General features: G+C 66.3%; 206 protein-coding genes, 1 tRNA gene, 6 pseudogenes and 2 riboswitches (1 of these 215 cut by a window edge). Of the genes and pseudogenes, 93 read left to right on the top strand and 120 right to left on the bottom strand.

Annotated features, from left to right (window positions below; all coding sequences use genetic code 11):
• The 6 genes and pseudogenes from OOT46_RS02905 to OOT46_RS02885 all read right to left on the bottom strand — a co-directional run.
• Positions 1–110, bottom strand: partial view of a hypothetical protein gene (locus OOT46_RS02905; protein ID WP_265402075.1) — the start only. Its footprint begins 187 nt before the window's first position; 110 of the gene's 297 nt are visible here — the first part of the coding sequence; its start codon is at positions 108–110; its stop codon lies off the left edge, out of view.
• A gap of 195 nt (positions 111–305) precedes the next feature.
• Positions 306–497: pseudogene (locus tag OOT46_RS30890) on the bottom strand (DUF1161 domain-containing protein); the annotation flags it as partial.
• Positions 498–902: 405 nt separating this feature from the next.
• Positions 903–1,790, bottom strand: a complete 888-nt coding sequence (locus OOT46_RS02900) for a YihY family inner membrane protein (protein WP_265402074.1) — start codon at positions 1,788–1,790, stop codon at positions 903–905.
• A 372-nt stretch (positions 1,791–2,162) separates the two neighbouring features.
• Positions 2,163–2,708 carry a PEP-CTERM sorting domain-containing protein gene (locus OOT46_RS02895; RefSeq protein WP_265402073.1) on the bottom strand — a complete coding sequence of 182 codons (546 nt, stop codon included), beginning with the start codon at positions 2,706–2,708 and terminating at the stop codon, positions 2,163–2,165.
• 348 nt (positions 2,709–3,056) lie between these two features.
• Positions 3,057–3,482 carry a hypothetical protein gene (locus OOT46_RS02890; RefSeq protein ID WP_265402072.1) on the bottom strand — a complete coding sequence of 142 codons (426 nt, stop codon included), beginning with the start codon at positions 3,480–3,482 and terminating at the stop codon, positions 3,057–3,059.
• Positions 3,479–3,784: a hypothetical protein gene (locus OOT46_RS02885; RefSeq protein ID WP_265402071.1), complete on the bottom strand. Its 306-nt coding sequence runs from the start codon at positions 3,782–3,784 to the stop codon at positions 3,479–3,481. The genes OOT46_RS02890 and OOT46_RS02885 overlap by 4 nt, the downstream gene beginning before the upstream one ends.
• Positions 3,785–3,864: 80 nt before the next feature.
• On the opposite strand from OOT46_RS02885, the gene OOT46_RS02880 reads away from it, so the two are divergent.
• Positions 3,865–4,329 carry a MerR family transcriptional regulator gene (locus OOT46_RS02880; RefSeq protein ID WP_265402070.1) on the top strand — a complete coding sequence of 155 codons (465 nt, stop codon included), beginning with the start codon at positions 3,865–3,867 and terminating at the stop codon, positions 4,327–4,329.
• A 116-nt stretch (positions 4,330–4,445) separates the two neighbouring features.
• Here OOT46_RS02880 and OOT46_RS02875 read toward each other — a convergent pair whose 3' ends face one another.
• Positions 4,446–5,171, bottom strand: coding sequence for an SDR family oxidoreductase (locus OOT46_RS02875; protein WP_265402069.1), 726 nt, complete (start codon positions 5,169–5,171; stop codon positions 4,446–4,448).
• Between the two features lie 236 nt (positions 5,172–5,407).
• On the opposite strand from OOT46_RS02875, the gene OOT46_RS02870 reads away from it, so the two are divergent.
• Positions 5,408–5,812 carry a winged helix-turn-helix transcriptional regulator gene (locus OOT46_RS02870; RefSeq protein ID WP_265402068.1) on the top strand — a complete coding sequence of 135 codons (405 nt, stop codon included), beginning with the start codon at positions 5,408–5,410 and terminating at the stop codon, positions 5,810–5,812.
• Positions 5,813–5,815: 3 nt separating this feature from the next.
• Complete coding sequence (locus OOT46_RS30885) at positions 5,816–6,037, top strand: SymE family type I addiction module toxin (protein WP_416136138.1); 222 nt, start codon at positions 5,816–5,818, stop codon at positions 6,035–6,037.
• 291 nt (positions 6,038–6,328) lie between these two features.
• Here OOT46_RS30885 and OOT46_RS02865 read toward each other — a convergent pair whose 3' ends face one another.
• The 7 genes from OOT46_RS02865 to OOT46_RS02835 form a co-directional block, all read right to left on the bottom strand.
• Positions 6,329–7,123 (bottom strand): class I SAM-dependent methyltransferase, encoded by a 795-nt coding sequence (locus tag OOT46_RS02865; protein WP_265402067.1) that lies wholly within the window; start codon positions 7,121–7,123, stop codon positions 6,329–6,331.
• Entirely contained in the window at positions 7,120–8,382 is a 1,263-nt protein-coding gene (locus OOT46_RS02860; RefSeq protein ID WP_265402066.1) for an extracellular solute-binding protein, read from the bottom strand. The genes OOT46_RS02865 and OOT46_RS02860 overlap by 4 nt, the downstream gene beginning before the upstream one ends.
• Positions 8,383–8,384: 2 nt before the next feature.
• Positions 8,385–9,362, bottom strand: coding sequence for a nucleoside-diphosphate kinase (locus OOT46_RS02855; protein ID WP_265402065.1), 978 nt, complete (start codon positions 9,360–9,362; stop codon positions 8,385–8,387).
• A complete protein-coding gene (locus OOT46_RS02850; protein ID WP_265402064.1) occupies positions 9,352–10,641 on the bottom strand; it encodes an ABC transporter substrate-binding protein in 1,290 nt (429 codons plus the stop codon). Before OOT46_RS02850 ends, OOT46_RS02855 begins: the two co-directional genes overlap by 11 nt.
• Before the next feature lie 4 nt (positions 10,642–10,645).
• Positions 10,646–11,269 (bottom strand): cytidylyltransferase domain-containing protein, encoded by a 624-nt coding sequence (locus OOT46_RS02845; protein WP_265402063.1) that lies wholly within the window; start codon positions 11,267–11,269, stop codon positions 10,646–10,648.
• Between the two features lie 66 nt (positions 11,270–11,335).
• Positions 11,336–12,004: a PIG-L deacetylase family protein gene (locus tag OOT46_RS02840; protein WP_265402062.1), complete on the bottom strand. Its 669-nt coding sequence runs from the start codon at positions 12,002–12,004 to the stop codon at positions 11,336–11,338.
• The gene (locus OOT46_RS02835) at positions 12,001–13,011 is read right to left on the bottom strand and encodes a phosphotransferase enzyme family protein (RefSeq protein WP_265402061.1); all 1,011 of its coding nucleotides are present in this window, start codon (positions 13,009–13,011) and stop codon (positions 12,001–12,003) included. The genes OOT46_RS02840 and OOT46_RS02835 overlap by 4 nt, the downstream gene beginning before the upstream one ends.
• 175 nt (positions 13,012–13,186) lie before the next feature.
• Between OOT46_RS02835 and OOT46_RS02830 the strand changes: the two genes are divergently transcribed.
• The 9 genes from OOT46_RS02830 (at position 13,187) to OOT46_RS02790 (ending at position 22,336) form a co-directional block, all read left to right on the top strand.
• Positions 13,187–14,185, top strand: a complete 999-nt coding sequence (locus OOT46_RS02830; protein WP_265402060.1) for a nucleoside-diphosphate kinase — start codon at positions 13,187–13,189, stop codon at positions 14,183–14,185.
• A gap of 68 nt (positions 14,186–14,253) precedes the next feature.
• Positions 14,254–15,456 carry a DegT/DnrJ/EryC1/StrS family aminotransferase gene (locus tag OOT46_RS02825; RefSeq protein ID WP_265402059.1) on the top strand — a complete coding sequence of 401 codons (1,203 nt, stop codon included), beginning with the start codon at positions 14,254–14,256 and terminating at the stop codon, positions 15,454–15,456.
• The gene (locus OOT46_RS02820; RefSeq protein ID WP_265402058.1) at positions 15,453–16,370 is read left to right on the top strand and encodes an NAD-dependent epimerase/dehydratase family protein; all 918 of its coding nucleotides are present in this window, start codon (positions 15,453–15,455) and stop codon (positions 16,368–16,370) included. The genes OOT46_RS02825 and OOT46_RS02820 overlap by 4 nt, the downstream gene beginning before the upstream one ends.
• Positions 16,371–16,404: 34 nt before the next feature.
• Complete coding sequence (locus tag OOT46_RS02815; RefSeq protein WP_265402057.1) at positions 16,405–17,463, top strand: radical SAM/SPASM domain-containing protein; 1,059 nt, start codon at positions 16,405–16,407, stop codon at positions 17,461–17,463.
• A gap of 17 nt (positions 17,464–17,480) precedes the next feature.
• Complete coding sequence (locus OOT46_RS02810; protein WP_265402056.1) at positions 17,481–18,194, top strand: WbqC family protein; 714 nt, start codon at positions 17,481–17,483, stop codon at positions 18,192–18,194.
• A gap of 13 nt (positions 18,195–18,207) precedes the next feature.
• The gene (locus OOT46_RS02805) at positions 18,208–19,245 is read left to right on the top strand and encodes an N-acetylneuraminate synthase family protein (protein WP_265402055.1); all 1,038 of its coding nucleotides are present in this window, start codon (positions 18,208–18,210) and stop codon (positions 19,243–19,245) included.
• Complete coding sequence (locus tag OOT46_RS02800; RefSeq protein WP_265402054.1) at positions 19,245–20,258, top strand: PseG/SpsG family protein; 1,014 nt, start codon at positions 19,245–19,247, stop codon at positions 20,256–20,258. The genes OOT46_RS02805 and OOT46_RS02800 overlap by 1 nt, the downstream gene beginning before the upstream one ends.
• A 13-nt stretch (positions 20,259–20,271) precedes the next feature.
• Positions 20,272–21,477, top strand: coding sequence for an MFS transporter (locus OOT46_RS02795; protein ID WP_265402053.1), 1,206 nt, complete (start codon positions 20,272–20,274; stop codon positions 21,475–21,477).
• A 1-nt stretch (position 21,478) separates the two neighbouring features.
• Entirely contained in the window at positions 21,479–22,336 is an 858-nt protein-coding gene (locus OOT46_RS02790; protein WP_265402052.1) for a sterol desaturase family protein, read from the top strand.
• A gap of 1 nt (position 22,337) precedes the next feature.
• Here OOT46_RS02790 and OOT46_RS02785 read toward each other — a convergent pair whose 3' ends face one another.
• Positions 22,338–23,366 carry an aspartate-semialdehyde dehydrogenase gene (locus OOT46_RS02785; protein ID WP_265402051.1) on the bottom strand — a complete coding sequence of 343 codons (1,029 nt, stop codon included), beginning with the start codon at positions 23,364–23,366 and terminating at the stop codon, positions 22,338–22,340.
• Between the two features lie 295 nt (positions 23,367–23,661).
• On the opposite strand from OOT46_RS02785, the gene OOT46_RS02780 reads away from it, so the two are divergent.
• From OOT46_RS02780 to OOT46_RS02745, 8 genes are all read left to right on the top strand, one after another.
• Positions 23,662–24,882 (top strand): pyridoxal phosphate-dependent aminotransferase, encoded by a 1,221-nt coding sequence (locus tag OOT46_RS02780; RefSeq protein WP_265402050.1) that lies wholly within the window; start codon positions 23,662–23,664, stop codon positions 24,880–24,882.
• An 80-nt stretch (positions 24,883–24,962) separates the two neighbouring features.
• Positions 24,963–26,264 (top strand): hypothetical protein, encoded by a 1,302-nt coding sequence (locus OOT46_RS02775; protein WP_265402049.1) that lies wholly within the window; start codon positions 24,963–24,965, stop codon positions 26,262–26,264.
• 98 nt (positions 26,265–26,362) lie between these two features.
• A complete protein-coding gene (locus OOT46_RS02770) occupies positions 26,363–27,496 on the top strand; it encodes an acyl-CoA dehydrogenase family protein (protein ID WP_265402048.1) in 1,134 nt (377 codons plus the stop codon).
• A 4-nt stretch (positions 27,497–27,500) separates the two neighbouring features.
• The gene (locus OOT46_RS02765) at positions 27,501–28,739 is read left to right on the top strand and encodes an aspartate aminotransferase family protein (protein ID WP_265402047.1); all 1,239 of its coding nucleotides are present in this window, start codon (positions 27,501–27,503) and stop codon (positions 28,737–28,739) included.
• A gap of 14 nt (positions 28,740–28,753) precedes the next feature.
• Positions 28,754–29,200: a type II toxin-antitoxin system RatA family toxin gene (locus OOT46_RS02760; protein ID WP_265402046.1), complete on the top strand. Its 447-nt coding sequence runs from the start codon at positions 28,754–28,756 to the stop codon at positions 29,198–29,200.
• Positions 29,197–29,724 carry a hypothetical protein gene (locus tag OOT46_RS02755; protein WP_265402045.1) on the top strand — a complete coding sequence of 176 codons (528 nt, stop codon included), beginning with the start codon at positions 29,197–29,199 and terminating at the stop codon, positions 29,722–29,724. Before OOT46_RS02760 ends, OOT46_RS02755 begins: the two co-directional genes overlap by 4 nt.
• Complete coding sequence (locus OOT46_RS02750) at positions 29,721–30,737, top strand: hypothetical protein (protein ID WP_265402044.1); 1,017 nt, start codon at positions 29,721–29,723, stop codon at positions 30,735–30,737. Before OOT46_RS02755 ends, OOT46_RS02750 begins: the two co-directional genes overlap by 4 nt.
• Positions 30,734–31,840 (top strand): SDR family oxidoreductase, encoded by a 1,107-nt coding sequence (locus tag OOT46_RS02745; protein ID WP_265402043.1) that lies wholly within the window; start codon positions 30,734–30,736, stop codon positions 31,838–31,840. Before OOT46_RS02750 ends, OOT46_RS02745 begins: the two co-directional genes overlap by 4 nt.
• Before the next feature lie 329 nt (positions 31,841–32,169).
• Here OOT46_RS02745 and OOT46_RS02740 read toward each other — a convergent pair whose 3' ends face one another.
• The 5 genes from OOT46_RS02740 to OOT46_RS02720 form a co-directional block, all read right to left on the bottom strand.
• Positions 32,170–34,191, bottom strand: coding sequence for a TonB-dependent receptor (locus OOT46_RS02740; protein ID WP_265402042.1), 2,022 nt, complete (start codon positions 34,189–34,191; stop codon positions 32,170–32,172).
• A gap of 206 nt (positions 34,192–34,397) precedes the next feature.
• Positions 34,398–34,595, bottom strand: a riboswitch (cobalamin riboswitch).
• 74 nt (positions 34,596–34,669) lie between these two features.
• On the bottom strand, positions 34,670–36,070 hold the full coding sequence (locus OOT46_RS02735) for a PepSY-associated TM helix domain-containing protein (RefSeq protein WP_265402041.1): 1,401 nt from the start codon (positions 36,068–36,070) through the stop codon (positions 34,670–34,672).
• A 10-nt stretch (positions 36,071–36,080) separates the two neighbouring features.
• The gene (locus OOT46_RS02730) at positions 36,081–38,435 is read right to left on the bottom strand and encodes a TonB-dependent receptor (protein WP_265402040.1); all 2,355 of its coding nucleotides are present in this window, start codon (positions 38,433–38,435) and stop codon (positions 36,081–36,083) included.
• 90 nt (positions 38,436–38,525) lie between these two features.
• A complete protein-coding gene (locus OOT46_RS02725) occupies positions 38,526–38,942 on the bottom strand; it encodes a hypothetical protein (protein WP_265402039.1) in 417 nt (138 codons plus the stop codon).
• Positions 38,943–39,172: 230 nt separating this feature from the next.
• Complete coding sequence (locus OOT46_RS02720) at positions 39,173–40,642, bottom strand: PLP-dependent aminotransferase family protein (protein WP_416136137.1); 1,470 nt, start codon at positions 40,640–40,642, stop codon at positions 39,173–39,175.
• On the opposite strand from OOT46_RS02720, the gene OOT46_RS02715 reads away from it, so the two are divergent.
• The 9 genes from OOT46_RS02715 (at position 40,551) to atzF (ending at position 52,979) form a co-directional block, all read left to right on the top strand.
• Positions 40,551–41,654, top strand: coding sequence for an IS481 family transposase (locus OOT46_RS02715; protein WP_265402037.1), 1,104 nt, complete (start codon positions 40,551–40,553; stop codon positions 41,652–41,654). The two genes, OOT46_RS02720 and OOT46_RS02715, sit on opposite strands and share 92 nt — an antisense overlap.
• A gap of 53 nt (positions 41,655–41,707) precedes the next feature.
• Complete coding sequence (locus OOT46_RS02710; RefSeq protein WP_265402036.1) at positions 41,708–42,682, top strand: GGDEF domain-containing protein; 975 nt, start codon at positions 41,708–41,710, stop codon at positions 42,680–42,682.
• Positions 42,683–43,193: 511 nt separating this feature from the next.
• Positions 43,194–43,324, top strand: a riboswitch (guanidine-I (ykkC/yxkD leader).
• A 56-nt stretch (positions 43,325–43,380) separates the two neighbouring features.
• Complete coding sequence (locus OOT46_RS02705) at positions 43,381–44,379, top strand: ABC transporter substrate-binding protein (protein WP_265402035.1); 999 nt, start codon at positions 43,381–43,383, stop codon at positions 44,377–44,379.
• The gene (locus tag OOT46_RS02700; RefSeq protein WP_265402034.1) at positions 44,379–45,161 is read left to right on the top strand and encodes an ABC transporter permease; all 783 of its coding nucleotides are present in this window, start codon (positions 44,379–44,381) and stop codon (positions 45,159–45,161) included. The genes OOT46_RS02705 and OOT46_RS02700 overlap by 1 nt, the downstream gene beginning before the upstream one ends.
• A gap of 5 nt (positions 45,162–45,166) precedes the next feature.
• Positions 45,167–46,024, top strand: a complete 858-nt coding sequence (locus tag OOT46_RS02695) for an ABC transporter ATP-binding protein (RefSeq protein ID WP_265402033.1) — start codon at positions 45,167–45,169, stop codon at positions 46,022–46,024.
• A 5-nt stretch (positions 46,025–46,029) separates the two neighbouring features.
• Positions 46,030–46,758 carry an urea amidolyase associated protein UAAP1 gene (locus OOT46_RS02690; RefSeq protein ID WP_265402115.1) on the top strand — a complete coding sequence of 243 codons (729 nt, stop codon included), beginning with the start codon at positions 46,030–46,032 and terminating at the stop codon, positions 46,756–46,758.
• Positions 46,759–46,775: 17 nt separating this feature from the next.
• Entirely contained in the window at positions 46,776–47,447 is a 672-nt protein-coding gene (locus tag OOT46_RS02685; protein ID WP_265402032.1) for an urea amidolyase associated protein UAAP2, read from the top strand.
• A gap of 88 nt (positions 47,448–47,535) precedes the next feature.
• A complete protein-coding gene (uca, locus tag OOT46_RS02680; protein ID WP_265402031.1) occupies positions 47,536–51,153 on the top strand; it encodes an urea carboxylase in 3,618 nt (1,205 codons plus the stop codon).
• On the top strand, positions 51,150–52,979 hold the full coding sequence (gene atzF / locus OOT46_RS02675; RefSeq protein ID WP_265402030.1) for an allophanate hydrolase: 1,830 nt from the start codon (positions 51,150–51,152) through the stop codon (positions 52,977–52,979). Before uca ends, atzF begins: the two co-directional genes overlap by 4 nt.
• A gap of 113 nt (positions 52,980–53,092) precedes the next feature.
• On the opposite strand, the gene OOT46_RS02670 is transcribed toward atzF, so the two are convergent.
• From OOT46_RS02670 to OOT46_RS02655, 4 genes are all read right to left on the bottom strand, one after another.
• A complete protein-coding gene (locus OOT46_RS02670; protein ID WP_265402029.1) occupies positions 53,093–53,422 on the bottom strand; it encodes a hypothetical protein in 330 nt (109 codons plus the stop codon).
• A complete protein-coding gene (locus OOT46_RS02665) occupies positions 53,400–53,858 on the bottom strand; it encodes a response regulator transcription factor (RefSeq protein WP_265402028.1) in 459 nt (152 codons plus the stop codon). Before OOT46_RS02665 ends, OOT46_RS02670 begins: the two co-directional genes overlap by 23 nt.
• Before the next feature lie 369 nt (positions 53,859–54,227).
• Positions 54,228–55,337: a M14 family metallopeptidase gene (locus OOT46_RS02660; protein ID WP_265402027.1), complete on the bottom strand. Its 1,110-nt coding sequence runs from the start codon at positions 55,335–55,337 to the stop codon at positions 54,228–54,230.
• 79 nt (positions 55,338–55,416) lie between these two features.
• Entirely contained in the window at positions 55,417–55,893 is a 477-nt protein-coding gene (locus OOT46_RS02655; protein ID WP_265402026.1) for a hypothetical protein, read from the bottom strand.
• A 474-nt stretch (positions 55,894–56,367) separates the two neighbouring features.
• Between OOT46_RS02655 and OOT46_RS02650 the strand changes: the two genes are divergently transcribed.
• The 5 genes from OOT46_RS02650 to OOT46_RS02630 are packed head-to-tail and all read left to right on the top strand — an operon-like array spanning position 56,368 to position 62,343.
• Positions 56,368–57,033 (top strand): response regulator transcription factor, encoded by a 666-nt coding sequence (locus OOT46_RS02650; RefSeq protein ID WP_265402025.1) that lies wholly within the window; start codon positions 56,368–56,370, stop codon positions 57,031–57,033.
• A gap of 21 nt (positions 57,034–57,054) precedes the next feature.
• A complete protein-coding gene (locus tag OOT46_RS02645; protein WP_265402024.1) occupies positions 57,055–58,476 on the top strand; it encodes a sensor histidine kinase in 1,422 nt (473 codons plus the stop codon).
• Positions 58,477–58,536: 60 nt separating this feature from the next.
• Positions 58,537–59,637 carry a TRAP transporter substrate-binding protein gene (locus OOT46_RS02640; protein ID WP_265402023.1) on the top strand — a complete coding sequence of 367 codons (1,101 nt, stop codon included), beginning with the start codon at positions 58,537–58,539 and terminating at the stop codon, positions 59,635–59,637.
• A gap of 4 nt (positions 59,638–59,641) precedes the next feature.
• The gene (locus OOT46_RS02635) at positions 59,642–61,741 is read left to right on the top strand and encodes a PAS-domain containing protein (RefSeq protein ID WP_265402022.1); all 2,100 of its coding nucleotides are present in this window, start codon (positions 59,642–59,644) and stop codon (positions 61,739–61,741) included.
• 2 nt (positions 61,742–61,743) lie between these two features.
• Positions 61,744–62,343, top strand: a complete 600-nt coding sequence (locus OOT46_RS02630; protein ID WP_265402021.1) for a HutD family protein — start codon at positions 61,744–61,746, stop codon at positions 62,341–62,343.
• A gap of 233 nt (positions 62,344–62,576) precedes the next feature.
• Here the strand turns inward: OOT46_RS02630 and OOT46_RS02625 are convergent, their stop codons facing one another.
• The 5 genes from OOT46_RS02625 to OOT46_RS02605 all read right to left on the bottom strand — a co-directional run bounded on the left by OOT46_RS02625 (position 62,577) and on the right by OOT46_RS02605 (position 65,932).
• Positions 62,577–62,822: a hypothetical protein gene (locus tag OOT46_RS02625; RefSeq protein ID WP_265402020.1), complete on the bottom strand. Its 246-nt coding sequence runs from the start codon at positions 62,820–62,822 to the stop codon at positions 62,577–62,579.
• A gap of 23 nt (positions 62,823–62,845) precedes the next feature.
• Entirely contained in the window at positions 62,846–63,088 is a 243-nt protein-coding gene (locus tag OOT46_RS02620; protein WP_265402019.1) for a hypothetical protein, read from the bottom strand.
• 161 nt (positions 63,089–63,249) lie between these two features.
• Positions 63,250–63,402, bottom strand: coding sequence for a hypothetical protein (locus tag OOT46_RS02615; RefSeq protein WP_265402018.1), 153 nt, complete (start codon positions 63,400–63,402; stop codon positions 63,250–63,252).
• 1,093 nt (positions 63,403–64,495) lie between these two features.
• Positions 64,496–64,909 carry a hypothetical protein gene (locus OOT46_RS02610; protein WP_265402017.1) on the bottom strand — a complete coding sequence of 138 codons (414 nt, stop codon included), beginning with the start codon at positions 64,907–64,909 and terminating at the stop codon, positions 64,496–64,498.
• 63 nt (positions 64,910–64,972) lie between these two features.
• The gene (locus OOT46_RS02605; RefSeq protein ID WP_265402016.1) at positions 64,973–65,932 is read right to left on the bottom strand and encodes a GlxA family transcriptional regulator; all 960 of its coding nucleotides are present in this window, start codon (positions 65,930–65,932) and stop codon (positions 64,973–64,975) included.
• Between the two features lie 199 nt (positions 65,933–66,131).
• On the opposite strand from OOT46_RS02605, the gene OOT46_RS02600 reads away from it, so the two are divergent.
• A complete protein-coding gene (locus tag OOT46_RS02600; protein ID WP_265402015.1) occupies positions 66,132–66,815 on the top strand; it encodes an HD domain-containing protein in 684 nt (227 codons plus the stop codon).
• A gap of 4 nt (positions 66,816–66,819) precedes the next feature.
• Positions 66,820–67,251 (top strand): MAPEG family protein, encoded by a 432-nt coding sequence (locus tag OOT46_RS02595; RefSeq protein ID WP_265402014.1) that lies wholly within the window; start codon positions 66,820–66,822, stop codon positions 67,249–67,251.
• Positions 67,252–67,408: 157 nt separating this feature from the next.
• Here the strand turns inward: OOT46_RS02595 and OOT46_RS02590 are convergent.
• Positions 67,409–67,849, bottom strand: a pseudogene (locus OOT46_RS02590) (transposase); the annotation flags it as partial.
• 19 nt (positions 67,850–67,868) lie between these two features.
• Between OOT46_RS02590 and OOT46_RS02585 the strand changes: the two are divergent.
• The 6 genes and pseudogenes from OOT46_RS02585 to OOT46_RS02560 all read left to right on the top strand — a co-directional run.
• Positions 67,869–68,054: pseudogene (locus OOT46_RS02585) on the top strand (transposase); the annotation flags it as partial.
• Between the two features lie 390 nt (positions 68,055–68,444).
• Positions 68,445–68,951, top strand: coding sequence for a hypothetical protein (locus OOT46_RS02580; protein ID WP_265402013.1), 507 nt, complete (start codon positions 68,445–68,447; stop codon positions 68,949–68,951).
• A gap of 623 nt (positions 68,952–69,574) precedes the next feature.
• Positions 69,575–69,712: a hypothetical protein gene (locus tag OOT46_RS02575; RefSeq protein WP_265402012.1), complete on the top strand. Its 138-nt coding sequence runs from the start codon at positions 69,575–69,577 to the stop codon at positions 69,710–69,712.
• 329 nt (positions 69,713–70,041) lie between these two features.
• Positions 70,042–70,557 (top strand): hypothetical protein, encoded by a 516-nt coding sequence (locus OOT46_RS02570; RefSeq protein ID WP_265402011.1) that lies wholly within the window; start codon positions 70,042–70,044, stop codon positions 70,555–70,557.
• A gap of 389 nt (positions 70,558–70,946) precedes the next feature.
• On the top strand, positions 70,947–71,942 hold the full coding sequence (locus tag OOT46_RS02565) for an AAA family ATPase (RefSeq protein WP_265402010.1): 996 nt from the start codon (positions 70,947–70,949) through the stop codon (positions 71,940–71,942).
• A 15-nt stretch (positions 71,943–71,957) separates the two neighbouring features.
• Complete coding sequence (locus OOT46_RS02560; RefSeq protein ID WP_265402009.1) at positions 71,958–74,462, top strand: S8 family peptidase; 2,505 nt, start codon at positions 71,958–71,960, stop codon at positions 74,460–74,462.
• A 64-nt stretch (positions 74,463–74,526) separates the two neighbouring features.
• Here the strand turns inward: OOT46_RS02560 and OOT46_RS02555 are convergent, their stop codons facing one another.
• The 3 genes from OOT46_RS02555 to OOT46_RS02545 all read right to left on the bottom strand — a co-directional run bounded on the left by OOT46_RS02555 (position 74,527) and on the right by OOT46_RS02545 (position 77,342).
• On the bottom strand, positions 74,527–74,760 hold the full coding sequence (locus OOT46_RS02555; RefSeq protein ID WP_265402008.1) for a hypothetical protein: 234 nt from the start codon (positions 74,758–74,760) through the stop codon (positions 74,527–74,529).
• A gap of 119 nt (positions 74,761–74,879) precedes the next feature.
• Positions 74,880–75,584, bottom strand: coding sequence for a hypothetical protein (locus tag OOT46_RS02550; protein ID WP_265402006.1), 705 nt, complete (start codon positions 75,582–75,584; stop codon positions 74,880–74,882).
• 48 nt (positions 75,585–75,632) lie between these two features.
• A complete protein-coding gene (locus OOT46_RS02545) occupies positions 75,633–77,342 on the bottom strand; it encodes a hypothetical protein (protein ID WP_265402005.1) in 1,710 nt (569 codons plus the stop codon).
• Between the two features lie 1,295 nt (positions 77,343–78,637).
• Here OOT46_RS02545 and OOT46_RS02540 point away from each other — a divergent pair.
• The 3 genes from OOT46_RS02540 (at position 78,638) to OOT46_RS02530 (ending at position 81,354) form a co-directional block, all read left to right on the top strand.
• Entirely contained in the window at positions 78,638–79,042 is a 405-nt protein-coding gene (locus OOT46_RS02540; protein ID WP_265402004.1) for a hypothetical protein, read from the top strand.
• Entirely contained in the window at positions 79,039–80,148 is a 1,110-nt protein-coding gene (locus tag OOT46_RS02535; RefSeq protein ID WP_265402003.1) for a helix-turn-helix domain-containing protein, read from the top strand. The genes OOT46_RS02540 and OOT46_RS02535 overlap by 4 nt, the downstream gene beginning before the upstream one ends.
• 189 nt (positions 80,149–80,337) lie before the next feature.
• Positions 80,338–81,354, top strand: coding sequence for a hypothetical protein (locus OOT46_RS02530; protein ID WP_265402002.1), 1,017 nt, complete (start codon positions 80,338–80,340; stop codon positions 81,352–81,354).
• A 240-nt stretch (positions 81,355–81,594) separates the two neighbouring features.
• Here the strand turns inward: OOT46_RS02530 and OOT46_RS02525 are convergent, their stop codons facing one another.
• From OOT46_RS02525 to OOT46_RS02430, 20 genes are all read right to left on the bottom strand, one after another.
• Positions 81,595–82,341, bottom strand: a complete 747-nt coding sequence (locus tag OOT46_RS02525) for a hypothetical protein (protein ID WP_265402001.1) — start codon at positions 82,339–82,341, stop codon at positions 81,595–81,597.
• Positions 82,331–83,395, bottom strand: coding sequence for a hypothetical protein (locus tag OOT46_RS02520; RefSeq protein WP_265402000.1), 1,065 nt, complete (start codon positions 83,393–83,395; stop codon positions 82,331–82,333). Before OOT46_RS02520 ends, OOT46_RS02525 begins: the two co-directional genes overlap by 11 nt.
• 163 nt (positions 83,396–83,558) lie before the next feature.
• Complete coding sequence (locus tag OOT46_RS02515; protein ID WP_265401999.1) at positions 83,559–84,194, bottom strand: hypothetical protein; 636 nt, start codon at positions 84,192–84,194, stop codon at positions 83,559–83,561.
• 48 nt (positions 84,195–84,242) lie between these two features.
• Positions 84,243–84,845, bottom strand: coding sequence for a hypothetical protein (locus OOT46_RS02510; protein ID WP_265401998.1), 603 nt, complete (start codon positions 84,843–84,845; stop codon positions 84,243–84,245).
• 45 nt (positions 84,846–84,890) lie between these two features.
• Positions 84,891–85,526: a hypothetical protein gene (locus OOT46_RS02505; RefSeq protein ID WP_265401997.1), complete on the bottom strand. Its 636-nt coding sequence runs from the start codon at positions 85,524–85,526 to the stop codon at positions 84,891–84,893.
• Positions 85,523–87,115: a hypothetical protein gene (locus tag OOT46_RS02500; RefSeq protein ID WP_265401996.1), complete on the bottom strand. Its 1,593-nt coding sequence runs from the start codon at positions 87,113–87,115 to the stop codon at positions 85,523–85,525. The genes OOT46_RS02505 and OOT46_RS02500 overlap by 4 nt, the downstream gene beginning before the upstream one ends.
• Positions 87,112–90,234, bottom strand: coding sequence for a type VI secretion system Vgr family protein (locus OOT46_RS02495; protein ID WP_265401995.1), 3,123 nt, complete (start codon positions 90,232–90,234; stop codon positions 87,112–87,114). Before OOT46_RS02495 ends, OOT46_RS02500 begins: the two co-directional genes overlap by 4 nt.
• Before the next feature lie 203 nt (positions 90,235–90,437).
• Positions 90,438–90,974, bottom strand: coding sequence for a hypothetical protein (locus OOT46_RS02490; protein ID WP_265401994.1), 537 nt, complete (start codon positions 90,972–90,974; stop codon positions 90,438–90,440).
• A 228-nt stretch (positions 90,975–91,202) separates the two neighbouring features.
• The gene (locus OOT46_RS02485) at positions 91,203–92,036 is read right to left on the bottom strand and encodes a putative type VI secretion system effector (RefSeq protein ID WP_265401993.1); all 834 of its coding nucleotides are present in this window, start codon (positions 92,034–92,036) and stop codon (positions 91,203–91,205) included.
• Entirely contained in the window at positions 92,014–94,743 is a 2,730-nt protein-coding gene (locus OOT46_RS02480; RefSeq protein ID WP_322114222.1) for a T6SS effector BTH_I2691 family protein, read from the bottom strand. Before OOT46_RS02480 ends, OOT46_RS02485 begins: the two co-directional genes overlap by 23 nt.
• A gap of 48 nt (positions 94,744–94,791) precedes the next feature.
• Positions 94,792–95,910, bottom strand: a complete 1,119-nt coding sequence (locus OOT46_RS02475; RefSeq protein ID WP_265401991.1) for a DUF4123 domain-containing protein — start codon at positions 95,908–95,910, stop codon at positions 94,792–94,794.
• Between the two features lie 20 nt (positions 95,911–95,930).
• Positions 95,931–98,798, bottom strand: coding sequence for a type VI secretion system Vgr family protein (locus tag OOT46_RS02470; protein WP_265401990.1), 2,868 nt, complete (start codon positions 98,796–98,798; stop codon positions 95,931–95,933).
• A 280-nt stretch (positions 98,799–99,078) separates the two neighbouring features.
• Entirely contained in the window at positions 99,079–99,747 is a 669-nt protein-coding gene (locus OOT46_RS02465; protein ID WP_265402118.1) for a hypothetical protein, read from the bottom strand.
• Positions 99,748–99,892: 145 nt separating this feature from the next.
• Positions 99,893–100,561: a hypothetical protein gene (locus OOT46_RS02460; protein ID WP_265402117.1), complete on the bottom strand. Its 669-nt coding sequence runs from the start codon at positions 100,559–100,561 to the stop codon at positions 99,893–99,895.
• A gap of 3 nt (positions 100,562–100,564) precedes the next feature.
• Positions 100,565–101,788: a hypothetical protein gene (locus tag OOT46_RS02455; protein WP_265401989.1), complete on the bottom strand. Its 1,224-nt coding sequence runs from the start codon at positions 101,786–101,788 to the stop codon at positions 100,565–100,567.
• On the bottom strand, positions 101,789–104,737 hold the full coding sequence (locus tag OOT46_RS02450) for a type VI secretion system Vgr family protein (RefSeq protein ID WP_265401988.1): 2,949 nt from the start codon (positions 104,735–104,737) through the stop codon (positions 101,789–101,791).
• Positions 104,738–105,081: 344 nt separating this feature from the next.
• The gene (locus OOT46_RS02445) at positions 105,082–105,252 is read right to left on the bottom strand and encodes a hypothetical protein (RefSeq protein WP_265401987.1); all 171 of its coding nucleotides are present in this window, start codon (positions 105,250–105,252) and stop codon (positions 105,082–105,084) included.
• Between the two features lie 334 nt (positions 105,253–105,586).
• Positions 105,587–105,880, bottom strand: a complete 294-nt coding sequence (locus tag OOT46_RS02440) for a hypothetical protein (RefSeq protein ID WP_265401986.1) — start codon at positions 105,878–105,880, stop codon at positions 105,587–105,589.
• Positions 105,881–105,987: 107 nt separating this feature from the next.
• The gene (locus OOT46_RS02435; RefSeq protein WP_265401985.1) at positions 105,988–106,407 is read right to left on the bottom strand and encodes a response regulator; all 420 of its coding nucleotides are present in this window, start codon (positions 106,405–106,407) and stop codon (positions 105,988–105,990) included.
• 78 nt (positions 106,408–106,485) lie between these two features.
• Complete coding sequence (locus tag OOT46_RS02430; RefSeq protein ID WP_265401984.1) at positions 106,486–107,868, bottom strand: response regulator; 1,383 nt, start codon at positions 107,866–107,868, stop codon at positions 106,486–106,488.
• Positions 107,869–108,121: 253 nt separating this feature from the next.
• On the opposite strand from OOT46_RS02430, the gene OOT46_RS02425 reads away from it, so the two are divergent.
• Complete coding sequence (locus OOT46_RS02425; protein ID WP_265401983.1) at positions 108,122–110,674, top strand: ATP-binding protein; 2,553 nt, start codon at positions 108,122–108,124, stop codon at positions 110,672–110,674.
• 185 nt (positions 110,675–110,859) lie between these two features.
• On the opposite strand, the pseudogene OOT46_RS02420 reads toward OOT46_RS02425, so the two are convergent.
• From OOT46_RS02420 to OOT46_RS02370, 11 genes and pseudogenes are all read right to left on the bottom strand, one after another.
• Positions 110,860–111,315, bottom strand: a pseudogene (locus OOT46_RS02420) (lysozyme); the annotation flags it as partial.
• Positions 111,312–111,785 (bottom strand): HNH endonuclease signature motif containing protein, encoded by a 474-nt coding sequence (locus tag OOT46_RS02415; protein WP_265402114.1) that lies wholly within the window; start codon positions 111,783–111,785, stop codon positions 111,312–111,314. The gene OOT46_RS02415 and the pseudogene OOT46_RS02420, both read right to left, overlap by 4 nt.
• Entirely contained in the window at positions 111,785–112,264 is a 480-nt protein-coding gene (locus tag OOT46_RS02410; RefSeq protein WP_265401982.1) for a hypothetical protein, read from the bottom strand. Before OOT46_RS02410 ends, OOT46_RS02415 begins: the two co-directional genes overlap by 1 nt.
• Positions 112,261–112,563 carry a DUF6127 family protein gene (locus tag OOT46_RS02405; protein ID WP_265401981.1) on the bottom strand — a complete coding sequence of 101 codons (303 nt, stop codon included), beginning with the start codon at positions 112,561–112,563 and terminating at the stop codon, positions 112,261–112,263. The genes OOT46_RS02410 and OOT46_RS02405 overlap by 4 nt, the downstream gene beginning before the upstream one ends.
• Before the next feature lie 59 nt (positions 112,564–112,622).
• Positions 112,623–112,973, bottom strand: coding sequence for a DUF2793 domain-containing protein (locus OOT46_RS02400; RefSeq protein ID WP_265401980.1), 351 nt, complete (start codon positions 112,971–112,973; stop codon positions 112,623–112,625).
• Between the two features lies 1 nt (position 112,974).
• Positions 112,975–115,182 carry a phage tail protein gene (locus tag OOT46_RS02395; RefSeq protein ID WP_265401979.1) on the bottom strand — a complete coding sequence of 736 codons (2,208 nt, stop codon included), beginning with the start codon at positions 115,180–115,182 and terminating at the stop codon, positions 112,975–112,977.
• The gene (locus OOT46_RS02390; RefSeq protein WP_265401978.1) at positions 115,179–115,391 is read right to left on the bottom strand and encodes a hypothetical protein; all 213 of its coding nucleotides are present in this window, start codon (positions 115,389–115,391) and stop codon (positions 115,179–115,181) included. The genes OOT46_RS02395 and OOT46_RS02390 overlap by 4 nt, the downstream gene beginning before the upstream one ends.
• Positions 115,388–115,627, bottom strand: a complete 240-nt coding sequence (locus OOT46_RS02385; protein ID WP_265401977.1) for a hypothetical protein — start codon at positions 115,625–115,627, stop codon at positions 115,388–115,390. The genes OOT46_RS02390 and OOT46_RS02385 overlap by 4 nt, the downstream gene beginning before the upstream one ends.
• 12 nt (positions 115,628–115,639) lie before the next feature.
• Positions 115,640–116,449, bottom strand: a complete 810-nt coding sequence (locus tag OOT46_RS02380; protein ID WP_265401976.1) for a DUF2163 domain-containing protein — start codon at positions 116,447–116,449, stop codon at positions 115,640–115,642.
• The gene (locus tag OOT46_RS02375) at positions 116,446–118,137 is read right to left on the bottom strand and encodes a hypothetical protein (RefSeq protein ID WP_265401975.1); all 1,692 of its coding nucleotides are present in this window, start codon (positions 118,135–118,137) and stop codon (positions 116,446–116,448) included. The genes OOT46_RS02380 and OOT46_RS02375 overlap by 4 nt, the downstream gene beginning before the upstream one ends.
• Positions 118,138–118,140: 3 nt before the next feature.
• On the bottom strand, positions 118,141–119,103 hold the full coding sequence (locus tag OOT46_RS02370) for a hypothetical protein (RefSeq protein ID WP_265401974.1): 963 nt from the start codon (positions 119,101–119,103) through the stop codon (positions 118,141–118,143).
• 607 nt (positions 119,104–119,710) lie between these two features.
• Here OOT46_RS02370 and OOT46_RS02365 point away from each other — a divergent pair.
• Entirely contained in the window at positions 119,711–119,959 is a 249-nt protein-coding gene (locus tag OOT46_RS02365) for a SymE family type I addiction module toxin (protein ID WP_265401973.1), read from the top strand.
• 58 nt (positions 119,960–120,017) lie between these two features.
• Here the strand turns inward: OOT46_RS02365 and OOT46_RS02360 are convergent.
• A pseudogene (locus OOT46_RS02360) lies at positions 120,018–120,417 on the bottom strand (YkvA family protein).
• 108 nt (positions 120,418–120,525) lie between these two features.
• On the bottom strand, positions 120,526–121,143 hold the full coding sequence (locus OOT46_RS30880) for an H-NS family nucleoid-associated regulatory protein (protein WP_416136141.1): 618 nt from the start codon (positions 121,141–121,143) through the stop codon (positions 120,526–120,528).
• Between the two features lie 400 nt (positions 121,144–121,543).
• Here OOT46_RS30880 and OOT46_RS02355 point away from each other — a divergent pair, with 400 nt between their 5' ends.
• Entirely contained in the window at positions 121,544–122,881 is a 1,338-nt protein-coding gene (locus OOT46_RS02355; protein ID WP_265401972.1) for an HD-GYP domain-containing protein, read from the top strand.
• Between the two features lie 174 nt (positions 122,882–123,055).
• Here OOT46_RS02355 and OOT46_RS02350 read toward each other — a convergent pair whose 3' ends face one another.
• From OOT46_RS02350 to OOT46_RS02325, 7 genes are all read right to left on the bottom strand, one after another.
• On the bottom strand, positions 123,056–123,244 hold the full coding sequence (locus tag OOT46_RS02350; RefSeq protein ID WP_265401971.1) for a hypothetical protein: 189 nt from the start codon (positions 123,242–123,244) through the stop codon (positions 123,056–123,058).
• Positions 123,245–123,295: 51 nt separating this feature from the next.
• Positions 123,296–123,523, bottom strand: coding sequence for a hypothetical protein (locus tag OOT46_RS30875; RefSeq protein ID WP_416136140.1), 228 nt, complete (start codon positions 123,521–123,523; stop codon positions 123,296–123,298).
• Entirely contained in the window at positions 123,478–123,741 is a 264-nt protein-coding gene (locus tag OOT46_RS02345) for an IS66 family transposase (RefSeq protein WP_265401970.1), read from the bottom strand. The genes OOT46_RS30875 and OOT46_RS02345 overlap by 46 nt, the downstream gene beginning before the upstream one ends.
• Positions 123,742–123,864: 123 nt before the next feature.
• Positions 123,865–126,180, bottom strand: a complete 2,316-nt coding sequence (locus tag OOT46_RS02340) for an ATP-binding protein (protein ID WP_265401969.1) — start codon at positions 126,178–126,180, stop codon at positions 123,865–123,867.
• Between the two features lie 212 nt (positions 126,181–126,392).
• Positions 126,393–128,570: an ATP-binding protein gene (locus OOT46_RS02335; protein WP_265401968.1), complete on the bottom strand. Its 2,178-nt coding sequence runs from the start codon at positions 128,568–128,570 to the stop codon at positions 126,393–126,395.
• Positions 128,571–128,871: 301 nt separating this feature from the next.
• Positions 128,872–129,171, bottom strand: a complete 300-nt coding sequence (locus OOT46_RS02330) for a hypothetical protein (protein WP_265401967.1) — start codon at positions 129,169–129,171, stop codon at positions 128,872–128,874.
• A gap of 18 nt (positions 129,172–129,189) precedes the next feature.
• Complete coding sequence (locus tag OOT46_RS02325) at positions 129,190–129,528, bottom strand: PilZ domain-containing protein (protein WP_265401966.1); 339 nt, start codon at positions 129,526–129,528, stop codon at positions 129,190–129,192.
• Between the two features lie 545 nt (positions 129,529–130,073).
• On the opposite strand from OOT46_RS02325, the gene OOT46_RS02320 reads away from it, so the two are divergent.
• Together OOT46_RS02320 and OOT46_RS02315 are read left to right on the top strand one after the other, a co-directional pair.
• Entirely contained in the window at positions 130,074–130,877 is an 804-nt protein-coding gene (locus OOT46_RS02320) for an alpha/beta fold hydrolase (RefSeq protein ID WP_265401965.1), read from the top strand.
• Between the two features lies 1 nt (position 130,878).
• The gene (locus OOT46_RS02315) at positions 130,879–132,414 is read left to right on the top strand and encodes a sensor histidine kinase (RefSeq protein WP_265401964.1); all 1,536 of its coding nucleotides are present in this window, start codon (positions 130,879–130,881) and stop codon (positions 132,412–132,414) included.
• A 98-nt stretch (positions 132,415–132,512) separates the two neighbouring features.
• Here OOT46_RS02315 and OOT46_RS30750 read toward each other — a convergent pair whose 3' ends face one another.
• From OOT46_RS30750 to OOT46_RS02230, 16 genes are all read right to left on the bottom strand, one after another.
• Positions 132,513–134,093 (bottom strand): methyl-accepting chemotaxis protein, encoded by a 1,581-nt coding sequence (locus tag OOT46_RS30750; RefSeq protein ID WP_322114221.1) that lies wholly within the window; start codon positions 134,091–134,093, stop codon positions 132,513–132,515.
• Between the two features lie 503 nt (positions 134,094–134,596).
• A tRNA-Phe gene (locus tag OOT46_RS02300) sits at positions 134,597–134,672 on the bottom strand.
• 38 nt (positions 134,673–134,710) lie between these two features.
• Positions 134,711–135,409 carry a response regulator gene (locus OOT46_RS02295; RefSeq protein ID WP_265401963.1) on the bottom strand — a complete coding sequence of 233 codons (699 nt, stop codon included), beginning with the start codon at positions 135,407–135,409 and terminating at the stop codon, positions 134,711–134,713.
• A gap of 6 nt (positions 135,410–135,415) precedes the next feature.
• Positions 135,416–137,704, bottom strand: coding sequence for a sensor histidine kinase (locus OOT46_RS02290; protein WP_265401962.1), 2,289 nt, complete (start codon positions 137,702–137,704; stop codon positions 135,416–135,418).
• Positions 137,705–137,747: 43 nt separating this feature from the next.
• Positions 137,748–138,305: a DUF4390 domain-containing protein gene (locus OOT46_RS02285; protein WP_265401961.1), complete on the bottom strand. Its 558-nt coding sequence runs from the start codon at positions 138,303–138,305 to the stop codon at positions 137,748–137,750.
• An 80-nt stretch (positions 138,306–138,385) separates the two neighbouring features.
• Positions 138,386–139,720 (bottom strand): 16S rRNA (cytosine(967)-C(5))-methyltransferase RsmB, encoded by a 1,335-nt coding sequence (gene rsmB, locus OOT46_RS02280; RefSeq protein ID WP_265401960.1) that lies wholly within the window; start codon positions 139,718–139,720, stop codon positions 138,386–138,388.
• A gap of 78 nt (positions 139,721–139,798) precedes the next feature.
• A complete protein-coding gene (locus OOT46_RS02275) occupies positions 139,799–141,073 on the bottom strand; it encodes an NAD(P)/FAD-dependent oxidoreductase (RefSeq protein WP_265401959.1) in 1,275 nt (424 codons plus the stop codon).
• Between the two features lie 14 nt (positions 141,074–141,087).
• Positions 141,088–141,423 carry a c-type cytochrome gene (locus OOT46_RS02270; protein WP_265401958.1) on the bottom strand — a complete coding sequence of 112 codons (336 nt, stop codon included), beginning with the start codon at positions 141,421–141,423 and terminating at the stop codon, positions 141,088–141,090.
• Positions 141,424–141,472: 49 nt separating this feature from the next.
• Positions 141,473–143,395 (bottom strand): M48 family metallopeptidase, encoded by a 1,923-nt coding sequence (locus OOT46_RS02265; protein ID WP_265401957.1) that lies wholly within the window; start codon positions 143,393–143,395, stop codon positions 141,473–141,475.
• A 19-nt stretch (positions 143,396–143,414) separates the two neighbouring features.
• Complete coding sequence (locus tag OOT46_RS02260) at positions 143,415–144,008, bottom strand: LemA family protein (protein ID WP_265401956.1); 594 nt, start codon at positions 144,006–144,008, stop codon at positions 143,415–143,417.
• A gap of 148 nt (positions 144,009–144,156) precedes the next feature.
• Positions 144,157–144,897 (bottom strand): 7-cyano-7-deazaguanine synthase QueC, encoded by a 741-nt coding sequence (gene queC, locus OOT46_RS02255; protein WP_265401955.1) that lies wholly within the window; start codon positions 144,895–144,897, stop codon positions 144,157–144,159.
• 1 nt (position 144,898) lies between these two features.
• A complete protein-coding gene (locus OOT46_RS02250; protein WP_265401954.1) occupies positions 144,899–146,179 on the bottom strand; it encodes a glutamate-5-semialdehyde dehydrogenase in 1,281 nt (426 codons plus the stop codon).
• A gap of 45 nt (positions 146,180–146,224) precedes the next feature.
• Positions 146,225–147,199 (bottom strand): AEC family transporter, encoded by a 975-nt coding sequence (locus tag OOT46_RS02245; RefSeq protein ID WP_265401953.1) that lies wholly within the window; start codon positions 147,197–147,199, stop codon positions 146,225–146,227.
• 62 nt (positions 147,200–147,261) lie between these two features.
• Complete coding sequence (locus OOT46_RS02240; protein ID WP_322114220.1) at positions 147,262–147,825, bottom strand: YbhB/YbcL family Raf kinase inhibitor-like protein; 564 nt, start codon at positions 147,823–147,825, stop codon at positions 147,262–147,264.
• 54 nt (positions 147,826–147,879) lie between these two features.
• Positions 147,880–148,737 carry a helix-turn-helix transcriptional regulator gene (locus tag OOT46_RS02235; RefSeq protein ID WP_265401952.1) on the bottom strand — a complete coding sequence of 286 codons (858 nt, stop codon included), beginning with the start codon at positions 148,735–148,737 and terminating at the stop codon, positions 147,880–147,882.
• Positions 148,738–148,748: 11 nt separating this feature from the next.
• Positions 148,749–151,346: a DNA topoisomerase III gene (locus OOT46_RS02230; RefSeq protein ID WP_265401951.1), complete on the bottom strand. Its 2,598-nt coding sequence runs from the start codon at positions 151,344–151,346 to the stop codon at positions 148,749–148,751.
• Between the two features lie 348 nt (positions 151,347–151,694).
• On the opposite strand from OOT46_RS02230, the gene OOT46_RS02225 reads away from it, so the two are divergent.
• The 3 genes from OOT46_RS02225 to OOT46_RS02215 are packed head-to-tail and all read left to right on the top strand — an operon-like array spanning position 151,695 to position 153,777.
• Positions 151,695–152,213, top strand: a complete 519-nt coding sequence (locus tag OOT46_RS02225) for an SET domain-containing protein (RefSeq protein WP_265401950.1) — start codon at positions 151,695–151,697, stop codon at positions 152,211–152,213.
• Positions 152,214–152,245: 32 nt separating this feature from the next.
• Positions 152,246–153,031, top strand: coding sequence for a biotin--[acetyl-CoA-carboxylase] ligase (locus tag OOT46_RS02220; RefSeq protein WP_265401949.1), 786 nt, complete (start codon positions 152,246–152,248; stop codon positions 153,029–153,031).
• Positions 153,025–153,777 carry a hypothetical protein gene (locus OOT46_RS02215; protein WP_265401948.1) on the top strand — a complete coding sequence of 251 codons (753 nt, stop codon included), beginning with the start codon at positions 153,025–153,027 and terminating at the stop codon, positions 153,775–153,777. Before OOT46_RS02220 ends, OOT46_RS02215 begins: the two co-directional genes overlap by 7 nt.
• 22 nt (positions 153,778–153,799) lie before the next feature.
• On the opposite strand, the gene OOT46_RS02210 is transcribed toward OOT46_RS02215, so the two are convergent.
• The 3 genes from OOT46_RS02210 to tkt form a co-directional block, all read right to left on the bottom strand.
• Positions 153,800–155,443 carry a S8 family peptidase gene (locus OOT46_RS02210; protein ID WP_265401947.1) on the bottom strand — a complete coding sequence of 548 codons (1,644 nt, stop codon included), beginning with the start codon at positions 155,441–155,443 and terminating at the stop codon, positions 153,800–153,802.
• Between the two features lie 333 nt (positions 155,444–155,776).
• Positions 155,777–156,787 (bottom strand): type I glyceraldehyde-3-phosphate dehydrogenase, encoded by a 1,011-nt coding sequence (gene gap, locus OOT46_RS02205; RefSeq protein ID WP_265401946.1) that lies wholly within the window; start codon positions 156,785–156,787, stop codon positions 155,777–155,779.
• Positions 156,788–156,859: 72 nt separating this feature from the next.
• A complete protein-coding gene (gene tkt / locus OOT46_RS02200) occupies positions 156,860–158,890 on the bottom strand; it encodes a transketolase (protein WP_265402112.1) in 2,031 nt (676 codons plus the stop codon).
• Between the two features lie 243 nt (positions 158,891–159,133).
• Between tkt and murU the strand changes: the two genes are divergently transcribed.
• On the top strand, positions 159,134–159,853 hold the full coding sequence (murU, locus tag OOT46_RS02195) for an N-acetylmuramate alpha-1-phosphate uridylyltransferase MurU (RefSeq protein WP_265401945.1): 720 nt from the start codon (positions 159,134–159,136) through the stop codon (positions 159,851–159,853).
• Complete coding sequence (locus tag OOT46_RS02190; RefSeq protein WP_265401944.1) at positions 159,850–160,554, top strand: hypothetical protein; 705 nt, start codon at positions 159,850–159,852, stop codon at positions 160,552–160,554. The genes murU and OOT46_RS02190 overlap by 4 nt, the downstream gene beginning before the upstream one ends.
• A 19-nt stretch (positions 160,555–160,573) precedes the next feature.
• Here OOT46_RS02190 and OOT46_RS02185 read toward each other — a convergent pair whose 3' ends face one another.
• A complete protein-coding gene (locus OOT46_RS02185; protein ID WP_265401943.1) occupies positions 160,574–161,545 on the bottom strand; it encodes a potassium channel beta subunit family protein in 972 nt (323 codons plus the stop codon).
• 85 nt (positions 161,546–161,630) lie between these two features.
• Between OOT46_RS02185 and OOT46_RS02180 the strand changes: the two genes are divergently transcribed.
• The gene (locus tag OOT46_RS02180) at positions 161,631–163,022 is read left to right on the top strand and encodes an aminopeptidase P N-terminal domain-containing protein (protein WP_265401942.1); all 1,392 of its coding nucleotides are present in this window, start codon (positions 161,631–161,633) and stop codon (positions 163,020–163,022) included.
• Between the two features lie 58 nt (positions 163,023–163,080).
• The gene (locus OOT46_RS02175; protein WP_265401941.1) at positions 163,081–164,256 is read left to right on the top strand and encodes an FAD-dependent monooxygenase; all 1,176 of its coding nucleotides are present in this window, start codon (positions 163,081–163,083) and stop codon (positions 164,254–164,256) included.
• A 13-nt stretch (positions 164,257–164,269) separates the two neighbouring features.
• Here the strand turns inward: OOT46_RS02175 and OOT46_RS02170 are convergent, their stop codons facing one another.
• A complete protein-coding gene (locus tag OOT46_RS02170; protein WP_265401940.1) occupies positions 164,270–165,820 on the bottom strand; it encodes a sensor histidine kinase in 1,551 nt (516 codons plus the stop codon).
• A gap of 154 nt (positions 165,821–165,974) precedes the next feature.
• Between OOT46_RS02170 and OOT46_RS02165 the strand changes: the two genes are divergently transcribed.
• The 5 genes from OOT46_RS02165 (at position 165,975) to OOT46_RS02145 (ending at position 168,407) form a co-directional block, all read left to right on the top strand.
• Entirely contained in the window at positions 165,975–166,142 is a 168-nt protein-coding gene (locus OOT46_RS02165; protein WP_265401939.1) for a DUF1328 domain-containing protein, read from the top strand.
• A 120-nt stretch (positions 166,143–166,262) separates the two neighbouring features.
• On the top strand, positions 166,263–166,415 hold the full coding sequence (locus tag OOT46_RS02160) for an entericidin A/B family lipoprotein (protein WP_416136136.1): 153 nt from the start codon (positions 166,263–166,265) through the stop codon (positions 166,413–166,415).
• 244 nt (positions 166,416–166,659) lie between these two features.
• Positions 166,660–167,298, top strand: a complete 639-nt coding sequence (locus OOT46_RS02155) for a response regulator transcription factor (protein ID WP_265401938.1) — start codon at positions 166,660–166,662, stop codon at positions 167,296–167,298.
• Positions 167,299–167,422: 124 nt separating this feature from the next.
• Positions 167,423–167,863 (top strand): response regulator, encoded by a 441-nt coding sequence (locus tag OOT46_RS02150; RefSeq protein WP_265401937.1) that lies wholly within the window; start codon positions 167,423–167,425, stop codon positions 167,861–167,863.
• A 154-nt stretch (positions 167,864–168,017) separates the two neighbouring features.
• The gene (locus tag OOT46_RS02145) at positions 168,018–168,407 is read left to right on the top strand and encodes a DUF883 family protein (protein ID WP_265401936.1); all 390 of its coding nucleotides are present in this window, start codon (positions 168,018–168,020) and stop codon (positions 168,405–168,407) included.
• A 17-nt stretch (positions 168,408–168,424) separates the two neighbouring features.
• Here the strand turns inward: OOT46_RS02145 and OOT46_RS02140 are convergent, their stop codons facing one another.
• The 3 genes and pseudogenes from OOT46_RS02140 to OOT46_RS30870 all read right to left on the bottom strand — a co-directional run.
• On the bottom strand, positions 168,425–169,252 hold the full coding sequence (locus OOT46_RS02140; RefSeq protein ID WP_265401935.1) for a carbon-nitrogen hydrolase family protein: 828 nt from the start codon (positions 169,250–169,252) through the stop codon (positions 168,425–168,427).
• Positions 169,253–169,263: 11 nt separating this feature from the next.
• The gene (locus tag OOT46_RS02135; RefSeq protein WP_265401934.1) at positions 169,264–170,562 is read right to left on the bottom strand and encodes a YhdP family protein; all 1,299 of its coding nucleotides are present in this window, start codon (positions 170,560–170,562) and stop codon (positions 169,264–169,266) included.
• A 400-nt stretch (positions 170,563–170,962) separates the two neighbouring features.
• Positions 170,963–172,027, bottom strand: a pseudogene (locus tag OOT46_RS30870) (YhdP family protein); the annotation flags it as partial.
• 1,497 nt (positions 172,028–173,524) lie between these two features.
• On the opposite strand from OOT46_RS30870, the gene glnE reads away from it, so the two are divergent.
• Complete coding sequence (gene glnE / locus OOT46_RS02125; RefSeq protein WP_416136135.1) at positions 173,525–176,290, top strand: bifunctional [glutamate--ammonia ligase]-adenylyl-L-tyrosine phosphorylase/[glutamate--ammonia-ligase] adenylyltransferase; 2,766 nt, start codon at positions 173,525–173,527, stop codon at positions 176,288–176,290.
• A gap of 7 nt (positions 176,291–176,297) precedes the next feature.
• Complete coding sequence (locus tag OOT46_RS02120) at positions 176,298–176,894, top strand: hypothetical protein (protein WP_265401931.1); 597 nt, start codon at positions 176,298–176,300, stop codon at positions 176,892–176,894.
• Between the two features lie 13 nt (positions 176,895–176,907).
• Here the strand turns inward: OOT46_RS02120 and OOT46_RS02115 are convergent, their stop codons facing one another.
• The 3 genes from OOT46_RS02115 to OOT46_RS02105 form a co-directional block, all read right to left on the bottom strand.
• Positions 176,908–177,276, bottom strand: a complete 369-nt coding sequence (locus OOT46_RS02115; protein ID WP_265401930.1) for a hypothetical protein — start codon at positions 177,274–177,276, stop codon at positions 176,908–176,910.
• Between the two features lie 176 nt (positions 177,277–177,452).
• On the bottom strand, positions 177,453–177,767 hold the full coding sequence (locus OOT46_RS02110; protein ID WP_265401929.1) for a DMT family transporter: 315 nt from the start codon (positions 177,765–177,767) through the stop codon (positions 177,453–177,455).
• A 138-nt stretch (positions 177,768–177,905) separates the two neighbouring features.
• Positions 177,906–178,775 (bottom strand): ferritin-like domain-containing protein, encoded by an 870-nt coding sequence (locus OOT46_RS02105; protein WP_265401928.1) that lies wholly within the window; start codon positions 178,773–178,775, stop codon positions 177,906–177,908.
• Between the two features lie 373 nt (positions 178,776–179,148).
• Between OOT46_RS02105 and OOT46_RS02100 the strand changes: the two genes are divergently transcribed.
• Genes OOT46_RS02100 through OOT46_RS02080 form a run of 5 tightly spaced genes read left to right on the top strand, consistent with a single transcriptional unit; the run spans position 179,149 to position 183,970 of the window.
• The gene (locus tag OOT46_RS02100) at positions 179,149–179,502 is read left to right on the top strand and encodes a hypothetical protein (protein ID WP_265401927.1); all 354 of its coding nucleotides are present in this window, start codon (positions 179,149–179,151) and stop codon (positions 179,500–179,502) included.
• 7 nt (positions 179,503–179,509) lie between these two features.
• Positions 179,510–180,832, top strand: coding sequence for an NAD(P)/FAD-dependent oxidoreductase (locus OOT46_RS02095; RefSeq protein WP_265401926.1), 1,323 nt, complete (start codon positions 179,510–179,512; stop codon positions 180,830–180,832).
• Positions 180,829–181,590 carry a DUF1365 domain-containing protein gene (locus tag OOT46_RS02090; RefSeq protein ID WP_265401925.1) on the top strand — a complete coding sequence of 254 codons (762 nt, stop codon included), beginning with the start codon at positions 180,829–180,831 and terminating at the stop codon, positions 181,588–181,590. Before OOT46_RS02095 ends, OOT46_RS02090 begins: the two co-directional genes overlap by 4 nt.
• Entirely contained in the window at positions 181,587–182,867 is a 1,281-nt protein-coding gene (locus OOT46_RS02085; RefSeq protein ID WP_265401924.1) for an SAM-dependent methyltransferase, read from the top strand. The genes OOT46_RS02090 and OOT46_RS02085 overlap by 4 nt, the downstream gene beginning before the upstream one ends.
• Positions 182,868–182,881: 14 nt before the next feature.
• A complete protein-coding gene (locus tag OOT46_RS02080) occupies positions 182,882–183,970 on the top strand; it encodes an NAD(P)-binding protein (protein ID WP_265401923.1) in 1,089 nt (362 codons plus the stop codon).
• 11 nt (positions 183,971–183,981) lie between these two features.
• On the opposite strand, the gene corA is transcribed toward OOT46_RS02080, so the two are convergent.
• A complete protein-coding gene (gene corA / locus OOT46_RS02075; RefSeq protein WP_265401922.1) occupies positions 183,982–184,944 on the bottom strand; it encodes a magnesium/cobalt transporter CorA in 963 nt (320 codons plus the stop codon).
• 360 nt (positions 184,945–185,304) lie between these two features.
• Here corA and OOT46_RS02070 point away from each other — a divergent pair, with 360 nt between their 5' ends.
• The 3 genes from OOT46_RS02070 (at position 185,305) to OOT46_RS02060 (ending at position 188,426) form a co-directional block, all read left to right on the top strand.
• Positions 185,305–187,113, top strand: coding sequence for an aminopeptidase P family protein (locus OOT46_RS02070; RefSeq protein WP_265401921.1), 1,809 nt, complete (start codon positions 185,305–185,307; stop codon positions 187,111–187,113).
• 270 nt (positions 187,114–187,383) lie between these two features.
• Positions 187,384–187,590 carry a hypothetical protein gene (locus OOT46_RS02065; protein ID WP_265401920.1) on the top strand — a complete coding sequence of 69 codons (207 nt, stop codon included), beginning with the start codon at positions 187,384–187,386 and terminating at the stop codon, positions 187,588–187,590.
• 98 nt (positions 187,591–187,688) lie between these two features.
• Complete coding sequence (locus OOT46_RS02060; RefSeq protein WP_265401919.1) at positions 187,689–188,426, top strand: RNA polymerase sigma factor FliA; 738 nt, start codon at positions 187,689–187,691, stop codon at positions 188,424–188,426.
• 60 nt (positions 188,427–188,486) lie between these two features.
• On the opposite strand, the gene OOT46_RS02055 is transcribed toward OOT46_RS02060, so the two are convergent.
• The 6 genes from OOT46_RS02055 to serA all read right to left on the bottom strand — a co-directional run bounded on the left by OOT46_RS02055 (position 188,487) and on the right by serA (position 195,360).
• Entirely contained in the window at positions 188,487–190,325 is a 1,839-nt protein-coding gene (locus tag OOT46_RS02055; protein WP_265401918.1) for a putative bifunctional diguanylate cyclase/phosphodiesterase, read from the bottom strand.
• A gap of 10 nt (positions 190,326–190,335) precedes the next feature.
• The gene (locus tag OOT46_RS02050) at positions 190,336–190,857 is read right to left on the bottom strand and encodes a YfiR family protein (protein ID WP_265401917.1); all 522 of its coding nucleotides are present in this window, start codon (positions 190,855–190,857) and stop codon (positions 190,336–190,338) included.
• 16 nt (positions 190,858–190,873) lie between these two features.
• Positions 190,874–192,910, bottom strand: a complete 2,037-nt coding sequence (locus OOT46_RS02045) for a TonB-dependent receptor plug domain-containing protein (RefSeq protein WP_265401916.1) — start codon at positions 192,908–192,910, stop codon at positions 190,874–190,876.
• 236 nt (positions 192,911–193,146) lie between these two features.
• The gene (locus OOT46_RS02040; protein WP_265401915.1) at positions 193,147–193,578 is read right to left on the bottom strand and encodes a signal peptide prediction; all 432 of its coding nucleotides are present in this window, start codon (positions 193,576–193,578) and stop codon (positions 193,147–193,149) included.
• 33 nt (positions 193,579–193,611) lie between these two features.
• Positions 193,612–193,830: a hypothetical protein gene (locus OOT46_RS02035; RefSeq protein ID WP_047193207.1), complete on the bottom strand. Its 219-nt coding sequence runs from the start codon at positions 193,828–193,830 to the stop codon at positions 193,612–193,614.
• A 297-nt stretch (positions 193,831–194,127) separates the two neighbouring features.
• A complete protein-coding gene (gene serA, locus OOT46_RS02030) occupies positions 194,128–195,360 on the bottom strand; it encodes a phosphoglycerate dehydrogenase (RefSeq protein ID WP_265401914.1) in 1,233 nt (410 codons plus the stop codon).
• A gap of 135 nt (positions 195,361–195,495) precedes the next feature.
• Here serA and OOT46_RS02025 point away from each other — a divergent pair, with 135 nt between their 5' ends.
• The 8 genes from OOT46_RS02025 (at position 195,496) to hprK (ending at position 202,282) form a co-directional block, all read left to right on the top strand.
• Positions 195,496–196,308, top strand: coding sequence for an MlaE family ABC transporter permease (locus tag OOT46_RS02025; RefSeq protein WP_265401913.1), 813 nt, complete (start codon positions 195,496–195,498; stop codon positions 196,306–196,308).
• Position 196,309: 1 nt separating this feature from the next.
• Complete coding sequence (locus OOT46_RS02020; protein WP_265401912.1) at positions 196,310–197,098, top strand: ABC transporter ATP-binding protein; 789 nt, start codon at positions 196,310–196,312, stop codon at positions 197,096–197,098.
• Positions 197,095–198,063 (top strand): MlaD family protein, encoded by a 969-nt coding sequence (locus OOT46_RS02015; RefSeq protein ID WP_265401911.1) that lies wholly within the window; start codon positions 197,095–197,097, stop codon positions 198,061–198,063. Before OOT46_RS02020 ends, OOT46_RS02015 begins: the two co-directional genes overlap by 4 nt.
• A gap of 11 nt (positions 198,064–198,074) precedes the next feature.
• Positions 198,075–198,737 carry a PqiC family protein gene (locus tag OOT46_RS02010; protein WP_265401910.1) on the top strand — a complete coding sequence of 221 codons (663 nt, stop codon included), beginning with the start codon at positions 198,075–198,077 and terminating at the stop codon, positions 198,735–198,737.
• Between the two features lie 7 nt (positions 198,738–198,744).
• Positions 198,745–200,016, top strand: a complete 1,272-nt coding sequence (locus OOT46_RS02005; RefSeq protein ID WP_265401909.1) for an MFS transporter — start codon at positions 198,745–198,747, stop codon at positions 200,014–200,016.
• 221 nt (positions 200,017–200,237) lie between these two features.
• The gene (gene hpf / locus OOT46_RS02000; protein ID WP_265401908.1) at positions 200,238–200,591 is read left to right on the top strand and encodes a ribosome hibernation-promoting factor, HPF/YfiA family; all 354 of its coding nucleotides are present in this window, start codon (positions 200,238–200,240) and stop codon (positions 200,589–200,591) included.
• Between the two features lie 233 nt (positions 200,592–200,824).
• The gene (locus OOT46_RS01995; RefSeq protein ID WP_265401907.1) at positions 200,825–201,295 is read left to right on the top strand and encodes a PTS sugar transporter subunit IIA; all 471 of its coding nucleotides are present in this window, start codon (positions 200,825–200,827) and stop codon (positions 201,293–201,295) included.
• Between the two features lie 36 nt (positions 201,296–201,331).
• Positions 201,332–202,282, top strand: coding sequence for an HPr(Ser) kinase/phosphatase (hprK, locus tag OOT46_RS01990; RefSeq protein WP_265401906.1), 951 nt, complete (start codon positions 201,332–201,334; stop codon positions 202,280–202,282).
• A 72-nt stretch (positions 202,283–202,354) separates the two neighbouring features.
• Here the strand turns inward: hprK and fur are convergent, their stop codons facing one another.
• The gene (gene fur, locus OOT46_RS01985) at positions 202,355–202,789 is read right to left on the bottom strand and encodes a ferric iron uptake transcriptional regulator (protein WP_265401905.1); all 435 of its coding nucleotides are present in this window, start codon (positions 202,787–202,789) and stop codon (positions 202,355–202,357) included.
• A gap of 110 nt (positions 202,790–202,899) precedes the next feature.
• On the opposite strand from fur, the gene OOT46_RS01980 reads away from it, so the two are divergent.
• From OOT46_RS01980 to holA, 7 genes are all read left to right on the top strand, one after another.
• On the top strand, positions 202,900–203,445 hold the full coding sequence (locus OOT46_RS01980; RefSeq protein WP_265401904.1) for an outer membrane protein assembly factor BamE: 546 nt from the start codon (positions 202,900–202,902) through the stop codon (positions 203,443–203,445).
• A 73-nt stretch (positions 203,446–203,518) separates the two neighbouring features.
• The gene (gene dapB / locus OOT46_RS01975) at positions 203,519–204,322 is read left to right on the top strand and encodes a 4-hydroxy-tetrahydrodipicolinate reductase (protein WP_265401903.1); all 804 of its coding nucleotides are present in this window, start codon (positions 203,519–203,521) and stop codon (positions 204,320–204,322) included.
• A 22-nt stretch (positions 204,323–204,344) separates the two neighbouring features.
• Positions 204,345–205,010, top strand: a complete 666-nt coding sequence (locus OOT46_RS01970) for a MotA/TolQ/ExbB proton channel family protein (RefSeq protein ID WP_265401902.1) — start codon at positions 204,345–204,347, stop codon at positions 205,008–205,010.
• Entirely contained in the window at positions 205,010–205,465 is a 456-nt protein-coding gene (locus OOT46_RS01965; protein WP_265401901.1) for an ExbD/TolR family protein, read from the top strand. Before OOT46_RS01970 ends, OOT46_RS01965 begins: the two co-directional genes overlap by 1 nt.
• 122 nt (positions 205,466–205,587) lie before the next feature.
• Complete coding sequence (gene leuS / locus OOT46_RS01960) at positions 205,588–208,260, top strand: leucine--tRNA ligase (RefSeq protein WP_265401900.1); 2,673 nt, start codon at positions 205,588–205,590, stop codon at positions 208,258–208,260.
• Positions 208,261–208,271: 11 nt separating this feature from the next.
• Positions 208,272–208,781, top strand: a complete 510-nt coding sequence (gene lptE, locus OOT46_RS01955; protein WP_265401899.1) for an LPS assembly lipoprotein LptE — start codon at positions 208,272–208,274, stop codon at positions 208,779–208,781.
• Positions 208,781–209,872 carry a DNA polymerase III subunit delta gene (gene holA, locus OOT46_RS01950; RefSeq protein WP_265401898.1) on the top strand — a complete coding sequence of 364 codons (1,092 nt, stop codon included), beginning with the start codon at positions 208,781–208,783 and terminating at the stop codon, positions 209,870–209,872. The genes lptE and holA overlap by 1 nt, the downstream gene beginning before the upstream one ends.
• 46 nt (positions 209,873–209,918) lie before the next feature.
• Here the strand turns inward: holA and OOT46_RS01945 are convergent, their stop codons facing one another.
• The 5 genes from OOT46_RS01945 to thiL all read right to left on the bottom strand — a co-directional run bounded on the left by OOT46_RS01945 (position 209,919) and on the right by thiL (position 214,559).
• Positions 209,919–211,271: an FAD-dependent oxidoreductase gene (locus tag OOT46_RS01945; RefSeq protein ID WP_416136134.1), complete on the bottom strand. Its 1,353-nt coding sequence runs from the start codon at positions 211,269–211,271 to the stop codon at positions 209,919–209,921.
• 197 nt (positions 211,272–211,468) lie between these two features.
• Complete coding sequence (locus OOT46_RS01940) at positions 211,469–212,413, bottom strand: 2-hydroxyacid dehydrogenase (RefSeq protein ID WP_265401896.1); 945 nt, start codon at positions 212,411–212,413, stop codon at positions 211,469–211,471.
• 33 nt (positions 212,414–212,446) lie between these two features.
• Entirely contained in the window at positions 212,447–212,977 is a 531-nt protein-coding gene (locus tag OOT46_RS01935) for a CinA family protein (RefSeq protein ID WP_265401895.1), read from the bottom strand.
• Between the two features lie 50 nt (positions 212,978–213,027).
• The gene (locus OOT46_RS01930) at positions 213,028–213,600 is read right to left on the bottom strand and encodes a phosphatidylglycerophosphatase A (RefSeq protein ID WP_265401894.1); all 573 of its coding nucleotides are present in this window, start codon (positions 213,598–213,600) and stop codon (positions 213,028–213,030) included.
• Between the two features lie 2 nt (positions 213,601–213,602).
• Positions 213,603–214,559 carry a thiamine-phosphate kinase gene (gene thiL / locus OOT46_RS01925; protein ID WP_265402110.1) on the bottom strand — a complete coding sequence of 319 codons (957 nt, stop codon included), beginning with the start codon at positions 214,557–214,559 and terminating at the stop codon, positions 213,603–213,605.
• Between the two features lie 177 nt (positions 214,560–214,736).
• Between thiL and OOT46_RS01920 the strand changes: the two genes are divergently transcribed.
• On the top strand, positions 214,737–215,216 hold the full coding sequence (locus OOT46_RS01920; RefSeq protein ID WP_265401893.1) for a hypothetical protein: 480 nt from the start codon (positions 214,737–214,739) through the stop codon (positions 215,214–215,216).
• A gap of 12 nt (positions 215,217–215,228) precedes the next feature.
• Here OOT46_RS01920 and OOT46_RS01915 read toward each other — a convergent pair whose 3' ends face one another.
• From OOT46_RS01915 to OOT46_RS01905, 3 genes are all read right to left on the bottom strand, one after another.
• Complete coding sequence (locus OOT46_RS01915; protein WP_265401892.1) at positions 215,229–217,034, bottom strand: methyl-accepting chemotaxis protein; 1,806 nt, start codon at positions 217,032–217,034, stop codon at positions 215,229–215,231.
• 165 nt (positions 217,035–217,199) lie between these two features.
• Complete coding sequence (locus tag OOT46_RS01910) at positions 217,200–217,856, bottom strand: response regulator transcription factor (protein ID WP_265401891.1); 657 nt, start codon at positions 217,854–217,856, stop codon at positions 217,200–217,202.
• 22 nt (positions 217,857–217,878) lie between these two features.
• Complete coding sequence (locus OOT46_RS01905) at positions 217,879–219,960, bottom strand: PAS domain S-box protein (RefSeq protein WP_265401890.1); 2,082 nt, start codon at positions 219,958–219,960, stop codon at positions 217,879–217,881.
• Between the two features lie 325 nt (positions 219,961–220,285).
• Here OOT46_RS01905 and OOT46_RS01900 point away from each other — a divergent pair, with 325 nt between their 5' ends.
• From OOT46_RS01900 to OOT46_RS01885, 4 genes are all read left to right on the top strand, one after another.
• Positions 220,286–222,580, top strand: coding sequence for an NADP-dependent malic enzyme (locus OOT46_RS01900; protein WP_265401889.1), 2,295 nt, complete (start codon positions 220,286–220,288; stop codon positions 222,578–222,580).
• Between the two features lie 307 nt (positions 222,581–222,887).
• Complete coding sequence (locus OOT46_RS01895) at positions 222,888–223,277, top strand: ribonuclease (protein WP_265401888.1); 390 nt, start codon at positions 222,888–222,890, stop codon at positions 223,275–223,277.
• Between the two features lie 26 nt (positions 223,278–223,303).
• Entirely contained in the window at positions 223,304–223,699 is a 396-nt protein-coding gene (locus OOT46_RS01890; RefSeq protein WP_265402109.1) for a barstar family protein, read from the top strand.
• Positions 223,700–223,740: 41 nt separating this feature from the next.
• Complete coding sequence (locus OOT46_RS01885; RefSeq protein WP_265401887.1) at positions 223,741–223,881, top strand: hypothetical protein; 141 nt, start codon at positions 223,741–223,743, stop codon at positions 223,879–223,881.
• A 91-nt stretch (positions 223,882–223,972) separates the two neighbouring features.
• On the opposite strand, the gene rsmA is transcribed toward OOT46_RS01885, so the two are convergent.
• The 3 genes from rsmA to OOT46_RS01870 are packed head-to-tail and all read right to left on the bottom strand — an operon-like array spanning position 223,973 to position 228,329.
• Positions 223,973–224,743 carry a 16S rRNA (adenine(1518)-N(6)/adenine(1519)-N(6))-dimethyltransferase RsmA gene (gene rsmA, locus OOT46_RS01880; protein ID WP_265401886.1) on the bottom strand — a complete coding sequence of 257 codons (771 nt, stop codon included), beginning with the start codon at positions 224,741–224,743 and terminating at the stop codon, positions 223,973–223,975.
• Positions 224,744–224,753: 10 nt separating this feature from the next.
• Positions 224,754–226,088: a peptidylprolyl isomerase gene (locus tag OOT46_RS01875; protein WP_265401885.1), complete on the bottom strand. Its 1,335-nt coding sequence runs from the start codon at positions 226,086–226,088 to the stop codon at positions 224,754–224,756.
• A gap of 24 nt (positions 226,089–226,112) precedes the next feature.
• A complete protein-coding gene (locus tag OOT46_RS01870) occupies positions 226,113–228,329 on the bottom strand; it encodes an LPS-assembly protein LptD (protein WP_265401884.1) in 2,217 nt (738 codons plus the stop codon).
• A 307-nt stretch (positions 228,330–228,636) separates the two neighbouring features.
• Here OOT46_RS01870 and OOT46_RS01865 point away from each other — a divergent pair, with 307 nt between their 5' ends.
• Complete coding sequence (locus OOT46_RS01865) at positions 228,637–229,686, top strand: aminoglycoside phosphotransferase family protein (RefSeq protein ID WP_265401883.1); 1,050 nt, start codon at positions 228,637–228,639, stop codon at positions 229,684–229,686.
• Positions 229,687–229,696: 10 nt separating this feature from the next.
• Here the strand turns inward: OOT46_RS01865 and OOT46_RS01860 are convergent.
• Positions 229,697–230,686 (bottom strand): LysR family transcriptional regulator (locus OOT46_RS01860; protein ID WP_265401882.1); only part of this gene is annotated, 990 nt, incomplete at its 5' end.

The raw sequence follows: 230,686 nt of genomic DNA, 5'->3' as shown, positions 1-230,686 counted from the left end.
GGCTGCAGCGGCAGCGCGGCGTCGGCAGCGCGGGCATCGATGGCCGCCACCACATCGACCGAACGCTTGGGCGCGGAAATGGCGGGTGCGCTGTCGATCGGAGGCAGCACGGAAGCTGGCAAAGCTGCCGCAGTTGACGCGGAGGCCGGCTCGCCGACGGCAAGGGCTTGCACCGGCAACAGCGGCTTGGGCTTCGGCTGCACCACGGCAGGTGAGGGCGGGGGGGGCGCCGGTGCAGGTGCTGGCTCAGCCTTGCGCAAGTTCGCGGACGCCGACGCAGCAGCAGCAGCGCCTCTGATGAACAGTATCTTCTTGGCACCGCCTTCGCATGTCCCGATGACCTTCACGCCTCGCGGCACGGGCGTGCTGGCGGGCACCGCTTCCAAGGTATAGCTGCGGGGATCGGCACGCAGACGCCCAGCCAGGCTGCCTTTCAGCTGATCGCACGCACTCTGTGCCTGCGCGCCGACGGATGCCAACAAGGAGGCCGCTCCCATCAGCGTGGGCAGGACCACCCGGGCGACTCGACCCGGCCAGCCAGTGCGGGCGCCTGCGCAAGCAAGGTCACTGCCGCGGTGATGGATGAGCCTCTCTACTGCCATTCTGACTGCCTCCTCTGGGCCTACATTGTGGCCGCCGGGGCCAGGGCTTGTCTTCGGACGCCTCCCCTAGAACAGGGGGCGAAAACACGGGCTTGCGAGCGGGTGCCGGGACCGCTTGCCCTGGCGGCTCGGGCCTGGGGGTCAATACATCGCCGAAAAGTAAGTGGCCACCTGATGGCGCAGTCGCTTCAAAGGTGCTGATGCCAGGCTTCGTTTTCGGAGCGCGTCGCCTCTTAGGTGCTGACGACGCGACCTGTTTTGAACGACCCGAGCGGCGATTGTTTGCCATCAATATCTGCCTCAGGCGCGTGATGAGCGGGGACGATTGACAGACGCGACGCGAGCGCGGGATGTATTGGCTTTCCTGAGCCGTGAGGACGGGGCTTTCTGCCGGGGTATCGGGCGACCCAAGTTCGCCGCGATGAGTGCCGAGGTCAGCGTCACGAACCAGGAGAAATACACCCACAGCAAGAAGACAGGAAAGACGGCGAACGCTCCATACACGGCCTTGTAGGTTGGCATCTTGAGCACGTAGCCCGCCAAACCTTGCTTGCCCAACTCGAAGGCCATGCTAGCGATCAAGCCTCCCGCGATCGCGTCGCGCCGCCGCACCCGGGTGTTCGGCATGAAGTAGAACAAGGCGGTCAACCCCGCCACGCCGAGCGCCACGGGCCCCAGATTCAGTACGAACTTGGCCCATGGCGGTGGGGGTCCCATCCACCCCATCGATACGCCCAACAGGTAGGACGTGGCCCACAGGCTGGCCCCCAGCACCGGCGGCCCCACAGCCAACATCAACAAATACAAGCCGACGCGCTTGAAGATCGGACGTGCTCTGTTGACCTTCCAGATCTGGTTGAGGGCATTCTCCACAGTGAGCAGCATGGCGATCGCCGTCACCAATACGAACACCGAGCCGACCCAGGTCAGGCCACTCGCATTCTCGGCAAACTGCCTCAGATGCTTGAGAACTGTGCGCGAGATGTCCGCAGGAAGCAGGCTCTGCAACAGGTGCTCTTCGATCGCTCTTTCGAATCGCGAGAAGATCGGGAAGCGCGTAAACAGCGCGAAGCTCACGGCCAGAAAAGGCACGACGGACAACACCGACGTGAAAGTGAGGCTGCCGGCGACCTGAGCGAGGCGCTCTTCTCTGGCGCGGCGAAGCGTGAGTCGAATCAGGCTGGACATGCGTCACTCCAAACCGGCGCGCTTGCCGCAGCTCGACCTGTCAAGTTGCAGCAGAGCGATCGTGACATTCGCACGAGAGGCTCGAAGGGTTGGAAGTTGTGCTCCAACGACCTCAACGGTTCAGCCTGCCGATGAAGGCAGGTACGTCACTCGCTGCATTGGACCAGACCGGCCGAAGTGCAGGCTGATGATTCCCCGCTGGCACAGGCCCTTGAAAGGCTCAAACAACTTCGAGCGCTGTACAGCAAGCTGAATGGGTCGGGGGGAGCATCGAGAGGCAGGTTGTCCGGTCCCGCATCGAAGCTCTCGGGAGGCGACCGCACAAGGGCGGCAACCGCCTCCTTCCCCGGGTCTGGGAGCACTTTCAGTGCGTCACACAGCGGTGGCGGTCCGACGACGGCGCTGGGCCCAGGCCAGGAGGGTCAAGCCGCCTGCCATCAGCGCATACGTTTCGGGTTCCGGGACCGGTGCAACCTCGAACGCGATCTCGTTGAAGCCCTCTTCCCAAGCCCAGCCACCCGTCGAGCGCAGGCGAACAAAAGAACCGGTGGTCGGTGCAAGCTCGAACACCTGCGCGTAGTTCCCTACTTCTTCTCCCCACTCGTCCACCGCGGGCTGCTGGACGGCGGTGAAGTTGCCAAGCAACTTGGCGTCGGTGAACGACGCGTCATCGGATACCAGCACGTCGAAGCTGTCAAAGCCGTAGCTGCCCAGCATATTCCAGAACGCGATCGACTCGATGCGCCAGGTTCCGCCGAGATCGAAGTCGAGGATGGCAGTCTGAGGGCCTGAGATCACGTCGGACTGGCTCCACCAAACAGACGCCTCACCGTCGCGAGCAAAAGGCCGATTGGCGACATAGGCGTCAAAATCGTCTACGCCCGAGTTGTACCAGGGGATGCCGCTCTGATCGATCAAGGGAGTCGGATCTTTCCCCCACCCGCTAACGACATCGACCCATCTCGGTTGAAGAATTACTCCCGCTTGGGTGGCCGTGGCGACACCGGCCAGAAGACAGGAAACGAAAAAGGAACGCACGACAAAGCTCCTGAGATTTGTAAGCCGTTTGCCAGGCCTTTCCCCTGCGCTCGGCCCGGTCACGGATTCGCAGTTGACCCTCGTCGAGCGACTCGATCGGATGTGGGATTGGCGGCAGCGTGAGGCACAGACATTCAAAAGTATCGGGAGCAACACGGACCGTGGGTGCAAGCTTCTGAAACCGCGATGCAGCACAGCAACAGTGGCCGGTCGTCGATTGATATGTGATCAAACGCCCGCAGTGCTGTACCGATTGGTCTGCGGGGCTGTGAGGAGCCGCCTCTTGGGCGAGCCGAGTTCTGGCGGTACGGGCGCTCCCCGCGAGATCGCAGTCGCGGCCTCCAGCCCGGCATGGATGGCGGCTTTCCCGCCCCAAGCACTGTCTCGCAGCCTCAAGCAGAGCACGCTGTCAGGCGAACGTTGGAGGGCAAAGTCGATCCATGGGCAGCACACCGACTCGCGCTCCACCCACCGTGCCCGGTCCACGAGGCGCCCTCGTTCTGCCGTGAAGCGAAGCTCGAACCGGTCATCGAGCTCGACGAGTTCGGAACGCTCGCGCATGAGGAGGTCGACCGAAGCGGCGAGTTGCGCTTTCCGGTCTTCGTCGGATAGGTCACGCAGGTCGCAGGCAAGGGCAGGCGCTGTCTCGGTCATTGCGGCCTCCCGCAGAGCTTCGCCTCGGTGCCGCAGGAGGTCTGGCATCCGCAGCTGGGTGCGGCTGGCCTCCGCCCCAGCCATGCCCACGCCGCCATGCCGCTCAGGAGTGAGAGCGCGAGGCCGCCACAGACGACAACATCCAACGGCAGCCCAAACAGCACGCCTCCACCGATGGCACCGGCACCGAGCAGACCGGCTGCAGACAAGGCGGGCAGGACCAGAGGCGCGCAGCAGGCGGCGCAGGCGGCGACAACGCCCAACACGGCAAGACGTTTTTTCATCACGAGACCTTTCTTCATCAGCGGTTTGATCCGAGGGGATCTTTCCCTGTAGAGTCGACTCTAGAACCTCAAGTGGCTTGAGATACAAGGGGTGGATGATGAAAATCTCGGAACACGACGGACAGGTGACGATCGGCGTGCTGGCGGAGCGCACGGGCGTGAACGTGCCCACCATCCGCTACTACGAGGAGATCGGCCTGATCCCCCCCGCACGGCGCCGGCCGAGCGGGCACCGCGTCTACGACACGGCCGCCCATGAGCTGCTCACCTTCATCCGCAGTTGCCGCGACTTCGGTTTTTCGGTGGAGCAGGTGCGGGCGCTGGTGTCGCTGACGACCAGCACCGAGCGGGATTGCGTGGAGGCGCGCGACATCGCGCAGCGCCATTTGGACGAGGTCCGCAACAAGCTGACGGAGCTGCGGGCATTGGAGCGCAGCTTGAGCCGCTTCGTCACGTCGTGCAATACGGAATGTGCCGGCGGGCCGGCCGCCCGATGCACCATCTTCAAGGACCTGGGCCGCGCTGTGGTGGCGACCTCCGCGTCGCCGAGCTGCTGCGGCTGACGTGGCCGGCGCTCGGGCGCCTATGGCTCAACCTGGCTGGAACATGATGCTGCCCAGGCCAAGCAGCGCGACGGCGACGCCGGCACGCCATCGCCCGCTCGATGGAATGCAGATGCTCAACGCGGCACTGTGACCGTCGACAGCCCACCGTCCACCGGCAGCTCGACACCCGTCGTGAACGTGGCGTCGAAACCCAGGAAGAGCGCCGCTCGTGCCACCTCGTTCATCTTGCCGTGGCGCTGCATCGGCGTGATCGCATCGCCAAGTGCCGCAACCTCCGCTCGTTGCGAAGGGCTGAGCCCCGCAAGGCCGAGCGTCGGAGTGTCGATGAAGCCCGGCGCCACCGCGTTGACCCGGATACGCCGGGGCAGCAGCTCGGTGGCAAACGAGCGCACAAAGGCCGTCACGGCGGCCTTCGTTCCCAGATAGACCGACATGCCGGGGTTGGCCGGCGCCGGCGTCACTGTCGTCATCGTGATCGAGCCTCCGTCGGCAATATACGGCGCCAGCCGCTGCACGGTGAAGAATGCGCCTTTGGTGTTGATGCCAAAGTGCCGGTCGTAGCTGTCCTCGCGGACGTGGTCGAACGGCTCGAAGGCAGCGATTGCAGCGAACACGAACAGGGCATCGACCGGCGCAAGGGACTCGCTCACGCGATGTGCGAGCACGTCGATCTCCGCGAGGCTGGCGACGTCTGAACGCAGGACCGTCGCCCTCCCTGCAAGCTCGGCCTGCGCCCTGTCGACGTTTTCCTGGTTGTGCCCCGTGATCAGCACGCGGGCGCCCGCCCCCGCCAGGATCTCTGCCGTCGCGCGGCCCATGCCGTGGGTGCCGCCGATCACGACGACGTTCTTGCCTGCGTATGTATTCACAAAGTCCCCATGTTGAGATGGCCCAGCAGAGACACTCTGCAACCGTCCGACGCATCCTTCCAGCTGACCAGGACTCGGAGCGGCGGTTGATCGATACTGCCTTCACCGGGCGCGGGTTGAAGGTGCCCGCATGATCGGAGCCATTCCCTTGTGCATCAAGTACTTACGTCGATGTAAGCACCTTGCACCCCCGATACGGAGAGAACATGAAACAGCCAGACCGGACAACACCTGAGTGCGGCTTGAACCGCGCCCTGGCGGTCATCAAGGGAAAGTGGAAGCCGACCATCATTTGGGAGCTGCACGAGCGCCCAATCCGCTTCGGTGAACTCAAGCGCCGCTTGCCGGGCATTGCGGAGAAGGTCTTGTTCGAGCAACTGCGCCAACTGGAAGTTGACGGCATCGTGCACCGCGAGGTGTATGACGAGTTGCCTGCGCGCGTCGAGTACTCGCTGACGACGTTTGGTGCGGGGCTGAACGCCGCGGTGCATGAACTCGCGGAGTGGGGAAAGCGCCTGCCTTCGCCCACCGCGCCGGTGGAGCGCCCACCGCCGCCCGAAGGCGTCATCCGGGTGTTGCGCGGCGTGCGCCTCCACGATCCGGCGTCCTGAGCATTGCCCACAACATCGCTTCGACGATACGAACGCTTCATTACCGTCTCGTCGATGTTCAGAACTCATGAGCGAGCCGGACCGAGCCCTCGACCGCACGTCGTCGAAACCCAGGTTCCATCGATTCTTTTGCAGGGGAAGTGGCTTAAAGCTGCCGGCTGCGATCCTCAGATGAAAGTCAGAGTGCGGGTCATGGCCGGATGCTTGGTGCTGAGGACGGATTAGGAGGGAAAGCGGCGCACGGATAGCGCCCTTCCCATCGCTCAGTTCGTGACTGTCAAACAGCTCCGCGACGCTCCTCGGATGGCGTCATTGCACCTAGCGGTCTGTGTGTTCACTGTCCAGCTTTTGCGGGTCAGTTCAGATTCTTGGTGGACACCATCCTGAAGCCACGTCTCGGTCCGTTCAAGGTGGAATGCCACGCTACTTACCGGAGCAAGTAGGCGTGCCACCGGTATTGCCGCGGTCGCGGGCGACCAGGACGTACATGAGAAGTCGATCGTTGCTGGCCTTACGTCAGGTTCGCGCGAACCTGATGTGCACGATGCGGTTGTGCCAATACCGCGCGAACGGCGGAAACGACACCCACCACCACCAGCCGCGCCAACGTGCGCGGCAGAAGCTGCCTTTTACCCAGTCATGCAGCAACTCGATGCCTTTCCAGGCCGTCAACTCCTTGCCGGACTCTACCCCCCAGTAGAGCTTCGCGCTTTTGAACTTGTCGTTGGCATCCCGATGATTGCGTGCGACGATCAACCTCGTGGTCGTTTGCAACAGCATCTCGGCGCCAGGGAAGGTGCGCGCGAGCTTCTCCATCAGCTGCTTGACCTGCTCCTCGGGAAAGTATGGCAGGACGCCCTCCGCGATGAGCAACAGCGGTCCACCTCGGTAATCGATGGCCTCGAACCAGCGGTCGTCGAAGACGGAACACTCAATCATGCGATTCCGATCGCTGTCCTGGAAGAAGCGGCGCCGCAGGGCAATCGTTTCGGGAACGTCCAGGTCGAACCAGCGGACGAGTTGGTTGTCCAGCCGCGCGAACCTTGTGTCGAGGCCCGCACCGATATTCACGACGTGGCCGGCGGGGTGTCGCGAGAGGAAGTCTTGCACGGCGTGGTCCAGCAACATCGTTCGGATCGCCACCTTGAGCTGCAGGCGCCAGTTGCCCTCAAACTTCGAGAAGTCGTAGTCGAGGGACTCGACCATCTCGATCGAGCGTGGATCGCGGATCAGACCATCCGGCATGGCGGTCTCCGCGGCTCTTGCCCACAAGGGCATCACCAAAGTCTCAGGAACTCCCGTGAGTTTCATACACGCCTTTCATCTTCTTCTTGCTCTCGTGCCACGATCGCCGCCACTGAGCGGGTGGCGGCTTGCATTGCCTCGTTTGGATCACCGCCTGAGCTGATTTGCTGCACCGCTCCCATGATGGTCGAAGCCATGGCGTCCCACGCCCGGTGCTCCACGAGCGTCGAGTGAGCGCGCCGCAACGACTCCACTGTCACCCGGTGGAGTTCAGAATTCAGGACGCGGGAGTAGCTCTCGCTCTGCCATGTCGAGCGTCGTATGGCGCCGGCTGTGTATGTGCTGATCCGTGCGTCAGCAGCCTTGCTGCTCATGTGCTGGATGTAGCGCCAGGCTGCGTCTTTGCGCGTGGAATTCTTGGCTAGCAACCACCCCAGTTCCCAGTGCCCTGTCCACGAGTTGCCGGAGTGCTCGGCCGGCGGGAGCAGGGCATATCCGGTGTGGCCGGCGACGTTCGAACCCGTGGCCTCAAAGTACACGGTGAACTGAGTCGCGTCGATGAAGAACAGAACCTTGCCTTGCTGGAACAGCTTCGCAGCCCGGTCCCAATTGATCTGAAGCGCGTCCGGCGGCCCGCTTCGCAGCAGTTGCGAGTAGTGCGTGATACCGCGCGCGATGGCCGGGTTGCCCAGGCTTGGTTTGCTCCATGCCCTGTCGAACCAGACGTTGCCCGGTCGCTCGACAACATCGCGGCACACCGAGTTGTAGACAACGCCGGCGACGGTGTCGATGGGCCCTGCACCCTTGACCCCACGCACTACTGCTCCATAGACCTCGCCGTGTCCGGCGGCCGTCACTTCTCGCGCGGCATGGACCAACTCGTCCATCGTCTGCGGCAGTCGGCCGCCCAAGTACCGGGCGAGCAGCTTCTTGTTGTAGATGAGGATGTACGACTCGAAGAGCAGCGGGATGCCGTAGGACTCGCCGCGGTAGCGCGCGGATTGCATGAGTTCCGGCTCGATGTCATCAACATCGTAGTCGGGTGTATTGCGCCGCGTCTCCGCGATATACGGATCGAGGCATTCCAGCAGCCCCTCTGAAAACAGTGCATAGCTCGTGTGATTGAACGGCTGGAGCCAGACGTCAATCTGGCTCGGTTGCTGCCTGATTGCCGACGCGATCGCATGCGGCGCTGCACTCGCTTCGATGCGCTCGAGGTGGACCTTGATGCCGAACTCCCGCTCAAACTCCGCAGTGAGCTCCTCGACACCCTGAAAGATCTCGAACAAGGGGTAGCGGGGAACGGCGACAGTGATCGCTTGCATGATCACGCCTCGACCTGTTTCCCGGAGGTCGCGAGCACGGGCTGCAGGCTCGAGATGAGAAAGGCGACCCCTTCGTGCGCCACGTTGGCCAGGAAGGCGGCAATCGTGATCCGGTCCCATGGTTCGTATCGCACGCCGCATTCGTCGAGGAGCGTGAACAGCTCGCGCCAGCTCGCCTCCTTTCGCAACTTGATGCGGTCGATCAGGTCTGCCACGCGCTCGCGCCTGGGGTCCTGCTCGGCCAGCATCTGACGCACCGCATCTTCGATGCGAGCGAGTGACTCGCTCAAGTCGAGCGAATGAGGTCGCACCTTGTCGTACAGGGCAACCACCAGGCTTGCCACTTCATCGGCCGGGCACACTGCGCCCTGCAACATTTTTTGAAAGACTCTTCTGCGCGCGAGGGGCGGCAGCAGGATGGCCAGTTCTCTTGCCACGTCGGCAGGCTCATCGGCCGAATGGACGAAGTTCATCAGGTGAGTTCGCGTTCCGAGCCGCGCGCGCAGGTCACCGGGTCGCTGGAGCTCGGCATCGGCCGGACCCTTCAGCTGTGTGAAGCGCTGGGCCGCCGACAGGTGATGGTCTTGCCGGGAGCGAATGATCAAGAGGAGGGACGGCACGGCGGCCAGCAGGGCATCCAGCGCTTCTTTGCGATCGCGCCGCGCGGTATTCCATTGGTACCGCCAAAGCGCGCGTGTTTGGTGGCGAGACACCTCGACGCTCATGCAGTCCACCACCGAAAACCCGTTCTCATCCAGCCATTGGAGGATCATTTCCGCCTTGCGGCAACAGAGGGCGTCGGGCTTCACCAGCACCAGGGAATGGGCGGACAGCAGCGTCCGGGCCGAATCTCCGGCGAGGTTGACGAGGTCGTCCCAGCCTTCCCAGAAATAGGTCTCCACTGCGTACAAAACCGCCTTCTGTGGCATCTGCGTCATGCCGTCCGGCATAGCCGGCCCGTAGCTTTCGTCAAGCAGCATTGATGCCCCCTGCTAGGTTGCGCAGCGTTTCGTTCAGTTCACGCCCGATACGGTCCAGCGCTTTGCCCTCCACCCGCTGGTGCACAGCTTGCAGGATGGCTGTCGCCATCTCGCCCCAGCGGGGATGGAACACGCTGGTCGACGACGCGGCGCCAAGTGCCTGCGCAATGCTGCTGGTGAAGTCGGCCCCGAACCTTGCGTGAAGGCTAGGCTCCTGCCAAAGGCCGGGGCGGCTGGGGCCGCCGTGATCGAGCGCCAGGCGGAGGCCTTGCCTTCGATGTGTCAACCATTGGACGAGATACCAGGCGGCAGACACATCCTTGGCACGCGCAGGGATGCCGAGGCCCAACATCCAGTAACCCGTACGACCGCCCAAGGAGGGATCAGCGGCAGGAAGCGGTAGGCAGCCAATGCCGCCCGACAGCTTCGATATCGCCTCGCCCTCGAGATCCGTGACCATCAGACTCGCATCCATGAAGAACCCGCTTTCCCCTTCGGTGAAGACCTTCCGGGCTGCGACACAACCCAGATCGCCATAGGAAGCGGGACCGGTGGCCAGCAACTGGGCATACCAGTCCAAGGCCTTGAGGACACGAGGATCCGCTGCTCTGGGGCGGGACCAGTCGCCGTCGAACCAGACGTTTCCTGGCGGTCCACTCGTGTCATGACAAGCATTCATCGCCATTGCGGTCAGGACGTCGATGTTTGCCGGGGCGAGCGAACCTCTGAGGACGGTGCCGTGGTGCTTGCCGCGACTGTCTCGGACGATCTGCCTGGACGCGCGGACCCACTCATCCATCGTCTTCGGTGGCGGGACCTGGTAGCGCGCCAGCAGGTCCTTGTTATAGAAGAGGAGATACGCCTCGACGGCGAAAGGGATCCCCAGAACGACGGGCCGGCCCGGGGCAGAAGACAGGGTTGCCGCATCCAGGCACGGCGCAAGGCCGGCAGCATCGAAGTCGTCACAAGTCATCTCGGGCGAGCCCAGCAGGGACGCGAGGTCGAGGGACCATCCATCACAGTGGTCCAGGTACGACGACACGTCCAGCTCCTGCAAATAGACATCCGGCATGACCGCCGCGCCCTCCTTGGCCAGCGCCAGCCGGCGGCGATAGTCGGCTGCGGGCACGGTCTCGAACGTCACATCGATCCCGGTCTCGGCCTCGAACTCGCGCAGCAAGGGGGGGAGGCCCTTCAGGATTCCGAAGTTGATCGATAGGAAGTGAATCTTCGAGCCGTGAAGGCGACGCCACGAGAAGCGTGATGATTCGAGTGCCATTGCCTTAAGCGTTTGCGCGCTTCTCCAGAATCTTTTCCGCCAGCCAGAAATCAAAGGGTTCGTCGATGTCGATGTTCTGCTCGCGATCGATCTCCATCCGCTCGAGCCTCTGCCCAAAGCGATCCCCGGCCCGGACCAGGTCTGCTTTGTTGATGTAGATGTTGCCGTCGTCATAGAAGAAGCCGGCATAGTCCTGGCGGCGGGTCGACTTGGTGCCGTACTCCTTGTACTTGCAGGTGAAGCCTGTCGCCAGTGAGTCAGCATCTGTGTCGATGAAGCGCTGGACCGCTCTGTCGATCAGATCCCGATCTCGGATGGGCGACGTGCATTGCAGCAAGACGATGATCGATGTCTCCGGGAAGGCGGCCAGCGCGTGTTGCATCACGTCGTCCGTACTGGCGACATCGGTCGCCAGTTCCGCTGGGCGGGTCAGAACCTCCGCCCCGAACTGTTTCGCGACTTCCGCAATCTCGGCGTCTTCAGTGGACACGACACAGCGATCGATCAACTTGGACGAGAGGGCTGCCTCGATCGTCCAGGCGATCAGCGGTTTGCCGGCGATCAGCCGGATGTTTTTGCGGGGGATGCCCTTGCTGCCGCCGCGCGCGGGGATAAGCGCCAGTCTCATGGATAGATTGGTGATAGTTGTGGTTGAAAGGAAGATGTGTCGCGCACAAGCCGCGACACGCAGGGGTCAGGCCAGCCAGGAGTCGCGCAAGACGTGAAATGCCTCGGCGGCGTGGCAGCCTACCTCCATGCCGCGCTTCTGTGCAATCACCTCCAGTGCCTTGACGGATCGAGGATGAGGGAACTGCCGCAGTTCGCGCTCGTAGGCACACAATGCCTCGCACTTCTGTGCGAGGGTGTCAGCGATGTCCACATAGAAGTTGGGCTGGAAAGCGAGTTCGGGCAGAGGCGGGGCCTGCTCCGTCGACGAGGGCACCTCGTATGAGAGCAGTCGGCGCACGGGTTTCGCTGCAAGGGGGCGGCATGCCACAAATGACGCATGGGCCACGGCACGATGGTCCTGATTCAGGTCCCCCCTGTGATGAGTGTAGACAACTTCGGGGTTTATCCGGCCGACCACCCCCTCAAGGGGGATGACGATGTCGACGAGGCACTGGTCGAGCCGCTCATCGGGCAAGCTGAGAAAGTGCACGTCGGTGTAGCCAAGCACGTCGCATGCTTTGCGACAAGCCTGCTGTTCCTGCCGGATCCAATCTTCGTTGTAGACGTGTCCGTACGCCCTGTTCGCGACGACACAACAGTGGACCTCATCGCCTGCTCGAACGTGGCGCGCGACCGTCCCTCCAGGGCCCAAGGTCTCGTCGTCCATGTGCGCCGCAATCACCAGTATCTTCACGATGAACCTTTCATCCGATTCACACCTGTCAAGGCGAGAAGCCGCTCGAGGTTGTCCAGCATCTTTGGTACTTGTGCTCGCATTCGGTCGTCAGCCCGCGCCTTGGCGGCCATCCACATCAGCATGCACAAGCGCCGTGCCAGCATGAACCTATCGAGCGTCTCAAGGAGGTGGGGCGGCAAGGGAGCGAAGGATCCATAACCGCGTAGGAGCGCGTCCCGTAGGTCCGGCCACTCCTCGCTTTCGCGATAGAGGTGCAGAACTGTCGCGATGTCGTAGTGAGGCAAACCCATGCCGCAGTCGTCGAAATCGATCGGTGCTGCCCCCTCGTTGTCGAACACGAGATTGTTCAGATGGAAATCGCCGTGGATCGGTAGCAACGGGGCGCCCGCATCCGCAACGATCGCAAACGCTTCGGCAACCAACGGGATCGCCATCTCGCGGGCGACCGAATATCTCGTCGGCAACTCCTGCAGAGGCGCAGGCCCATAGCCCAATCCGCCGCGCTCACCCACGAGCCAGCCGAAATCGAGCTTCGGTCTGTTGAAGGAAGTGAACGTCCGTACGCCAGAGCCATGCAGGCGTGCGAGGAGGGCTCCCGCCCTCTCCATGGTTTGCCTTGATGCGGGGAGTGCTTCACCGGGCATCCAGCTCAACACGGAGCAAACCCGCGTGCTCGATGGATCACCGACACCGACGCAAACCGCGCGCCTGCCGTCCAGGGTCAAGTGCGGCCGCGGAACCCTGAGCCCTCTCTCACAGAGGAACTCGAGCCAGCCGAGTTCTGAACTCACCATGTCGACCGTTCGACTTGCTGCGGGATGCAGACGAAGCACAAAGGTGGCGTCATCGGAGTCGACGCGGTAGATAGTGTTTTCCCAGTGGGCAATGAGGGTCAGACGTGCCGCAGCCCTCTCGTGCCCGCTCCCCGAAAAGCCAAAAAGAGGCAGCACGCCGACGGCGACCTCTTGTGCTGTTGAGCCCTCACTCTGTTCTGCATTCCCCATCTTGTTTTGCTTGCAATTGCTTTCAGACTTCTCTTATGGAAACCTATAGATACTGGAATTCTTGAGATGGGCGAAATTTACATGAGTACACTGGATTGCTCAATCAAAAAGCACTCGATGCGTGCCGCTGGCTTGCAAGAGTGATGACAAGAGGCAGACAAGAGGAGGGACGCACGTGATCGTGTTGGACAACACGTACGGGCCGCGCATGCCCGGTGGTTTGACCGTGATGCGCGAGAAGGAGGCGCTTTACGCAACCGACGCGTACTTCTGGGAGGGGTGGGAGGATCTGGTCGATGTCGCGCAGGACGCCGCGCTGAAGGTCCTGCTTGCGCACTCCTATGTGCTTGTGAGGCCCGACGCCATTGCCTCGCGCAAGCTCGAACCGCTCCTTCAGTGGTTGCGCGTGAACGACTACTCCGTCGTGGACGCGGTCGCCGTACAGCTCGATCGGCACCAGGTGCGCTCCCTCTGGCAATACCAATGGAACACGGCATTGCCGGAACGAAAGGCGGCCTGCGACATCTTGATGAGCGCGTGCCACTCCTTGCTCGTCTCGATCCGGCCAGCGCCGAGCGGGAACGAAATCGCCACGCGGCGCTTCGCGAGGCAGAAAGGCCCCGCCGACCCCAAGGCGAGTCGTGCTGGGGATCTCCGAGGGTCTCTGGGGCACAAATCCATCATGCTCAGTCTGGTTCACTCACCAGACGAGCCGGCCGACTTGGTCCGAGAGATCGCGATCCTCCTGCCGGAGAGGGCTCGGAAGTCTCTGCTGCAGCGAATGCTGACTGGCGCAACCTTGCCCGACGACGAGTTGTCGAAGCTGGCGAAAGAGTTGTATTCGAGCGTCCCTGAACACACGCTTGATCTCTCGCAATCCCTCCTAAGAGTGGAGACGGCGGCGAGGAGTCGCATGCACACTTGCGCCGGGCCGTCGAGCAATGCCATCAGATTGATCGAAGACATTCGCCACCGGACACGAACCGACTGGCGCGACCTCTTTGATTTGCTGGACGAGTGCGAAGCGCCCTACGACGCATGGGATCGCATCACGATCGCCGGCCACATCACGGCGATGAACCACGACAACGTGAAGCTGCTCATTCCGCGGGCGCCGGCAGACCATGCCACGGCCTCACCACGCCTCGAGCTGCAACACACGCGTTCAGAGTAAACGCAGACCAGGCGCGTTGCCGCGCCCGGCCAAATTCCAAGACCAACGAACCACGGAGGGTTACCCGCTTGAAAGTACCGATCTTACGACTTCCGATCACCGAAGAAGACGCTCAAGTCCTCGGTGAACGCTTCAAGTCCGTTCTGCTGTCAGGCAGTCTCACCATGGGACCGCAGACACGCAGATTCGAGGAGATGTTCGCGCAGTTTTCCGGTGCGAAGCATGCAATCTCAAACGCAAGCGGGACCGCCTCACTGGAGCTGATCATCCGGGCCCTGGGGATCCAGCAGCGCTCGATCATCGTGCCGACCAACACGTTCGCAGCCACTGCGTACGCAGTGGTGAACACGAAGAACCGGGTCATCTTCGCAGACTCCGATCCGAACACGCTGTGTTTGGATCCGGAGGACGTCGCGCGGCGCATCGAGGACGACACGGCTGCCGTCATCCTCGTCCACATCGGTGGCGTCATCACACCCGCGGTCGAGAAACTCAAGCGCCTTTGCGAGGAACGCAACCTCGCGTTGATTGAGGACTGTGCCCACGCGCATGGCTGCAGCCTCAACGGCGCTCCTGCGGGCACCATCGGATGCGCTGGCGCCTTTTCGTTCTTCCCCACCAAGACGCTCACGACCGGTGAGGGTGGGATGGTCGTGACGAACAGCGACGAGATTGCGGAGAAGGTGAAGATCTTCCGCAACCACGGGAAGAACCCGGCACTTCGAAACAAGATGAGCGAGCCCGGCAACAACTACCGCATCAGCGAGTTGACCGCAGCGTTCGGCGTCTGGCAGATGGAGAAGGCCGAGGGCTGGATTTCTCAGCGTCAGGAGATCGCCGCCTTCTATGACCAGAACATCGCAGGCGTCGCCGGCGTTCAGCCGTTGAAGTTGCCGAAGGGGATGGTCTCCAGCTACTACAAATACATCGCATTCCTCGACGAAGACCTCGACCGCGATCGCTTGAAGAAACTGATGCAGGAGCGCTACGAGGTTTCACTGACAGGTGAGGTCTACGCAGACCTCTGCCACACCGAACCTGTGTGGCAGGGGTACACGTACTGCGGCATGCACCGGGACGGCGGCACTGCGGTTCGACATGGCTGGGAGGGATGTACCTGCGATCACCCTGCGGGGGATTTCCCTGGCGCCGCATTCGTTGCCCGCCGGCACATCTGCTTGCCCCTGTATCCCGACATGACCGTCGAGGAGTGCAGGCACGTGCTCGATTCTTTGTCTAAATCAATTCAAGAAATCAGGGGGAACACATGAAAGTCATGGTGACTGGGGGGGCGGGCTTCGTTGGGTCGCACATCGTCGACAAGTTCAGGGATCAAGGCATCGACGTGTGTGTCTACGATCTTTGCGAACCCACGCAGCGCAAGGACGTGGATTTCGTCCAGGGGTCGGTACTCGATCTCGAGGCACTCACCAAGGCAGCGGCAGGGGTCGACTACATCATTCATACCGCGGCTGTGGCGGACGTCAAGGACGTTCTGGCGGATCCGATGAAGGCGGACGCCGTGAACGTCCGTGGAACTGTCCACGTCCTTGAAGCGGCGAGGCGCTCCAACCGCGTGAAGCGGGTGGTGTACTCGAGTACAACGTGGGTGTACAGCGACGCGGAGCCCCGGGAAGTCACAGAAGACACGGCATTGGGCGCGCCCAGCCACTTTTACACGGCCACCAAGATCGCCGGGGAGCACTACTGCAAGTCGTACAGCAAGCTATATGGGCTGGACGTCACGATCCTGCGTTATGGCATTCCCTATGGTCCGCGAGCGCGCCCTGGTGCAGTCGTCCCGATCTTCGTTGACAAGGCGATGCGCAAAGAGCCGATCACACTGGAAGGTGATGGACTGCAGTTCCGCAAGTTTGTCTATGTCGAGGACCTCGCCGAAGGCCACGTTGCCGCGCTGAAACCGGTCGCAGCCAACAAGATCTACAACCTCGATGGCGTGGAGAAGATCTCGATCAAGCAGATCGCCGAGTCGGTCTGCGGCCACTTCGGCGATGTCGTCATCGAATACAAGCCGGCGCGGCCGGGCGATTTTTCCGGCAAGGACGTGTCGAGCGTGCGGGCGCGCGAAGAGCTGGGCTGGAGCGCGAGCACCCCGTTCGAGGTCGGACTCGGGAGGTACATCGACTGGTACAAGAGCCGCCACAAAAACCCGCAGCACCAGTGAGCCAGCGGCCGGCAAGACGGCAGGGAGCGGACACATGAAGATCAACAAGGCGGACAAGCCAGCGAGCGGCCTGCTGCGGCGCCTCGGCTTCCATCTCAAGCGCGGCAGAGGACACCTCTTTGCGTATGCAAGGAGCAGGGTGCGCTGGTTCGTCTATCCGCAGCTGCGTCTTGCCGGCTCCTACCCCGACCACGTCGACCTTGAGCTGTCCTCGGCCTGCAACATGAAGTGCCCCATGTGCTACACGACCACCGAGGCGTTCAAGAAGCAGGTACCTCATGAGAATCTGAATTTCGAGCTGTTCACCAGGATCGTCGACCAATTGGCGGACAACAAGGTGTTCTCGATCCGCTTGAGCTGGCGCGGCGAGCCGACGCTGAACAAGCACTTCTTGAAGTGCATCCGTTACGCGAAGGAGCGCGGCATCAAGGAGGTGAGCACCTTGTCCAACGGTCTGAGGTTGTCGACCGAGATGTTCGAGGCCCTGGTCGACCTGCAGCTGGACTGGCTGACGATCTCTTTCGACGGGACGGGCGAGGTCTATGAAAAGATCCGCAAGCCCGCGAAGTACGCCCCGATGGTCGAAAAGATCGCCGGGTTCGCGGAGATCAAACGCCGAAAAGGCAGTGCCAAACCGGCGCTCCGAATCCAAGGTGTCTGGCCGGCGATCCAGCCCAGCCCGGACACCTACTTCGACACCTTCGATCCGCTCGTCGATGAGGTGAGCGTCAACAACCTCCTCGACTACCTTCACAAGGACGACGAAATCCAGTACATCAAGGACTTCACCTGCCCGGTGCCGTTCCAGCGACTGGTCATCGGCTCGGACGGACGCGCGTTCATGTGCATCAACGACGAGTTGGGGCAGGTGCCCATCGGGGACACTCGGACGCAGAGCATCGCCGAGATCTGGAACGGCGCCGAGATGCGACGTGTGCGCGAGATCCACAAGCGCGCCGCTGGCACAAGAGAACTCGCACCTTGCCGCGTCTGCTACCAGCCTCGGCAGACGCAACAGGTGCCGGTCAAAGCAGGTGCTCGCGTCATCATGCTGCAAGAGCTGGTCGGAAGGACCCAGGAAATCGGGAAGTAGGCCAAAGGCAGCATCCGATGATTGTCACCATTCATCAGCCGGAGTTCCTACCTTGGCTGGGCTTTCTCGACAAGGCGGTGCAGGCGGATCTGTTCATACTGCTTGACCACGTGCCCGTCCGCAAACGGTACTTCCATAACCGGAACCAGATTCGAACCGCGAACGGAGCGGAATGGGTGGTCGTACCGATGCACTCGAGCGGATGGCCACCGATCAACGAGGTCAGGATCTCGAACGAATTCCAGGCAAAGTGGGCCCACAAGATTTGGTCTGCAATCAAGCAGAACTACGGGCCCTCACCGCACTTCGAGCGGTATGGCGCCGGCCTGCAGGCGCTCCTCGGTGAACGATGGGAAAGGCTGGTTGACCTGAACGAGGCGCTCATCCGCTATCTCTTCGACGCCTATGGCATCGGGGTGACGTTGATCAAGTCGTCGGAGTTCGGCTTGAAGTCGCGCAAGGGGGATCTGATGCGTGACTTGAGCATCGCCACCGGGGCGACGACCTACCTCTCCGGCGTATCCGGAGAAAGCTATCTGGATCTCCCCTCGTTTGAGAGAGCGGGAATCGACGTGCGCTTCCAGCAGTTCTTCCATCCCATCTACCCGCAACGATACGAGCCCTTCCTGCCCTGTATGTCCTGCATTGACCTTCTCTTCCAATCAGGACCCGAAAGCCTAGAAGTCCTTCGCAGCAAGGACACGCCGCGGCTGCAACACACCTTCAAATAGCGAGAGTGACGATATGGCAATCAGTTTCAACGTCGGCAACAAGACGATTGGCACAGGCCACCCTGTGTTCGTAATCGCGGAGATCGGCTACAACTTCAACACTCTGGCCCAAGCCCGCGAGTCAATCGACGCCGCCGTGGAGTGCGGCGTCGATGCCATCAAGTTCCAGACATTCCGTGCGGAGACCATCACCACCCGGTCTTGCACATTTCCGGCGGAAGCCGGCGGCGTCAACCAGTTCGACGAGTTCAAGCGGTACGAGCTCGACGAGGCGGCGCATCGCGAATTGTTCGCCTACGCAGCGACCAAAGGCATGTTGGCGTTCTCGTCGCCGAGCCACTACGACGATGCCGCCCTGCTCGATCGCCTGGGTGTCCCCGCGTTCAAGCTCGGCTCGGATGACTTGACGAACCTTCCCTTCCTCGATCATGTTGCGCGGCTGGGCAAACCGCTCATCTTCTCGACCGGAATGGGTTCACTGACGGAGGTCGTGGAAGCCTATGAGACGGTGGCAGCAACGGGCAAGCGGGACGTTGCCATTCTTCACTGCTTGTCCAACTACCCCGTTCACGACCTGACGCATTTGAACTTGCGGGCGATTTCTCTCTTTCGCACCCTGTTCGACGTGCAGGTGGGCTATTCGGACCACACGGTGGGCGTCACTGCGGCGCTGGGCGCCGTCGCTCTCGGCGCGACGGTGATCGAAAAGCACTTCACACTCGACAAGAACATGGATGCGCCGGACGCGTTCTTCTCTGCCGACCCTGCGGAGATGAAGGCTCTGGTGAGCGGCATCCGAGAACTCGAGGTCGCGATGGGCGAGCCCGTCAAGCGGCCGGCGCCCTCCGAGCTTGAGATGAGGACGGAGACCCGCAAGAGCGTGGTGGCCCGCAGGAAGATCGCTGCGGGCGAGCGGATCACCGAGGACAAGTTGATCATCAAGCGGCCCGGCCACGGTGTGCCCCCGAAGGCGGCCCATCTGCTCGTCGGACGATGCGCGAAGTCTGACATCGCACCCGATGAAGTGATTTCCTGGGACATGGTGAACTAGTGCGCGTCGTGTTCCGGACCGACGGCGGGTTCCTGCAGGGTATGGGGGACGTGTGGGCTGCGATCGCCATCGCGGAGGCCTTGCCGGACTTCGCCGTCTTCGAGTTCGTCGTCTCACGCGAAGAGGAAGGTTGCACCCTTCTGCGCGAGCGTGGTCACCGTGTGGCGGTGGCGGCTTCATGGGAACAGGAGCAGCACGTCTACCAGGCGGCGAAGCCCGACGTGATGGTATTAAGCCGCTTGCAGAACCCGCCGGCGACCATGGAGCAGCTGCGGGCCACAGGGGCGCTGCTCGTCACCCTGGACGATGCGGGGCCAGGGGCTGCGCTTGCGGACCTGCGCATCAATCCGCTGTACTGGGTCGAGGACGCGCTGACGGACCCCCATTTCATCATGTTGCGAGAGGAGTTCCGGGAGGCCTGGGCATCACCGCTTCGGATCAACGACGAGGTCAAGAGCGTGCTCCTGATGCAGGGGGGCTCGGACACGCATGGCTTCTTGAAGAAGATCTTGCGGGCACTTGCCCCGCTGAAGGGCGAGTTCGAAGTGCAGCTGTTGAAAGGCCCGGCCTTCGCGGAAGACGAAGAGCTGGACCGGGAGATCGGCATCTGGGGCGATGACCTTCGCCTGCATGCCAACTGCAGCCGGATGGCGGCATTGATGCAGTCCGCCGATCTAGCGATTACGGGAGCAGGCTTGACGCTGCTGGAGTGCTTGTGCGTTGGCTTGCCCACACTGACCGTCAGCGCCGAGCCCTGGGAAACAGAGACAGCGGCGCGAGTCGCCCGCCTTGGCGCCACAGTGGACATGGGTTTCGGCGCCGACCTTGACGGGGCTGCTCTGCTTGCGGAGGTAGAGGCGATCCGTTCCGATCCCCTGCGCCGCCATCGGATGGCGATGCGGGGCCGCGAGCTGGTGGATGGCCGCGGCAGCGAAAGAATCGCAGCGGAGATTGAAAAGCTGTGGCGAAACCACGTAACCCGGGGCGAGGTTGCAGCCCCCGGGGAACGATGAGGACGTGAGTGCGATGGCAAGACAAGTCCGAGCAATCCTCCTTGCGCAGTTTCTTTCAAGCGCCGGCACATGGGCTCAGAATTTTGCCGTCGCTTGGCTCGTCTATCGGGTCACCGACTCGGCATTCTTGCTGGGCGTCGTCGCTTGCCTCAACCAGTTGCCCGCACTGCTGATCGGCCGGTTTGCCGGCAGGTGTGTGGACCTCCACCTGTCCAAGAACTTCCTTCTTGCGATCCAAGTGGCGCTCATCGGGCAATGTCTCCTGCTGATCGCCACCATCCAGTTCCATTTCTCGGTCATCGCGCTGGTGGTTCTCTGCGTCCTTCAGGGCACGTTGTTCGCCTTCGAGGTGCCTGCACTGCAAACGTTCATCGCCGGCATGGTGGTGGACAACGAATCCAAGGGCCGCATTGCCACATGGAACTCGCTGTCCGTCAACGCAGGCCGGTTGGTCGGGCCGGCCTTGGCCGGATACCTGATGCCGAGGTTCGGGGAGATCTACTGTTTCGCCTTCAACGCGGCGAGCTACCTGCCGCTGATCGCCTTCCTGGTGCGGTTCAAAGGACCAGCACGGCTTGGGCGCGCTCACACCGCGCACGCCGGAGCCGCGACAGATGCCCACTTGGTCTCACGTCACATCGCCGTCAACGGCGCGCTGCGGGAGCCTTTGATCGCAGCAGCGGCGATGTTCGCGCTGACGATGCCCTTCCTTTCCTTCATTCCAGCGATCACGATTCTTCAACTCAAGGGAGAGGCTGGCGTGTACGGGACCATGGCTGTCGCGACGGGGGTCGGCGCCGCTGCCGCTTCCGTTTGGGCCGCAAGGCTGACGCAATTCTCCAGAGTGCCTCAACTCGTGCCGGCCGCCATCATCGCGAGCGGGCTGGTACTCGCCGCTGTTACGGTCTCGAAGAACGCATATCTCACCGGCCTGCTGTTTTTCCTTATCGGGTTTTGCCTGAACATTTCCGGGACCTTGATCAATGCCTGGCTGCATCTGAACGCGCCCGAACAGTGGCGCGGTTCCGTCATCTCTCGCTACAACATGGCAAGCGCCCTCTACCCGATCGGCAGCATGGCGGTCGGGGCGGCGTCTCTGATGTTCCCCGTCGTGCGCGTGCTGATGGTGATGGGCTGCGTCTGCGCGATGTTTGTGCTCATCAGGAGGTATTTCGTTTCGAACGGAAAGTGGTCGGATCCGCGAGTGCATGCTAAATAACATGAACCCTTACCTGCAAAACATCCTTATCGGGTCCCTGATCCTTGGCTTTGCCACCATGGAATTTGTCTCCGGCCGCTATCGGACGACAGTAAAAGCCTCGGGCAACGACACAAAACTTGAATTGGTGATATTCATCGCCCTGGTCGCGATCGCCCAGCCCATCGCCTTGCTCACCACCAACTTCTTGTGCAGCACATTTATCCCTGAGGCCCGAGGCGCGTTGAGCGATTTGGCATGGTGGAAAAAGGCGATCATCCTGCTCTGCGCTGACGACATGGTTCAGTACTGGTATCACCGGATCTCGCACAAGCGGTTCCTGTGGCCGCTGCACCGTGCGCATCATTCGGCGAGGTACATGAGCATCCGCATGACCTACCGCGGCAACCTCTTCTATTTCCTGTTGATGCCAGGACTCTGGCTGAGCGGAGTGCTTGTATTCCTGGGATTCGGCCAGGTATTTATCGTCTATGTGGTGATCAAGCAGGCGGTCAGCCTGGGCGCGCACTCGGCGTGGCGTTGGGACGAGCGGCTTTATCAGATCCGTTTCCTGCAGCCTCTCATGTGGGTGCTGGAACGTACGATCTCTACGCCCGCAACGCATTGGGCGCACCACGCCGTCACCGAGAAGGACGGTGTGGGCAATTACACAGGAAACTTCGGCAACCTGCTGTTTATCTGGGACGTGATCTTCGGGACGGCCCGGATCACGCGCAAATACCCGGAAGCGGTTGGCTTGAAGGACGACTACTTGTTCGGCGAGGAAAAGTGGACCGACCAGGTCCTCTACCCGCTGTCACGGTCCAACCGCGAACACTCCGCCCTACGTCCGGGCGGAGCGGCCTATGCAGATGATTGAATTAGCGGCGCGGGAGTCCGGTGCGGACAAGGACTTGTGCGATCTGCACGGCGTTGAGGGCAGCGCCTTTGCGGAGATTGTCACCGCTCACGAACATCGCGAGCCCGTTGTCAACCGTGGGGTCCTTGCGAACGCGACCCACGAAGACAGGGTCCTGGCCGGTCGCGCCCAAGGGATTGGGCACTTCGGTGACGACGACCCCGGGCGCTCGGCCGAGCGCCTCCAGGGCCGCCTGCGGCGACAAGGGCCGCTCGAACTCGGCATTGATGGACAGCGAATGCCCGGTGAACACGGGGACGCGTACGCAGGTTCCCGAAACGCGCAGGTCCGGGATGCCGAGAATCTTCCGGCTCTCGTCGCGCAGCTTCAGTTCTTCGTCCGTGTAGCCGTCCTCGACGACCCGGTAGTTAAAGGGAACCACGTTGAACGCGATCGGGACCAGCCACTTTTTCGGTTGCGGAAGCGCCACACCTTCGCCGTTCTGCACGAGCTTCACAGCGTCGGCGCCCGCGGACTGGATTTGGCCCTGCAACTCCTCCACCCCGGCGACGCCTCCCCCGGACACGGCCTGGTAGGTGCTGACGATCAGCCGCTTCAGCCCTGCGAGATCGTGCAGCGGCTTCAAGACAGGCATCGCGGCCATCGTCGTGCAGTTCGGATTCGCGATGATGCCTTTTGGAATCTTCTGCAGCGCATGCGGATTCACCTCGGCGACCACAAGCGGTACTTCGGGGTCGGCACGCCACGCGGACGAGTTGTCGATGACGATTGCGCCTGCCGCCGCAACGACCGGCGCAAGGGTGCGCGAGGTATCCCCGCCTGCCGAAAAAAAGACGATGTCGAGGCCCGAATAGTTGGCCGTCGCGGCGTCCTCAACCACGAGTTCGAAGCCTTTCCAGCTCAGGCGCTTGCCGGCAGAGCGTGCAGATGCAAACACGCGCAGCGAACGCACCGGAAAGTCACAGTCGGACAAACATGCGAGCATGAACTCGCCAACCAGCCCGGTCGCTCCAACGATCCCGATGTTCATGCCCTCAGGATGGGCGCGCGAAATTTCAGTCATAGGGGAGACCCTCTCTCAGATAAAGACAGCGGAAGCGTAAGTTCGGATCGAGCGGTCAGCCCGAGGGGAGACCGGTCCGAAACTGCGGTCAAGTATAGCTCCGGGCCGCCCTTTTCTGTCGGCCTGGGTGCGATAACTCAAAGTGTCTTAACTGCTCAAAGTGTCCGAATTAATTTGGAATGCCGTTCAGTTCCGCTGAGCAAGCAAATGCTCATCTCACACCTGTAGCGCCATCAAGAAGACGAAAGAAACATTCTGAATCATGAGTAATTCGCCCTCCCGTGATCGATATTCCCGTCTCTTAGACCTGGACGCCTTCGCGGGCGTTCCCGCGTCCATTCTCGACTTGGGCCGCGTTGGTTCTTGCGAAGCAGACGAGATGGCGCGCCCGCGCAAATTGAAGGGAGGCGATATTGTCCCGCTGTCTGGCTCCCCCAGACGCCCTCCCCCGGAACACGTCCTGGCTGCGGTGGAGGCGGCGATGCGGGATACAGGATATGCGCCAGGGCGGGGTGTGCCGGCGCTCAGGCAGGCGATTGCAGCGCGCATCGAGGCCAACACCGGTGTCGCCCCCGATCCTGAAACCCAGGTCGTGGTCACGAATGGCGCGATGCAAGCCTTGCACGTGATCATGTCAGCGCTCTTGGCGCCAGGCGACGAGGTCATCATCCCGTCCCCCTGCTTCTCTTACGACGGGCTCGTGAAGCTGGCCAAGGCACAACCGGTCTACGTCCCCATGCAGGCGGACGCCGAATACGCTTGGGACATCGACCGCATCAAGCAGGCGATTACGCCGCGCACCAAGCTCCTCATTGTCAACACGCCCGTGAACCCCACCGGGCGCGTGTTGAGCCGGGACGAATTGATGAAGCTTGCCGACGTTGCCCAGACGCACAACATCCTCATGGTGGCGGACGAGGCCTACGACAGGCTGGTCTACGACGGCCGGGAGCACACGAGCCTCTACAGCCTTGACGGCATGGCGGAGCGCACATTGCTGGTACAGAGCGCCACCAAGTCGTTCGCAATGGGTGCTTGGCGAGTGGGCTGGGTCGTGGCACCGCCGGCGCTCACCACGATCTTCGCAAAGATGGTCGAATGGATGATGCTGGCGGCCAACCATGTTGCTCAGGCGGCGGTTGCCGCAGCGCTGCGCGGACCGGACGCGTGGTTGCACGATCTCGCCGCCGAGTTCGAGCTCAATCGCGACATCTCGGTCAGTCTGCTGCGTGGTATTGAAGGAATGCCGTTTGTCGTTCCGCAAGGTGGCCCGTTCCTGCTACCCGATGTGTCCGCACTGGGGGTGACGGGAGACGAGTTCGCCGCAACACTGATCACCGAGCACGGTTTGAGAGTCACGGGCGGCAGCTACTACAACTCACCCGAGTGCATTCGCATTCCCTTTGGCGGAACTCGCGAGGCCATCGAAGAAACGTATTTCCGCATTCAAGCCGCTGTGCGCAAGCTGCCGGCAAGGGCTTGAGTCGAGACGTACCGCATGCACCCCGCGGCTGATCGATGCTGTGAAGCAGCCGGCCGCCACCATCCTGCCCACGGAGTTCCATGGATCAACTACCGTCCAACATCGTCGAGCGCCAGGCCGAGCCCGCGCTCAGCTGCCGGGACCTCAAAGCGATCGAGCAGATCGTGTCCTGGGAGGTCCAGCCTCGCTTCTTCAAGCCGGGACGTACCGCTTGGTACGTGTTGCAGGACCCGGTCCGCATGGCGAATGGAGGGCCGCTGCTGCTGGCCGCCAAGCTGAAGGGCGTCGGTGCGTGGAATCCGGCCGATCCCCGGGTCCGCTCGGGGATCAAAGGTGCCCACCCTGTCGGCGTTCTTCCGCCGTCGGTGGCCGAGTACGAAGAAACAGCGCGGACCGTCCACTTCGGCGTCGACGCCGAAGGCGAATTCAGAGGCGTTCACAGCGAGCCGGCGCCGTTCGGTGCGATCTTGCTGCGCAGGGCACGCCAGGAATACGAGAACGCGGAGGTCCTGCACCGCGCCGGAGTTCCTTCGATCGTGCCCTTCGCGTTGTGGCGTTACGGACGTGAGCAATTCAAGGGAGAGCCCATCGGCGCGGTGGTGTCGCTAGCACCGGACGAAAGCCCGTATTCACTCGACTTTCTCTACGAGACGGAATCCAATCCAACTTCCGAACGCCACGCTCATTTCGAAGCCGTGATGAAGGCCTTGGGCATCGAGGGCGGGTTGGACGAGCCTTCGAGGGTCACCGCCCAATCGAAGGTGGCGCTCCTGGTGGGCAGGGCGATGCGGAGGTTCGCCCAGGCCGGCTTGTACCGCTACTCCGCGGTCTGGGACAACTTCTACTTCAACAAGAACGACGGCGAGGTTTACCTTACCGATCTCGATTCAAGCAGGCGACTGGCGGAACTCCCGCCGGAGATCGGCGGCATGCAGGTCCTACGGGACCTGGCTGGAGCCCTGTGGCGCCTACCGAAGCAATTTTCCGAACGCGGCACGATCCACGACTTCCATCTGGGTTCCTTGCTCGAAGTGGATGCGCTGGCGGCCATGGTCTGCGGGTACTTCGAGATCGACCAGGCCGAGGGCAAGCGACTTGTCGATCCGCTGTGGGCCTATTTCCTCCCGCACTGGTTCCTTCTGAAGCGCCACGGCCCGGAAGTAAGCATGTGGACGAAGGAAAAGTGCAAGACATACCGGCTGGACAAAGACGTCTTCCACTGCCTGGCCATCCTGGTGCTCGCGCAGGCATACCGGAAGAAGCAATCGGAGCTGGGCCTTCCCCCACTTCCAAGCACAGCGGAACTGCGCCGGCGCATCCGCGCTTTTCTGGGAGAACAAATGGACTACGTCGACTGGCTGGCATCGCGGCTGGACTCATGAACACGCGCATACCAGGTAGGAGCGAGCCAGCTTCAGTTGCACTGACGTCACCTTGGCCCGACATCGACCACCTGCTGGAGCCGGATGCCTGGCGTCAATTGGCCGAACTGGCCACGCGTCCATCTCACGACTTCATGGACTCGGCCCTTGACGTGCTGGGGCGGGCCGGCTATTTCGGCGTGGCGATCCCGCAGCAGTTCGGCGGGGGCGGCGGGTCCACTCTCGAGTGCTGCGCCGTCCAGGCGCGGCTGGCGCAGGTCGACGCAGGGCTGGCCATCGGCCTGAACATGCACCTGTTCTCGACCGGGGTCATCCTCGAGGAGTGGCGGCTGAAGCAAGACCTTTCGTGGGCCCTGCTCGAAGCCATTGCCACGCAACGGCGCCTCATCGCGTCGGCCTTCGCGGAGCCTGGCCTGGGCGGTAGTCTGTTGCGCTCGACCTGCCGTGCACGGCGCGTCGACAAAGGCTATGTGGTGAACGGAGTCAAAACGCCGTGCTCGATTGCCGAGCGCAGCGATCTGGTCTGCCTGCAGATGCTGGCAGACGACACCGAGGACAACCTGCTGGTTGCGCTCATACCCACCAAGTCCCAGGGAGCATCGGTATCACGCACCTGGTCCGCCATGGGCATGGCTCATTCGGAATCGGACACCCTGAAACTGGAGAACGTGTTCGTTCCGGAGGAACTGGTCTTCTATCGCACCCGCGCCGGCGAGGACAACGACCCCGTCTTCACGTGGAGCCTGTGCTGGTTCGCCGTCACCGCGGTGGCCGTCTACATCGGCCTGGCAAGCAAGGCGCTCGACCTGGCCAGCGCACACCTGGCCGCTGCCCACTACTCGGGGGGCGACCGCGTGCGCGCCTCGTATCCCGAATTCCAGGCCAGCCTGGGGTCCGCTGTCGACCGCTACTTGCTGCTGGTCAATGCGTGCAAGAGCGTCGCGCGCGCCATGGACGAGCGCCTGGACCCGCCCGAGGTGGTGCTGGCTTCGGCGCTGTCCCTGCGTGCATCAGCCGTCGAGATTGCGCGCATGCTGGGCGACCTTTCCGAGCTGTGCGGCGGCATGTCCTACGGCACGCGCTCGCCCCTCGCGGCCCTCTGGCGGGATGCGCAGGCCATCCTGTACCACCCGCCGACGCGGCTGGTCTGCCACCAGATGCTGGGTCGGCTGGCGCTGCACAAACCCATGTATTACGAGCTGGTGGGCCGCACTGATGACGCCTGCGGGTGAAGGTATGGATTTCGAAACGACACTTGACCAGGTCCGACGCCACCAATCCAAGGGCCGGGCCATGCTTTACGGCATTGCCGGCATCCGCGATTGCGAGGCGTACGCGCAGGGCTGCTGGGTGGAGTCGGCAGACGGCCGGCGCTACCTCGATTTCGGCTCCTTCTCGGTCTTCTTGCTCGGGCACCGGCATCCCGCGGTGATTGATGCAGTCAGCCAGCAACTACAGCGCCTCCCGCTGTCCAGTCGCACCCTGCCATCACCCATGCAGGCCGAAGCCTGCGCCCGGTTGGCCGGCCTCGCGCCAGACGGGCTGTCAAAGGTGATGCTGTTGAACTCCGGCACCGAGGCCGTCGAAGCCGCGATCAAGCTGGCCAGGGCGCGCACCGGGCGGCACAAGCTCGTGTACCTGGAGAAGTCGTACCACGGCAAGACGATGGGTGCGCTGTCGGTCACCGACGCCGAACTCTTCCGGCGCAACTTCATCGGAGAGCCGTCCGCTTCGATCCGGGCCAGTCGCAGCGATGTTCAACCGCTGTGCGAGTTGATCTTGCGCGAGGCGCCGGCCGCGGTCATCTTGGAGCCGATTCAAGGTGAAGGCGGTATCCACGAGGTGCGTGCCGAGTTTCGGCGCGCCGTCCGCTCCGCTTGTACACAAGCCGGCACGATCCTGATCCATGACGAGATCCAGTGCGGCTTGGGACGCTCGGGCGAGCGCTGGGCCTCGCTCGACGTGGACGATGCCTGTCCCGACATCCTGCTGGCCGGCAAGGGTCTGGGTGGCGGCGTCATGCCAATCTCAGCGCTTGTCGCCACGGCGGATGCCTTCATGCCCTACGACCGCGACCCCATCCTGCACAGCTCCACCTTCGGCGGCAATCCGCTGGCATGCGCCGCCCTGATCGCCACCATCGACGTCTTGCAGAAGAACGAGCTATGGCAAACGGCAAGGGCACTGGGACTGCTGGCGCATCAGGGACTGTCCGCGCTGGCTCAGCGTCATCCGGCACTTTTCTCACACGTCACCGGACGGGGCCTCATGCTGGGCCTGCATTGCCGCTCAGGCGAGGTGGCCGCCTATTTCATCAGGCGCTGCGCCGAGCAGCGCCTGCTCCTAACCCCATGCCTCACGACCCCGGAGGTGATCCGCTTCACGCCACCCCTGGTCGCCACCGAAGCCGACATCGGCTTTTCATGCGAAGCGATGGAAGCCGCATCGCAATATGTTCAACTGGATTTGGTTTGAGGGAGTCGTCTGAAATGCCCCTGATCGTCGTCAAAGAACGAATTGAAGAGCCCATCGCCAAAGTTTGGGAATTGGTGAAAAACATCGAGGACTACCCGAGGTTCATGAAGCCCGTGCGCGAGGTCAAGGTGCTGTCCCGAACGGGCGACGTCACCGATGCTGAATGGGAGATTGAACTCAAGGGCAGCCTGCTGCGCTGGTCCGAGCGCGAGATCTGTCGCCCGGAGGAGCACCGCATTGAGTTCGTGCAGATCGAAGGCGACCTGGAAAAGTTCGAGGGACATTGGGATTTGAAGGCAGCGTCCCCCGAGGCGACGGAGGTCGAACTGCAGGTCGACTTCGAGATCGGTATCCCGATGCTGCGGGACATGCTCAATCCGGTTGCCGAAAAGGCGCTGCGCGAGAACGCCATCACCATGTTGCGTTCGTTCCACACGCGCAGCGTGGCCGACCTCACATGAAGCGGATCGACGACGTTTCCGACTGGGCCATCTGGCGCTGCCATGGGACCTTCCGGTACCTGTATCACCTGCAGGCAGCGGTCGATGACCTCGTCGGTGCGGCCAAGGCGCTGCAGTGGGACGTAGCCGCCTACGCGCTGAGAGAAGCGACGCTTCTAGCCATCTCGATTCGCAAGATGCCGCAGCGCAGCGACATCGTTCCGGATGTAGGCGACGGTTTCTCTGGACTTCTCTGCGCCTACGACCCCACGGGCGAGCCGGGGCTCGAAGCGCTATACGCAGCCGTCAATCGCGCCGCCGCTTCGCCGACGGCGGACAGTGTCGAGGCCGCCTTCTCGCTGCTGGATCAATACGTTCGGGAGACCGAATCCATGCTCGGCTACAGCCACGAGATCCCGGAGCTACGCTCTGCGAGGGGCACGTCCATGCTGCTGCGCCTGTTCCGCGAAGGGGATCAGTTCGCGCAGTCGCTGGGCCTGCCGTCTGCCGTGCCACCCGATTGGGCGACGAAGGAAAGCGAATGAGCAAGAGCGCCAGCCTGCAGGCAGAGATGGACCGGCACGGCCTGACCGACGAGGATCTGCTTGGCGAAGTGTTGTCCGTGGCACCAAAGGCCAGCGCCGTCATCGTGACCGGCTCGCTTTCCGCGGGCTTCGGGAACCAGCACAGCGACATCGACCTCGTTTGCATCATCGCCGATGGGCACTTCTCGAAGCTGCCCATCATGATCTACAGGGGCGACGCGAAGATTGACTGCGAATACTGGATGTTGCCGGACCTGGTGAGCGCCAAAGACCATCTCACTCAGTCCCATATGCTCGAGGCGGTGGGCGACTTGCGCCTTTGGAAGAAGCTGACCCGCGCACTGCTGTCGTTGACCAAGCTGAACATCGCCCATGTGCTGCACACCACTGAGGAGATCAAGCCGCTGTTCGACCACGTGCAGTCGCCCGCCTTTGCCGAGTCCGTTCGCTTATGGTGGGGGCTTGAGTCGCTGCGTCTGCTGACGGCCGCTCGCCAGGTTCTGCCGGCGGCGCCCCGCCTCGCCAACAACCTGTACTCCGAATCGGTGTTCGCCGCCCTTTCCGCGCAGGCGACGCAGCAGAGCCTTCTATTCGGTAAGAAGTGGCTTGGCGCGAAGCTGCGCCGGATGGAGGACCAGCGTGGGCTTGCGCTGTACCACTTGGCCCTGATGTTGCCGGGCGGGAGCGAGCATGAAGTGCGCGAGCGCTGTGCCCAACTCGACGACGCAGTGGCTTGCTCCGCCACGATAACGCCCTGGCTGTCCCGCCCCTTGGAATTGACGTGGTGGCTGGCTCCTAGCGCCCGCCTAAGCAAGTTCGCCGACTGCGTTTTGCTGTGGCAGGGAAAGGCCGGCTACGAGTTCCCCCGGCGCCACGCTGCCGAGTCGTGGCAGCCCGGCGGTGTGATCGGCAACCTGCAAGGCGCCGATCGTGAAGAGCATCTCGTCGCCTCACTGTTCAAGGATGGCTTGACCTGGCCAGGGCTCGTGATGTCGGCGAGGAATCCGGAATGAGCGGCCATATCCTCGTTACCGGCGCTACAGGCGCCTTGGGCACGGGCGTGATGGTGAGGCTGCTGGAGACCCTGCCCGACACTCGCTTCACCATCCTGACCCGCCGCCCCGGCCAGGGTGCGGCACACCCGCGTGTCGAGGAGCTGCGGTGCGACCTCATGGCCGACGGATGGACGGAGCTCTTGCCGCGGCGCCTGGCCCAGACGCTTACCGGCGTGCTGCACATGGCGGCGGACGTGCGCTGGAATGTCAGCGCAGTTGAGGCGCTGAACATGAACACCAGGGTTTGCGCCCGGCTGGCAGACTGGGCGAGCCACAACTGCCACAAGCTCGAACACTTTTGCTACGTCTCAACAGCTTATGTCGAAGCGCCGTCTCACCTGAAAGGCGCGCCAGGGTTCTTCGAGCACGAAGGCCGTGTCTTCAACAACTCGTACGAATTCTCGAAGAGCATGGGCGAACGTGAGGTACTGGCACGGTCGCTGCCTTCAGTGATCGTACGGCCCAGTCTGATCGTGGGCGACTCTCGCACTGGACAGATTGGCCGCTTCAACGGCTTGTACACGGTGCTGCGCTTCGCCTCCCAGGGGCTGTTGCCGATCGTGGCCGGCAATCGCCAAGCCTACGTGGACATCGTGACGTTGGACACGGTCGTCAAGGCAGTGCAACTGGCCTTTGGCCGCCGGCCAGAGCCTGCAGGCCAAATCGTATGGGCGATCAGCGGCGCTATGTCTCCAAAGGTCGAAGACGTGATGAACGTTTCGTTCCAAGGGCTCAACGCGTTCCGCCGCCAGCGAGGCGCCTCTGCGATCGACATGCCAGCCGTAGTTCCTTACGACACCTATCGCCGGCTTTACAAGCCTTGGTTCGAACAGCAAGCCTCGGCGATACAGAAAAGAATCATGGAGTACCTCGACGTGTACACCCCCTATTTCAGCGTGACCGACGTGTTCCGACCCGAGGCGGGCCACACGGTCGTGCAATCTCCCGATTGGCGCCTGGCCTTGCCGAGAATCGTGGAGCACTGGTGTGAGGCCAACGACATCATGGCCTTGAAGCCGCTGCGCAGATGGGAAAGATCGTCTAACACAATTGCCTCTTAGGGAAGGTCTGATATGGGCGCCTCCCGGATTGCGAGCAACGTTTTCGTTTGATGAAGCAGGAGGCCCGGCGAAACGTCGCCCACAACATCGCTGACGCGGTACGAATGGTTCACCACCGTCTCGTCGACGTTCAGAACTCATGAGAGAGCCGGACCAGGCCCTCGACGGCTCGTTGTCGAAACCTGGATTCGTTTGCGGGGGAAGTCGAAGGCGGCCGGCTGCGATCCTCAGATGAAAGTCAGAGTGCGGATCATGGTCGGGTGCTTGGTCCTGACGCTGGCCTGAAAGGCGACGGTGCGCCAATGGGGGCCTGGCTCCAGCGCGACAAGTCAGAACTGCTTGCGCAAGGTCACCCGAACGCTGCGCGGCTCCGCCGGATGGAAGTGCTTGTCCTCAACCGCCGCTGCCTCCCCCGGCAGCCGGGATTCGTAGAAGTACTCGATGTCGTTCGCCTTGCGGTCGAGCAGGTTGAAAACGTCCAGCGTCACTTCGGTGTCCTGTCCGAACTGCCGCGCCACCCGCAGGTTGGTCAGCAGGGTTGAAGGCGCCCGCACGGTGTTGTCCTCGATCAAGGAGCGAGGCCCCAGGTAGCGCCACTGTAGGCTGGCCGACCAAGGGCCGAGGTCTTTGACGGTGACCGCGAGCGAAGCCACCCGTTCCACGGCACCGGGGATGTGGTCACCGGCAGGATCGTCGCCCCGGAAACGCGCCCGGGTCCAGGCGAGATCCGCGTCGAGCAGCAGCCACTCCCGCGGCATCCAGCGGTTGTTCCATTCGATACCGCTGCGCCGGCTGGGCCGGTTCGCTTCGGTCGTGCCGGCATCGCCCACGTAGACCAGCTCCGAGTCGCTGTCGAGTCTCCAGAAGGCGATGGAGCTCTGCAAGCCGGGGACCGCTTGGGTTCGGGCGCCGATCTCCCAACCCGCGCTCGCCACCAGACCCGGCACACGGTCGGCCGCCTCGCCGCTGCGCGGGTCCACCTCGGCGGTCGTGCCACGTGCATCGTTGCTGTGAAAACCGCGGCCGGTGTTGACGAACAGCTCGGTCTTGGCCCACGGGCCGAAGATCGCGGACAGCTTGGGCGAGACACGGGTCGCGGAGGTTTTCCCGGAGTTGGCCTCCAGCGAGCTGTCGACGTCGAAACGGTAGCGATCGACTCGAACACCCGCCACCGTCCTCAGCCAGGGGGTCCACTCCAGGTGGTTCTCCGCATACAGGCCGCCCCCGGTTTGCCGCATCTCGTCCTCGCGCGTCGTCGCAAAGCGACGACGCGCCTCGGTGTCGAACAGGCCGACGTCGATGCGGTCATGGCGCAACTGCAGGCCCACCTCGGTGCGCGACGGCAGGCTGAAGAAGCTGTGCTCCCAGTCCTGGGCCACCTGGAACCCCGCAACGGTGCGCCCGTCGCGCTGCTCGAACTGGTCGCCTGATGCCGGGCGCTCCAGCGCGTAGGTGAAGTTGGAAAACAGCTGCAGCTGATAGCGCATCAGGTAGGCGAAGGCGCGCACCCCGCCGCGGCCGCTTTGCTCATGCCATTCCCCGGAGAGGCTGTAGCGCGAGGTGTTGCCACCGTCCGACCGGTCGACCGCATCGAAGCGCCCGAGCTGGCCGCGGTCGACGGCCCGCTGCGGCACCTGGTCGGTCGAGTTCCAGCTGGCGTCATACGCCATGGCCGTGGCGGACCAGCCGCGCGCCGTGCTGCCGTCGCTCAGGCTGAGCACACCGTTGACCTTCTTCAGGCGCTCCGGCAAGCTCCAGGGCCCGTCGTTGCGGGCCAGCTCGATGGCGCCGAGCAGCATGCTGCCATTGCCGAGCAGCGTCGAGCCCGCAGTCACCAGGCGCTGGTACCGGTGCTCGCCCAGGGTGAGCTGAGCAAAGGGCTGATCCAGCCGGCGCCGATAGCGAATGTCGGCCGAGCCCGCCGAGGCGAAGTCGCCGTAACGGGCGAAATACGGACCCTTGCGATAGTCGATGCGCTCCACCAGCTCCGGCAGCATGAAATTGAGGTCGCTGTAGCCCTGCCCGTGGCCATGGCTCGGCATGTTGACCGGCATGCCGTCCACCCACGTCGCGAAGTCGGTGCCGTGGTCGAGGTTGAAGCCGCGCAGGAAATACTGATTGGCTTTGCCGTCGCCGCTGTGCTGCGTGACGATGACCCCGGGAACGAACTCCAGCACTTCCCCTGGGCGCTGGGCCGGCCGGCTCTTGAGCAGCTCTTGGCGGATGCGGCCTTGCGAGGCCGCGTCGGAGCTGCCCACCGCGTTGTCGTAGTGGCCGCGGACGGTCACAGGCGCCAACACCGCATCGGTGGACTGGGCAAAGGCCGGTGCAGCGCCGATGACAAGCGGCACGGCGAGTGGCAAACAGCGGTTCACGAGCGGCATGGGTTCCCCCCAACGAGGTTGTCGTGGCAAAGCACCGCAGCCTAGAAGCGGCGGGACTGAGAAGGATTACGGTCGCGGCCCCAAATCGGATGCGGCGCCTTCGTTCGGCCCCCTGATTCAGGGGGGCGGCGCCGCAGCTTGGCCTGCTCGCTGGACTCGTAGCGCTTAGCGCAGGGAGACCGCCCCGTGAAGGCAGCTGCCTGGCCGGCGTTCAAGCGGCCCGTGCCTGGAGGCACCGGCGTGAAGCCATCCCGATCCGCTGACCGTTGCGGGGGCAGCACAGGCTTTGCCTTGCATGGCCAGACGCACCTGTTTCCCGTTCAACCCGCGTCGCGGGATGCGGCGCGGGCACCTTCGTCCCGGGTCATCCAGCAGTCGGACTGCCGGATGACCGGCGCATTCCACGAGGACATGGATCGTCCTCTGTCCTCTGACGCTCCCAGGCCTAGGATCGGACCGTGCGGTCAGAGCCGCGGAGGACGAGCAAGCGCAGTCCCTCCAGCGTCAGCAGCGCGAGCAAACTCCATCCGAACACCGGCATCGCCCAGGCCAATGCGGCAGCGACGGGCCACAGCCAGCGGGGCGACAGATGCACGTCGGCCAGCTCCAGCCGAGGCACGGCCACCGTGCCGCGTGGCCGCCGCGACCACCACATCACGAGCCCCGAGACCACGGAGAAAAGAGCCGCCAGCGCCGCCAGCGCGAGCAGCACTTGGTTCCACAAGCCGAACTCGCCGCGGTGGAAGGGGATGCCCACCGCAGTCGCACGCGACAGCAGCGGCAGTTCGTTCCAGCCGCTGGCGAACAGGGTCTGTCCTGAGTAGGCATCGACCACCCTCGTGAAGCGACCGCGGGGTTGGCTGCGGTCGAAGTTCTCGACACGCCAGGTGCCGTCGGGCGTGATGGGTGGCGTCAGCTGCATCGACACGTCGGGGGCTTGCGCACGAACCAGGTCGTAGACGGCCTGCCAGCCGAGCGGCTCCCGCCCGACGGCCGGCGCCGAGCGCAACGACGGCGGCGGCTTCGGGGTGGCCTGGCCCAGCGCCTCCTGCGCAACGCGGAAGTTCTCGCCGCTGTAGCGGGTCCAGGTCAGTCCGGTGATCAGCACCACCGAGAGCACCAGCCCCAGCGCAATCGCCACCGTGGCGTGCAGGTCGCGCCAGGTGCGGCGCCCCCGCCCCCAGCGTGGCAGCAAGGCGCGCCAACCAGGTCCGCCCTGCGACTGCGCGCGCGGCCACCACAAGGTCAAGCCGGTCGCAAACAGCACCAGCATCCAACTGGCGCCCAACTCCAGCAGCCAACGCCAGCCGTCGCCCTGCAAGACGCTCGAGTGCAGCTTCTTGGCCCAAGTCTTGAAACGCTGCATCTCCTGTAGCTGGCCCAGCACTTGGCCGGTGTACGGATCGACATAGACGATGCTGCCGGTTGGCAGGCCGTGGTCGTGTTGGAGGGTGGGCTTGTTCCCCGCAGCGGGACGTGCTCCGTGCGCTGCACTGTGGTCGCCGTGCATCGCCTGTGCAGCGTGCGGCGGGCGCAGATAAACCTGCGTGCTGTCTGCGGGTCCGTGGGCGGGCACCACGTGGCGCAGCTCGGCGTGCGGGTGGGCGGCCTGGACGGCGGCCACCTGCGCGTCCAGCGGCAGCCGCGCTTGCCTCACCGCCACTCGGTCCAGTTCCGCGTAGAGCGCGGCCTCAACCTGTGGCGAGACCACGTAGATCAGCCCGGTCACCGCGGCAAACAGCAGGATGGGCGCTCCGAGCAGGCCGGCCCAGAAGTGCAGGCGCCAGAACAGGCGGCGCAGGGCCGCCTCGCGCGATAGTGTGATGTCGACGGAAGCGCTGTTCATGGCGTACTCCTCACTGGGCGAACCGCAGCTCGGCAAAGAACGTGCGTCCCGGGTAGGGATGGGACTGGTAGGCGTGCTGGTCGTTGACGTTGTTCACCCCCAGCGCCAGCTCCAACTCGCGGGTGGCCTTGTACGTGCCGCGCAGATCGAGTTGGTTGACCTTCGAGACGCCGCCGTAGACGCCTGGGTTCACGTCGAGGTTGTAGGTGTCGTTGTAGGCCCGGCCCTGGTGCCGGTAGCCGGCGGCCAGCAGCCATTTGTCGTCGGGCCGCCAGCTCACCTGCAGCGTTGCCCGGGTGCGCGGCACCCGCAGCCACCACTGGCCGACCATCGCCGGGTCTTTGCGGTTGGCCACCACCTCGCTCTTGAAGGTGTAGGCAGCGCTCGCCTCCATCCCCAGGCGCTTCACGAACAGGTCCTCGGCCGACCAGGCCAGTTCGATCCCGCTGGTCTTCACGCGGTCGACGTTCTGTACACAGGTGTAGGTGCTGGCCGTGGTGGATTGCGTCTTGCAGACGGTCGGATCGCTGGTCGACTGACGCAGGATGGCGTCTTTCACGTCGTCGTGGAACAGCGAGACCCGCAGGCGTTGACGCGCCCACTCCTGCTCCGCGCTCAGCTCGATCGCATCCGAGGTCTCGGCCTGGAGGTTCGGGTCGGACAGCGTCTGGCTGGTCGCAGTGACGCTGCCGTTGTACAGCTCCTCGACGTTGGGGAAACGCACGCCGCGGCCGACGCTGAGCTTCAACAGCAGGCTGTCGGTGGCAGCGAAGGCGAGCGCGGCCTTGGGCGAATGTCCGCGCAGGCGCCGGCTGTGGTAGGTCACGGTCGTACCGCCGCCGAGCTGCTGGCCGTCGAAGGCCTTGAACCGCTCTTCTCGCCAGCCGAGCGTGAGCCGCCAGTCGTCGGCGAAGCGCCAGGTGTCTTGCGCGTACAGCGCGACGACCTCGGTCTTGCCTCGATAGAACTGCGACAGGGCGCCTTGGTCGGACTTCCAGTTGCCCGGGGCCGCAACGCTGTCCACGGTCTGGTCGAGCTTGTAGCCGTTGCGATGGAGGCCGAAGGCGAGGCTGTGACGACCGCCGGTCCAGTCGCCCGCGCTGGGAGTCCAGGTCGCCTGCACCTCCGCCGTGTTCCAGCCGGTGCCGTCACGCCGGGTGATGCTGCCGACACCGCCGCCGGCCGCCACGGGGTCGGGGTTGTCAGCCTGCCGCTGGGTGTCCCTCAGGATGCGGTAGTCCGAGACCACCAGAGACGTGTTCCAGCCCTGGGCATGGCGGGTCTTGAGGGTGGCGCCGAGCTGCTGGTGGGTTTCTTTTCGTGTGTAGGGCGAGAAGGCAGAGGCGGGGATGTAGAAGCGGTTGTTGCCGTCGCTGACCACGCCCGACCACACCGGGGCGCCGGAAGCGTCCCGCAGAAAGCTGACGTTGCGCGTTTTGGTGTCGTTGTGCCACCAGGCGGCCATCGCGCTGGCTTCCAGGTCCGGCGTGAAGCGGTAGCCGGCTCGCAGGTTGAAGGTGTCCTGCACGGTGTGATCGATGGCACCGCTGTTGGCGCCGAAGACTGCGCGCTTGAGGCCCTTGGGGTCGGTGTCGTAGACGATGCCGCTCACCGGCGTCGCGGGCCCCGGGACCTGGACCTCGGGAAAGCGTCCGGCGGCGTCGGCGCTGACCGTGTGGTACTGCATCGGCTGCGACGTCGAGTTCTGCCGGTTCAGGTCGGCGGCGTACCACAGCCCCGAGGCCAGCCGGTCGCCCAGGTGCAGCGAGAGCTGGTGGCCGTCGTAGTGGTCCTTGTGGCCGTATTGGTCGAAGCTCTGGCGGTAGCCGCTGACGCGCCCGCTGATCTCGAAGGCCTGGGGCGTGCGCTGTGTGACGGCGACGGTGGTGCCGATGGAGTTGCCGGGAAACAGCGCCGAGTAGGGGCCGTAGAGGATGTCCACGCGCTCGATGGCCTCGGGCGAGATCATGTTCCAGCGCGGCGCGTCGAAGCGGCCCAGGAAGTTGCTGATCAGGTAACCGTCGACGTACACGAGCGCGCGGGACGGCTGCAGCGTGCCGAAGCTGCGGCCGGCGATGAGGGCGTTTCGGTCGCCCGGGTAGCGTTTGCGGATGGTGGTGTTGGGGGCGTATTGCAGCGCGTCCTCGGGGTTGACGAGGTTCTGCTCGCGCAGCTGTTGCGCGTCTTTGCTGGCGGTGGTACCGGGCAGTCCGGCCGGCAGGCCGCTGCGCACGGCGGTGCCTTTGACGACGACGGGGGCCAGTTCGGCATCGGTTGCTACGCCTTGCGCGTGGAGGCAGGGCGTGGTGCAGGCGAGCAGGCAGCCGCTGGCGAGCGCGCTGAAGCGGAATCGGTTCTTGGACATGGCAGGTGCGGGTTGGATCGCTTGCCGTCCCCTGACGGGACGTGCAGGCACAGCAGCCCCGGCAGGCGGGGCCTCGTCAAGCTGCGGAGATCAACCTTGAACCGGTGGGGCGTGTAGCCGCCCGGCAAGCCAGCGCCGGCTTGCGTCGAGGGGAACAACAAGGGGTGCTTCGTCCCGCGGGACCACCGCTTGTTGCGGGGCGTGCAGGTGCACGGGGGCGGCGCGCGGCGGGAGCGGAGCGCCGCCGAGCAAGGCAGCCAGCGCGCACTGGGATTCGCTGGCGTGTTGGCCTTGCAGCGGTGTCTGGTGATCGTCCGACGGCGCCTGGTCAACCCGGATGGTGCGCACGCCGTAGAGCGTGCAGATTTCGGCCAAGGCCCACCCATGCTGCCGCGCCGCCAGCGTGGCCAGCAGCGGCATCGCGCTCTGAAGAACCAGCACGGCCGCGACCAGCCACATCCACACGGTGGTGCGGAGCGAGGGGCGGAGGTGTTGGGTGCGGCGCATGAAGGACGGAATTATGCGCGAGCGCTTCCTGGCGCCGGTCGACCATCTCACGGGCGCCGGATGAATGGCGCATCGCGGCATACTCACAGGCGTCCGTCAGGCAGCGGCGGGCGCTTCTGCTTTGACGTCAGCTGCCGCCTTCTTCGCAGGGCCATGGCGCGGTAAGTCGAGTGTCCATCGACTTGCTGTCGTCGACACCGCCGCCGGGACTCGGGACAAGCCCAGCGTACCTACCCCTTTCCGATCAGGCTATGCGCTAGCGCTCCGACAGTTCGGATGGCCGACTCGACGCGTTTGTCGTCCGGATGTCCGTAGCTGAGCCGCAAGAAGTTTGAGAAGCGCCGATCTGCCGAAAATAGATGGCCAGGAGCAACGCTGATGCTGTGCGACAAGGCCAAGCGGTGCAACTGAAGGGCATCGACGGTCGCCGGCAGTTCGACCCACAGAAAATAGCCCCCTTCTGGCCTCGTCAGTCGGGTGCCGGCGGGAAAGTGCTTTGCCACGGCACGTGCTGCGATGGCCTGCTGGCGAGAAAGCGCCTGCCGAAGCTGCCGCAGGTGACGGTCATAGCCACCGCGTTGCAAGTACTCCGCGAGACCCTCCTGCGAGGGTACGGCGGCCGCCAAGGAACTCATCAACTTGCGCCGCGCCACGGTGGTCGCGAACTTGCCTGCGGCCGCCCATCCGACACGGTAGCCGGGCGCCAGGTCCTTCGAGAAGGAACTGCAATGAAGGACCAGACCCTGCCTGTCGTACGCTTTGGCTGGAAGGGGCTTGCGCAGGCCGAAGTACAGCTCCCCGTAGACGTCATCCTCGATCAAGGGAATCCCGCGGTCCGCCAACAGCGTCACCAGGGCCTGCTTGTTCTCGTCGGGCATCAAGCTGCCCAGCGGGTTCTGGAAGTTCGTCATGAACCAGCAGGCTTTGACCGGATGGCGTTCCAGCACGGCCGCCAAGGAGGGGATGTCGACGCCGGTCCGGGGGTGCGTCGCCACCTCCACGGCGCGAAGGTTCAGTCGCTCCACGGCCTGAAGGGCAGCGTAGAAGGTGGGGGCTTCGATGGCCACCAGATCGCCCGGGCTCGTGACCGCTTCAAGACACAGGTTCAGCGCTTCCATGGCGCCATTGGTCACCACAATCTCTTCCGCGCTGACGTTGTATCCGGCCGCCAGATAGCGCAGCGAGATCTGCCGCCGCAGCCTGTCACTGCCCGGCGGGAGATCCTCTACCGTGCGCCATGGGTCGAGTTCACGAACCGCTCGGCTGAGGGAGCGTGAGAGAACTTCGAGCGGAAACAGCTCAGGACTGGGGAACGCTGAGCCGAGGGGAACCAGTTCTCGATTCCTGGCTTGGCTGAGGACCTGGAAGACCAGCTCAGAAATCTCCACCTCCAGGGTTTCCGGCCGGGGGTCAGACGGTGCCGGTTCCGGCTGCTGTGGCAAGCCGGCGTTCCTCACGTAGTAGCCCGATTGAACGCGTTTAGTATTTTTCCGACACTCGACGTGAGTCGAGGGCCGCTCAGCTGCTTGCGCGCAAGCGGCTGAGCGGTCGACGGGTCTTCTGGCAGATTGGGGATGCGACCCCACCAATCTGACCCAGGAGAACACCGTGACCGCCCAGACCCACAGTATCAAGCGGAAGCTGTCGCTTCTGCAGTTGGCCGACGAACTTGGCAACGTGGCCAAGGCTTGCAAAATCATGGGCTTCCACCGCGACACCTTCTACGAAGTCCGTCGTGCCTTCCAGACCGGCGGCGTCGCCGCCCTCGTCGAGAGCCGCCGCGGTGCCCGTGGCCCGCATCCGAACCGGGTGGCGCCGGAGATCGAGACCCAGGTTCTCGACTACTGCCTCAAGCGCCCCACACACGGGGCTCAGCGCGTGTCCAACGAGCTGCGCCTGGCCGGCGTCGAGGTCTCACCCTCGGGCGTGCGCGGCGTGTGGCTGCGCAACGACCTGGAGACCCGGTACAAGCGCCTGATGCGGCTGGAGCGCGAGAGCCGAGACAACACGACCTTCGTGCTCACCGATGATCAGGTGAGGCTGCTGGAGCGTCACAGCCCCGACTTCCGTTGCCGCCATGTGCACTCCAGCGCTCCCGGCGAGTTGCTGAACCAGGACACCTTCTACTGGGGCACGCTCAAGGGCGTGGGCAAGGTCTACGTGCAGGTGGTCATCGACACCTTCTGCAGCCTGGCGTTCGCCAAGTGCTACAGCTCCAAGATGCCGATCACCGCATGCGACCTGCTGTACGAGCGCGTGCTGCCGTTCTACGAAGCGCTGGGCGTTCCGGTGAAGGCCGTCTTGACGGACAACGGGCGCGAGTTCTGCGGCAAGCCCGAGACGCACCCGTACGAGCTGCTGCTGGCGCTGGAGGACATCGAACACCGGAACACCAGGGTGGCCACGCCGCGTACCAACGGCTTCGTCGAGCGCATGAACCGCACGCTGCTGGACGAGTGCTTCAGGGTCAAGGGGCGCGAGACGTTCTACATCTCGATCGACGAAATCCAACGCGACCTCGACGAGTTCATGGCGTACTACAACCTCGAACGCAGCCACCAGGGCTACCGGCTCAACGGTCGCACGCCAGCGCAAGCGCTACGTGAAGCGCTGAGCATCAAGAAGCTGCCGAACCTGCGCTTCACAACCGATCCATCTATGGATACATCAACTACAGCCACGGAGGTCATCGCCGACAGCTCCACCACCTAAACTCACCGCGCGCCAGAAGGCCCGACTGTCGGGGAAATACTCAACCAGAACACGTGTCCCTGTTCGCGCCCTATACCGTCATGATCAAGCTGACGACGCTCAATGGTTTCGTGATGTCGATCACGATGGCCGTGATCGGCGTCATCTGCGCGATGCGGGGTGTGGCCCAAGCACGCTACTTCATGCTGGCCTGGGCGATCTTCTTGGGTGGCGTGGCCGTGTATCCGCTGAAAACGATCGGCCTGCTGCCGAACGTCTTCCTTACCGAGTACAGCATGCAGATCGGCTCGGCGCTGGAAGCGCTGCTGCTGTCCTTTGCGCTGGCGCACCGCATGAAAGTGCTGGAGCAGCAGAACCGGCGCATCCAGGCCGAGGCCACCAGCCAGCTCGAGCAACGGGTCCAGCAGCGCACGCACGAGCTGGACGAGGCGCTGTGCAACCTTTCGGAGGCCAACAACGAGCTGCAAAGGCTCAACGTGCTGGACGGCCTGACCGGCGTGAAGAACCGCAAGTACTTCGACGAGCAGCTGGCCTTGCAGCTGAAGGTGGCCGGGCGCAGCCGGCAGCCGCTGTCGCTGCTGCTGATCGACATCGACCACTTCAAGGCCGTCAATGACCGCCACGGCCACCTGGCCGGCGACGCCTGCCTGCGCGCGGTGGCCCGCGCGATCGCCGAGTCGCTACTGCGCGCGGGCGACGAGGTGGCGCGTTACGGCGGGGAGGAATTCGCGGTGCTGCTGCCGCAGACCGACGCGGCGGGCGCCGAGCGGCTGGGCGAGCGCATCCGCGCCGCGGTCGAGCAGTTGGGGGTGCTGCACGAATGCACACCGGTGCCGCTGACGGCCAGCATCGGCGTGGCGGTTGTCGCCGAGCCCGACGAGACCGGCGAGCGGCTCATCGCGGCCGCCGACGCGGCCCTCTACGAGGCCAAGCACCACGGGCGCAACCAGGTGCGGATCGCCGCGGCATTGGGACCACAGGGGGCCTCGTCGCGTTCGCAGCCATCAAGCGGCACGACCGCAAACTAGGACACAGCGAGGCGCACGAGCCGCGGACGGAAGAAGGGATGAGGAATGCAGCGCGATGGCTGACCATCCTGCTCGAGCGCAACGGCCCCTTCGCCGCGACGAAGCGGGGCAAAGGGGCAACGGCATCAGCGTTGACTACCATCCCGCGCGACCAGTTTCGACAGCAAGCGCGCGCTGAACCCGCCATCCTGGCAATCCATCGGAGCTTGTGTCGATCTATCGGGACATGGCCGGGCAACTCATCCGGGTCGGCGGAGCACAGCCGCGAGAGGCGGTGACGGCCGCCCTCTCGTCTGACTGCCGCCCCAGGTGACGGCGGGAGGAGAGGGAGGCCGGCCGATCCCCGCACTGACCGGGAATCACCATTTCAGTGCTCCTTCAGCGCGCTCTTCGCACAGCTTGCACCAAAAACCAGCCGACATGACAGCGCTCCCCGTCCGACGCCGGTGTCCGGACTGGCACCGTTCTTGCGGACCTGTGTTGCAACGAGAGGAGCGCAGTGATCGCTTCTTGACATGAGCGCTAGGGTTCCGGTCGCGGCTGCCGTTGTTTCGGTCACTGCGGCGCCTGGTCCAAGAGCGCTCGGCCTTCGGCGGCGGTTTACCGTCTGAGGCTCCACGGCGGGACAAAAGCCCGGGAGGTTCACTTCGCTTGAAGAAGTGCCCTCTCGTGTTTTCGCAACCAGCCTGGAGCCCGTCATGTCCCGATCCGCTTTGTCATTGCCGCGCCGCGCCGCGTGCGCCGCGCTGCTCGCCCTCGCCACCGCGACCTCCGCACTGACTTCGCTGCCGGCGGCGGCCGAGGTGAAGGTCGGCGTGTCGGACTGGCCAGGCTGGGTGGCCTGGTACATCGCCGAGCAAAAAGGCTATTTCAAGAAGCACGGCGCCGACGTCAAGCTGGTCTGGTTCGCCAACTACAGCGACTCGATCGCCGCGCTCTCGTCCGGCCAGCTCGACGCCAACTCGCAAACCCTGTCCGACACGCTGGGCCCGCTGGCCAAAGGCCTGCCACTGAAGGCCGTGCTGGTGAACGACAACTCGGCGGGCAACGACGCCTTGATGGTCAGTCCCAAGATCAAGTCCTTCGCCGACCTGAAGGGCAAGAGCATCGCGCTCGAGCAATACAGCGTGTCGCACTTCGTGCTGGCCACCGCGCTGTCGAAAAACGGCTTGAAACCCGGCGATGTGAAGATCGTCAACCTGTCGGCCGGTGATGCGGCGGCCGCTTTCCTGACCGGCCGCGTCGATGCCGCCGTGCTGTGGAACCCGTGGATCCAGCAGATTCAGCAAAGCGGCAAGGGCCGCCCCCTGTTCACCTCGAAAGACATGCCGGGCCTGGTCCCTGACCTGCTGGTGGCGCAGGAGAAGTCGATCCAGGGCAAGCGCCGTGAGCTGGTCGGCATGATCAAGGCGTGGTTCGAGACCGAGAAGTTCATCCGCGAGCAGCCCGACGAAGCGGTGAAGATCATGTCCAAGGTGGTGTCGATGTCGCCGGGGGACTACAAGGTGTTCCTGCCCGGGACCCGCTTTTTCGATGCGGCAGCCAACAAGAGCGCCTTCGACGCGAAGCACCCGCAATCGCTGGTCGGGGTGGCGCCCAGCATCGCGGCCTTTCTCGGTGAGCACAAGCTGATCGAGGGCAAGCCCGACATGGCACGCGGCATCGACGCCTCGTTGCTGGCGGACGCGCTGAAGTGATGTGGGCGATTCGTCATCCGATCCCGCGGCGCCGCTACTGGCTGCTGGCGCTCGCGGGTTTCTTCGTCCCCCTGGCGCTGTGGTGGGGGTTGGCGGCCAGCGGCGGTGTCGATGCCGTGTTCCTGCCCGGTCCACGCGAGGTCCTGGCCCGTGTCGGCCTCTGGGCCAGCGAAGACGGCCTGCTGGGGGACGTCGGCATCAGCGTGGGCCGCGTGGTCGCAGGTTGGGCCTTGTCCGCACTGGTGGCCTTGCCGCTCGGCCTGTTCATCGGCACCTGGCGTGCGGCGCAAGCCCTGCTCGAACCCTTGACCGACTTTGTTCGCTACATGCCGGCGGTGGCCTTCGTGCCGCTGGTGATGTTGTGGGTGGGCATCGACGAAGGTGCGAAGGTGGCCATCATCTTCATCGGCACCTTCTTCCAGATGGTGTTGATGGTCGCCGAGGACACCCGGCGCGTGCCGATGGCGCAGATCGAGGCGGCCCAGACCATGGGGGCGACACGCCGCGAGATCGTCGAGAAGGTCATCGTGCCGTCGTCCAAGCCTGCGCTGCTCGACACCTTGCGCATCACGATGGGTTGGGCCTGGACCTACCTCGTGGTGGCCGAACTGGTCGCGGCCAACTCCGGGCTCGGCTACGCCATCCTCAAGGCGCAGCGCTTCCTGCAGACCGACAAGATCTTCGCCGGCATCTTGCTGATCGGCCTGATCGGCCTGGTCATCGACCAGCTGTTCCGAGGGGCCCACCGGCTGGCCTTCCCCTATCTGCACGCGAGGCACTGAGCACCATGGCCCACCACAAGATCGAATGCCGCGGCCTCTTCAAGCACTTCGGCGAGGGCGCCCGGCGGGTCACCGCGCTGCAGGACATCGACCTGTCGATCGCCGACAACGAGTTCGTCACCCTGGTCGGCGCCTCGGGTTGCGGCAAGTCCACCCTGCTGCGCACGCTGGCTGGCCTCGAACAACGCAGCCAGGGTGAGGTGCTGGTCGACGGCCGGCCGGTGTTTGCACCGGGCCCCGATCGCGCGATGGTGTTCCAGCACTACAGCCTCTATCCCTGGCTGAGCGTGATGGGCAACATCAAGTTCAGCCGGCAGCTTGCGTGGCAGACGCGCGACCGCAGCAGTTCGGACGTCGAGGCCGCCGCCGGTCGCGCCGATGCCCTGTTGCGGCTGATGGGCCTGAGCGCGTCGGCACAGGCCTTCCCCAGCCAGCTGTCGGGCGGCATGCAGCAGCGCGTCGCGATTGCGCGTGCCCTGATGAGCCGCCCGCAAATCCTGCTGATGGACGAGCCCTTCGGCGCGCTCGACGCGCAGACGCGCGAGGTCATGCACGACCTGATCCTGCACGTGCACCGTCTCGAACGCACCACCGTGGTGTTCGTCACCCACGACGTCGAGGAAGCGCTCTACCTGGGGCACCGCGTGGTGTTGATGGCGCCGCGCCCGGGACGGGTGGACAGCATCTACGAGGTGCCGTTGCCGGCACGGCGCGAGCAGCGCATGAAGCTGACGCCGGAGTTTCTGGTGCTCAAAGGGCGGATTCTCGACCGCATCCGCGAAACCTCCGGCATGAAAACCGACCTGGAACAACTCGAACGTTTGACGCGCGCTGCAGAGGGCGCCAAGGAGAGCATGACGTGACCCCACTGAAGCCCATTCCCGCCGACCGACTGCTGTGGGAAGAACTGGTGCCCGGCGGCCACCACTGGTCGGGCCTGTTGCGCCGCGGCAGCGTGCTGCGCCTGACGGACCTGCAAGGCGGCGCGAACGTCTCGACGCTGTTCTATCACCATGATGAAAAGCTCGAGCGCTACAACATGCCCGACACGCTGAAGGCGCAGCACACCGCTTACCTCACCACCGGCCACACCTGCCATTCGGACATGGGGCGCGTGTTGTGCTCCATCGTCGCCGACAGCGTCGGCTGGCACGACACCTGGTGTGGTGCCGTCGATGCCGAACAGGTGCGCGCGAAATACGGGGACACCAGCTTCCAGCAGCAGCGCAATGAGATGTACCGCAATGGCCGCGACGGCCTGCTGATCGAACTGGGCAAGTGGGGCCTGGGCAAGCGAGACCTGGTCGCCAACGTCAACTTCTTCAGCAAGGTGGTGTGCGACGAGACCGGGGCACTGCGTTTTGTCGAAGGCCACAGCCGCGCGGACGATGCGGTGGAGCTGCGCTTCGAGATGAACACGCTCGTCGTGCTGTCCACCGCGCCGCATCCGCTCGACCCCCAGCCCCGCTACGCCCCGGCCGGGGTGCGCCTGTCGGCCTGGCGCGGCCACCCGGTGACGGCTGACGATCCCTGCCGCATCCTTTGCCCCCAGAACGGCCGTGCCTTCGCCAACACCGAACGCTTTTATGCCGTTTGACCGACGCTGAGACCGACATGACACCCCACCTCATCGAAAGCCCGCTCGACCCGCGGCAGGCCGTGCTCGACCAGGTCTGCCGTGCCGGCGACCCCTGGATGGCGACCGTTGGCGCCGGCCAGACGCTGCGCATCCTCGACCTCGAAGGCAACCAGGCCGTCGACACCCTGTTCTACAGCGCCGCCGACCCGGACGAACGCTACAGCGCGGCCGATACCATCGCCCGCAACGCCCGGCTCTACCTCGGCGCCGGCAGCCGCCTGTACTCGAGCGAAGGCCGCTTGATGCTGACCATCACGGCGGACACCTGCGGCCGCCACGACACGCTGGGCGGCGCCTGCTCGGCTGAAAGCAACACCACCCGCTACGCGCTCGAGAAGCGCCCGATGCACAGCTGCCGCGACAGCTTTCTGCACGCGATGTGCCATTGCCGTGAAGCCACGACACGTGGCCTGGGCAAGCGCGACCTCGCGCCCAATATCAATTTCTTCATGAACGTGCCGGTGACGCCGCAAGGCGACCTGCAGTTCGCCGACGGCATCTCGGCGCCAGGGAAATACGTCGAGTTGCGCGCCGAGATGGATGTCGTGGTGCTGATCTCCAACTGCCCTCAGCTGAACAACCCCTGCAACGCCTACAACCCGACGCCGATCCGTTTGCTGGTGTGGGACAGACCGGCCGCTGATTGAACCACGCGCACGTGCGCCGCCCGCGGGACGACCCGCGGCGCGTTTCGACCTCCGGCGGGACGACCCGCCACCGAGGGCCCCTCTCCTCATGTTCGACACCGTCCTGATTGCCAACCGAGGCGTCATCGCCTGCCGCATCATCCGCACCCTCAAGCAGATGGGGCTGCGCTCGGTGGCCGTGTATTCGGAGGCTGACGCCGATGCGGCCCATGTCGCGCTGGCCGACGTGGCGGTCTGCATCGGACCGCCCCCGGCCGCCCAGAGCTACCTCGACGCCGACCGCATCATTGCGGCGGCCCGGGACACCGGCGCCGGCGCGATCCACCCGGGCTATGGTTTTCTGTCCGAAAACGCCGCCTTCGCCGAGCGCTGCGAGGCCGCCGGCATCGCCTTCGTCGGCCCGACGCCAGCGCAGATGCGCGCCTTCGGCCTCAAGCACACCGCCCGCGAACTGGCCCGGCGTCACCACGTGCCGCTGCTGCCCGGCAGCGCCTTGCTGCGCGACCTCGACGAGGCGCGTGCCGAAGCTGCCCGCATCGGCTACCCCGTGATGTTGAAGAGCACCGCCGGCGGCGGCGGCATCGGCATGCGGCTGGTCCGCAGCGAAGCCGAACTGGCGGCCGCCTACGATGCCGTCGAGCGGCTGGCACGGGCCAACTTCAAGGACGCGGGGCTGTATCTCGAGAAGTTCGTCGAACGCGCGCGCCACATCGAGGTGCAGTTGTTCGGCGACGGGCGCGGCGAGGTGATTGCGCTCGGCGAGCGCGACTGCTCGGCCCAACGACGCCATCAGAAGGTGATCGAGGAAACCCCCGCGCCGGGTCTCGCCGCCGAAACACGCGGGGCGCTGCTCGACGCCGCGGTACGCCTCGGCCGTGCGGTCGACTACCGCTCGGCCGGCACGGTGGAGTTCGTGCTCGACGCCGACACCGGCCACTTCTACTTCCTGGAGGTCAACACGCGGCTGCAGGTCGAGCACGGCGTGACCGAACAAGTCACCGGGCTCGACCTGGTGGCCTGGATGGTCCGGCTGGCCCGCGGCGACCGCTGGGCCCTGCACGCGCCGGCCCCGCGTGGCGCTTCGATCCAGGTGCGCCTCTACGCGGAAGACCCGGCCCGCAACTTCCAGCCCTGCGCCGGTGTATTGACCGAGGTGGTGTTTCCCGACCAGGTGCGCGTCGAAACGGCCGTGGCCACCGGCAGCGAAGTGCCACCCCACTACGACCCGATGGTCGCCAAGCTGATCGTCACCGGTGAGACGCGCAACGACGCGGTGGCCCGGCTGCAAGCGGCCCTTGCGCAAACGCGGTTGGCCGGCATCGAGACCAATCTGCGCTACCTGCGCGCGGTGGCCGCCGAGCCGGTGTTCACTGAAGGCCGTGTCGTCACCCGCACCCTGGCTGACGTGCGCTACGCGCCGAACGCGGTCGAGGTGCTCGAGCCGGGCGTGCAGACCAGCGTGCAGGACCATCCCGGGCGCCAGGGCTATTGGGACGTGGGCGTGCCACCTTCGGGGCCGATGGACGATCTCGCCTTTCGCCTCGCCAACCGCCTGGTGGGCAATGCTGCGACAGCCGCCGCGCTGGAATGCACACTGGCCGGCCCGACCTTGCGCTTCCATCACGACGCCGTCATCGCGCTGTGCGGCGCGGCGATGGCGGCCACGCTGGACGGCCGGCCGCTGGCCTTGTGGCGCTCACACCAGGTGAAGGCAGGCAGCGTGCTGAAGCTGGCCGGGATCGACGCGGCCGGCGCGAGGACCTATCTGGCCCTGCGCGGCGGACTCGACGTGCCCTGCTACCTCGGCAGTCGGTCCACCTTCACGCTGGGCCAGTTCGGTGGCCATGCGGGGCGCACCTTGCGCGCCGGCGACCTGTTGCATCTGGCCGATGAATACGAGTGCGAGCCGGTCGACGCCCTGCCCCCCGAAACCATCCCCGTGCATGGCCACCACTGGGAGGTCGGCGTGCTCTACGGCCCGCACGGCGCGCCCGACTTCTTCACCGACCAGGACGTGGCCGCCTTCTTCGCCACCGACTGGCAGGTGCATTACAACTCCAGCCGTACCGGCGTGCGCCTGATCGGGCCCAAACCTGAATGGGCCCGGCACGACGGCGGCGAGGCCGGGCTGCATCCGTCCAACATCCACGACAACGCGTACGCCATCGGCGCCATCGACTTCACCGGCGACATGCCGGTGATCCTGGGCCCCGACGGCCCCAGCCTGGGTGGCTTTGTCTGCCCGGCGGTGGTGATCGCGGCAGAGCGCTGGAAGCTCGGGCAGCTGCGCCCCGGCGACACGGTGCGCTTCTGTTGCGTCGACCTCGCGCAGGCCGCCGAACGGCAACTGGCGCAGGACCGCTGGCTCGCCAGCCTCCAGGCACCGGACCTCGCGCCGTTGACCCCCGCGCCGACGCTCGGCTCGCCCATCGTGGCGCGGCACCCCGGCTGCGTCGGCCGCCCGGAGCTGGTGGTGCGCCAGGCCGGCGACCGCTACCTGTTGATCGAGATCGGCGAACTGCAACTCGACATCGCATTGCGGCTGCGCGTCCACGGACTGATGCAGGCCTTGCAGGCGACCGCCCTGCCCGGCATCGTCGACATGACGCCCGGCATCCGCTCGCTGCAGGTCCATTTCGACCCGGCCCGATTGCCGCAACCCCGGCTGGTCGAGGCCGTGCTGGCGGCCGACGAGCGCCTGGGCGAGACCGACGACCTGGTGGTGCCCTCTCGCACGGTGCATCTGCCGCTGTCCTGGGACGACAGCGCCACGCGGACCGCGATCGTGAAGTACATGCAGTCGGTGCGTCCCGATGCCCCCTGGTGCCCGAGCAACATCGAGTTCATCCGCCGCATCAACGGGCTGGCCTCCATGGACGAGGTGCAGCGTGTCGTGTTCGACGCCAGCTATCTGGTGCTCGGCCTCGGCGACGTCTACCTCGGGGCCCCGGTGGCGACGCCGGTCGACCCGCGCCACCGACTGGTGACGACCAAGTACAACCCGGCACGCACCTGGACGCCCGAAAACGCGGTCGGCATCGGCGGCGCCTACCTGTGTGTCTACGGCATGGAAGGGCCCGGTGGCTACCAGTTCGTCGGCCGCACGCTGCAGATGTGGAACCGCTGGCGCGACGCGAGCAACGGGGCGCCCGCCTTCGAAGCCGGCAAACCCTGGCTGCTGCGCTTTTTCGACCGCATCCGCTTCTATCCGGTCAGCGAGGCCGAACTGCTGCGCATCCGACAGGACTTTCCCGCCGGGCGCTACCCGCTGCGCATCGAACCGGGCCAGTTCAGCTTGCGCGAGTACCAGGCCTTTCTGACGGGGCATGCGCAGGCCATCGCCGACTTCAAGACCCGTCAGCAAGCAGCCTTCGACGCCGAGCGGGAACGGTGGCGCGAGGCCGGGCAGGCCGACTACGTGAGCGACGAGGCCGGTTCATCGGCCGCTGCTCCGCAGGGCGAATTGCCGACGGGCGCGCGTGCCGTCGCGACACAAGTGCCGGGCAGCATCTGGAAAGTGCTGGTGAGTGTGGGCGACGAGGTGCGCGAAGGCGACACGCTGGCGGTCGTGGAGTCGATGAAGATGGAGTTTGCCGTCGTCGCTCCTTGCGGCGGCCAGGTGCTGCGGGTCGACTGCCGGGAAGGCGCAGGCGTTGCGGCCGGCCAGAACCTCGTGGTGTTGCAAACAGCGGAGGGTTCGCGATGAACACATCGGCACTGTCACCCGTCTCGCTCGACATCGAGACCCTGCAGCAGGCGTATCGCAGCGCCCGACTGACGCCCAGCCAGGTGGTCGAGCGCGTCTGCGAAGCCATCGGTGACGATGCGCACCGCGCCTGGATCCACCGCATCGCGCCGGAACAACTGCGCCAGCGGGCCCGCGAGCTGGAGCAGCTCGACCCGGCCCGATTGCCGTTATGGGGCGTGCCGTTCGCGATCAAGGACAACATCGACCTCGCCGGTGTTCCCACCACCGCCGGCTGCCCCGCCTATGCCTACACCCCCGAGCGCAGCGCCTTCGTCGTGCAACGTCTGCTCGACGCGGGCGCGATCGCGGTCGGCAAGACCAACCTCGACCAGTTCGCCACCGGCCTGAACGGGACGCGCTCGCCTTACGGCGCCTGCCTCAACGCCTTCGACCGCCGCCATGTCTCGGGCGGTTCCAGCTCGGGCTCGGCGGTCGCGGTGGCGCTCGGCCACGTCAGCTTCTCACTGGGCACCGACACCGCCGGCTCCGGGCGGGTGCCGGCCGCCTTCAACCACCTCGTGGGCTTGAAGCCGACCTGCGGCCTGCTCTCCACCCGCGGTGTGGTGCCGGCTTGCCGCTCGCTCGACACGGTGTCGATCTTCGCGCTCACGGCCGCAGACGCACAACACGTGTATGCGCAGGCGCTGGGGCAGGATGCCGAAGACGCCTATTCGCGCCCGGCACAGCCCCATGGTTTCGACTTCGGCAGCGGCCGGCCGTGGACCGTGGGCATCCCGCGGTCCGGCCAGCTCGAATTCTTCGGCGATACGGCCTACGCGACGCTGTTTGCCGATGTCGTCGAACGGGCTCGCGCGCTGGGCGCCGACATCGTCGACGTCGACTTCGAGCCCTTCTACGAGACCGCGCGGCTGCTGTACCAGGGCCCGTGGGTCGCGGAACGCTACCAGGCCATCCGCGACTTCATCGACCGCCAGCCCGACGCGGTCTTCCCAGTCACCCGAGAGATCACGCTGGGCGGTGCCACGCTCCTGGCAGCGGACGCCTTTGCGGCGCAATACCGGCTGCGCGAACTGCAAGCGCGCTGCGAGCCGGTGTGGCGACAGGTGGACGTGCTGTTGACGCCGACGGCCGGCACGCTGCCGACGCTCGAGCAGATGTGGGCCGAGCCGGTCGCCCGCAACAGCGACCTCGGCCTCTACACCAACTTCATGAACTTGCTCGACCTGGCCGCCATCGCGCTGCCCGCCGGATTCCGCCCCGACGGCCTGCCCTTCGGCATCACCTTCGCGGCCCCCGCACACCAGGACCAGCCGCTGCTGAACCTGGGCCGACGCTGGCAGGCCTCGGCCGCGGGGATGCAGACCCGGCTGGGCGCCACCGCGCACGCGCTGCCGACCCAGGTACAAACGTCGCGGCCGGCGGTGCCATCCGGCCAGGTGCAGGTGGCCGTGTGCGGCGCTCATCTGCAAGGCCAACCCCTGCACCACCAACTGACCACCCGTGGCGCCCGCCTCGTCGAGCGCACCGCCACCGCCGCCTGCTACCGCTTCTACGCGCTGGCCGGCGGGCCGCCACAACGGCCCGGGCTGATGCGGGTCGACAGCGGCGGAGCGTCGATTGAGGTGGAGGTCTGGGAGTTGCCGGCAAGCCAGTTCGGCTCCTTCGTCGCAGGCATCCCGGCACCGCTGGGCATCGGCCGTACCGTGCTGGCGGACGGACGCAGCGTGCCGGGTTTCATCTGTGAGCCTGCCGGAGTCGTCGGGGCCACCGACATCACGGCGTACGGGGGCTGGCGGGCGTGGTTGCAGTCACAGGCTGCGTGAGCGCTTGATTGCCCGCTGGCGCGTCGTGTCACCGGTCTGCCGGCAGCGCTGCCGGGATGGGACCGCCGACACCGAGATCCCCACCCCGACACCGGCAGCGCCGCCCGTATCGCTCAGGCGCGCTTTTTGTAGCTGTCGCGCAGCGCCTTGACCTGGTCGTGGTTGCGCTGGGCGCCCTGCAGCTGGCATTCGATCAGCCCCCGCAGATCGACCGGCAGGTCCTTCTGCAGTGCCTTGCTGTTGCCGTCGGAGTAAAACTGACCCGCCTGGGATGAAGATGGCGGCTTTGTCCGCCGATGTTGACCCAGGAGCAAGCCGTGGAGATCAAGGTTCTGGCACTTCCGGTTCCCGGCCAAACGGGCGAATCCGGTACCTCCGGATGGAAGCGTCAGTGCCAGATGCTGGATTTGCCGCGCCAGCTCAATGAAGCCAGGCGTGCCCATGTAGCCCGCCGTCCTGGTGAACCAGGTCCCCGCGCACGGCCTCCCGCGAGGCGGCAAGCGCACGCTCTACCTCCGTGACCGCCACTGGCTTGGACCAGAATTCGTCAAACCCGGCATCAAAGCAACGCGCCCGGTCAAGCGGGCCGCCGTGCCCTGTGAGGCAAACCGACCGTCCAGGCCCCGCCGAACCGCCGGACTTCAAGCGCCTGAGTACTTCGCACCCGTCGAAGCCGGGTAAGTCCAGGTCGATAAATGCGGCCTGAGGCCGCGTCACCGTGCCCACCTTCACGGCCGAGGGACCATCGAAGGCCACGGCCGTCTTGCATCCAAGCAACTCAAGCAGGCAGCAAAGCGCCGTGGCTGCATCGACGTCGTCATCGACGACCAGCACGACCAGTTCATCCGATGGGACTTCCTCTTCTCCTAGTTTCACCATCCACCGCTCCCTTGTTGTTCGTGGCGCGTCCGTGCCAAATGGACATGGACAGGCGCCGCCACGATGGCGGGCACCGGCCCGCCGCTACCACGGACCTCCCAGTTTCTTTGCGAAAAACACCGGAGGGATCCCGCGAACGTCGCCTGCCTGACCGAACCAAGCAACGAACCTTTTGCGGGTACCAGCAGAACCGCGTGGCGGTAGCGTCAATGCCGGTCAGTGGCATGTTCTGCATGCTACGCACGACCGGGTGATCAAGGAACATCAGTTCGCTGTAAGTATGTGTTGAACCACCTCGCCATGGAGGACATCTGCGACGCGGGCTTCAACGTCGATGAACCGCCGACAAGTGTGTGGATCACGCAGGCGTCAGCGACAGGCGAGACCCTGCACGGCCTGGACCGAGGCCCCGGTGGCCTGGGCCAGGATCGCCTGCTTCCACGCGACGGTGTCGGTGTAGAACGCATCGCGCAGCCGCTGCTTGATCGCTTGCGCCTGAGGCGCCGCCATCTCGGGGTGGTTCTCCAGCCACTGTTCGCCGCGCATCGCCTGCGTGGTTTCGTCCCATGGCACGGTGCCGAACTCAAGCACGATGCCTGTGTATTCAGCTTGGGGACATTCCTCGTAGGCGCACTTGTACATCAGGCCTTCGAGGCGCGCCGCGCTGGCGCCACCCTCGTGGATGGCGGTGACCTGCGGTCCCCACCAAGCACGTGCCCTCGCCACCGCGCCGGCATCCTCCGGGCCGAAGAAAATGCGCTCCCCGACCCCGTTGGGCCCCAAGCCGCTATGGACGTCGATCCAGCCCACGCGATCGCAGCGCCGTCCGTGCTGCTGCAGCACACGGCGCAACGTCTGATTGCTCCAAGTCGGACTCGTGCCCCCGTAGTAGAGGCCCTGCGGGTACTTGTACTGACCGCCGGTCACCGCCTGCTGCAAACCTTTGTGGCCGTGGCGCGCTACGTAGGCCTGAAGGACTGCCTCGTCTTCGGGCTTCGGCGGCCAGTGCGGTAGCACGAGCGCATGAGCGATCTCGTCATAGCCGGGGTTGATGGGCAGCGGCTGCGAGAAATCATGAAAGTTGCGGTTCAGATCCACGTTCTCGTGCGTGGTGCGACGCCACCAAGAGAAGCCATAGGGGTTGAGTGCGTGGATGTAAAGAACGGCCACACCGGCAGCCTCTGCCGCCGCGTGGAAAGCCCGGTCTGGCAGCAACGCAACTTGCACGCCCGAACCGCAGAATCCCTCGACGCCGTGGGTTCCGCTGGACAGCAGCAGCACGCTCTTCGCATCGTCTGAACCGAAGCGTGCGACGTCCATGGCCAGCGTCTCCCCATCGCGTCCTCGCAGAGGGTGGACATAGCTTCGCACCTCGATTCCCGCAGCATGGGCGGCAGCAAGGAACTTTTCGCGTGCCTCGGCATAGGACTGCGAGAACGCAGCGGTGCTGCTCTGGTTTTCAGATGGGCTGCTCATCATGAACCTTTCCTCGATTTGAATCTTGGACCGATCTCCGCCACTGCTACGGAGATCGGAGCGACGTCGTCTCATCGACCCGTTAGGCGGACGCTACCCATCGCTGCGCTCCGGCGGTGACAAGAAGCTGCCGGATCGTCAAGACGTCGATGTTCTCGGGGCCTGCGCAGCTTTGAATCTGCTGGACCAGGACGTCGAACTCGCCCCGCTGCATCCGCACTGCAGATCCCGCGAAAAGCTCACGAAGCGCGGACTTGAGCCGCTCGTCGGAGCGGGCTGCGATCTCTTCCAGGGCCTTTGCCTGGGCCATCTCGCCAAGACAATCCGTCAAGCACTTGACCGCGGCAAGGTACAGACGCCGACGCCAGTCGCGCCCTGAGCAGCTTGGCTCGGTCGGGTTCGTGGAGGGAGAGGTGCCCAGGAAGAAGGTGCGCTTCCTTTCGTCAACCGTGACGTGGCCAAGGGTGCGACCGTCTAGAGAGAGGGCCGCGATGACAACATGCCGGCGGCCTGCTGGCTCCGCGACCCAACCGAACGGGAGTTTGATGGGAAGTTGCACGGCGGGAGGACGCTCACCTGTCTTGCAGTGAGGCGCATATCCCGGACCGCTGCCCGGGCTGTCGGCAGCATTGCCTTCCGAAGGTCTAGCCCCCGGCATGTTCGTCGACCGTGCTTCTCGAGGTTGGAGTCGCCGCATCGTCTGATGCCCTTTAGCCAGTTCGGTTGCTGGTGGACAAACGGTGCCCCTCCCTGCCAGCCAGCTGCCGGCGAACGCGATCAGTGCTTGGGTTGCCAGCGCCTCCTGGCACTTTGATGGCAGGGACGCCCCCATGGATTACTTTTCAACAGCAATCTCATTTCTCACTGCCACCAGCCTATCTACCCTGTATAGAGGGCTCAAGAGCGTTGCGAGTAACTCCGTGTGTATGCACCCACGTGGCGCAGATGAGCGTGTAGATTCCTGCAGGTACGACACGCAGACGCAAGGAGGGCAACGAATGTGCACTCAACACGCTCACCTGCGGAATCCGCTATGACAATACGTGTGCTCATAGCCGACGATCATCCGCTGGTTGCCGACGCTCTTTCGACTGGGGTCCAAGAGCACAACATAAAGGTTGTGGGGCGCACGACCCATCCCGCCGAAGTGCTGGAGATGTATGAGCGGCTCGCCCCGGACGTGCTCGTGCTCGACGTCCGCTTTGGCCGAAGCGCCGCCTCCACTGGTTTGGACGTGGCACGCCAGCTGTTGCGCATCCACGAGCAGGCCAAGGTCGTCTTCTACACCCAGTTCGACTCGGACCCGATCCTGCGCGAGAGCTACCTCATGGGGGCGAGTGCCTTCCTCCCGAAGTCCTCCCCACTCGCCGAGGTAGCCGAGGCGATCGCCAAGGTCCATGCCGAGGGCACCTACTTTCTGCCAGACGTCGCACGAAGGATGGCGCTGCTCAGTCTTCGACGAGACACCTCTCCACAGAGCTTGCTCGAACCTCGCGAGCTGGAGGTCTTTCGCTGCATGGCCTTGGGCATGGAGACGACTGAGATCGCTGAACGCATGGGGTTGTCGCCGAAGACCATCTCCAATGTTCGCCAAGTGGTGAAGCAGAAGCTGAAGGAGGAGCACCCTGCCAGACTGGCTCTGCTCGCGGTACAGGCCGGCGTCATCGATGCCGAGCCATTGGCCCGCGTCAGTTCTTGACTGGCCCGGACGGCAATGCGCATGTCGTCAGCCCCCGGTGTTCTGCGAGGTCCGTCGATCAAGGCGCGCCTGCTCGTGGCCGCAAGTTTGCCGCTGCCGGTCCTGCTCGTGGCCTGCGCAGGCATCGTGTACCTGGCCATCCAAGGCAATGCAGAGGCGGAGTTGCTTGCTCGTGCCGAACTGGCCGCCTCCGCCCTCGCAGAAAGTGCGCAGTACGACCTCATTCAGGGCGACAAGGCAGCCGCACGCCGTTCCATGCAGGCCGTGATTGCGGCCGACCCGAGCATCAAGCAGATCACCCTGCTCGACGGCAGGCGAAACCCACTCCTCGCCTTCGGGGAAGTGCCGCAGGACGAACCGTACGCGACCGTGGAGGTTCCGATGCAGGTCGTCGACTCGGCGCGTGCTGATGCTCATACGGCCGCTTCCCAGCACAAGGGATTCGTCCGCGTTTTTGTCGCATCGCCGCAGTTGGAGAGTGGCAAACGTATTCAGCTGGCCATCTGGATGAGTGTTCTCCTGGCCGCCGGTGGGATGTGCGGCGTTCTGGCACTACAGCTGACCCGGCAGGTGAGCAGACCGATAGAAGAAGCAGCAAGTGCCATTCAGGCGCTGGCGCGCTCCGAGCCGCCTCCGCGGGAGACGACGGCCGTGTTCCGAGGCGAGCTGGGAGCGTTGCATGCGGCCATCGAGCAGGTGGCGCAACAACTGGCTGGCAGCCGACAGCGGCAGCAAGAGGCAATCGCTGTCCAAACGCGGGATCTGCAGGCCGCTGTGAGTGCTGCGGCGCGAAGCGCCAGAGAGAACCAGCGGCTGCTGGCGTATGGCGATCGAATGGTGGAGGAGGAGCGCCAGCGCATCGCCCTGGAGCTCCATGACACGATCAATGCAGAACTCGTTTCCCTCCGCCTGCGAGCCGAAACCATTGCGTCAAGGACCGCAGCCTGCGAGCAACCCGAGATCGAATCGATGGCCCGGCACATCGTTGCCACCGCCAACGACCTGTACTCCAGCACGCGGAATATTGTCACGCAGTTGCGCCCGGAACTCCTGGAGACACTCGGCCTGAGCGGAGCGATTGAAGAGATGGTGCGCCGCATGGACAACACGCACCCGGACTGCAACTTCGAGTACCGGTCGAGCATTCCTGCATCTGACCTGCCAAACAATCTTTCGATCACCGCGTTCCGAGTAGCCCAGGAAGCGATCTCGAACGTCATCAAGCATGCCGATGCGAAGCATGTCGCGGTCGCACTCGACCGCGAAGCACCGCCTCACCGTTTGCGCCTCGTTGTCGCCGATGACGGACAGGGCCTGAAGGCAGTTGCGGGTGAAGGAGCCGGCCTCGGAATGATCGGCATGCGGGAACGCGTGGAACGACAAGGTGGGGTGTTCAGCGTTACATCGGGCGATGCAGGCACGGTCATCACAGCCTTGCTCTAGTGCCGATGAATCGACAGAGCCGCCGTATGCAGGGTATAGACATCAGGGAGATGAACAGCCATGCAACCGCGAAGGAAGGGCGTCGCCGCCCGCATAGTGCTGGCATTCGCCGCCGGCATGTCGCTGCACCTCTCGTTCGCCGCTGATCCACCGAATCCGCAAACAGCCAAGCAGAGCGACGCACCTCCACTGAAGCTGCACGTTCTCGGTGGGCTGGCGAACGTGCACCAGTACACCCGTCACGAGAAACCGTTCTGGACAGAGGTGCTGCCAGCCCGCACCAAAGGCCGCGTCACGGCCGACATCGTCCCGTTCGACCAAGCGGGTATCCGCGGCACCGAGACGTTGCGCCTCATGGAAGCCGGTGTTCTGCAGTTCGGCACTTTGCTGGTCGGCATCGCTGCCTCCACCAACCCTGAATTCGGCGCGGCTGACTTGGCCGCGTTAGCCCCGGACGTCGGTTCGATGCGCCGTGCAGCGGCTGCCTTGCGCCCTTACATGGCGCAATTGCTGCGGGATCGCTATGGCATCGAATTGCTGGCCGTCTATGCCTACCCCGCGCAGATGTTGTTCTGCAAGGACCGATTCACGGGACTCCGCGACTTGGCAGGTAGGCGCATTCGAACATCGACGCCATCGCAGTCCGACCTGGTCGATGCGCTGGGTGCCACAGCGGTCAAAACCGGCTTCGCCGAGCTGATGGCGTCGATGAAATCGGGCAATACAGATTGCGCCATCACGGGGTCGATGTCGGGCAACACCCTCGGTCTGCATGAAGTCACCACGCACATCTTCAGCATGCCAGTGAGCTGGGGGACGTCTGTCTTCGCTGCATCGGGGGCGACGTGGCGCGCGTTGCCCGGCGACGTGCGAGAGCTGCTCAGTGTGGAGCTTCCCCGGCTGGAGGCGGAGATCTGGGCCGAGGCCGATCGAGAAACGCTTGAAGGCGTGATCTGCAATACCGGTGGCAAGGGATGCGCCAACGGACGCAAAGGCACGATGGTCGAAGTGAAGCCGAGTGCCGCCGACGTCGAACGCCTTCGGCAGATCTTCGAATCCGTCGTGCTACCGCGGTGGTTCAAACGATGCGGCAATGAATGCGCCAAGCTTTGGAACCAGACGCTCAAGCCCATCTCTGCGTCCGAGAGCAAGCCTCGGTAGCCCGATGCGCTCCCGTCGCTGGATCCTCTTCGCCCTGTGGGGCGTTGCCTGCGCCTTCCTCGTCATCGTCGGCATCATCGCGGCGTTGCTGATGCTGCGCGGCCGCGCCGACGCGATCGAACAGGGCAGGACCCGCGCAATACTGACAGCAGCCGGTGCCGAGGCGGTCGTGAACCGCACGTTCCTCGGCATTGACGTGCTGTTGGCCGGATTGGCGGATCTGGCGCAGCCGGGTGGCGATGAGCATGAAGCAACCGATCCGCAGCGATCACAACGCCTGCTGGTGGACGCCGTGAAGCGAACCCTGTTTGTCCGCGACATCGCGCTTGTGTCTCGCGATGGAACGGTGGTTGCCGCCTCCCTGCCGACAACCGTGCTGTCGGGCCTTGAGTTCCCCCGTGGCTTCGTCGAGGCAACGTTTGAGCAGGAAGCGCCATCCCTGAACATCAGCCAGCCCACAGAGAGCTTCGCCAGCAGAGAGATGGTGCTCTACTTCGCGCGTCCGTTCGGGACGCTGGCCGCCGTGGCCGTCGTCCCGCTGCGGCAACTGGCGAGCGCGCTGTCGCCGAGCGGGATGGGCGAGCCGCTGACGATCACTTTGGAACGTGACGACGGCCAGCTGATTGTCAGCGAGCCACCTAGCGGCCTCCCGGCCGCCCAGCGTGTCGCTCAGCCGCTCCATCCCGAGCACCGGGATGGCAGTGCCCACATCGGCTTGGGCCGCATCGATGGCGCCCCGGCGCTTGTGGCTGCCCGGGACCTCCTGCATGGCGGGCTCGTGCTCGCGGTCAGCATCCCCATGGAGTCGGTCGGTGCGCGGTGGTCTGGAGACCGCGCCCTTGTGCTGACGGTGAGCGCGATCCTGGTCATGGTCATTCTCAGCACTGCGGGGGTGACCCATTGGTACATCCGGCGTCTTGACCTGGCCCGTCAAGCAATTCAGGACAACAAGGATTGGCTGGACCAGGCGCTTGCTTCGATTCGAGATGGTCTCTTGCTATGCGATTCCGAGCACCGTGTCGTGGCCTGGAATCGGCGATTCATCGAACTCTTCCCCAGCCTGACAGCAGTGTTGAAGCCCGGCGTTCATTACGACGTGCTGGTGCGGGCAGCCGTTCAGGCGATGTTGCCCGACGCCACTGATGCGGAACGGGATGCAGTCGTGCGGCGGCGCCTGTCGGACCACGGGAGCGGCCATTCCGAATCCGAGTACGAGGTCCGATCGGATCTGCTGGTTCACGTCACGGACGCCGAGACACCTTCCGGCGGAGTTGTGAGCGTGTACCGCGACGTCACATCGACGGAGCGCGAGCTGGCTCGCTCCCGGGAGGCGGTGCGGGCCGCTGAGGAAGCGCGCATGCACTCCATCGCCACCGTCTGTCGACAGATCTCCGAGCCAGCCAACACCGCGCTCGGAATGATCGAGTTTGTGTCTCGCGGGCGGATGGACGAGTGTGCGCACCGTTATGCGAACTGGGCGCGCGAGGCAACGCGTCAGGTCCTGGCGGTCGTCGACAACATGCTCGACATGTCCAGACTGAGCGCGGGCGCTGTGCAGTCCGCCTCCGAAGCATTCGTGCCGCGCGCCTTGCTCGACGACGTCGTGGCGCGGGCCCTCGATACGGCGGCTGGGAAGCGTTGCAGTTTCTCCGTGCGGCTCAGCCCAGACCTGCCTGATTCGCTGTGGGGGGACGCGAGGCGCCTTCGACATGCGTTGTTCAACCTGCTGAAGGTGGTGTGCGAGCACGGTTCCAGTCGGACCATCGAAGTACGAGCGGACCACGAACTGCAAGGTGATCGGCAGGTCCTGCTGCGGCTCGACCTGTGCACGGCCGGCGCCGGGGCAGTGGACTGCACTCGTGGCTCTTCGAGCCTGCGGGAGATCTTTCGAAGCTTGGACCCATCAGAGCCGGCATCTCTCGCGCTGGAACTGAGCCGTAAGGTAGCCGAGTTGACAGGCGGCGGACTTTTCTTTGACGACCACGCCCCCTCGTGCGTTAGCTTCAAGGCCGCCTTCTCGCCGGTAGCGGAGCTTCCAGCCACCGCCGACAGATCCATCGGTGCAAGTTTTTTTTCCGTGGAGCAACTCAAAGAGGAGAAGTAGCCATGCCATTCGAACTGTTCGATCTCAACGAGATTCCGAAGGTGCCGTGGAAGAACGGTGCAGGGCTGATGCGACAGATCGCAGTAGAGCCGCGAGGTGCAGGATATGAGTCGCTCGATTGGCATCTCGCCTGGGCTGAAACCACGAAAAACTCGCCGTTCTCCTCGTTCCCTGGAATTGACCGCTCCATCGTGCTGCTCCGTGGAGCAGGCCTCCGCCTCACGTTCTTGGAAGACATGACCACGGTGCACTTCAACGACCCGAAAACGCCGGTCTTCTTCAAGGGCGAAGCCAAGCTCCATGCAGAGCCGATCGACGGGCCCACGGAGAACCTGAGCATCCTGCTTCGTCGCGACCGGTTCTGGTCCTCTGCAACCTGGGTCGACAAGGGAAACGACCTACCTCCGGCGGACGCGGTGTTCGTCCTCTGTATGACGGGCGCGGTTCGCCTCGTGGGCGGCGACTCCCCGCCGCTGGTCTTGCACGCCCAACAGGCCGCGCTTTGGCGCAAGGGAGCGGACGGTATCCGAATCGAACCTGTGGCCAAGCCTCCGCTTGCTCTGGCTGTTCGGCTACTCCAGCGAAATCTGCAGCAAAAGTAGAAGCACAAACTGCTTGCGGCGGATGCCAGAAACGGCGACCCCGATGGCATCCGCGACACGACTGCCTGGTGGGCAGCACAACCAGAAAGGAGAACGATCGGCTCCCCACCGGCAAGCTTCCAAGTGCAGGCTTGATCCCGGTCAGACTGCGGGACAACCGGCGTACGCCGCACGCATGCCAGGTGCCGAGCGGTACAGAGATATGCGGCAAGCACCGCCTGGCGCTACGGCGTTCAGGTCGGGAAGATCGCCGTATAAAGCGCTTCGAAGCTGGGATACAGCGGCTCCTCTGCACGGCGATCCTCATAGGCTTCCTCCAACTCCCCGAGCACGCGGTCGATATCCATGACACGCTCTGACAGGCGCTCTTCCTCTTCGGCGTCCTCCGAGATCTCCTGGATACGACTGAGCAGTCGTTCCCGCTCGTTCAGCACTGATGAGACGGCAATCGCCAGACACTGCATCGACAGTTCAGACATATGATTTTTCTCCTGATTCGGTCTCACTCGGCCACGGCCTTCGCTGCCAGCCCCTTCAGGTGCTGCAGAAACAGAGACAGCGGCATGTCGTCTTTCGGAGCGACCGTGTAGTGGATGGGCCTGCTGCTGGTGGCGGAGGGCGAGTCCCGGGTCACGGCGAGCGCAGGCGGCAATTCCGTGCCGGCAGGGAGCCGGTACCAGTCGAAGCTCCGCAGTTGGGTGTTTTTCTTGTCGAACACCGAAACGCCCCGGTGGTCCCCTTTCATCGTTCAACACCCTTTGACCACCAACTTGTCGGCGTGCGCACGATCTCTGCAGTGAGCGGCTTGGCCTTGTCCTCCGTCACAAGCTGATTCATGTCCCCTCCGACATACTGCGGACTCACCCCCTCCCGATTGACCGCCAGCACGTCAGGGCGCCGTGGCTCCTAATGCGTGTACCAACCGATCAATGTGGGCTGCATCAGGTCGGTGGCGTCCCCCTTGCGGCGGCCGCGATACAGGTCGACGGGCGTGCTTTCGTCGAAATAGCGGTCAAGCGCCCCGGCCTTCTCGTACACCCTGCGCAGTTCTTGGCTCATCGATTTTCCTCCCTGTTGCCAACGAAGGATGATTGTGAAGGGTGCCGCCCCACCTTGGACGTCCTCCACCTACAACTGGGGATCGCAGAGACCTATCGATTCATGAAGGTGCACACGGGTGGTGTCGCGGTTCAGCATGGGGCGGCCTCCACACCGCCGTGAGCGCCTGGCCGTCATGAGCTTCGTGCGTTGGTCAGCTGCCAGGCACGGATCCGTTCAGCGCCTCATGCCCTGCCCCCTGCAGTCCTGCAAATATCTCCCTCATCGCCGGATCTACCGATACGAGCACCGGATTGTTGTCCACGGGGCGTCGCAACACCGTCAACGCCTGACAGCGGGGAGCGTTGCAAAGTCAAGCCAAGGGCCGGAACCAGACCTCCGAAGAGTTCCAATAACAGCCGGCGCCACAAATCTAAAGGCCGCCGAGAGCGCGAGTCAGCGGGTCTGCTTTCACGTCCGCGCAACTGGCTTGTCCCCTATCCATCTGGATGGGGCACTTACTTCATAGGCGTCCGGTCTGGGCACATTTTCGCGGACCGTAGATTGTGTCCGCCATGGGCTGAGCGGACGCTGACAAGGGCGGTAAGAGTGCAGTGAGCGAGGGCGAGGCCGTTTTGGCGGCCACCGCAACCTTCAGCCGCAACAGCTCCGTTGAGTATGGTGGCGCTGAACGTTACGTTGGGCTGCCGCCGGTATCCCGAACACCTTTGTGAGCCTGTTAGACCTTGCTCGAACAGGACTGAACCGGGCTGGGCTAGCGAAGTTCAGCGTGGAGTGCCCGATGTCGTCGGCGGCATCGACGAGCCGGTTCGGACCACAGCTCATGACCGCATCGCGAGCAGTCGGCCAGTGTTGTGGTGGTCCGGTAGGGGGTGCGACGGTAGATGCCCCTGTGTCCGCAAAAGATGCACTGATGCCCGCGGTCTCCCTCGGCACCGGGCAGCCGCGCGTACTCGGGCTGAGTCAGACGACCATCGAAGCGCCACGATGGGAAGTGCCTGGCGGGACGTCCGTGTTCATCGGCGGGTTGGCTAGGAAGGAAGCTCTGGCTCAATGGGAAGTCTCTGTAAGGGCTATAAGCCTGCATATAACGTCACGCGGTGTCCAGCGTTGCAGCCACAGCCAGCAGGACAACCACAACAACAGCGAATGTCTTTCCAGTACGAGGTGCGACTCGCAGAGCTACGCTTGTCTTGGACACAGTCGCGGAACCAAGGTGCACCAGTAAGAACCAATAAGACAAGATGCCAACAAACACGAGGCATTGAAACAGGTTTTCATCACTCGCATTTGCGCAGTCGCCACTGAACGCCCCACACGATGACGCCCAAAAGAGGATGAGCCCGAAGGGCGCGAACCAGACCAAGAACAAGCCGACCGCAAGAGCAGCCAACGAGAAGCGCCTGCGTACGAGGGCAACCAGAAAGACGAGCGCGCCAGCCGCCGCGCCGACGTAGAGGTGGGCGGGAAATATCAACAAGCCTATTAGTTCGGCAGTCGCTTTCATCGAGTGGACTGTACGACTGTAGTACTAGGCGGAGTTGCCCCCACGACTAGATGTTTCCCTGCGTCAGTCGCGCAAACCAGCCGGGGTGAAACCCATTTCACGTCGAATGAGCCTGCGCAGAGCCGATGCATCCGTGTAGCCCACTCGGGCGGCAATCTTCTCGAACGGCAGCGCTGTGGTGCGAAGCAGCTCGACAGAGGCTTCGACGCGGCGGCGTTGCACCAGGTGCCATGGCGATAAGCCGAGCGTCTGGTGACATCGGCGCGCCAACGTCCTGGGGGTCAGATGCAGCGCTGCAGCCAATGCGCCTACGCTGATCGGGTCGGACAGGTGTTTGTCGATCCAGCGGCAAGCCTGCCGCATCAGCGGGTCGGCTTCGGCCATCCACGCAAGGCTTGTATGGCGCGTCTGAGCCATGCGCAGGTCGGCCAGCAGCAGGCGAGCGCAGCGCTCTGCGAGTGGCGTACCCGCCCAACGTGACACCAAGTGCAGCATCAGGTCCGTGTGCGCGAAGGCGGCTCCAGCCGTGATCACATGCCCTTCACTGACCACGATCGCGTCCGTGTCCAGCTGAACACGCGGATAGCGTCGTCGAAACGCAGCAGCCAACCACCAGACGGTCGTTGCGCGGAGACCATCCAGCACTCCAGCCTCGGCCAACATCCAAGTCCCGGCGCAGGACGCCGCCAGCGGCAGAGCCGCCTCGTGCCGCTCGCGCACCGCATCGATCCACCGCCCGATCGACGGCTGGGCAACCCATGCCTCCATCGCCGTTGCGCTCTCCAGGAGGGCGCCGGGTACAACGAGCACGTCGGCGCAGCGCGCCTCCCGTAGAGGCTCGACGGCCACCCTGAGCCCGGATGCCGAGGCGACGCCACCCCTGGCGGGCCCATGCAAGCTCAGGCGAAAGGCATCGGATCTGCCCTCTGCACGGCTGAGCGCATTCGCTGTCTGAATGATGTTCAGCGTGATGCCCAAACTGGCATCCAGGAAGCCAGGCACCAGCGCCAGTGCAATGTGCACGGGCGCCCCACCGGGCCTTCGCTGTGTCGATATTCGCATGGGTCGACGTGTGTCCAATTTGACGCCGGAAATGTCATTATCGCCGCTGGTCGCTGCACGCCCCGGAGCGCACAGTGCGTGCATGTTTACGTCTCTCTCGCCTCGATTCGACGCCGACTCCACCACGGGACAACTGAGCTTGGCGCAGCGCTGGCGCCTCATGTTGCTGCTGCTGGGGCGACAAACCATCCGGTTCGCCCGCAGCCCCCGCAGGCCTCGCGGCGAGCTGCGCGATATCGAGAATCCCAAGTTGTGGAAGGCGATCGAGCCGCCCACGGGTCGTCTGGCCGAACGTGCATGGAGCCTGGCCAAGGCAAGCCAGCCAGAGTGGCTCCAGAACCACGGCTTACGCACCTACGCCTGGGCACAAGCGCTAGGCGTAATCGGTGGGCTTGAGGCTCACGACGAGTGCCTGTTTGCCGCGTCGGTTCTGCACGACGCCGGTTTGACGCCAGCCGCGGCAACACCGTCCGAACACTGTTTTGCGATCCGTGGAGCGCGCTACGCGAGACAGGCGCTGGCACCGGTCGGCTCCGAGTCGGTGGAGATCGTTGCACATGCCATCGCGCGCCATCTGGATCTTGTGGTGCCTGTGGGTGATGGGGTCGAGGCGCACCTGCTTCAGGCCGGTGCGGCAGTAGACGTGCTCGGCCAAGGGCTCGCACGCATCCCGCCGGTGGTGCGCGAACACGTACTGCACAGGCATCCGCGCCAGCAGATGAAGAAGGAGTTGTGTCGCTGCATGCAGCAGGTGGCCGCGACCGCACCCAGTACACGCGCGGGTTTCTACGTTCGACGCATCGGCTTCATCAACTTGATCGAACGTTCGCCGTTCGAGGAGTGACACCGTGACGACCTCAGCCTTCTCACCCAGCCTGCTGGCCGTACTCGGCTATGCGGGGTGGACCTTCTCGCTGCTGATCGGAATTGCATGGATGCGAGCCAGTCTCGTCCTGCGGGGCAGGCGGCGCGCCAATTCATTCGGCCCTTGGGGTGACGATGTGTCGCCGTTCTCGGCGCGTCTATGCCGTGCCCACGCCAACTGCGTCGAGAACCTGCCCGTATTCGTCGCGGTCATTCTCGCCGCGGTGGGTGCCGGGCGTAGCGACATCACCGATCCGCTGGCGCTTGGGTTCTTGGCTGCACGCATCGCACAGTCCGGGGTACATCTTTGGTCGGTGTCGTCGCGTGCTGTGGCTTGGAGGTTTGCCTTCATGGTTGCACAGATGCTGGTGCTGTGCTTCTGGCTGGTGCGACTCGTGCTCCTAGCGCTGCCATAGCCATTCGGCGGTTACTGAGCAGGGTCGTGGGGCCGACGTCGGAACAGCATCGCCTTGGTGAGGATCACCAGGCTGTGTTTGATAAGGCTCGGTGGAGCCGGAGGCCGCTCCCGGGGCCTGTCCGATTTTTTGTGTGTGAGGCTCTGAAGTCCAGCCGCTAAACGGCGGTCTTTATGAAGCGGTCGCCGTAGGCGATCGCAAACTGATTCATCGCTTCGCGCCATTCCTTGGCCCCACGGCCCCAGTCGGCCGTGATGTTGCGCAGCGCCAGCCAAAGCAGCTTGGTGGCCGCATCGTCACTGGGGAAGTGCCCGCGTGTCTTGATGATCTTACGCAACTGGGCGTGGATGCTCTCTATGGCGTTCGTTGTGTAAATCACCCGTCTCACCGCCGGCGCGAACGCAAAGAACGGAATCACCCGATCCCAACTGCGTCGCCAAGCGGCCACGACCGTGGGGAACTTCGTACCCCAAGGCCCCGCCTCAAAAGCATCCAGTTCGGCCGCTGCGGCCTCGGCGCTGGCGGCCGTGTAAATCGGCTTGAGTGCCGCGGCCAGCGCTTTGCGGTCCTTCCAGCTGGCGAAGTAGTCGGATGAACTCTCTCGGGGTCAGGTGTGTCAGATCCATTCGACCAACCCGCTGGAGCGCTTGAACGCCGAAATCAAGCGACGTACCGACGTGGTTGGCATCTTCCCCAACGAGGCAGCCATCATCCGCCTGGTAGGCGCCATGATGCTGGAGCAGAGCGACGAATGGAGTTTGCAGCGGCGTTATATGCAGCTTGAGGGCTTACAGGCGCTCACTCAGCGATACTGCCCCCACTCGGCTGCCCGCTGTGGCCTGCTGAGTCTTGTGCATCTCAGCCTTCTTCCAGGCTACGGAGATACACCACCCGCTGGGACACGATCCGGTACACCCACGCAAATGTCTGAAGAGCCGCAAAACAAGGTGCTGGGCAGCTCGACACCCGGCGCCCAGGCAGGTCGACGTCGCGGACAGCGACGTATCCCAGCGGATTACTTCGCATCCATCGCCCGCCCGCCGCACCCGGCGCGATGATCTTGAATCGGAAGTCCGTTGGTGAACCCCCTAAGGCTAGGTGCAGGTTTCAAAAAACGCAGCTTTCTCTACTGTTTGTGCCACTCATCTCGAGTGGCTGGAGCAAGTTCAGGAGGTACTGACATGAAGTATGCGATGACCGAGCGGGGCAGAACGGTGATCGCAATGCGCTGCCCATCCTTGGAGCGGCGATTGCGGCCGGTGCTGCTGCTGTGCAATGGCGAACGCAGCGCGCACGAGCTCCTGCAGGCCACCCAGGGCCGGGTGCAGTGGTCCGATCTGCAGCATCTGCTCCAGAGGGGGTTGATCGAGCCGGCCCGCTTTCAGAACCCGTCCGCCGGGGCTGAACGTGCCGTGCCGGCGGAGCGTGATCTGCCGAAGGAGACTTCGACCCCCGAGTCGGTCCCGCCGTCGATTCCCTTCCGGGGAGGTTGGGAGACGGGGGCCGAGGCGCCGGATTCCCTGGTCGAGCAGGCTCACCAACTGCTGACGCGGCAGATCGGACCCATCGCAAGAATCCTGATCCAGCGGGCGGCTTCTGCGGCGTTAGACCGTGAGCAGTTTTTCGGCCAGTTGCTGCAGCAGATGCACGGCGACGAAGAGCGCGCCTGGCTGCAGCGGGAATTGAGCGCGCTGCACTGACTCGCACGCTCGCGCCTGTTTTCCGGGCGACGAGGATGTCCATCACGCACGGCCTGCGAGCCCGATTCAGCAGCACCGCCGTTTCTGATCGCAAGCCGCTACACCTATAGATGAACAGAGCCTACTCACCTTGCCGATACGGCGGCGCGCCAATCTTTCGCGCGGGCTGCCTCGACTCATCGCATCCGCCTTCGCCAATTCGATGATCTGGGGAGCTTGAATACCCGGGCTTCCTGAGCTGATCGGTCACGACATCGGGCTCGAAATCCGGGGACAGGGTCAACCAACCCCGTCAGGTAGCACTCGAAAGCGAGCCAGGGACCACGGGCCGCCCGGGGTCGCGGCGCGGCAGGAGAACGTCGAGCGCCCCGGATACTGTAAATCCATACAGTTCGCGGATCGTTGTTCATGCTCGTCGCTGTTCGCAGAATGCGCGTAGAGGGGAGGAAGTTGCCAGCTCAAGAGCTGGCGTCCTTCCAGACCAGCTCGACACAGGGTCACCTCTGGCTCATCTCCAGCCGCCTCCCCACGGGCGAGCGCGTCACGGTGGCAAAGTTGACGGAGAACGCGGGCCTCCGGGCCGGCACCTGCTGCCGCAGCTCGACCGCGCCATCGTCACTGCCATGCGCGGCAAGCATTTCATCGTGAGCGGAATCGAGCTTGTCCGCGTGGGCACGCAAGCGTTCAGCTATCGCCAGTCGTGGCTGCGCTACGTGCTTTCGGAATCCGTGACGCTGCCGCCTCCCTCCGGCCAGCGCTGACCTTCACAGCAAGCTGGATTGCGGGGGATGAGCTTTGGGAGGAGCCGTGTTCGGTCCCGCGTCGAAGCTCTCCGAGGGCGGTAGCACGAGCGCGGTGACAGCCTCCTCGATCGTTCCCCTCAGCCAAGCCTCGAATGCATCGGGATGCAGCGGCACCATAGCGCGCTTGTCCTTCATCGCCTCTGGACGGCGCCTCTAGGTGTGAACGCCTTCTCAGTGGGAATCAGAAATGAAAGCTGACAAAGTTCCGCAGCGGATGCTGTTTGCAGAATTACGCCAGGACGAAATTTGGCACACTTGGTTGTCAGCAAACGGAGGAGAGAGAAGCGATGTCCAACGCACTGAAGGCACACCTAGCGTTTAAAGCCGAAATGGCCCGACGAATTCGCACGCAGTCGCCGGCCGAATGGAACATCTTTTCTCAGCTCTGGATGGCGTTCAACGCCATCTATGGCGGTGAGCCAGACCTAAAGGAGAGAGCACGAGTGATGGCCAGCATTCGAAGCAATATAAGCGAGCAAACCGCTGCTCGTCTGCTTCGCGGCGTCGCCGAATCCGTTGAGCGGATTCTCCAGGTCCCACCGGGCGACATGCGCTTGGACAGGCAGCACCCAAACTTCCGTGCAAACTCGAAGAGGTACGCCCGTCGATACAGGGATGCAAGCGAAACAGCGGTTAATCGATTGGCCGCTGTTGGCGCTGTTCTTTATCAGATCCGGTGCAACCTGCTCCACGGCTCGAAGGACCCATTCAACGACCGAGATCTTATGCTCGTCCATGAAAGCGTAGCGGTACTTGAAGCGCTTGTTCCTGCTCTAGAAGCATCCCTTTTAGAAGCAGCTTGAGCCCAAACGTCCAGTCAATGGATCTTCGTGGGGCGCTCCCTCATCAAGTCAACGGCTTGAGGCTGTGGGAAGCGTGATGCGGGGACCGGTCTGCGGGCGCCGGTAGCCAAGGTCAGAGATCGGGCCGTGAGCAGACGCTTGGCTAAGTACGTTCTTGCCCGACAGGGGTCGTCAGTCGCGATGTCTCGTCGGTCACCTCGCGCCAGGGGAGTTGCTTTCAAGGCCACCGACTACGGCCGGGAGCAAGGCCGTTTGTTACATCTGACGATGAAGTGAGGTACGGGCCTGCACGTTCGGTGTGAGATAGAGCTCACAGAGAGCGAAGCGACGTTAACGTTTTCTTCAGCGCACAGACGCAGTCGGGTGGAGTGAGGGACAATAGCAACATCATGGCGAACAGCGATCAACTCAAAGCGTTGCTGCGCTCCCACGCGGAGGGCGACGATCGCCAGTTCTACTCTGTCGCCATGCAGATGGCCGCGCACGAGGCTAAGCAAGGCCACGGGAAGCTCGCCGAGGAACTGCGCGAACTCATCGACGCAGCGAAGGCGCGGCGAAACGCGACCGGCGACAGCGCGATCCCGATCAATCGCCCAAAGGGCGAGCTGGCATCGCTTCTGAGCGTTTCGTATCCATCCCGGCGCATCTCCGACATGGTTCTGTCCGAGCCCGTTCTGCACGGGCTGCAGCGTGTTCTCAAGGAACAGCGTCACCTCTCCAAGCTCCGCAGCCACGGCCTACACCCTAGACGCAAGCTCCTACTCGTCGGACCTTCTGGGACCGGCAAGACGATGACAGCTGCCGCCCTTGCCGGCGAGCTAGGCATTCCGTTGTTCGTAGTCAGGCTGGACGCCCTCATCACGAAGTTTATGGGCGAAACGGCAGCGAAGCTGCGCCAGGTCTTCGACGCCGTATCGTCGACGCGGGGCGTTTACTTTTTTGACGAATTCGACGCCATTGGCAGCCAGCGCGGCATGGCGAACGACGTTGGGGAGATCCGGCGCATTCTGAACAGCTTCCTGCTGATGATCGAGCAGGATGACTCCAACAGCGTGATCGTCGCCGCGACGAACCACCCCGATATCCTGGATGAAGCTCTTTTCCGGCGTTTCGACGATGTAGTGGAGTACCACGTGCCATCGATGGATGAGGGGCAGGCACTCTTGCGGATGCGTCTTGCCGGCTATATGAAGGCGAAGAAAGACATCGCCGACCTGGCCACCGAGGCGGCAGGTTTGAGCCACGCAGAGATCGCCCGCGCGATCGACGACGCGGTCAAGGAAGCGGTAATGCACGACCAAACTACGATTCCCGCCGAAGCGCTGCGCACCTTGCTCCGGCAGCGTCAGGCTGTCCGCCGACGCACAGCGAGTGGCAAAGAGTAATCAAACGATCCGTGCATGGCCACTGAGGACCAACAACGACGCCCCCACATCTTCCCGCCGGACACCCGCACGACCGAGGGTTATACCGCCCGAAGTGCTGGCGGCGGCAGCAAGAAGGTTGTTCCCCCGCTGCAGCGTGAGCAGCACGCCCAGGTTTTGCGCGCACAGCTCGCACAGGTTCAAGCCGTGCAGCGGCAGCGCGTTGCCGAACAACAGGCCGCTGAGGTCCAGTCGGCCATCGGCGTACAGGTCGAATTCGAGAGTCAGCAGGGCGTTGAGCTGGCCGCCGAAAGCCTGGCGCGGGACCGCCAAGGCATCGAGCTGATGAACGTGCGTGAGCAGGGGAACCAGGTCCTGGCCACCGTGTTCGTGCCTCAGGGCAAGCTCGAACACTTCGAGAACCTGATCGCCGACTACGTCGGCCACAAGACCACCTCCGCTGGCCAACCTCGCGACAACCAGAAGCTGATCGACGCGATCCGCTCCTTGCGAGTGGCCACCTTTGAGTCTCTCTGGACCGACACTCAAGACGCCTTGCCGGCCGACGAGACAGAAGGGATCTGGTGGGAGGCCTGGCTACCCGCTGGCGAGCACCGCCTGCAAGTCATCACGGACTTCCGCAAGGTCGGTGAGATGGCCGGTCTGCTCGTTCGGGAGCGTGTGTTGCACTTTCCCGAACGTTCCGTGGTGCTGATGCGTGGTAGCAAGGCCCAGCTTCTGCAGTCCGCGCTGGTCCTCAACATGATCGCCGAACTGCGGCGCGCGAAGACGACTGCCGAGTTCTTCGCTGCACTGCATCTCGACGAACAGGCCGAGTGGGCCGGCAACCTGGAAAGCCGGTTGTTGACGCAACACGTGGGCAACTCGTATGTGACCTTGCTCGACACAGGCGTCAACCACGGGCACCCTCTGCTCGCACCGATGGTTGCACACGAGGATCGCCACACCGTCGACCCTGACTGGGGTCCGGAAGATGCGAATGGCCACGGGACAGAGCTTGCTGGGCTCGCATTGTTAGGGGACCTCACACCCGCGCTGTCGGACGAAGGTCCACTCTGGGTGCCGCACCGTCTTGAGTCCGTCAAGATCCTGCGCGGCGAGGGCGACAACGATGGCGAATCCTACGGCGCCATTACCGAGGAGGCCATCGCGCGCGCAGAGATCACCGACCCCGAACGCCGACGGGTCTTCACGATGGCGGTGTCGTCAACGGACGGCCGTGATCGCGGGCGCCCCTCTTCCTGGTCGGCGGCAGTCGATCGGCTTGCCTGCGACTACGATGGACAGGGCCAGTCGCCACGACTGTTTGTACTCTGCGCGGGCAACACCAGGGAGGCGTACGCTTGGGTCGACTGCCCAGCGAGCCTCTCGACAAACTCCGTGCATGACCCTGGCCAGGCCTGGAACGCCCTGACCGTGGGTGCCTACACCGAACTCACCTCGATCTCCGAAGCCTATGGGAAGCAGTACAAGGCAATCGCCGCCGCCGGCGGCTTGAGCCCGTACACAACGACGTCTGCCACCTGGCAGCCAAGCTGGCCTTTCAAGCCCGACATCATCATGGAGGGCGGCAACGTGGCGGTGGATGGGACCGGGTTTACCAGCCGGATGGACAGCATATGCCTGCTAACCACCGGCCATCAACCGCACGACAGACTCTTTACCTTAAGCTGGGCTACGAGCGCGGCGACTGCCTTGGCCGCTGGCATGGCAGCCCGCATTCAAGCTGCCTACCCAACGTTCTGGCCGGAGACCGTACGTGCCCTGATGGTGCACTCGGCAAGGTGGACGCAGCCTATGCTCGATTTGTACACGCCGAACGGCGTGCGCAACCAGAACACGATGCGGCATCTGTTGCGGCACTGCGGCTACGGCGTGCCGAGCCTGGAGCGAGCGCTCTATAGCGCGTCGAACTCCCTGACGATGATCGTCCAGGACCAGCTGCAGCCGTACGAAAAGGTGGACGGAGAAGTTCGCACGCGTGACATGCACCTGCACGCCCTTCCTTGGCCGACCGAGATGCTTGAGGCCTTGGGCGACACGCAGGTCACGTTGCGCATCACGCTGTCGTACTTCATCGAGCCGAGTCCCGGTGAGCGAGGCGGTATCGACAAGTACGCCTATCAGTCGCACGCATTGCGCTTCTCGGTGCGTCGCCCGCTTGAAACTGAGGCGATGTTCAGGGGACGTATCAATGCCCAGGCGGTCGCTGAGGAACAAGGCCTGCCGGGTGGCAGCAGTACGGACAGCGGTTGGACTATCGGTGAACGCACGCGGGCCCGGGGATCTTTGATCAGCGACAGCTGGACCGGAACCGCCGCACAGCTTGCCAATCGCGGTCAGCTTGCCGTCTTTCCTGCAATGGGCTGGTGGCGGAATAGGCCTAGCCACGGACGCTTTGGGCGCGCGGCCAGGTACTCGTTGCTTGTGTCGATAGAGGCCCCTACCGTTGAGCAGGACCTGTATGCCGCCGTCGCGCAGCAAATCGCCACGCCGTCCGCGGTCCAGATTGCCGTTTGAGACCTGCTTGTTGATCGAGCAAGCTGGTTGCTTCGCCGCCACCCCAATTGCTCGGGTCAACCGGTCAAGCCAAGGGCCAGAAACAGACCTTTGAAGAGTTCCAGAAACAGCCGGAGCCGCAGGTCTGAAGGGTGCCAATTGAGGGAGCCACGATGTCGATGTGCCCTCCCGTGCCATTGAGGTAGTAGCCCGGAATGTTCCAGAATGACACCACGCCCTTGCGGGTGCCGATGCCTGCTTCGCCATCCACCTTCTTGAACGTCTCCGGTGCGCCGAAGTAGGCGGCGTCTGCGAGCATATGAGCCAGCTTGGCTTGACCTGGCTCGATGGGTTTGCCTTTGTACTCACCGCGCTTGATGGCAATGCGCCCCGATTTGCTGCTGCCGCTAGCGTTGGGTCCCCGTCATCTCGTCGAATCTAGGTTCTCATGTCTTCTTCGTCAGCGATCGTTCCACCGAACCCATGCCGGTAGAGCAGTGCTCCCAACGGACTAAGGCGCAGAGCAGTACCGAACCGATAGGCAATGCCCATTGACAGCAGAAGACCTTCACTGCTGAAGTCATCGTCCAGCCGCGTCTTGCCTCCGCTGCGCTGACAGGCGACAGGCAGCGCCTGGAGTGCCGGTATCGAAGCGCGGTAAACAATGTGGATCAGCGCGTCACACTGCTCGTACGTGATGTCGCCGCGGGCGAGAGCCGCCATCAACTTCCCGACCACCCCTGCCTTGAACGGCTTTTCGCTGTCCATGAGCACCAGCAGAATCGTGTCTGCGAAATCAACGGCTTTGTCCTCGCTCCAGAGCCGTTTCCACAGCTTTGCGCGTTTCTCTTCCTCCGAATCCTTGCAGGCATGGAGGAACGCGATGCAGTTGCGCATGAGCCGCTGCTTCTGGATGGTGTCGCTGACTTTGAGCACTGAGACCGCAGTCTTCACGATTGGTATCTCGCCAAGCACCGCTTCGTTAAACACTGCTCCAATAGCCCAGTCTGTCACGTCTGCGATTACATCGATCGACTCGACGACCGACTGCTCAACTGAGGCTGCCACAGTCGGTTTAGCGACGCCTCTGCCCGCCTGTCTTTCAGTCTGTGTCGTCACTTCCACCCCGCTGATGAAACGCATCAATATCTTGGCCGCTGCAGCGGCATGCACTTGAAACCTTGAACAATCTCATATTCCCAGCCCTTCGACGATACAGCGCACCCCATCGATTTCATATTCAATGGCCCCCCGCTCCGTGGCCCAAACTTGGCTTTTCATACCCTGATATGCAGGGTGCTCGCAAAGGAGCGCGCGGATCACGTCTTGAGGATCGCGCAAGCACAACGGCTTCTCCATCCGCACAAGGGTTAGAGGCCGATTAGACGGACCGAAAGCTACCTCTGCATCCAACAGAAGATTGCGGAATGTAGCCCAGTCGTAAAGGGCGATATTGTCGCTAGTGCTCTGAAAGTCGAACTGTGCAATGTTGTGTAGAAGCACAAAGCTACTGTTCGCCGTCGAGGCGTCCGCGATACCACGGTCTGCGAGAGTCCGACCCAGCAATTTGTTGGAGAGCAAACGTCTCGCCTCGCGCAGTTGGTTAATGCCTTTTTTGAGATCCTTCTGGGCAGCTTGAACCGCTGCGTTGAGGAATGCTTTCTCACCGAGCAGCGAATGCTTTGCCTGCACAAAGTAATAGTGCTTGAGCACCGTGTCATGGATCACAAACTCGATGTCGCATTCACTGGGCACCTTGTCCAGGACCGTATGGCGATCGAAACCTGCTAGCACGCGATAGCGGGCGTTGTACCGAGGGTCGCTTTCGATGCGAGCGCGAATGTGCTCTCGCTCGAAGAACTTCCCCCCCACATGCTCTCGCAGTTCATCTACTTCGTCGAATTCTTTGGCGAGTGCGGAGAAATACGCACGCAGTCCTTTTGAGGCCGCCTCGACTCGAACCGTCAAGGAGTCTCCGTCCCGCGTTACGAACCGGTCGGTCACCAGGGCGTAGGACTGCCTTTGCAGAATTCGGGAAACCGAACTGTAGTCGAGGCCCCGTTGTCCGAGTTCCTGCCGCGACATCTTCACGGTCCTTCCTTGGACGAACGAGACCAGTAGCACTGCGACAAGACACACCGCCTCATGAATCTCTACGATGCTTTTGAGCGAGTGCCCCTTCTGCCCGAGGCGCAGCCATGGGATCGTCAGATCCTGATCCAGAATGCGAGCGACAAGCAGGGAGAGCTCGTCGACCTTGCCCAGCCCAGCCTCGGCCAGTTGCTTTGTCATTACGGCGGTAGCGGCATGGCTGCCTTGATCTGCACAGCGCGCAAACCACGTAGCCCGTAACGTGTCTCTGGCCGTCTCATCAGCTGGCTCAAATAGAAACGTTCCGTGCTGCCAAGTCACCTTGGCAATGCCCGACAGACACAGCGCAAGGGCCTCATTTAACATCAGGAGGCGAACCAGCGCGAGCACAGCGGGGTGCCGAAGAGGGTCGCCGTGCCCCATTTGCCGTAACTCCAAATGGTCGTATAGGCGTTCCAGCTGACACTGAACGCTCACGTGCGCCAAATATGCTCCTCCGTCGAGGTCGCCGAGACGCGGAACTTCACCTGAGAAGGTAGCTCGACAAACTGAATGGAGCTGCGCCCCTGGAGGGATGATGGCTGAAAGGCTGCGCTCCAGTTCGAACCTCGTGTCGAACAACGTCGCCTCTACTCGGGTCCGCTCGCGGTCATAGAAGTTTGCGAGCTTGGCCAGGGATTCAATGTCGCCCCGACCGGCCAGCCTCTCCTTCAGTTGGCCGCCAACGCTGGCGCCAGCGGCGAACTGAAATGGCTCGCTCAGTAGGCTGTGGATGGGCCGGAGTAGCTGGGGGTGAGTTCGAAAGAACATGTTGTCGCAGTGCGTGGCAACGCCGCAAGGCTTCCGGACTTCTACATGTTCGCCCGTGCGTTGCTGGTGATCTCGCCGATTGACCCTACTGCACGAACTTCGAGGGTCGAGTTCCGACGAACTCACAGCAAGCCGTCCGCGGTCTCAAACCGTGCATTGGGCGGACACAAGACGCACGCACCTTAACCAGCATTGAGCGTTGTACGGCGCGTTCTCGTCGTGAGTCACGCTACCCCACCCTCTACTGCCCGAGGTAACGGTCGGTGTCCGTCCGGGGATGTTCGTTTTAGGTGATCGCCAGAATGAAATGTTGCCTCGCGTCCGCTGGCTCGGTTTTCTCTATCTCTGGTCCACCAAGACAGTTTGCAACCGCTCTATTCGACACGCGTGTAAGTCCGCGTCGCCAAAGGACTTCTCCTTGTGCCGGCTAGAAGAAGTAGTCTCTTTTTTAGAGAAGAGAGAGCAGGACGGAATCGAACTGAGGCCAAAACCGGCCCAAAGTGCCGAACCCGTGGCACAGGCAGAACGGCCCGCAAGCCCGCATTGGCGCGGGAAACGCCCAAAGCAAAACGCCCAACCGAGAGCGGTTGGGCGTCGTATTCTGGTGGAGGAGAAGGGGGCTAAGGCAAACCTTCCTCTCAAGCTCCTGCGGGTCCAGCGGTTCGCTGCGGGGTGGTGTGAGGCCTCGGCCCGTGTCTATGCCTCCTTCCGTTTCATCGTCCCAGTTCCCAACCACTGCTGGAGCAGGAAGGACCATAGGGACTGGGTTGAGCGGTTCTCCAAACCCTCCCAATATCGCAGCAACTCCGCCGCTAAGCGCAGCCGGCGCTTGATCTGCCGTGTACCCCCCAAGCTGTTTGTCTGTGGGCGTTCCCTTCCATGCCGGTTGAGACGACCGCCCACACACGATTGCTGCGCAATAAATCTGGCGCTCAAAGGTTCGCACTTCGCCGTGCGAAGCCACCGGTGCCCGACGGGGCCGCCGCTCGTCACTTCCTGTTTTTCAACCTCATTTGTGGTAGGATTTCAGGAAGTCCACCGAGGTGCTCTACATGCAGACAGTACTCCACAGCGATTCGATCTCCGCCGCCCAAGCGCTCCAGCGACTTGGGCTTGATGAGGAGGTGCTGCTTACGGCCGCGCGCGCCGGGTACCTCGCCCGTGCCAACTGCACTGCCAATCACCCTCCGTTGTACCCCTCTTTTGTAGCTTGGGGCGAAGCAGTGAGAGTCCTAAGGGACGGACTGGCGCTGCGAGGTTGGACTCGCAACAACCAGAAGAATTGGCCGCGTACCGTGAACCCTGAAGGCACGATCGCCATCACGGTCGCCACCGGGAGCGAGGCGACGGGTCGAGCCGACGACTCCCCGACGACGACTTCCGCCAAGGGCCCCACCACAGTAGAGGCGCTTGAGGTGAATCGGCAGCAGTATTGGCTTCCCGGCTTGGAGCCAGTCTCCGCCGATCAGGATGATGAAGAGGAAGGCAAACCGGTTACGTGGATCCTTCTCGTTCACCATGCTAGGAACGCCGAGATCCGCGCCGAGTTGTCGCTTCCGCTCGACGTGGCTCATGACGGCAGAGTGTCAGTCTGGCAGGAACGGATCCTCCTGCGCCCCCTCCCGCTTGACGGAGAGCCTGTCGCGGTTACGGCCCCGACGCTTCCGGAGATCGATGTCGCGGTTCGACGAAAGGCATGAGTACCAGACTTGAATTCAATCCTAAGCGCCTCAGCCTTGCTCGGCGACGGCGGGGGATGACGAAAACCAAGCTAGCATCCCTTCTTGGCGTGGAAGTCCGCTCAGTAACTGCTTACGAAGGGGACGAGTTTCGTCCCGACAGGGAAAGGCTACGCGCCCTGGCCGAATTGCTTCGCTTTCCCGTTGAGTTTTTCTTCGGTGACGATCTTGGAGAGATTTCACCTGACATCGTGAGTTTCCGCTCCATGTCTAAGATGACAGCCGGCCAGCGGGAATCGGCTCTTGGTTCTGGTGCAATCGCCTTGATGTTGAACGAGTGGATTGAAGCTCGCTTTGATCTCCCTTCCGCTGATCTCCCAGACCTTAGCCAAGAGCCTAGTCCTGAGGCTGCGGCCGAGACGCTGCGGCGACTCTGGGGCCTAGGTGAACTGCCGGTCAAGAACATGATTCACCTTCTTGAGGCGAAGGGTGTGCGAGTATTTTCCCTCTCAATCGACACCGAGCAGCTCGACGCCTTCTCGATGTGGCACGGCAAGACCCCATTTGTGTTCCTTAACACAAATAAGTCGTGTGAGCACAGCAGGTTTGACTCCGCTCATGAGTTGGGTCACCTGGTTCTGCATCGCCATGCTGGTGCGAAGGGTCAAGAAGTTGAGCGAGAGGCAAATGCGTTTGCATCTGCGTTTCTGATGCCAAGGGCAAGCGTCCTCGCAAACGCGCCGCACATGGCAACGGTCGATCAACTTGTTCGGCTTAAAGCTTATTGGACAGTGTCAGTGGCGGCTCTCGCATATCGGCTACACGACGTGGGGCTTGTCTCTGACTGGCACTACCGTACCCTGTGCATCGAAATTGCGCAGCGGGGCTTTCGCAAGAAGGAACCTAGGGAAGCACCGCGCGAAACCTCTCAGATGCTCGCAAAGGTCTTCGCAGCGCTTCGGGAGGAAGGTGTAAGCAAGGCGATCATCGCCGATGCACTGGCGGTTCATGCCGAAGACCTGGACCAGCTGGTCTTTGGCTTAGCGATAACCGCTCTGTCAGGCGGTACTTCGAACCCGCTTCCGTCGCGGAAACCTTCACTTCAGTTGATTGAGGGCGGAAAGTAGGTCAACGCGCAAATCTCTTGCTCGCGCTCGGTTCTTAGGCTCGAGAAACAGAAGTAGCTGAACGCACGAGTCTGCACGGTGCACAGGCTTGAGCACTTCTAACGGTGGGACGTGGCCGAACTCCTCGGCCGCCATGGTAACAAGAGGCAGCAGGCTGCTTGGTGTTAACGCAGGGGGGGCCACGTTCACATGAAATATCACGCGTACGTCGGACAAAGGGGGTACGTCCGAAAGTCGGCTTACCAGGTGCGCAGGGAGCGGCTAGAGAGGTACCGCGGCGGCCCTTCACCGGAGAAGTTCTTTACGCTACACCCGGAAGGTCATCGGAAACCGCTTGAGCATGTCATCGGGCCCGGACGTCCGCACTTTCGTTTCAAGGATGGCGCTGACGAGGGAGGACCGGGCGGTCCAGGAGAATCGCTTGAGCACCTGCTATTCAAAGAAGCGGTAGCGTCGATTACCCGAACTCGCCTCAGCCTCGGGAAATACGGCGATCACCGGATCGTTGTCAGTCATGGGGAAACTGAGAAGGAGATTCCTCACGCCCGAGGCCCCTACCGCGCGGACGTTTACCTGCGATTCGAGGCCGAGGAACCTTCTGAACTTGGCTTGAAATGGGCGGGAGAAGTTTATATAGAAATCCACAAGGCCCATTTGGTCGACCCCGTCAAGCACGACGAGATCCGCCGTCTTGGCATACCGATGATCGAGGTGTCAATTCATCCTCGGCTTATGTACAGGCACGCTGGTTCGAGTACGACTGACGAGCTAGAAGAGGACTATCGACAAGGAATCAAACGAATGCTTGAAGCAGAGAGTGGTTTCCTACAGGCCGTGGTTCTTAGCAACCCTAGCTCAGCTGCGTATCTTTTAAAGAGGCTCGGGGAAGTGCAACATGCGCTGGAGGAGGAACAGAAGAAGTTGGTGCAAGCCAATTCAGATCTCATCACGTTTAAGGCTGCCGAAAGAAGGCATTCGGCTCAAATTGATGAGATGGAGAAGCAGGTGTCTCTTTTGAACATCGAGCTTGACGACGTCAACAACCGAGCCACGGAGAGTTCAGATAAGGCGACGCAGCTAACTGAGGATCTGGAGATAGCTCAGGGAACCATCGCCGATCTGCGCGACACACTCCGCCAGTATCAGATCGCTTTGGGCATTTCCGGCGCCGCCGCAGTTGCTATCGCGCTCATGTGGGCGATTTGAGCTCAGAGAGTCGGAGTCTCATGTCCTCGCTTCCCAGGACGCGTAATGCAGCAAGAGATCAACCGGCTCCGCACCGGTCTCTTCCCTCGCGGTGGCAGCAGCGGCGAAGCAAGCGGTCCCGGCACAGCACGATGCCTTGCGCAGCCGACCGGGCTACCTCACCGCGTTCTTCGATTTGTCGCAGGACCTGGTCCTCCCATTCGACAAACTTCTTGTCCCTGGCGGGACACGAGCCCTGAGCTAACGGGATTCGGGAACGATCGCTTCGATTTCCATTCGGTCCACCAGCGCCTGGACGACCTCGACGTAGTCGCTGTCCCAGCTGACGCGATTCTGCTCGTACAAAGCGTGCCGGCTCAAGCTTCGGTCAGCCCAGTCCATGCCGAAGGACACCTGAGGCCTCAGTTCCAGGTGCACGCCGCTGTGGTCGATGTCGTCGCCGTACGGGGGTGCTTCGAAGTAGCGGTAGACCACGCGGATCATCGCTAGTTGGACCTTGCTCGTCTTGTTACGCTTGGGAAAGTGGTCGAAAGTTTCGGCGGCCACCAGGTGACGCTTTTCCAAATCCAGCACGATGCTACGTGTGCCGACATGCTGAGATTGCTGCGTGTACAGCGCCCAATCGCCGTTGCGCTTGAGCACCAACCAGCCAAACGCTCCCACATAGAATAGGCTTAAGATCCACTGCATCGAGGCGCTGTACGCGTTGTCGCTATGGGGCACAACGGCCAGTACGGCCAGCGTCAAGATCACCGGCACCGGGGAGAACAAGACGGTCAAAAATAGCGCCTGCACCAACGCCCCGAACAGAATGGACCACAGACCAGCGGCTGTGGTCCGCTCCCGATAGAGCTGGATTTTGTTTGCCGTGGCGAACAGCTCGATCAGATCGTCTTTCGATTCCCGAAGAAAATCAGTCTGACGATTCAGAAGGTAGTTGCGGCTTGTCATCTCTGGTTGCGCGCTCCACAGCCGCTCATGCTGCATTCTTCGAATGCCGCGGCGAGCTGCCGTAGCGGGCTCGCGCTCTGGATTTCTTGTTGGTGATGCGTGCTGCGTTTGCACATTCGCGGCACCAATGGCCCTGGCGGATGGTTGACAAGGGCGCGTGCCACATGTGCCCCCGGTGGCAGACCCACGCCAGCTTGGTTGCAGCGTTGACGTAGGTGTTGGACAAGCACTGCCCGCCCCGAGCGTGCGCTGCTTCATGCGCGGCATCGATGCCCAGGCGCTTGTTTTCCTTGCTGCACTCGTAGCACCACGAGCCGTTGACAATGTTGGTGCCCGCGGCCTCCCATCGATGACCTTGCCCGCAGCGCAACCAGTACCGTCCGCGGAGTCCGAAGTAAGTGCCGCTCTCGCAGCAGCCTCCCTTGGCCGCAGCCGCGGCCTGCAAGCGCTCAAGCCCATCAGACAAGCGGTAGGAATGCCGCTTATCCTCCAGCGCGCACAGACTGCACCAGCTACCGCGTATGACTTCACCGCCGACGGCGTGCCATTCGTGCCCCGCCGAGCAGCGGAATCGGTAGCGTTGATGCCACCCCTCGTAGCGTTTGGCGAGGCAGCGTCCGCCTCTGTCGGCCGCAGCCCGTTTCAATCGATCCAAACCGTCGTGCAACCGTTTTCCGGCATTCGCTGCTGCTTTCACACACTCCGGGCACCGGAGCAAGCCTTCCTTCTTTAACCCATGCCGGGGAGCCCGCAGCCACTCGTGTCCGCAGGGGCAGCTGAAGCGGTAGGGCGTCGTCACCCCTTCCCACTTCGAGGAAAGGCACACCACTCCGTCACGCGCAGCCGCGCGGCGCAGCTCCGCGAACTGGATGTCGTCGTGGCACTGCTGACACCTCGCGATCTGCCGAAGAACTCCCGAAGGAAGAGCAGGTACAACGTGACCGTTGCTGCAAACAAAGCGGTGAGGGACGTGCCACCCAGACCATGCTTCATCGAGGCAGTCCCAGCGGATTTCATTCACACTTGCCCGCAGCTTGACGCTGCGGTCCAGGACTGGATGAGGCGAATTGCTTCGACGGCGTGCGTTCATCTGGTGTTGCTCAGCACAAGGCGTTCGCGGATACCCTTCAGGCTTTTCGATTTCACCCGCAGCCGGCCGCCGCGAGTCGTTTTCTCTTCGTGCCTTGAAGCAGCACATCGCTGCCCCTTCGCTCATTTCCTCGCGCCACTGAACGAATGGGGCCTGTGACCAACTACCCAAGACGGCCATCGCTCGCCACACGCGGTGGCAGTTGGGTCAAGACCTCTCGCTTCCGCTCAGGCGAGCCACTGGTCAGCACCTTCCATAAGGCACGGTGGCGCTCTTTTGTTGCCGGCACGTCGCATCGGATGCCGCGGTCGTCAAGCAGTGCCCCCGCGGCAGTGGAAAGACCTATGCGATCCGTTTCGATGAAAACCGCGCTCTGCATCCAAGAGTCGACGGTTTTGGACGCGAGCGCCTCGCTCGCCATTACATAGAACGGTGAAATTTGATATTCGCCCAGATAAGGACGGCACCCGACGAACTTGATGGCGTAGCTCTCGTCACCCGTGAGCTTCCAGAGCCAGAAGTAGACGGGATACGACTGTCTAAGAATCTCAGGGGCGTCGGTTTTTTCGATGTCTTTGAAGACTTTGACCGCGGTATTCGGAGCCAGCAGCGCGAGCGGTTCGATGGCGCCGTAAAAGCTCATTGCTTCCTCGCTGAGCAGTGCGATCGCCCGGTCCTTTTCATCCTCGGACAGGTCTCGAAGGTAGGCAAGCGTGTACCCATCGAGCTTCGCCCGATCGGTGGCGCTGTACTCACTCAGGAATTTCTGATAGGCAAGGCTGTTCATGTCGATGCTCACGGTTGACTGAGCCAGGCCTTGGATTGTCCTTACCGTCTTCACAAATGCTCAGATCAAGTGCCTTTGCTCCAGGCTCTTAAGGGCCCGTGTCTTGGTCTCAAACGACCCTTTGAGGGAATCTAGGTATGCTTGAAATTGAATCTTTTCGGCGTCGGTCGAGGATGGAACAGCGCATGCGCGCAACAAGTTGAATGCGGCTCTCGCGACTGCCTTCTCGTTAGCTTCGGTCAGTGTGACCGCCTTTAAGAACTCGATCTGTCCGGGCGTCGTCTGTGTTCTGCCGATGTACTCGACAGCCAAGTGTTTGTGCAATTCGGCATAGGTTGCGTAACCTTCGATCATCTGTCTTTGATACTGAACGTCCGCCGTGTACTTGGCCAAATAAAAGAGCAAGATGAAGGACGCGGCATACGGGTTGCTCTTTTTCTGTCGGACCAAACCCTCGCATGCGTCCTTCGCTTTGCTTGGATCCAGGTAGAAGAGCCACTGTGCCGATTCCGGATCGACGTCCGCCTGTTCGCTCAACATCGCGAAGGCTTGCTGTTTCTCCTGCTCTGACATCCCATCGAAGTGATCGACGCTGTAGCCATCGGCTTTCTCGCTCCCGGTGGCGTTGTATTGCTTCAAGAAGTTGGCAAATGCTGGAGTCATGATCATTTCCCGCCAAGCAGCTCGACGAATGGGCCCCGTGCGCGACTACCCCTGTTGGCCATTGCTCGCCGCACGCGGTGGCAGCTGAGCCAAAACCTCTCGCTTCTGCTCGGGCGAGCCACTGGTCAGTACTTTCCGTAAGGCACGGTGGCGCTCCTTTGTCGCTGGCTCGTCGAATCGGATGCCGCGGTCGTCCAGCAGTGCCTTTGCAGCAGCGAAAAGGCCTACGGGATCCGCTTCGGTGAAAATCGCGCCCTGCATCCACGAATCAATGGCCTCGGACGCGAGCGCCTGGCCCCCCATCGAGTAGAACGATGGGATATCATAATCCTCTAAATATGGGCGGCATTCGACGAACTTGATGGCGTAGCTCTCGTCGCCTGTGAGCTTCCAGAGCCAGAAGTAGACGGGATGCGATTGCCTTAGGATATCAGGAGCCTTCGTCAGCTCGATGTCCTTCAGGACTTTGACGGCGGTATTCGGAGCCAGTAGCGCGAGCGGTTCAATCGCACCGTAGAAGCTCTTTGCCTCCTCGCTCAACAGCGCGATCGCCTGTTCCTTTTCATCCTCGGACAGTTGTAGCAACCAGGCATGCGTGTATCCGTCGAGCTTAGCCCGACCGGTGGCACTGTACTCACTCAAGAATTTTTGATAGGCAACGCTACTCATGTCGACGCTCACGGTTTCGGTGGATTAGGAACGACGTGGTATTGAATGTCGCCAACCACGCCTTGGTCCTGCAGCTGCTCAAGGACGAAACGCTCTGTGTCCTTCCAGATACCTCCCCCGCCTTGAGCCGCTCTTTCGACGGATTGAACCACATTCACATTGCCGCTGGTACCTTGCGCATATTTCTCCGATAAACCGGCCCAGAAATTGTGGCCGTTGGGAGGAGGATCGCCCTTCCAACCCGGGAACCGGGTCTGCAGCTCACCCCAACCATCTGCAACGCGCCCACCGGTTGTAGTTTCCAAGGTTACACCCCCCACCTCGGCAGCTTTCTCCTTGGCCGCATCGAGGTTGCCAGACCAGAAAAACGCCTTGTCCTTTTCGGAGGAAACGTCCAGCCGATCGATCAACGCCCGTGGTTTGTCCTTGGGTGGAATGTCCGGGTTGTCCAAGACCTTTTCACGAAGGTAAGCGCGCGCCTCTTCGATCTTGCCGGCTTTCGAGAGTTGGCTCACATGCTCACGCTCTGCGGCAACTCGCGGGTCGAGCGTGTCCTGCTTCTTGGTGTTAGGCCCGTGGTCGGCGTCCTTGGGTGGCTCCGGCGCGTCCTTGCGCGGCGGCGGCTCGTCAGGGGGCTTCGGCGCTGCCTTTCGCGGCGGCGGCGGGGCACCGTCCGGCGGGGCTTTGGCTTTCTTGCCCGCCGCCGGCGAGGCTGCGGGAGGGGGCGCGCTTGGCTTCGGCGCGTCCTCGACTTTTGCCAGCACCCGACCCGCGACGTCGTTGACCTCCTGCTGCGCAACAGTCGTGGCTGCCGGCTTCTCCGCCTTCACCCCGCTGGCCACCGTATGCGCCTCGACCGGTAGCGTCTCAGCCAGCACCTTGTCCAGGCGTGCCTGCAACTCGGCCAGAGCCTTGGGCACCTGGCGCACCGCATCCTGCTGTACGGCGTAGAACTTGCCCTCCCACTCGCTCAGCTTGGCGATGATGTGGCGCGTGTAGTCGATCGACGGCAAGGCCATCAGCCGGGTGCGCAGCGACTGCACGATGCCGATGAGCTTGCCGGTGATCTTGCCCAGCGTCTGCAGCAGCGCCTTCTCGTACTGCACGAACTTCACCGCACGCAGGAACTTCAGGATGTCGCCGGTGATGAACTTCTGCAGGAACTTCACCAGCTCGATCAGCTTGGTGGCCTGCTTGATCAGCATCAGCATGACCGCGCGCAGCGCCGCACCTAGCTCCGAGCCGGCAATACCACCGACGATGGCCCCCACGCCGAAGGCGGCGGCGCCGCCGGCGGCCATCACCAGCGGCAGTGCCAGCGTGATCAGGCAGGCGCACAGCAGCACCCATTCCATCAGCTCCTCGCGCTTCTCGGGGTGCTGTGCCAACCGCAGCGTCACGGCGACCGCGTCGCGTGCACTGGTGACGATCACCACGCCCGGCACGAAACTGACCAGCATGTCGGCCACCACAGCCGACAGCGAGCGGTTGTCTGCGAACTCGCCGATCAGAACGGACTTCAGCCAGTCGAAGCCGCCGACAACGGCGTCCCATGCTTCGTCGAGTTGGTTCGTCGGCTTGGTTTGGAGGTCGTGGCTCATGCGGTGTCGTCCCGGTCACTGGGCTTCAACGCCACGGGCGCCGCGGTGACGGCGATGTTGAGGAAGTCGTTCCAGTCCGCATCCGGCTTGGCCGCCACCTGCGACTTGGGCGTGCGCCGGTCGCGGTCGTATTCGACCTTGGCCATCGTGCCCGGCGGCACGCCGCTGATGCGCGCATAGCCCTCTGCGTCGAGCTGCCCCGTGCGTACGCTGCCGTCGCTCAGGATGGCCTTGAACGGCAGGCCCGCGAGGCCTTCGCCCAGCTCCGTGATGTGACGGAACTCGAGGTCGGTGTTGCCGACTTCGCCGCGAGGCAGGTGCGGCATTGCCGCGGTTTCTCGCCCGGGCCCGGCAAAGCTTTTCTTCCCCGCATGCACCGTGATCTTCCCGGGACACTGCGTCACGATGCCGCCGCCGTCGATGGTGATGCTTGCCCCGCCCGCCGTCGTCAGCGTGATCTTCTTGGCCGCCGCCCAGTCAATGTGGGCGCTCTTGCTCTTGATGTCGATTTGCTGCTTGGCCGCGACCTGCATCCGGTCGGCTTGTGCCTGCATCTCGGTGTCACCCTGGGCGGCGATCAGGGTCAGGCCCGTGCCGGCCGCACTGTCGCCCGCCTTAACCGCCCCGGCCAGCACCCCGATGGCCTGCCCGGTGTGCAGCCGCGCCTGCCCGCCCACGGCAAAGTGGCTGTCCTGGCCGCTGGCCAGATGGATGCCTTCGCCGGCCGCCGCCTGCAGATCCTGCCCCGCCACGATGCCGAGGCCGGCCTTGGCGACGACAGCGATCAGGGGATCGGTGGTGTGCGGCAGCTTGTCCTGTGCGGCCCGTGTCTGCTTAGCGTCGGCGTCGCTCATCGCCTGGTCGTAGCCTTCTTGCGCCACCATGCCGCCGAGCACCTTGTGCAGGGCCTTCAGGGGCGCGGCCTGCGGGTCCACGGTACTGGTGTTGGCTCGAACGACACCGATGTGGCTGGCTTGCTGCACTGTCTGATGCGTTTTGGCGGCATCGCTGAAAACCTGCGCCAGCTGCTGCGCCTGCTTGGCCAGCGCCGTGCCGGGCCCGTTGTCTCCCGCGGGTGTCGCCGCTTGGGCGCCGTAGGTGCTCAACAGCACCCCCCGGCCACCGCGTACCGCGCCGTAAGCGTCAGTGCGCAACTCAAAGCCCGTGCCGCGGAAGCTGCCGCGGTGGTTGTCGGCCATGTGCAGCAGGTGCCCCAGGTTGAGCCAGGTGGCGTGCTGGGTGTTGCCGGCCTGCACCCGCAGCTGTTGGTCGCTGTCGTCGAAGGCCAGCTGGTTGTACCCTGCGCCGCCAAACTCCTTGGTTTTCACACCGCTGAGTGCGGCAGCATTGCGCTGGTGGCCTTCCGCGGACGCTGCACCGTGCCACGGCGGGCTGTTGCCGCCAGAGAGATTGCCCTGGCCGCCGGGCTGGTGGTCGTTGGATTGGGTAAAGACACTGGTGTCGCTGTCGGCGCCAGCGCCACCCGGCGTGGCGGGAACACCGCCTTCGCCCTTGCCGTTATAGACAGCGGTCAGCACAAACGGCCGGTCAATGTCCGATTCCTCGAAGTCAATCACGACTTCTTGCCCGATGCGTGGAACGAACTGCGCCCCCATCCCGGCACCGGCATAGCGTTGCAGCACCCGCACCCAGATGCTGTGGTCGCTGCTGCCGGGGTGTTGCGTCAAGGATTGCCAGTGGAACTGCACCTTGATACGACCCAGGCGGTCCATGTAGATCTCGTCGGCGCCGTTGGGGTGGGCCTGGCCGTCCGGCCCGACCACAAGGGCGCTTTGCGGCCCATCCACGGTGGGTTTGGGATTACGGCGGGCGCCCGTGTCGTCGAACAGCACCGGCCGCCAGGGCCGGCTCAGGGGCAGGCACTCGAACTCGTTCGCATAGCCGCTCGCCCGCGCCTGCTCCAGGACTGCCTGCGGCAGCACCAGGGCGCCCGAGGACAACTCGGGGGCGCCCAGGCGTTCGGCCAGCCGGTCGTTCAGTTCGCGCGGCAGGTTGTTGATACCGGCATGCCGGACCGCCGTCACTGCAAAACGGGGCTCTTCTTCCTTGGGCAGCGGCGCGCCGAGCAGCGTGAAGCACGTGCCCGGCCGGAGGCTGCGCACGGTGCTGGCGCCGACGCAGCGGCGCCGACGAGCCTCGTGTGACTCGATCTGGCGGCGAGCGTAGTGCTCGGCCGCGAAGCGGGTCACGCCGTTGTGATGGTCGACCGCGGCGCTCGTTTCGTAGCTCTCCAGGTGCGGGGCCTGCTCGCCGCCGATGCCGTCCGTGGTCGCCAGATTGGAGGACTGTCCCGATTTGCCGGCGTATTGCCAGGCGTGGAGCGTGACGCTAGCCGGTGCAAGCTGGTGCCATTGCGCAAAGCTTTGCACGGCGTCGCGCTGCTCCTGGCTGCTGGCCCGGTGGAAGCGGATGCCGCCGTCGGCTGCGCTGGTCAGGTCTTCCGAAAATCGTGGGCTGTCCGCGAAGAACCGCACCCGGTGACCGTGGGGAGCCGCCTGATCCTCCTCGTAGCACCAGCCGATGCCCTCCTCCGCGAGAACGCGGCTGACGAACTCGAGGTCTGTCTCGGCAAACTGATTGCAGTAGTGCCGCGGTGGCACCTGCGACAAGTAGGAAGCGACCTCGCTCGACCAGACCCAGGCCGCGATACCGCTGTGGGCCTGGAACACCGCCTCGACGATCTCGACGACGCTCTTGTCGATGAAACTCTGGCTGCGCAGGTTGAGCTGCAACGCGGCCAGCCAGGGGCGCACCACCAGCTGGTAGCGGGCCAGCCCGCCGTCGGACTGCAGCGCACCGGCTTGCATCACGATGCCGCTACGGGTGGTGCGGCTGCCGTCGGCCAGCCCGATGTGCAGCGTCGCTCGCTGCCCCAGCAGCTGGTCCAGCGGCAGATGAGCGTTCGTGCTCACGCCATGGATGTGGTACTCGAAGCAATCGCTCAGTGCTTCTACCGCCACCCACGATTCGACCAGCAAGCTGCTGATGGCGCCCGTACCGGACAGCTCGAACAACCGGGTCTCGGAGGAAAACGCAACGCCGAGGACGTTGGCGATCTGGTCCAGTGCTGGCAAGGCCTGCAGCGCCCGTTGGAGCATGCTTTCTCCCTCTTGTTTTGTTTTGGGCCGCCGGCCGGCAGCCTCCCTGATCCGGGGCTGCAGTTTCGCACAGCGTCCTGGAAATCGACTCCCCGAAAGTGGGGGTGTGCAAGCGCGGCAAGCACTCACCCTGGCATGGCCTGGCAGCCGCGGCTCGCCCGGACATCGTCGATTCGGGAATTGGCTGTCGTGGGGCTGGGCGTTCAACCGTCTCGATCAAGCAACACAAGCACTGGGGATGCGCACTGGTTCACCTCGTCAGTGGGCTGCCGTGCCGCAACCTTGCGGCCACTCGTCCGATCGATCTCTACCAGCCGGGCGCCCGCATCGCGATAGCGCAGGCGGGCCTTGGAATTCCCGTTGCTGATCATCGCAAGGTTGGCGCATTGCCTGCACCAGTGGCCGGCGCGAATGGTGCTGAATGGCGCGTCCCATTCGTGCCCGCGATCGCACCGCCAATGGAGCTTGACGCTGACGTTCACATAGCGATCCGACAGGCAAAGCCCTCCCCGCGCCCGCGCCGCGGCGTGCGCATCGTCGATGCTCAGGCGCTTGGCGTCGAAGGTGCAGGGCTGGCACCAGGCACCCAGCAGCACCTTGTTCCCCGTGGTCTCCCACTCGTGCCCCTTCGCACAGCGAAAGCGGTAGCGCGCCTGGGTGCCCAGGTACTCGCCGGCCAGACATTCGCCGCCGTTGGACGCCGCCCGCTGCCGAAGTCGCTGCAGGCCGTCGGGCAGCAAGGCGGCACGGCGCCTGACTTCGACGTCACAGCGAGATCGTGCCGCCCAGTACGGTGTAGCGAGGGCGGCTGATCGGGTCGGCTGGTTTCATGGTTTACGTCGCGTCCGCAATGGCCTGCTCTAGTAACTTGCGCTGGCTATCCGGACCAGTAAGTGGCGCCATCTGCCCGAATTGCCAACTGCCTTCCAACTCGCATGGATGCGCCATCGCGCATCCGCATAGATCGGTCAATATCTATACACGAATAGCTTTGAATAGTCCCAGCGCTTTCCTGCTTGCAGATCCTGTTTGATCAACTGGCGGCTCGCCTTTGCCACGTCAACCTGTTCCGGGCGCTCATATCCGAAACTACGAAGGATGCCGGTCGTCATGTAGGCATACCGGGACGTTCGGCTTAGGAGCGTGACGACGAAAAACCGGTAGCAAAGCCAGTAAGTCCCTGCGATGATCATCATCAGGGTGAGGAGTACTTCCATGTAGTCGTTCGTCAGCCAGCGGCGCAGCCCAGGCGTCATACCGCCGGTTTCATGGATAACGTAGGACAACATCCCAAAGAAGAACGCCAGCAACGCACCGCTGCTTAGCCAGCCATAGCGAACCATTTTTCGACGATGCGCGACATGTCCCGCAGAATGCTCCGGCAGCAGCCACATCACGCGGTCGCTCGGGCGGCGTACCGCAAGCGCTTCGTAGACGCCTCCATTTGGCGCGGCGACGAGCTCGAGAAAATCGCCGTCCTTGAAATCCGGTTCGTAGAAGCGCCCGACCACCGGGCGGTCTCCCAACTTGCCAGAAAAATACTGCATCTCGAAGGCACCGTCGTCGCTTGACGCGAGCGACAGATTGCCTGCGGTGAACATCTCGCCCGCGGCGGCCGCCAGCAGTGAACCGGCCCGTGCCATCTGCTGGTCGCTCTGCGTATTCAAGAACGCTTCGCGCCCATTCCACCACTGCAGCCCGTGAATCTCACCGCTGATCAACGCCAAGTTATCAGGAACTTGGTCGGACGCCTGCTGCGGAGTCCCTTCGTTCACTGCTTCATGCGTCCGCAAGCGCTTCATGGTAGTCCTTCATCTGCTTCTCGGCGTCCTTGTAGCGCTTTCCCGGGTACCCGCTGAAGGCACACTCGCGACACCACATGCTCATCTTGCTCGGCAGGAAGGCCATCACGACGGTCACCACTGCGGTGACACCCAACGAGAAGAAGTTGAACCTCATCCCCCACAGCAACAGGTGCGCCCTCATTCGAACAGACCACCCGACGACGGCAACAGCGCGCGCCATCAGGGCTCCCTTGTAGCGCTTGGCCAGCGCATCCATCACGGGTTTTGCGTAGCCGATGGACACCGCGAAGGTCGCCGCGCCGGCGAAAGAGTCAGCGGTGGACTTGAAGAAGTACAGGGTCGCTACCGCATACCGTTCCTTCTTCCAGTGTTCTATGCCGGTCGCGACTCCCCCCTTCGCGGTGTAGAACGCCGCAGCCCCGCTCAGCACCCCGCCGGCGAGCTTCAGGGTGATGAATGTTTTCGCTGTTTCTGCGCCCGAAGCACCTTTGATGGCCACCGAGGTCAAGTCGGCGAGCCCGGCACCCAGCGTGAGTTTGGCTGCCGTCAATTCATCCTGCACCTTCGGATCCGGTGAGTTCTGCAGGTGCAGGCTCGTGACATATGTGAGCTGGAGCAAGGCGCTGACGATGCTGAAGCGCATGTCGAGCACCTCGTTGAACGCAGGGGATGGCACTCCCTTCTCCATCTTGTGCAGGTCGGGCGCGTCCCGCAGCTTGGCCCACGCGCCCTCCAGCTCGGCCCGAGCCTTCTTGATCGTGGCGTGGTTAGCGCTGACGGTGGCTTGCGCCAGCTTCAGCCGGAGCTGCGTCTCACCGCGAGCGGCGAGTGCATGTTTGGCCTCCGTAGCGAGCAGCTGCATCACGAGGGCGTGCTCCACGCCTGCTCGCACCAGCACGACGCCTCGCATCACGGCCATCCCCACGCTGTCCACCACCGCGGCGAAACCCTTGTTGGCGAACAGGCGCTCCCTGACTGTCATGAAGATCTTGTCCAAGCCTCGCGAGCTGTGCGCGCGGTCGACACCTGACTTGTGGTTCGAGTTCCACAACTTCAGAGATGAATAGGTCACACTTCCGAGTTTCGCCAAGTGCTTGCTGACGTTGGTGAACGTCGCGTGCGCCTGTTCACCCAGTGGTACCGTGGCAGTTTGGATGGCTGCCTTCAGCAGGCTGTCCAGCGCCTCGATGCCCTCTGCCTGATTGGCCGCCAAGGCCCGCAACACCAGGTTCACCTTGTCGACTCGATCGGCCTTAATCCACCCGTCGATGAACTCCCCGCCGTTCGCGCTCGACGTGATTCCAAAGATCGATTCGCCGACGACCTCCTCAAAAGCGACCCCGTCGTCCGCGTCCAGTGGCTCTTGGCTGTAATCCTCTAGCGTATCGACCAGCAAGTCATGCTTGATCCACTTGACCAACTCCCCCGTGCGGCGGTCAATCAGCGCATCAGCGGCAGGAAGAAAGACTTCCAGGTAGTTCTTTCGGAAAGCATTGATCTCGGCACGATTCAAGTCCGCTTCGAATTGCGGCCAGGCGTTCTCGACGGCTTCCTTGCGGCGCGCTGCGTAAGCGGCGGTGTGACGCGCAAATCGACGCTGTCGCTCTGCCTCGATGGTGTCCAGTTCTTGACGCAGTTGGACCGGGTCATCTCGATGCAACGAGATGGCTCGAATCTCGCGGGCATCCAGGTCGTGTTTGGGCAACTGGCTTGAGCGCTCATAGAGGTGGTCCACGAACGCGGCCGCCCGCAGCTCGACCGCCTTCTGCGCTCCGTCAATGGCGTGCATCGCCGAGATCTGCAGTTCGCGCTCTGCGCCGTATTGCTTGATCCAGCCCGCGGTTTGGTTCCGGTAGTTCGCAAGCTCATGTGTAACGCCGATGGCATCCCACAGCGCGAACAGCGCGGGCGGGTGGCTCTTGCCATCGGGGCGAAGGCCGGAGAAGTGCATCTGTTTCACCACCTCGCGGCCGGGAACGGCGTTAGACGACCAGTCGTTTCGCGCGTTGACTGGGTACCGGGAACTGACGGTTTCGAGACTGGTTCGGGAGAACTCGCCTCGTTCATTGGTGCTGATCTCGGGAAGATGCGTCGGGGCCAGTGCCGTCTGAGAGGAGTAGTTCGGCCGGTACTCCACGATGTGTGACAGCGCCTTCGGAGTCGCCTCGACCGCGTGCTCGTGCTGGGGGGGGCCGCTTATCCAGGCCTTCGGCTCGAAGCTCTGCATCCGAGAGCTTCGAAGCGCCCTGTCGGTTGTGTATCTCTTGACCGTCGAGGGCGACCATTTATGCTCGCTGAACGCGATCCAGGTGGTTCCACACTCCTCCGGGCGCTCGATCACAAGGAACTGCGTTCGCGCGATCTTGTGCGTAGGCTCCGCGCAAGACATCTTGTCTTCGGGAGGAAGGTTGCGGTACAGACTGGGGTGAGCTCTCATACACCCGTCACCGCTTACCAGGTAGATCTCCCATTGGTTCGTGCCCCGAGCGCAGGACTCGTAGAACACGTAGATATAGCCTTTGCGCACCAGCCTCAAGCCGTATTTGTACAGGGAGTCGTCGAGGGGCACATTGCTGACCCTCGTTCCTTTGATACCAGGCGGTAAGGTGGGGGACACGGCGCTCGGCATCACCGCGTACAGCGCGGGGAAAACCGGCAGGCCGGTGATACTGCAGTTGCTACAGGAGGAAGGCCCTGGAGTCATGGTTGTGTACAGGCGAGATCAATGATTGGATGGGTCAACGCTCTCGGTTCAGCTCGAGAAGCCTGTGCCGCTACTGCTGTCCCCATGCGCCGGTTTTGGAGGGGCGATGGTCGGGCTATCTTGAAAGCTGCGTGCGCCGGCAAGGTCTTCACAGATGCCATGCCAGTCGTCATCTGTCAGTGCTGAGAGCGCGGCGCTCGCGTACTGCGCTGCCGGTCGTTGTTCCAGCAGGGCGCGCACGCGCGGGTGGCGGTCGAAGGCAACGTGGCGGCTCAGGGTAAGCTTGGCCAGGTTTTCCAGATCTCGCGCGTCGCCTACGCCCAGCTGGAGCAGACGGGTCAACGTGGCCAATGCAGCGGGTCGCTGCGCCAGGATTCCCTGGTCGAGGCCGCGGTCGATGGCCGCCGGGTTGAACGCATCGAGCGCCAGGAGCACCGGCCATTGCTGTGCATCCCACAGCGCGTCCAATTGGGTATCGTCGGCTTCCGCCTGTGGCGCGGCCGAATCGGCCGCCGGGTAGATGACTCGCTCCAGTGCGAGTCGCGGATCGACCCAGAGCCTCTGTTTCACCGGGCCCAGCAGAGCCGCGCGCTGTGCCGGGCGAGAAACTTCCCAGAGCACGGGCCACACCAGCGGGTCAAAGAAGCGGAGCAAGCGCCTGCGCCCGGCATAAACAGGCAGGCCGGCCGGCAACTGCTGCACTGCCAGCGTCCCCATGTGGCGAGCCAGCTCCACGGCGGACGCACTGGAGAACAGCCAGCCGCCAATGCGTTGCCCCCACCCTTGCCTCAAACTGTGCGGATCCATGTCCTCGGCCGCCATCCTCAGGCTGGCCGCGAGTAGCACACTCGCGGCGCTCTTGGACAGGTCGAGCGGCAACAGCAGGGGGCGGTGCCCCGAGATGAGTTTTCGATGCCGCCATTGGATCGGCTCGGGCTGCAGCCGCAGGGACGCGATGCCCGAGGCAAAGTCCTCGTCCAGCGTCGCATCGCGCAAAGACGGATCGATCAGAAGAATGCAGCGGCAAGCAGGATCTTCTGCGTGGAGCGCCGCGAAGTCACGATGCAGCGCGTCGGCCACGTCGAGCAATGCATCCCGGGACGCCACACCCTCTGAGGGCGGCATCGCGTCAGGCACCGCTCCGAGCGTCGCATGTTCGGGCGACATGAGCGTTCCCCCCTCGACCATTATTCGAGCAGCGCCGACGCTTGGGCGCCCATCGCCGGATATTGAGTGTAGGTTGCGCAGCCCTTCAGGGGCGCGACATTGGGCAACTCCATTGAGGAGCTCGTGCTTGCCGGCCCCGTCAACTCCTTCATGCTCGCCTTGAACCGCGCCGCCCCGGGTGTGGTCAAGGTGATGTTGCCGCCTTCAATCCGGATCGATGAGCCGCCTGCCGTCAGCAAGATGTGCTTCGGCGCGCCCATCTGAATGGCCGCTTGCGTGCTGCTCACCTCCACGGCCTTGTCCGCCGTCAGCTTGGTCGCGGCACTCTGGCTCTGGCTGCTCACGCTGCCCGAGGCGGCGTGCAGCCGGATGCCGCTCTCTTGGTTGGCCTTGCTCGCATTGCTCGCCTTGCCATACGTGAACCAGCCGATGCCGCCTTGCACAGCCAGGCTGTAGTGCCGCTGCGCGGTATGCGTGATGTCCTGCCCCGCCACCCAGCTCGCCGTATTGCCCGCACTCATCAGCGTATCGGCCGGCGTGAACAGGCCGATGCCGGCCGGGGCTGAAGCCACCAGGTCCGGCCGTCGCCAAGCCTTGACCGTCCCGGCACCGCCGCCGATCGCCTGATCCTCGCCGCTGCCGGCGCCGCCGCGCTGGTCGGTGGTCGCAACACTGTCCAGCAGCGCCTTGTGCGCCTGCGGCACGGACAGCTCCTGCGGTGCCGCTTCATCCTTCAGTCGCGCCTTGTGCTTCTGCGCGGTGTCGATCAAGGACGTGGTCAATCGGGCACTTTGCTGAAGCAGGGCCTCGGCCTCCTGGGTATCCAGCTGCGCGCTGGTGCCGGTCGAACCCGCAGCACGCGCATCGGCGCTGATCAGCAGCCCACTGCCCGCACGCACCGCGCCACTGGCCTCGGTGACCAGCTCGCTGCCATGCCCCCTCGGGTGCAGGCGCTGGTTGTCGTTCTGGTTCAGAAGGTGCCCCAGGTTCAACTGCGTGCGGTGCTGTGTGCTGGCCAGCTGCATGCGACCTTGTCCGGGGCTGTCGTCGAACACCAGCTGGTTGTAGCCGCCGGCCCCGTCTTGGCTGGCCTTCAGTTCCTGGGTCTTGAACCCCGCCATCACGGCCGCGTGCTGGTGTCCCTGACGCGGCCCGGCCGCTTCTGAACCGGGGAACCAGGCCGGCGCGTTGCCTGTGGCGTTGGCCGCGCCCCCGCCGATTTGATTGCCCTGCCCGTTGTCCTGACCCATCCCGTTGTAGAGGCTCCCGACCACAATGGGCCGGTCGAGGTCGCCTCCGAGGAAGGCGACGAGCACTTCCTGCCCGAGGCGCGGAGTAAAGACGCTGCCCCAGTTGCTGCCGGCCACGGACGTCCCCACGCGCACCCAGGTGCCGCTGGCATCGTTGGCCGGTGCGTTGTCAGTGCCGGTGGCACTCAGCCGGTGGCTGCCGTTGCCACCGCGCTGCCAGTGGAACTGGACCTTGATGCGGTGGTCGCGGTCGGTATACACGGGTGCATCCAAGCCCACGACGATCGCGGTTTGCGTGCCTTTCACGACAGGCCGCGGATACCGAACAATGCTGTTGAGGTTGGCTTTAGGGTCGAACACCACGTCCAGTACGGGGGCCCGCATCGACACGGCCACCGGCAGCGCCACTACCTTCACGCTGTACAGCGGCTCCTCGCTGGCGTTGGCCGAGCCGGGCTCGCCTTTGTCAGGTCGGCCGGCGGCGTCGAGGACCTTCCCCAGCAAACTGTCGATCGCCGCCCGGTGATCGGCCGAGACGTTGTTGCGCGCCCGGTGTTCGGCCCGCAACAACACGAAGCGGTCCTGGTCTCCACCTTGGTGATTGGGGTGGTCCAGCACCGTGATGACACTGCCCGGTGTGAAGCTGCGCACCGTTCCTTCGCCGTAGAACAGTTGGCCGCGAGCGTCCAGCGCTTCCTGCTGGCGCCGCGCCAGGCGTTGCCCTTGGGCAATGGTTTCGTAGGCGTACACGCCCGGCACATCTTGGCATTCGCTGGCAATACCGCCGGCGGTGTGCAGTGCGGTGGCGCTGACCGGGCGCAACTGGATGCTGCGATAGTCCCAGCTCGCCAGGCTCACGGCTTGCGTCGTGACCCGTTGCTCGCTGTGCCACTGCCGCAGGCTGTCTTCCTTCATCACCGCGCCGGGTTGGGTGTAACGCACACGCGGCTGACTGTTGGGTTTGAAGGCGCCGTTGTGGTCGGCGATCACCAAAGTGTGTCGACCCAACGATGCGCTGCCGGTGTCGCCTTCGTGCCCCCACCAGAAAAACAGTCCTTCCTCCCGCAATAGCCGTGTGATGAAGGCGAGGTCGCTTTCGCGGTATTGGGTGCAGAGCGAGCGCCGGGGATAGGCCTCACGGTCCGCCAGCTCCCAGCGCCAGGCAGGCGCCAGCGCGCCATGGGCTTGGTAGCCGGCAAAGACCGCTTCGATGATCTCCATTACCGTCAGGTTCTGGAACGTCCGGCTGTCCTGACGGTAGGCCAGAACGGCCAGCCAAGGCTCGACGATCAGGTGGTAGCGCGCCATGCCGCCATCGGCACCCAACAATGAAAAGGCGGTGACGTGCCCATGAAAGGGACGCAAGGCCGTGCGGCTCGCCTGGCCTAGCAGCTGCAGCAGCACAGGCCGGCCGATCAGTTCCTTGAGTTCGAGGTGGGCGTCGGCACTCAGCGCGGTGAGTTCAAGCCTGAAACCACAGTCGGGGCCGCTGGGACCGATGCTCTCGGTCAAAGTCATGCGCTCGGCGAGCAGGACGTTGCGGCCAAGTGGCGTGTGTAAATCAAGCAGCCGATCGGTCTGGGTGTAGCCGGACAACAGGGCCTGCGCAGCGGCCGCTAAGGTCGAAAGGTCGGTCATGCAGACTCCCGTCGACGGCAGCAAGGCGTAAGCACAATGCAGCCTGCCGCACAACCGAAGGCGTCGGCCAGGATGGACGTTTGCATGGGCTCCCTCGATGACTGGTAAGTGCGCAGCCTTGCGTGGCTGGCACCCGTTGTGTGCGAGCGAGTTTAACAATGCCAAGGCTGGTCAGCGGGTGTCTTCCCCCATCTGAGGGGCCGGACGGTATAAGTCTGTTACGCAATGCCCAGCGCAGAGATCCCGCTGTTGGGGTAACGCAGCTCAACCAGGAGCTGTTTCAACCCTGCGTCGAATCCCACTGCCAGATGGTCGCCCCGTGATCACTTTTGACCTCAGGCATTAATTCGCCTTGCGCAAAGTGGCGCCGCGAATTCTCCCACGCAGGCGTGAACCAGTAGCCTTCGCGGGGGCAGAGCTCCCCAGCAGCTGTGCCGCCTGGTCGCATGATTGAGTTGCTCTGATCCTCGCCGCCTCGCTTCTTCTTCATATACTCGAAACCCGCTTTCAAGGCGAGGAAGAAATCCCACTCCTCGAGTTCCGATGCCGGGACGCTGAAATCCGACATGTAAATCTCGTGGTACTTTGCCGCGTTATACGTATGTATGAACAGCAACTGTCCTTGCTCAGAATAAATCTTGAAATCAGCCAACTGTGGACTTGGCCGTCCCGCAAGGTCACGGGAGGGCGTCACCTCCGCGTACTTCTTCCCGTCAATCTCGCTCACGGTGCCATCGGAACTTCTGAAGAAGAATTTCGTGCGCGCGTCGATCCAATATCGATAGAACCGTGAACCGTCATCCTCTTCGAGGTAGTCACCATCAATGCCGGGAACGTCGATCAGAGGCACACCTTCGGGCACCTCCGCGGCGGTCGCAGGGCGCCACGATCCGGTCTTGTGATCAAGCCAAACGACGGGATCCCCATGCAGAAAATTTCGCAGCAGCATGACTACCCGCCTGATATTTCATCGACTTGGTCTTACAATTTCGCCAGGTCGTCGGCGCGGGTCTCCAAGAATAGGTCCCCAAAACCTGCCCACGCCCATCTATATAGAACCGCGCTCCCGACTCTCGACGACATCCAGACCGGTTTTACCCCTGAGCCGGATCCCACTGCCAGATCGTCGCCCCGTAATCACTTTTGACCTCAGGCATTAATTCGCCTTGCGCAAAGTGGCGCCGGGAATTCTCCCCCGCCGGCGTGAACCAGTAGCCTTCGCGGGGACAAGGCTGCCCAGCAGCTACTCCGCCCGGCCGTACGGCCTTATCGTCCTGATTCGTTCCACTCCGCCTCTCCCTCATGTAGTCGAAATTGAGTGGCAGACCCAGAAAGAAGTCCCAGTCGACAAGTTCTGGTGCCGGGAAGCTGAAATCCGACATGTAAAGGGCGTAGTACTTCGCAGCGTCGTAAGTATGCGTGTACAGCAATTGCCCTTGCTCAGAATAGATCCTCAACACCGCAAGATCCGCACTCGGCCGGCCAGCAAGGTCGTTCGCGGGTGTGACTTCGGCGTAGTTCTTCCCATCCATTTCGATGACCGTACCATCGGAAGCCCTGAAGAAGAAACGCGTGCTTGCGTCGGTCCAGTATCTGTAAAAACGCGAACCGTCATCTTCTTCGAGGTAGTCACCTTCAATGCCGGGAACATCGATCAGCGGTACCCCCTCGGGCACTTCGGCAGCGGTCGCCGGTCGCGACGTTCCCGTTTCATGGTCGAACCATATGACCGGTCGCCCGCGCAAAAAATTACGTAACAGCATGATTTACTGAAGTAAAAGTTCGTCGATTTGGGCTTGCAATTTCGCCGCTTCATCCAGCTTGCCTGCCTTTTGCGCGGACTTCAATCTTCCATTAAGGTCGATCAACTTTTTGATGGCCTCAATCAGTTTACTCTGCTTTGCTGCATCTCCAGCTTTTACCGCGCTGTCGAATTCGAGCACCTTTGCCCAAGGAAAATCGTCGCCTCCTGCCTGTGTAGCATTCTTAATGGCTTTCTCATCGGAGACGACTGAATATTCTGCCTTACGCGTGGTTTTGTCGATCTTCTTGTACTGCCAGGCTTTCCCGTCAGGGGTGCGTGTGTAAAGCGGACCCAGTTCATCGCCATATATGTCCTGGTTGCGCCCGTAGATGATCTCGCGCAGCCGCGGTTCGGTCTGCTCCTTGAACTTCAACCCAATCTTACGCCGCTCTGCAACGGCATATTCGGCCACTTCCGCTTCTGACTTGCCTGCGGCCCGCATGGCGTTGGCGCGATCGGCAATCTGTTTCACTTCCAGCTCATACTGAATTCGCATCAGAGGTTTGGAGCTGTGCTGCAGCACGTTCTTCGTGCCGGAGGAGCCGTCCAGCTTCTCCGGCTCCGCCCGCTTGAGCAGATCATCGATGGCGCCGCGCAGTCGCGTGAAAGCCTGCGGGATTTCGGACTCCCCCAACTCCCGCAACTTGCGGATCATGCGAGCGGCCTGCTCCAGCGACTCCACATTCTGATGGCCGATGGCCCAGCGCGCGATCCAGCTGTTGCCCACCGATTCCATAGCTTGCAGCAGGTTGCCGGTGACCTTGCGCCAGAAGCCCACGACCTGGGACTGGTACTCGCCCCAAGGCAGGTTCTGCAGCCACTTGACCGGGTCGCCCTTGCCCAGACCGCGCACCAACGCGAGGATGTCCCTGATCCGTTCCGCAGCTTGCGCTCCTCCGGACTTCAAGGCCTGCATCGCAAGTTTGGCGATCCCCTTCAACGCGTCCCCCACGCCGGGGATGAAAGCCAGCAGGGTGATCACCAGCGCGATCCACTTCCAGGAATCCTTGGGATCCTTCGAAAGCTGGTAGCAATTGGCGCACACGTCGCGAATGTCGGCTGCCTGGCCGATGATGGGCAGCGAGCCGATGACGGCGCCGATGACAATCTGGGCCGCGTCCGGATCCTCGTTGAAGTCCCCGAGGATGAGCCCCCAGAACCAGTCCAGGGCCTTGTTGGTATCCATTCAGCGCCCTCCCTGGCCCTTCATCACCACCTGATACAACGCCTTCGCCGTCGCTTCGTCGAAAGGCTGCTCGAAATACGGGTTGTCGGGCTCATGCCGCGGTGTATCGCGCTTCCAGTTCCGCACGTCCTCGCCGATCTCGATCTTTGCCGGACCATACGGCACGTTCTTGAACTCGGCACGGCCATCGGTGCCAAGCTTGCCTTGGCGCACCATCCCGTTCCGGAAGGTCACCGTCACCGGGGCCCCCTGCACTGCGGCGCCGTCCGCGTAAAGGCGCTCGACTTCGAGATCGGTCGGTTCAATGGTCACAGGCGCCATCGGCAACGCCGGCAGCGAAACACTGCCACGCCCTGGCCCTTCCCAGTGATGCCCTGAACTCTTCACCGTGAAATTGCCCGGACATGCAAACGTGATGTTCCCGCCTTCGAGCGTGATCCGGCTCTCGCCCGCGATCATCTCGATCTTGCTGCTCGCGTGGATGCGGATCTCGTCGTTCACCGAGATGACCGACACATCCTGGTCCGCGAGGATCTCCATCGCATCCGTATGGGCCCGCAGCGACACCGGCCCGTTGGCAGCGATCGCCTGGATCCCGCCATCGTGCGTGAAGAGGCTGGTCGTCTCGCCGCTGACGCTGCTGTACGTGTGCCCCGCCGTCTGCTGTACATCCCCCTGCACAATGAGGCTCAGGTCCTGACCGGCAAACTGCGCATGCGTGGCCGGCGTCACAATGGCCGCTGCGCTGGGCGTTTCCATCAGGATGACCGGCGTGGCGAACTTCTCGACCGGATCGGACAGCTCGCGCGAGCCCGGCTGCGCCTTGAGTGCCGTCTGGCCGTCGACCTGCCCCTTGTACTGGCCGTCCTGGTGCGGATCCAGGCCCCGGATGAAACGCTCCACGGCCTGCCCGTCGTCGTGGCTGGCCAGCTTTAGCGCCTGCTGGTGCTCGGCCGCCTCGCTCAGGCGCTGGCCCAGGTCGCGCGCCGCCTTCAGCTGAGCGACCGCCTCGGCCACATCCAACTGGGTGCTCGTCACACTGGCGCCCACCCCGGGCCGGGCCGTGGTGCTGATCAAGAGGCCTTCGGCCGCCCGCACCGTGGCCCATCCCTGGGTCGCCAGCTCGAAGCCCGAACCCCGCCAAGCCCCCCGCTGCGCGCTGTGCGTACTTTGCTGGATCAGGTACCCCAGGCCGAGCTCGCTTAAGGCGTGCGTGCACAAAAAACGCATGCGCAGCTGCCCGGTCGCATCGTCCACCACCCAGCTGTTGCTGCCTTGGCCGTCCAACGCGTGGGTGTACAGGCCTGAGATGACCCCGGGGTGGTTGACCCCAGAATCAACCCCTGCCGAAAACGGCGGCAGGTCCTGCCCATTGAAGGCCTGCCCGACGATCACCGGGCGGTCGCCGTCCCCCTCGATGAATTCGATCATGACCTCGACCCCATTGCGCGGGATGAGGACAGCCCCGTGGTTGGCCCCTGCACTGGGCATGGCCACCCGCACCCAGGTGCCGGCCTGTTCGTTGCCGGGAGCATTGCCCTCGGCATCACCAGCCGTTTGGTGGGCCAACCCGCCGGCGTTGGGCTGCACGCCGCGCTGCCAATGGAACTGCACCTTGACTCGCAGATCGCGCTCGGTGGTCAAGGGCTCCCCCGCCATGCCCACGACCAGCGCCGTCTGCGGACCGGGGGCGGTGGGTTTGCGTTGCCAGAGTGGCACCACCGGCGCCGCAGCAGGCACCGCCGTGAACCGGTTGCGGTAGCCGCCTTGCTCCAGCTCGGGCTGGTTCAGATGCCGCGCCAGCTCGGCGCCGAGGTTGTTGGCCGCCTCATGTACCACCGACAGCAAGGTGAATTCGTTGTCGGGGCGCTGGCGGCCGGCGGTGAGCTGCCCCGCATAGTTGAAGGACGTGGTATTGGCGCCGTACAGCGGGTGGTCCACCAGGCGAAAGCGCCGTCCGGCCTCGAGGCCCCGCATCGCCCCCTGCCCGTCGAACTGCTTGAACTTCAGCTCGTGCGCAGCCAGGCGCAAGGCCGCTGCCCGCGCGGCATGTGCCGCGCTCTCGTAGTGGTAGGCGCCGGCGCCGTCGTACTGCTCCAACTCGCCGACCTCTCCCTGCGCCAGTTGGGACTGGTGGCGCGCAGAGGTGCCAACCAGCTGCTTGTAGTTCCAGCTGCCCAGCGTCACCGCATTGGGCTGCAGGCTGCGGTGGGCAGCGAAATGGCTGATCGCGTCGCCGACGGTGTTCACGTCAGGGCGGGTGAACCGGACATCGCCGAGCTGGGGCCGCTCGGTGGCGCGGTCGGTGATCAAGAGCACGTGTTTCGCATGCCCCTGCGTGTGAGCCTGCCGTGCCCCGTCGGCCCCCAGGTGCTCGAAGTGGTAGCTCAAGCCCTCCTCAGCCAGCAGCCGCGTGACGAACTCCAGATCAGTTTCCCGGTATTGGATGCACAGGCTGCGGCGCCGCAGCGTTTCCGTCACTTCCACCCGGTAATTGGCTTGCCGGTAGTCCTTGAAGACCTCTTCCACGATCTCCAAGGCCGTTTTGTCCTGGAAGACAAAACTGTCACGGCGCGATGCCAGAAAGCTCAGCCAAGGTCCGGCAATCAGGCGGTAGCGGGCAGCGCCCCCGTCCGACCCCAGCCGTGCAGCCTTCAGCACAAAGCCGTGCCAAGATCGATAACTGCCATCACCGCATTGCAGCTGCAGACTGATCTGCTCGCCTACAAGCGCGGACGGATCGAGGTAGGCCGAGGTCGAGAGCGCATCGACCAGCAGCTCGAAGGGCTGGTTCACGGCTTCGTGCACCGTGGCGCGCTCGGGCACCAGGACGCAGCTCTCCAAAGCGGTTTCCAGCCTGAGCAAGCGTTTGCGTTGTTCGAAGAACTTGAGCACGTCAAACGCGCTCGACACGGCAGCCAAGCCTTGCGCCAGAGCGCCAGACGCCATGGAATCTCCCTCGTCGGGGCAGAGTGCCCCTTACTGGAATGAATTGTTGGTGGGCTGGGGCCGCACAGTGCGGCCGAGTGAACTGCCGTAAGTGGCGGCGCACTACTGACCCCATGATCCAGGGGCGCATACTAGCAAGGGAGAAGGGATGGCGACCCTCCCAAAATGGGGGATGCACAGGCACCACCCATGCTCGTCGACCCATGGAGAAATCCAGTGGACCAAAAGAGACGGCCGGGGCTGTTCGGGAACAGCGCCGGGCCGGAAGGCGCCCCAATAGGGAGGGAAGAACGCGGGGCGCGCTCGAGAGTTTAGCGGTGGCCTGTGCAAGCAGCGACGGGAACCTATGCCAGTAGGACCGGCACGAAAAACCACAAGAGCGCGCCGACCACCAGCACGGCCAGCCGCGTCGCGATGGTGTCGGAGACCCAGTTGAGCAGGGAGAAGTAGGCCGCGCTGAAGGCCAGTGTGCCGAGGCAGCTCAAGGCCAACGACCAGCCGATAGTCGCGAACATTAGCCCAAGAAGCAGCGCCACCAACGTTTATGGCTTCGCTTTCGCCGCCCCGAAAGAGCGTCGGCGACGGCCCCGGCGATCAATCCCAGCAGCAATTAGGGGATGGGCCGCTCATAGTAAATGTCGGGTACAGAGTGAAGAAGACCAGATAGGCGAGAACCGGGCCGCCAAATGCCCGGCCATCGCAAACCGCACTGGCCTCACGTGCAGCCCATGAGGTCGACACCAGGGCGTGGCGTGCCGTCTCGCTGTTCCCTAGTCACCTTGCACCCTCCCCCTTCCTTGCTGGGCAGAACGCTATTCGCAGCCAGCCCGCGCTGCCGCGCCGCATGGGCTACGCAGCCCGTTTCAAACCTGCAGCCTCCGCGCGCTTAACGATGGCGAACGCGCGCAGCGCTTCGAGACAAGGCACGATACCTACAACCTCACACCACGTTTGGAATGCCTCGGGCTCAACAACCAAGCGAACGACCGGCCGTCCCGCTGCGCTCGCTTCCAGCCTACCGGTCTGCTCCATCACATTCCATTCCGCGAAAGACGACGGAAACTTCAGATCGTTTTTGCACAGCCGTGCCACCGCCGCGAAGCGTTCTTCGTCCATCTCGATGCCGGCCAGATCTTTTTTCATGAGGCGAAAAGAAGTGAAGTAGGAAAGCCTTGCGGTTATACAGGAGACTGATGAACGCGCGGCAGCTTTGCTAGCACCAGACGGACGTAAGCAATCGGAGTGCCCAACTACGCCGATGGGTCGTCGCCGCCGGCCAGCGCCTGCGATACGACGTGAATCACGGACGCTGCGCTCGCGGGCTTGCGCAGATGGAGATCGAATCCGGCCTGCGCCGCGGCCTCTCGGTCGTCTTCGGATGTGCAGGCCGTTAACGCAACCAAGAATGTCCGTTCTCGTCCACCTGCGCCGCGGATCTTGCGCGCGGCTTCGTATCCATCCATCACCGGCATGTTGATGTCCATGATCACCAGCGCCGGTCGAAAGCTACGGGCGCATTCGACCGCTTCCAATCCGTTGTACACCACCTGGACGTGGTGACCCAACAAGCCGAGCAACACCGCGAGCGAGTCTGCCGCGTCCTTGTTGTCGTCGACTACGAGAATCCGGGGGCCTTGGTCAACATCTAAAGCAGGAGATTCAGATTGCATGCGTCCGATGCTGCAAACAGCATTCCCCGCTTCCGCTTCAAGGCAACAGTCGATGGCCAGACGAAACCGAGTGCAACGCTACCGGGTGGGGGCGGCAGAACCGGGCCGGGCTACTCCGCTTGAGCCTCCGGCGGTCCCGTCTCTAGCCGCAGTGCTCGTAGAAGAGCGGACTTGGGGGGACGGCAGGACCAGGCGGTGCAATTCGGATTGCAGCGCCAGCAAGTTCAAGGGTTTGCTGAGGTGACCGTCCATGCCCGCCTCATTGGCGCGCCCTGAGGATACGGTCTCCAGCCCCGCCGTGAGCGCGATGATGGTGAACGGGGGCAGTTCGCCCACGCTTTGTTTACGGCGAATGCGCCTCGCCGCCTCATAACCGTCCATGTACGGCATGTCGATGTCCATCAACACAACCTGTGGCGGCCTCTGAGCGCAGCGTTCAATGCCCTCAAACGCGTCGATCGCCGTCTCCACGGAGTACCCCAACACTCTTGCCATTTCGCCGGCAAGGAGGCGGTTGACTTCGTTGTCGTCCACGATCAGCAGGACGGGACGGTGGTGCTCAAACAGCGGGGCTGGGATGGTGAGACCAGAAGAAGGCGCCGCGCCGGAACGGGCCCGGAGGGTCTGTTCGTTCAGCTCCGCCGGACTGAACGGGTACAGCCGGACCTCGAAGCCCTCCAACGGCCCTGCCGTCTCCAGAGTTGCCGCACCGAGCGGAACGGTCAGCGTGCGCAGGGCAGACGCGGGCAGCAGCTGGTTCAGGCGCCGTAGAGAGGCCAAGGGGGCGTCTTGCCGCTCGACGACGACCAGCCAGGCGGGCGGCGTCGCACGGGGGGCCAGAGCGGCAAGGGCATCGGCGGCGTCCTCGCAAGACGAGAAATGCGTGGTGCGCCACCCCAAGCGCTGCAACTGCCGCAGCAGCGATTCCGTCACCACCCCATCAAAGGCTGTGACCCAGGCAGAGGCGCCGCGGGCGCTGACGTCAGGCTCCGTTGTAACGCCACCCAAGTGCGCCAGCCTGAAGTTGAACAAAGCGCCCTCGGAGGGGATGCAAGTGAACACCAAGCTCGCACCGGTGTTGGGGCAGGTGCCGAACGCGGAACGAACGTGCTCCTCCGAGCGGCGATCCCGGGCCAACTCCTGCAAATGCAAACGCTGCATCACCTGGGAGGTCATGGCGTTGTCGCACAGTGGGCCCGTGCCGCCGGCGCTGATGAGTACCACGGACTCCGCGTCGTTCAGCGTCACCCGGGCATGCAGCATGACAAAGCCCTCGGCCAATACGTCGCCGGCCCCACACAGCAGCCGGTGGATGGCGCACTGCATCTGCACCTCGTCCCCCTGCAAAGTGACGAGAGGGCCGTGGTAGTCGAACGAGAGCGATTGCCGCCGCTTGAGAGCGCTGGCGAAGGCGTAGCGGGCACCGGTGGTGAACACCTCCGCAAAGTCGAATGTGGTCATCGGGTCCGCTCCCAGAACGGACGCCAAACCACAGCAGCCTCCGGGGAGGAACGCCCCCAAAAGTCAGGTCGAGCGCCGTAACCCTGACGGTAGAGGATCGGCCCGTGTTCTGGCGCTATTTTGTACTTGCGAGGATGGTCTCTTCCCCACAAGCCCACGCAGGCCGCCTCGCTCGAGAGGGGGTAGTTGCCCTAGGTGCGCGGTTTGCCGGCGGGATTAAGTTTCATAGATCGGGCGGCATCCTGTCGCGTCGATGTCCGGCGACGGACGCCCGAAGAAGGCGCTTTGCGCGATGATCCAGCCCGGTACCGGGGCCTCGAACGACCTCTCTTTGCCTGACGACGCGGCCCCCTCGGACCTGGCGTCGCTTTCGTCGTGGCTGCAAGATCTGCTGCTGTCGGGAGCACGGTGCTGTGATGTGCTGGAGCCGATGCTGCAACAGCTGATGCGCTGCACAGACAGCCAGAAGGGACTGCTGGCCCAGGCGAGGACGCTGACCGACGCCGAATCCTCTTCCCTGCGCACTCTGGTGGTGGCGGACCTCGCCTGGACCCACCCGGTGCTGCGGTGTTACGACAAGGTGGACACGGACGGCGGGGTGTTGCTCGGTCTGGCCAAGGAACTGCAGCATACGCGCGTGAGCGACGGCTGCTGGCGCCGGCGGCCGTCGAAAGACGCCCCGGCAGTGGTCGGTTTCCCGTTGCGGTTCGGCTCGGCCTGTCTGGGGGTGCTGATGCTCGCCCGCCAAGGGCCTGCCTATGACGACCTGTTCGTGGCCCAGATGGGGCCGATGGTTCATAGCCTCGCACACGTCCTGTTTCTTGAGCTGCGGGACCAGCTACAGGCCCTGGACCGAGAGCCCCAGCCGCCGGGCAGCGGCCTGCTGCGGCTCATCGCACAACACGTGCGCGATGTCGTTTGTCTCCATGGCCCCGACGGTCGCTACGAGTACGTCAGCCCCTCGTCCGCCCCCACGGTGGGATACGAGCCGTCCGACCTGCTCGGCAAGCTGCCCCTGGACTTCATCCATGTCGACGACCGGGAGGACCTCACCGCGCGCATCGCCGCCTTGCTCCGAAAGGACGCGCCGGAGGCAGCCGTGCGCTACCGCTTCCGCCACGGCCAGGGCCACTGGATTTGGCTGGAGACCTTGAGCACGGCCTTGCCGGACGAGCGCGATGTGGTGCGGGGCTTCATGACGGTGTCGAGGGACGTCACCGAGCGCGTCGAGGCCGAGCAGCATGCGCGCGCGCAGGACGAACTGCTCCGGAAGCTGGCGGCGCAGGTGCCAGGCATGATTTACCAGTACCGACTCTGGCCGGACGATCACGCCAACCTCCCGTATGCCAGCGAGGCGGTGCGTTCCTTGTTTGCGGCGACCCCGGAGCAAGTGCGGGAGTCGGCGCAAGCCGTGTTCGACCGCCTGCACTCCGAGGACCTGGAGCGAGTAAAGGCTGACATCGCTCGCTCTGCTCGGGAAGCGCGCGCTTGGCGGGACGAGTTCCGGGTGGTGTTGCCCGACGGCCGCGTGCGTTGGCTCGAAGCCCACGCCCTACCGGAACGCCTATCGGACGGCAGTGTCGTGTGGCACGGCTACTGCAGCGACGTGACCGATCGCAAGTCGCTCGAGGAAGAGCAAGTGGCGCGGCGCGCCGCGGAAGCGGCCAACCGAGCCAAGACAGAGTTCCTGTCGCGGGTCAGCCATGAGTTGAGGACACCGTTGAACGCGGTCATCGGCTTCGCCCAGTTGCTCGAACTGGAAGCGCGGCAAGCCCAGGACGCACGGCCCGTGCGCCATGTGACGAACATTCTGAACGCAGGACGCCACCTGCTGGCCGTGCTCAACGACGTGTTGGAGCTGTCGACCATCGAAGCGGGTGGCATGTCGCTGTCGATCGAGCCGATCGATCTCTCCGGGGTGGTGCACGAAGCCGTGTCGCTGGTTCAGCCGCAAGCCGCGCGGGCCGCGGTGACACTCGATGTGCGTCTGGCGCCCGTGCACGCGTTTGTACGAGCTGACCGCACGCGCTTGCGCCAAGTGCTGGTGAACCTGCTCAGCAATGCCGTCAAATACAACCGGCAGGCCGGACATGTCGACGTGACATTGGAGACCCTGGACGCGCAGATCGCGCTGCACGTCGCGGACACGGGGCGCGGCATGTCGGCTGAACAGTTGGCCCATCTGTACGAGCCGTTCAACCGGCTCGGCGCGGCCCATGGGGTGGAAGGAACGGGGCTGGGTTTGGTGATCGCGCGCAGCCTGGTGGAGCTGATGCAGGGGCAGTTGGAAGTGCGCAGCGAAGTCGGCGTCGGCTCGACCTTCACGGTGCGGTTGCCCCGTGTGGTCGGCAGGTTGATGGCCGACGAGGCGCTGGAGTCGGGCGGGGTTCCGCAGGCGAGCCTCACCGGTTCGCACACGGTGCTCTATGTCGAGGACAACGAGCTGAATGTTTTGCTGCTGCGGGAAGTGTTCCGCTTGCGCCCCTCCGTGCGTCTGCTCGTCGCCGACTCAGGGGCAGCGGCACTTGATCTCTTGGCGCGCGAGGTGCCGGACCTGGTGTTGCTGGACATGCACCTCGGCGACATGAACGGGCCAGAGTTGCTGCGTCATTTCCGGCATGACCGACGCTGCGCATCGGTGCCCATCGTGGCGATCTCGGCAGATGCGATGCCGGAGCAGATCAGGGCGGCCCGGCGCCTGGGTTTCGACGACTACCTCACCAAGCCGGTGGACATCCCGGCGGTACTGCAGTGCGTGGACCGTCTGCTCCTGAATAAGAAGACTGGGGCGGGGAACAACCGTTGAGGGACACAACAGGGCCTGCCGATCGCGGTCGTGCGCAGGTCAGCATTAACTGGGCGAGGTGCCGCAGCCAGGCAATCGCTTATCTAAGAGACCGGAGCTTCTGCTTCTCTCCCGACGTGCTTGCGGGCTGCTGGCCGCGGCGTCAGACCTAGAGACGGCCCGGGATCGATGACCGACGAGATGCCGAGGAGCAAGCGCGCTTCCGTCTCACGGCGCGCGACCAGTCCGGCCAAAACCTTGCCGCCACCGTAGACCCAGCGGCGCAGCTCTCGCGCCGCAGCAGTCCAGTCCCGCTCGTTAAGTCGGCGGCGCAGCGTGGAGGTCTGCAAGCGCCCGGCCCCAAGGTTCAATGTGAAGTCGACGATGGCCGCGAGCCGCCCCTCCGGCTCGCTGTACAGCACCGGGCAGTAGCGCAGCGTCGCCTCAAGCGCCTTGGCCAGGTCCTGCATCAGGTAGACCTCGGCCTCGGCTTCGGTGATGGGCGGGTGGTCGGGCTTGCAGAGATGGCCATAACCGATAGTCAGATACCCCGCCGGGCAGATGTACGGGTGGGCCCGGCGCAGAGGATCGTGCTTCGGAACGCGGTGGAAGCCCTCAAAGCGTTTGGCCAGCTCGATGGCCTGCGGAGGCACTTCGATCACAGGTGCGCCCATCGCTTGCCCCGTTTGATGAGGCCGACCTGCGTTGGTGACACGCCGAAGCGGCGTCCCAGCTCGACATGAGAACCGATCTCGCTGCGGATGCAACGCACTTGGTCTGCCGTTAGGCGGGCAGCTGGGTTGTGCTCACCCAGGCTTCGAGCCGCCCGACCCTTGGCGACCATGTCGGCTGCGTTGTCCTTGTGTGTGCCGACAAACAGGTGAGCCGGGTTGACGCACCGCGGGTTGTCGCAACGATGGCAGACACACCATCCGCATGAGATCTCTCCGTTATACAGTTGATAAGCGACGCGGTGCGCACGCAGCTGCACACCGTCCTTTCGCTTCAGAAAGCCATAGCCCTGGGGGCACGAGGCTGCTGTCCAGTTCCAGCACTGTGTTTCCGGATCGATCTTGAACTTGGCCAGGAATCGCTGGCGCAGCGGCGTTTCTGGTCTTCCAGTACGGGCCATCACGCGCCCCGTACCTTGTCTAAGGTCCTGGAAAGGTACCAGTAGTTCAGTACCCCGGACAGCAGCGCTTGGTCCGCATCGGTCCAGGCTGCGAGCAATGCAGCGCCGAAGCTGACCCCTGTCTGGACCGACCCAACGAAGGTCGCCGCCTTCACGCTGCAGTACATCGCCACCAGCAAGTAGGTGACGACCGGCCGCACGCTTGTCGACAACGCATCTGCCCACTTCACGCCTGAGGGCCGGCCCTGCGCCGCAATTGCCTCTTTCAGCGCTCCTATCGCCCCGACGTTCCAGGCGACGTCGGCCGCCGCTCCGATCTCAGCCATGCGCTGCGCGCCCCTGAGACGCTCGAACTCCAGCGCCTTGTCCTGCATCGCCAGCTCCTGGGCGCGCTCGCCCGCACGGTCCAGCCACTTGAGCAGCTCGGGCGCGAGCCGGAAGGCGCCGCCGAGCAAGCCGCCCAGCAGCGTCTCGATCACTGGCCGCCTCCCCAGGGGTTGAACTTGATGGAAGCACCAATCAACAGCGCCGCGAGCAGCCCGGTGGTGAACACCTTGACGACGGTGCGCCACGCTGTGCGGCGGGCGTCACGCCAGGCGTCCAGCAGATCGCGCAGCTCTCGCAGGTCGCGCGCCGCATCGCCGCGGTCGTCGAAGCCGAGCAGCATCAGCACGCGCTCGGCACCGCGCTCTGCCGCCCGGTCCAACAGATCGTCGAAGTCCTCCTTGTTCAACACCAGCATGTTGTCCACCAAGGCAGGTTTGTTCTCTTCAGTCATCGGTGTTCTCCAAATGAAAAACCCGCCACAGGGGCGGGTTCGGGTGGGGAAGGGGAAGATCAGATGGCTATGCCGGGACTCCAGCCGGCCGCCTTGTAGACGCTCAACTTGTTTTCGTGCTCAAGGAAGCAGAGCCAGCCGACCTTGGGCGCGTGGTACTCCCAGGCGCCTGCGATGCGCACCGCGACCTGTCCCGTCTTTCCGGCCCAGGCACCGGTGGCGCCTGCCGGAACGATGTAGCGGTCGCCGTCCGCCGGGGTGGCCGGCGGCGCGGTGAGATCCCGGTCCTTGACCGACAGTCCCACCACGGCGCCCAGCCGTTTCAGATTGGCGTCCATGCCGCCGTTCCAGTTGTGTTCCCCCTGGGCCCAGCCGTAGGTCAGGCCGAGGTTGGGATCGGTGCTCGCCAATTCAAACGCCTCCGTAGTAGTTGCCGTAGTGCAGGCCGTAGCCGGCCCGCTCGAACTCGATGCTGTGCTTCTGCCAGGACACGTGGCCGTCGCGGAGTGACTCGATCTCCACCCGCAGCTTTGCGTTGACCCGCCCGAGCCCCGAGTCCGCGAGCTCCTGCGCCAGCGGCCAGGTCACGCTGTTGCCCGCGAGGCCGGTCAAGGTGCGCCGCAGCGAGCCGGTCTCGCCGTAGAAGCGCACGGTGGTGGTTTGCCCCGCCTCCGGCGTGATCTCGCCTTCGGTCTGCAGGACGAGGTAGGCCGTCTGCGTGCGGCGGTTGCGTGTGGCCCAGCTGATGATGATCTCGCCCGCGACTGCCGCCGGGTAGGTCCGGCTGTTGACGCGGGGGTTGCCGGGGCAGTAGGGCCGGATGAAGCGCTTGGCCAGCGTCAGGCTCATCTCCGGGGCTTCGCCCAGCGGCAAGGTCCCGCGCGCCGTCTGCGTCAGCAGCCGGGCCCGCACCGTCTCGCCCTGGACGTACTCCGGTTGCAGGTAGTGGCGAGCCTCCTCGGCGAACCACACCCGGCTGCCGGCGGGGTGCCCGACGGGCACCGTGTCGAGCAGGCCGCGCTCGAACACCGCAGCTGGCTCCCCGGCGCCTGCCCGGTCGAGCGAGGCGACCTTGAGCCACTCCCCGTTCACCAGGGCGAGCCCGCCCGCTTCGACATCCTCCAAGCCGATGCCGTTCGCCAGTGACACGCGCACCTGGCTGCCGGATGGCGGCAGCGCCACCGCCAGGATCGCCGTCGGCGTGAAGCTGCCCTGGCCCTTGTCCTCCCAGCCGCCACCCACGCGGGCCATCGCCTTGAACCCGAAGGCGTCGCCGCTCGGCCGCGAGCCGCAGACCGCCACGAGCCCGTCCAGGTCACCGATGTCCCCGAGCCGGCTGTCCGACTCGCCAGTGAGGTCCTGGACGATCCACCAGTACGGCACCTCGAACAGCGCCTGTTGCGGACAGGGCAAGGGTTCGCTGGTCGGTTCCTTCCAGCCGGACGGTGGCGGTGCCGAATAGACCGATTGCGGCAGGCCGAAGATGTCCTGCACGCAGTCGACCCGCACCGCCCCGCTCGCCAGCTCGCCATAGGCGGTGCGGACAATGCGCATCGGCAGCTGCTCGATGCCGTAAGGCGGCCAGGACAGCTTCACGACGCCGCCGATCTGCAGCGCCGCGGCCTGCCGGTTGGCGATAAAGGTGCACTTGGCGAGGCTGGCCGACAGCTGCTTCAGTTCCCGCATGGCGACCCGCGTGGCCAGCGCCCCGTGGCTGATGCCCGGGTACTGGAGTGAAGTGGCGACCACGCCGCCGTTGAGTTGCACCGCGGCGATGTCCTGCACCGTGACCGAGGCATCCTTGTCGCTCGCCGCGTCCCGGTACACCACCGTCACCTGGTTGACGGTTTCGCCCCAGGACGGCCGGGTGAACTCCTCGATGCGCAGGATGTTGGAGGGGTCGAAAATCGGCAGCCGGTCCAACTGGTAGTCGGCCCGCGCCAGCTGCAGCACGAAGAGCCCCGAGCGCGGGTGTACATAGAGCACCCCGTCGACGTGCTTGAGCACCGAGAGCACGAAGCTCTCAATCGTTTCTTCCTGGGACCACAGCAGGGACAGACCGAACCCCTCGGCGTGCAGCGTGTCCGCCGCCGCCCGGAAGCTGGCCTCGTCCATGTCGCCGGCCGGGTAGCCCATGCCCCAGTCCGCATTGGTCAGGCACTCGCGGATGATGTGGGCCGGGTTGGCGTCAGCGCCGATCGCGGCTTTCTGCTCGTACCAGCCCCGCGGCGTTCGACGGGCGCGAACGGACCATGGCTTGATATACGGATTCATCGCCGCGACCCACACCCGCTTGAGCACCAGCGACACCACCCCCCTAAAGGCCGGGATGTCGGCCCCGAGCCGCTCTTGCAGGTAGGCGTTGCGGCCTTGGCTTGGCTCGCCCATGAGGATGTCGACGGAGCCCTCGACGCCGCCCTCGCGGTCCTCACCCCCGAACAGGTCCAGCCGGTTGATGCCGATGGTGGTGGTGCTGGTGGCCTGCCCGGACCAGGCCACCCGCTCGCCGACCCGGATCTCGGTGACGGCGTCCACCGGCCCATGGCACAACACCAGCTGCGCACCCAGTCCGTACCAGTGGCCAACCGTGACCTTCTTCTTGCTGCCACCGCCGCTCATTGATCAGGCTCTTGTGTCGCGGCTTGCTCGGCCTGCTGGGCAACGCGCACTGCCATCGCGTCGCCGCTGGCGCGCAGCCACTCGGCCGGCACGCCCTGCTCGACGAACTCGGCCCATGTCCGCTCGCGCCCCTCGAACCAGCGGCGCATGCCGCGGGCGCAATAGCCCAACTGGCGCGCGTGTTCCAGCCGTGCTGTCACCTCGCTCACTTCTTGCCTCCGCTCTTCTTCTTGATGGGCTTGACCTGCACGTCGCCGTACCAGACGACATTCGGGCCGGAGATCACGCGGGTGCCGAACAGCACGGGGATGGGCGCATCCTGGGACGCTATGGGAACGTCCTTGTCGCCGATCTGGCCGGGCTGCGCTTCCTGGGTTCTCGGTTTGGGCGCGAGCAGCGCCGACAGGACCGTCGTGACGATCCAGACGATGATTTGGGCCCACATGGGGTGCTGGCTCTAAACGATGGCGTCGCCCGAAAACGGGTTCTTCCAGGGGATGAACGGAAAACCGCCGAAGTTGTCGAGGTTGTTGAATCGGCCCTTGCAGTGGTTCATCGAGTGGTCGCAGCCGGCGTACAGCTGCACCGGATCGCCCACGGTCAGGCCCAGCAGCGGCGCGGCCAGCGTGAGGTCGATGCCGGCGTGGGCCACCACCATCCGGGCGCCGGCTGTGCCCTGCAGGTAGCCGCCGACGAAGTAGCCGCTCTCGCGGGCAGCTGCCGTCGCAACCTGAACGCTGATGCCACTGACCGCGGCGACCGTGCCGTCGACCCGGAAGCTGTCGCGCAGCGCCGCACACCCGGCCGAGTAAAGAACGTGCCGGCAGTTGATCTGGTAGCGCGCCCGCAGCCCGAGCCGCTTGAGCGAGGAGCCGACCGGCTCGCACTTGAGCGTCGCTTCCGCGCCGGACAGCCGTGCCACCATCACGCGCCCCTTCCAGTAGGTGACGAACTCGCTCGCTTCGCTGCCCGGCCCGACGTGGCGCCGGTACACCGTCAGGCTCACCACGCCCTCGGGCGGCGCGGCAATGAAGAGCGCTGCCAGCGGCAGGTCCCGGGGCACGCGCACCTCGATGCCGTTGCGCGACAGCTCGTTGCTCTGCTCGATCTGGCTGCGGGCGATCGGCGCCGGGTCGTAGGTCTCGGACTGGAAGTCGATGGCCTCCTGTGCCGAGGTGTAGAGCCAGCGCTGGCTGCCTTGGGCGAACCGGTACAGCTCCTGCGGCTGCCCGTGGTGCGCCGACTGCTCTTGCGTCAGGTAGTTCATGAAGGCAAGGTCCGGGTCGAGAGTTGGAGGCGGGCGATCTGGTCGGTCTCCCAGAACAGCTCCACGGCGTCCTGGTCGAGCCGGGCCAGTTCCAACCAGGAGATCTGCAGGAACTGCGCGGGCGCGACGGTCACGCCCAGCGGGGCGTCGAGCGAGATCAGCTCTTCATCGGCGGAGAGTTCGTCCCCGCCGGTGACGCGGCGGTAAAACACCCCCGCGGTGGTGCGCAGCACCAGGTCGCGGCGTTGCGGGTGGGCGGCCACGAAGCGGCTGTAGCCGACGTTGCGCACGGTGATCCCGCTGTCGGCGGTGGCGACGGGACGGGTGACCACCAGGTCCGACTCGAAGGTCGGCAGCCACGCGGGATTGGCACGTCCGGCGCGCATCGCCAGCCAAGCGCGGAACCGACTCACCTGCACGCGATCCGGCAGCAGCCAACTCAACCGCCGCCCAATTTGCGGTATCCCGGACTCATCCTCGAAACCGCGGGCACCGGTCTGGTGGTCGAGCACCGTCAGCTTGCGCTGCCAGTTGTCCTCGACGTCCTCGCTTCGGTTGGGCGGCCAATCGAAGATCTGGTAGCCCTGGTAGGCCAGACCGGCCTCCGCCCCTACCGGGGCCGTCAGGTCTTCCACGGTGAAGCGGCAGCGGCCCTCGGCGAGGGTGTCTGTGATGCGCCGCACGGCCGTCTGCCCCTCCAAGCGCGCTAGGCGCGCGGGGAACACCTGGGTCCCGGCAGGCCAGCTGCGGCCGAGAGCGAGGTTCAGCGTCAGCGTGTTGCCCTCGACCGCGAGAACTTGCACGGCTTCGTTGTCCAGGACAGAGCGCCATAGCACCGCCATGCCGCCCGGGTGGTAGTCGCTATTCGCTGCGTCCTGGACCTGCAGCTCCATCGCGCCCGCCTTCACCTCATCGGGCAGGTAGGCGATGTCGGTCCACACCGGCAGGCAGTACGTCCGCCCGCCCCACGCGAACAGCAGGTGATCCAGCACCCGCGCGTCTTGCCCCTCCAGCAGGAAGCCGTACTCGAAACCCCGCCTCGGCATCTGGCGCAGCCGGATGCGCTGCTCGGTGCCGTCATGCGCTTCCAGCACCTCGGTGAGCCACTCCAGGCGTTCGGTGATGCCGTCGGCCCAGTTGGGCCGGATGCCGAACACCACCACCCGCCGGCCCGTTACGGGCAGCACTGCTGCCAGCCCGCTGGCAAAACGGAAGGTGTAGCGGGCGTCGATCAGGGGCGCACCGCGGCTGCTGGCCGTGAAACGGTAGAGCCGGGTCTGCAGCGGGCCGAAGGCCAGCGGCGGCTCCGGCTGCCCCGACAGGGTCAGGCCATCGGTGGCGGTCGCTTCGATCGCGTTCAGCGTGTGAGCGTCGAGGTGGGCGTTCCAGACCTCCAATCGTCGCTCCACCGGGCTGATGACGTTGCCCAGGTCGATGCGCGCGGGGATCAGGTGGATGCGGTGGTACCAGTCGCCCACGAAGGTCGGGAGGTAGCTCCCGGCACGAGGGAGCCGCAGCTCGTCGACTGGCTGGGTGTCGGCCTTGGCGCCCGATGCCGAGGCGGCGCTGTCCCGTGTGTCGAAGGGATAGGTGACGCGCTCGAACTCGGAGATCTCCGGCGAACGGCGGTAGTTGGTCGGCTCCTGAACGATCGAGCCGGGCAGGAGGCTGCCGGGCAGCGTCGCCATGGCTCAGCGCACCAGCCGCACCGCGTAGCCGTGCACACCCGACTTGCCGTTTTTGGAGTGCCCGGGAAACGCCATCCACTCCTCCCGCCCGATGGCGAAGGGCTCGGCCGCGGTGTAATGCTGGATGTTCAGATAGCGCAAGTGCGGGGTGTAGCCGAAGGGCGAAAAAAAGCCGTCCGGCCGCTCGACGAAGACATAAAACGGCTGCATCGGCGCGGCGCCGTTCAGCGTGTTCGGGGCGTGCGCCCACCAGTAGCGCGCCAGGCTCTCGCGGGGCCCGCCGGTGCCGTCCTCCCAGGTCGACTTGGCGCGCTTGCCGGTCAGCGGGTGGTTGTGGCAGACCGAAAACCAGCCGTCGAAACCGTCCACCTTGGCCCGCACGAAACTGCCGCCGAAGGACTTGAAGTCGTTGAACGGTAGGCCGCAGTGGTGATCCTGGCGGTAGGCAAACACGAAGTCGTTCGTGTTGGTATAGATGGAGTCGGACGGACCGAAGGCGCCCGACACGAACGCGCCTCCGGGGTAGCTGCCGTGTTTCGTCAATTGCCCGAAGGCCAGGTGGTGGTACACGCCCGGCGCCACCTCTGCGACCATCGTGAGCAGGGTCGGGTTCTCGACCGAGAACAGGTGGTAGGTGCAGGGGCCCACGGCTTCGTACAAGCCGCAGCCCTCCAGCTGGTTGTTCGGGCTGCGAATCGTGCCCGGTTGGTTGTTCCAAGGCTGCGCCGCATCGAAGCCGTCGGCGCCGACCAGGAAGATGCCGGTGACGCCCTCGTAGCCCGGACGCAGCGCCTCCTCGACGGCGCTGCGCAGGTGCACAAACTGGTCCGCCTTCTGCAGGGACAGCTGCTGCCCGGTACCGGAGGCTCCCCAGCGCAGTTCCTTCCAGCCATTGGCGACCGCAAAGACCCGCAATGCGTCCAGCAGCTGGCTGGGCCCGGTAGCGGAGCCCGTTTGATACGCCATCGTTTTGCTTCCTTCTTTCAGGCCAGGCGCAGCGCCCAGTAGTCGCGCACCGAGGTGCGGTAGACGTTCTGCACCACCAGTTGGTCCACACCCTGCTGCGGGACCCGCTCTTGATCGCCATCCAAGTGGGCACTCTCGTGCCGTTTTTGCAGTTCGACGTCAACGGCAGAACGGGGACCTGCGTCTGGGAAGCGACGGGGCTGCCGAGTGGGCTCTGCGATCAGTTCGTCAAGACGACCTTGCACAGCATTCACTGTGGCGCGACCCGGGCGAGCCGCGCGAAAGCACGACGACACGCACGTGGGCTGAGCCCGTGGCGGCCGCCTCCAACACCGCCCCCGCAACTGGCTCGCGCCGTGCTCGATGTGCTGAGGCTGTAGGACCGATTACGGCCTGTCGCGCTGCAGCCTGCAAGGCCAGCACGGGGGGGTGATCAGATGGACGCGCTTGTATCTCCATGAGTCAAAAAACCGCCCATCGAGTCCTTCCCTGTGGGAGCCTGTCTCTTTATGCTGTGTGCGCGGCGGACGCCGTAAGGGCGCCGACCCGAAGGTGCGGGAACACCTCGGGGCGGCTAACCACAACCAACTTCTCCTGAAAGTTAATCGTGGCTGATGACAATCATAGGCCGGGCGAAGCCTTGCCCACAACCAAGCTCGAGAAGCGCGAGCGATACCTCAGCGTCAATGGCGCATTCGTCCCGCATGACCGCACGCGGGAGCCACCGGGGACTGCCGATACGCCGGTGCCGTGGGTTCGCCTGCGGGGGAAATGGCTGAGGGACGCGGGTTTTGAGGTCGACGCGAAGGTTCGGGTGCGGATCATGGCCGGCTGCTTGGTGCTGACAACCGATTGAAGGAGGGCGAGCGGGCCGCCGCCCGTGCGGCCCATCCTCCTCGGCCTGGAGGGCGTACTCAACGCCTCAGCGCACCGGTCGCCCATAGCGAGATCACCATCGCGATCGCCAACCAGATCAGAACCACCACTACGCCGCCAACGACGCTACGCGGCTTCGAGCCTTGGTCCAACATCCACTGCTCTGCCTTCTGACGTGACTCGGCTAGCACCTCAGGTGGCAGAAGCCTGATGGTGAGCCAGATCAGAACGGGCAACAGGACGACATCGTCGAGGTACCCAAGCACTGGAATGAAGTCGGGGATGAGGTCAATCGGGCTGAGGGTGTAAGCCACGACGAACCCTCCCATGGCCTTGGCATACCAGGGCGTCGATGGATGGGTCCGCGCAAACCACAGGGTCAGCCGCGTCACGCTTGACGCGGCGCGCCCAAGCGCGAGTCGTCTCAACAAAGTTCATCGGGTAACTGATGCACACGGGATGCTGTGCACTGTACGCTGGGGCAGGCCGGCAGATTCCCAATCCCGGGTCAAGTGGTGTTGACCAGACGCCTAGCGGGTCGGGTCGTCAAGAAGCGGTCGCCGGCCGCTGATCTGCTTCAGCCCTGCGCCGCCTCGGAATCGGACACTTCGTTGACCACCGGCTCGGCGCCTGGCCTGGCTCGTACTGCCTTTGAGGACCGGAGCTTCTTGGCCGTTGCCTTCGACTCCGCCGAACGTTTGCGGCCCTGCTTGGCAGGGGTGTCCGATGCAGCAGCCTTCCGAGTTGAACCGCCGGCACTTGCCTTCTTCCCCGCAGCCTTACGTGCCCGCTTCTTGGGTGCAGCCTTCGGGCGGCAGCCGTTTTCACACCAGCGCGACGCGTTCTGGCAGAAGCTGGAGCTTCGTCGTCGGCTATCGCGCTGGCCTCGGCGTCCGGTTTCGCGAGGAAGGACTCAAGCGCCTCACCGTTCTCCAGCGCAGCTCGGAGCCATCTCGGACGGGGACCACGGCCGGACCAGCTGTTCCCGTTGGCATCCTGGTACTTGGGCACGGCCGACGCTGATCCATTGGGTTCCGGCTTCTTCGGCGCGCGTGCCTTCTGCTCCCCGCCGAACACGCCCTCCGCGGTGAAGCCGTAGAGCGCGATCTGTTTCTTGATTTCCTTCAGAACGCCTGCCCCTTCCCTTCGCCTCGCCACCTCCATCTGGCGACGCAGGCTTTCCATCTGTTCTTGAAGTTGCGCATAAGTCTTCGGCATTACGTACACCTCCGCGGCACCAATCGAACGAGCATACAGGAGAGGTGGCCTCCTGCTGTGCAGGACCGCTGGGCTACCCCCGTTGCCATCGAACAAGTGATGCCATCTGACTTAAGTCCTTCGGCGTCCTGCCCATCGTCGGTTGGTGCCCGCAGGGCGGCCTTCCCCGACTGGGTGGATAGCTGCCTTCGCAGCACGTGCCCTCGCTGTATATGCAGTGGACTGCGATGGTCCGCATAAAGGCGTGATCACGACCCGCTCGCCGATCCTCAAGTTCGGCGAAATCCAGCCGATATCACCGAGACGTGTCGCTGAATCGGACGAAAGGGTCCGTTGGAGTACCGCCATGACCACCACGCTCGTCGTCAACGAACACTACTTGAACCGCGTCGTCGCGGTCGCCGAGACCGCCGGCATCGAAGCCGCTGAAGACATCGTCACCGGCAGCGGCATCAAGCTCGTCGCCAAGGGTACGCGCATCGACGCGAAGGCGAAGGACCGCCTGCTGCAGCACAAGCTGCGCAAGCCGCTGGAGTCGTCGGTTCGCGTGATTGACGGGGCAGCTGCTCAACAGCTCGACAAGGTGGCCGAGGCCCTGCTAGACCGGCATGCGCTGCTGGCGCACGTGTGCGGCGGCACGACGGCGCGGCTGGTCACGACCGCCTTGCGTGAATTGCACCTGACGGCGCCGACGGAATCGATGCTGACCGTCTACGCCGCGCAAGGGCCGCACAAGCTGGAGCACGCGGTAGGCGTGAGCCTGCTCGGCGCCGCGATGTACCACGACCTGCCCGAGGGCGGCAGCAAGGGGTTGCATACGCTGATGATGGCCGGCTTGCTGCATGACGTCGGCGAGCTCTACATCGATCCGGCGATCCTGAAAGCCGGGCCGCGGCTCAAGGCGGAGCAGTGGAAGCACATCGCGACGCACCCGATCGTGGCGGCGCACCTGTTGCGCGACATGCCGGGCGCTGGTGCGCAGGTGGCCGAGGCGGTGCTGTTCCACCACGAGCGGTTGGACGGCTTCGGCTACCCGCAGGGGCTGCGCGGCGTACAGTTGCCGGTGTCAGGCCAGGTGCTCGCGCTGGCTGAGATGCTGATTGGCTTGATCGAAGCCGGGCGTAGTCCCAGTGAGCGGGCAGACGTCGCCATCAAGCTCATTCGCGGCGAATTCAACCGCACCTTGGTGGCGCGCGTAGCACAGGCCGCACGAGTGTCCGCCGCTCTGCCCTCAGAGCCGGCGTCCCCGCTCACGTCAGGTGAGATCGAAGCATTGGTTGCGAGGGTGTCGGTCCTCAGCGCCACACTGCAACGTCTGTACGCACTGGCCGCCAACATCGACGAGCAGATCCGCGGCGGCAACCCGGCGCTCAAGGAGTTGATGCACCATGCGCACGAGCGCGGCCGGCGCATCCGGCTCGCGTTTTCGAGCACGGGCCTCGACACCCTCAGCCCGCAGGTACTGCGCGAACGCCTGGGGGTCGCGGAGCCGCATGTTCACTTCGAAGTGGAGATCATCCTGCGGGAGATCGAGTGGCGCTTGCGCGAAGTGAAGCGCGAGACGCGGATTCGGATGGAACGCCTGCCGGCAGCGGAAGCCGCGCTGGTGCGCCACTTCATCGAGCAGAGCAAGGAGGCCGCGCGGGGGGCTGCAGCGCAGGTGGCTTCGCAGCTGGGGTCGTAGAGCCGGCCTGCGTGAGCGCGTACTGCACCCCGAGTGGTAAGCGCGGGCGGTACCGGTGCTGCGCGGCTCCCGCTGTTGCTTCCCCATTCGCGATACCGCAATCGCCTGCCTACCCTGTCGCGGTGATGACGAGATGCGTCGCGACAGGCTTGCACGCAGGGCAAGCGCCACGAGTCAGAACTGCTTAGGCAGCGTCACCCGCGCACTGCGGGGCTCGGCCAGGTGGAAGTGCTTGTCCTCGACCACCTCTGCTTCCCCCGGCAGCCGGGACTCATACAAGTACTCGATGTCGTTCGCCTTGCGGTCCAGCAAGTTGATGACGTCCAGCGTCGCTTCAACGTCCTTGCCGAACTGCCGCGCCACCCGCAGGTTGGTCAGCAGGGTCGAAAGGCGCGCGCACGTTGTTGTCCTCGATCAAAGGGCTCGGCCCCAGGTAGCGCCACTGCAGGCTGGCCGACCAAGGCCCGAGGTCTTTGACGGTGCCCGCGACCGAGGCCACCCGTTCCACGGCGCTGTGGATGTGGTCACCGGCAGGATCGTCGCCCCGGAACTGACCTCGCCGTCGGCGAGGAAGCGATCGAGCACAGTCCAACGGTTCAGGCTGTACTCGATGGCGCCAGCAATGCCGCTGCCATCCGGCACCCGCTGGCGCTCGCGCTGCAGCCAGGCGCGCAGTTCGTCCCAGTCCAGCTGCGTCTGCTCTGGCGAATCGCCAGCCGTTCCTGGGCGTTGCAGTTCCGGGCGGCCTTCTCGAGCTTGAAGATCAAGGCCATGCACCGAATCGCCTCGGCGGCCACGTCGCTGTCGCCGTGCTTGATCAACTCGTCGAACTTGCCCCGGGCGTGCACCAGTGCTGGCACGCCGAAGGGCAATCGCGAAGCGAGTTGCCCCGACTTTCGGACTTTGCATGGAGAGCCAGCGGCGCGCACCGTCTCACGACCTCGACGCATCGCGTGCCAGTTGTTGCCCGCGTCGGCCGCCGCTCACTTCTTGTCTGTAACCAGAAGGCTCATGCCGCGGTTGCCCCGATTTTGCACGGCATCGCGGACCGCAAGCAGCAGCTCTCTCGCATCGCACGGTTTAGGCAACACCGGAAGAGTCAGCGACCGAGCCATGTTGAGTTCTTCGGTGTATCCCGTCATCAGCACAATCGCAGTCCTCGGGTGGCGTTGCTGCGCGATGGTCGCAAGCTCGACACCGCTCAGTCTGCCCGGCATACGGACGTCGGTCAGGAGGATCGAGAACAACTCGCCGCTGTCAAGAGTAGCAAGTGCTTCATCCCCTGTGCGAACGCACCGTACCTGGCATCCCGCGGACACCAAGACTTCCCGTATTGCCGAAGCCACATCGGGGTTGTCCTCCGCGAGGAGCACCGCAGCGTTGACCTGCATGTCCGCCTCCTCGACGCTTTGCTCAGGCGACACCAGGGCCTCCGAGACAACGGGGAAGCGCATGCGGACAACCGTTCCCCGTCCGGGCGCGCTTTCAACGACCACGGAACCGCCGGCCTGCGAGCACATGCCAAACACCTGACTGAGCCCCAGGCCGGTTCCGTGGCCCAGCGGTTTCGTGGTGAAGAAGGGCTCGAACACGCGCTCCAGCACGTCGGGCTCTATCCCCCGTCCTGTGTCTTCCACCTCGAGCAGGACCGAGGGAGCAGGGCCGGCTTGCTGACCTTCCTCTCTACGAACTCTGACCGTCAATGTGCCGCCGCCGGGCATCGCATCTTTGGCATTGATCGCAAGGTTCAGCAGCGCAAGCTCGAGTTCGCCGGGGTCGATCTCAATGCACATCGACCCCTCTGCTACCTCGGCCCGCACCGCGATCGCGCTGCCGACTGCGGGCTGGACCAGTTCAAGCAGGGCTGGAAGGCGGGTGCGAAGGTCGAGCACTTCGGGCCGCAGCGCCTGACGCCTCGAGAACGTGAGCAGCTGCCGGGTCAGGCGCGTTCCTGCGGCGACCGCACGCTCTATGCCGGCCAGCTGGGGATCTAGCTCACCCTGACGGTGCAAACGCCGCAGGATGTGCGCGTTCGTCCCCACCACCATCATCAGATTGTTGAAATCGTGCGCGATGCCGCCCGTCAAATGGCCGACGGCTTCTAGGCGCTGATTCTGAATGACCGCAGTTTGTGCTCGTTCTGCCTTCGCCAGGGCTTCTTTCACTCGTTGCTCCATCGCCTCGGCGGCGCCCTGGATCGACGCCGACGCCACTGCCATTGCGCGCAGCACTTCGTCCGTTTCGGCCAGGCCTGTCTCGGTTGCCTTGATGTCGGCTCCGCGGCCCAAATCTTCGGCGACTTGGCGAATCGCTGTCACGGGCCTCAGGATGCTTCTTGCAGCCCACATCGCGCCGGCCACCGCAGCAAGGGTCAATACAGCAGCAACCGCAGCGAATCGCCCCACCGCCCGGGCCGGGAAAGCCAGCTCCTGCACGGGCACGCCAATGATGACGCCCCAGCCGTAGGGCTGGGCTTTGCTGAAGGCCGCGAAGACCCGCCGCCCGTCAACGGACACGGTGTAGAAGGCGCCTTCACTTTTCGACGCAAGCTGGGCGAGCATGTCCTGCGTCACTGTCTTGCCGACAATCGTCGCCGGATCTGTCGTCCTCGCCACAATGCGACCCGTGCGATCGATCACCGATCCAATCCATGACGGCGGCAGACGTTGGTCGTTCAGCACCTTCTGCAAGTGGCTCGCGAAGCTCCCCATCCCCACGTAGTAGATGACCTTGCCATCTCTGACGACGGGTGCCTCCAATGCAAAGCTGTACTGCTTGCCAAAAGGTGCAAAGTAGAGGTCTGAAACCACCGTCGCAAGCGGGTCGGTTCTGAGCGGAGGGAAAACCGTTGTTGGAAGGTTCGATTCTCCGAAGGGGCGTCGAGTGTTGAGAAGCTGTCGGCCGCCAAGATCAGAGAGAATGATGGCGCTATCGTTGGTCGGAGCTACTCTCCTCGCGTAGTGGTAAAACCCCTCGAGATCGTTTTTGGTCAACGTGGGTGACTCCGAGAGGGTTCTGACGATCGCTTCTCGCCTCGCAAGTTCGCGATCAACAACCAGAGACACGGCCCGGGTCGTCTCCAACACACGCGCGGAAAACGCCTGCTTTTCCTCGGCGTAGAACGCGAGGATCGCGGCGACAGCGGCGAGTACCGTGGGAATCATCGCTGCGAGGACCAGGAGAACCAGCCGGGCGCGGATGGTGCTCGCGCGAACTCCCCCACCATCTGCTTGTATGACGGGCGCAGAAAACCGCGCGCACCAGGTGTACGGTGAACCGAAACGGAAACGGAAAGCCATCACTGCATGAAATCTCAAGTACAAGCGGTACGCAGCACCGCATTGTGATGGGGAAGTGATCAAGTGAGCCAAGGACTGCTGTCCCGCTTCGCCGGTTGCCAGCGGCCTCCCTCAATCGGTACCGCTCCCGCGAAGCTAGATTCTCCTGCTGGTACTTGGCCGTCGCTTTCGCGGCGACCTCTACAAAAACTGCCCGGCACGCCCCGCTCGGCTCATGCCAATTGGGCTTTCCACGAGCGAAGGCTTGATACGACGGCCAGCAGTTCAGCGGGCTCAACTGGCTTGGGCACGTGCATCTGAAAACCCTCTTCGAGGGCTCTCAAACGATCCTCGACGCGGGCAAAGGCGGTCAGTGCGATCGCGGGCGCAGAGGTGCGGCCCCGTTCTCTTTCCAGTGCGCGCAGCGCTTTGATAAAAGCATAACCGTCACGGTCTGGCATGCCGATGTCACTGATCACGACGTCCGGTTGCAAGCCCTCTGCAAGGGTAAGCCCTTGCTCGGCAGAGGACGCCAGCTCGACCGTCGCCCCACCACTTTCGAGAACTGCGGAAAGCATGTGCCGGGCATCTTCGTCGTCTTCAACCAGCAGCACCGTGCACCCACCGAGTCCGAAACGCGCCAGCTCAGTGTCTGCCCCTGTCGTTCCCGTCGTCGGATGTACTCGCGCAACCGAAACGTCACCTGTGGACTTGGTGGTGATGGGGGCGAGGGGCAAACAGACCGTGAACGCGGCGCCCTTCCCTGGGCCGTCGCTGGCAACGTGTACCGTGCCGCCGTGCATTTCGACCAGTTGCCGCACGATCGCCAGCCCAAGGCCGAGGCCGCCGTGTTGACGGGTTGAAGACGAGTCGACCTGCGTGAAACGCTCGAAGATGTGCGGCAGGTGTTCCGCGGCGATGCCGGCGCCACTGTCCCTTACAGTGATTTCGATGTGAGAGTTGACCCGCTCCACTGTCACTTGCACCCGACCTCGCTTCGGGGTGAACTTGACGGCGTTGGACACAAGGTTCCACACGACTTGCTGCAAACGCTCCGGGTCTCCGGAAACAGGGCCGGCCAGCGGGTCTACCAAGAGCTGTAGGCGGATGTCCTTCGCCAGTGCCGCCGGGCGCATTGCCTCCACAGCCGCCTCGACGGACTGCGCGGGCGCGCACAGCTGGACATTCAAGCGCAACTTGCCGCTGACGATGCGCGATATGTCGAGGAGATCCTCGACGATCTGCGCCTGCGCCCGCGCGTTGCGGTCGATCGTGCTGATCGCCCTGCGGGTCATCTCCGCATCGAGCGTGCCCATTGATAGCATTTTCGTCCAGCCAAGGATCGAGGTCAGCGGTGTGCGAAGCTCATGCGACACCGTCGCGAGAAATTGGTCCTTCAGCCGATTTGCCTCCGCCGCCTCATGGTAAAGGCGGTACTTTTCTTCCGCCTCTCGCTCAGCGCGCCTGCGCGCTTGGTCTGCCTCCTGAAACAGCTTGGCCTTATTCAAACCGATTGCCGCCTGCGCTGCCAGCGATTCAACCAGGCGCTCGTGAACCTCGGTGAACACACCGGCCGACGCGTGACCGAAGAACAGCCCCCCCACCACTTCCCCGCTCCCCAGCTTCACTGGAACGGCGAGGTACGAGCGCACGGGTAAGTGACCGGCCGGCATACCGTAATGGGGGCTCATTTGCCCGTAGCGTGGATCTTCCTGAACGTCGGCACATCGAATGGTGCCCTCGCCTCGGAAAGTGGGGCCGAATAAACGCGTGGCGCGTGGAAGCGGAAAGCGGTCGAACTTTTCCCGTGGCACCCCTGATAGGCAATAAAGGGTGTAGCTCTCTCCCTTATCGTCGATCACGTTGTAGAAAAAGGCGCCAAACTGCGCGCCGGTTAGCTGTGTCGCGGTGTCCGTCACCGCCTGTACGATCTTTTCGGCCTTTAACTCCTGAAGGATCAAGAGTCCGATTTGCCGCATTGCGTCGCGTTCCTCATCCTGCCGTAGCCTGGGTCGCGCGTCCTGTACCTCGATGACGGTGCCGATGACCCGGCCGTCTCGGCGAATCGGGCTGGCCGTGAAGCTCACGGGGAAGAAGCTGCCGTCCTTGTGTATGAACACCTCTTCGCCGCGCTCCTGCATCCCGGCAGGCGCAGCCCTGTCGATTGGGCACTGGTCGAGCGGGTACGGCCGACCGTCAGGATAGTGGTGATGTATGAACTGGTGTAAGGGCGCGCCCTGTACCTCTTCCAGGCTGTACCCCGTCAGTACCTCCGCGGAGCGGTTCATGTACGCACAGTGCTGCCGGTCGTCCATGACGAACAGCGATACGGTGGCGTTTTCGCAGAGGTCCCTCAACAGGGACAGCTCAGTGGCTTCCGCGGCGGAAGTCCTAAACGGCGGATTCGTCATTCTTCTGCTGAAAGCCAAATGAAAACGTGGATCTACACAGATCAGTTACGGAGGCGGCAAGGAAGACCGCAGCGCGTTGTCCTTCCTTTGCTTGCCGCCAGGATTGTCGCCGTTCGGTTCCTGATTTGCCGGTGCTGCTCGTCTCCCACGCCTTATCTCAGTCGCAGCATTCGGATCTTGCGTTACAGGGATGCGCGCAAGATCGGCCAGCTGCCGCGCTGGTTCGCCGTCTCAACTCTTCACATCCTTGACGGACCTCCGGCTTTGGCATGTCCCGGCACATGACAACGTCGCGGTTCTGTCATGCCCTCAAACCCCTGGCCAAGGGTTGCGATTGCTGGCGCTCGACGATCGCGTAAGCTCGCAAGGCCTCAAGACCGGGGACAATTCCCACAATTTGACACCAGCGTCGAAAGCGTGCCGGTTCAAGGTCGACCCGCAAGATTGTTCTTCCCGCGGCACGTGCCTCCTCGGCACCTTCTGCTTCAAGTGCCAACCAGGCGGGGAAGGACGGCGGAAACTTGGGATCGAACTTGCAGTCTCCTGCCAGTTCCTCGAAGGCAGCAGGGAGGATTGTGATGCCAGCAAGATCTTTTTTCATGAGACGCGAGGACCCTTATCAGCGAAACAGAAACTCATGCAACACTTCGCGCGCGTTTTCAGGCAGATCCCCGAAGCGCAATCCCGCGCGAAAACCGCTGTCCGTCAAGATGCTCTGGACCACAACCACCGACACAGAGATCGCTTGCGACCGTTCAGGGAACGGAACTGCGACTCGGAGCAGCCCTGCAGTCCCAACGCCTGGATCTTGTTCCACAGCGAGACTGATACCACCCAGGCTGAGATCGAGCGCCCGGCATTCCATCTCCCGCCCTGAAGACAGTCGAAGTACGGCGGGCACCCGAACGACCCTGCGCTGGTGAACGCGCCGCTCCTCTTGCATCACAGTGGACTCCATGCGGGCTGAAAATTCAGCGACATCCCTTTCAGCAAGCGGTGTGCCCGTGTGCGCCGCAGCCCTCTCGCCCTTTGCCACCCGATGCGAACCTGCAAGCTGTGTGCGTCACGAGCAGGCACGCGCGGGCGATAGCATTCAGTCTGAACGTCTCGTTGTAGAACCTGTCCTGCAAGGGGCCCGAGGCTGATGAAGACCGGACCAGCGCCGCGCTCGTACCTCTCGGCTTGGTCGGGCGCGCCTGCCCTTTACTGCTGCCGCATGCCTTCTGCACATTTGACTGGCACGGAAGTGCTTAGCGGCATCGAGCCGGGAAGGATGCTGATCTAGGCGCGCCGCTTCCTGATGCGTCCGGGCGGATGCGCCGGCATCCCCTGGAAGTCCTGGTCGGTCGCTTCTTCATGTCTTGGGGCCACGCCTCTTGACGGCTGAAGGGACTGCAAGGGTGCGCTGGCCGCGTTACGAAAAGTGCCAGACTTTCAATATGAAAGAATGCCGTTCTTGGCGCCTGACATGAAAGGCGCGGTGTGTGCATCTGGGAGCTTCTTGTGAGCGTACAACAACGCAACAACGTCCGGGTCTCGGGGAGCGGCCCCGCGACAGTGGTAATGGCACACGGATTTGGGTGCGATCAGAACATGTGGCGCTTCATCGCCCCTGGCCTCGAAAAGCGATTCCGGACGATCCTGTTTGATCTCGTCGGCAGTGGCCAGTCCGATCTCAGCGCCTATTGCCGCACCAAATACGGTTCGCTTGAAGGTTACGCGGACGATGTGCTTGAGATCGTGGACGAATTCGGAGCAGGGCCGATCATTTTTGTCGGCCACTCTGTCAGCGCCATGATCGGCTTGCTTGCCGATCTGAAAGCGCCCGGGCGATTCATGGCGCAAATCATGGTGGGGCCTTCTCCGTGCTACATCAACGTGGACGATTATGTCGGCGGCTTTACGCGGGCCGACATCGAGTCGCTACTGGAAACCTTGGAGAGCAACTATCTGGGGTGGTCCAGCAACATGGCACCTGCCATCATGGGTGCCCCCCACAAACCCGAGCTTGGGGAAGAGTTGACGAATAGCTTTTGTCGCACTGACCCTGAAATCGCCAAACACTTCGCGCGGGTCACCTTCATGTCGGACAACCGCGCCGACCTGCCGAAGCTGCTCACCCCCACGCTGATCCTCCAATGCAGTGACGACCTGATCGCGCCCCTGTGCGTGGGCGAGTACATGCACCGGATGATCCCGAACAGCACGCTCAAGATCATCGAGAACGTCGGCCATTGCCCGCATCTGAGCGAGCCGAGCGCGAGCAGTGAGGCGATGAACGACTTCCTTCGCTCCCTGCAGGCCTGATATGTCAGGCTCAGACGCGGGGCAGCTACCCGATGCGCAGGTGCTGTTTGAGGACGCGGCATGCGGGCTGATGGTGACCTCGCGCGACGGCACCTTCCGAAAAGTCAACAGGACCTTCTGCAGGTGGGTAGGACGCGACACGAAAGAGCTCGTCGGGCAGCGCAAGCTGCAAGAGCTTCTGACGATGGGCGGCCGCATCTTTCACCAGACGCACTGGGCTCCGTTGCTGCAAATACAAGGCTCGGTCTCCGAGGTGAAGCTGGACGTTCTACACCGGGACGGCCGCACGATCCCGATGGTCATCAACGCGGTTCGTCGGGAACATGGCGGCGTGATCTTTCATGAAGTGGCTGCGTTTGTAGCAGAGGACCGGCATCAGTACGAGCGAGAGTTGCTACGCGAACGTCAACGCGCGGAGCAGCTGCTTGCCAAAGAACAGCAGGCCCAAGAAGCGCTTGCGTTGACGCAGCAGCGCCTTCGTCTCGCACTCGACTCCGCGCAGCTGTTTCTTTGGGACATCGACCCTGCCGGTCCCGCCGCGCGATACGAGGACAAAGTCGCGCTCTTGCTCGGGTACGACCAAGCAAGAGCGATCACACGAGAGGAGTACGTGGCGCGGATACATCCGGAGGACGTCGCCGGGGAGGCGCACGCTTACTTGGCCGCACAAAGCGTTTTATCAGGGCGCTATGCTGCCATGTATCGCCTGCGAGGGGTCGACGGAATTGAACGCACGGTCAGTGGCGCTGGGCAGGGATTCTTTGACGGGGCCGGGCGGCTCGTGCAGTTCGTCGGCATTTTGCACGACGTGACAGAGTTGAGCCGAGAACGCGCCGCGGCCGAAGACCGCGCGTTGTTCTCTGAACAAATGATCGGCATCGTCAGCCATGATTTGCGCAACCCGCTGTCGGTCATCAAGTTGAGCGCGGGCTTGCTGAATCGGATGCAACCCAGCGCGGATCAGGCTGCCGTGATAGCGCGCATCAACACCGCCACCTCCCACGCCAGCCGCCTGATCGGCGATCTTCTCGATTTCACGCAGGTGCGGCTGGGCCGTGGCCTCTCTGTCGCCGTCAAACCTACACAGCTGCATCCCGTGGTGTCCAACTCACTGGAACAGCTCGCTCTAGCGTTTCCCCAGCGGCAGCTGGAGCACCGGCGCGTTGGCAGCGGCGAGTGCATGGCAGACGAAGACCGTTTGGTTCAGATTGTCAACAACCTGGTCTCGAACGCTGTGAGCTACGGCGCGCCTGACCGACCAATCGTCGTCATCTCGAGCATCGAGAACGAAACGTTCAGTATTGCCGTTCACAATGAAGGCCCTCCGGTGCCCCCGTCGCTGCTGCCGCAGCTTTTCGAACCAATGACCCGTGGGGACAAGCCCAGCGCGCAACAACGCAGCGTGGGGCTGGGCTTGTTCATTGTTCGCCAGATCGTGCGTGCGCATGGCGGTGAGGTAAGCGTGACCTCTTCAGCGGAGACAGGGACGCGTTTCTTCGCACGGTTCCCTCGTTTGCAGGAGAACGGGTGCAGATAAGACGGGCCGAGCCGTGAAATTTCCTCGTCGAAATGCGATGTGCCGTACTCGTTCCCGTCCAAGCTCTCGCGACGCCTCCCGCCGCATTTTCAGGCTCACTAGATGCGTGCTTCACCGCTGCCCAGATTGAACGTAGCCACGGCAGCGACTAGCTGGCGTGCCTGCTGACGCAGGCTTTCGGCAGCGGCGGCCGATTGTTCAACGAGCGCAGCATTTTGTTGCGTGGCGCGGTCCATCTCGCTGACCGCAGCTCCCACTTGCTCGATGCCTGCCCCCTGCTCCCGGCTGGCAGATGCAATCTCACCAGCGATGTCGCAAACGCGCTGGATGGACTGGACGATCGTCTCCATCTTCGTGCCCGCCTGGTCTGCCAGCTCTGCACCGGCCGCGACGCGCTCCACATTGGCAGCGATCAGCGCTTTGATCTCGCGTGCCGCCGAGGCGCTGCGCTGTGCAAGCTGCCGCACTTCCGAAGCCACCACGGCAAAACCGCGCCCCTGCTCGCCCGCTCGAGCCGCTTCGACCGCCGCGTTCAGCGCCAGGATGTTGGTCTGAAACGCGATGCCGTCGATCACGGTGATGATTTCCGCGACCCGCTTGCTGCTTTCGTTGATCTCCCGCATGGTGTCCACGACCTCTCTGACCGTCTGCCCCCCGCTTCTCGCAGCATCCGACGCGTTGACCGCCAGCACGCTCGCCTGCGCTGCGTTCTGCGAGTTGTGCGCCACCGTCCCCGTGAGTTGCTCCATGCTGGAGGCGGTTTGCTGCAGCGACGACGCCTGCTGCTCGGTGCGGCCGCTCAGGTCGCTGTTGCCTTGGGCTATTTCGCTGGCGGCGAGCGAGATGGTGCCGGACGAATTTCGGATCTCCGCGACCGTTTGGCCCAATCGTTCCTGCATTGCGTGCATTGCCCCGATCAGGCTTGACTCATAGCCGCGGGGCACGCGGATCGCACTGCCGAGGTCGCCACTTGCGATGCGGTGCGCGATGCTGGACGCGACTTCTGGTTCCACGCCGAGCCGCCGCGTGACGCCAGCCGCGATGCGCACGCCCAGCAGCACGCCGAGCGTGACGGCCAGCAGGGTTAGACCAAACACGCCCGCCAGGACTTGCCGGTAGATCACATCGCTTTCCGCCTTGGCCTTGGCGCCCACCTCCTCCTTGCGCTTGGCGAGGTGCTCCACATCGTCAACCACCACCTTGAAGGTCTCGACCGCCACCTTGTTCAATGCCTTGATCTCGTCCGAGACCTGCGGTGGCTCTTGCGTGCCAACGGCCTCGATGAAGCGGCGGCCGTGCGGAAGGTACGTGGCCAGGTCCTGGCGCGCCTTCTGCAGCAACACCTGGTCCTGCTCCGACACGATGAGGGGGGTGGCCTGGTCCAGGCTCTCTGCCGCCGCGGCCACGTGCTTTTCGAAGGCCTCCTGATAGGCTTTGCGCGCAGCCAGATCGCCGGCAAAGGCATACAGTGCGCGGTAGCGCGCCACCTGGATCAGTTCCACATTGGCCTGCTTTACGTAGGAAAGGCCCCGCAGGTGCTTGTCGTACAGCGTGCTCAAGTTGTCGTTCACGGCGGAAACGCCAAAAACGGCTGCACCGCCAGTGACGGCACCCGCCGCAGCAACCGCGAGATATCCGCCGAGTAGGCGTGCACGAAGGGACAATCGATCGAAGAACATGAGGCGCCGATGCGAGGGTGGTGGTCGCGCTATTTCGACCGGTCCGTGCTTAACTTGAGGCGCGCGCGACGGCCGCGGATTGAATGCTGGAACTCAATGCCACTGGCCGCCACTCTTCACATGTGATCTAGTTTCCGGAGGCCCCACTGCATGCGATGCGACGAATTCGGCGGGCTGGAGCAGCGCAGCGCAGTCGCGGAGAGGCCAAGGAGGTAAGTGGTAGCTCACGCAGTTTTCTCACCGTCTCTGCCCCTCCAAGAACGTTTGCAACCGCTCTATTCGACACACGCATAAGTCCTTGTCACCAAAGGACTTCTCCTTGTGCCGGCTAGGAAAGGTAGTCTCTTTTTCAGAGAAGAGAGAGGGAGACGGAATCAAACTGGGGCCAAAACAGGCCCAAAGACACGAAGCCGTGGCACAGGCAGAACCGCCCGGAAGCCGGCGGCAGTGCGGGAACCGCCCAAAGCAAAACGCCCAACCGAGAACGGTTGGGCGTCGTATTCTGGTGGCCTAGGGCGGAATCGAACCACCGACACAAGGATTTTCAATCCTCTGCTCTACCGACTGAGCTACCAGGCCAACGAGACCGAGAGTATACAGTCCTTTTGGACGGCCGGTCAATTGCCGCCGGATCGCTTGTTGCGCGACAGGTCGACGCCCAGCTGCTTCAACTTGCGGTACAGGTGGGTGCGCTCCAGACCGGTCTTCTCGGCCACGCGCGTCATGCTGCCGTTCTCCTTCGCCAGGTGGAACTCGAAGTAGGCCTTCTCGAAGGCGTCGCGCGCCTCCCGCAGTGGGCGGTCCAGGCCGAACAGCTGCTCGGACTGCGGGCCCAGCGTCAGCGGCGTGCCCATGGACTGCTGCGCGGACAAGGTGTGCTCCACCGTCAGCTCGCGCACGCTCACAGGCATCAGCAGGGCCGACGAGGCCGGCGGCGCGGCCGGCCGCGGAGCCTGGCGCGCCAGGCCCTGCTCGACCGAGCGCAACAGCTTCTGCAAGGTGATGGGCTTCTCCAGGAAGGCCATCGCGCCGTACTTGGTGGCCTCTACCGCGGTGTCGATGGTGCCGTGGCCCGACATCATGATGACCGGCATCGTGAGCTGCCCGTTGGCACCCCACTCCTTCAAGAGCGTGATGCCGTCGACATCCGGCATCCAGATGTCCAGCAGCACCAGGTCGGGACGGGTGTGCTCGCGGAAGGCGCGTGCCTGTGCGGCGTTCTCGGCAAGCTCGATGTTGTGCCCCTCGTCGGAGAGGATCTCCGAGAGCAGCGCACGTATGCCGAGTTCGTCGTCAACAACAAGAATGGTGGCCATGCAGTCTCAGCTCCCCGCTTCGGCAACAGTCGGTGTACCGGTGTCGTTGGGGGTGGGATGGGGTGGGGCAATCTTCGAAAATGATATCGAAACTTGCGCACCCCTCACCTCGGCCTCCTCGCCGCCCCCCGTTTCCTCGCCGCCGAGGTTCTTCAAACGCACCCGCGCTTCGTGCTCGTCGGCGATTTTCTTGACGACCGCCAACCCCAGGCCGGTGCCCTTGGTCTTGGTCGTCACATACGGCTCGAACGCCCGCTTCAGCACCTTCTCGGAGAAGCCGGGGCCGTTGTCGCGCACCACCAGCCGCACCGCCTTCAAGGCGCCCTCCTCGGTGCGGGCCGGCTCGGTCAGCACGCATACCCGACCTTCGGCCCGGTCCGCCACGGCGTCGAGCGCGTTCTGCACCAGGTTGTGCACCACCTGGCGCAGCTGACTCGCATCACCCAGGATGGCCGGCAGCCCGGGCGCCAGCTCGACCTGCAGATGTCCGGCTTCGAAGGCGCTGCCGTACAGCGAGGCCACCTCGGACACCAGCGCATTGAGGTCCAGCGGCCGCAAGGTCGCGCTGGGCAGCCGAGCATAGTCGCGAAACTCGTTGACCAGCTGTTTCATCGCGTTGACTTGGTTGACGATGGTCGTCACGGACTTGGTGAGCATCTGCTGCTCGGTGGGGCCCAGCTTGCCCTCGAGCTTGAGCTGCAGGCGCTCGGCGGAAAGCTGGATGGGCGTCAGCGGGTTCTTGATCTCGTGCGCCAGGCGACGCGCCACCTCGCCCCAGGCGATCGAGCGCTGGGCCGACACCACCTCGGTGATGTCGTCGAAGACCAGCAGCTGGGCCTGCTGCGGCAACCACGCACCCCGCACCAGCAAGGTGATGGGCCCGCGCTCGGGCAAGGCGTCCCCCGGCGGCTGCAGCTCGAAGGACTGCTGCCACTGGTCGCGCTCGCCGGCCTCGTTGCCGGCCACGTGCAGCTCGAACAGCCGCGCCACCTCGGCGGCAAAGTCCTGCAGGCTGGGTACGTCCGACAGCGGCCGGCCGCAATAGGCCCCCACCGGCAGACGCAGGATGCGCGTGGCGCCCGGGTTGACCGAGGCGATCAGGCCCTGGCGGTCGATCACCATCACGCCGGCGGTCAGGTTGTCGAGGATGGTCTGCAGGTTGGTCTTGGCCGCCTCCAGCTCGCTCAGGCTGTGCTGCACCAGCGCGCGCGCGTCAGACAGCTGCTGTGTCATGTCGGCAAAGGAGCGCGTCAGCCCGCCCAGCTCGTCGCGCGAGGCGAACACCTGCTTGGGCGTCAGGTCGCCCGAGGTCACCTGCCGCACGCCCTCGGCCAGCAGCAGCAGCGGCCGCGCCAGCTGGTTGCCCAAGGTCACGGCCAGCAGCACGGCGCCAAACACCGCGAGGAACAGCGACAAGGTCAGCGTCCCGATGTACATCTTGCGCAGCCCGTCGCGCGCCAGCGAGCGCTGCTGGTACTCGCGGTAGGCCGTCTGCACCGCCAGCGCATTGGCCGCCAGCGAGGCCGGTAGCAGCTGGGTCACGAGCAGGTAGCGCTCTTCGGTCGCCAGCGCAAAGCTGTTGGACGGCACATAAGCCAGCACCCGGATGCGCGGCGCGCCGGTGTCGTCGTCCAGTCCTTCGAGCTGGCTCACCACACGCTGGCTGCGCGCCTGGCGCAGCAAGGCGCTGGAGGGCCGGTCGGGCGCCAGCGCCTCGCGTTGGATGCCGACACTGGCCAGCGGCTGGCCGTTGGCACCCAGCAGCGCTGCGTCCTGCGCCGAGAGCTGGTCGCGCACGCGCTCGAGCGCCAGCGCCAACGCCGCCTGCCGGCCTTCGCTGCCGAGGCGGTCGGCCGCGACGCGGGTCTTGCTCGCGAGGTCGTTGACCAGGGTATCCAGCGTCACGCGGCCGAGATTGAGGCCGGCGTCCAGCGCGCGCTCGACCTCGACGTCGAACCAGCTCTCGATGCTGCGCGAGACGAACTGGTAGCTCACCGTGTAGATCGCCAGGCCCGGGATCACCCCCACCAGCGCGAAGATGCCAGCCAGCTTGAACAGCAGCCGGCTGCCGAACTTGCCCCGCCGCATGCGCAGCACCAGGCGCACTGCCGCGATCGCGATGACCAGGCCCAGCGCCCCGGCAATCGCGCCGTTGAGCCAGACCAGCCATTCGAAATGCTGCTCGTAGAGGCGCCGGTTGTTGGTGGACAGCGCCAGCAGAAACAGCAGCACCAGCCCGCCGCCGGAGACAGCGATGAGGGAGAGGATCCAGGCCCAGCGGGTGGCTTTGGTCACGGGACGGCGGCGGTGGTGGCGGTGGGTGGGGGTGGATGGAGGCTCAGGTCGGGTCCTCGATCACGACGGTGCTCTCGGCCGAGAGATTCCATTCGGCCTGGCCGCCGATGCCGATCTGGAAAGGCCGCGGCAGCTGCGTCGTGTCGAGCCGGAAGGCGAGCTCGATGTAGTGGCGCTCGCCGCGCTCCAGCTGCGACCCGTCAGCGATTTTCCACCGGCTGACGCGCTGGATCGCCGCCAGCGCGTCGCCAAGCGATTCGTATTGCTGGTTCAGGCTGCCGAAGGTCACGCGATAACGCCGCGTCAGCGGCTGGTAGGCCAGCCGCCAGGTGCGGCTCTGCCGGGCGATGCGCTGGTCGCGCCAGTACCAGCGCGAGCGCCAGGTGCTGGCCTCGGCCACGAAGTGCAAGGGCACGCCTTTCATCAACGCATCCTCGACCGAGCGGGGCAGCTCGAAGGCCGCGCTGAAACCGATCACCAGCCCGTCGTCGTTGCGGCCCACCTCGATGCCGCGCAACTCGACGCCGTCGGCCCGCGCCACCCCGGCCAGCAGCACCAGCAGCGCCACGACCAGCCACGCCAGCCCTCGGCGCCACGCCAAGGCGCCCGCTGGCGCCAACGCGACAGCGGGAAATTCACGGCCAGCAACCCGTTGATCGCGACACACGTTAACACTTCGTCTCAGACGGGGCGCTTTTCAAGCAAGGCGTAGAAGAACCCGTCATGGGCCGCGGCCGCCGGCCCCGGATGGGCTGCCACGTCCGCATTGTGCGGCAAGGGCAGCGCATGCCCGGGCGCGGCCAACTGCCGCGCCTCGCTGTGGCGTTGCAAAAAAGCGTCGATCTGGGGCTGGCCCTCGGCCTTGAAAACCGAGCAGGTGCAGTACAGCAGCCGGCCCCCGGGCTTGAGCAGGGGCCACAAAGCTTCCAGCATGTCGCGCTGGATGCCGGCGAGCTGGGCGATGTCGGCGTCGCGCCGCAACCAGCGCACGTCGGGGTGGCGGCGCACGATGCCGGCAGCGCTGCAAGGCGCGTCCATCAGGATGGCGTCGAAGGGCCGGCCATCCCACCAGGCCTCGGGCTGGCGGGCGTCGGCCGCCTTGAGCTCGGCGCGCAACTGCAGCCGCGCGAGCGTGTCTTCCACCCGAGCCAGCCGCGCGGCGTCGCTGTCGAGCGCGAGCAGGTCCAGCTCGGCCAGCTCCAGCAGGTGGGCGGTCTTGCCGCCCGGGGCGGCACAGGCGTCCAGCACGCGGGCGCCACGGGGCAGCCGGCCGCCCTCGGCCTCGAGCAGCAAAGGCGCGGCCCATTGCGCCGCCAAGTCCTGCACCGACACGTCGCCGGCCTCGAAGCCAGGCAGGCGTGACACCGGGCAGGGCAGGTCCAGCCGCACCGCCTGCGGGCCGATCGCCGTGCCCTCGAGCCCGGCGGCCTGCAGACGCTCCAAATAGGCTTCGGCTGTCGCACGGGCCGCGTTCACGCGCAGCGTCATTGGCGGGCGCTGGTTGTTGGCGCTCAGCAAGGCCTGCCAGTGCTCGGGCCAGTCGCGCTGCAGGCGCTCGATCCACCAGCGCGGGTGGTTCCACTGCGCCACCGGGTCGCGCGCGACGGCGGCGAGCAGCGCTTCGCGCTCGCGCAGGAAACGCCGCAGCACCGCGTTGACGAAGGAGCTGCTCGCGCGCTCGCGCTGCTTGACGGCCTCGACCGCCTGGTCCACCAGGGTGTGCTCGGCATACCCTGCCTCCTCGGCCTCGCAGAGCAGCGCCAGGGCCGTGAGCAACAAAGCATCGACCCAGGCCGGCGGCGCGCGCCGCGCCAGCTGCCCGCGCAGGGCCTGGGCCCGCCCCAGCCCGCGCATCACCTGAAAACTGAGCGCCTGCGTGCCTGGGCGCGCCGGCACCGGGCAGGCGGCCAGCGCTTCGTTGAGGGAAGCGCCGGAGCGCACCGCGCGAACGGCATCGGCGGTGTGGTTCAGCAGGCGCGACAGCGGCAGGGCTTGAGGGGTCGGGGAGGCATTCACGGCCGGCAGTTTAGGCCCTGGGACGGCGGCCTTCCGCGCGGGCCCGTGGCAACCCTGCCGGCAGCGGCTTCAAGCCCATCACGCCAGCGTATCGGCCCAGATGTTCTGCGCCCAGTCCCAGGCGTAGAGGCCTTCGAGCTCGCTCGGCCCCGCCGACACCCCACCGGAACCGGCCACGGGCTTGAAGGTTTTTTCCTCCGCCACGTAGGCGTGCACGCTGGCGACGTGGATGACCTGCTTGGCGTCGACATAGCTGTAGCAGGTGTTGGTCAGCATGGGCGCCGGATCGACCGGCCAGCCGCTCAGCTCGGCGACGATGGCCGCGGCGACCACCTTGGCGTGGGCGTTGGCCATGTGGGCCGACTTGGGCATGCCCGGCGCGATCTGGATCGAATCGCCCAGCACATGGAGGTCCTTCGCGGCGGTCGACTCGAAGTTGAGGTAGTGCACCTGGCACCAGCGCGCGTTGGCGTTGGCGAGTCCGCTCTGCACCGCGATCTGGCCGGCCCGCATCTCGGGCAGCACGTTGAGCACGTCGGCCCGCACGTGGTCGCCGAACTCGAAGCTGACCGTGCGTGCCGCCGCGTCCACCGCCACGGCCCTGTGCTGCGGCCGGTACTCGATGAGGCCCGGGTACTGCTCGGCCCACACCTTCTTGAACAGCGCGCCCTTGGAGGTCACGTCCTGGTTCGCGTCCAGCACCAGCACCTTGGAGCGCGGCTTGGCAGCCTTGAAGTAGCTCGCCACCTGGCAGGCGCGCTCGTAAGGCCCCGGCGGGCAGCGGTAGGGCGCCTCGGGGATGGTCAGCGCATAGACGCCGCCGTCGGGCATGGCTTCCAGTTGGCGACGCAGCGCGGCGGTCTCTGCGCCGGCCTTCCAGGCCTGCAGGATGCGGCCCTCGGCATGGGCGGCCCGCAGGCCCTCGATGCTGTCGAACATCAGCTCGATGCCCGGCGACAGCACCAGCTTGTCGTAGCGGATGCGCGGCCCCGAGGCCAGCACCGCGACCTTCTGCGCCGGATCGATGCTCGCGACCCGGTCCTTCACCATCGTCACGCCGTGGCGCCGGCGCAGCGCGTCATAGGGTGTCGTGAGCTCGGCCAGGGTCCGGCTGCCGCCCAGCACCAGGTTGGAGACGGGGCAGGACACGAAGGCCGGCTCCGGCTCCACCAGCACCACCTCGATCCGCTGGTCCGACAACAGCCGCAGGTACTTCGCTGCGGTGGCACCGCCATAGCCGCCGCCCACCACCAGCACGCGCGCCGTCTCGGGCGCCCGGCCGCCGCTCGCACAGCCGCCCAGGCCGAGCAGCGCCAGCGCCGCCGAGCCTTGCACGAACGTTCGTCTGTCCATCGCTGCCCTCCGCGTCACGGTTTCTGTGCGGCGAAGTAGGCCGCGATCCGGGCGACCTGGCGGTCGTCATAACCCTTGGCGATCTGGTGCATCACGGTCGCGGGACGCTGGCCGCTCTTGAACGCGCGCATCTGCTCGACCAGGTAGGCCTCGGACAGGCCCGCCAGGGCCGGCACGCCGGAGCCGGTGACCGCCCGACCCCGGGTGCCGTGGCAGTGGGCGCAGGTGGCGGAGAGGCTCTTGTCGTAGAGGGCATCGGCCTCGGCGGCAGGGCTCTGGGCCCGCGCGCCACCACCCGCCAGCAGCGCCGCAGCGGCCAGCAGGTGAGCCAGGGAAGACAGGGGTTTCATGGGTCTCCTCGAAGGGTGCGGGATCCGCCCGCCGCACCAGTGCGGCGTCTCAGTCAGTCCCGACGTCGATGTACAAGCCGGCCAGCGCCGGTGGCGCCGGCGTGTCCAGCAGCAAGGCCATCAGACGCAGCGCATCGGCCGAAGGCTCGTCCAGCCGGCCCTGAGGGCTCAGCTGCACCGCCGTGTCGACCCAGGTGCGCAGCAGCACCGGCCGCTGCATGGCCGACAAGGTCGCCACCTCGTAGACCGCCTGCACCAGCGCGTCGCCGTCGGGCAGCCGCCAGGGCGGCAGCGGCTGGTCGCCCATCAGGGCCCGCCAGACCGAACGCCACCACAGCGGCGGCAGTCCGGGTGGTGTGCCGGGCAGGCCGGCCGCGACGATTCTCGCCAGGAAGGCGGTCAACACGGCGATGGCCCTCGCCAGCTCCCGGATGTCCTTGGCGGCGCCCTCGGGCCGCACCGGCGGCCCCCCCAGCAGGCGGCGCATCGCCAGCCACAGCAGGCGGTCCAGCGGGCTCGCATGGCCGTCGGCGCCCATCACGCGGCGCGCCGCTTCGAGCATCGCGCGCCGCTCCACCACCGGCACCGTCGCGCTGCGCCGTAGCAGCAGCTCCAGCACCGGCAGGCGGGCCGCATGCGTCAGCTGCCGGACGTCGCACAGCACGCCGGGCGCCGAGGCCGTCGACTCGGTCTCCTGTTGCCAGGCCTTCAGCTCGGCATCGTTGCCTGGCGTCAGCAGCAGCGCCAGCACCGCCGCCTTGCGCTCGCCCGGACCGTGCCAGTGGCGGATGCGGCCGAGCGCCTCGTCCTGCCCCGACGCCACCGGGTCGAGCACGGCGCGCTGCACCGGGTCGTGCCGCCGCGCCTCGGGCTCGGCCGGCGGCGACAGCACCTGAGCCGCCGCACGCCGCGCCGCGCCGACCGCGAAGGACAGCACCACGCCGGGCATTGGCTCGGTATCGGGGGCGTCGTCGTCCTCGGGCGCCAGCTGGCGCGCCGGCAGCGGGCCCACCGCATGACCGTAGATGCGGCGGATGCGCTCGTTGAGCGGGGGGTGGGTGGCGAACAGCGCCGACCAGCGCAGCCGCGAAACGAAAAACAAGTGCGACAGGCTGTCGGCCTGGGGATGGTGCAACGCGTCCTGGCGTCGCCAGGCCTGGTCGGCGATCTTGCGCAGCGCGCCACCGATGCCCTGCACGCTGCGCGTGAACTTGACCGCCGAGGCATCGGCCAGGTACTCGCGCTGGCGCGACACCGCGGCCTGCAGCAGGCGCCCGGCCAGCCAGCCCAGCGAGCCCACCGCCATCAGTCCGAGGCCGAACAACAGGGCCGGGCTGCGGTGGCCCTGCTCGTCGGGCTCGACCAGCGAGTGGCCGAAGGTGTAGATCATCTGCAGGCCCCACACCAGCCCGATCAGGCGCATGTTGAGGCGCGTGTCGCCGTGCACCAGGTGGCTGAACTCATGGGCCACCACACCCTGCAGCTCGTCGCGCGTGAGCCGCTCCAGCGCGCCGCGCGTCACGGCCACCACCGCGTCCTCGATCTGCCAGCCGGCCGCGAAGGCGTTGATCGCGTCCTCGCGCGGCAGCACCCAGACCTCGGGCGGCTTGACGTTGCAGGCGATCGCGACCTCGTCGACGACGTTGCGCAGCCGTTTTTCGTAGAGGTCCAGTCCCGGCCCGCCGGGCTCGTCGATGCGGCGCCCGCCGGCCAGCCGCGCGACGTGGGCGCCGCCCTCGCGCAGCCTGAGCATCTCGAACCAGCAGCCGCCCAGCACGAACAGCAGCACCAGGCCGGTGTTGGTCTCGAAGAAAAACTCGGGAAAGCCGCTGGTCCAGGGCAGCGTCAGCTTGTAGATCAGCGCCAGCACGCCGTTGACGGCGCCCACCAGCAGCAGCAGCACGGCGACGAAACTCAGCAGCAGGCGCCGCGTGGCGGCCCGGGCCTGGTCCTGGTGCTCGCGGAAACGCATGGTGCCGGCGCCGCCGGGATCAGAACTGCACCCGCACCGCCTGGCGTTCGGCCTCGCTGCCGGTGGACTGCAGCATGCCCGCCGCCTTGAAGCCGAACAAGTTGGCGATCAAGGTGGTGGGGAACTGCTGGGCCGCGTCGTTGTAGTCGAGCGCGGCATCGTTGAAGGACTGGCGGGCGAAGGCGATCTTGTTCTCGGTGCTGGTCAGCTCCTCCGACAGCTCGCGCAGGGTCTGGTCGCCCTTGAGCTCGGGGTAGTTCTCGACCACCGCCATCAGCCGGCCCAGGCTGCCTTGCAGGGCCTGCTCGGCCATCGCCAGGGTGCCCACGGTGCCGGGGCTGGCCGGGCGTGCGCGGACATGCTCGGCCGCGGTGCGGGCCTGGTTGCGCGCGGCGATGACCGCCTCCAGGGTCTCGCGTTCGTGCGAGATGTACTTTCTGGCGGTTTCGACGAGGTTGGGGATGAGGTCGTAGCGGCGCTTGAGCTGCACGTCGATCTGGCCGAAGGCGTTGGAGATCGCATTGCGCAGCCGCACCAGCCGGTTGTAGGCGCCCACCCCCCAAAATACCAGCACGGCCAGGACGCACCAGGCCACGATCTGTGTTGTGCTCATCGGCTCTCTCCTCTTCTCACCTCAGGGTCCCGCGACTCTACGACAGGCGCTGCCGGGCTCCAAGCCTGGGGCTCGGGGGGTGACGACACACGGTCGGGGCCTGGCCCCAAGGGGCAGCCGGTGCCCCGGCGGCCGATGCACCCGACCCTCAGGCCGGCAGGCGCCCCTGCCCCGCGGCCCAGCTTTCGTGCCCACGGCGGCGCAGCTCGCAGGCCGGGCAGCGGCCACAGCCGTAACCCCAGGGGTGGCGCTCGCCGCGCTCGCCCAGGTAGCAGGTGTGGGTGTGCTCGACGATCAGCTCGTTGAGTGCCTCGCCACCGAGCCGGCTCGACAGGCTCCAGGTCTGGGCCTTGTCCAGCCACATCAGCGGGGTCTCGATCACGAGCGGCTGGTCCAGGCCCAGGCTGAGCGCCACCTGCAGCGCCTTGAGCGTGTTGTCGCGGCAGTCCGGGTAGCCGGAGTAGTCGGTCTCGCACATGCCGCCCACCAGCACGCTCACCGAGCGGCGGTAGGCCAGCGTGGCGGCGAAGTTGAGGAACAGCAGGTTGCGGCCCGGCACGAAGGTGTTGGGCAGGCCGTTGTCGGCCATCTCGATGGCGCGCTCAGAGGTCAGCGCGGTGTCGCTGATCTGGCCCAGCAGCGAGAGGTCCAGCACATGGTCGAGGCCGAGCCGCGCGGCCCAGCCGGGGAACTGCGTACGCAGTGCCTGGAGCACGCGCGGCCGGCACTCCAGCTCGATGCGATGGCGCTGCCCGTAGTCGAAGCCCAGCGTCTCGACCTGCGCATAACGCGACAGCGCCCAGGCGAGGCAGACGGTCGAATCCTGCCCGCCCGAGAACAGCACCAGGGCCCTGCGGGGATCCAACGCCTGCTGCGCCTGCGGCTTCATGTCAGCTCCGCACCTCACCCTGTCCCAGCACGATGTACTTGAGCGACGTGAGCCCCTCCAGACCCACGGGGCCGCGGGCGTGAAACTTGTCGGTGGAGATGCCGATCTCGGCGCCCAGCCCGTATTCGAAGCCGTCGGCGAAGCGGGTCGAGGCGTTGACCATGACGCTGGCGGAATCGACCTCGCGCAGGAAACGCATCGCGTTGGGATGGTGCTCGGTCAGGATCGCGTCGGTGTGGTGGGAGCCATAGCGGTTGATGTGGGCGATCGCTTCATCGAGCGAGTTCACCAGCTTGACGCTGATGACCGGCGCCAGGTATTCCTCCGACCAGTCCTGCTCGCTCGCCTCGGCCAGCCGTGCGCCGGCCACCGCGCCGAGCAGCTCACGGCTGGCGGCATCGCAACGCATCTCCACCCCCTTGGCGGCAAAGACCGCGCCGATGCGCGGCAGGAAGGACGCCGCGATGTCGCGGTGCACCAGCAGCGATTCGGCCGCGTTGCAGGGGCTGTATTTCTGCGTCTTGGCGTTGTCGGTCACCTTGACGGCCAGCTCCAGGTCGGCACTGGCATCGACGAACACGTGGCAGTTGCCGTCCAGGTGCTTGATCACCGGCACCTTGGCCTCGCGGCTGATGCGCTCGATCAGCGACTTGCCGCCGCGCGGGATGATGACGTCCACGTGCTCGGGCATCGCGATCAGCCGGCCCACCGCCTCGCGGTCGGTGGTCTCGACCAGCTGCACGCCCTCGGCCGGCAGGCCGGCCTCGCGCAGCGCCTGCTGCACCAGGCGCCACAGCGCGAGGTTGGAGTGGATGGCTTCGGAGCCGCCACGCAGCACGCAGGCGTTGCCGCTCTTGATGCCGAGCGAGGAGGCCTCGATGGTGACGTTGGGGCGGCTCTCGTAGATCATGCCGAAGACGCCCACCGGCACCCGCATCTGCCCGACCGAGATGCCGGTCGGCCGGCGCCTCAGGTTGCTGATCTCGCCCACCGGGTCGGGCAGCGCAGCGACCTGCACGCAGTTCTCGGCCATCTGGGCCACCACCTTGTCCGTCAGGCGCAGCCGGTCGACCATGGGCGCGCTCAGGCCGTTTTTCTCGGCATGGGCGATGTCCTTGGCGTTCTCGGCCTGCAGCGTCGCGCGCTGCTCGCCGATCAGCGCCGCCAGCCTGAGCAGGGCGTTGTTCTTGGCCGCGGTGGAAGCGGCCGCCATCAGCGTGGCGGCGGCGCGGGCCGCGGCGCCCACGTGGGCCATGTAGGCGGAGATGTCGGTAGAACTCATGCCCACGATTGTCGCAAACCCCGCAGCCCCTTGCCGGGCGCTGTTTCAGGCTTGCGGCAACACGGCCAGCAGCGACAGCCACAAGGGCGCCGCCAACACGAATGACAGCGTCGAGACGACGATGGCCGCGGTGGTCTCGGCTTCCTGGCTGCGATAGCGTTGCGCGAACATCAGCGCGTTGCTGCCGGTCGGCAGGGCCGCCGCCATCACGATGACGGTCAGCGGCAGGCCGCGCAGCCCCGCCACGAAGTAGCCGGCGAGCAGCACCAGCAGCGGCATCGCCAGCACCTTGGCGGCGGTCAGCGCCGAAGCGCTGCCGGCCGCGCCCTTCAGGCCGTAGTGCGCGAGCGACATGCCGATGCCCACCAGGCAGACCGGCACCACCGCCTCGCCCAGCATCAGCAGCACGCCGTCCACCGGCTCGGCGATGCGCCAGCCGGTGAGGTTCCAGGCCAGCCCGGCCAGCACCGGCAGCACCACCGGGTGGATCAGCGTATTGCGCACGGTCTGCAGGAGCATGCGGCGCAGGCTGGCGCGGCCGCCCTGCTCGCGCGCGGCGGCCCCGCCGACGTCGAGCTCGACCAGCACGGTCTGCACCGACAACAGGGTCAGCGCATGCACGCTGACGATGGCCAGGTGCATCGACAGACCCTGCTCGCCGAACAGCGCGGCAGCCATCGGGATGCCGAGCTGGGCGGTGTTGCCGAAGGTCGCGGTGAGCGCGCGCACGCTGGGCCCGGCCGGCGAGGCCAGGGCGCGGCGGCGCTGCGAGAAGTAGATCGCCACCATCCACGCCGTGGCGGGGACGAAAAACGCCGCCAGGGTGGACCACGGCAAGGTGGCGATGTCGATGCGCGCGGTGGTGCGGAACAGCAGCGCCGGCGCAAACAGGAAAAAGGCCGCGTTCGACAGCGCGCGGGCCGTCTCGCCGCCACCGAAAAACTTCATCCGCCCGGCGCCCCAGCCGAGCGCCACCACGGCGAAGATCGCCAACAGCTTGAAAGATACGACGCTGGACATGCGCGCAGTATCGCGAGCCGGAGCGCCCGGCGCGCGTGGGAACTGCGTAGCGAGCGAGGCCTTCAGCGGCCGTAGGTGGCGGTGAAGCGGGCCTGGCCGAGGCGGTTGGCGTGCAGCATGAAACCCACCAGGGCCGGCGAGGCGTCGGCCGGCAGGTCGAGCTTGTCGGTCTTGAGCGCGTGCACCGTGAAGATGTAGCGGTGCGGCTTGTCGCCCGCCGGCGGGCAGGCGCCGCCGAAGCCGGGGGTGCCGTAGTCGGTGCGGCCCTGCACGGCGCCGGTCGGCAGGATGCCGCCGACCGTGCCGGCCCCCTCGGGCAGGCTCGTCACACTGGCCGGCAGGTTGTAGACCACCCAGTGCCACCAGCCGGAGCCGGTGGGCGCGTCGGGGTCATAGACCGTCACGGCGAAACTTTTCGTGCCCTGCGGCGCACCGCTCCACTGCAGCGCGGGCGAGCGGTTGCCGCCGCTGCAGCCGAAGCCGTTGAAGACCTGCGCCGTTCCCAGCTGGCCACCGTCGCGCACCTGGGGACTGCGCAGCGAGAACTCGGCGGCGCCGGCCAGGCCGGTCGACAGCGCGAGCACGGCAGCAGGCAGCAGAGAAGACAGGGGAAAGTGATGACGCATCTCGACCTCCTTGTTGTGCGAGCCGAGATGGTGCCGCCCGGGGCGGCAGCCGCGTTAGCCCGCGGCAAGCATTTGCTGTTCGGAAGTCGTCATCGGCGACGGCACGCCGGGCCGCAGCTGCGAAGGCGCGAAGCCGTAGCGGCGCCGGAAGGCCGCGGTGAAGCGGCTGTGCGACTCGTAGCCGCAGCGCGCGGCAATCTCGCCGACCGGCAGCTCGGTGGTCTGCAGCAGCCCCAGCGCGGTCTCCAGGCGCAGCTCACGCACCACGCCGCCCAAGGTCGTACCCTGCTCGGCCAGGCGGCGACTCAGGGTGCTGGGGCTGGTGTGGAACTCGCGCGCCAGCGTGTCGAGGGTCCAGTCGGCATGCAGGCGGTTCGCGATGAGGCAGCGCACCCGGTCCTGCCAGGACTCCTCGGCCGGCTCGAAGGTCCAGCCGCGCTGCGCGAGCAGCAACAGCACCTCGATCAGCCGGTGCTCCTGCAACTCGGCCAGAGCGTCGGGTGCGGCCAGCGTGGCGGCGGCGCGCTCGATCGCCCCGGCGAGCTCGGCATCGGCCCGCAGACCCTGGGCGCCGCGCAGGCGAGGGGTGGCCTGCGCCACGGCATGGCGCGTGTGGAAGCGTTGCACCAGCGGCTTGGACAGCAGCAGCAGCTGGGCCACGTAGCGGCCCTCGGGGGCCGGGTCGTTGATGACGTCCCATTGCGTGCCGGCGGCGACGAGGAAGAGCTCGTCGCGGCGCACGCAGGTGCGGCCGTCGGGACCCAGCAGCGTCTTGCCGCCCGAGCGCACCCAGCCGATCAGGTGCTCCCGCACCGCCACCGTCGCGACCCGGTGGTGCACCCGGGTGGACACAAGCGCGGTGGCGCCGGGCGGTGGCGCGGCGGTCACGGGCAGCTCGGGCACGGCAGCCATGACGCCCCCGCTCAGGACTTCGCGGTCGCCTTCTTGGCCACCGCCTTCTTGGCCGCGGCCCGCGGCGCGCGCGGCTCGAACTCGAACACCACCTTGCCTTCCTTGGCGTCCCACTTCAGGAAGGCCTTGAACTTGCGCCGGGTGCGCGCCGAGACGAAGTTCTCCAGCAGGTCGGTCTTGCCCTCGCCCAGCAGCTTGCCCATCTGGTCGCGCGTGACGGGCTGCTGCAGGATGATCTTGCCGCTCTTGAAGTCGCAGGTCGGGTGCGGGCCCACGCTCTTCTCGCAGACATAGCTGGTGCCGTGCTCGAAGACCGAGCCCTGGCACTTGGGGCAGCGACCGAGCGACTCCTGGTCGCTGAAGTCCACCGCCTCGCCGCCTTCGGCCTCCTTGCGCGCGTCCTCGCCGAAGTCGAACTCCAGCTTGTAGTTGCCGAGCTCCTCGTCGTAGACCAGCTTCAGCTCGGCCGTGAAGGGCCAGCCGGCCTTGGAGCGGAAGCCTTCCAGCGGGCCGATGCGCTTGTCGCGCAGGAACTGCTCGACCTCGGGCAGCTCGAAGCTGCGCGCGCCCGGGATCTTGCTGATCGAGAAGCCGCAGCCGCCGTCCTCGCCGCCGGCACCGGCGCTGCCGACGCAGCTGAAACGGCGGTAGTTCTCCTTGACCACGCCGCCGCACTTCGGGCAGGGCGTCTTCAGGGTCGCGTAGTCGCCGGGGATGGTGTCGCGGTCGTATTCCTTGGCCTTCTGCACGATACGCTGCGTCATCGCGGCGATCTCGTCCATGAAGGCCTCGCGGCTCAAGCGGCCGCGCTCCATCTGCGACAGCTGGTACTCCCAGTTGCCGGTCAGCTCGGGTTTGGTCAGGTCCTCGACCCCCAGGCCGCGCAGCAAGGTCATGAGCTGGAAGGCCTTGGCCGTGGGGATCAGCTCGCGGCCCTCGCGCAGCAGGTATTTCTCGAGGATCAGGCCTTCGATGATGGCCGCGCGTGTCGCCGGCGTGCCGAGCCCCTTCTCCTGCATGGCCTCGCGCAGCTCGTCGTCGTCGATCAGCTTGCCCGCGCCTTCCATGGCGCCGAGCAGCGTCGCTTCGCTGTAGCGCGCCGGCGGCTTGGTCTTGAGGGCATGCACATTGACGTCGACGTTGTGCACCGTCTCGCCGGCCTTCACCGCCACCAGCATGGCGTCATCTTCCTGGGCCTCCTTGCCGTAGACCGCCAGCCAGCCGGGCTTGACCAGCACCTTGCCGTTGGTCTGGAAACTGTGCTCCTGGCCGGCGTTCCGGACCACCGTGATGCGCGTGGTGATCAAGTACTCGGCGGCCGGGAAGAACACCGCGAGGAAGCGCTTGACGACCATGTCGTAGAGCTTCTGCTCGGCTTCGCTCAAGCTCTTGGGCGGCTGCAGCGTCGGGATGATGGCGAAGTGGTCCGACACCTTGGCATTGTCGAAGACCCGCTTGTTGGGCTTCACATAGCCCTCGGCAAGCGCCTTCTTCGCGTGCGGCGCGTAGAGCCGGGTGGCGTCGTCACCGGCCAGCATCTCGATGGTGTCGCGAGCGACCGCCAGATAGTCCTCCGGCAGGGCGCGCGAGTCGGTCCGCGGGTAGGTCAGCACCTTGTGCTTCTCGTACAGCGCCTGTGCCAGCGACAGCGTGGTCTTGGCCGAGAAGCCGAAACGCGAGTTGGCCTCGCGCTGCAGCGACGTCAGGTCGTAGAGCAAGGGGCTGGACTGCGAGCTCGGCTTGGACTCCTCGGTGACGGTGCCGCTCTTGTTGCGTACCGCCTCGGCGATGGCCTCGGCCTCCTTGGCGGTCCAGAGCCGGTCCGCCCGCAGCTCCGGGTCGCCCTCGGTCTTTTTCCACTTCGGGTTGAACCACTTGCCGTCGTACTGCCCGGCCTCGCAGCCAAAGGTGGCGCGCACCTCCCAGTAGTCGCGCGAGACGAACTTGCGGATCTTCTCCTCGCGCTCGACCACGATGGACAAGGTGGGCGTCTGCACCCGGCCCACCGTGGTGAGGAAAAAGCCGCCGTCGCGCGAGTTGAAGGCGGTCATGGCTCGGGTGCCGTTGATGCCGACCAGCCAGTCGGCCTCGGACCGGCAGCGCGCCGCGCTGGCCAGCGGCTGCATCTGCTCGTCGGTGCGCAGCTTGTCGAAGCCATCGCGGATGGCCTGCGGGGTCATCGACTGCAGCCACAGCCGCTTGATGGCCTTGTTGAGGGGACCCTTCGCCGGGGTGGCGTATTGCACGATGAGCCGGAAGATCAGCTCGCCCTCGCGGCCCGCGTCGCAGGCGTTGATGATCTCGGTGACGTCCTTGCGCTTGATCAGCTTGACGATGGCATTGAGCCGGCCCTTGCTCTTGTCGATCGGGTTGAGCTCGAAATGCGGCGGGATCACCGGCAGGTTGCTGAAGCTCCACTTGCCGCGCTTGACGTCGTATTCCTCGGGCGCCTTGATCTCGACCAGGTGGCCGACCGCCGAGGTCACGACGTAGTGCTCGTTCTCGAAATATTCATCGTGCTTGTCGAACTTGCCGACCGAGGGCGTCAACGCGCGCACGATGTCCTGTGCGACCGAGGGCTTCTCGGCGATTACCAATGCTTTGCTCATCGTACTCACTACTGCTCAGAGGATTCCAGTGCCGGGCGCGAGGCCTTGCGCAACACACCCTGTCCTCGGCCGGACGGCACCACAGGTGCCGGTCCGCCCCGCCCACCGCGCCGCGGCGCCGGGGACGAGCCCTTGGGCCTTGGCAAGGAGGATGCCACGCGCTGCGCCTGGCGCCACGGACCAGCCGGGCGACAGGGACAAGACAGCAGGCTGTGGACGGGAAGGGTCATCGGTGCCGATCTCCTCGGGAATTGACTTCTCAGCGAGGGAGCCGCCTACAATGCCGGCTCCTCGCGCGTACGCGCACGCACGCATGCGCGCTCAATTTCAATGTACCCAAAGTCATCCATGACGCAAGCCCGGCCGTCTCGCGCCCCCGCGCCTCGCTCTCCTGCCGAGCAGCCCGCCCCCAAGACCCCCACGGGCCGCCGCATCCAGGTGCGCCGCTCGGGCATCCACGGCAAGGGGGTCTACGCCCTCACCGCCTTCAAGCAGGGCGAGACCATCATCGAATACCTGGGCGAGGTCATCAGCTGGGAAGAGGCGCTGCGCCGCCATCCGCACGACCCCAAGGACCCGCACCATACCTTCTACTTCCACATCGACGACCAGCATGTCATCGACGGCAAGTACAAGGGCAACTCGGCGCGCTGGATCAACCACGCCTGTGATCCCAACTGCGAGGCCGACGAGATCGACGGCCGCGTGTTCGTGAAGGCGCTGCGCGACATCGAGCCGGGGGAGGAGCTGTTCTACGACTACGGCCTGGTCATCGACGCACGCTACACCGCCAAGCTGAAGAAGGAATACGAGTGCCGCTGCGGCAGCAGCCGGTGCCGGGGCACGATGTTGGCGCCCAAGCGCTGAGGCCGCAGGCACCGCCTCCACCGTCCGCCGACATGACGACGCTGCACTGGCCCTGCGAAACCCTCTGGGAGCAGCTGGTCCCGCTGTGCCCCGGCCTGAGCATCGAGGCGGCCGCTGAAGTGGACTCCAGCAACACCCGCTTGCTCGAGCGTGCCCGCCGCGGCGACACGGCCCCCTGCCTGCTGGTGGCCGAGCGCCAGAGCGCGGGCCGTGGTCGGCAGGGCCGCCCCTGGCATTCGGCCCCGGGCGCCTCGCTGACCTTCTCTCTCGGCCTGCCCTGCGCACCGCGGGACTGGGCCGGGCTGTCGCTGGCGGTCGGCGTCGCGCTGGCCGAGGCGCTGCCAGCCGGCATCGTGCTGAAGTGGCCCAACGACCTGTGGCTGCGAGACGGCGGGCGCGCGGGGCGCAAGCTGGGCGGCATCCTGATCGAAACCACGGGCCTGGCGCCCGGCGAAGCGGGCCGCTACGTGGTGGTCGGCGTCGGCCTCAACGTCCAGCCCATCGCGGCACCCGATGGCCGCAATGCGGTGGGCGCCCTGCAGGAACTCGAGCCCGCGCTGACAGCGCCTGCCCTGCTGCAGCGGGTGGCCGAGCCGCTGCTGAGGGCCCTGCTGGGCTTCGAGCAGTCCGGCTTCGCGCCCTTTGCCGCCCGCTTCGCCGTGCTCGACGCCTTGCGCGACCTGCCGGTCCGCACCACCCATGCCGAAGCACCGGAGGGTGTTGCGCGCGGCGTGGACGCGAGCGGTGCCTTGCGGCTGGAGACCGCTGCCGGTCTGAGGATCATCGAAAGCGGGGAAGTGAGCGTGAGGCCATGCTGAGAGTGCTGCTGGTGCTGCTGTTGTTGGCCAATCTGGGCTTTTATGCCTGGAGCCATGGACTCCTGGAGGGGGTGGTCTCGGCACCACCCAATCAGCGCGAACCCGAGCGCCTGCGCGACCAGGTGCGGCCCGAGGCGATCCGCCTGCCCGGCGAAACACCACGACCGGGAGCGGCCCTGCAGCTGCCGGGCGCAGGCCTGCAGCCAGCGGTGGCCGCCGACACCGGCGCGACGTCGGCAGCGCTGACCGGCGCCGCAAGCGCCGCGGCGGCCATCACCACCGCCTGCCTGGAGAGCGGCCACTTCACCGAGGCCGAGTTCACCACCGCCCGGGCGGTGCTCCGCACCCAGCTGCCGGCCGATGCCTGGCGGCCCATCCTCCACGAGAAGGCGGGCGTTTTCATGCTCTACCTCGGACGCTTCCCGACACGCGACGCGATGCAGCGCCGCCAGGCCGAGCTGCGGCCGCTGGGGGTGAAGGCGGAGGAAGTGCTGAACTCGCCGGGCTTCGAGTTCGGCCTCTCGCTCGGCCGCTATACCGACAAGCGCGAGGCCGAAGCCGGACTCGCTGCGCTGCAGGGCAAGGGCCTGCGCGCGGCACGGCTGGTGACGATCACGCCGCCGGTGCTGACTTATTCGGTACGGGTGCCGGCGGCCGACGAAGCGCTGCAGTCGCAGCTGCAAACCCTCAAGCCGCGGCTGAACGGGCGCGGTTTTTCAGCCTGCCGGGTGGGGACGGCGGCCTGAGCGCTGCGCTCGCCGTCCGGACTCAGGCCGTACGACGGCGGACCCGCGCGGCCCAGCCTGCCGCCGCGGTCAGGGCGGCCAGCCAGCCCCAGTCGAGCGCACCGCCGCCGCCACCATCGTCGTTTTCGTCGCCTGCGCCCGGGGTGTGAAACACCGGGGCCGCCGGGTAGGCCGACGGGTCGCGCGCGTACTGCAAGGCCGCTTCGGCATCGAGCAGGCCGGCGCCGCACGTCGAGGTGGTGCAGAGGCAGCGGCCTTGCTGCAGCGAGGGATCGCAGACCGCGAGTTCGGGCGCCGCCAGCTGGCTGGTGGTGACATGGGGCCGGCTGGTCGCCTTGATGCCGTGCACCAGTTGGTCGAGGGTCAACTGATCGTTGACCGAGAGCATCAGCGATGCGACGCCCGACACGATGGGGGTGGAGAAGCTGGTGCCGATGGCCGGCCCGTAGGTGTTCGTCCCGGGGGCTGCGGTGCCGGAGTTGAACACCGTGTAGATGCCGCCGTCGAAGGCCTCAGGTCCGCGCTGCCCGTCTTCCGGATCACCGCCGACTGTCGTGATGCCGATCTGTGGCCCCAGGTTGGAGTAGGTGGCCTTGAAACCGTTGCGGTTCACGGCGCCGACGCCCAGGACGCCCGGGCAGCGCGCCGGCCGTGACACCGAGCCGTACTCGTTGCCGCCGGCCGCCACGACCAGCACGCCGCGGCGCACCAGCTCGTCGATGGTGTCCTGGTACGGCGCGCAGTTGCGCTCGGAGCCGCCGAAACTCAGGTTGACGATGCGGGCCGGCCAGGGATTGGCGGGCGCCCCTTTCACCGACAAGCCAGCGGCCCAGCGCATGCCCTGGATGATGTCGCTGACCAGGGCGCCGCACTTGCCCGCGATGCGCACCGAGACGATCCGCGCGCCCCAGTTCATGCCCGCGACACCGCTGCCGTTGTCCGTCAGCGCACCGATCTGGCCAGCGATCCTCGAGCCGTGCCAGGAGCTCGCTTCCTCGACGCTGCCGCTTTCGCACTCGTTGGCCGCGACGCCGTCGCCCGTGTCGGAGAAGTCGGGATCGGGGCCGTCGCCGTCGCCCGACTTGCCGTCCTCATTGGTCATGAGGTCATAGCCGGTCTCGAAGCGCGCGCCCTGCAAGTCCGGGTGATTGCGCAGCAGGCCGGTGTCGAGTATCGCAACGCTGACCGGGCCGCCGGTCGCGATGCGCCAGGCGTTGGCGATGTTGGGCACGCCGCGCGAGCGGGCCGTCTGGGGCGAGGCACTCAGCCACCACTGGCTGACCGTCTGCTCGCCAACGGCAACACCGCTGTAATAAGGATCGTTGGGCGCAGGGGCCGCCTGCATCCGGCGCTCGCGCACATTGGGCTCCACCCACTCGACGTCGGGATCCTGACGCAGCTCGGCCGCCAGACGGTCGGCCTCGGCACGCTGGAGCGGCCGGGCCCAGCTCACCAGCTGCGCCTGCTCGTCGATCGGTCGCACGCTGCCCATGGCGAGGGACTTGCCTTGGAACACCCGCGCCAAACGTTCGCGAGTCACCTGCTGGGGCAGTTCGCGCCCGGCCGTCGAGGTCGCACCGGACTTGAGCTTGATGAGCAGACCAAAGGCCGGACTGGAGGGGGACGCGGCCGCGCCGGGCGTCGTCGCCGCAAAAGCGCAGGACACGGACAGCGAGAGCAGACAAGCAGGGAGGAATCGGCGGGCGAAGGGCATGCGGGCGATTATGAGATGCTGCCGACGGCGTGGAAACGGCGCCCACGCAGAAGCCCTACCAGGGACGTGTGGCGCTCGCTCGGGCCGGCCGGACAGCGGGTGGCACGACGGAGCCGATTGTGACCCAGGCCGCCCGGCGTACCGCCGCCCACCGGGACCGACGTGTAACGGCAGATGGCAGGTGCGGCACGGAAACGACAGAAGGCCCCGGAGGGGCCTTCTGCGATGCTTCCTGCGGAACCCGCGATCACTGCCGCGCCACGCAGCGCGGCAGCCAGCGAGGGCTTACTTGGCCTTCATCAGGGCCACGGTGGTGTCCAGCATGCGGTTGCTGAAACCCCACTCGTTGTCGTACCAGCTCGACACCTTCACCAGGCGGCCGCTGACCTTGGTCAGGGTGGCGTCGAAGGTGCTGGAGGCCGGGTTGTGGTTGAAGTCCACGCTCACCAGCGGCGCGGTGTTGTAGCCCAGGATGCCCTTCAGCTCGCCCTCGGCGGCGGCCTTCAGGATCTGGTTGACTTCCTCGACCGTGGTGTCGCGCTTGGCGATGAAGCTGAGGTCGACGATGGAGACGTTGATGGTCGGGACGCGGATCGCGAAGCCGTCGAGCTTGCCGTTGAGCTCGGGCAGCACCAGGCCGACCGCGGCGGCGGCGCCGGTCTTGGTCGGGATCATGCTCTGCGTCGCGCTGCGGGCGCGACGCAGGTCCTCATGGTAGACGTCGGTCAGCACCTGGTCGTTGGTGTAGGCGTGGATCGTCGTCATCAGGCCGGTTTCCAGGCCGATCTTGTCGTGCAGCGGCTTGACCAGCGGCGCCAGGCAGTTGGTGGTGCAGCTGGCGTTGGAGATCACCGTGTCGCTGGCCTTCAGCACGCCGTGGTTGACGCCGTAGACCACGGTCGCGTCGACGTCCTTGCCGCCGGGCGCGGAGATGATGACCTTCTTGGCGCCGCCCTTCAGGTGGGCGCTGGCCTTTTCCTTACTGGTGAAGAAACCGGTGCACTCCATCACCACGTCGACGCCCAGCTCGCCCCAGGGCAGCTCGGCCGGGTTGCGGTTGGCGAGCACGCGGATCTTGTCGCCATTGACCACCATGTAGTCGCCCTCGACGCTGACCTCGCCCGGGAAGGGGCCGTGCGCGGTGTCGTACTTGGTCAGGTGCGCGTTGGTCTTCGGGTCACCCAGGTCGTTGATCGCCACGATCTCGATGTCGTGCTTCTTGCCGCCTTCGTAGTGGGCGCGGAGCACGTTGCGGCCGATGCGGCCGTAGCCGTTGATGGCAACCTTGATGGTCATTGTCTACTCTCCTGTGATGATGGGAAAACGGGTAACGCCGCCGGCCGCGACCCGTGGCCGGCGGCTCTCGCATCAAGCCTTGCGCAGGACCACACGCACCGTGTCCGCCACGTTCTGCGCCGTGAAGCCGAAGTGCTTGAACAGGACGCCCGCCGGGGCCGATTCGCCGAAGGTGTCGATGCCGACGACGGCATCGGCACGGTACTTCCACCAGAAGTCGGTCACGCCCGCCTCGACCGCCACGCGGGGCAGGCCCTCGGGCAGCACGGCGCGCTTGTAGGCGAGGTCCTGGCGGTCGAACACGTTGGTGGAAGGCATGGAGACGACACGCACCGCGATGCCGTCCTTGGCCAGGTCGGCCTGCGCATGCAGCGCCAGCTGCACCTCGGAGCCGGTCGCGATGATGACGGCCTGGGCCTTCTTCTTCAGACCCACCTCGGCCGGCTCGGCCAGCACGTAGGCGCCGCGCGAGATGTCCTCGAGCCCGGCCTTGGGCGCGTAGGGCAGGTTCTGGCGCGACAGCAGCAGCGCGCTGGGGCGGTTCCGGTTCTCGAGCGCGCAGGCCCAGGCCACCGCCGTCTCGGCGGTGTCGGCAGGGCGCCACACGTCCAGGCCGGGGATCAGGCGCAGGCTGGCGGCGTGCTCGATGGACTGGTGGGTCGGCCCATCCTCGCCCAGGCCGATGGAGTCGTGCGTGAAGACGTGGATCACGCGCAGCTTCATCAGCGCCGCCATGCGGATGGCGTTGCGCGAGTAGTCGCTGAAGGTGAGGAAGGTGCCGCCGTAGGGGATGTAGCCGCCATGCAGCGCGATGCCGTTCATGATGGCCGCCATGCCGAACTCGCGCACGCCGTAGTTGATGTGGCGGCCGCCGTTGCCCAGGCCGTCGGCGTCGAAACGCAGCGCCGGGGTCGACTTGGTGTTGGTCAGGTTGGAGCCGGTCAGGTCGGCCGAGCCGCCCAGCATCTCCGGCAGCGCGGCGGTGAAGGCCTCGAGCGCCAGCTGGCTGGCCTTGCGGCTGGCCACGGTCTCGGCCTTGCTGTGCGCCGCCACCGCGGTGTCCACCGCGATCTGCGCGAAGTTGCGCGGCAGCTCGCCCTTCATGCGGCGCTCGAACTCAGTGGCCAGCTCGGGATGCTCGGCACGATAGCCTTCGAAGGTGGCGTTCCAGGCCTGCTCGTTGGCGCCGCCGCGGGTCTTGCCGTCCCAGGCTTCATAGGCCTGGGGGGGCACCACGAAGGGCTCGTGGGCCCAGCCCAGCGCCTCACGAGTGCCGCGGATCTCTTCGGAGCCGAGCGCCTCGCCGTGCGCCTTGGCGGTGCCGGCGCGGGTGGGCGCACCCTTGCCGATGATGGTCTTGCAGACGATCAGGGTCGGGCGGTCGGTGCTCAGCTTGGCCTTGGCAATGGCCGCGTCGACGGCCTCGACGTCATGCCCGTCGACCGGGCCGATGACGTGCCAGCCGTAGGCTTCGAAACGCTTGGGGGTGTCGTCGATGAACCAGGGCGTGACCTCGCCGTCGATCGAGATGCCGTTGTCGTCGTACAGCGCGATCAGCTTGTTGAGCTTCCAGGCGCCGGCCAGCGCGCAGGCCTCGTGGCTGATGCCCTCCATCAGGCAGCCATCGCCCAGGAACACATAGGTGTGATGGTTGACGATGTCGTAGCCGGGACGGTTGAATTCGTGCGCCAGCAGCTTCTCGGCCAGTGCGAAGCCGACCGCGTTGGTGATGCCCTGGCCCAGCGGTCCGGTGGTGGTCTCCACGCCCGGGGTGATGCCGAACTCAGGGTGGCCCGGGGTCTTGCTGTGCATGGCGCGGAAGTTCTTCAGCTCCTCCATCGGCAGGTCGTAGCCGGTGAGGTGCAGCAGCGCGTAGATCAGCATCGAGCCGTGGCCGTTGGACAGCACGAAGCGGTCGCGGTCGAACCACTGGGGGTTGGCGGGGTTGTGGCGCAGGTGGCGGCCCCACAGGGCCACCGCGATGTCGGCCATGCCCATTGGGGCGCCGGGATGACCCGAGTTGGCTTGTTGCACTGCATCCATCGCCAACGCACGGATTGCGTTGGCCATCAGGGTCGTATCGGCCATGCGGAACCTGTTCAGAGTCGCCCCCGCCCTCTGCGGGATCGCTGGAAGCGCGGGGGTTCAAAGGGTTTGAGAGGAATCACCGATTGTAAAGGGCCGCTGATAATCGCCGGTGACCGTGGAACCCGATTGAAATCCGCCCCCCGCCATGTCGTCCGTCCTGCCGCCCCGCCCGGCCCTGCGAAGCGTGAAGCTGCAGGCGCCCCGGAATCACGTTAGCAAGCACTTCCATTCCTCGACCACCCCGAAAGGCTGCTGCCTGTGAGCACCAACCTCAAGGCCATCGTGCTGGCCGCCGGACGCGGCGAGCGCATGCGCCCGCTGACCGACCACACCCCCAAACCCCTGCTGGAGCTGCGGGGCAAGCCGCTGATCGTCTGGCACCTGGAGGCGCTCGCGCGCGACGGCGTGCGCGAGGTGGTGGTGAACACGGCCTGGCTGGAAGACCGCTTCCCCGCGGTGCTCGGCGACGGCTCGCGCTGGGGGCTGAAGCTGCACTACTCGATGGAAGGCCGCGACCACGGCGGCGCGCTCGAGACCGCGGGCGGCATCGCCAAGGCGCTGCCGCTGCTGGGCGAGCACTTCTGGGTCGTCTCGGGCGACATCTACGCGCCCGACTTCCGCTTCGATGTGTCGCTGGCGCAGGACTTCGCCGCCGGCGATCAGCGGGCCCGGCTGTGGCTGGTGCCCAACCCGCCTTACCACCCGAAGGGCGACTTCGGCATCGGTGCCGACGGGCTCGGCCTGGCCGACGGCCCGGGTCCCGATGGCCAGCGCTGGACCTACAGCAACCTGGCGCTGGTCAGCGCAGAGCTGTGCCGCGGTGTGCCGGCCGGCACCCGCGCGCCGCTCGGGCCGCTGCTGTTCGAGGGCATGCGCGAGCGCCGCATCGGCGTGGCGCGCTACGAAGGCCGCTGGGAGAACGTCGGTACGCCGCAACAGCTGGCCGCGCTCAACGCCGCACCGGGAGCCGGCCGGTGAGCCTGGGCAGCCTCGTCGGGCTGCTGGCCTGCCTGGGCGGTGCCCTGCTGCTGGAATGGCTGGTCGCGCGCGGCGTGCGGGCGGTGATGCTGGCGGCTGCGCCCCTGTCGGGCGAGCAGATCGATTCCTTCACCTATGAACGCACGCCGTGGACCGTGGGCGAGCCGCAACTGGTCTGGCTGTGGCTCGCGCTCGCCCTGGCCGGCGCCGGCGTCTGGGGCGCGTGGCATTTCGAGCGCCCGGTCCTGGTCGCGCTGGGGCTGCTGGCCTGGGCCGCCGGCCTGGGTTGGGACCTGTGGAGCTGGGAGCGGGTCGCCGCGAGCGTCAAGTTCGTCACTTGGCGGCGCGGCTGGCGTCAGTCGGCCCGCCGGGTGCCGATCTCGCGCCTGGCTGAGGTGAGCGTGCACGAGAAGCCCGGGCCCGGCCCGGCCGGCGTCTGCTACCTCGCGCTGGTGCTCGACGACGGCAAGGTGGTCAAGCTGCCGCGCTGCAGCAGCTGGGGCGGGCTCTCCCGGGTCGAGGATGTCGCCAACTTCGTGCGGCTGCAGATGCAACAGGTGGCCGAGCTGCAGCAGCGTGCGGCCAACGAGCGGCGCCGCCGCACCCGGCCGCCGGCCGACCCGCTGGAGCGCGAACTGCGCCAGCGTCTCAAGGCCCTGCGGCAGAGCCGCCCCGGGCAGGCCGCCACGCCGCCGCGCTGAGCCCGCTCGGACGGGCGGCTCAGCGCGCCAGCGGCAGCGTGATGTCGTCGATGCGGGCCAGCACCTCGGGCGTCAGCCGGGGCAGCAGCTCGGCCGCCTTCAGGTTGTCCTGCAGCTGGCTCAGGCGCGAGGCGCCAGTGATCACGCTGCTGACCCGCGGGTTGTGCGCGCACCAGGCGATCGCGAGCTGGGCCACCGTGCCGCCCAGGTCTCGGGCCAGTTCCTCGAGCCGGCCCACCGCTTCATTGCGGGTCCGGTCGGTGAGCTGCTCACGCAGGAAGCTGAGGTTGTCCATCGCGCCGCGGCTGTCGGCGGGGATGCCGCCGCGGTACTTGCCGGTCAGCAGGCCCGAGGCCAGCGGGCTCCAGGTGGTCAGGCCCAGGCCCAGGTCCTCGTAGAGGCGGGCGTATTCCTTCTCGACGCGCTGGCGGTGGAACAGGTGGTACTGGGGCTGCTCCATCACCGGCTTGTGCAGGTGGTGGCGCTCGGCGATCTCCCAGGCGGCCCGGATCTCCTGGGCCGACCACTCGCTGGTGCCCCAGTAGAGCGCCTTGCCCTGGCGGATCATGTCGCTCATGGCCCAGACCGTTTCCTCGATCGGCGTGTGGGGGTCGGGGCGGTGACAGAAGACCAGGTCCACGTGCTCCAGCTGCAGTCGCTGCAGCGACTGGTCGATGGCCTGCATCAGGTACTTGCGGTTGAGCGTGTTGCGCTGGTTGGGACCCTCGGCCAGACCCCAGTAGAACTTGGTCGAGACGATGTAGCTCATGCGCGGCCAGCCCAGCGCCTTGAAGGCCTCGCCCATCACCACCTCGCTCTGCCCGCCGGCATAGGCTTCGGCGTTGTCGAAGAAGTTGACGCCGGCGTCGAAGGCGGCGGCCATGCATTCGCGCGCCGCCTTCACGTCGATCTGGTTGGCATAGGTAACCCAGGAGCCGTAGGAGAGCTGGCTGACCTGCAGGCCTGCGCGGCCGAGACGTCGGTATTGCATGGTGTATCTCTTTCTGGTGCTTGGAAGAAGACGGGATGCCGGGCCGGCGATAGACTGCGCAGACTACTGGCAGCCTGCATCCCTTATGGATCGCTCAACTTATTCCCGCCGTCGGATGGACCTTGCCGGTGTGCTGCGTGCAGGCGGAGGCGGCGTGGCCGTGCTGCCGACCGCGCCCGAGCGCATCCGCAACCGCGATACCACCTACCCCTACCGGCACGACAGCTACTTCTACTACCTGAGCGGCTTCACCGAACCCGACAGCTGGCTGGTGATCGACGACCAGGGGCACAGCACGCTGTTCTGCCGACCCAAGGACCCCGAACGCGAGATCTGGGACGGCATCCGGCTCGGCCCCGATGCGGCGCCCGGGGTGCTGGGGGTCGATGCCGCCTTTCCGGTCGAGACGCTCGACGAGCGGCTGCCGCAGCTGCTGGCGAACCGGCCGGCCGTGGCCTTCCCCTTCGGCCTGCATCCCGGGCTGGAGTCGCGCGTCGAGATGTGGCTGTCGGTGCTGCGCGCCCAGGAGCGCCGCGGCATCGGCACGCCGCAGACACTGCGTGACCTGACACCCGCGCTCGACGAGATGCGGCTGATCAAGGACGAAGGCGAGCTGGCCGTGATGCGGCAGGCCGGGCGCATCTCGGCGGCCGCCCATCTGCGGGCGATGCAGTCGAGCGCGCGCTGGATGCGCACGCCCGGCGAGGCCCCGTGGCGCGAGTACCACCTCGAGGCCGAGCTGCTGCACGAGTTCCGCCGCCGCGGCGCGCAGGCGCCGGCCTACCCGAGCATCGTCGCGGCCGGCGCCAACGCCTGCGTGCTGCACTACGCGGCCGGCGACACCGAACTCAAGCCCGGCGAGCTGTGCCTGATCGACGCCGGCTGCGAACTCGACGGCTATGCCAGCGACATCACCCGCACCTTCCCGGTGGACGGGCGCTTCACCACACCGCAGCGCGAGCTCTACGACCTGGTGCTGGCGGCACAGGACGCGGCAGTGGCGGCCACCCGGCCGGGTGCCCGGCAGCGCGACGCCCACCATGCGGCGGTGCGCGTGCTCTCCGAAGGCATGCTGGCACTGGGCCTGCTGAACCGCGACCGGCACGGCAGCGTGGACGACGTGATCGAGCACGCCCACTACCGACAGTTCTACATGCACGGCACCGGTCACTGGATCGGCATGGACGTGCACGACGTCGGCAACTACCTGCAGGACGACGAGGCGCCCGTCGAGCAGCCCGACGGACTGGGCGGCCGGGTCGTGAAAAAGCCGTCGCGGGTGCTGCAGCCCGGCATGGTGGTGACGCTGGAGCCGGGCCTCTATGTGCGGCCGGCAGACGGTGTGCCGGAGCGCTACTGGAACACCGGCATCCGCATCGAGGACGACGCCGTCGTAACTCCGGGCGGCTGCGAGCTGATCACGCGCGACGTCCCGGTCCAGGCGGAGGCCATCGAGGCCCTGATGCGCCAGGCCTGAGGCCGGGCCGCGCGGCCGGCCTGCTTCGATAATGAGGGTCCGAGTCAGGAGGACACCCATGCAAGCTGAGCTGAACATCGCCGTGGTGGGGGCCGGGCCGGCGGGGCTGGCGCTGGCCCTGCTGGCCGACATCGAACTGCCCGCCGCCCGGATCAGCGTCTTCGACGCCCGGCCGCCGGGGCAGGACGTCTCGCACGACCCGCGCACCCTGGCGCTGTCGCTGGGCAGCGTGCAGCTGCTGCAGCGCCTGGGCGTCTGGTCGCCAGCGGCGGCGCAGCCCATTCGCACCGTGCATGTCTCGCAACAGCAGCCCAGCACGCTGCCCGGCCGCTGGACCGAGCCCGAGGTCGAGATCGACGCCGCCAAAGAGGCCGTGCCCATGCTGGGTGCCGTGCTTTCCTATGGCGCGCTGCTGGCGCCGCTGCAGCAGGCCTGGGACCAGGTCTGCGAGGCCCGGCTCCAGTGCCGCGCCAGCCGCTACGGCACCCGGGTGCGCTCGCTCAAGCCGCTGGACGGCGGTGTCGAGCTGGATGCCGACATCGCCGAGCGTTTCGACCTCGTCGTGGTGGCCGAGGGCGGCGTGTTCGCGGAGCAGGCGCGCAAGTCGCTGAGCCACGACTACGGCCAGACCGCCTGGGTCGGCCAGGTGACGGTGGAGGGGCTGCCCGAGGCGACCGCCTTCGAGCGCTTCACCCCGCAGGGCCCGGCAGCGCTGCTGCCGCTGGGCAGCGGTCGCGCGGCTCTGGTGTGGTGCGTGCCGAACGCCGACGACCCGGTCGAGCCGCTCGACGACGCCCAGCGCATCGCCGTGCTCAACCACGTCTTCCACCCGAAGGTCGGGCGCATCACCGGCATCACGCCGCTCAAGCGCTTTGCGCTCGGACTGAACGCCGAGCGCAGCCTCGTGCAGGGTCGCATCGTGCGCATCGGCAACGCGGCTCAGACCCTGCATCCGGTGGCCGGGCAGGGGCTCAACCTCGGGCTGCGCGACGGCTTCGAGCTGGTGCGGCTGCTGGCGCGCGAAGCCGGCCTCGAGACGGCCTTGCGCAAGCTGGAGTTCCGGCGCGCGCCGGACCGCTGGGGCACCATCGCGACCACCGACTTCCTGGCGCGCAGCTTCACGTGGAAACTGCCGGGCCTGGGGCTCGCACGCGGCGTCGGCATGGCGGCTCTGCAGCACCTCGGACCCGCCAAGTCGCTGCTGGCGCGCCAGATGATGTTCGGACGGCGCTGAGGCGAGGCCCCCCTCAGGCGGCTTCGCGCGGCGGCTCCGGGGTCAGCGTGGCGGGCGGGCGCTCGGCCTCGGGCGCCGTGTCGATCTCCTCGTCCGGTATGTCCTTCATCGGGATCTCCACGCGCAGCTCGGTGCCGCCCTGCGGGCACGGACCGATGTGGAAGCGACCGTGGAAGGCATCGACGCGATGCTTGATGCCACGCAGGCCATGGCTCTTGAGCTTGCGCATGCCGGCCGTGCTGATGCCGACGCCGTCGTCCGCGAGCCGCATCCGCAGGATCTCATCCTTCAAGGCGATCTCGAGCTCGACCCGCTTCGCCCGCGCGTGCTTCTGCACATTGGTCAGTGCCTCCTGGACGATGCGGTAGACCGCGATGCTGCGGTCGCCGTCGCAGACCAGTTCGTCGGGCAGGCGGCGCTCGATACGGATGCCGGCGGTCGCCTCGACCTCGTCGGCCAGCGCCTCCAGCGCCGCGGAGAGCCCGAGGTTGCGCAGTGTCGTCGGCACCAGGCCTTCGATCACGCGGCGTTTGAGCTGCACACCGCGCTCCAGCGTTTCCTGCAAGCGCTTCAGGCTTTCGATCGCGGCCGGCTTGGGTTCCAGCTGGCGGCGCAGCAGCATGCCGACATCCATCTTGCTGGCGGTCAGGATGGCGCCCAGCTCGTCATGCAGCTCGCGCGCGAGGCGCGCCTTCTCCTGCTCGGCCATGTGCTGCAGGTGGGTCGCCAGCTCCGACAGCTCGCGGGTGCGGTCGCGCACCGCGCGCTCCAGCCGGTCGCGCTCCTCCTGCAGGCGGTGGGCCATCAGCTGCTCGTCCTCGAGCTGCACCCGGTAGGTCTGGAACAGCAGGATCAGCAGGAACATGCCGAAGGCGATCGACAGCAGCGACCACCAGCGCTGCCGGCGCACCTCGATGGCGGCGGCCAGCTCGGCCACATCCAGCCGCTCGCGCTCGCGCAACACCATGCGGCCGAGCGCCTGGCGCAGCGCCCCGTCGGCGATGGGGTTGGGCTTGAGCTGCGCATCGATGCGCGAGGGGGGCGCGTCCGGCGGCAAGGCCTCGAGGCGTTTCAGCTCGGCATGCTCGGCGTCGATGTAGCGCAGCACTTCCTCCATTTCCGGCAGCACCGGACCGCCGGCGGCATTGAGCGCCAGGCGCTCGCGCATCGCGCCGATGTCCTGCAGCACGGAGCGATGCTGTGCCAGGCTGGCTTCGCTGCGCAGCAGCAGGTACTCGGCCTGCGTGGCATCCGAACGGGCCGACAGGAAGGAGAGACTGTTGAGGTCGTGCGTCAGGCTGCGCGAGGTCCTGAGCTCCGAATACATGCGCTCCAGGCGCTGGTAGCCCTGCTCGGTGACCCACAGCATGGTGCCGCCCAGCAGCAGCGTGATCGGCACGGCCAGCTTGAGCACCGCCACGCGCCGCAACAGCGAGGCCGGCACCTGGCCCGAGCGCGCCGCAGCGGCCTCGACCTCCAGGCGGGCCGCACGCAGTCGGGCCACCAGCACCTGCCAGCGCGAAGGCGTGGCTCCGCCCTGCGGCGAGGCCGGCGGCCGGCTCATGGACACCGCTCCGGAAGTAAGACGCTTCCGACATCGTCGCGTGGAGGGAACCTACATAAGAGGCGGGGCACCGTTCCTACCATGAAGTCATTGAGCTGAGACGTTGGCGGCATCCGGTCCGCCGGGTCCGGCCGACCACAACAGGAGGTGTCCCATGCTTTATTACGCTGCCGTGTTTTTCGTGATCGCGCTGGTGGCGGCGCTGTTCGGTTTCGGCGGCATCGCCGCCGGCGCCGCCGGCATCGCGAAGATCCTGTTTTTCGTTTTCGTTGCGCTGACTGTCATCTCGTTCCTGATGGGACTGTTCAAGCGCAACCGCTAGTTGAGCCGCCTTCACCCCACGCTTTTTACCCCAGTCGGAAAGCAAGCAGCGCTCCCGTTTCGCGGCTGGCCTGACCGACAGGACGTCTTCCTCGCCCGCCTCGATCCGAAGGAGAAAACCATGAAAACGCGCTTCCTGACCCTGCTGTCGGCCTTGCTGGCGGCCATGTTCACGCTCGGCGCCTGCAACACGGTGCAAGGCGTCGGCGAGGACGTCGAGCGCGGCGGAGAGAAGCTGCAGGACGCGGCTCAGGACACCAAGAAAAAGATGTAACCACAGGCTTCGCCTCGCGTCTTCCGCACCGGAATTTTTTACCGAGTCGACCGCGGAGCCTCCTACTCCTTTTGCTCTCCCCCGACCGCTCCGTGGTTCTTGAAGGGCCGTGCCTGCACAGCCCTTCTTTTTTACCTGCCCGGCCTGCAAGCCGGCAGCGCGGCCCTGCTGCGGGCACCGCCCACGCCTTTGACGCCCCCGCCTGGGCTGTGCCAGACTGCTCCCGTCACTCATCCACGACGATATGGAGCGCAAACGCATCCTGCTGGCCGACGATCACCAGATCGTGCGGGCCGGCCTCAAACAGCTGATCGACGCCGAACCCGACCTGCACGTGGCCGGCGAGGCCGCCACCAGTGCGGAGGCACTGGCGCTGCTGCGCGAAGGCAGTTGGGATCTGGTGCTACTCGACATCTCGCTGCCGGACCGCACCGGCGTCGATACCTTGCGGCTGATCCGCAACCACCTGGGCGAGATCCCGGTGCTCATCGTCAGCGCCTTTCCTGAAGAGCAGTACGCGATCAACCTGCTGCGCGCGGGGGCGAACGGCTACCTCAAGAAAGATGCGGACGTCGACGAGATCCTGCGCGCCATCCGCGTGGTGCTGCAGGGCCGGCGTTATCTCAGCCCGACCGCCGCCGACCTGGTCGCAAGCCGGCTCGACCAGCCCGGCGCCGGCCCCGCGCACCAGGACTTGTCGGAGCGCGAGTTCCAGGTCCTGTGCAAGCTGGCGAGCGGCATGTCTGTCACGCAGATTGCCGACGAGCTTTTCATCAGCGTCAAGACCGTCAGCACCTACCGAAGCCGCCTGCTCGAGAAGCTGCAGCTGGGCAGCAACGCCGAGCTGACCTACTACGCGGTCAAGAACGGTCTGATCCAGTAGACGCTGCTGCATCGGCGCCCCCGGCACCAGTCGGGCATCGACCTACAGACACACCCAGGTCACGAGGACTACTCTGGCTCCAAGCTAGGACCAGAACCCCCGCCTGAGAGAGAGTCGTTGCGAGATGAGTGCGTCGGTCTCCACCCACCCTGCGGCATCCCCCGCCCTTTCCCCCGACATCGGCCCGCCGCTGCAGGTGATGGTGATCGAGGACTCGCGACTGATACGCGAACGGCTGCTGGACCTGATCTCGACCTGCCAGGGTTTTGAGGTCAGTGCCGAAGCGGAGACCGAAGCCGAGGCGCTGGCGGCCCTGCGGGACCGGCGCTTCGACGCGGTGGTGGTCGATCTGCAACTGCGCGAAGGCAACGGTTTCGGGGTGCTGGCCGCGCTGCGCGGGCGCAGTCCGCGGCCGCTCACGATGGTGCTGACCAACACCAGCACCCGGCCGATCCGCGAGCGCTGCCTGGCGCTCGGCGCGCACCACTTCTTCGACAAGTCCAACGAATTCGACCGTGTCGCCCAGGCCCTCGAGGCGCTGCGCGGCGACCCGGCGCGGGGATGAAGCGTCTGCGCCTGTCGGAGCAGACCGACAGCCGGCCCCCCGGGTGTCCGACGCGCGGCACGCTGTCTGCTTCTTAGGATCTGCCGACAGCGCCCGCCCCTCGGCGGACCGTGCCAGACCGACCGATACCCGGCAGCGAGATGAGGAGCCTTTCATGCCTTCCTATACCTACGGTGATCCCTCTACCGACTTCGAGAGCGAACGCGCCCTGCGCCACTTCAACGACCCCGCCCCACTGCCGGTCAAGCACAGCGCCTCGGCGCTGCAGCGCGAATGGGCCGGCCTGCAAGCCGATGTGCAGGAACTGGTGGCCAACCCGGCGCTCAAGAGCTCGCCCGAGATGGACGACCTGAAACAGAGGCTGCAAAACTCGCTGCACCGTGCCAGCGAGGCGGTGGCCGATGCCAGCCATGGCATCACCCAGCGGGTGCGCCATACCGCCGCGGCGACCAACGATTACGTGCACGAGCAGCCGTGGAAGGTCGCCTCGATCGCGATGCTGGCCGGCGTGGTGATCGGTTTCCTGGCCGCGACCCGGCGCTGAGGACCGCCCGCAGCGCTTCAGCCCAAACGCCGATGCGCCAGCGCCGGCAGCTTGGCGCGCACCTCGGCCAGCCTGGCGCGGCTGAGCTCGGCGCAGACCAGGCCTTCGCCCTCCTCGTGCACCGCAAGCAGCTCGCCCCAGGGGTCGGCGATCAAGGTGTGGCCCCAGGTACGCCGGCCGTTTTCATGCCGCCCGCCCTGGGCCGGAGCCATCACATAACACTGGTTCTCGACCGCGCGAGCCCGCAGCAGCAGCTCCCAGTGGGCGTGGCCGGTCGGCCAGGTGAAGGCCGACGGCACCACGATGAGGTCGCAGGGCGGCACCATCAGCTGCCGGTACAGCTCGGGGAAACGCAGGTCATAGCAAATGCTCAGGCCGACCCGCCAGGCCCCGTCGTCCAGCCTGACTTCGACCGCCGTCGGCGTCGCGCCGGCGCGCAGCACCAGGGCCTCGTCGTACAGGCGTGAACCGGTCGGGGTGTGCTCCTCGAAGCGGAACAGGTGGATCTTGTCGTAGCGGGCGACGCGCTCGCCGGCCGGGTCGTAGACCAGCGTGGTGTTGCCGACCCGCTCGGGATCCTCGGTGGCCACCGCGATCGAGCCGCCGATCAGCCAGACGCCGTGTTCGCGGGCCGCTTCGCTCAGCATCTGCTGGGCCGGCCCTTGGCCGAGCGCTTCGGCCAGCGCGAGCTTGTCGCGGTCGTCGTGCCCCATGAAAGCGAAGTTCTCGGGCAGGGCGACCAGCTGCGCGCCCTCCGCGGCAGCGCGGGCGATCAGCCGGCGCGCGCGCTCCAGGTTGTCCTCGGGCGAGCAGGACGAGACCATCTGTAGGGCAGCGATCTTCATTGGCAGAGCTCCTAGGGGCGCGCCGTGTCGGGCGGCTGGGGTGGGGTTCGGCGCGCTCCGCCCAAGCCAAGGCTTTCGGGCGCGAGCCCGAACAGCGGACCCGTGGCGCCCTCGGGCAGGGGCTGGCCGGGGCGGCGCTGGACCGGTTCGACCTTGGGATCGGTCCAGCCGCCGGTGACATGAAATTCGCGCGTGCCGGCCTGCATCAGCGGTTTGCGCAGGAACATCTGGGCCAGGAAGGTACCGAGCCCGACCGCCGGGTTGATGGCCGCATAGGCCAGCGAAGCTGTGCCGGCGTTGATCTCGGGCACCACCACGATACGCAGGTCCTGGGTCTCGTGGGCGATGTCGGCACTGCCTTCCATCAGCACGGCTGCCGTCACGCCGCGCAGGCGCAGGTTGTTGGTACGGGCGACACCCTGTGCGATGGTCACGTCGCCCGTGAAGGCGTCGAAGGCGAAACCTTCCTGGAACACGTCGCGGAAGTCCAGCGTGAGGCGACGCGGCAGCGACTGCAGGCTGAGGATGCCGGCCAGCTTGGCGAGGCCGGGCTCGACCTTGAGGAACTGGCCCTTGTTCACCTCGACATTGAACTGCCCACCCAGGCTGGGGTAGTCGAACGCGAGCGGCGAGCCCTGCCAGTTGATTTCGCCGCTGAGGCGCCCCTTGCCGCCCTTCACCACCTGCCCGAGCCCGAGGCGCGCCAGCAAGGCGCCGCTGTCGGTCAGGTCGAGGCGGAAGTCCATCGTGGAGCGCCACGGTGTGGTGGCACCCGCGACGCCCTGCCAGCTGCCGGTCGCCTCCAGTCGGGCGTCGGGATTGGACAGCGTGAACTTCTCCAGCCGCCATTCGCGGATCTCGCCGGTATGGCGGTTGATGGCCTCGACCTCGGCCTTGCCCAGCTTCATGCCGCGCAACTCCAGGTCCTGCACCACGATGTCGAGCGCCGGCAGCGTGGTCGGTGCCGTCTCGAGCAGGCTCTCGACGTCGCGCGCGGCACTTTCGGGCAGCGACAGCCGCGACAGCCGGGCCACCACGCGGCCACCCGATTCGCGGCGAGCACCGTCCGCGGCGCGGTATTCGATGTAGCCGTTGAGCTGGTCGGCGTCGACGTTGGCGCGCCAGATCTCCCCGTCTCTGGACACGCCGGCGACCACGTTGCTGAGGCGGCGCTGGTCGATGTCGAGCTCCCGGGCCCGCAGCATCACCGCGGCCGGCGCATAGGCGGCGTCGCCCGGCCCGGCCCCGGCCTTCGCGCCCCCCCCCACCGGATCGGCCGGCCGGCCCGCCGCCGCTTCCCGCCAGCGCACCCAAGGCCGCCTGCCAGGCGTCGACGTCGATGCGGTCCTGCTGTACCTGGGCAGCACCGCCCGCCACCGGCTCGGGCGCTGGCAGGTTGACGCCGATGCCGGCGGCCAGCACGCGCACGCCGTCGGGATGCAGCTCGCGGTGGTAGCGGGCGTGCAGGACCTCGGCCAGGTCGATCGTCAGGCGGTCGCGCGGCACGGCCTGATCGCCCTCGCCGCGCACGTCGAGCACCGTCTGCACCCGCAGCGGCCAGCTGGCGGCGGCGGCCTTCTCGAAAGGCGCCGGAAGCCGGATCGCGAGGCCGGCGAGCGGGCTGTCGATGCGGATCTCGCTCTGACCCTGGGCCACCTTCAGGTCCAGCGTGTAGGCCGCCTGGCCCTCGAGGTGCGCGCCCAGTGCCGGCAGCCGGCCCAGCTCGCGCGCCTGGCGCAGGCCCTCGGCGCTTGCGATACCCTGGCCGTTGAAGCGGATGCTGCCGTCCTTCTGCGTGCCGCCGTGGAAGCTCGCCTCGCCGCCCAGTACGCGCGCGGTCGCGCCCGGCACCTTGAAACCCTGGTCGGAGAATCGGACGCTGCCGCGCGCCTGGCTCAGCAGCGGCGTACCGGGCGTGATCTGCACCTCGTTGCCGAGCAAGGTCAGCTGCCCATCGACGCGCGCCTGCTTCATCTGCGCGAGCGGGATGCGCAGGTCCAGCTTCAGCTGGGCCTCACCGCTGCCGCGCGCCTCGGCCAGCGCCTGCGAGGTCCACTCGCCGACCGGCGTTTCCTTGACGAAACGCAGCGCATCGCCGAGCGGGCCGCGGCCTTGGCCGCCGAGCGCCAGCACGGAGCCACGGTGCAGGTCGGCGATGCCGCCCTGCACCTGGGCCAGCTGGAAGCCGAACAGGCGCGCCCGGGCATCCCGGATCTGCATCGAGCTGCGCTCGAACACCAATTGCCCGCTCACCTCGGTGAACGCCGGCCAGGGCGAGGGCTCCAGCGCGTCGCCGGGCGCGAACGCGAAGGTGGCGTTGTCGATCTGGGAGGCGATGCGGAACTGCCCATGGCGCGGGTCGCGAAAGGGGAAGTGATGGAGGTCGCCCTGCACCAGGAAGTCCACCGCGCTGGAGCTGCCGGCCAGCACCGCCCGCCGCACATAGTCGCGCACCGTGGCCGGCAGGCCGGCCGGCAGGTAGCGCCAGGTGCGCGTGGCGTCGGCCCGCTGCAGCTGGCCCCTCAGGTCGAGCACGCCGGGCAGGCGGACCTCGGCCGCGCTGCCGTCCTTCCCGCCGGTGCGCCAGGTCGCGCTCAAGGCCCCCGCGGCGTCGGCATTGGCGAAACTGGCGTCGCGCACCTCCAGCTCGATGCGGGGCGAGGGGCTGCCCGGCGCGTCGCGCTTCAGCCGCCATTGCAGGTGGGCAGCCAGCCGGTCCAGCGGGATGCGGGCTTCCTCGAACACGCCGGGGAACACCAGCTCCCCCTGCCGCATGCTCAACGTGGCTGCGCCGCCCCGGTCGGTGGCGGTGACCGAGAGGTCGGCGCCGGCCAGGCCGGGGCGGCCGATGCGCGAGGCCTGGCCGCTGCCGGGCTGCTCGGCCGCCAGCTGCAGCCCCTTGAGCTGCCCCTGCACGCGATAGCCCACGGGCGCGTCGAGCGGCCCCTCCCAGCGCAGCTGCAGGTCCTGCACCAGGCCCTCCGGGCGCACCTCGGCGAGGTCGGCGCGCAGTCGTGCGCCGAGCGGCAGGCTGCCGGCCAGGCGTGCCAGGATCGCGAGGTCGAGCCGGTCGGCCTGCAGTTGCCCGCCCGCGAGGGGCCGGCCGGGCGTCTGCTGCCAGCGCAGCGAGCCGCTGGCCGCCGGCCAGTGCTGCCCGTCGCCGGTGCTGAAGGCCAACCGGGTCGCCGAGGCGCTGTAGGCCTCGCCCTCACGCTGGCCGGCCAGGCGGCCGGTCAGGCGTTGCAGCACCAGCGGCGCCAGCTCGGGCGCCAGCCGCACATGCACGGCCTGCAGCGCGAGGTCGGCGGTGGCGCCGCTGAGCTGGCCGTCGCGCACGTCGGCCCAGACCCGCAGGGCGCCCGCGCCTTCGCGCAGTTCGAAAGGCAGCGCCACATACTGGCGCAGGCGCTGCACGTCGGCTTGCGGCAGCTCGGCATAGGCACTGCCGCTCCAGCGCCCGATGTCACCCGGGCGGGCCAGCAGCGCATGATGGAACCGTCCGCGCAGCGAGAAACGGGCGCCCCAGTCGGCCGGCGGCGTGGCATCGATGCGCCAGTGGTGGCGCCTCGAACCGAGCCGGGAGCCGTTGCGCAGCACCAGGTTCACGTCGGCCAGTTGCAGCGGCGGCGCGCGCTTGAACTCATCGACCCAGCGCAGCGTGCCGCCGCGGATCGCCAACTCGTGCTGGCTGAAGATCCAGTCGGCGGCCGGCGAGTCACCCTCGCCCCCGGGCTGGCCGCGCACCTGCAGCCCGGCCACGAACAGCCGGCCCTCGACATCGCGGCGCACCTCCAGGCTCGGGCGATCGATGACCAGCTGCTCGAAGCGCGGCTGCCAGTGCAGCAGCGAGCCGGCCGACAAGGCCGCGTTGACCCGAGCCAGGCGCAACGCCTCGCGCCCGCCGGGGTCGCGGACCAGGACGTCTCGCAGTTCCAGCGTCGGCATCCAGCCGTGAGATTCAACACGGATGTGGCCGATTTGCACCGGCACCCCCAGGGATCGGGTGGCCGCCTGCTCGATCTGCGGGCGCCACGATTCGATTCGCGGCAGAATCGCCCAATGCAGAACGAGCCAGGCCACCAGCAGCAGGCCCCAGGCGAGCAAGACGAGGATTCCGGCAACACGCACGGCCACGCGAAAAAGGCGCCAGGCAGGCGCCAGCAGGGCCGGGGAGGGGAAAAACGACATGAAGACTTTGCAAGGACAGGGGTTGTGCGCAGCGCACCCCTACAAGAAGGCGCGGCCAATCTAGCATAGAGCCGGATCAGTTCGATGGGTTTCCATGACGATGTTGCAAGGGCGGCCGTGAACGACCAACAGACCCGGCCTACCGCTCTCGCCGAGCACTCCCGTTTTGTCCAGCGCGTACGCCGCCGTTATGCGGCCGAGCGGTCCTTGCTGCCGCCCGGCTTGCCGGGGCGCGACGGCATCGCGGCGCTGATCGATACCCTGAGCAGCCAGGGCCGGTCGCTGGCCTCGGCGCTGCGGGTGGCCCGCCAGCTGATCCTGGAGCGCCTCGCGACGCTGGACATCGAGGCCGAAGCGCCGATGACCGAGGTGGCCCGCGCGATGACGGAGCTGGCCGAGGTGACGCTGGACCGCGCGCTGGCCGAGGCCTTCGCCGAGCAGGACGAGCGCCATGGCGCCCCCTTGAACGAAGCCGGCGAGCGCATCGACTTCTGGGTGGTCGGCATGGGCAAGCTCGGCGGGCGCGAGCTGAACGTCTCTTCCGACATCGACCTCATCTATGTCTACGAGGAAGACGGCCAGACCGCCGGCCGGCCCGACGGCAGCGGCCGCATCAGCGCCCACGAGTACTTCTCGCAGGTCGCCCGCTCGCTCTACACGCTGATCGGGGAAAGCACCGAGGACGGTTTCGTCTTCCGCGTCGACCTGGCCCTGCGCCCCAACGGCAACTCCGGCCCGCCGGTGGTGAGCCTGGCGATGCTGGAGGAGTACTTCCTGGTGCAGGGCCGCGAATGGGAGCGCTTTGCGTGGCTCAAGAGCCGGGTGGTGGCGCCGCGCGCCTCGGTCACGTCCGGCCGGGCGCTGCAGCTGCGCGACATCGTCATCCCCTTCGTGTTCCGCCGCTACCTCGACTACGGCGTGTTCGAAGGGCTGCGACTGCTGCATGGCAAGGTCCGCGACGAAGCCCAGCGCCGTGCCGCCGGCCGGCCCGAGCGCGCCAACGACGTCAAGCTCTCGCGCGGCGGCATCCGCGAGATCGAGTTCACCGTGCAGCTGCTGCAGGTGGTGCGCGGCGGCCAGTACCCCGAGATCCGCACCCGCTCGACCCTCAAGGCTCTGCAGCGCCTGACCGACGTCGGTGTGGTGAGGCCTGAGACCGCCGAGCGGCTGGCGGCGGCCTACACCTTCCTGCGGCGCCTCGAACACCGCATCCAGTACCTGGACGACCAGCAGACCCACCAGCTGCCCACCGCTGACGGCGACCTCGGCTGGATCGCACGCAGCCTCGGCTTCCGCTGCACCGAGGACGCCTGCGAGATGCTCGAGCACCTGGGCGAGACGCGCGAGTTCGTGGCCCTGGAGTTCGATGCGCTGCTGCACGACGGACAGGCGCCCAAGCCCAACGGCAAGGGCGGCTGCAAGGGCTGCGGCCAGCCGGCCTCGCTGGACAGCGAGGCCTTCTATGAAAAGCTGCCCGAGGCGCTGGTCGAGCGGGTGCGCCCCTGGGCGCAGCAGCCGCGCATCCGCGCGCTGCGCGACGAAACCCGCCAGCGCCTGGCGAAGCTGGTGCTGCGCTCGGCCCAGGCGGTGCAGCAGGAGATCTGCACCATCGAGGCGGCGGTGCGTTTCGTCGACTGGGTCGAGCCGCTGCTGCGCCGCGAGAGTTATGTCGCGCTGCTGCTGGAGCGCCAGGAGGTGCACCACCGCCTGCTGCGCCTGCTGGGTCTGGCGCGCTGGCCGATGCGCTACCTGATGCGCCACCCCGGCGTGATCGACGAGCTGGCCGACCCGCGGCTGATCTATACCCGCTTCGAGCCCGACGGTTTCGTGCGCGAGCTGGAGCAACGCCACGAAGCCTGGACCCGCTCGGGCCAGGCCGACGAGGAGGCCCTGCTCGATACGCTGCGGCGTGCCCACCATGCCGAGGTGTTCCGCACCCTGGTGCGGGACGTCGAGGGCCACATCACCGTGGAGCAGGTGGCCGACGACCTGTCCCTGCTGGCCGACGCCACGGTCGAGTGCACGATGCGCTGGGCCTGGAGCCACCTGAAGCAGCGCCACATCGAGGCACCGCGCTTCGCGGTGATCGCCTACGGCAAGCTGGGCGGCAAGGAGCTGGGCTACGGCAGCGACCTCGACGTCGTTTTCCTGTTCGACGACGACGACGAGCGCGCCCCCGAGGTCTACGCCGCCTTCGCCCGCAAGCTGATCCCCTGGCTCACGCTGCGCACCCCGGCCGGCGAGCTGTTCGAGATCGACACCGCGCTGAGGCCCAACGGCAACTCGGGGCTCCTGGTCACCTCGCTGAAGGCTTTCGAGGCCTACCAGAGCGGGCGAGGCAGCAACACCGCCTGGACCTGGGAACACCAGGCCATCACGCGGGCCCGCTTCTGCGCCGGCGACCCGGCCATCGCGCCGCGTTTTGAAGCGGTGCGCCGCGCGGTGATCGCCGCCGAGCGCGATCACGCGGCGCTGCGTGCCGAGATCGGCTCGATGCGCCAAAAGGTGCGCGAGGCCCATCCGGCCAAACCCGACCGCTTCGAGGTCAAGCACAGCCCGGGCGGGATGATGGACGTGGAGTTCGCGGTCCAGTACCTGGTGCTGGCGCACGGTGCCACCCACCCCGAGCTGCACGACAACGTCGGCAACATCGCGCTGCTGCAGCGCGCCGAGGCCGCGGGCCTGCTGCCCGAAGGTGTCGGCCAAACGGCGGCCGACGCCTACCGCGAGCTGCGTCGGGCCCAGCACCGGGCTCGCCTGGACGAGCGCGCGACCCACTTCCCGCCCGAGGAATGGAGCCGCGAGCGCGAGGCCGTGTTGCGCCTCTGGCGCCACGTCTTCGAAGGCTGATGCCGCGGTGAGGCCAAGCGCCCTGTCCGCCCCCGGCCACGCCTGGGCGGCGCTGGCGGTGCTGCTCGGGCTGGTGGCGGCAGCCGGTTTTGTCTGGCTGCCGCCCGATGCACTTGTCTGGCGCCGCGCCACACCACTGGCCCCGAGTCGCTGGTTGACGCCGGTGATGGTGCACTTCACCCCCCTGCACCTGCTCGCCAACCTGGCCGCTCTGGCGGTGCTGGCCATGCTGGGCCGGGCGGCACGCCTGCCCGGCGCGGCGGCCCTGGCCTGGGCGCTCGCGTGGCCAGCAACGCACGCGCTGCTGCCGCTGGCACAGGGCCTCGACCGCTATGCCGGCCTGTCAGGTGTGGTGCACGCGGGGACAGCGGTTGCCGCGCTGTTCATGATGGCCTGCGCACAGCCGCGACTGCGGATGATCGGGGCCCTGGTCGCGACGGGGCTGGCGGCCAAGTTGTGGAGCGAGGACATCTGGCAGCGGCCGGTGCAGTTCGATGCGGCCTGGGGATTTCCGGTCGCCGTGGCCGCGCACGCGAGCGGCGCGCTCGCCGGCGCCGGGGCCGGCCTGCTCATGCTGGGACTGCAACGGCTGCGGCGCGCGTGAACGACCGCTCCCCTCAGTCGCTGGAACTGCTCCCGCCGTCGCTGCCGCCGGAGTCGGCACTGCTGCCGCTGTCGGCCCCCCCGCCCCATGCGCCGCCGTCGCCAGCGCCGACACTGCCGCCCTCATAGCCGCCGCTGCCATAGCCCTCGTGGCCGCCCAGCCCGCTGACGCTGAAGCCCAGGCTGCTGTGGAAGCCGCTGTGCCGGCGTGCCGAGCCGATGCGGGAGCGACCCTCGAAACGTCGGGCCAGCGTGCGGCGCGGCCGGGTGCGCCACCACAGCAGCAAGCCCAGGCCGGCCAGCACGACCGCCAGCGGCCACCGCTCCTGCAGCCCGGCGATGCCGCCCGCGGCCAGCAGCAGTGCGGCGAAAAAGGCGAACATCAGCGCAGACTACGGAAGCGCTTGCGGTCCGGACCGTCAGGACCGAAGGACGGCGTGCATTGGAACTCACGTGCGCCAGCGCTCACATGGCGAATCGGGGGCTTCATGCGCCGGATTATCAAGGTCGGGGCCGTCGACCGGGCTCCCCCATCCGGGGGAGCCCGGTCAGCCCGGCTTCAACCGAGCAGCTTGAGGCCGACGATGCCCAGGCCGATCAAGGCCAGGCAGGCCAGCCGGGCCGCGCTGGCCGCTTCACCGAACAGCCACATGCCGATCAGCGCGCTGCCCATGGCGCCGATGCCGGTCCATACGGCATAGGCCGTTCCCAGCGCAATCTGGCGCATCGCCAGGCCCAGCAGCCAGACACTGCCCACCATCGCCGCGACCGTCATTGCCGTGATCACCGGCCGCGTGAAGCCCTCGCTGAACTTCAGGCCGGTCGCCCACGCCACCTCCAGCAAGCCGGCGATCAACAGGATGCTCCACGACATCGACTCACTCCGAGACCGGCCGCACGGCCCGGACTTACCCTGAGCAGGGTTGCAGGCCGGGGCGGCGCAGCCTAGAAAAGACAAAAGCGCCGCGAGCGGCGCTTCGTTGACACACGGTGCGTACAGACAACAGGGAGATCAGGTCGCCTGCGGCGCTGCGCCGCCGCGTGCGGCTGCCGCGACCTGGGCCGCGATCTCCTTGCGGAAGCGGTTGAGCTCCTGGACGCTCTTGAAGCTGTGCTCCATCAAGAGGCTCATGTTGTGCAGGATGCGCTCCACCACCTTGTTCTCCCACACCGAGTCGAACTGGATCTGCTTGTCCAGCCAGTGCTCGAGCCACTCCGGGTTGGGCAGCCGGCTCTGGATGGTGTCGCGCGGGAACAGCTTCTGGTTCACGTGCAGGTTGGTGGGGTGCAGGGCCTGCGCCGTGCGGCGAGCGCTCGCCATCAGCACGCCGACCTTGGCGAAGGCCGCCTTGGCCTCGTTGCCGAAGCGGCCGATGGCGCGCTTCATGTAGCGCAGGTAGGCGCCGCCGTGGCGGGCCTCGTCGCGCGCCAGGGTTTCGTAGATGGCCTTGATGACCGGCTCGGTGTGCCATTCGGAGGCGCGCCGGTACCAGTGATTGAGGCGGATCTCGCCGCAGAAGTGCAGCATCAGGGTCTCGAGCGCCGGGGCCGGGTCGAACTCGAAGCGCACTTCGTGCAGTTCCTGCTCGGTGGGCACCAGGTCGGGACGGAAGCGCTTGAGGTACTCCATCAGCACCAGCGAGTGCTTCTGCTCCTCGAAAAACCAGACGCTCATGAAGGCAGAGAAGTCGCTGTCCTCGCGGTTGTCGCGCAGGAACATCTCAGTGGCCGGCAGGGCCGCCCACTCAGTGATCGCGTTCATCTTGATGGTCTGCGCCTGCTCTTCGCTGAGCAGCGAGGCGTCGAAGCGGTCCCACGGGATGTCCCGGTCCATGTTCCAGCGGACGGCTTCCAGTTGCTTGAAAAGCTCGGGGTACAGCATGGGCAGTTCCTGTGTCGCAGAGGCAAGTAGTGGTTGTCGAGCCGCGGCCGTTCGGGCTCTGGCGTCCCGGCCGGCAGGAGGATCACGCCTGCGCGGCACAGCGCCGGCCAGTGCTCCCTGCGGAGGAGCGGGCAGCACGGAACTGCCGAGCCCCGGCCGCACGCAATCCCGATTGTCCCGTAAGTCGGGCTGCCGCGCAGGAAAAGGGGCCGAAGATGTCGGGTTTCTCCCTGTTCCGGCGTCCAGCGCGGGCTGTGAGCCCAGCCCGTCCCCCTGTCGGTCCGGCAAAAAAGCCAGGTATTCAACAAGTGAACCGCTTGGTCACCACCCGAACAGAGAAGTTCACTACGAAACATCTTCGGCAGCGGAGTGGATGATGATCGCTCCTGCGCGCGCATTTCGTTTGCTCAAAGTCGGTCGTTGGCATGAAAAAAGCAACTTTCTGTTTTTTTCAGGGCTTGCATGTGGAACTTTCCCCCGCATGTCGCTTCAAATCGACGCTGCCGCGGTTTGGGAGTGCCGGTCGACGCGAGACCCTCGTGTCGGTCGTCAGGGAAACGCCGTGGCCCACCGCACCGTCTTTCTGCTGCGAAGCCTTCCAGCCCGGCTGGTTGAAATCCTGGAGCGTTTCTCCTCCTCCTCCCTCCCTCCCTCCTTCGCTCCGGGGCGCTTCGCGGCGTTTTTCTTCGTGCCCGGGCGCGCCACTGCGCCGGGCTTGCCGGGCTGAGGGCAGCATGCGTCGCGTCGCTGTCATCGGCTCCGGCATTTCAGGCTTGGCCGTCGCCTGGACGCTGGCCGGCCAGGCGCGGGTCACGCTGCTGGAGGCCCAGGACCGGTTCGGCGGACACGCCCACACCGTCGAGGTGACACTGCCCGGCCGCCGTGGCGAGGTCACGCACGGCGTGGACACCGGCTTCCTGGTGCTCAACGACCGCACCTACCCGCGGCTGCTCGCTCTCTTCGAGTCGCTGGGCATCGAGACATTCGCCTCCGAGATGTCGTTTTCGGTCCAGGTGCCGGACGCCGGCCTGGAATGGAGCGGCCGCCACCTGGGAACTGTGTTCGCCCAGCCGCGCAACCTGGGGCGCCCGGGCTTCTGGCGCATGCTGGCCGACATCGTCCGCTTCAACCGGCTCGGGACCGCCCTGGCCGAACGCGGCGAGGAGGCTCGGCTGCGCGAGCCGCTCGGCGACTTCCTGCTGCGCGAGCGCTTCGGCGCCAGCTTCCGCGACTGGTATCTGCTGCCCATGCTCGCCAGCATCTGGTCCTGCCCGACCGATCAGATGCTGCGCTTTCCGGTCGCCACGATGCTGCGCTTCTGCCACAACCATGGCCTGCTGCGCATCACCGGCCGACCGCAGTGGCGCTCCGTGAGGGGCGGGTCGCGCGGCTATGTGCAGCGCCTGCTGCAGCGGGTGCCGGACGCGCGCCTGTCCACACCGGTTCTGGGTGTACGCCGCGGCGCCGGCGATGCCGGCGTCAGCGTGCTGACCGCGCGAGGCGCCGAACCTTATGACGAAGTGGTGCTGGCCTGCCACGCGGACCAGGCGCTGGCCCTGCTCGAGAACCCGAGCGCCGATGAACGCGCCGTGCTCGGCGCCATCCGCAGCCAATCCAACCGCGCGGTGCTGCATACCGACACGACCCTGCTGCCCGATCGGCGGCGCGCCTGGGCCGCCTGGAACTACGAGCGCAACGCCGCCCCCCGGCGCGAAAGCGCGGCAGTCTGCCTGCACTACCTGATCAACCGCCTGCAGCCGCTGCCCTTCGAGCAGGCAGTCATCGTCAGCCTCAACCCGGCGCGCGAGCCGCGGCTGTCGCAGGTGTTGGCGGAGTTCGACTACCGACATCCGGTGTTCGACCTCGCCGCCCTCGACGCGCAGCGCGGTCTGCCGGCCTTGCAGGGGCAGCGGCACACCTGGTTCTGCGGTGCCTGGACCGGCTACGGCTTCCACGAGGACGGCCTGCGCTCCGGGCTGGACGTGGCGCGGCAGCTGCTGCAAGGCTGGGCCAGGGACCCCGCACGGCCCGGACAGGCCACGCAGGAGGCCGCGTGAGGCCGGTGGCCCAGATCGGCTTCGGCCAGGTGCGCCATACCCGGCTGCGCCCGGTGCGGCACACCTTTGCCTACCCGGGCTACTTCCTGCTGCTGCCGATGCGCGGCCTGCGCGAGCGGCCGGAGCCGGTGCTGCGGCGCAACGGCTTCGGTGCCCTCAGCTTCCACGACGCCGACCACGGCGACGGCAGCAGCGACTGCCTGCTCTGGCTCGAAGCCCTGCTGGCGCGCGCCGGCGTGCACGACGCCGAAGGGGAGGTGTGGCTGCAGACGTATCCGCGCGTGCTGGGCCATACCTTCAAGCCGGTCAGCTTCTGGTACGCCGAGCGCCGCGACGGCTCGCTCGCTGCCATCGCCGTCGAGGTCAACAACACCTTCGGCGAGCGCCATTGCTACCTGCTGCAAGGACCCGGGTTGCGCTGCGGGCAGGAGGTGCACGCGGCCAAGGTCTTCCACGTCTCGCCGTTCTGCCGCGTCGAGGGCCACTACCGCTTCCGTTTCCTGCGCACCCGCGGCGACAGCGCACAAGGCGCGCGCTGCATCGCACGTATCGATCATGACGACCGGCAGGGCCCGCTGCTGCAGACCAGCGTCTGTGGCCGCCTGGAGCCGCTCACGGCCGCCAGTGCGCGCCGCGCCCTGTTCGGCATGCCGTTGATGACGCTGGGTGTCATCGTCCGCATCCACTGGCAGGCACTGCGGCTGTGGGCCAAGCGCGTGCCATGGTTCACCCGGCCACAAGCCCTCGCGCCCCGATGAGTCGGCCCCCCACGCTGCCGGCCCCTCTGTCGCTGGCCCGCCCCGCCCTGCCGGCATCGGTGCCCACTGCAGCACGCCTCGTGCTGCAGCGGCTCGCAGGCCTCGCCCATGGCACGCTGGAGCTGCAGCTGCCGGGGGGCGATCGGGTCCGCTTCGGCAGCGGCGCTGCTCCGCAGGCCGTCGCCTGCGTGCACGACTGGCGCGTGTTCTCGCGCACGCTCGCCTCGGGCGACATCGGCTTCGCCGAGAGTTATCTCGAGGGCGAGTGGAGCAGCCCCGACCTGGCCGGGCTGTTGCGCCTGCTGGTCGCCCACCGCGAGGCGCTCGAGAACGCGGTCTATGGACGCTGGTGGGGCCGGGCACTGCACCGGCTGCGCCACCTGCTGAACCGCAACTCCCACGCCCAGGCCAGGCGCAACGTCCAGGCCCACTACGACCTCGGCAACAGCTTCTACCGCCTCTGGCTGGATGAGTCGATGACGTATTCGGGTGCCTGGTTCGACGGACGGCCAGGCCTCCCCATCGAGGCGGCGCAGCAGGCCAAGCTGCGCCGCGCACTGCGGCAATGCGGGCTGCAGCCGGGCGGCCGCCTGCTGGAGATCGGCTGCGGCTGGGGCAGCCTGGCCGAGCTGGCGGCACGCGAGTTCGGCGCCCGGGTCACCGGCCTCACGCTGTCCCTCGAGCAGTGGCGTTTCGCCGCCGAACGGCTGCAGCGACAGGGGCTGGAGCACCGCGTCGAGCTGCGCCTGCAGGACTGGCGCGACCTTGACGACGGGCCCTACGACGCGATCTGCTCGATCGAGATGTTCGAGGCGGTCGGGCGCGAATTCTGGGAGCGCTTTTTCGCGATGCTGCGAAGGGGGCTCCGGCCGGGGGGCCGGGCCTGCCTGCAGACCATCACGATCCGCGAGGACTTGTTCGCGCGTTATGTCGGCTCGACCGACTTCATCCAGCAGTACGTCTTTCCCGGCGGCCTGCTGCCCAGCGCCTCGGCATTTCGCGCCGGGGCGCGCCGGGCCGGGCTGCAACTGGTCGATGAACTGGACTTCGGCCCCGACTATGCCGAGACGCTCAGGCGCTGGCGCGAGCGCTTCGCGGCCGCCGAGCCGCAGGTCCGGGCCCTCGGCTTCGACACCCGCTTCATCCGCCTCTGGCGGTTTTACCTGGCTTACTGTGAGGCCGCCTTTGCCGAGCGCAACACGGCGGTCATGCAGTTCACGCTCTTGAACCCCGACGGGACCGGCTCAGGCAGCGCAGGGCGCGATACGCGGCTGTAATAAGCTTCGCGCCCATGTCACATGCCCCTGACCGAGAGCAGCCGCCGCTGCCTGCCCCGCCTTCGAAACGCCGTGCTGCCGCAGCCAAGCCAACCCAACCAGGCCCGGGCTGCGGACGGCCGGTCGCCGTGGTCGGCGCCGGCCTCGCCGGGCTGGCCTGTGCCGGGGCGTTGCGGGATGCCGGCCGCGAGGTCCTGGTGTTCGACCGGCAGACCGAGCCGGGCGGCCGTTGCGCCTTGATCGCGACGCCGGCCGGCCCCTTCGATGCGACCGGTGCGGGCCTGCGACCCGCCGGCAAGGCCTTCGCGGCCCAGCTGCAGGCCTGGGCCGAGGCAGGCTGGCTGCAGCCCGATCCGCAGCAGCCCGGGCACTGGTTCGCGCGCGGCTCGCTGCAGGCGCTGGCAGAGCAGCTGGCCCAGGGGCTGACGCTGGTCTCCCGCGTCGAGGTCCGGGCCCTGCAACGCCGCGACGAAACCTGGCACCTGGAGACCGAAGGGCCGCTCCCGGTCGATCTGGCGGCCCGGGTGCAGCAAGGCTTCGATGCGGTCCTGCTGGCCCTGCCCGCCAGCGCGGCCCTGCCGCTGCTGGGCGACGACTCCGAGCTGGCTGAACGGCTCGGCGGCACCGGCGCAGAGTCCGTGTGGGCGCTGATGGCGGCCTGGCCGCAGACGCTGCCGCTGCGAGCCGACCGGCTGGATGCCGACCGGCTCGCAGCGGCAGGTGCCGTGTTGTCCGCCGCCTGGCGCGAGGACAGCCTGCCGGGACGACCCCAGGTCAGCGGGATCGGCTCGCGCTGGGTCCTGCACGCCACACCGGCGTGGAGCGCCGAGCGACTGGCCGCGCGCCCGTTCGACGTGGCGAAGGGCATGCTGGAGGCGCTGCAGGCCGCAGTGGGCCTGCAACTGGCCCGCCCGGCTTTCGCGCTGACCCAATGCCGGCCGGATACGCATGTCGCGGCGCCGCTGAAGGAGCGTTGCGGCTGGAACGCGAGGCTGCGCCTGGGCGCCTGTGGCGATGCCTGGCATGCGCTGAAGGGCTCCGAAGGCCCCGAGCGGGCCTGGCTCAGCGGCCGGGCCCTGGCCCAGAAGGTCCTGGCCGGCTGAGACCGCCGGCCCTACTTCAGCCAGCCCTTGTGGCGGAAGTACCAGAAGGGGGCGACCACCGAGCCCACCATCAGCATCAGCGAGAAGGGGTAGCCGTACTGCCAGTCGACCTCAGGCATGAAGCGGAAGTTCATGCCGTAGATGCTCGCGATCAGGGTCGGCGGCAGCAGCGCCACGCTCGCGACCGAGAAGATGCGAATGATCTTGTTCTGGTTGATGTTGATGAAGCCGACCGTGGCGTCCATCAGGAAGTTGATCTTGTCGAACAGGAAGGCGGTGTGCGAGTCGAGCGAATCGATGTCGCGCATGATCTGGCGCGCCTCCTCGAACTGCTCGGCGTTGAGCAGGCGGCTGCGCATCAGGAAGCTGACCGCGCGGCGCGTGTCCATCACGTTGCGGCGGATGCGGCCGTTCAAGTCCTCCGACCTCGCGATGGCGGCCAGCGCCTCCCCGGCCTCGGTGTCGGTGACATCGGCCTTGAGCACCTGGGCGCTGACGCGCTCCAGCGCGTCGTAGATGCCTTCGAGGGAGTCGGCCGAGTACTCCGCGTCCATGTCGTAGAGCTTGAGCAGCACGTCCTTGGCGCCCTCGATCAGCCCCGGCATGCGGCGTCCGCGCAGCCGCAGCAGGCGGAACACCGGCAGGTCCTCGTCGTGGATCGAGAACAGCACGTTGTTGTGCAGGATGAAGGCGGCCCGCACGTTGCGCGAACTCACGTCGTCCTGGATCAGGAAGTCGGTGCGCAGGTGCAGCTCGCCGTTGTCCTCTTCGTAGAAGCGGGCCGATTCCTCGAGGTCGTCGCCGGTGATGTTCTCGGGAATCTGAACCCCGAAGCAGCCCGCGATCCAGCCCTTTTCCTCGGGCGTGGGAGCCTCCAGGTCGACCCATACCGGCTGCAGCCGGCTCAGCGACTCGGGACGATCGATCTCTTCCTGGTACAGACGGCCGTTGGCCAGCGTGAATACATTGAGCATGCCATCTCCAGCGGGGCGGGCTGCCGCCGGGGGCCCGCCAGGCTCGGCAGGCCGCGCGCGATGCGGCGTGGTTCGGGAGGTCAGGGGATAGAGGCAGACCGTCTCACCCCCCGATCGGCAAGGCAGTGCGAGGCGCGGGCAACGACGTGCCGGCCCCGCCCTTGCTCGCGCCCCGTCCGCTGGCCGTCTACAACGGTGCGGGAACAGGCTGGCAGGAGTGGACGGTCACCGAGGGTGACAACTGTCCAAGGAAGTCTCCGTAGCAAAAAGCGACTCAAGATTATGCACTCCGCCCCCGAAGGCGAGCAAACCGCACACCCAGCTTCCTAGAATCGGCCATCGACCCGAAGGACTTTTGCCATGGACACCACAGCGCGAAACACGGACGTGATACACGAGCGCCTGCGCCTGCTGCGCGAGGCGATGGCACGCCACGGTGTGACGGCCTGCCTGCTACCGACCGCCGATCCGCACCTCTCCGAATACCTGCCGGAGCGCTGGAAGGGCCGCGAGTGGCTGTCGGGCTTCACCGGCTCGATGGCGACGCTGATCGTGACGCCCGACTTCGCCGGCCTGTGGGCCGACAGCCGCTACTGGGTGCAGGCCGAGAAGGAGCTCGCCGGCAGCGGCATCGTCCTGATGAAGATCGTCTCGGGCACCAGCCAGCAGCACATCGACTGGCTGGCCACCGAAGTACCGGCCGGACAGACCGTCGCGGTCGACGGCCAGGTCTTGAGCCTGGCCTCGGCACGCGCGCTGCAGGCGGCGCTCGCGCCGCGCTCGGTGCGGCTGCGTACCGACCTCGACCTGCTGGAGGAGGTCTGGAGCGGCCGCCCGGGCCTGCCCGTGCCTCCGCTCTACGAGCACCAGGCGCCGCACGCGCCGCTGTCGCGCGCCGACAAGCTGGCGGCGCTGCGCGACACGATGCGGCGCGAGCAGGCCAGCTGGCACTTCGTCTCGACGCTGGATGACATCGCCTACCTCTTCAACCTGCGGGGCTCCGACGTTTCCTACAACCCGGTGTTCGTCGCCCATGCCCTGATCGGGCTGGAGGGCGCCACGCTGTTCCTCGACGAAAGCAAGGTCAGCCCTGCGCTGCGCGAAACGCTCGCGCGCGATGGCGTCACGCTCGCGCCGTATGCCGAGGCGGGACGGCGCCTGGCCGGACTCGACGGCACGCTGCTGCTCGACCCGCGCCGCGTCACGCTCGGCCTGCGCGAGCAGGTGCCGGCCGGCGTGCGTGTGGTGGAGGCGGTCAATCCAAGCACCTTCGCGAAGTCGCGCAAGACCGCCGAGGAGACCGAGCACCTGCGCCTGACCATGGAGCACGACGGCGCCGCGCTGGCGGCGTTTTTCGCCTGGTTCGAGGAGAGCCTGGGCCGCAAGCGCCTGACCGAGCTGGACATCGACGAGCGCATCACCGCCGAACGCGCGGCACGGCCCCATTTCGTCTCACCGAGCTTCAGCACCATCGCCGGCTTCAATGCCAACGGCGCGATGCCGCACTACCGCGCGACCCCCGAGGCGCATGCCGTGATCGAGGGACAGGGGCTGCTGCTGATCGACTCGGGGGGCCAATACCTGGGCGGCACCACCGACATCACGCGGGTGCTTGCGGTCGGCGAGGCGACGCCGGCTCAGAAGCGCGACTTCACGCTGGTGCTCAAGGCCATGATGGCGATGTCCCGGGCGCGCTTTCCGCGCGGCATCCGCTCGCCGCTGCTGGACGCGATCGCCCGCGCGCCGCTGTGGGCCGAGGGCCTGGACTACGGCCACGGCACCGGCCACGGCGTCGGCTATTTCCTGAACGTGCACGAGGGTCCGCAGGTGCTGTCCTACAACGCCTCGCCGGACCCGCACACCGCAATGGAGCCCGGCATGGTCACCTCGATCGAGCCCGGACTCTACCGGCCCGGGCAGTGGGGCATACGCATCGAGAATCTGGCGATGAACCAGCCGGCCTTGTCGACCGAGTTCGGCGACTACCTCGCTTTCGAGACGCTCACGCTGTGCCCCATCGACACCCGCTGCATCGAGCGCAGCCTGCTGCGCGAGGACGAGATCGAGTGGCTGAACGACTACCACCGCACCGTGCGGGAGCGGGTCGGCCGGCATCTCGCCCCGGGGGCCGCGCGCGACTGGCTGGAGACCCGTACGCAAGCCCTATGATGCGCAGCTTTTCGTGCACAAGTTCACGAAACGCCTGAGCCGGGGAGCAGGGCGGGCCGGCGCCGCCCCTGTCCTACAGAGCAGGGATTTCCCTAGCCTCCTCCCCCTCATGCAGATGCCTGGTGCCATCCGACGTGATGCAGCTAACAGTCTGCCCGTCAGCGTGTCAGACAATTACCGACAATGTGATTAGTTCCCGCCCTCTGTGGCTTCCCCGTTTCAATGACTACAGTTCTCGACATGCCCCAGACGGACGAAGGAGTACCCGCCATGCAGCCTCTCGATCACGCGACGAACCCATTCGCGCTCATGACCGATCCCCAGGCTGTGCTTCAGGCAGTACAGCTTTCCGATCGTCTGGCGGGTCTGCAAAGCCGCGTTTACCGGCCTCTGGACCATTCCCAAGACAACGGGCGCGGCAGCGCGCCCGCCGAGGGGAAGCGCAAGGACACGCTGACCGGCGAGCTGATCGAGTAAGCCTGGCCTGATCGGCGCCTGCCGCGCAAGGCGCCACCCCCGAAGACGTCGAGGACTGCGCGAGCCGCGCAGAGCCCGGGCTTTGCCATGGAGTACTGATGATGCCCGCTACGAACCCCACGCCCGCTCAAGACCGTGCCACACGCGACGCCAGCGTGCGCCAGTACGCCCCCTTGGTTCGCCGCCTCGCGCACCGGCTGATCGCCCGGCTGCCGGCCAACGTGGAGCTCGACGACCTGGTGCAAGCAGGCATGATCGGACTGACCGAAGCGCTGTCGCGCAGCGACAACCCGTCGGGCCCGCAGTTCGAAGCCTTCGCCACCCAGCGCATCCGCGGCGCGATGCTCGACGAACTGCGCGCCGGCGACTGGATCAGCCGCGATGCACGCCGCCAGCACCGCGAAGCGGGCCTCACGATGCACAAGCTGGAGCAGCAGCTGGGCCGCGCTCCTCTCTCCTCGGAGGTGGCGCGCGAGATGGGCATCGAGATGGAGGAGTACCACGAGGTGCTGGCGCAGGCGCGCAGCTCGCAGTTCGTCTCGCTCGACGAGATCACCTCGGGCGACGAGGACGGTGACAGCAGCTCCATGGAGCGCCAGTTCGCCGATCCGGAGGCCGACCCGCTGCACCACGTGGCCGACTACCGCCGCCGTGTCGCGCTGGTGCGCGCGATCGAGACCCTGCCCGAGCGCGAGCGCCAGGCGCTGAGCCTCTACTACGAACACGACATGAGCCTGAAGGACATCGGCAGCGTGCTGGGCGTGAGCGATTCGCGCGTCTGCCACCTGCACAACCAGGCTTTCCAGCGCCTGCGCGTCAAGCTGCGCGACTGGTGAGCCCGCGGCGGCTTCCCGCCGCCCCACCCTCCGTCCAAGCGCGGGCCTTGCCCGCCGCCCTCACTCCGCCGCAGCCGGCAGCTGCGACAAGCGCTGCATCACCGCCTCCGGCGCCAGCGGCCGGGCCAGCAGATAGCCCTGCAGCAGGTCGCAGTTCAAGGCCAGCAGCTTGGTCCGCTCGTCCTCGGTCTCCACCCCCTCGGCCACCACCTGCATGCCCAGCGCGTGCGCCACATCGATGATGGAGCGGATCAGCAGCGCCGCCTCCTGCGAGGTGCAGATGTCGCGCACGAAGGACTTGTCGATCTTCAGCTTGCCGCACTGCAGCCGCCGCAGGTAGCTCAGCGAGCTGTAGCCGGTGCCGAAGTCGTCGAGCGCCAGCCTGAAGCCGCGCTGGCGCAGCGCGGCAAGCACCGAGTCCGGGCTCGTGATGTCATCGAAGACCGCGCTCTCGGTCAGCTCGAATTCGAGCTGCTCGGGGGTCAGGCCCAGCTCGGGCAGCATCGCCAGAAAACGCTGGCGATGGGTTTCGCGCTTGAACTGCTGGGAGGCCAGGTTCAGTGCGATCGGCGGGGCGGTCCAGCCGGCACGCCGCCACTCGTCGAGGTCGGCGCGCACCCGCCGCAGCGCGGCCTCGCCCAGCGCGACGATCAGCCCGCTGCTCTCGGCCAGCGGGATGAACTCGCCCGGCATCACCCACCCGCGCGCCGGGTGCCGCCAGCGCATCAGGCCTTCCATCGCCACGGCGCGCCCCTGCGCGTCGAAGACCGGCTGGTAGTGCAGCAGCAGCTGGCCCTCCACCAGGGCGACCCGCAGGTCGGCCTCCAGCGAGGAACGGCGGCGGATCTCCTCGGCCAACTCCGAAGAATAAAAGCGGAAGGCGTCCTTGCCTTCGCGCTTGGCCTGGTACATCGCGACGTCGGCGCACTGCATCCCGTCCTCGGCGCTGCGGGCGTCGTTAGGCAGCAGGGCGATACCGACCGAGACACTGGCACGCAGTGTCTCGCCGTCGACCTCCATGGGCGCGGGCACCCGCTCGACGATGGCGGCCGCGATCCGCGCTGCGGCTTCCGCGGCATGCTCGGGCGCCTCCAGAAGCACCGCGAACTCGTCGCCGCCGATGCGCGCCACCATGTCGCCCTGGCGCAGCAGCGCCTGCAGCCGCCGCGCCACTTCGCGCAGCACCTGATCGCCGCCGCCGTGGCCGTTGATGTCGTTGATCTGCTTGAAGTTGTCGATGTCGAGGAACATCACCGCATGGCCGATGCCCTGGCGCAGCGAGCGCGTCGCGGCCCGCTGCAGGGTCCCGAGGAAGGCGGCCCGGTTGGGCAGGCCGGTCAGCTCGTCATGCAGCGCCAGGTAGCGGGTGCGTGCCTCGGCGGCACGCACACTGGCGCGCAGGCCACGCGAGACGAACCATGACAGCGCCAGCGCGATCGCCATGATGCACATGCCGCCGGACCAGAACTTGAAGAGGTCGCGCAGGACGGAGCCGCGCTCGGCCTGCACCTCCAGGCGCCCGACCACGGCGCCGTTGACCGTGATCTTGTGCTCGATGTCCGCCGGGCTGAGCAGGTCGACCATCCAGCCGCGCTCGGACGCCGGCCGGCGGTAGCTTGCAAAGACGCTGCCGTCGTTGCGCAGCAGACGCGCGCCGGTGACGCTGGGCGCGGCCTGCAGGGCCAGCAGGACCTCCTCGGCATCGGAGACGGCGTTGAACACCAGCGCGGCACTGGTGTTCTGCCCGACGATCTGTGCCTGGGTGCGCAGCTCGGTGCGAAGTCGCTCGTCCAGCGACAGGAACTGCATGCCGGTCAGCAGGATGATGGACAAAAGCATGGCCGCGCCGGCGATCAGGCCGTCGCGGGTGTGGGTCAGGAAAGCAGGCGCCGCGTGCATAGTGGGATGCTCAATCGTCTTTCACGAAGCGCGCCAGGCGCAGCAGCTTGGCACTGATCTCGAGGCCCGCTCGGCGTGCCGCCGCGAGCCCGATGTCGAAGGTGATACGCCCGCTGTCGACCTGCAGGTTCAGCATCACGCCCTGCTCCACCAGCCCCAGGCGGTCGCCGACGAACAGCACCCCGGGGTGGTGGGCCACCGGCACCGCCGCCGGGGTGCGTGCGCCCACGTAGGCGATGTGGCAGCCGCCCGACTGGTCGGGGGCCGCCTTGCGCACCCGCAGGCGATGCCCCTGCACCTGCTGGCCGGCCAGTCGCGAGAGGGCAGTCCCCGTCGCGTCCTCGTCGAACAGGCAGAGATCGAGCGGCTGGCCGGCCGGCAGCCGCTCGCGGGGCCACTGCACGAACAGCAGCACGCGGAAGACGATCTGCGCCTTCATGTCGGACTCGGCCACCGGCTGGGCGCAGGCCGTCCCGCTGCCCGCGACGGCAAGCAGCAAGGTGAGACGGCGAAGCAGACGGGCACCCAGCATGCGGCGACACTTCGGATCAGAAGCGAGCCTGCCAGCTCAGTTCGAACTGTCGGCGCGGCTGGCGGATCCGATCGTCGGCGAGCGCCGGTGTGGACGGATCGTCGTAGTGGACGTCGCCGAGGTTGGTGACGCGCAGCTGCAGCGTATTGGCCGGCGTCACCGCATAGCGCAGCGTCGCGTTGGCCACCACGTGCCTCCGCACGCGTGCATCGCCGGACCAGCGCAGGCCCATCGCACGCAGCTCCAGCGCGCCCTGCAGCGACGCCGCCAGCGGCGCGACCAGCGAGCCCTTGGCCAGCCACCGGGGCGAATTGCTCAGGCGCCGGCCCTCCGAGCGTGCGTTTTGCAGCGCCAGGCTGCCGCGCAGCTGCAATCCGTTGCCACGCGCGTGCTCGAGTTCGATCTCGCCGCCCGTGGCGCGCGCAGCGCCCATGTTGCGGTTGCGGTACACCTGCTCGTCCTCGTCGTCCGATACCGGGACCAGCTCGATCAGGCCGTGCAGCTGGTAGCGGTAGAGGGTCGCGGACATGCGTGTCGTCTCGTTCAGCGCCTGCTCCATCGCCAGCTCTACCGTGGTGATGTGCTCGTGCTCAAGGTCGGGGTTGGGCAGCTGGGTGACGCCTCCGTCCTCGTAGAAGCGCTCGCTGAGGTTCGGCGAGCGGAAGGCGCGCCCGGCCAGCAACTTGAAGGCGCTGCTTTCGCCCGGCCGCCAGACCAGCGCCGCACGCGGCGAGAGCTCGGCCGAGTCGCCGCGGGCACCGTCCAGCCGCAGCCCGCCGGTCAGCGACCAGCGCTCGGAGAAGCGGTACTGGTCCTGCACGAAAACCCCGGCGCGCGCCGGCCGGCTGAGGTGGTCGAGGTAAGTGGCCGCGGGGTGACGGTCGAAGTTGCGCAGCCTCGCCTGCAGGACATAGCGCCCCTCGACACCGAGCACGATCGTGTGGTTCACCAGGCCGCGCCAGGTGCTGCGGTACTCGGCGCTGAGCCACTGGGCCTCGGCCACGTCGTAGTTGACGGCGTCGGGCAGGCCTTCCTCTTCCGGCTCGTAGACATAGCGACCGCCGTAGCGGTAGTGGCTCAGCGAGACCCGGCCCTGCGGATGCCAGTCGCCGGAGGCGCCCGGGTCCCAGGAGACGTCGAGAAAGCCGTTGGTGTCGGTGTACTCGGTGCCATCCGCGCCGAAGCGGGTGCCATAGGGGGCGGTGGCCTGCCCCTTGAGCCGGTGGCTGCCGGCGAGCTTGGCACGCCAGGCGCCATCGCGGTATTTCGCCATCAGCGCGCCGTAGCGCATGTCCTCCAGCCCGGCCACCCGGCCGTTCGGGTTGTCGGGCGTGCCGTAGCTCTGCAGGGACAGGGTCTCGCCGTCATTGCCGTAGGCCGCCACACCGACGAACAGATCCTGCCCGCCAGGCAGCACGGCGCCGTACTGGCCCACCACACGACGCGAGTTGAAGGAGCCGCGCGCCACTTCGATGCGCATGCCCGGCGCATCGGCGCCATCCAGCGTCACGACATTGGCGATACCGAACAGGGCATTGCCACCGTACATCGAGGACGAGGGACCGGCGACAAATTCGAGTCGCTTGATCCACTGTGCGACGACCGGCTGCTCGTACTCGGGCTGGGCTTGGTCGTACACGACGTCGTTGACGCGGTAGCCGTCGATCAGCGTGAGCGTGCGCACGTTGTAGTCGCCCGGCAGGTTCAGCCCGCGCACGCCCAGCGCCAGGTAGGCCCGGTCGCCCGTCACGTACAGCCCCGGCACTGCCTGCAGGACGTCGGACAGGGTCTGGTAGCCCTTGGCGCGGATCTCCTCCTGCCGCACCACCATCACCTGGGCCGGCGCGTCCAGGGTGTTCTGGGAGTACTTGGAGGCCGACTCGACCTCCAGGCCGACCAGCTGTTCGAGCAGGGTCAGCGCTTCGGCGCTGTCCGGCGGCGGCTGCAGCGAGGCCTGTAGCGGCTCCTGCGCGTGACCGCGGCTGAGGGCCAGGCAGGCCGCGGCCGCCAGCGCCGAGCGGGCAAAGAGACGGCGGAAAGTGCGAGGAGTCATGGAAACGGGTCGCAGACACGAGGGGCAGACTTCACCCCGGCCTTCGACATTTCGGCCTGCGGCGGCATTACTTGAGAAACCAGGCGACCGGCCACGGCGGCAATGCGTGACGGCCTGCACAGGAGCAAGGCGTGAGCGGACGAGGGTGTGAGATTTTCACGCCCTGGGTGGGTTTGCAGCGATACCGCCCTGCCTCCTCCCGCCGGCGCACGGCGGCGCCTGCCGCCGTGCGGGACTCAGCCGGTGCGCGGCCGATCCCGCGGATCGGAGTGAGCGAAGGCTTCGCGCTCGAAGCAGTTGTCGAGATAGGGATCCCCGCCGCGCAGGGCTTGCCAAAGGCTGGAACCCAGGTAGAGCGGGAAAAACAGCAGGCCCAGTTTTTCGTATTGGCGCACGTGCACATGTTCGTGCTCGCGGCAGTCGGCCAGCGCAGCGCGGTCCACGCCGAGGATCACGTGGCCGAAGGTGATGGCCGAGAAGCGGCAAGCCGCCGGCAGCCGACGCAGCCAGGCGGCGAGCGGACCGCCCCCCACTTCGAGCACCCCCGCCACCCGTGAGGCGTGGGCGCCGCAGGCCCACAGCGGCACGGCGAGCAGGAGCCCGACCGCCGAGGCCGGGGAGGCCCAGGCATATTTCGCGAATCGCTTCAGGCGGCTCGAAGGCAGCATCTCGGTACGGCACGCTTCACGGCCCCGCCCGCCTCACTCCCCGAGGGCTTCGGCGAGCTCCTTGCAAGAAGGCTTGCAGACCATCTCGGTCTTACCCAGCAGTTTCTTGGACTGCAGCTGATCGGGCGTGCGGTGCTTGCCGCACTTGAAGCAGGAGCGGGTGTTGGCCTTGCTCGCAAACGGAGAGCCGACGGTTTTGGACCGGTAGCGCAGGCCGTCGTCGTTGATTCGGGTGGTGACGGTCTTGGTCATGGATGGGTTGCCTCCAAGGTGACCTGGGTAAATGAGGATCAAAGCGCGATTTTCCAGTGCCGCGCGGCATTACGCCAAATCGGCCGCCCAAAAAACCGCCCGGGCCCGGCGTGCGTCACGCCCGGGGGCTCCCGAAATCAAGCCAAGCAGCGCCCGTGCCAGCCGCCCCGGTGCGCGCCGGGCGGGCGCCCGATGCGACCCGAACCGTCAGCCGTGCTGCCCGCGGCGGCGCGGCGGGCAGGGCGGCGCTTCAAGTGAGCACCGGCACCCCACGCCCCGCCGGCTCGGTCGCGCCGCTCAGTACAGGATGCGGCAGCGAATGGTGCCCTCGATGGAGCAGAGCTGGCCCAGTGCGATCTGGCTGGCGGAGGCGTCGACGTCGACCACGACGTAGCCGACGTGCTCGTTGGTCTGCAGGTACTGCGCCGCGATGTTGATGCCTGCTTCCGAGAAGCGCTCGTTGATGTGGGCCAACACGCCCGGCACGTTGTGGTGGATGTGCAGCAGGCGGCTCTTGCCGGTGTGCTCGGGCAGCGACACCTCGGGGAAGTTGACCGCCGAGACGGTCGAGCCGTTGTTGCTGTAGCGGATCAGCTTGGCCGAGACCTCGCGCCCTATGCTCTCCTGCGCCTCGGAGGTGGAGCCCCCGATGTGGGGCGTCAGCAGGACGTTCTCGAAGCGCGTCAGCGGCGAGACGAAGGCCGCGTCATTGCCCTGCGGCTCGACCGGGAAGACGTCGATGGCCGCGCCCAGCAGGTGCTTGGACTCCAGCGCCTCGACCAGTGCATCGATGTCGACCACGGTACCGCGCGAGGCATTGATCAGGTAGCTGCCCCGTTTCATGCGCGCCATCTGGGCCGCGCCCATCATGTTCTGCGTCGCCGGCGTCTCGGGCACGTGCAGGCTCACCGCGTCCGAGACCTCCAGCAGCTCGTCGAGCGTCCCCAGCTGGCGGGCGTTGCCCAGCGGCAGCTTGGCCTCGATGTCGTGGAACACCACGCGCATGCCCAGGTGCTCGGCCAGCACGCCGATCTGCGTGCCGATGTGGCCATAGCCGATGATGCCCAGCGTCTTGCCGCGCACCTCGTAGGAATTGGCGGCGCTCTTGACCCAGCCGCCGCGGTGCAGGATCGCGTTTTTCTCGGGGATGCCGCGCATCAGCATCACGATCTCGGCCAGCACCAGCTCGGCCACGCTGCGGGTGTTGGAGAAGGGGGCGTTGAAGACCGGGATGCCGCGCTTGGCGGCCGCCGGCAGGTCGATCTGGTTGGTGCCGATGCAGAAGGCGCCGATGGCCGTCAGCTTGCCGGCCTGGGCCAGCACCTCCTCGGTCAGGTGGGTGCGCGAGCGGATGCCGACGAAGTGGGCGTCGGCGATCGCCTCGATCAGCGCATCGCCGGCCAGCGCCTTGGCGTGCGTCTCCACCTGGGTGTAGCCGTCGCGCTCCAGCGCCTCCACCGCGGACGGGTGGATGCCCTCCAGCAGCACGAACTTGAGTTTTTCTTTCTGGACCGACAGGCGGGTGGACATCGGGCAGCTCCATGAAATGGCGGGTTCCGCGCACGGCGCGCGCCATCAGTGTGCCGAGCCCGGCGGCGGGCCGCCAGCGGCGGGCCGGAAGCCCCCGCCGCGGACGGGCCTTGGGGCCGGGCAGGACCTCGTCACATGGGGGGCCGCGATTGCCGCCACAATGCCGCCATGCGTCGCCTGGCCTCCCTGTTTGCTCCCCTGATCCCGGTGCGCCCCGTCTCCTTCCTCGGGGCCGTGATGCTGTCCACCGGCCCCGCGCTGCGCGGGCGCTGGCATTTCCGGATGCGCGATCTGGCGCGCGTGACGGCCGACAGCGGCGCCCGCGCGCTGCCCATCGTGACGGTGGTCAACGTGCTGGTGGGCGCCATCCTGGCCTTCGTCGGGGCGGTCCAGCTGGTCAAGTTCGGCGCCGGCATCTTCGTCGCCGACCTGGTCGGCATCGCGGTGTCCCGGGAGATGGCCGCCGTCATCACGGCGGTGGTGATGGCCGGCCGCACGGGCGCGGCGTTTGCTGCCGAACTGGCGACGATGCAGACCAACGAAGAGGTGGACGCTCTGGAGGTGCTGGGCCTGCACGCGATTGACTACCTGGTGCTGCCCCGTGTGATCGCGCTGCTGTTGATGATGCCGCTCCTCTACGTCTACGGCTGCCTCACCGGCCTCATCGGCGGGCTGCTGGTGGGGGTCAGCATGCTGGAGCTGGCGCCGGCGGCCTACCTCGACCGCAGCTTCGAGGCGCTCACCTGGGGCCATCTGGGCCTGGGCTTCGCCAAGTCCATCGTGTTCGGCGGCCTGGTCGCGATCACCGGCTGCTACTTCGGCCTGTTCTCGCAGCGCAATGCGGCGGGCGTGGGGGCGGCCACCACCCGGGCGGTGGTGGTCAGCATCGTCGGCATCATCTCGCTGGACGCCGTGTTCGCGGTCTGCGCCAACGCGCTGGGGGTCTGAGGTGGCATTGCTCAAAGTGGACCGCCTCGAGATGCGCTTCGGCACCCGGCTGATCCAGCGTGAGGTCTCCTTCTCGGTCGAGCGCGGCACCATCTTCGCCGTGATGGGCGGCAGCGGCTGCGGCAAGAGCACCTTGCTACGCCATCTGATCGGCCTGCTGCCGCCTGCCGCAGGGCGGGTCGAATACGACGGCGTCGATTACTGGGCCAGCGACGAGAAAACCCGCACCCGCCTGCGCGCCGGCTTCGGCATGCTGTTCCAGAGCGCGGCGCTGTGGTCCTCGATGAGCCTGCTGGAAAACGTCTGCCTGCCGCTGGAGCAGCACAGCCCGCTGGGCCGCGCCGAGCGCGAGGCGCGCGCCCGCGAGGTGCTGGCCTGGGTCGGCCTGGAGGCCTTCGCCGGCTACTACCCGGCCGACATCAGCGGCGGCATGAAAAAGCGCGCCGGGCTGGCGCGGGCCATCGTGGCCGAGGCGCCGCTGCTGTTCCTCGACGAACCCTCGGCCGGGCTGGACCCGATCAGCTCCAAGCGCCTGGACGACCTGATCCTCGACGTGCGCGAGCGCACCGGCGCGGCGGTGCTGATGGTCAGCCACGAACTGCCCAGCCTGTTCGGCATCGCCGACGACGGCATCTTCCTCGACGCGGACAGCAAGCAGCCGATCGGCCGCGGCAGTCCGCGCGAATTGCGCGATCATGCGCAGCATCCGACGGTGCGGGCCTTCCTGCGCCGGGAAGAGCCGCCCGGGCCTTCGGCCGCGGCTCCCAACCTCGCCCCAGCCTCCTCATGAAACGTCACGCCCTGCTTGTCGGCAGCTTTGTCATCGGCGCCCTGGTCCTGGTCGTCGTCACCATCGTCTGGCTCAGCGGTGCCAGCCTGTTCCAGCAGCAGCTCTACGCGGTGGTGCACTTCGAGGGCAGCGTCAAGGGCCTCTACGTGGGCGCGCCGGTCACCTTCCGGGGGGTGCCGGTGGGCCAGGTCGAATCGATCGGCATCGAGGTCGACGACGACTCTCTCAACGCCCGCATCCCGGTCAGGATGAGTCTGCGGGCGAGCGCGGTGCGTTTCGACGGCGGCGACGACGACGGCTCGCGGGTCGACCTGCCGACCCTGATCAAGCGCGGCCTGAAGGCGCGCCTGGTGGCGCAGAGCTTCGTCACCGGACAGAAGCTCATCGACCTCGACTTCCTGCCCGACACGCCGGCCACGCTGATGGGGTCCAAACACGACCCCGAGATCCCGGCCGTCGCGGACCGCTTCGGCGTCCTGGTCGACCAGATCGCCGAGCTGCCGCTGCGCGAGACCGTCCAGGACCTGCGCCAGACCCTGCAGACGGTTCAGGCGACCCTGGACAGCACCCGCAAGACGCTGGAGCTGTCGTCGAAGGAGCTGTCGAGCACGGCCGCGCAGGCGCGCCAGACCCTCGCCACCGCGAGCACGGCGCTGCGCCAGGTGCAGGGCAACGCCCAGTCCGCGCTCGCTTCCGTGACGCGGCTGTCCGACACCACCGAGGCCACCTTGCAGGGCGTGCGCCCGGAGCTGCAGGAAACGCTGCGCGGCGCCCGGGCGGCAGCGGAGTCCGCCCGCGTCGCGATGGACCGTGTCTCCGAACTGAGCGCCCCCGGCGCACCGTTGCGGGCCGACCTCGACTCGGCGGTGCGCGACCTCTCGCAGGCGGCCCGCGGGCTGCGCGAGTGGAGCGAGCTGCTCGAAGAACAACCGAATGCCGTGATCTTCGGCGCCGACCGTCCTTGAAGCCGAACGCCATGACACTCCCTCTGCTGCGCCTGCTGCCCGCCGCTCCCGCTCTCCGACCCGCCGGTCGGGCCCTGCTGCTGGCCTGCGCCGTGCTGGCCGGCTGTGCCGGCACCCGGCCGGCAGCGACCCTGCTGACCCTGCCCCCCGCCGAGCTGCGGCCGGCCGAGGCCCCGGCGGCGGCTGCCCCGGGGCCGGTGGTGTCGGTGCGGCGTGTCGCCATCCCCGAGTACCTGCTGACCCGCAAGGTGCGCTTCCGCGCGAACAGCAGCACCTTGGCCGAGTGGCCCCAGACCTACTGGGCCGAGCGTATCGAGGTGGGGGTGACCCGCGAGTTCGTCTCCGCGCTGCGCCAGGCACTGCCGGGCTGGACCGTCTGCGAAGCCAGCTGCAATGACCGCGTCGCCGAGCTGGCCCTGCAGGTCGATCTCGCGCCGCTGGACCTGCAGCGTTCGGCCGGCATGCTGCAGTCGCATGCGCGCGTCTCGGTGAGCAGCACCGCGGCCGCCGCGCCCGGCGCGCCGCGCGTGCAGCAGCTGGTGGACCGGCGCTTCGAGCAGCCGAGCGGCGCCGACACGCCGCAGGGCCATGCCCAGGCACTCACCGACGTGCTGGAAGCGGTGGCCCAGGCCACCGCCGACGGGCTGCGCCAGCGTGTCACGCCGGTACGGTGACGCGGCGGTGAAAAACGCGAGCCCGGTGCCGGCCGATGCCCCCGGCCTGACGCCCAACCGCGAGCGCTGGCTGCTGCTCTCGCTGGCGGGGGTGCAGTTCACGCACATCCTCGACTTCATGATCATGATGCCGCTGGGACCGCAGTTCACGCGGCTGCTGGGCATCAGCGAGGCACAGTTCGGCATGCTGGTGTCGGCCTATACGCTGGCGGCGGGTGCCTCCGGCTTGCTCGCCACGCTCTTCATCGACCGCTTCGAGCGCAAGCGGCTGCTGCTGGGTCTGTATGCCGGCTTCGCCGTCGCGACCCTGGGCTGCGGCCTGGCGCCGGGCTACCTGGCGCTGTTGGCCGCGCGCATCGTCGCGGGCCTGTTCGGCGGCGTGCTGTCCGCCCTGGTGCAGACCATGGTGGCCGACGCAGTCCCCTTCGAGCGGCGCGGCCGCGCCACGGGCGTCATGATGGCCTCGTTCTCGGTGTCGACCGTGATCGGCGTGCCGTTCTCGCTCTGGCTCGCCGACCGGCTGGGCTGGCAGGCGCCCTTCCTGGCCATCGCGCTGATGTCGGCCGCCATCGCGGCGGCGGCCGCGGCGGTGCTGCCGCGCTTCGACGCCCACCTGCACACGGCGGGACGCCCATCGGCGCTCGCGGGCCTCCGGCAAGTGGTGCGTGACCCCAACCACTGGCGCGCCTTTGCACTGTCGGCGCTGATGCTGTCGGCCGGCTTCGCCATCATTCCCTACCTCACCATCTATCTGACGGCGAATGTCGGGCTCACCGCCTCGCAGGTGCCTCTGATGTACCTGGCCGGCGGTTTCGCGACCCTGTTCACCGCACGGCTGTGGGGCATCCTGGCTGACCGCTTCGGCAAGGTCCGCACCTTCCGTCTCATCGCGCTCGCGGCCATGGTGCCGATGCTCCTGGTGACCCACCTCCCGGCCTCGCCCCTGTGGGCCGTGCTGACGGTCACGACGATCTTTTTCATCTTCGTCTCGGGGCGCATGGTGCCGGGGATGGCGATCATCACCTCGGCGGCCCAACCCGCGGTGCGCGGCGCCTTCATGAGCCTGAACGCCGCGCTGCAGTCGGGCGCGATGGGGGTGGCTGCCTGGATTGGCGGCCTGCTGATTGGCCGCACCGCGGACGGCAGCCTCGCCGGGTTCAATGCCACCGGGTGGGTCGGGGTGGCGGTCTCCCTCTGCACCGTCTGGCTGGTGGGACGGCTGCACCTCCACACGGCGCCGCCGGCTCGTGCGAGCTCCGCACCGGCGGAAAACATCTGAAACGCATCCGTCACCGCGGCGCCCGGCAGCACCCCGTCAGGCCTTACAGGCAACACGGGATGATGACAAAAAACTGCTGCCCTGTTGATCAGGCCCAAACCCTTTTCGGGTATTCCCGCCACTGTCTTGTCACACAGGCCTGGCGGCGGCACACTGGGTTCACGACGCGTCGCTTTCCTGCCTCATAAGAGCATCCCCAACCCCTTCGGAAAGGAGGACTTATGAATCTGACGATCAGCGGCCACCACCTTGAAGTGACACCCCCGCTGCGAGAGTACGTACTCACAAAGCTGGACCGGGTCACCCGGCACTTCGACCAAGTGATGGGCATCGACGTGCTATTGCGCGTCGAGAAGCTGAAGGAGAAGGAGCGTCGGCAGAAGGCCGAAGTCAACCTCCATCTCAAGGGCAAGGACATTTTCTGCGAAACATCACACGAAGACCTCTATGCCGCGATCGATGAATTGATGGACAAGCTGGATCGCCAAGTCGTGAAGCACAAGGGACGGCTTCAGGACCACCACCATGACTCTCCGAAAAGGATGAATGGCGCCGTGGGCGACAGCTTGGCGTAAGCTGGAGGAGCCATTTTGGAGATACCGGGCGGCCTGCGGGCCGCTTTCATTTTGACACCCCGGGCGGGCCGTCCCCTTGCTGCGTCGCAACAAGGGGAGCACAATCGGACCCGAGCCGGAACGGCCCCTCTACCCCGAGCGAGCCGCCATCCACTTTTTATAATGCAACGCTTTGTCACCGCACCCGCGCAGTCCCAGGCCGCTACAGGCTGAAGGTCCGCGCCGCGCCCCCGATGAACCGTCTCGCCGCCATCCTTCCCGCCACCAACGTTTTGGTGAACGTGGACGCAACAAGCAAAAAGCGGGCCTTTGAGCAAGCCGGCTTGCTGTTCGAGAACCAGCACGCCATCGCGCGGGCCACCGTGACGGACAACCTGTTCGCGCGGGAACGCCTCGGCTCGACCGGCCTGGGTCATGGCGTCGCCATTCCGCACGGTCGTATCAAGGGGCTGAAAAACCCCCAGGCGGCGGTCTTGCGCGTGCAGCAGGCCATCCCCTTCGACGCGCCGGACGACCAGCCGGTGATGCTGTTGATCTTTCTGCTGGTGCCCGAGGCGGCGACCCAGCGGCACCTCGAGATCCTGTCCGAGATCGCCGAACTGCTGTCGGACCGCGACTTGCGCGAACGGCTCAAGTCCGAACCGGACGCGGCCAAGGTGCACGAATTGATCTCGAGCTGGGAACCGTTGAAATCGGTCGCCTGAGCGCCCCCTGAATCCAAACCCACCCGCCCGCGCCGCTTGAAACCTACCGTCATCAGCGCCGAGGCGCTGTTCGAAGCCCAACGTGCCGCACTGAAGTGGCACTGGATCGCCGGCCACGCGCATCCGGAACGCCGCTTCGATGAAGTGGCGGTGCGCGACGCACAGTCGGCCGCCGACCTGGTTGGCTACCTCAACTACATCCACCCCTACCGGGTCCAGATCGTCGGCCGCCGCGAGGTCGAGTACCTGTCCATCGCCAACCCCGAGGACCAGGCGCGGCGCATCTCGCGCATCGTCACGCTGGAGCCGCCGGTGCTGGTGGTGGCCGACGGCCAGACCCCGCCCGACCAATTGGTGGCGATGTGTGAACGCGCCGAGATCCCGTTGTTCGTCACCGAGGAATCGGCCGGCTTCGTCATCGACGTGCTGCGCAGCTACCTGTCGCTGCACTTTGCCGAGCGCACCACGCGCCACGGCGTGTTCATGGACATCCTGGGCCTGGGCGTGCTGCTGACCGGCGAATCGGGCCTGGGCAAGAGCGAACTGGGCCTGGAACTGATCTCGCGCGGCAACGGCCTGGTGGCCGACGACGCGGTCGACCTCTACCGCGTTTCGCAAAGCGCGATCGAAGGGCGCTGCCCCGAGCTGCTGCTGAACCTGCTCGAGGTGCGCGGCATCGGCCTGCTGGACATCAAGGCCATCTTCGGCGAGACAGCGGTGCGGCGGAAGATGCGCCTCAAGCTCATCGTGCACCTGGTGCGCAAGGAGACGATGGAGCGCGACTTCGAGCGCCTGCCCTACGAGCCGCTCTACGAGGACATCCTCGGCGTGCCGGTGCGCAAGGTGGTGATCGCGGTGGACGCCGGCCGCAACCTGGCCGTGCTGGTCGAAGCCGCCGTGCGCAACAGCATCCTGCAGCTGCGTGGCATCGACACCTACAAGGAATTCATCGAGCGCCACCAGCAGGCGATGCTGCGGGGCGAATAACCAAACAGCCCGGCTCGGTGGTCACGTTTTGGGTCGCGCCGCCGGTCTGGGCGTGTCCGGTCCGGAACCGGTTCAGCGCTCGCCGGAGTGGCCCTTGCATCCCTCGCGGCCGCAGACCACATACAGGGCCAGCGAATGGTCCTGCAGTTCGTAGCCGCGCTCCTTGGCGATTTCCTGCTGGCGCTTTTCGATCTCGGCGTCGTAGAACTCCTCGACCCGCCCGCACACCACGCAGACCAGGTGGTCGTGGTGTTTACCCTCATTGAGCTCGAAGACTGCCTTGCCTGCCTCGAAATGGTTGCGGGAGAGCAGGCCGGCCTGCTCGAACTGCATCAGCACCCGGTAGACCGTGGCGAGGCCGATGTCCGAGCCTTCGGCGAGCAGCGCCTTGTACACATCTTCAGCAGTCATGTGCCGCTGCCGACCGCCCTGGAAGACCTCGAGGATCTTCAGGCGGGGCAGGGTGGCCTTCAGGCCGCTGCTTTTCAATTCATCAACGTTGGTCATGAGGCGGCTCCGGGGCGCCGGCACGGGCTGGCGTGGCGAGCCCTGCCGGTAGAATCATCGAATCATATCGAGGTTGAGTGCGGCGCACCCGCGCCGGCCCCCATACCCCTATGCCTTTCATCATCCCTCGAGGCCGCTTCGCCGGCCTGCTTGCCGCCGCGGCCCTGCTCGCCACCCTGAGCGCCTGCAGCTCGATGAAGTCCAGCGACAGCGTGCTGGGCCTCGTGACGCCCTACCGCATCGAGGTCGTGCAGGGCAATGTCGTGACCCGCGAGATGGCAGCCGCGGTGAAGCCGGGCATGAGCCGGGCGCAGGTGCGCGACATCCTCGGCTCGCCGCTGCTGACCGACGTCTTCCACGCCAACCGCTGGGACTACATCTTCACGATTCGCCGCCAGGGCGCCGAGCCCCAGCTGCGCCGTGTCACCGCTCACTTCGACGGCGAACAGCTCAACCGCCTCGAGTCCGAGCAGGAGCTGCCGAGCGAGACCGCCTTCGTCGCCTCGATCGACACCTTCAAGAAAAAGAGCGGCAAGACCGCGCCGCTCGAACTCAGCCAGGAGCAGTTGCAGGCCCTGCCGGCACCCAAACGCCAGACGGGCGAGCAGGCCGAGACCCCGCCGCCGGCCCGCACCTATCCGCCCCTGGAACCCTGACGACGGCGCGCCGCGTTGGCGCACCGCTGTCCTGTTCCCTTCCTTTTTTGCCGTTCACTGAAGCCGCCTGCCGATGAACCATCGCATCACCATTGCCGGAAGCTCCGGCCGCATGGGCCGCACCCTGATCGAAGCGGTGCTCAACGCCGACGACTGCAGCCTCGCCGGGGCGCTCGACCAGCCGGGCAGCCCGGCGATCGGCCAGGAGGCCGGCGCCTTCCTCGGCCAGTCCTGCGGCGTCGCCATCACCGCCGACCTGCGCGTCGGGTTGCAGGACGCCGGCTACCTGATCGATTTCACGCGTCCCGAGGGCACCTTGGCACACCTGCAGGTGTGCCGCGAGCTGGGCGTGAAGGCGGTCATCGGCACCACCGGCTTCAGCGATGCACAGAAGGCGCAGATTGCCGAGATCTCACGCGACATCGCGATCGTGATGGCGCCCAACATGAGCGTCGGCGTCAATGTCGTGCTCAAGCTGCTCGACGCCGCCGCGCGCGCGCTGAGCGAGGGCTACGACATCGAGATCATCGAGGCCCACCACCGCCACAAGGTCGACGCCCCCAGCGGCACGGCCCTCCAGATGGGTGAGGTGGTGGCGCGCGCCCTGGGCCGCGACCTCAAGCAATGCGCCGTCTACGGCCGTGAAGGGGTGACCGGCGAGCGCGACCCGTCGACCATCGGCTTCGCCACCGTACGTGGCGGCGACATCATCGGCGACCACACCGTGCTGTTCGCCGGCACCGGAGAACGCATCGAAATCACGCACAAGTCCTCCGGCCGCGCCACCTATGCCCAGGGCAGCCTGCGTGCGGTGCGCTTCCTGGCCGGGCAGGCCAGCGGCCTGTTCGACATGAGCGACGTGCTCGGCATGGCCTGAGGCGGCCGCCCCGCACGAGACGATGGACGGCTTGCAACACCTCTGGAGCCAGGGCGACGCCGTGACCCGCGTGGTCGCGGTGCTGCTGCTGGCGATGTCGGTCGCCGCCTGGGTGCTGATCTTCTGGAAGGGCTGGTTGCTGGGACGAGTGCGCCGCGACATCGAGCAGGCGATCCCGGCCTTCTGGGCTGCCGCCTCGCTGGAGCAGGGGCGCGAACGGCTGGCTGGGCAGGACCGCGAGGCGGTGCTCACACCGCTGCTGGCCGCCGCGCTGCACGCGCCCCCGGCCGGCACGCTGGAGGCCGGCGGGCAGCGCCACTCCCAGCTGACCCGGCGCCTGCGCGACGCCCTGCACGGCGTGTTGCGCCAGCTGCAATGGGGCCAGGTGCTGCTGGCCTCGATCGGCAGCACGGCGCCCTTCATCGGCTTGTTCGGCACCGTCTGGGGCATCTACCACGCGCTGGCCGGGATCGCGGGCGAGGGCCAGATCGCGATCGACAAGGTGTCCGGCCCGGTGGGCGAGGCGCTCATCATGACGGCCGCCGGCCTCGCGGTCGCGATCCCCGCGGTGCTGGCCTACAACGTCTTCGGCAAGCTGGTCGGCGCCTGCGAGGCCGAGCTGGAGGGTTTCGCGCACGACCTGCGCGAGATCCTGGCGCCGCAGCCCCCTTCAGACGGAGCGCCCTGATGGCCTTCGGACGACTGGAGCGCAGCAGCGGCCCGGCGCCGATCAGCGACATCAACATGACGCCGCTGATCGACGTGATGCTGGTGCTGCTGGTGATCTTCATGATCGCCGCTCCCTTGATGACCGCCAGCCTCAAGCTCGACCTGCCCCGCAGCGAGGCCGCCCGCCCCGACCCCGTGCCGGCCTTCATCGCGGTGGCCCTCACGCCAGCCGGCGAACTTTTCCTGGGTGACGAGAAACTCGCGCCCGAGGCCTTCGCAGAACGCGTCTCGGCCGCCGCCCGGCAGAATCCCGAGCTCGAAGTCCAGTTGCAGGCCGACCGCAGCGTGCCCTACGGCCAAGTGGCCGAGCTGATCGGCACTTTGCAGCTCGCCGGGCTGCACCGCATCGCCTTTGTCGCGCAGCCGCAGCCGCAGCCGCAGCCGCAGCCGCAAGCGCCGGCGGCCAGCCGCTGAGCCGCCCGGCACGCCGGAGCGACCACGCGCAAGGCAGGTCCGAGCCCGCCACCCCGCTTCCTATAATCGACCACCCTTTGGATCCGAGCAGGACCGGCCCGCCCCAGCGGGCCCCGCACCCGATGACTACCCAACAGCCCACCGCCTACAACCCGCGCGAGGTCGAGACGGCCGCGCAAGCCCACTGGCAGGCCCGCGACGCCTACCGCGTCACCGAGGACACGAGCAGGAAGAAGTTTTATGCCTGCTCCATGCTGCCCTACCCCTCGGGCAAGCTGCACATGGGGCACGTGCGCAACTACACGATCAACGACATGTTGGCGCGCCAGCTGCGCATGAACGGGTACAACGTGCTGATGCCGATGGGCTGGGATGCCTTCGGCCTGCCGGCAGAAAACGCGGCGCTCAAGAACGGCGTGCCGCCGGCGCAGTGGACCTACGACAACATCGCCTACATGAAAAAGCAGATGCAGGCGATGGGGCTGGCGATCGACTGGTCGCGCGAGATCGCCACCTGCGACCCCAGCTACTACAAGTGGAACCAGTGGCTGTTCCTGAAGATGCTGGAGAAGGGCATCGCCTACCGCAAGACCCAGGTGGTCAACTGGGATCCGGTGGACCAGACCGTGCTCGCCAACGAGCAGGTCATCGACGGCCGGGGCTGGCGCACCGGCGCGCTGGTCGAGAAGCGCGAGATCCCGGGCTACTACCTCAAGATCACCGACTACGCCGAGGAACTGCTGGACCAGGTTCAGCACCATCTGCCCGGCTGGCCGGAGCGCGTGCGCCTGATGCAGGAGAACTGGATCGGCAAGAGCGAGGGCGTGCGTTTCGCCTTCCCGCACCAGATCCGCGACACGAGCGGCGCCCTCATCCAGGACGGCCGGCTCTACGTCTTCACGACGCGCGCCGACACCATCATGGGCGTGACCTTCTGCGCGGTGGCGCCGGAGCACCCCCTGGCCGCCCATGCGGCGACAGGCAAGCCCGAGCTGGCGGCTTTCATCGAGGAATGCAAGAAGGGCGGCACCACGGAGGCCGAGCTCGCGCTCAAGGAGAAGGAAGGCCGGCCGACCGGGCTGTTCGTGACCCACCCGCTGACCGGCGCGCCGGTCGAGGTCTGGGTCGGCAACTATGTGCTGATGAGCTACGGCGACGGCGCCGTGATGGGCGTGCCGGCGCACGACGAGCGCGACTTCGCGTTCGCGAAAAAATACGGCCTGCCGATCAAGCAGGTGGTCGCAGTCGCTGGCGAAAGCTACTCCACCGACGCGTGGGCCGAGTGGTACGCCGACAAGCAGCGCGGCCTCACCGTCGCCTCGGGCCAATTCGACGGGCTGGGCTACAAGGCCGCCGTCGATGCGGTGGCCGACGCCCTGATCGCCCTGGGCCTGGGCGAGAAAAAGACCACCTGGCGCCTGCGCGACTGGGGCGTGAGCCGCCAGCGCTACTGGGGCACGCCCATTCCCATCATCCACTGCGGCGACTGCGGCGCGGTGCCGGTGCCCGAGCAGGACCTGCCGGTGGTGCTGCCGCAGGACTGCGTGCCCGACGGCAGCGGCAACCCGCTCAACAAGCGGCCCGACTTCCTCAACGTCGCCTGCCCCACCTGCGGCAAGCCGGCCCAGCGCGAAACCGACACGATGGACACCTTCGTCGATTCGTCGTGGTACTTCATGCGCTACTGCGACCCGCACAACGACGACCAGATGGTCGCGGGCGGCGCGCGCTACTGGATGCCCGTGGACCAGTACATCGGCGGCATCGAGCACGCGATCCTGCACCTGTTGTACGCGCGCTTCTGGACCAAGGTGATGCGCGACCTCGGGCTGGTGAAGGTCGACGAGCCCTTCACGCGGCTGCTGACGCAGGGCATGGTGCTCAACCACATCTATTCACGGCGCAACGACAAGGGCGGTGTGGAGTACTTCTGGCCGCACGAGGTCGAGAACCAGTACGACGAGCAAGGCAAGATCACCGGGGCGAAGCTGAAGAAGGACGGCTCGGCGGTGAGCTATGACGGCGTCGGCACGATGTCGAAGTCCAGGAACAACGGCGTCGACCCTCAGGACCTGATCGACAGCTACGGCGCCGACACCGCGCGCCTGTTCGTGATGTTCGCGTCGCCGCCCGAGCAGACGCTGGAGTGGAACGACGCCGGCGTCGAGGGCGCGCACCGCTTCCTCAAGCGGGTCTGGAACTACGCCCAGTCGCACCGGGCCCAGATCGGCGAAGTGCTGCCCGAGGGCCTGGCCGCCGAGCTGATCTATGCCGCCGCGCCGTCCGACGTCAAGAAGCTGCGCCGCGAAGTGCACAAGCTGCTGCAACAGGCCAGCTACGACTACGAACGCATGCAGTACAACACCGTGGTGTCCGCCTGCATGAAGCTGCTCAACACGCTGGAGGGCTTCGACGCCGAGAACCACCCCGACCGGCACTACGCCAGCTGGGCGGTGCACGAGGCGGTCGGCATTCTGCTGCGTGTGCTCTACCCGGCCTGCCCGCACCTGACCGAGGTGCTCTGGCAAGACCTGGGCTACGTCGCCCAGTACGGCGAGCTGCTGGACGCGCCCTGGCCTCGCGTCGACGAAGCTGCGCTGGTGCAGGACGAGATCGAGCTGATGCTGCAGGTCAACGGCAAGCTGCGCGGCGCGGTGACGGTGCCGGCCTCGGCCGACAAGGCGGCCATCGAGGCCGCTGCGCTCGCCTCGCCCGACTTTGCCAAGTTCTCGGAGGGCAAGCCGGTGCGCAAGATCGTGATCGTGCCGGGCCGGCTGGTCAACGTCGTGGTCTGAGGCGAGCGACGATGAGCCGCACTATCACTCGACGCCACCTCCTCGCTGTCGCGGCAGCCGCAGCCGCCACCCTGGCGCTGGCCGGCTGCGGCTTCAAGCTGCGCGGCGTGCCGGCCTTCCCCTTCCGCACCCTCCAGCTCGGCGCGGCGCCCCGCTCCGAGCTGGGCGAGGAGCTGCGGCGCCAGCTCGCCGCCGCGCCCGACCTGCGTATCGTCGAGGCGGCGAAAGACGCCGAGGTGGTGCTGGACGTGCTGGACGACAGCATCGGCCGCTCGGTCAGCGCTCCCACGGCCGCCGGCCAGGTGCGCGAAATCACGGTGCGCGCACGGCTGCGCTTTCGCCTGCGCACCCCCGCCGACCGCGAGCTGATCCCGGCCACCACGCTGGAGCTGAGCCAGCCGCTGAGCTACAACGAAAGCGCCGCGCTGGGCAAGGAAAGCGAGGAGACCGAGCTGGTGCGCGAGATGCGCCGCGACCTCACCATGCAGGTGCTGCGGCGGCTGGCCGCGGTGGAGCTCTGATGCAGCTGCGCCTGGATCAGCTCAACGCCCATTTGCAGCGGGAGCTGCGGCCGCTCTACACCTTGTGGGGCGACGAAGCCCTGCTGGTGCAGGAAGCCTGCGACGCGATCCGCGCCGCGGCCCGCCGCGCCGGCCACACCGAACGTACCGTGCACACGGTGGTCGGCGCGCATTTCGACTGGGGCGAGCTGCTGGGTGCCGCGCAGGCGCTGAGCCTGTTCGCCGACAAGCGCCTGATCGAGATTCGCATCCCCGGCGGCAAGCCCGGCAAGGAGGGCTCGGAGGCCTTGCAGCGCTACTGCGAACGCCTCGGCGACGACCTTGTCACCATCGTCGTGCTGCCACGCCTGGACAAGACCACGCAGTCCAGCGGCTGGTTCACCGCGCTCGATGGTGCCGGCGTGACCGTGCGCATCGACCCGGTGGACCGCAAGGTGCTGCCGCAGTGGATCGCCCAGCGCCTGGCGCTCCAGGACCAGCGTGTGCTGGGGGGCGAGGAAGGCCAGCGGACCCTGGCGTTTTTCGCCGACCGGGTCGAGGGCAACCTGCTGGCCGCCCACCAGGAGATCCAGAAGCTGGGCCTGCTCTATCCGCCCGGCGAGCTGAGCTTCGAGCAGGTCGAGGTGGCAGTGCTGAACGTGGCGCGCTACGACGTCTTCAAGCTCTCCGAAGCGGTGCTGGCCGGGCAGGTGGGCCGGGTGCTGCGCATGCTGGACGGGCTGGAGGCGGAGGGCGAGGCCGCGGTGCTGGTGCACTGGACCCTGGCCGAGGACATCCGCATGCTCAAGCGCGTCAAGGACGCCCTGCTGGCGGGCCGGCCGCTGCCGATGGCGCTGCGTGAGCAGCGTGTCTGGGGCGTCAAGGAAAAGCTGTTCGAGCGTGTGCTGCCGCGCCTGTCGGACCGCAGCGTCGATGCGCTGCTCGACGCGGCCCAGGTCTGCGACGGCCTGGTCAAGGGCCTGCGCCATCCCGACTGGCCAGCCGAGCCCTGGGCCGCGCTGCGGCGGCTGGCGCTGATGGTGGTGGAGGCCGTGTCCGCCCCGGTCAGCCCGCGCGAGGCCGAAGGGCGCTGGCTGGCTTTGCGGGCCTGAGTCCGCGAGGCCCGGAACTCCGCGCACACGGGGTGCCGGGGCGTTCTCAATCCCTCATCATCTCCATCAGCACGCGCGCCATCAGCAGGGGGCGGCGATAGACACTGCGCGGCTTGAGCAGGTGCTGCACCTCGACCGTCAGCTTGTGGACCGCGGGCTCGCGGGCTGCGAGGCGCATCAGCGCGGCGGCGAACTTGAGATGGCGCTTCAGGTCGGGCGGGCGTCGGCCGATGGTTTCGGGGAAGACAAAGTCAGGGATTGCCGCCAGGGCCCAGGGAGCTTCCAACAGGGACTGCAGTTCCGCAAAAAACGCTGGGGCCAGCTTGGCGAGCGGATCGCTTCGGCGCGCCAATCGGGTCAGCAGATCGCGCAGCGCGACGGCTTCTTGCGCTGCCACGCTCATGCCCTGTCCGTAGACCGGGTTGAACCGGCAGACCGCGTCGCCGATGGGCAGCAGCCCGCGCGGAAACGCTCGCACGTGCTCGAAGTGCCGCCGCACGCTTTGCGGGAAGGCATAGCGCGCGACGTTGCCGATGCGCTTGGCATCACGAATGGCGTTGTAGATCGTCGGCGTGCGCAGTTGTCGCACACAGTCGAGAAAGCCCGTGTCGTCGCTCGGCGGCTTGTCGGCGCCGCGGCCGCCCAGACTCACCATCCAGCGACGGCCTTCGAGCGGGAGCATCAGCGCGCCTCGGCTGCTCTGCGGTGCGATTGGAAAGGTCATCACGCCTTTCCAGTCGGACGGCGCGTGTTCGGGAATCTCGTAGGTGGCCGAGGCATAGCCGATGTCGACGCCGATGCTGGTCTCTCCCGGCGCGGCGCGGCCTGTCGATTGTAAAAAGGCGAGCGTGGGCACAGCGCGTCCGGAGGCATCGATCACCAGATCGGTGGGCAGCATGTGAGCGGCTCCGTAGGCATCCTCCCAACGCACACCGACGGCCGCCGCACCATCGGCGCTGCTCACGATCCCGATGACGCGGCACTGCGGCTGAAGCTGCACCTTGCCCTGTTCGGTGGTGCGCAGCCGCACCGCGAACTCGATCGCGGGCCTTGAGACGGCGTAGGTGAGCAGGCCCAGGTCGCGCACAGGAAAGGGATCGAAACCGGGGCGTTCGAGGCGGATGTCCAGGCCCGCGCGCAAGGGCACCGCGCCCGCACGCACCAGGTCATCCTCGAAGCCCGGGAACAGCCCCGCCAGCGCCTTCAGCCCACCGGCCAGCAAGGCATGCACATGGCGCGCCTGCGGCGTCCCTGCGCGCTCACACGCCTGCACCGGCAGGCTGTCGCGCTCGAGCACCGTGACCTGTTCGAAATGCCCGGCCAGCGCACGCGCGGCCGCCAGCCCGCTGATGCCGGCACCGATCACCACAGCTTGTCTGCCCACGAGGCTTGCCGTCATGGTTCTGCTCCTCCACGATTCGATGGAAGGGGTCATCGACCCACTGCGGCAGAGAGCGCACGCGTGCCAGGGTCGAGACCGACCGGCTTGTCCCACACGGCACAGCCAATGCGGGACAGAACTGACTTTAGTTCCTTGGTGGTGTGGCCGGTATCCGACTTCCGGGGGAGGCGCTGTGCGTCGCGCGGCAGGCCTGCTCAGTACCCTCTTGCCGCATCGACCAGGTGGCTCAGCGCCTGCCCGGCCCGCAGGGCTCGCACATTCGCCGCCGCGATGCGGGCGGCCGTCACCGGGTCGGTCTGCGCCGCAACATGCGGCAGCACCGTGACCCGAGGGTGCGACCACAGCAGGCTGTCGGCCGGCAGCGGCTCGCGGGCGAACACGTCCAGCACCGCCCGGTGCAGCCGCCCTTCCTCCAAGGCCACCAGGAGATCCGCTTCCACCACGTGGCTGCCTCTTGCCAGGTTCACCAGGCTGCTGCCTTCGCGCATGCGGGTGAAGGTTCTGGCGTTGAACAGGCCCTCGGTGGCCGGCGTCAGCGGCAGCAGGTTGACGACCACCTCGGCCTCGGCCAACGCCTGCTCCAGCCCTTCCGGCCCGGCGTAGCAGGCCACGCCGGGCAGTGCCGCCGGACGCCGGCTCCAGCCCGCGACGCGGTAGCCGTTGCGCACCAGCCGCCCGGCCACCGTGCGGCCCATCTCGCCCAGCCCGAGCACCAGCACGCGAAACGCGTCGGCACGGCGCTGGCCGTGCCGCAGCCAGCGGGCCTCGCGCTGCTGCTCGGCGTAGTCGAAATAGCCCCGCTGCAGCGACAGCACCGCCCACAGCGCGGTCTCGGCCATGGCCTCGTTCATCGCTGGATCCACCATGCGCGCCAGCGGCACCCCGGTCGGCAGCGCCGGGTCGCGCAGCAGCCGGTCCACGCCGGCCCAGAGGGACTGGATCAGCCGCAGCCTGGGCAGGCCCTGCAGGCTGCCCGGCGGCGGGTTGGCGACGATGGCGATCTCGACGGCCTCGCGTTCGGCGGCGCCGAGGTCCGGGTGCCAGACACACCATCGCTCGGGGCCCAGGTGCCGTTCCAGCTCGGTTTGCCAGAGGGCCAGCTCGGGGGCGTCGAAGGAGGTCGCCAGCAGGAGGCTCATGACGCAAACGACATGCGGAAGATCGGAACGGCCTCAGTCCGCGCTGACGATCGCCAGCGCCCGCGTCATGGCGTGCGCCACCGAGCTCGAGCGCACCTGGCTGCGATCGCCCTTGAAGCGCACGCACTCGGTGTGCACCTGCCCGGCGGTGCGCGCAAAACCGAACCACACGGTGCCCACCGGCTTGGCCTCGCTGCCGCCGCCTGGCCCGGCGATGCCGGTCACCGAGATGGCGAACTGGCCGCGCGAATGCTGCAGCGCACCCATCGCCATCGCCAGCGCCACCTCGCGGCTGACGGCTCCGTGGCGTTCGATCAGCTCGCCCGGCACGCCCAGCAACTCGGTCTTGGCCGCGTTGGAATAGGTCACGAAGCCACGCTCGAACCAGTCGCTCGATCCGGCCACCGAGGTGCAGGCGCCGGCGATGAGCCCGCCGGTGCAGGACTCCGCTGTGACGAGCTTCAGGCCGCGCGCGGCCAGCGCCAGGCCCAGCTGGGTGGGCACGGCGTCGGGCCAGGCGGCCGCCTGGGACGTGGACGGCGGGGCGGTGCGGGCTGGACCCATCGGCGTTTCCTCCGTATGCATGTTGATCTCGGCTCGGCTTCAGCGCGCCTTCAGTGCACCAGGGCGCGCCACAGCGCGAACACCAGCAGGGTACAGAAGGCGGCCACCAGGTCGTCGAACAGGATACCGAAGCCGCCACGCCAGCCGCCGCCCTTGAAGCGCCGGTCGGCCCAACGCACCGGACCGGGCTTGGCAGCGTCGAAAAAGCGGAAGCACAGGAAGGCCGCCAGCTGGGTCCACCCACCCCCGCCCGCGTCGCTGCCGGCCGGCGGCGTCAGCAGCCACAACACCAGCCAGAAGGCAATCACTTCGTCCCAGACGATATTGCCCGGGTCCTCGCGGCGCAGGTGGGCGGCGGTGACGGTGCAGGCCCACCAGCCCACCACCGTGCCGGCGACCAGCAGCAGGGCCCAGTGCCGGTCGGTGAGCCACAGGTCCAGCACCGTGAAGCTGAGCCAGGCCCACAGCGTACCGACGGTGCCGGGGGCCACCGGACTCAGGCCGCTGCCGAAGCCGAGTGCCATCCAGTGGGCCGGATGGGAACACAGGAAGCGGACGTCGAGCACCGGCGCTGCGGTGCCCGCAGCCGGGGAGGAAGAGGAAGAGGAGGAGGAGAACAGCATGTTCAGCCGTGGTGGAAATGGTCGAAGGCGGCGAGGCCCAGGTCCAGCAGACGGTCCTGGGCATCAACGATGCGCAAGCCCGGCTCGGCCTCGACGCGGCCGACCCGGGTGACCGGCACGCCGGCCTGAGCGGCGGCGGCCTGCACCTCCGCGTGCCGGTGCGCCGGGGCGCAGAAGAGCAGCTCGTAGTCGTCGCCGCCGGCCAGGCTGCACTCGCGCCGCCAGCGCTCGGGCTGTCCGGCCAGCAGCGCGCTGTGGGGCAGCGCGTCGGCCCACAGGGTGGCGCCGACGCCCGAGCGCCGCAGCACGTGGCCGAGGTCGCCGATCAAGCCGTCGGACAGATCGATCGCGCTGCTGGCGATGCCGCGCAGCGCCATCCCGAGCGCCACCCGCGGGGTGGGCAGTTCCATCGCGCGGCGGGCCCGCTCGAAGTGCTCACCTGGCAGGCTCACGGTACCGCGGAAGGCCTCCAGTGCCAGCCGGGCGTCGCCCAGCACGCCGCTGACCCACAGCTCGTCGCCGGCCCGGGCACCGCTGCGCAGCAGTGCCGCGCCCGGCGGTACTTCACCGTAGACGGTGATGTTGATGACCAGCGGCCCGCGGGTCGTGTCGCCCCCGACCAGCTCGCAGCCGTGCGCATCGGCCAGCGCCAGCAGGCCGCCCGCGAAGGCTTCCAGCCAGCCGGGCTCGGCACGCGGCAGCGACAGGCTCAGGGTGAAGGCCAGCGGCCGGGCGCCGCAGGCTGCCAGATCGGAGAGATTGACGGCCAGGGCCTTGTGGCCCAGCCGCTCGGGAGCCACCGTGGAGAGAAAGTGACGGCCTTCGACCAGCAGGTCGCTGGAGGTCGCGAGTTGCATGCCGGGCTCCAGCCGCAGCAGCGCGCAGTCGTCACCCACACCCAGCGCGGCGCGCTGCACGGGCCGCGAGAAAAAGCGCTCGATCAGTTCGAATTCACCCAGGCTCATGGGCCGATTCTCGCCTACCGGACACAGAGTCCGGCCCGCGCATCGGTCGGCACTCGTGACGACCGCCCGACGCCCTTGACCCTCGGTTCGCAAAAGCCGGCCCGCTGCCCCAGGTCGAGAAATTGCTTGAAGCGCTCATGGACGCTCCGACCTGCCCCCCCGGCTCCGCCCGTGATCGACTTCGAAGCCTGCGGGTTCGGCGCCGGCAGCTACCCGATCGAGGTCGGTTTCGTGCTGCCGGACGGGCGCGCCTTCTGCTCGCTGATCCGCCCCGAGCCCGGCTGGACCCGGTGGGATATCGGCGCCGAGGCGGTCCACGGCATCAGCCGCGCTACCCTGGAGCGGCACGGCCGCCCACCCGGCGATGTGGCCGATCTGCTGGCGGGTCACCTCGACGGCCTGTGCGTCTACAGCGACGGTTGGGGCCACGATTTTGCCTGGCTGCACCAGCTCTACGACGCCGCCGGGCGAGAGCCGGGTTTCCGGCTCGAGAGCCTGCGGACGCTGCTGAGCGAAGAAGCGGCGTCACGCTGGCCGGCCGTCAAGGCCGCGGTGCTGGCACGCACCGGCCTGCAGCGGCACCGTGCCAGCAGCGATGCCAGGGTGCTGCAGCTGGCTCTGCAGGAGTTGCTGGGCCAGCCGGTCGGCTGAAAACCACCTGCTTCAGGCCGCGGCCAGGCGGAAGCCCCGCACCACCTCGGCCAGCGCGGAGGCCTGCTCGCGCAGGCTGGCGGCCGCGGCGCTCGATTGCTCCACCAGCGCGGCGTTCTGCTGCGTGACCAGGTCGAGCTGGTGGACGGCCGTGCCGACCTGGCCGATGCCGGCGCTCTGCTCCTGGCTGGACGCCGAGATCTCGCCGATGATCTGCGCGACACGGTGCACGCTCTCGACGATGCGCTGCATCGTGCCACCCGCGTCGGCGACCAGCACGGCACCCGACTCGACCTTCTCGCCGGAGCTCACGATCAGCGTGCGGATCTCGCGTGCCGCCTGCGAGGAGCGCTGCGCCAGGGTGCGCACTTCGCTGGCCACCACCGCGAAGCCGCGTCCCTGCTCGCCGGCACGGGCGGCCTCGACCGCCGCGTTGAGTGCCAGGATGTTGGTCTGGAAGGCGATGCCGTCGATCACGCCGATGATGTCGGCGATGCGCGCCGACGACTGCCGGATCTCGTCCATCGTCGCGACCACCTGCGACACCACGGCACCGCCCTCGGTCGCCACGCCGGCCGCCGAGGTCGCGAGCTCGTTGGCCTGCCGGGCCGCCTGGGCCGAGCCCTGCACGGCCGAGGTCAGCTGCTCCATCGAAGACGCAGTCTGCTGGATGCTGGAGGCGGCCTGCTCGGTGCGGGAGGAGAGGTCCAGGTTGCCCGCCGCAATCTCGCCGGTGGCGGTGCTCACCGATTCGCTGCTGTCGCGGATGCGCAGCAGCACGCCGTTCATCTTGTCGACGAACACGTTGAAGGAGCGCGCAATCTGCGCCACCTCGTCGCGGCCGGCCACCGGCAGCCGCTGGCTCAGGTCGCCGGTGCCCGCGCCAATGTCCCGCATCGCGTCACGCACCTGGCGCAGGCGCGCGAAGGCGCTGCCGGTCAGCCCCCACATCACGGCAGCCGCGCCGGCGCCCACCAGCAGCAGCGCGAAGGCGGTGGTCGCCAGCACGCTGCGCATGCTGGCATTGGCCTCGTGCTCGTCGAGCGCGACAACCAGGCGCCAGCCGGTGCCGGCCACGTCGGCGGAACGCAGCAGCTTGGCGACGCCACCCACGGCGGCGGGCACCGGCTGTTCGGCACCGGCGAGCGCCTGCAGCGCCGTGGACGTCAGTGCCGGCGCGATGTCGGTCACCGGGTACAGGGTGCGTTTGGCATCCGGATGCGCAATCAGCTTGCCGTCGCCACCGATCAGGAAGGCCAGGCTGGCGGGCGTGGGGTGCACCGAGGTCACGTTGGCGATCACGCCGTCCAGCGCCACGTCGCCGGCCACCACCGCCTGCAGCTGGCCGTCGGCCAGGATGGGCGCGGCGAAGGTTACGACCAGCTTGCCGGTGCCGGCATCCATGTAAGGCTCGGTCACGACGGGCTGGCCCGCCTGCACGGCCTGCTGGTACCAGGGGCGGCTGGTCGGATCGTAGCTGGCGTCCAGGCCCTCGGCATCGGTGAACAGCGCGCGCTTGTCCGGAAAGCCGATGTAGGCGATGTCGAAGCCGGCCGAGCGCTGCAGCTGCCGCAGGAAAGGCATGGGGTCGGCCGCGCGGGCCGCTTCCGCGCCGGCAGCGACGGCGGCCGACTTCAGCCGCACCCACTCGGCGATCGCCAGCGCATGCCCCCCGGTAGCGGACAGCAGCAGCTGGCGCGTGGCCTCCTGGTTGTGGGCACGCGTCAGGTAGTAGGTGGTGGTACCGGTGAGCGTGAGCGCGACGGTCACGATGGCGACCGCGATAAGGAGAATGCGTGTGCGCAGCGAAACAAGCATGAGGCCGAGTCCAGGCAGAAAGAAACAACCCGGGATGCGCAAGGCGACGCACTGCGCCTTGTCGCTCAGGGTCCGCCTGGGTGTTCGGCGGCAGCGCCGAGACCTTGAGGAGTTTTCCTGCGATCCCGGCACTTTGCCGCGGATTGCCCGCCCTCGGCCGCGGCCTCAGCCCGCGTCCAGCCCCGCGCCGCGCAGCAGGTTGGCCAGCTCGACCGCCGACTTCACCTCCATCTTCTCGAAGACGCGGGCGCGGTGCACCTCCACGGTGCGCACGCTGATGTCCAAATCGTCGGCGATCAGCTTGTTGGGCCGGCCCTCGATGACCAGGCGCATCACGTCGCGCTCGCGTTCCGTCAGCTCGGCCAGCTTCTTGCGGATCGCCTGGGCCTCGCGGTGCTGCCCCAGCACCTCGGCGCTGCGCTGCAGCGCCTGCTCGACGCGGTCGACCAGGGCGTTGTCGGAAAACGGCTTCTCGACGAAGTCGAAAGCGCCGCGCTTGACCGCCGCCACCGCGGTCGGCACGTCGGCGTGCCCGGTCAGGAAGATCACCGGCATCACCTCGGTCAGGCCGCGCTCGATCAGCCGGTCGAACAGCGCCAGACCGCTCATGCCTGGCATGCGCACGTCCAGCAGCAGGCAGCAGGGATCGCGCGGCAGCGCCATGCCCTGCGCGCGGCGTTGCTCCAGCATCGCCTCGAAGGCTTCGGCCGAGGCATACCCCTCCGACAACAGCCGGCGCGAGCGCAGCAGCCAGGCCAGCGCGTCACGCAGCACATCCTCGTCGTCGACCAGGTACACCGTGGGGATAGCGTGGGGGCTCATGGCTCGTGGCGGTTCGTGAGGATCAGGGCGGGCTCGCCGGGGCCTGCTCGGCCGCCGCCTCGCGACTGGCGGCGCTGCTGGGCTCCGATGCAAGGGTAAACCGAAAGCAAGCACCGCTGCCGCCGTTGTCGTCGGAGGCGTTCTCGAACAGGAGCACCCCGCCGTGCTGCTCGATCACCGTGCGGCACAGGCTCAGGCCCAGGCCCATGCCTTCGCTCTTGGTCGTGAAGAAGGGCGTGAACAGCTGAGCCGCCACCTCGTCGGCAATGCCAAGCCCCTGGTCGATGACCGAGAACTCGACCCAGCGCGGGTGGGTCTGGCGCGCCTGGAGGGTCAGCACGCGCTGCTCGATCGGCAGCTCCTCCATGGCCTGGATGCCGTTGCGCGTGAGGTTGAGCAGCACCTGCTCGACCATGGTGCGGTCGCAGACGACGCGCGGCATCGGCGCGGGCGCGGTCGGCAGCAGGATCTCGATGCGGGTCGCGCTCTTGCGCGCCTGCAGCCGCACCAGCGGCATCACCGCCTCGATCAGCTGGTCGGCCCGGATGGCCTCGCGCAGGTGCTCGCGGCGGCGCACGAAGTCGTGCACGCTCTTGATCACCCGGCCGGCCCGCTCGGCCTGCTCGGCGATACGCTCGATGGCCTGCTGGATCAGTGGCTGGGTGGCCGGGTCCAGCGGGCCCTCCTGCATCATGTTGATCGAGCCGGTGGCATAGCTGGAGATCGCGGCCAGCGGCTGGTTCAGCTCGTGGCTCAGCAGCGACGCCATCTCGCCAACGGTCGCGAGCCGCGCGGTGGCCTGCAGCTTCTCGTGCTGCTGGCGCGACAGCTCCTCGGCGCGGCGCTGCGCGCTGATGTCGAGCACGGCGCTCATCCAGCCGCTGTGCCGCCCCTGGCCGTCGACCAGCGGCGCTTCGAACACCATCACCGGGAAACGCTCGCCGCTGCGCCGCATGAACACCGTCTCGTAGCCCTCGCGCGGCGGCAGGGTGCCGGCCAGCCGCCCCTGCTGGCGACGGCTGTACTCGGCCATCATCTCGGGCGGCCAGTAGGGCGGCGGGTTCTGCGCGGTCATCTTGCCGATCAGCTCCTCGGCCGGGAAGCCGACCATCTCACAGAAGGCCGGGTTGACGTAGGTGATGCGGCCCTCGCCGTCACGCGCGCGCAGGCCGGTGACCAGCGAATCCTCCATCGCCTTGCGGAAGGCCAGCGCCTCGGCCAGCCCCTGCTCGGCCTCGGCCCGCTTGCGCACATCGCGCACCAGCAGCAGCACCACCGCGCCGAGTGCGAGCGACAGCCCCAGCACCAGCGCGGTGGCGAGGTTGGGGATCAGGTCCGGCTCCCCGGTCGCGCTGTCCAGGCGCAGCTGCAGCGCACTGCCGGGCAGGTCGATCAGGCGCTGGGCGACGAACACCCCGCGGCCGCGCGCGGTGTTGCCCGAGCGCGCCAGCCGGGTGCCGTCGCCCTCGACGAAGGCAAGCTCGTGGTTCTGGCTGCTGACAAGACCCGCCGCCTCGGTCAGCAGTCCCTGCAGCATGTAGGAGGCGACCATGAAACCGTCCAGCCGGCCCTCCTTGACGACCGGCAGGCAGACGTCCAGCAACTCCACGCCCAAGCCACCGGGCAGCGGCACGAAGTAGCTGCGCGAATAGGCCGGACCCGAGAGGCGCCGGGCGGTCGCGCAGGCGACCTCGGCATCGACGTCGATGGACTCGCGCGACAGCATCGCGAACAGCGCCTGCCGGTAGGGCGACTCGGTGTAGGCATGGATATCGAAAGCGAGGTTGCGCAGCTCGATGCGCACCAGCTCGCGCCGTCCGTGCAGCAGCTCGGAGGCGCCGGCGCGCCAGCGCTGAGGGGGAGGATCGCTCCACAGCAGCGCCTGCAGGTTCTGCAGGTCACGGCCCAGCCGCTGCTTGATGTCCGAGGAGGCGAGGGTGGCGGCCTGTTCGACGCGCTCCTGGGCGCGCGAGGACTCGTAGTCGAGCGTCAGGCGCACCAGCGCGGTCTGTGCCACCGCCAGCAAACCCACCAGCAGCACCCACGGCAAAGCGCGGCGCAGCGGGTGCACCTTGCGGGGAGGAGCGGGCTCGGCAGGCATCATGCATTGTCTCTCGCGGCACGCCGGCACTGCGGCCGCCGCCTGCCACTATTGCGAAGCCCGCACGTCTTTTGCATACGCACAATTGCGCATGCCCGGAGGCCGTGCGCTTTGCCACACTTGGCGCGACGCGGGCATGAGAGCGTCATGCGCGTCGCACATGGACCGATGCCGCAAGGCGATCAAACCGTAACGCAGGGCGCCGGCCGGCTCCTACAATCGTTCCCCCGCCCGAGACGCGCTGGTGGACGGCAGCTGTCGATCTGCTGTCGGCTCGTGCAGCCTCGTTCAAGACGGACGCCCATCGCATCAATCACGAAGGACAGTGATGCCCACCGCTGAAGAAAAACGTGCCGAGCTGCGCCGAGCGGCCCTTGAGTACCACGAATACCCGACCCCGGGCAAGGTAGCGATCGCCGCCACCAAGTCGCTGGTCAACCAGCGCGACCTCGCGCTGGCCTACTCGCCCGGTGTGGCAGCGGCCTGCGAGGAGATCGTCAGCGACCCGAACAACGCCTTCCGCTACACCTCCCGCGGCAACCTGGTGGCCGTCGTGACCAACGGCACTGCGGTGCTGGGGCTGGGCGACATCGGCCCGCTGGCCGCCAAGCCGGTGATGGAAGGCAAGGGTGTGCTGTTCAAGAAGTTCGCCGGCATCGACGTGTTCGACATCGAGGTCAACGAGAAGGACCTCGACAAGCTGGTGGACGTGATCGCCGCCTTGGAGCCCACCTTCGGCGGCATCAACCTCGAGGACATCAAGGCGCCGGACTGCTTCTACGTCGAGCGCAAGCTGCGCGAGCGCATGCGCATCCCGGTCTTCCACGACGACCAGCACGGCACCGCAATCGTGGTCGGCGCGGCCACGATCAACGGTCTCAAGGTGGTCGGCAAGGACATCCGCAACGTGAAGCTGGTGTCCTCGGGCGCCGGCGCTGCGGCGCTGGCCTGCCTGAACCTGCTGGTGAAGCTCGGCATGCCGCGCGAGAACATCTGGGTGACGGACCTGGCCGGCGTGGTCTACGAGGGCCGCACCGAGCTGATGGACCCGGACAAGGCCCAGTTCGCGCAGAAGACCGAACTGCGCACGCTCACCGAGGCTATCGAGGGCGCCGACATCTTCCTGGGCCTGTCGGCCGGTGGCGTGCTCAAGCCCCACATGGTGCAGCGCATGGCGGCCAAACCGCTGATCTTCGCGCTGGCCAACCCGACGCCCGAGATCCTGCCCGAGGACGTGAAAGCGGTGCGCGACGACGCGATCATGGCGACCGGCCGCACCGACTACCCGAACCAGGTCAACAACGTCCTGTGTTTCCCCTACATCTTCCGCGGCGCGCTGGACTCGCGTGCGACCACCATCAGTGACGAGATGGAGATCGCCGCCGTGCACGCGATCGCCGAGCTGGCCCAGGCCGAGCAGAGCGAGGTGGTGGCCGCTGCCTATGCCGGCGCGACCCTGAGCTTCGGCCCCGAGTACCTGATCCCCAAGCCCTTCGACCCGCGCCTGATGATGCGCATCGCCCCGGCGGTGGCCCAGGCGGCCGCCGACTCGGGCGTGGCACTGCGCCCGATCGAGGACATGGACGCCTACCGCGAGAAGCTGCAGAGCTTCGTCTATGCCTCGGGCACGACGATGAAGCCCATCTTCGCGGTCGCCAAACGCGCGGAGCACAAGCGGGTCGTGTACTGCGAGGGCGAGGAGGAGCGTGTGCTGCGCGCGGTGCAGGTGGCGGTGGACGAGAACCTGGCCCGCCCGACCCTGATCGGCCGGCCCGAGATCATGCGCCAGCGCATCGAGCGCTTCGGGCTGCGGCTGGAGGAAGGTCGCGACTACGACGTGGTCAACACCGAATGGGACCACCGCTACCGCGACTACTGGCAGACCTACCATCGCATGACCGAGCGCAAGGGCGTCAACGTGCAGCTCGCCAAGATCGAGATGCGCCGCCGCCTGACCCTGATCGGCGCGATGCTGCTGCACAAGGGTGAGGTCGACGGCATGATCTGCGGCACTTGGGGCACGACCTCGATGCACCTGCCCTACATCGACCAGGTCATCGGCAAGCGCGAGGGGGTCAGGACCTACGCCTGCATGAACAGCCTGATCCTGCCCAATCGCCAGATCATGCTGGTGGACACTCACGTCAACTACGACCCGAGTGCCGAGCAGCTCGCCGAGATCACCATCCTGGCCGCCGAGGAAATGCTGCGTTTCGGCCTGCATCCCAAGGCGGCCCTGCTGTCGCACTCCAATTTCGGCTCCAGCAACCAGCCCTCGGCGCTGAAGATGCGCCAGGCCCTGGAGCTGCTGCGCGAGCAGGCGCCCTGGCTGGAGGTGGACGGGGAGATGCACGGCGACGTGGCGCTCGACGCCGAGGACCGCCGCGAGCTCATGCCCAACAGCACCTTGACCGGCGAGGCCAACCTGCTGGTGTTGCCCAACATCGATGCCGCCAACATCAGCTACAACCTGCTGAAGCAGGCCGCCGGCGGCGGCATTGCGATCGGCCCGGTGCTGCTGGGGGCCGCCAAGCCGGTACACATCCTGACGCCCTCGGCGACCGTGCGCCGCATCGTGAACATGACCGCACTGACCGTCGCCGATGCCAATGCGGCACGTTAAATCCCTGTGTCGGAGCGCCGGCCGACATCTGCAGTAGTTCACAGGGGCGGCGCCTTGATGGTGCCGCTCTCGGCCTGACTCCCTGATTCAGGCGGAGCCCGTCGGGGGCCCGACGACCAGACCCGGCAGCGCTCGCATCGCGAGTGACTGCACACATCGAAGGGTCTCAAGGCCCTGCATCTCTGCTGAAATATGTAGCAGCGGCTTGTGGTTTTTCCGCCAAACCAGTACCATCGCGGCTTCAGTTTTCAGGGAAAACCCCGTGGCATCCGCTGCTCGGTCACTTCGGTGGCAGTCGCTCCGCATTTTGAGCGTCACTTTCACCGCGGTGTTGCTGACCCTGCCCCCCGGCCTCTCGACGGCGCGAGACGCAACAAGAGGCGCGACTTCGGGGAACCAGTCGGGTGTCGGCGTTGTCGAACTGGCCCAGTTGCCGCGGCAGGCCCAGGACACCCATCGTCTGATTCGTGAGGGAGGTCCCTTCCCCTACGACAAGGACGGGACGGTGTTCTACAACCGCGAGCGCTTGCTGCCCGCGAAAACACGTGGCTTCTACCGTGAGTACACGGTCAAGACGCCCCGTGTGCGCCATCGCGGCGCGCGGCGCATCGTGTGCGGAGGCCACCAGCCCACCCTCCCTGAGGCCTGCTATTACAGCGACGACCATTACGCGAGCTTTCGCCGGATCGTCGAATGAATCGTACTAAAGAGGGGATCGTGACCATGCTTTTGCAGACCGTCCGTCCGAACATCGTCCAGTCGATCCGCGCCTTTCGCGTGGAAGACCTGTTGCAGACCGCGCAAGACACCGGTCAGCACTTCCTGTACGCCAACCTGGGCAACGCCCAGACCAAGCAGGAGGTGCTCGAAGGCATCGCCGAGGCCTTTCTGTTCCCGGCCCACTTCGGCAAGAACTTCGACGCGCTCTACGATTGCATGACCGACCTGGTGCACAAGGCCGGTCCCCAGCCGGGCTTCATCGTCGTGCTGGAGCAGATCCCCGACAACCCCCGCTTCGACCGCGAAGCCCGCGAGCAGCTGCTCGATGTCTTCCGCGATGCGGCCGACTACTGGGCAGACCGAAAAATACCATTCAGGTGTTTTTATTCTTTTCTGTAGCCCGCTCCCAGGAAATCGGGTCATGGGAGCGGGCCAACGAAGTGGCCCAAAACAGCGAAATCGCCGCCGCCAAGCCGGCCGCGAGCAAACCGTCCAAGACCGGTGCCAACCCGGCCTTCGGCACCAACATGCCGCTGATGAGCAGCGCCTTCGACACCGCCTGCTGGCTGGCGGCGGCCTGAGGCGCCAGGGGCTCCGGTCCGGCATTGAAAAAGCGGCCTGCGGGCAGCAAAAGCGGCCCGCAGGCCGCTTTTTGCTGCCCGCGCGCCGCGCTCAGGGCGCCGCAGCGACCTGCTGGGCCAGCGCCACGTATTCGGCCACCGGCACTTCCTCGGCACGCCGCTGGAGATCGAACCCGCCTCGGTAGCCTTGCTGCTCCAGCCAGCGTCCCAGGCTGTGCCGCAGCAGCTTGCGGCGTTGCGAGAAGGCCACCGCCACCAGCTCGCCCAGGCGAGCCCGGTCGAGCACCGGCGGCACCGGCCGCGGCGTCAGCCTGACCACCGCGGAGTCAACCCGCGGCGGCGGCTCGAAGGCCTCCGGCGGCACCTCGAACAGCGACTCGACGTCGTAGCGCCATTGCAGCATCACGCTGAGCCGGCCGTAGTCCTTGTGGCCGGGCCCCGCGGCCATGCGGTCGACCACTTCCTTCTGCAGCATGAAATGCTGGTCCTCGATGATGTCGACCTGCTCGAGCAGGTGGAAGGCGATCGGCGAGGAGATGTTGTAGGGCAGGTTGCCGACCACCCGCAGCCGGATGGCGCCCAGTTGCGCGGCCAGCGCCCGGAAGTCCACCTTGAGCACGTCAGACTCGACCACCGTCAGTTCGGGGCGCTTGCGCAGCCGCGCCGCGAGGTCGCGGTCGAGCTCGATCACCGTCAGGCGCTCGCAGCGCTCCAGCAGCGGGTCGGTGAGCGCGCCCAGGCCGGGGCCGATCTCTACCAAGGTGTCGCCGGGCCGCGGATCGATGGCCTTGACGATGCCGTCGAGCACCGAGGTGTCGGTCAGGAAGTGCTGACCGAAACGCTTGCGGGCGACGTGTTTCATGGTCGGGCGCTCACTGCGGCGCCTCGCGCATCTCGATATAGGCCTGGTTGCGGATCTCGCGCGCCCACTCGGCGTAGGCGCTGTCGAACTTCTGCTCGCGCAGCGCGTTGGTCGCGAGTTCGCGCTGCTGGCGGGCGTCGAGCTGCGCCTCGCGGCGTTCGGTGAGCTGGACCAGGTGGGCGCCGAAGCGCGACATGAAGGGCTCGGACAGCTTGCCGACGGCGAGCTGGTTGAGCACCTGCTCGAACTCGGGCACGAACTGGCCGGGATTGGCCCAGCCCAGATCGCCGCCCTGCGAGGCGCTGCCGTCCTCCGAGAACTCGCGCGCCAGCTGGGCGAAGCCGGCCTGGCCACTTTCGACCTGGCGTTTGTAGTCGGCCAGGCGACGCAGGGCGGTCTGCTGCGTCAGCTGAGGTGAAACGCGCAGCAGGATGTGACGCGAGCGCGTCTGCGTGATGGCCAGGCCGCGGCTGTCCTTGCGCTCGATGAGCTTGAGCACGTGGTAGCCGGCGCCCGAGCGCACCGGCTGGCTCACCAGCTCGCCGGCCTTGAGGTCGCTGACCGCCTGCACGAAGAGGTCGGGCAGGCGGTCGGCCGAGCGCATGCCGAGCTGGCCGCCCTGGTCCTTGTTGGGACCATCGGAGTAGTCACGCACCAGCTCCGCAAAAGCGGTGCCGGCCTTGGCCCGCGCGAGCACGTCCTCGGCCCGCGCGCGGCGTTCGGCGTCCTGCTGGGGCGTGGCGCCCTCGGGCACCGCGACCAGCACCTGGGCGATGTTGTATTCGGCGGCGCCGGCAGCCTCGCCGCGCAGTTCGTTGAGGAACTTCTGGATGTCGGCGTCGCTGACCCGGATGCGGGCCTGCACCTCACGCTCGCGCAGGCGGCTGAGCATCAGCTCGTCGCGCACGTTGTTTCGGAAGCGCGCGAAGTCGATGCCCTGGTTGCGCAGGCGCTCGCGCAGCTGCGGCAGCGAGAGCTGGTTCTGCGCCGCCACGTTGCCGACCGCACGGTCGATCTCGGCCTCATCGATGCGCAGGCCGATGTTGCGGGCGTGCGAGAGCTGCGCACGGTCGTCGATCAGGGCGTCCAGCACCTGCTGGCGCAGCTGCTCGCGCGGCGGCAGGCGGGCGCCGTTGCGGGCCGCGTCCTGCTCGATGCGCGCCAGGCGCTGCTGCACATCGTTGTTGGTGACCAGCTCCTGGTTCACCACGGCCACGATGAAATCGCCGCCGCGGGCCGCGGAGCCGCTCTGCGGCAGCGCAAGGCCCGGCGCCAGCAGGAAGGCCGCGGCAGCGGCCGCGACGCGGCGTCGCAGGCTGCGCAGCAAGGAAAAGGATGGGGTCATACGTCGTGTAGGGTTCGGCTGCGTTTATTCGTCGCGCAGCGGTTGGTAGCCCGGGATATTGTCCTGCCAGACCCGCAGCGGATTGGCGCCGAAACCGAGCCGGGACAGACCGACGAATTCGAGCTGGAACATCAGGCGGGTGGTGCCCTCGCTGCGGCTGATCGAGTTTCGTTCGACCGCCAGGCGGCCGATCCAGCAGCCGGCGTCGTACTCGAAGCCCATCAGGGATTCGGTCAGGCGCCGCTCGCGCATGCTGTAGTTGGCCCGCCCGACCGTGTAGAGCGATGCGGTGCAGCCCGAGCCGCTCGCGCTTTGCGAGGGCTTGCCGCGGTAGAGCGGCCACTGCCAACCGAGGTCGATCTGCTCGCTGGAGCCGCGCGTGAAGGTGTAGTTCGCCCCGAGGGTGCGGAAGTTCCCGGGCGAGAACCGCACGCCGACCGTGGAGCGCACGGTGCGGCGGATATCCGGGTTGTACTGGGTCGAAGCGCTGAGCCACCAGTTGGGGATCACGCCCGTGGAGCCGGTCAACATCACGTCGCTGAAGCGCTCCTCGAAGGGCTCGCCCTCGGGCGTGATGCGCTGCTCGCGGAGCAGGTAGCGCTGCGCCAGGCCCAGGCGCAACGCCTCGGCACCGCTGGCCTCGTCGAAAAAGCGCGTGTAGGCACCCAGGGTCAGATGATGGGCGTCGGCGACACGGTCCACCCCCGAGAACGGGTTGTCGGTGAACAGCGAGGTGAGGTTGAAGTCCTTCGCTGCGGAGTCGAACACCGGGATGTCGCTCTGGTCGCGATAGGGTGTGTTGACGTACAGCAGCCGGGGCTCGAAGGTCTGCAGGTAGCGCCGCCCGAACCACTCGGCCTGGCGCTCGAAGATCCAGCCGTTGTCGATGCTGAAGGTCGGGATGGCACGCGCTTCGGAGCGCCGGCCCTCGCTGCGGGTTGCGTCGATGCTGTAGCTGGCTGCATTGAGCGACAGCCGCGGCCGCAAATACCAGCCCGGCGTGTCGACCACCGACCAGCTCAGGCTGGCCAGGGCATGCACGCGGGTGGCGTCGGGCCGGTCGTCGGCAGCGCTGGCACGGTCGTAGAGCGCGAAGCGATTGATCTCGGTCTCGACCGAGGCGCTGAAGCCGCCGCCCAGGTCCAGACCGCGCCTCACGCCCACCTGCGGCTCGCGGGAATAGGGCGCCTCGATCGGCGAGGCCGGGTCCTGCAACACCTGCCAGCGTTGCACCCGCGTATAAAGGTTCCAGTCCTGCAGCCACCAGCTCGCATGCGCGTTGCCCGGCAGCAGCCGGCGCGTCAGGCCGGGGATGTTGCGCTCCAGATCTTCCCAGTAGTCGTCGTCGGACACGCGGTTGACGTCCACCCCGTAGCGGCCCTCGAAGGGCAGCCGGCCGTCATGCAGGAAGTGCACCAGGCTGCGCGAGCCGCCCCAGACGCGGTCTTGCGGCAGCAGGTGAAGGTTGAGCTCGCCCTCGTAGTCGGGCTGCAGGTAGCGCGCCTGAGCGCCCAGGGTGGCACCGCGCTTGGTCATGATGCCGGGCGCCAGCGTCATGTCGAAGTTGGGCGCGATGTTCCAGTAGTAGGGGACCGCGAACTCGAAGCCGCTTTTGCTGTCGAAGCCCGGCGTGGGCGGCAGCCAGCCCGACTTGCGCTTGTCCGACAGCGGAAAGCTCAGGTAGGGCGCGCCCAGGATGGGCACGCCGTAGAAGGTCAGCACCCCGCCCTCGGCAGTGCCGACGTCGTTCTCGAAGTCCAGATGGACGTGCCGCCCCTTGAGCATCCAGGCGTAGTCGCCCTGGTCGTCGGGGGTGCAGCTGGAGTAGGTGGCGGCGGTCGCCGAAACCCGTTGCTGGCCCAGGAAGTCAATGCGCTCAGCCTGCCCGCCGGCCTGCGTCACGGCGAAAAAATAGCTGGGGTTGATAAAAAAGCCTTCGTAGCGCTGGATCTGCAGCTGCAGCTCCGGGCCGCTGAAGACATTGCCGTCGCGGGTGATCTTGACGTTGCCGCGCGCCTTGGCGATGCCCTTCGGGATGTCGTACTCGAGGCGGTCGGCACGGATGGTGGTCGGCCCGCGCTTGAGCTCGACGTCGCCTTCGGCGATGGCGTCGATGTCGGGACGGCCACGCAGCTCGCGGGCCTCCACGGTGACGGGCAGTTGATTTTCGTCGCTCGGGGCGGGCGCGGCCTGCTGCGCCTGGACGCTGCACCATGCGGCGAGCAAGCAGGCTGCGGCCACGGGTCGCAGGCGAGGGACAGGCGTGACGGGAGGCTGGCGATGCAAAACAGTCGGGCGGCTGAAGGCGGTGGACACACAGCGGGGCTGTGAAGGATCACCGCGGCTGGGCCCTCCTGCACGATGCCCCTGGCCGGGCGGTTTGTAGAATCGATTATTCCATGAGCCTTCGCAGCAGCCATCGCGCGGCCCTTTTGCCGGGCCGCCACAGCCTCTTCGTCCGGCTTCGTATGGCGCAAATCCGCCGTGACCGGGTGCTCCGCGCGCCCGGCAACAGCGGCGGCGCACCTGACCTTCTCGCTTCCTCGCCATGACTTCTCAAGCAGCGATCCCCCCCGCGATCCACTGGGCCGACGAGCAGCGCCGCGCCGCCTTCGAGCGCTGGCTCGTCAGCCTGAGCCGGCACGGGATCGATCCGGCGTCGCTGCGCAGCGCCAGCGCCGATGCCAGCTTCCGCCGCTACTTCCGGGTCGACAGCGCCGAGGGCAGCCGCATCATCATGGACGCACCGCCCAGCCACGAGGACTGCCGGCCTTTCGTCAAGGTCGGCCGGATGCTGCGCACGGCCGGGCTGAACGCGCCCGAGATCCTCGAGTGGAACGAGGCCGACGGCTTCATGCTGCTGTCCGACCTCGGCACCACCACCTACCTGGCCCGGCTGGACGCAAGCAGCGCCCCCGACCTCTACGACGACGCGACCACCGCGCTGGTGCGCATGCAGGCCATCGCCGCCGCGACCGAGGTACCGCCCTATGACCGCGCCCTGCTGACGCGCGAGCTGCAACTCTTCCCCGACTGGTACATCGTGCGCCACGCCGGCGTCGAACTCAGCGACGACGAGCGCCGCCTGCTGCACGAGTCGTTCGAGCTCATCCTCAAGGCCACGCTGGCCCAGCCGGCGGTGCTGGTGCACCGCGACTACCACTCGCGCAACCTGATGGTGTGCAACGCGCCCGGCAATCCCGGCGTGATCGACTTCCAGGACGCGGTCTGGGGGCCCATCACCTACGACCTCGCCTCGCTGCTGCGCGACGCGTACATCGAGTGGGAGGAGGAGCAGCAGATCGACTGGGCGGTGCGCTACTGGCAGAAGGCGCGCAAGGCCGGTCTTCCGGTCAGCGACGACTTCGGCGAGTTCTGGCGCGACTTCGAATGGATGGGGCTGCAGCGCCACCTCAAGGTGCTCGGCATCTTCTGCCGCCTCTACCACCGGGACGGCAAGGACGGCTACCTCAAGGACCTGCCGATGGTGTGGCGCTATGCACACCGCGTGGCGGCGCGCTACCGGGTGCTCACCCCGCTGGCCCAGCTGCTCGAGCGCCTGGCGGGCGAGCAGCGCGAGGCCGGCTACACCTTCTGAACGGCGCCCCTCAGGCCGCCCACTCCAGCGGTTCCGTGCCGGCCTCACGGTCGGCCGGGTCGCGGAAGGGTCCGGTCTCGCAGCCGGCCGCGGCCAGCCAGGGGTCGCGGTCCTCGGCGCCGAAGGTGTTGATCAGGAAGTCCATGAAGGCTCGCGTGCGCGCCGGCACGTACTTGCGGCTGGGCATGGCCGCGTAGATCGTGTAGCTCATGATGCGCCACTCCGGCAGCACACGCTCCAGCGCGTGTTCCAGCAGCGCGTCCTCGACCATGAAGGACGGCAGGCCGACGATGCCGAGCCCCGCCAGCGCGGCCGCGTAGAGCGTGTCGATATGGTGGGTGGTCAGGGCCGCGCGCGGCTCGACCTCGACCCCGCCGGTCGCGGCAGCCCCGAAGGGGCAGCTCTCGAAGCGCCAGGTGCGCGGCACGCTGGGCAGGTTGGCGATCAGGCATTCGTGGTCGGCCAGGTCGGTGGGCTGTTGCGGCCGGCCGCGCTTCTCCAGGTAGGACGGCGCGGCGCAGGCGACCACCTCGGTGCGGGCCAGCTTGCGGGCGACGAAGTCGCCGGTCAGCGGCCGCGGCCCGACGATCAGGATGGACACGTCATAGGCCTCGTCAGCCGCCTCCACCGGCCCGCCCGCGGTCAGGTCCACCGTGACCTTGGGGCACTGGTCGCGGAACTTGGGCAAGTGCTTGGCGAGCTGGTGGACCGCGAAGGCGCCCGACACCAGCACCCTCAGATGGCCCTTCGGTTCGGCCACCGCCGCGCTCGCCAGGGCCTCCGCCTCCTCCACCTCGGTGAGGATCTGGCGCACCCGTTCGAGGTAGGTCTCGCCGATGTCGGTGAGCGCCAGCCTGCGGGTGGTGCGCTGGATCAGGCGGGCGCCGAGATGCGCCTCCAGGTCCGCCACCAGCCGGGTCACCACCGCGGCCGACAGGTCCAGGGCCCGGGCTGCAGCGGCGAAGCTGCCCTCGTCGATGACCTTGGAGAACACGCGCAT

This window comes from Aquabacterium sp. A7-Y (assembly GCF_026153205.1).
Taxonomy (GTDB): domain Bacteria; phylum Pseudomonadota; class Gammaproteobacteria; order Burkholderiales; family Burkholderiaceae_C; genus Caldimonas.
This window is presented reverse-complemented; position numbering and strand designations above follow the sequence as displayed.

Coding starts and splice junctions, on each gene's coding strand:
- OOT46_RS02900 (WP_265402074.1), bottom strand. CDS start 1,790: ATGTCCAGCCTGATTCGACTCACGCTTCGCCGCGCCAGAGAAGAGCGC.
- OOT46_RS02890 (WP_265402072.1), bottom strand. CDS start 3,482: ATGACCGAGACAGCGCCTGCCCTTGCCTGCGACCTGCGTGACCTATCC.
- OOT46_RS02885 (WP_265402071.1), bottom strand. CDS start 3,784: ATGAAGAAAGGTCTCGTGATGAAAAAACGTCTTGCCGTGTTGGGCGTT.
- OOT46_RS02880 (WP_265402070.1), top strand. CDS start 3,865: ATGAAAATCTCGGAACACGACGGACAGGTGACGATCGGCGTGCTGGCG.
- OOT46_RS02870 (WP_265402068.1), top strand. CDS start 5,408: ATGAAACAGCCAGACCGGACAACACCTGAGTGCGGCTTGAACCGCGCC.
- OOT46_RS02865 (WP_265402067.1), bottom strand. CDS start 7,123: ATGAAACTCACGGGAGTTCCTGAGACTTTGGTGATGCCCTTGTGGGCA.
- OOT46_RS02860 (WP_265402066.1), bottom strand. CDS start 8,382: ATGCAAGCGATCACTGTCGCCGTTCCCCGCTACCCCTTGTTCGAGATC.
- OOT46_RS02855 (WP_265402065.1), bottom strand. CDS start 9,362: ATGCTGCTTGACGAAAGCTACGGGCCGGCTATGCCGGACGGCATGACG.
- OOT46_RS02850 (WP_265402064.1), bottom strand. CDS start 10,641: ATGGCACTCGAATCATCACGCTTCTCGTGGCGTCGCCTTCACGGCTCG.
- OOT46_RS02845 (WP_265402063.1), bottom strand. CDS start 11,269: ATGAGACTGGCGCTTATCCCCGCGCGCGGCGGCAGCAAGGGCATCCCC.
- OOT46_RS02835 (WP_265402061.1), bottom strand. CDS start 13,011: ATGGGGAATGCAGAACAGAGTGAGGGCTCAACAGCACAAGAGGTCGCC.
- OOT46_RS02820 (WP_265402058.1), top strand. CDS start 15,453: ATGAAAGTCATGGTGACTGGGGGGGCGGGCTTCGTTGGGTCGCACATC.
- OOT46_RS02815 (WP_265402057.1), top strand. CDS start 16,405: ATGAAGATCAACAAGGCGGACAAGCCAGCGAGCGGCCTGCTGCGGCGC.
- OOT46_RS02810 (WP_265402056.1), top strand. CDS start 17,481: ATGATTGTCACCATTCATCAGCCGGAGTTCCTACCTTGGCTGGGCTTT.
- OOT46_RS02805 (WP_265402055.1), top strand. CDS start 18,208: ATGGCAATCAGTTTCAACGTCGGCAACAAGACGATTGGCACAGGCCAC.
- OOT46_RS02795 (WP_265402053.1), top strand. CDS start 20,272: ATGGCAAGACAAGTCCGAGCAATCCTCCTTGCGCAGTTTCTTTCAAGC.
- OOT46_RS02790 (WP_265402052.1), top strand. CDS start 21,479: ATGAACCCTTACCTGCAAAACATCCTTATCGGGTCCCTGATCCTTGGC.
- OOT46_RS02785 (WP_265402051.1), bottom strand. CDS start 23,366: ATGAACATCGGGATCGTTGGAGCGACCGGGCTGGTTGGCGAGTTCATG.
- OOT46_RS02780 (WP_265402050.1), top strand. CDS start 23,662: ATGAGTAATTCGCCCTCCCGTGATCGATATTCCCGTCTCTTAGACCTG.
- OOT46_RS02775 (WP_265402049.1), top strand. CDS start 24,963: ATGGATCAACTACCGTCCAACATCGTCGAGCGCCAGGCCGAGCCCGCG.
- OOT46_RS02765 (WP_265402047.1), top strand. CDS start 27,501: ATGGATTTCGAAACGACACTTGACCAGGTCCGACGCCACCAATCCAAG.
- OOT46_RS02760 (WP_265402046.1), top strand. CDS start 28,754: ATGCCCCTGATCGTCGTCAAAGAACGAATTGAAGAGCCCATCGCCAAA.
- OOT46_RS02755 (WP_265402045.1), top strand. CDS start 29,197: ATGAAGCGGATCGACGACGTTTCCGACTGGGCCATCTGGCGCTGCCAT.
- OOT46_RS02750 (WP_265402044.1), top strand. CDS start 29,721: ATGAGCAAGAGCGCCAGCCTGCAGGCAGAGATGGACCGGCACGGCCTG.
- OOT46_RS02745 (WP_265402043.1), top strand. CDS start 30,734: ATGAGCGGCCATATCCTCGTTACCGGCGCTACAGGCGCCTTGGGCACG.
- OOT46_RS02735 (WP_265402041.1), bottom strand. CDS start 36,070: ATGAACAGCGCTTCCGTCGACATCACACTATCGCGCGAGGCGGCCCTG.
- OOT46_RS02730 (WP_265402040.1), bottom strand. CDS start 38,435: ATGTCCAAGAACCGATTCCGCTTCAGCGCGCTCGCCAGCGGCTGCCTG.
- OOT46_RS02725 (WP_265402039.1), bottom strand. CDS start 38,942: ATGCGCCGCACCCAACACCTCCGCCCCTCGCTCCGCACCACCGTGTGG.
- OOT46_RS02720 (WP_416136137.1), bottom strand. CDS start 40,642: ATGATTTTGCAAGCCTTGGCCACGTTGCCAAGTTCGTCGGCCAACTGC.
- OOT46_RS02705 (WP_265402035.1), top strand. CDS start 43,381: ATGTCCCGATCCGCTTTGTCATTGCCGCGCCGCGCCGCGTGCGCCGCG.
- OOT46_RS02700 (WP_265402034.1), top strand. CDS start 44,379: ATGTGGGCGATTCGTCATCCGATCCCGCGGCGCCGCTACTGGCTGCTG.
- OOT46_RS02695 (WP_265402033.1), top strand. CDS start 45,167: ATGGCCCACCACAAGATCGAATGCCGCGGCCTCTTCAAGCACTTCGGC.
- OOT46_RS02685 (WP_265402032.1), top strand. CDS start 46,776: ATGACACCCCACCTCATCGAAAGCCCGCTCGACCCGCGGCAGGCCGTG.
- uca (WP_265402031.1), top strand. CDS start 47,536: ATGTTCGACACCGTCCTGATTGCCAACCGAGGCGTCATCGCCTGCCGC.
- atzF (WP_265402030.1), top strand. CDS start 51,150: ATGAACACATCGGCACTGTCACCCGTCTCGCTCGACATCGAGACCCTG.
- OOT46_RS02670 (WP_265402029.1), bottom strand. CDS start 53,422: ATGGGCACGCCTGGCTTCATTGAGCTGGCGCGGCAAATCCAGCATCTG.
- OOT46_RS02665 (WP_265402028.1), bottom strand. CDS start 53,858: ATGGTGAAACTAGGAGAAGAGGAAGTCCCATCGGATGAACTGGTCGTG.
- OOT46_RS02660 (WP_265402027.1), bottom strand. CDS start 55,337: ATGATGAGCAGCCCATCTGAAAACCAGAGCAGCACCGCTGCGTTCTCG.
- OOT46_RS02650 (WP_265402025.1), top strand. CDS start 56,368: ATGACAATACGTGTGCTCATAGCCGACGATCATCCGCTGGTTGCCGAC.
- OOT46_RS02645 (WP_265402024.1), top strand. CDS start 57,055: ATGTCGTCAGCCCCCGGTGTTCTGCGAGGTCCGTCGATCAAGGCGCGC.
- OOT46_RS02640 (WP_265402023.1), top strand. CDS start 58,537: ATGCAACCGCGAAGGAAGGGCGTCGCCGCCCGCATAGTGCTGGCATTC.
- OOT46_RS02635 (WP_265402022.1), top strand. CDS start 59,642: ATGCGCTCCCGTCGCTGGATCCTCTTCGCCCTGTGGGGCGTTGCCTGC.
- OOT46_RS02630 (WP_265402021.1), top strand. CDS start 61,744: ATGCCATTCGAACTGTTCGATCTCAACGAGATTCCGAAGGTGCCGTGG.
- OOT46_RS02625 (WP_265402020.1), bottom strand. CDS start 62,822: ATGTCTGAACTGTCGATGCAGTGTCTGGCGATTGCCGTCTCATCAGTG.
- OOT46_RS02620 (WP_265402019.1), bottom strand. CDS start 63,088: ATGAAAGGGGACCACCGGGGCGTTTCGGTGTTCGACAAGAAAAACACC.
- OOT46_RS02615 (WP_265402018.1), bottom strand. CDS start 63,402: ATGAGCCAAGAACTGCGCAGGGTGTACGAGAAGGCCGGGGCGCTTGAC.
- OOT46_RS02610 (WP_265402017.1), bottom strand. CDS start 64,909: ATGAAAGCGACTGCCGAACTAATAGGCTTGTTGATATTTCCCGCCCAC.
- OOT46_RS02600 (WP_265402015.1), top strand. CDS start 66,132: ATGTTGCTGCTGCTGGGGCGACAAACCATCCGGTTCGCCCGCAGCCCC.
- OOT46_RS02580 (WP_265402013.1), top strand. CDS start 68,445: ATGACCGAGCGGGGCAGAACGGTGATCGCAATGCGCTGCCCATCCTTG.
- OOT46_RS02575 (WP_265402012.1), top strand. CDS start 69,575: ATGCGCGGCAAGCATTTCATCGTGAGCGGAATCGAGCTTGTCCGCGTG.
- OOT46_RS02570 (WP_265402011.1), top strand. CDS start 70,042: ATGTCCAACGCACTGAAGGCACACCTAGCGTTTAAAGCCGAAATGGCC.
- OOT46_RS02565 (WP_265402010.1), top strand. CDS start 70,947: ATGGCGAACAGCGATCAACTCAAAGCGTTGCTGCGCTCCCACGCGGAG.
- OOT46_RS02560 (WP_265402009.1), top strand. CDS start 71,958: ATGGCCACTGAGGACCAACAACGACGCCCCCACATCTTCCCGCCGGAC.
- OOT46_RS02555 (WP_265402008.1), bottom strand. CDS start 74,760: ATGCTCGCAGACGCCGCCTACTTCGGCGCACCGGAGACGTTCAAGAAG.
- OOT46_RS02550 (WP_265402006.1), bottom strand. CDS start 75,584: ATGCGTTTCATCAGCGGGGTGGAAGTGACGACACAGACTGAAAGACAG.
- OOT46_RS02545 (WP_265402005.1), bottom strand. CDS start 77,342: ATGTTCTTTCGAACTCACCCCCAGCTACTCCGGCCCATCCACAGCCTA.
- OOT46_RS02535 (WP_265402003.1), top strand. CDS start 79,039: ATGAGTACCAGACTTGAATTCAATCCTAAGCGCCTCAGCCTTGCTCGG.
- OOT46_RS02530 (WP_265402002.1), top strand. CDS start 80,338: ATGAAATATCACGCGTACGTCGGACAAAGGGGGTACGTCCGAAAGTCG.
- OOT46_RS02525 (WP_265402001.1), bottom strand. CDS start 82,341: ATGCAGCATGAGCGGCTGTGGAGCGCGCAACCAGAGATGACAAGCCGC.
- OOT46_RS02520 (WP_265402000.1), bottom strand. CDS start 83,395: ATGAACGCACGCCGTCGAAGCAATTCGCCTCATCCAGTCCTGGACCGC.
- OOT46_RS02510 (WP_265401998.1), bottom strand. CDS start 84,845: ATGACTCCAGCATTTGCCAACTTCTTGAAGCAATACAACGCCACCGGG.
- OOT46_RS02500 (WP_265401996.1), bottom strand. CDS start 87,115: ATGAGCCACGACCTCCAAACCAAGCCGACGAACCAACTCGACGAAGCA.
- OOT46_RS02495 (WP_265401995.1), bottom strand. CDS start 90,234: ATGCTCCAACGGGCGCTGCAGGCCTTGCCAGCACTGGACCAGATCGCC.
- OOT46_RS02485 (WP_265401993.1), bottom strand. CDS start 92,036: ATGAAGCGCTTGCGGACGCATGAAGCAGTGAACGAAGGGACTCCGCAG.
- OOT46_RS02480 (WP_322114222.1), bottom strand. CDS start 94,743: ATGACTCCAGGGCCTTCCTCCTGTAGCAACTGCAGTATCACCGGCCTG.
- OOT46_RS02475 (WP_265401991.1), bottom strand. CDS start 95,910: ATGTCGCCCGAACATGCGACGCTCGGAGCGGTGCCTGACGCGATGCCG.
- OOT46_RS02470 (WP_265401990.1), bottom strand. CDS start 98,798: ATGACCGACCTTTCGACCTTAGCGGCCGCTGCGCAGGCCCTGTTGTCC.
- OOT46_RS02465 (WP_265402118.1), bottom strand. CDS start 99,747: ATGCTGCTGCGAAATTTTCTGCATGGGGATCCCGTCGTTTGGCTTGAT.
- OOT46_RS02460 (WP_265402117.1), bottom strand. CDS start 100,561: ATGCTGTTACGTAATTTTTTGCGCGGGCGACCGGTCATATGGTTCGAC.
- OOT46_RS02455 (WP_265401989.1), bottom strand. CDS start 101,788: ATGGATACCAACAAGGCCCTGGACTGGTTCTGGGGGCTCATCCTCGGG.
- OOT46_RS02450 (WP_265401988.1), bottom strand. CDS start 104,737: ATGGCGTCTGGCGCTCTGGCGCAAGGCTTGGCTGCCGTGTCGAGCGCG.
- OOT46_RS02445 (WP_265401987.1), bottom strand. CDS start 105,252: ATGTTCGCGACTATCGGCTGGTCGTTGGCCTTGAGCTGCCTCGGCACA.
- OOT46_RS02440 (WP_265401986.1), bottom strand. CDS start 105,880: ATGAAAAAAGATCTGGCCGGCATCGAGATGGACGAAGAACGCTTCGCG.
- OOT46_RS02435 (WP_265401985.1), bottom strand. CDS start 106,407: ATGCAATCTGAATCTCCTGCTTTAGATGTTGACCAAGGCCCCCGGATT.
- OOT46_RS02430 (WP_265401984.1), bottom strand. CDS start 107,868: ATGACCACATTCGACTTTGCGGAGGTGTTCACCACCGGTGCCCGCTAC.
- OOT46_RS02425 (WP_265401983.1), top strand. CDS start 108,122: ATGTCCGGCGACGGACGCCCGAAGAAGGCGCTTTGCGCGATGATCCAG.
- OOT46_RS02415 (WP_265402114.1), bottom strand. CDS start 111,785: ATGGCCCGTACTGGAAGACCAGAAACGCCGCTGCGCCAGCGATTCCTG.
- OOT46_RS02405 (WP_265401981.1), bottom strand. CDS start 112,563: ATGACTGAAGAGAACAAACCTGCCTTGGTGGACAACATGCTGGTGTTG.
- OOT46_RS02395 (WP_265401979.1), bottom strand. CDS start 115,182: ATGAGCGGCGGTGGCAGCAAGAAGAAGGTCACGGTTGGCCACTGGTAC.
- OOT46_RS02385 (WP_265401977.1), bottom strand. CDS start 115,627: ATGTGGGCCCAAATCATCGTCTGGATCGTCACGACGGTCCTGTCGGCG.
- OOT46_RS02380 (WP_265401976.1), bottom strand. CDS start 116,449: ATGAACTACCTGACGCAAGAGCAGTCGGCGCACCACGGGCAGCCGCAG.
- OOT46_RS02375 (WP_265401975.1), bottom strand. CDS start 118,137: ATGGCGACGCTGCCCGGCAGCCTCCTGCCCGGCTCGATCGTTCAGGAG.
- OOT46_RS02370 (WP_265401974.1), bottom strand. CDS start 119,103: ATGGCGTATCAAACGGGCTCCGCTACCGGGCCCAGCCAGCTGCTGGAC.
- OOT46_RS30880 (WP_416136141.1), bottom strand. CDS start 121,143: ATGGAGGTGGCGAGGCGAAGGGAAGGGGCAGGCGTTCTGAAGGAAATC.
- OOT46_RS02355 (WP_265401972.1), top strand. CDS start 121,544: ATGACCACCACGCTCGTCGTCAACGAACACTACTTGAACCGCGTCGTC.
- OOT46_RS02340 (WP_265401969.1), bottom strand. CDS start 126,180: ATGGCTTTCCGTTTCCGTTTCGGTTCACCGTACACCTGGTGCGCGCGG.
- OOT46_RS02335 (WP_265401968.1), bottom strand. CDS start 128,570: ATGACGAATCCGCCGTTTAGGACTTCCGCCGCGGAAGCCACTGAGCTG.
- OOT46_RS02330 (WP_265401967.1), bottom strand. CDS start 129,171: ATGAAAAAAGATCTTGCTGGCATCACAATCCTCCCTGCTGCCTTCGAG.
- OOT46_RS02325 (WP_265401966.1), bottom strand. CDS start 129,528: ATGGAGTCCACTGTGATGCAAGAGGAGCGGCGCGTTCACCAGCGCAGG.
- OOT46_RS02315 (WP_265401964.1), top strand. CDS start 130,879: ATGTCAGGCTCAGACGCGGGGCAGCTACCCGATGCGCAGGTGCTGTTT.
- OOT46_RS30750 (WP_322114221.1), bottom strand. CDS start 134,093: ATGTTCTTCGATCGATTGTCCCTTCGTGCACGCCTACTCGGCGGATAT.
- OOT46_RS02295 (WP_265401963.1), bottom strand. CDS start 135,409: ATGGCCACCATTCTTGTTGTTGACGACGAACTCGGCATACGTGCGCTG.
- OOT46_RS02275 (WP_265401959.1), bottom strand. CDS start 141,073: ATGGACAGACGAACGTTCGTGCAAGGCTCGGCGGCGCTGGCGCTGCTC.
- OOT46_RS02270 (WP_265401958.1), bottom strand. CDS start 141,423: ATGAAACCCCTGTCTTCCCTGGCTCACCTGCTGGCCGCTGCGGCGCTG.
- OOT46_RS02265 (WP_265401957.1), bottom strand. CDS start 143,395: ATGCGTTTCCGCGAGCACCAGGACCAGGCCCGGGCCGCCACGCGGCGC.
- OOT46_RS02260 (WP_265401956.1), bottom strand. CDS start 144,008: ATGAGCACAACACAGATCGTGGCCTGGTGCGTCCTGGCCGTGCTGGTA.
- queC (WP_265401955.1), bottom strand. CDS start 144,897: ATGAAGCCGCAGGCGCAGCAGGCGTTGGATCCCCGCAGGGCCCTGGTG.
- OOT46_RS02250 (WP_265401954.1), bottom strand. CDS start 146,179: ATGAGTTCTACCGACATCTCCGCCTACATGGCCCACGTGGGCGCCGCG.
- OOT46_RS02245 (WP_265401953.1), bottom strand. CDS start 147,199: ATGTCCAGCGTCGTATCTTTCAAGCTGTTGGCGATCTTCGCCGTGGTG.
- OOT46_RS02240 (WP_322114220.1), bottom strand. CDS start 147,825: ATGCGTCATCACTTTCCCCTGTCTTCTCTGCTGCCTGCTGCCGTGCTC.
- OOT46_RS02235 (WP_265401952.1), bottom strand. CDS start 148,737: ATGGCTGCCGTGCCCGAGCTGCCCGTGACCGCCGCGCCACCGCCCGGC.
- OOT46_RS02230 (WP_265401951.1), bottom strand. CDS start 151,346: ATGAGCAAAGCATTGGTAATCGCCGAGAAGCCCTCGGTCGCACAGGAC.
- OOT46_RS02225 (WP_265401950.1), top strand. CDS start 151,695: ATGACGCAAGCCCGGCCGTCTCGCGCCCCCGCGCCTCGCTCTCCTGCC.
- OOT46_RS02220 (WP_265401949.1), top strand. CDS start 152,246: ATGACGACGCTGCACTGGCCCTGCGAAACCCTCTGGGAGCAGCTGGTC.
- OOT46_RS02215 (WP_265401948.1), top strand. CDS start 153,025: ATGCTGAGAGTGCTGCTGGTGCTGCTGTTGTTGGCCAATCTGGGCTTT.
- gap (WP_265401946.1), bottom strand. CDS start 156,787: ATGACCATCAAGGTTGCCATCAACGGCTACGGCCGCATCGGCCGCAAC.
- OOT46_RS02185 (WP_265401943.1), bottom strand. CDS start 161,545: ATGCAATACCGACGTCTCGGCCGCGCAGGCCTGCAGGTCAGCCAGCTC.
- OOT46_RS02180 (WP_265401942.1), top strand. CDS start 161,631: ATGGATCGCTCAACTTATTCCCGCCGTCGGATGGACCTTGCCGGTGTG.
- OOT46_RS02175 (WP_265401941.1), top strand. CDS start 163,081: ATGCAAGCTGAGCTGAACATCGCCGTGGTGGGGGCCGGGCCGGCGGGG.
- OOT46_RS02170 (WP_265401940.1), bottom strand. CDS start 165,820: ATGAGCCGGCCGCCGGCCTCGCCGCAGGGCGGAGCCACGCCTTCGCGC.
- OOT46_RS02165 (WP_265401939.1), top strand. CDS start 165,975: ATGCTTTATTACGCTGCCGTGTTTTTCGTGATCGCGCTGGTGGCGGCG.
- OOT46_RS02160 (WP_416136136.1), top strand. CDS start 166,263: ATGAAAACGCGCTTCCTGACCCTGCTGTCGGCCTTGCTGGCGGCCATG.
- OOT46_RS02155 (WP_265401938.1), top strand. CDS start 166,660: ATGGAGCGCAAACGCATCCTGCTGGCCGACGATCACCAGATCGTGCGG.
- OOT46_RS02150 (WP_265401937.1), top strand. CDS start 167,423: ATGAGTGCGTCGGTCTCCACCCACCCTGCGGCATCCCCCGCCCTTTCC.
- OOT46_RS02145 (WP_265401936.1), top strand. CDS start 168,018: ATGCCTTCCTATACCTACGGTGATCCCTCTACCGACTTCGAGAGCGAA.
- OOT46_RS02140 (WP_265401935.1), bottom strand. CDS start 169,252: ATGAAGATCGCTGCCCTACAGATGGTCTCGTCCTGCTCGCCCGAGGAC.
- glnE (WP_416136135.1), top strand. CDS start 173,525: ATGGGTTTCCATGACGATGTTGCAAGGGCGGCCGTGAACGACCAACAG.
- OOT46_RS02115 (WP_265401930.1), bottom strand. CDS start 177,276: ATGTTCGCCTTTTTCGCCGCACTGCTGCTGGCCGCGGGCGGCATCGCC.
- OOT46_RS02110 (WP_265401929.1), bottom strand. CDS start 177,767: ATGTCGTGGAGCATCCTGTTGATCGCCGGCTTGCTGGAGGTGGCGTGG.
- OOT46_RS02105 (WP_265401928.1), bottom strand. CDS start 178,775: ATGCTGTACCCCGAGCTTTTCAAGCAACTGGAAGCCGTCCGCTGGAAC.
- OOT46_RS02100 (WP_265401927.1), top strand. CDS start 179,149: ATGATGATCGCTCCTGCGCGCGCATTTCGTTTGCTCAAAGTCGGTCGT.
- OOT46_RS02095 (WP_265401926.1), top strand. CDS start 179,510: ATGCGTCGCGTCGCTGTCATCGGCTCCGGCATTTCAGGCTTGGCCGTC.
- OOT46_RS02085 (WP_265401924.1), top strand. CDS start 181,587: ATGAGTCGGCCCCCCACGCTGCCGGCCCCTCTGTCGCTGGCCCGCCCC.
- OOT46_RS02080 (WP_265401923.1), top strand. CDS start 182,882: ATGTCACATGCCCCTGACCGAGAGCAGCCGCCGCTGCCTGCCCCGCCT.
- corA (WP_265401922.1), bottom strand. CDS start 184,944: ATGCTCAATGTATTCACGCTGGCCAACGGCCGTCTGTACCAGGAAGAG.
- OOT46_RS02070 (WP_265401921.1), top strand. CDS start 185,305: ATGGACACCACAGCGCGAAACACGGACGTGATACACGAGCGCCTGCGC.
- OOT46_RS02065 (WP_265401920.1), top strand. CDS start 187,384: ATGCAGCCTCTCGATCACGCGACGAACCCATTCGCGCTCATGACCGAT.
- OOT46_RS02060 (WP_265401919.1), top strand. CDS start 187,689: ATGATGCCCGCTACGAACCCCACGCCCGCTCAAGACCGTGCCACACGC.
- OOT46_RS02055 (WP_265401918.1), bottom strand. CDS start 190,325: ATGCACGCGGCGCCTGCTTTCCTGACCCACACCCGCGACGGCCTGATC.
- OOT46_RS02050 (WP_265401917.1), bottom strand. CDS start 190,857: ATGCTGGGTGCCCGTCTGCTTCGCCGTCTCACCTTGCTGCTTGCCGTC.
- OOT46_RS02045 (WP_265401916.1), bottom strand. CDS start 192,910: ATGACTCCTCGCACTTTCCGCCGTCTCTTTGCCCGCTCGGCGCTGGCG.
- OOT46_RS02040 (WP_265401915.1), bottom strand. CDS start 193,578: ATGCTGCCTTCGAGCCGCCTGAAGCGATTCGCGAAATATGCCTGGGCC.
- OOT46_RS02035 (WP_047193207.1), bottom strand. CDS start 193,830: ATGACCAAGACCGTCACCACCCGAATCAACGACGACGGCCTGCGCTAC.
- serA (WP_265401914.1), bottom strand. CDS start 195,360: ATGTCCACCCGCCTGTCGGTCCAGAAAGAAAAACTCAAGTTCGTGCTG.
- OOT46_RS02025 (WP_265401913.1), top strand. CDS start 195,496: ATGGGGGGCCGCGATTGCCGCCACAATGCCGCCATGCGTCGCCTGGCC.
- OOT46_RS02015 (WP_265401911.1), top strand. CDS start 197,095: ATGAAACGTCACGCCCTGCTTGTCGGCAGCTTTGTCATCGGCGCCCTG.
- OOT46_RS02010 (WP_265401910.1), top strand. CDS start 198,075: ATGACACTCCCTCTGCTGCGCCTGCTGCCCGCCGCTCCCGCTCTCCGA.
- hpf (WP_265401908.1), top strand. CDS start 200,238: ATGAATCTGACGATCAGCGGCCACCACCTTGAAGTGACACCCCCGCTG.
- OOT46_RS01995 (WP_265401907.1), top strand. CDS start 200,825: ATGAACCGTCTCGCCGCCATCCTTCCCGCCACCAACGTTTTGGTGAAC.
- fur (WP_265401905.1), bottom strand. CDS start 202,789: ATGACCAACGTTGATGAATTGAAAAGCAGCGGCCTGAAGGCCACCCTG.
- OOT46_RS01980 (WP_265401904.1), top strand. CDS start 202,900: ATGCCTTTCATCATCCCTCGAGGCCGCTTCGCCGGCCTGCTTGCCGCC.
- dapB (WP_265401903.1), top strand. CDS start 203,519: ATGAACCATCGCATCACCATTGCCGGAAGCTCCGGCCGCATGGGCCGC.
- OOT46_RS01970 (WP_265401902.1), top strand. CDS start 204,345: ATGGACGGCTTGCAACACCTCTGGAGCCAGGGCGACGCCGTGACCCGC.
- OOT46_RS01965 (WP_265401901.1), top strand. CDS start 205,010: ATGGCCTTCGGACGACTGGAGCGCAGCAGCGGCCCGGCGCCGATCAGC.
- leuS (WP_265401900.1), top strand. CDS start 205,588: ATGACTACCCAACAGCCCACCGCCTACAACCCGCGCGAGGTCGAGACG.
- lptE (WP_265401899.1), top strand. CDS start 208,272: ATGAGCCGCACTATCACTCGACGCCACCTCCTCGCTGTCGCGGCAGCC.
- holA (WP_265401898.1), top strand. CDS start 208,781: ATGCAGCTGCGCCTGGATCAGCTCAACGCCCATTTGCAGCGGGAGCTG.
- OOT46_RS01945 (WP_416136134.1), bottom strand. CDS start 211,271: ATGACGGCAAGCCTCGTGGGCAGACAAGCTGTGGTGATCGGTGCCGGC.
- OOT46_RS01940 (WP_265401896.1), bottom strand. CDS start 212,413: ATGAGCCTCCTGCTGGCGACCTCCTTCGACGCCCCCGAGCTGGCCCTC.
- OOT46_RS01935 (WP_265401895.1), bottom strand. CDS start 212,977: ATGGGTCCAGCCCGCACCGCCCCGCCGTCCACGTCCCAGGCGGCCGCC.
- OOT46_RS01930 (WP_265401894.1), bottom strand. CDS start 213,600: ATGCTGTTCTCCTCCTCCTCTTCCTCTTCCTCCCCGGCTGCGGGCACC.
- OOT46_RS01915 (WP_265401892.1), bottom strand. CDS start 217,034: ATGCTTGTTTCGCTGCGCACACGCATTCTCCTTATCGCGGTCGCCATC.
- OOT46_RS01910 (WP_265401891.1), bottom strand. CDS start 217,856: ATGAGCCCCCACGCTATCCCCACGGTGTACCTGGTCGACGACGAGGAT.
- OOT46_RS01905 (WP_265401890.1), bottom strand. CDS start 219,960: ATGATGCCTGCCGAGCCCGCTCCTCCCCGCAAGGTGCACCCGCTGCGC.
- OOT46_RS01900 (WP_265401889.1), top strand. CDS start 220,286: ATGCCCACCGCTGAAGAAAAACGTGCCGAGCTGCGCCGAGCGGCCCTT.
- OOT46_RS01890 (WP_265402109.1), top strand. CDS start 223,304: ATGCTTTTGCAGACCGTCCGTCCGAACATCGTCCAGTCGATCCGCGCC.
- rsmA (WP_265401886.1), bottom strand. CDS start 224,743: ATGAAACACGTCGCCCGCAAGCGTTTCGGTCAGCACTTCCTGACCGAC.
- OOT46_RS01875 (WP_265401885.1), bottom strand. CDS start 226,088: ATGACCCCATCCTTTTCCTTGCTGCGCAGCCTGCGACGCCGCGTCGCG.
- OOT46_RS01865 (WP_265401883.1), top strand. CDS start 228,637: ATGACTTCTCAAGCAGCGATCCCCCCCGCGATCCACTGGGCCGACGAG.